This window comes from Nisaea sp. (genome assembly GCF_040217065.1).
Lineage (GTDB): Bacteria > Pseudomonadota > Alphaproteobacteria > Thalassobaculales > Thalassobaculaceae > Nisaea.
The window spans coordinates 1-230686 of record NZ_JAVJNX010000009.1 but is presented as its reverse complement, the minus strand read 5'-3'; the positions used below and the strand labels follow the sequence as shown (position 1 = coordinate 230686).

General features: G+C 60.5%; 221 protein-coding genes, 7 tRNA genes, 1 pseudogene and 1 riboswitch (1 of these 230 cut by a window edge). Of the genes and pseudogenes, 120 read left to right on the top strand and 109 right to left on the bottom strand.

The genetic code is table 11. From position 1 onward, the window contains the following. Nucleotides 1-794, top strand: the 3' portion of a protein-coding gene (locus tag RH950_RS13415) for a 5-oxoprolinase subunit C family protein (protein WP_350057548.1). Its footprint begins 238 nt before the window's first position; 794 of the gene's 1032 nt are visible here — the last part of the coding sequence; its start codon lies beyond the left edge, outside the window; it ends in the stop codon at nt 792-794. A gap of 300 nt (nt 795-1094) precedes the next feature. Continuing rightward, nucleotides 1095-2657: an AAA family ATPase gene (locus RH950_RS13410; RefSeq protein WP_350057546.1), complete on the top strand. Its 1563-nt coding sequence runs from the start codon at nt 1095-1097 to the stop codon at nt 2655-2657. A 349-nt stretch (nt 2658-3006) separates the two neighbouring features. On the opposite strand, the gene RH950_RS13405 is transcribed toward RH950_RS13410, so the two are convergent. Beyond that, nucleotides 3007-4038, bottom strand: coding sequence for an MBL fold metallo-hydrolase (locus RH950_RS13405; protein WP_350057544.1), 1032 nt, complete (start codon nt 4036-4038; stop codon nt 3007-3009). 206 nt (nt 4039-4244) lie between these two features. Here RH950_RS13405 and phnN point away from each other — a divergent pair, with 206 nt between their 5' ends. After that, nucleotides 4245-4802, top strand: coding sequence for a phosphonate metabolism protein/1,5-bisphosphokinase (PRPP-forming) PhnN (phnN, locus tag RH950_RS13400; protein ID WP_350057542.1), 558 nt, complete (start codon nt 4245-4247; stop codon nt 4800-4802). 37 nt (nt 4803-4839) lie between these two features. Here phnN and RH950_RS13395 read toward each other — a convergent pair whose 3' ends face one another. The 8 genes from RH950_RS13395 to phnG are packed head-to-tail and all read right to left on the bottom strand — an operon-like array spanning nt 4840 to nt 11260. Then, nucleotides 4840-5454, bottom strand: coding sequence for a DapH/DapD/GlmU-related protein (locus RH950_RS13395; protein WP_350057540.1), 615 nt, complete (start codon nt 5452-5454; stop codon nt 4840-4842). A gap of 38 nt (nt 5455-5492) precedes the next feature. Further along, complete coding sequence (locus tag RH950_RS13390) at nt 5493-6650, bottom strand: alpha-D-ribose 1-methylphosphonate 5-triphosphate diphosphatase (protein WP_350057538.1); 1158 nt, start codon at nt 6648-6650, stop codon at nt 5493-5495. Beyond that, on the bottom strand, nt 6647-7357 hold the full coding sequence (gene phnL / locus RH950_RS13385; protein WP_502889774.1) for a phosphonate C-P lyase system protein PhnL: 711 nt from the start codon (nt 7355-7357) through the stop codon (nt 6647-6649). The genes RH950_RS13390 and phnL overlap by 4 nt, the downstream gene beginning before the upstream one ends. Nucleotides 7358-7362: 5 nt before the next feature. Continuing rightward, entirely contained in the window at nt 7363-8151 is a 789-nt protein-coding gene (gene phnK, locus RH950_RS13380; RefSeq protein ID WP_350057534.1) for a phosphonate C-P lyase system protein PhnK, read from the bottom strand. Next, complete coding sequence (locus RH950_RS13375; protein ID WP_350057532.1) at nt 8148-9095, bottom strand: alpha-D-ribose 1-methylphosphonate 5-phosphate C-P-lyase PhnJ; 948 nt, start codon at nt 9093-9095, stop codon at nt 8148-8150. The genes phnK and RH950_RS13375 overlap by 4 nt, the downstream gene beginning before the upstream one ends. A gap of 10 nt (nt 9096-9105) precedes the next feature. Further along, nucleotides 9106-10224: a carbon-phosphorus lyase complex subunit gene (locus RH950_RS13370; RefSeq protein ID WP_350057530.1), complete on the bottom strand. Its 1119-nt coding sequence runs from the start codon at nt 10222-10224 to the stop codon at nt 9106-9108. A gap of 4 nt (nt 10225-10228) precedes the next feature. Next, on the bottom strand, nt 10229-10843 hold the full coding sequence (gene phnH / locus RH950_RS13365; protein ID WP_350057528.1) for a phosphonate C-P lyase system protein PhnH: 615 nt from the start codon (nt 10841-10843) through the stop codon (nt 10229-10231). A gap of 3 nt (nt 10844-10846) precedes the next feature. Continuing rightward, nucleotides 10847-11260: a phosphonate C-P lyase system protein PhnG gene (gene phnG, locus RH950_RS13360; protein WP_502889773.1), complete on the bottom strand. Its 414-nt coding sequence runs from the start codon at nt 11258-11260 to the stop codon at nt 10847-10849. Nucleotides 11261-11439: 179 nt separating this feature from the next. On the opposite strand from phnG, the gene phnF reads away from it, so the two are divergent. The 4 genes from phnF (at nt 11440) to RH950_RS13340 (ending at nt 14901) form a co-directional block, all read left to right on the top strand. Beyond that, a complete protein-coding gene (gene phnF, locus RH950_RS13355) occupies nt 11440-12159 on the top strand; it encodes a phosphonate metabolism transcriptional regulator PhnF (RefSeq protein ID WP_350057524.1) in 720 nt (239 codons plus the stop codon). A gap of 35 nt (nt 12160-12194) precedes the next feature. Further along, entirely contained in the window at nt 12195-12986 is a 792-nt protein-coding gene (locus RH950_RS13350; RefSeq protein ID WP_350057522.1) for a hypothetical protein, read from the top strand. Next, nucleotides 12964-14664, top strand: a complete 1701-nt coding sequence (locus tag RH950_RS13345; RefSeq protein ID WP_350057521.1) for a thiamine pyrophosphate-binding protein — start codon at nt 12964-12966, stop codon at nt 14662-14664. Before RH950_RS13350 ends, RH950_RS13345 begins: the two co-directional genes overlap by 23 nt. A gap of 93 nt (nt 14665-14757) precedes the next feature. Beyond that, complete coding sequence (locus tag RH950_RS13340) at nt 14758-14901, top strand: hypothetical protein (protein ID WP_350057519.1); 144 nt, start codon at nt 14758-14760, stop codon at nt 14899-14901. A gap of 19 nt (nt 14902-14920) precedes the next feature. Here RH950_RS13340 and RH950_RS13335 read toward each other — a convergent pair whose 3' ends face one another. From RH950_RS13335 to RH950_RS13320, 4 genes are read right to left on the bottom strand one after another with little or no spacing between them, the layout of a single operon-like run. Continuing rightward, nucleotides 14921-15382, bottom strand: coding sequence for a periplasmic heavy metal sensor (locus tag RH950_RS13335; protein ID WP_350057517.1), 462 nt, complete (start codon nt 15380-15382; stop codon nt 14921-14923). Beyond that, complete coding sequence (locus tag RH950_RS13330; protein WP_350057515.1) at nt 15379-15819, bottom strand: hypothetical protein; 441 nt, start codon at nt 15817-15819, stop codon at nt 15379-15381. Before RH950_RS13330 ends, RH950_RS13335 begins: the two co-directional genes overlap by 4 nt. Beyond that, nucleotides 15816-16388, bottom strand: a complete 573-nt coding sequence (locus RH950_RS13325) for an RNA polymerase sigma factor (protein WP_350057513.1) — start codon at nt 16386-16388, stop codon at nt 15816-15818. Before RH950_RS13325 ends, RH950_RS13330 begins: the two co-directional genes overlap by 4 nt. Nucleotides 16389-16422: 34 nt before the next feature. Then, entirely contained in the window at nt 16423-16911 is a 489-nt protein-coding gene (locus tag RH950_RS13320; protein WP_350057511.1) for an EF-hand domain-containing protein, read from the bottom strand. 186 nt (nt 16912-17097) lie between these two features. Between RH950_RS13320 and kce the strand changes: the two genes are divergently transcribed. From kce to RH950_RS13305, 3 genes are all read left to right on the top strand, one after another. Then, nucleotides 17098-18036, top strand: coding sequence for a 3,5-dioxohexanoate:acetyl-CoA acetone transferase (gene kce / locus RH950_RS13315; RefSeq protein ID WP_350057509.1), 939 nt, complete (start codon nt 17098-17100; stop codon nt 18034-18036). 5 nt (nt 18037-18041) lie between these two features. After that, nucleotides 18042-18848: a shikimate dehydrogenase family protein gene (locus tag RH950_RS13310; RefSeq protein WP_350057508.1), complete on the top strand. Its 807-nt coding sequence runs from the start codon at nt 18042-18044 to the stop codon at nt 18846-18848. A gap of 120 nt (nt 18849-18968) precedes the next feature. Next, nucleotides 18969-19937, top strand: coding sequence for a response regulator transcription factor KdpE (locus tag RH950_RS13305; protein ID WP_350057507.1), 969 nt, complete (start codon nt 18969-18971; stop codon nt 19935-19937). A gap of 70 nt (nt 19938-20007) precedes the next feature. On the opposite strand, the gene RH950_RS13300 is transcribed toward RH950_RS13305, so the two are convergent. The 14 genes from RH950_RS13300 to RH950_RS13235 all read right to left on the bottom strand — a co-directional run bounded on the left by RH950_RS13300 (nt 20008) and on the right by RH950_RS13235 (nt 32269). After that, a complete protein-coding gene (locus RH950_RS13300) occupies nt 20008-20805 on the bottom strand; it encodes an FAD binding domain-containing protein (protein ID WP_350057506.1) in 798 nt (265 codons plus the stop codon). A gap of 28 nt (nt 20806-20833) precedes the next feature. Beyond that, nucleotides 20834-23197, bottom strand: coding sequence for a xanthine dehydrogenase family protein molybdopterin-binding subunit (locus RH950_RS13295; RefSeq protein WP_350057504.1), 2364 nt, complete (start codon nt 23195-23197; stop codon nt 20834-20836). 64 nt (nt 23198-23261) lie between these two features. After that, nucleotides 23262-23720, bottom strand: coding sequence for a (2Fe-2S)-binding protein (locus RH950_RS13290; protein ID WP_350057502.1), 459 nt, complete (start codon nt 23718-23720; stop codon nt 23262-23264). A gap of 295 nt (nt 23721-24015) precedes the next feature. Beyond that, nucleotides 24016-24651, bottom strand: a complete 636-nt coding sequence (locus tag RH950_RS13285) for an SRPBCC family protein (RefSeq protein WP_350057500.1) — start codon at nt 24649-24651, stop codon at nt 24016-24018. A 95-nt stretch (nt 24652-24746) separates the two neighbouring features. After that, entirely contained in the window at nt 24747-26456 is a 1710-nt protein-coding gene (locus tag RH950_RS13280; RefSeq protein ID WP_350057499.1) for a Na(+)/H(+) antiporter subunit D, read from the bottom strand. Further along, nucleotides 26446-26736 carry a hypothetical protein gene (locus tag RH950_RS13275; protein WP_350057497.1) on the bottom strand — a complete coding sequence of 97 codons (291 nt, stop codon included), beginning with the start codon at nt 26734-26736 and terminating at the stop codon, nt 26446-26448. The genes RH950_RS13280 and RH950_RS13275 overlap by 11 nt, the downstream gene beginning before the upstream one ends. A gap of 4 nt (nt 26737-26740) precedes the next feature. Then, nucleotides 26741-28237 carry a monovalent cation/H+ antiporter subunit D family protein gene (locus RH950_RS13270; protein ID WP_350057495.1) on the bottom strand — a complete coding sequence of 499 codons (1497 nt, stop codon included), beginning with the start codon at nt 28235-28237 and terminating at the stop codon, nt 26741-26743. Beyond that, nucleotides 28234-29721, bottom strand: coding sequence for a monovalent cation/H+ antiporter subunit D family protein (locus RH950_RS13265; protein ID WP_350057493.1), 1488 nt, complete (start codon nt 29719-29721; stop codon nt 28234-28236). Before RH950_RS13265 ends, RH950_RS13270 begins: the two co-directional genes overlap by 4 nt. Beyond that, nucleotides 29721-30122 (bottom strand): cation:proton antiporter subunit C, encoded by a 402-nt coding sequence (locus RH950_RS13260; RefSeq protein ID WP_350057491.1) that lies wholly within the window; start codon nt 30120-30122, stop codon nt 29721-29723. Before RH950_RS13260 ends, RH950_RS13265 begins: the two co-directional genes overlap by 1 nt. Before the next feature lie 3 nt (nt 30123-30125). Then, the gene (locus RH950_RS13255) at nt 30126-30563 is read right to left on the bottom strand and encodes a Na(+)/H(+) antiporter subunit B (RefSeq protein ID WP_350057489.1); all 438 of its coding nucleotides are present in this window, start codon (nt 30561-30563) and stop codon (nt 30126-30128) included. Further along, entirely contained in the window at nt 30560-31147 is a 588-nt protein-coding gene (locus tag RH950_RS13250; RefSeq protein ID WP_350057487.1) for a DUF4040 domain-containing protein, read from the bottom strand. Before RH950_RS13250 ends, RH950_RS13255 begins: the two co-directional genes overlap by 4 nt. After that, a complete protein-coding gene (gene mnhG, locus RH950_RS13245; RefSeq protein ID WP_350057485.1) occupies nt 31147-31488 on the bottom strand; it encodes a monovalent cation/H(+) antiporter subunit G in 342 nt (113 codons plus the stop codon). Before mnhG ends, RH950_RS13250 begins: the two co-directional genes overlap by 1 nt. After that, entirely contained in the window at nt 31488-31784 is a 297-nt protein-coding gene (locus RH950_RS13240) for an MrpF/PhaF family protein (protein ID WP_350057483.1), read from the bottom strand. Before RH950_RS13240 ends, mnhG begins: the two co-directional genes overlap by 1 nt. After that, a complete protein-coding gene (locus RH950_RS13235) occupies nt 31781-32269 on the bottom strand; it encodes a Na+/H+ antiporter subunit E (RefSeq protein WP_350057481.1) in 489 nt (162 codons plus the stop codon). The genes RH950_RS13240 and RH950_RS13235 overlap by 4 nt, the downstream gene beginning before the upstream one ends. Before the next feature lie 209 nt (nt 32270-32478). Between RH950_RS13235 and prpB the strand changes: the two genes are divergently transcribed. After that, nucleotides 32479-33387 carry a methylisocitrate lyase gene (prpB, locus tag RH950_RS13230; protein WP_350057479.1) on the top strand — a complete coding sequence of 303 codons (909 nt, stop codon included), beginning with the start codon at nt 32479-32481 and terminating at the stop codon, nt 33385-33387. Between the two features lie 121 nt (nt 33388-33508). Beyond that, entirely contained in the window at nt 33509-34369 is an 861-nt protein-coding gene (locus tag RH950_RS13225; protein ID WP_350057477.1) for a branched-chain amino acid aminotransferase, read from the top strand. Between the two features lie 52 nt (nt 34370-34421). Here the strand turns inward: RH950_RS13225 and RH950_RS13220 are convergent, their stop codons facing one another. Together RH950_RS13220 and RH950_RS13215 are read right to left on the bottom strand one after the other, a co-directional pair. Further along, on the bottom strand, nt 34422-35363 hold the full coding sequence (locus tag RH950_RS13220; protein ID WP_350057475.1) for an ABC transporter substrate-binding protein: 942 nt from the start codon (nt 35361-35363) through the stop codon (nt 34422-34424). Continuing rightward, the gene (locus RH950_RS13215) at nt 35364-36134 is read right to left on the bottom strand and encodes an ABC transporter permease (protein ID WP_350057474.1); all 771 of its coding nucleotides are present in this window, start codon (nt 36132-36134) and stop codon (nt 35364-35366) included. 54 nt (nt 36135-36188) lie between these two features. Further along, nucleotides 36189-36292: riboswitch (TPP riboswitch) on the bottom strand. A 118-nt stretch (nt 36293-36410) separates the two neighbouring features. On the opposite strand from RH950_RS13215, the gene RH950_RS13210 reads away from it, so the two are divergent. From RH950_RS13210 to RH950_RS13180, 7 genes are all read left to right on the top strand, one after another. Next, nucleotides 36411-37892: an NAD(P)-binding domain-containing protein gene (locus RH950_RS13210; protein ID WP_350057472.1), complete on the top strand. Its 1482-nt coding sequence runs from the start codon at nt 36411-36413 to the stop codon at nt 37890-37892. Next, nucleotides 37889-39055 carry an acetoin utilization protein AcuC gene (locus RH950_RS13205; RefSeq protein WP_350057470.1) on the top strand — a complete coding sequence of 389 codons (1167 nt, stop codon included), beginning with the start codon at nt 37889-37891 and terminating at the stop codon, nt 39053-39055. The genes RH950_RS13210 and RH950_RS13205 overlap by 4 nt, the downstream gene beginning before the upstream one ends. 44 nt (nt 39056-39099) lie before the next feature. Next, nucleotides 39100-39606 (top strand): DUF192 domain-containing protein, encoded by a 507-nt coding sequence (locus RH950_RS13200; RefSeq protein ID WP_502889771.1) that lies wholly within the window; start codon nt 39100-39102, stop codon nt 39604-39606. Between the two features lie 87 nt (nt 39607-39693). Then, nucleotides 39694-39770: transfer RNA gene (locus tag RH950_RS13195), tRNA-Pro, on the top strand. Nucleotides 39771-40047: 277 nt separating this feature from the next. Further along, nucleotides 40048-40362 carry an ETC complex I subunit gene (locus RH950_RS13190; protein WP_350057466.1) on the top strand — a complete coding sequence of 105 codons (315 nt, stop codon included), beginning with the start codon at nt 40048-40050 and terminating at the stop codon, nt 40360-40362. A gap of 15 nt (nt 40363-40377) precedes the next feature. Then, nucleotides 40378-40454, top strand: a tRNA-Arg gene (locus RH950_RS13185). A 130-nt stretch (nt 40455-40584) separates the two neighbouring features. After that, entirely contained in the window at nt 40585-40830 is a 246-nt protein-coding gene (locus RH950_RS13180) for a helix-turn-helix transcriptional regulator (RefSeq protein WP_350057464.1), read from the top strand. Here the strand turns inward: RH950_RS13180 and RH950_RS13175 are convergent. Beyond that, nucleotides 40819-41700, bottom strand: coding sequence for a DMT family transporter (locus RH950_RS13175; protein WP_350057462.1), 882 nt, complete (start codon nt 41698-41700; stop codon nt 40819-40821). The two genes, RH950_RS13180 and RH950_RS13175, sit on opposite strands and share 12 nt — an antisense overlap. A 209-nt stretch (nt 41701-41909) precedes the next feature. On the opposite strand from RH950_RS13175, the gene RH950_RS13170 reads away from it, so the two are divergent. Further along, nucleotides 41910-43805 carry an ABC-F family ATP-binding cassette domain-containing protein gene (locus RH950_RS13170; protein WP_350057460.1) on the top strand — a complete coding sequence of 632 codons (1896 nt, stop codon included), beginning with the start codon at nt 41910-41912 and terminating at the stop codon, nt 43803-43805. A gap of 31 nt (nt 43806-43836) precedes the next feature. Beyond that, the gene (locus tag RH950_RS13165) at nt 43837-45429 is read left to right on the top strand and encodes a rhodanese-like domain-containing protein (RefSeq protein WP_350057458.1); all 1593 of its coding nucleotides are present in this window, start codon (nt 43837-43839) and stop codon (nt 45427-45429) included. A 15-nt stretch (nt 45430-45444) separates the two neighbouring features. Here RH950_RS13165 and metC read toward each other — a convergent pair whose 3' ends face one another. Then, entirely contained in the window at nt 45445-46629 is a 1185-nt protein-coding gene (gene metC / locus RH950_RS13160) for a cystathionine beta-lyase (protein WP_350057456.1), read from the bottom strand. Between the two features lie 381 nt (nt 46630-47010). Here metC and RH950_RS13155 point away from each other — a divergent pair, with 381 nt between their 5' ends. From RH950_RS13155 to RH950_RS13140, 4 genes are all read left to right on the top strand, one after another. Continuing rightward, nucleotides 47011-48054, top strand: coding sequence for an amino acid ABC transporter substrate-binding protein (locus tag RH950_RS13155; RefSeq protein WP_350057454.1), 1044 nt, complete (start codon nt 47011-47013; stop codon nt 48052-48054). Nucleotides 48055-48137: 83 nt separating this feature from the next. Continuing rightward, entirely contained in the window at nt 48138-49340 is a 1203-nt protein-coding gene (locus tag RH950_RS13150) for an amino acid ABC transporter permease (protein WP_350057452.1), read from the top strand. Nucleotides 49341-49343: 3 nt separating this feature from the next. Further along, the gene (locus RH950_RS13145) at nt 49344-50699 is read left to right on the top strand and encodes an amino acid ABC transporter permease (RefSeq protein WP_350057450.1); all 1356 of its coding nucleotides are present in this window, start codon (nt 49344-49346) and stop codon (nt 50697-50699) included. A gap of 51 nt (nt 50700-50750) precedes the next feature. Then, entirely contained in the window at nt 50751-51542 is a 792-nt protein-coding gene (locus tag RH950_RS13140) for an amino acid ABC transporter ATP-binding protein (RefSeq protein ID WP_350057448.1), read from the top strand. A 104-nt stretch (nt 51543-51646) separates the two neighbouring features. Here the strand turns inward: RH950_RS13140 and RH950_RS13135 are convergent, their stop codons facing one another. From RH950_RS13135 to RH950_RS13120, 4 genes are all read right to left on the bottom strand, one after another. Next, the gene (locus tag RH950_RS13135) at nt 51647-52717 is read right to left on the bottom strand and encodes a GNAT family acetyltransferase (protein ID WP_350057446.1); all 1071 of its coding nucleotides are present in this window, start codon (nt 52715-52717) and stop codon (nt 51647-51649) included. A 12-nt stretch (nt 52718-52729) separates the two neighbouring features. Then, nucleotides 52730-53584, bottom strand: coding sequence for a 3-mercaptopyruvate sulfurtransferase (gene sseA / locus RH950_RS13130; RefSeq protein WP_350057444.1), 855 nt, complete (start codon nt 53582-53584; stop codon nt 52730-52732). Nucleotides 53585-53605: 21 nt separating this feature from the next. Continuing rightward, nucleotides 53606-54607, bottom strand: a complete 1002-nt coding sequence (locus RH950_RS13125) for a cysteine synthase A (RefSeq protein ID WP_350057442.1) — start codon at nt 54605-54607, stop codon at nt 53606-53608. Between the two features lie 106 nt (nt 54608-54713). Then, entirely contained in the window at nt 54714-55283 is a 570-nt protein-coding gene (locus RH950_RS13120; RefSeq protein ID WP_350057440.1) for a GNAT family N-acetyltransferase, read from the bottom strand. 164 nt (nt 55284-55447) lie between these two features. Here RH950_RS13120 and RH950_RS13115 point away from each other — a divergent pair, with 164 nt between their 5' ends. Both RH950_RS13115 and RH950_RS13110 read left to right on the top strand, forming a co-directional pair. Beyond that, entirely contained in the window at nt 55448-55966 is a 519-nt protein-coding gene (locus RH950_RS13115; protein WP_350057438.1) for a SixA phosphatase family protein, read from the top strand. Then, on the top strand, nt 55963-57555 hold the full coding sequence (locus RH950_RS13110) for a CYTH and CHAD domain-containing protein (RefSeq protein ID WP_350057436.1): 1593 nt from the start codon (nt 55963-55965) through the stop codon (nt 57553-57555). Before RH950_RS13115 ends, RH950_RS13110 begins: the two co-directional genes overlap by 4 nt. Here RH950_RS13110 and RH950_RS13105 read toward each other — a convergent pair. From RH950_RS13105 to RH950_RS13090, 4 genes are all read right to left on the bottom strand, one after another. Continuing rightward, the gene (locus RH950_RS13105; RefSeq protein ID WP_350057434.1) at nt 57544-58644 is read right to left on the bottom strand and encodes a CaiB/BaiF CoA transferase family protein; all 1101 of its coding nucleotides are present in this window, start codon (nt 58642-58644) and stop codon (nt 57544-57546) included. The genes RH950_RS13110 and RH950_RS13105 overlap by 12 nt on opposite strands. A 124-nt stretch (nt 58645-58768) precedes the next feature. After that, nucleotides 58769-58843, bottom strand: a tRNA-Asn gene (locus RH950_RS13100). 202 nt (nt 58844-59045) lie between these two features. Then, a tRNA-Cys gene (locus tag RH950_RS13095) sits at nt 59046-59119 on the bottom strand. An 86-nt stretch (nt 59120-59205) separates the two neighbouring features. After that, on the bottom strand, nt 59206-60282 hold the full coding sequence (locus RH950_RS13090; RefSeq protein WP_350057432.1) for a tartrate dehydrogenase: 1077 nt from the start codon (nt 60280-60282) through the stop codon (nt 59206-59208). Nucleotides 60283-60421: 139 nt separating this feature from the next. On the opposite strand from RH950_RS13090, the gene RH950_RS13085 reads away from it, so the two are divergent. From RH950_RS13085 to RH950_RS13070, 4 genes are all read left to right on the top strand, one after another. Further along, entirely contained in the window at nt 60422-61081 is a 660-nt protein-coding gene (locus RH950_RS13085; RefSeq protein WP_350057430.1) for a protein-L-isoaspartate O-methyltransferase family protein, read from the top strand. A gap of 58 nt (nt 61082-61139) precedes the next feature. Continuing rightward, entirely contained in the window at nt 61140-62519 is a 1380-nt protein-coding gene (locus RH950_RS13080; protein WP_350058530.1) for a TolC family outer membrane protein, read from the top strand. 94 nt (nt 62520-62613) lie between these two features. Beyond that, complete coding sequence (locus tag RH950_RS13075) at nt 62614-63270, top strand: DUF2497 domain-containing protein (RefSeq protein WP_350057428.1); 657 nt, start codon at nt 62614-62616, stop codon at nt 63268-63270. A 128-nt stretch (nt 63271-63398) separates the two neighbouring features. After that, complete coding sequence (locus RH950_RS13070) at nt 63399-66041, top strand: valine--tRNA ligase (RefSeq protein WP_350057426.1); 2643 nt, start codon at nt 63399-63401, stop codon at nt 66039-66041. A 12-nt stretch (nt 66042-66053) separates the two neighbouring features. Here the strand turns inward: RH950_RS13070 and RH950_RS13065 are convergent, their stop codons facing one another. Both RH950_RS13065 and RH950_RS13060 read right to left on the bottom strand, forming a co-directional pair. After that, complete coding sequence (locus tag RH950_RS13065; protein WP_350057424.1) at nt 66054-66500, bottom strand: thermonuclease family protein; 447 nt, start codon at nt 66498-66500, stop codon at nt 66054-66056. A gap of 27 nt (nt 66501-66527) precedes the next feature. Next, on the bottom strand, nt 66528-67433 hold the full coding sequence (locus RH950_RS13060; protein WP_350057422.1) for an HAD-IIA family hydrolase: 906 nt from the start codon (nt 67431-67433) through the stop codon (nt 66528-66530). 201 nt (nt 67434-67634) lie between these two features. Here RH950_RS13060 and RH950_RS13055 point away from each other — a divergent pair, with 201 nt between their 5' ends. Then, on the top strand, nt 67635-67814 hold the full coding sequence (locus tag RH950_RS13055) for a hypothetical protein (RefSeq protein ID WP_350057420.1): 180 nt from the start codon (nt 67635-67637) through the stop codon (nt 67812-67814). A 32-nt stretch (nt 67815-67846) separates the two neighbouring features. Further along, complete coding sequence (locus tag RH950_RS13050; RefSeq protein WP_350057418.1) at nt 67847-69349, top strand: M81 family metallopeptidase; 1503 nt, start codon at nt 67847-67849, stop codon at nt 69347-69349. 46 nt (nt 69350-69395) lie between these two features. On the opposite strand, the gene RH950_RS13045 is transcribed toward RH950_RS13050, so the two are convergent. From RH950_RS13045 to erpA, 3 genes are all read right to left on the bottom strand, one after another. Next, on the bottom strand, nt 69396-70184 hold the full coding sequence (locus tag RH950_RS13045) for a S1 family peptidase (RefSeq protein ID WP_350057416.1): 789 nt from the start codon (nt 70182-70184) through the stop codon (nt 69396-69398). A gap of 7 nt (nt 70185-70191) precedes the next feature. Beyond that, nucleotides 70192-70962 (bottom strand): exodeoxyribonuclease III, encoded by a 771-nt coding sequence (xth, locus tag RH950_RS13040; protein ID WP_350057414.1) that lies wholly within the window; start codon nt 70960-70962, stop codon nt 70192-70194. Between the two features lie 116 nt (nt 70963-71078). After that, nucleotides 71079-71468 carry an iron-sulfur cluster insertion protein ErpA gene (gene erpA, locus RH950_RS13035; protein WP_350057412.1) on the bottom strand — a complete coding sequence of 130 codons (390 nt, stop codon included), beginning with the start codon at nt 71466-71468 and terminating at the stop codon, nt 71079-71081. A 169-nt stretch (nt 71469-71637) separates the two neighbouring features. On the opposite strand from erpA, the gene RH950_RS13030 reads away from it, so the two are divergent. From RH950_RS13030 to RH950_RS12960, 15 genes are all read left to right on the top strand, one after another. Beyond that, nucleotides 71638-72846: a deoxyguanosinetriphosphate triphosphohydrolase gene (locus RH950_RS13030; RefSeq protein ID WP_350057410.1), complete on the top strand. Its 1209-nt coding sequence runs from the start codon at nt 71638-71640 to the stop codon at nt 72844-72846. After that, on the top strand, nt 72847-74604 hold the full coding sequence (gene argS, locus RH950_RS13025; RefSeq protein WP_350057408.1) for an arginine--tRNA ligase: 1758 nt from the start codon (nt 72847-72849) through the stop codon (nt 74602-74604). Next, nucleotides 74601-75500, top strand: coding sequence for an SPOR domain-containing protein (locus RH950_RS13020; protein ID WP_350057406.1), 900 nt, complete (start codon nt 74601-74603; stop codon nt 75498-75500). The genes argS and RH950_RS13020 overlap by 4 nt, the downstream gene beginning before the upstream one ends. Before the next feature lie 13 nt (nt 75501-75513). Continuing rightward, nucleotides 75514-76542, top strand: a complete 1029-nt coding sequence (nagZ, locus tag RH950_RS13015) for a beta-N-acetylhexosaminidase (RefSeq protein ID WP_350057404.1) — start codon at nt 75514-75516, stop codon at nt 76540-76542. Next, nucleotides 76542-77249 carry a site-2 protease family protein gene (locus tag RH950_RS13010; protein WP_350057402.1) on the top strand — a complete coding sequence of 236 codons (708 nt, stop codon included), beginning with the start codon at nt 76542-76544 and terminating at the stop codon, nt 77247-77249. The genes nagZ and RH950_RS13010 overlap by 1 nt, the downstream gene beginning before the upstream one ends. Before the next feature lie 8 nt (nt 77250-77257). Further along, nucleotides 77258-78052 (top strand): segregation and condensation protein A, encoded by a 795-nt coding sequence (locus tag RH950_RS13005; protein ID WP_350057400.1) that lies wholly within the window; start codon nt 77258-77260, stop codon nt 78050-78052. Beyond that, entirely contained in the window at nt 78049-78708 is a 660-nt protein-coding gene (scpB, locus tag RH950_RS13000; RefSeq protein WP_350057398.1) for an SMC-Scp complex subunit ScpB, read from the top strand. The genes RH950_RS13005 and scpB overlap by 4 nt, the downstream gene beginning before the upstream one ends. 165 nt (nt 78709-78873) lie before the next feature. Further along, nucleotides 78874-79947 (top strand): ABC transporter ATP-binding protein, encoded by a 1074-nt coding sequence (locus RH950_RS12995; protein WP_350057396.1) that lies wholly within the window; start codon nt 78874-78876, stop codon nt 79945-79947. 116 nt (nt 79948-80063) lie between these two features. Further along, nucleotides 80064-80303, top strand: coding sequence for a twin-arginine translocase TatA/TatE family subunit (gene tatA / locus RH950_RS12990; RefSeq protein WP_350057394.1), 240 nt, complete (start codon nt 80064-80066; stop codon nt 80301-80303). Between the two features lie 86 nt (nt 80304-80389). After that, the gene (gene tatB, locus RH950_RS12985) at nt 80390-80848 is read left to right on the top strand and encodes a Sec-independent protein translocase protein TatB (RefSeq protein ID WP_350057392.1); all 459 of its coding nucleotides are present in this window, start codon (nt 80390-80392) and stop codon (nt 80846-80848) included. 3 nt (nt 80849-80851) lie between these two features. Continuing rightward, nucleotides 80852-81673 (top strand): twin-arginine translocase subunit TatC, encoded by an 822-nt coding sequence (gene tatC / locus RH950_RS12980; RefSeq protein WP_350057390.1) that lies wholly within the window; start codon nt 80852-80854, stop codon nt 81671-81673. Nucleotides 81674-81775: 102 nt separating this feature from the next. Further along, a complete protein-coding gene (serS, locus tag RH950_RS12975) occupies nt 81776-83065 on the top strand; it encodes a serine--tRNA ligase (protein WP_350057388.1) in 1290 nt (429 codons plus the stop codon). Between the two features lie 14 nt (nt 83066-83079). After that, the gene (gene surE, locus RH950_RS12970; RefSeq protein ID WP_350057386.1) at nt 83080-83886 is read left to right on the top strand and encodes a 5'/3'-nucleotidase SurE; all 807 of its coding nucleotides are present in this window, start codon (nt 83080-83082) and stop codon (nt 83884-83886) included. Then, nucleotides 83883-84527, top strand: coding sequence for a protein-L-isoaspartate(D-aspartate) O-methyltransferase (locus RH950_RS12965; protein ID WP_350057384.1), 645 nt, complete (start codon nt 83883-83885; stop codon nt 84525-84527). Before surE ends, RH950_RS12965 begins: the two co-directional genes overlap by 4 nt. Nucleotides 84528-84614: 87 nt before the next feature. Further along, on the top strand, nt 84615-85697 hold the full coding sequence (locus RH950_RS12960) for a peptidoglycan DD-metalloendopeptidase family protein (protein WP_350057382.1): 1083 nt from the start codon (nt 84615-84617) through the stop codon (nt 85695-85697). A gap of 12 nt (nt 85698-85709) precedes the next feature. On the opposite strand, the gene RH950_RS12955 is transcribed toward RH950_RS12960, so the two are convergent. Beyond that, nucleotides 85710-86567: an ATP-binding protein gene (locus RH950_RS12955; RefSeq protein WP_350057380.1), complete on the bottom strand. Its 858-nt coding sequence runs from the start codon at nt 86565-86567 to the stop codon at nt 85710-85712. Between the two features lie 290 nt (nt 86568-86857). Between RH950_RS12955 and yajC the strand changes: the two genes are divergently transcribed. The 6 genes from yajC to RH950_RS12925 all read left to right on the top strand — a co-directional run bounded on the left by yajC (nt 86858) and on the right by RH950_RS12925 (nt 92007). Further along, complete coding sequence (gene yajC / locus RH950_RS12950) at nt 86858-87217, top strand: preprotein translocase subunit YajC (RefSeq protein WP_350057378.1); 360 nt, start codon at nt 86858-86860, stop codon at nt 87215-87217. A gap of 70 nt (nt 87218-87287) precedes the next feature. Beyond that, nucleotides 87288-88859 carry a protein translocase subunit SecD gene (gene secD, locus RH950_RS12945; protein ID WP_350057376.1) on the top strand — a complete coding sequence of 524 codons (1572 nt, stop codon included), beginning with the start codon at nt 87288-87290 and terminating at the stop codon, nt 88857-88859. Nucleotides 88860-88871: 12 nt separating this feature from the next. Beyond that, nucleotides 88872-89840, top strand: coding sequence for a protein translocase subunit SecF (secF, locus tag RH950_RS12940; RefSeq protein ID WP_350057374.1), 969 nt, complete (start codon nt 88872-88874; stop codon nt 89838-89840). Nucleotides 89841-89844: 4 nt separating this feature from the next. Continuing rightward, nucleotides 89845-90222 carry an Mth938-like domain-containing protein gene (locus RH950_RS12935; protein ID WP_350057372.1) on the top strand — a complete coding sequence of 126 codons (378 nt, stop codon included), beginning with the start codon at nt 89845-89847 and terminating at the stop codon, nt 90220-90222. Beyond that, the gene (locus tag RH950_RS12930; RefSeq protein ID WP_350057370.1) at nt 90215-91165 is read left to right on the top strand and encodes a phytoene/squalene synthase family protein; all 951 of its coding nucleotides are present in this window, start codon (nt 90215-90217) and stop codon (nt 91163-91165) included. Before RH950_RS12935 ends, RH950_RS12930 begins: the two co-directional genes overlap by 8 nt. Continuing rightward, nucleotides 91162-92007, top strand: coding sequence for a phytoene/squalene synthase family protein (locus RH950_RS12925; protein ID WP_350057368.1), 846 nt, complete (start codon nt 91162-91164; stop codon nt 92005-92007). The genes RH950_RS12930 and RH950_RS12925 overlap by 4 nt, the downstream gene beginning before the upstream one ends. Before the next feature lies 1 nt (nt 92008). Here the strand turns inward: RH950_RS12925 and trmFO are convergent, their stop codons facing one another. Beyond that, the gene (gene trmFO, locus RH950_RS12920) at nt 92009-93394 is read right to left on the bottom strand and encodes a methylenetetrahydrofolate--tRNA-(uracil(54)-C(5))-methyltransferase (FADH(2)-oxidizing) TrmFO (RefSeq protein ID WP_350057366.1); all 1386 of its coding nucleotides are present in this window, start codon (nt 93392-93394) and stop codon (nt 92009-92011) included. A 143-nt stretch (nt 93395-93537) separates the two neighbouring features. On the opposite strand from trmFO, the gene RH950_RS12915 reads away from it, so the two are divergent. Beyond that, complete coding sequence (locus RH950_RS12915) at nt 93538-94797, top strand: hypothetical protein (RefSeq protein ID WP_350057364.1); 1260 nt, start codon at nt 93538-93540, stop codon at nt 94795-94797. Between the two features lie 40 nt (nt 94798-94837). Here RH950_RS12915 and uvrA read toward each other — a convergent pair whose 3' ends face one another. Then, a complete protein-coding gene (gene uvrA, locus RH950_RS12910; protein ID WP_350057362.1) occupies nt 94838-97702 on the bottom strand; it encodes an excinuclease ABC subunit UvrA in 2865 nt (954 codons plus the stop codon). Between the two features lie 185 nt (nt 97703-97887). Here uvrA and ssb point away from each other — a divergent pair, with 185 nt between their 5' ends. The 7 genes from ssb (at nt 97888) to RH950_RS12875 (ending at nt 103986) form a co-directional block, all read left to right on the top strand. After that, the gene (ssb, locus tag RH950_RS12905; protein ID WP_350057360.1) at nt 97888-98418 is read left to right on the top strand and encodes a single-stranded DNA-binding protein; all 531 of its coding nucleotides are present in this window, start codon (nt 97888-97890) and stop codon (nt 98416-98418) included. A 42-nt stretch (nt 98419-98460) separates the two neighbouring features. Beyond that, nucleotides 98461-99288 (top strand): class I SAM-dependent methyltransferase, encoded by an 828-nt coding sequence (locus RH950_RS12900; RefSeq protein ID WP_350057358.1) that lies wholly within the window; start codon nt 98461-98463, stop codon nt 99286-99288. Nucleotides 99289-99448: 160 nt separating this feature from the next. Beyond that, entirely contained in the window at nt 99449-102202 is a 2754-nt protein-coding gene (gene gyrA / locus RH950_RS12895) for a DNA gyrase subunit A (RefSeq protein ID WP_350057356.1), read from the top strand. Between the two features lie 15 nt (nt 102203-102217). Continuing rightward, the gene (coaD, locus tag RH950_RS12890) at nt 102218-102724 is read left to right on the top strand and encodes a pantetheine-phosphate adenylyltransferase (protein WP_350057354.1); all 507 of its coding nucleotides are present in this window, start codon (nt 102218-102220) and stop codon (nt 102722-102724) included. Nucleotides 102725-102795: 71 nt separating this feature from the next. Continuing rightward, nucleotides 102796-102871: transfer RNA gene (locus RH950_RS12885), tRNA-Lys, on the top strand. 433 nt (nt 102872-103304) lie between these two features. Continuing rightward, complete coding sequence (locus RH950_RS12880; RefSeq protein WP_350057352.1) at nt 103305-103655, top strand: hypothetical protein; 351 nt, start codon at nt 103305-103307, stop codon at nt 103653-103655. A gap of 97 nt (nt 103656-103752) precedes the next feature. Next, on the top strand, nt 103753-103986 hold the full coding sequence (locus RH950_RS12875; RefSeq protein ID WP_350057350.1) for a hypothetical protein: 234 nt from the start codon (nt 103753-103755) through the stop codon (nt 103984-103986). Here RH950_RS12875 and RH950_RS12870 read toward each other — a convergent pair. Further along, complete coding sequence (locus RH950_RS12870; protein ID WP_350057348.1) at nt 103983-105176, bottom strand: aminotransferase class V-fold PLP-dependent enzyme; 1194 nt, start codon at nt 105174-105176, stop codon at nt 103983-103985. The two genes, RH950_RS12875 and RH950_RS12870, sit on opposite strands and share 4 nt — an antisense overlap. A 59-nt stretch (nt 105177-105235) precedes the next feature. Here RH950_RS12870 and RH950_RS12865 point away from each other — a divergent pair, with 59 nt between their 5' ends. The 3 genes from RH950_RS12865 to RH950_RS12855 all read left to right on the top strand — a co-directional run bounded on the left by RH950_RS12865 (nt 105236) and on the right by RH950_RS12855 (nt 107383). Next, the gene (locus RH950_RS12865; protein ID WP_350057346.1) at nt 105236-106108 is read left to right on the top strand and encodes an alpha/beta fold hydrolase; all 873 of its coding nucleotides are present in this window, start codon (nt 105236-105238) and stop codon (nt 106106-106108) included. A gap of 74 nt (nt 106109-106182) precedes the next feature. After that, nucleotides 106183-106911, top strand: coding sequence for a DUF502 domain-containing protein (locus tag RH950_RS12860; protein ID WP_350057344.1), 729 nt, complete (start codon nt 106183-106185; stop codon nt 106909-106911). A gap of 76 nt (nt 106912-106987) precedes the next feature. After that, complete coding sequence (locus RH950_RS12855) at nt 106988-107383, top strand: RidA family protein (RefSeq protein WP_350057342.1); 396 nt, start codon at nt 106988-106990, stop codon at nt 107381-107383. 30 nt (nt 107384-107413) lie between these two features. Here the strand turns inward: RH950_RS12855 and RH950_RS12850 are convergent, their stop codons facing one another. Further along, nucleotides 107414-107812, bottom strand: coding sequence for a GFA family protein (locus tag RH950_RS12850; protein ID WP_350057340.1), 399 nt, complete (start codon nt 107810-107812; stop codon nt 107414-107416). A gap of 97 nt (nt 107813-107909) precedes the next feature. Next, nucleotides 107910-109991, bottom strand: coding sequence for an ATP-dependent DNA helicase RecG (gene recG / locus RH950_RS12845; protein WP_350057338.1), 2082 nt, complete (start codon nt 109989-109991; stop codon nt 107910-107912). Nucleotides 109992-110113: 122 nt separating this feature from the next. On the opposite strand from recG, the gene RH950_RS12840 reads away from it, so the two are divergent. The 3 genes from RH950_RS12840 to RH950_RS12830 all read left to right on the top strand — a co-directional run bounded on the left by RH950_RS12840 (nt 110114) and on the right by RH950_RS12830 (nt 115140). After that, nucleotides 110114-110374: an FAD assembly factor SdhE gene (locus tag RH950_RS12840; protein ID WP_350057336.1), complete on the top strand. Its 261-nt coding sequence runs from the start codon at nt 110114-110116 to the stop codon at nt 110372-110374. 58 nt (nt 110375-110432) lie between these two features. Then, nucleotides 110433-113873: a transcription-repair coupling factor gene (mfd, locus tag RH950_RS12835; protein WP_350057334.1), complete on the top strand. Its 3441-nt coding sequence runs from the start codon at nt 110433-110435 to the stop codon at nt 113871-113873. An 85-nt stretch (nt 113874-113958) separates the two neighbouring features. Further along, nucleotides 113959-115140, top strand: a complete 1182-nt coding sequence (locus tag RH950_RS12830; protein ID WP_350057332.1) for an oxidoreductase — start codon at nt 113959-113961, stop codon at nt 115138-115140. Nucleotides 115141-115152: 12 nt separating this feature from the next. Here the strand turns inward: RH950_RS12830 and RH950_RS12825 are convergent, their stop codons facing one another. Then, nucleotides 115153-115467: a DUF1272 domain-containing protein gene (locus tag RH950_RS12825; protein WP_350057330.1), complete on the bottom strand. Its 315-nt coding sequence runs from the start codon at nt 115465-115467 to the stop codon at nt 115153-115155. A 131-nt stretch (nt 115468-115598) separates the two neighbouring features. Here RH950_RS12825 and RH950_RS12820 point away from each other — a divergent pair, with 131 nt between their 5' ends. Further along, entirely contained in the window at nt 115599-116369 is a 771-nt protein-coding gene (locus RH950_RS12820; protein ID WP_350057328.1) for a DUF4197 domain-containing protein, read from the top strand. On the opposite strand, the gene RH950_RS12815 is transcribed toward RH950_RS12820, so the two are convergent. Then, nucleotides 116366-117028, bottom strand: coding sequence for a DsbA family oxidoreductase (locus RH950_RS12815; RefSeq protein ID WP_350057326.1), 663 nt, complete (start codon nt 117026-117028; stop codon nt 116366-116368). The genes RH950_RS12820 and RH950_RS12815 overlap by 4 nt on opposite strands. Before the next feature lie 133 nt (nt 117029-117161). On the opposite strand from RH950_RS12815, the gene RH950_RS12810 reads away from it, so the two are divergent. Beyond that, on the top strand, nt 117162-118784 hold the full coding sequence (locus RH950_RS12810; protein ID WP_350057324.1) for an acyl-CoA synthetase: 1623 nt from the start codon (nt 117162-117164) through the stop codon (nt 118782-118784). A 23-nt stretch (nt 118785-118807) separates the two neighbouring features. Here the strand turns inward: RH950_RS12810 and RH950_RS12805 are convergent, their stop codons facing one another. The 3 genes from RH950_RS12805 to RH950_RS12795 all read right to left on the bottom strand — a co-directional run bounded on the left by RH950_RS12805 (nt 118808) and on the right by RH950_RS12795 (nt 122835). Next, entirely contained in the window at nt 118808-119893 is a 1086-nt protein-coding gene (locus RH950_RS12805; RefSeq protein WP_350057322.1) for a mandelate racemase/muconate lactonizing enzyme family protein, read from the bottom strand. Nucleotides 119894-119986: 93 nt separating this feature from the next. After that, nucleotides 119987-121834 carry an adenylate/guanylate cyclase domain-containing protein gene (locus tag RH950_RS12800; protein ID WP_350057320.1) on the bottom strand — a complete coding sequence of 616 codons (1848 nt, stop codon included), beginning with the start codon at nt 121832-121834 and terminating at the stop codon, nt 119987-119989. Further along, nucleotides 121819-122835, bottom strand: a complete 1017-nt coding sequence (locus RH950_RS12795; RefSeq protein WP_350057318.1) for a P1 family peptidase — start codon at nt 122833-122835, stop codon at nt 121819-121821. The genes RH950_RS12800 and RH950_RS12795 overlap by 16 nt, the downstream gene beginning before the upstream one ends. A gap of 100 nt (nt 122836-122935) precedes the next feature. Here RH950_RS12795 and RH950_RS12790 point away from each other — a divergent pair, with 100 nt between their 5' ends. Continuing rightward, nucleotides 122936-124525: a peptide chain release factor 3 gene (locus tag RH950_RS12790; RefSeq protein WP_350057316.1), complete on the top strand. Its 1590-nt coding sequence runs from the start codon at nt 122936-122938 to the stop codon at nt 124523-124525. A gap of 42 nt (nt 124526-124567) precedes the next feature. Here the strand turns inward: RH950_RS12790 and RH950_RS12785 are convergent, their stop codons facing one another. Continuing rightward, nucleotides 124568-125044 (bottom strand): DUF1203 domain-containing protein, encoded by a 477-nt coding sequence (locus tag RH950_RS12785; protein WP_350057314.1) that lies wholly within the window; start codon nt 125042-125044, stop codon nt 124568-124570. 86 nt (nt 125045-125130) lie between these two features. Continuing rightward, on the bottom strand, nt 125131-126432 hold the full coding sequence (locus RH950_RS12780) for an NAD(P)/FAD-dependent oxidoreductase (RefSeq protein WP_350057312.1): 1302 nt from the start codon (nt 126430-126432) through the stop codon (nt 125131-125133). Nucleotides 126433-126817: 385 nt separating this feature from the next. On the opposite strand from RH950_RS12780, the gene RH950_RS12775 reads away from it, so the two are divergent. Continuing rightward, nucleotides 126818-127345 (top strand): MarR family winged helix-turn-helix transcriptional regulator, encoded by a 528-nt coding sequence (locus RH950_RS12775; protein WP_350057310.1) that lies wholly within the window; start codon nt 126818-126820, stop codon nt 127343-127345. Nucleotides 127346-127427: 82 nt separating this feature from the next. Here the strand turns inward: RH950_RS12775 and RH950_RS12770 are convergent, their stop codons facing one another. Further along, nucleotides 127428-128114, bottom strand: a complete 687-nt coding sequence (locus RH950_RS12770; RefSeq protein WP_350057308.1) for an aspartate/glutamate racemase family protein — start codon at nt 128112-128114, stop codon at nt 127428-127430. Nucleotides 128115-128132: 18 nt separating this feature from the next. Next, nucleotides 128133-128585 (bottom strand): YtoQ family protein, encoded by a 453-nt coding sequence (locus RH950_RS12765; protein WP_350057306.1) that lies wholly within the window; start codon nt 128583-128585, stop codon nt 128133-128135. Nucleotides 128586-129023: 438 nt separating this feature from the next. On the opposite strand from RH950_RS12765, the gene RH950_RS12760 reads away from it, so the two are divergent. From RH950_RS12760 to RH950_RS12730, 7 genes are all read left to right on the top strand, one after another. Then, entirely contained in the window at nt 129024-130127 is a 1104-nt protein-coding gene (locus RH950_RS12760) for an ABC transporter substrate-binding protein (RefSeq protein WP_350057304.1), read from the top strand. Beyond that, a complete protein-coding gene (locus tag RH950_RS12755) occupies nt 130124-132100 on the top strand; it encodes a sensor histidine kinase (protein WP_350057302.1) in 1977 nt (658 codons plus the stop codon). Before RH950_RS12760 ends, RH950_RS12755 begins: the two co-directional genes overlap by 4 nt. A gap of 246 nt (nt 132101-132346) precedes the next feature. Beyond that, complete coding sequence (locus tag RH950_RS12750) at nt 132347-133354, top strand: BMP family protein (RefSeq protein ID WP_350057300.1); 1008 nt, start codon at nt 132347-132349, stop codon at nt 133352-133354. 20 nt (nt 133355-133374) lie between these two features. After that, complete coding sequence (locus RH950_RS12745) at nt 133375-134919, top strand: ABC transporter ATP-binding protein (protein WP_350057298.1); 1545 nt, start codon at nt 133375-133377, stop codon at nt 134917-134919. Further along, complete coding sequence (locus RH950_RS12740; RefSeq protein WP_350057296.1) at nt 134909-135958, top strand: ABC transporter permease; 1050 nt, start codon at nt 134909-134911, stop codon at nt 135956-135958. Before RH950_RS12745 ends, RH950_RS12740 begins: the two co-directional genes overlap by 11 nt. 4 nt (nt 135959-135962) lie before the next feature. Further along, nucleotides 135963-136913: an ABC transporter permease gene (locus RH950_RS12735; protein ID WP_350057294.1), complete on the top strand. Its 951-nt coding sequence runs from the start codon at nt 135963-135965 to the stop codon at nt 136911-136913. 14 nt (nt 136914-136927) lie between these two features. Continuing rightward, complete coding sequence (locus RH950_RS12730) at nt 136928-138202, top strand: amidohydrolase family protein (protein ID WP_350057292.1); 1275 nt, start codon at nt 136928-136930, stop codon at nt 138200-138202. On the opposite strand, the gene RH950_RS12725 is transcribed toward RH950_RS12730, so the two are convergent. Next, a complete protein-coding gene (locus RH950_RS12725) occupies nt 138199-139338 on the bottom strand; it encodes an aminotransferase class V-fold PLP-dependent enzyme (protein ID WP_350057290.1) in 1140 nt (379 codons plus the stop codon). The genes RH950_RS12730 and RH950_RS12725 overlap by 4 nt on opposite strands. A gap of 161 nt (nt 139339-139499) precedes the next feature. On the opposite strand from RH950_RS12725, the gene RH950_RS12720 reads away from it, so the two are divergent. After that, nucleotides 139500-140405 (top strand): glycosyltransferase family 17 protein, encoded by a 906-nt coding sequence (locus RH950_RS12720; protein ID WP_350057288.1) that lies wholly within the window; start codon nt 139500-139502, stop codon nt 140403-140405. Nucleotides 140406-140473: 68 nt separating this feature from the next. Here RH950_RS12720 and RH950_RS12715 read toward each other — a convergent pair whose 3' ends face one another. The 3 genes from RH950_RS12715 to RH950_RS12705 all read right to left on the bottom strand — a co-directional run bounded on the left by RH950_RS12715 (nt 140474) and on the right by RH950_RS12705 (nt 142226). After that, nucleotides 140474-141037 (bottom strand): PAS domain-containing protein, encoded by a 564-nt coding sequence (locus tag RH950_RS12715; protein WP_350057286.1) that lies wholly within the window; start codon nt 141035-141037, stop codon nt 140474-140476. A gap of 214 nt (nt 141038-141251) precedes the next feature. After that, nucleotides 141252-141341: transfer RNA gene (locus RH950_RS12710), tRNA-Ser, on the bottom strand. Between the two features lie 168 nt (nt 141342-141509). Beyond that, the gene (locus RH950_RS12705) at nt 141510-142226 is read right to left on the bottom strand and encodes a response regulator transcription factor (protein WP_350057284.1); all 717 of its coding nucleotides are present in this window, start codon (nt 142224-142226) and stop codon (nt 141510-141512) included. Between the two features lie 434 nt (nt 142227-142660). On the opposite strand from RH950_RS12705, the gene RH950_RS12700 reads away from it, so the two are divergent. Beyond that, nucleotides 142661-143380, top strand: a complete 720-nt coding sequence (locus RH950_RS12700; RefSeq protein WP_350057282.1) for a FadR/GntR family transcriptional regulator — start codon at nt 142661-142663, stop codon at nt 143378-143380. Nucleotides 143381-143423: 43 nt separating this feature from the next. Continuing rightward, the gene (locus RH950_RS12695; RefSeq protein ID WP_350057280.1) at nt 143424-144329 is read left to right on the top strand and encodes an SMP-30/gluconolactonase/LRE family protein; all 906 of its coding nucleotides are present in this window, start codon (nt 143424-143426) and stop codon (nt 144327-144329) included. A gap of 11 nt (nt 144330-144340) precedes the next feature. Here the strand turns inward: RH950_RS12695 and RH950_RS12690 are convergent, their stop codons facing one another. From RH950_RS12690 to RH950_RS12670, 5 genes are all read right to left on the bottom strand, one after another. Then, nucleotides 144341-145624, bottom strand: a complete 1284-nt coding sequence (locus tag RH950_RS12690; RefSeq protein ID WP_350057278.1) for a TRAP transporter large permease — start codon at nt 145622-145624, stop codon at nt 144341-144343. Between the two features lie 13 nt (nt 145625-145637). Further along, entirely contained in the window at nt 145638-146138 is a 501-nt protein-coding gene (locus RH950_RS12685) for a TRAP transporter small permease (protein ID WP_350057276.1), read from the bottom strand. A gap of 178 nt (nt 146139-146316) precedes the next feature. Beyond that, nucleotides 146317-147303 (bottom strand): TRAP transporter substrate-binding protein, encoded by a 987-nt coding sequence (locus RH950_RS12680; RefSeq protein ID WP_350057274.1) that lies wholly within the window; start codon nt 147301-147303, stop codon nt 146317-146319. A 174-nt stretch (nt 147304-147477) separates the two neighbouring features. Next, complete coding sequence (gene kdgD / locus RH950_RS12675) at nt 147478-148404, bottom strand: 5-dehydro-4-deoxyglucarate dehydratase (RefSeq protein WP_350057272.1); 927 nt, start codon at nt 148402-148404, stop codon at nt 147478-147480. Nucleotides 148405-148466: 62 nt separating this feature from the next. Next, nucleotides 148467-149282: an NAD-dependent epimerase/dehydratase family protein gene (locus RH950_RS12670; protein WP_350057270.1), complete on the bottom strand. Its 816-nt coding sequence runs from the start codon at nt 149280-149282 to the stop codon at nt 148467-148469. Nucleotides 149283-149588: 306 nt separating this feature from the next. On the opposite strand from RH950_RS12670, the gene RH950_RS12665 reads away from it, so the two are divergent. From RH950_RS12665 to RH950_RS12620, 10 genes are all read left to right on the top strand, one after another. Then, entirely contained in the window at nt 149589-150566 is a 978-nt protein-coding gene (locus RH950_RS12665) for a lytic murein transglycosylase (protein ID WP_350057268.1), read from the top strand. Between the two features lie 94 nt (nt 150567-150660). Further along, the gene (locus RH950_RS12660; RefSeq protein ID WP_350057266.1) at nt 150661-151638 is read left to right on the top strand and encodes a septal ring lytic transglycosylase RlpA family protein; all 978 of its coding nucleotides are present in this window, start codon (nt 150661-150663) and stop codon (nt 151636-151638) included. A gap of 150 nt (nt 151639-151788) precedes the next feature. Next, a complete protein-coding gene (locus RH950_RS12655) occupies nt 151789-152964 on the top strand; it encodes a D-alanyl-D-alanine carboxypeptidase family protein (RefSeq protein ID WP_350057264.1) in 1176 nt (391 codons plus the stop codon). Beyond that, nucleotides 152957-153625, top strand: coding sequence for a dTMP kinase (gene tmk, locus RH950_RS12650; RefSeq protein ID WP_350057262.1), 669 nt, complete (start codon nt 152957-152959; stop codon nt 153623-153625). The genes RH950_RS12655 and tmk overlap by 8 nt, the downstream gene beginning before the upstream one ends. Beyond that, nucleotides 153622-154737 carry a DNA polymerase III subunit delta' gene (locus RH950_RS12645; RefSeq protein ID WP_350057260.1) on the top strand — a complete coding sequence of 372 codons (1116 nt, stop codon included), beginning with the start codon at nt 153622-153624 and terminating at the stop codon, nt 154735-154737. The genes tmk and RH950_RS12645 overlap by 4 nt, the downstream gene beginning before the upstream one ends. A 99-nt stretch (nt 154738-154836) precedes the next feature. Then, a complete protein-coding gene (metG, locus tag RH950_RS12640; protein ID WP_350057258.1) occupies nt 154837-156369 on the top strand; it encodes a methionine--tRNA ligase in 1533 nt (510 codons plus the stop codon). Then, entirely contained in the window at nt 156370-157188 is an 819-nt protein-coding gene (locus RH950_RS12635; RefSeq protein WP_350057256.1) for a TatD family hydrolase, read from the top strand. It abuts the gene before it with no gap. 8 nt (nt 157189-157196) lie between these two features. After that, nucleotides 157197-157973, top strand: coding sequence for an MBL fold metallo-hydrolase (locus tag RH950_RS12630; RefSeq protein WP_350057254.1), 777 nt, complete (start codon nt 157197-157199; stop codon nt 157971-157973). Nucleotides 157974-158038: 65 nt separating this feature from the next. Further along, the gene (locus RH950_RS12625) at nt 158039-158458 is read left to right on the top strand and encodes a glutathione S-transferase (protein ID WP_350057252.1); all 420 of its coding nucleotides are present in this window, start codon (nt 158039-158041) and stop codon (nt 158456-158458) included. After that, nucleotides 158413-158685 (top strand): glutathione S-transferase C-terminal domain-containing protein, encoded by a 273-nt coding sequence (locus RH950_RS12620; protein WP_350057250.1) that lies wholly within the window; start codon nt 158413-158415, stop codon nt 158683-158685. The genes RH950_RS12625 and RH950_RS12620 overlap by 46 nt, the downstream gene beginning before the upstream one ends. 67 nt (nt 158686-158752) lie before the next feature. On the opposite strand, the gene RH950_RS12615 is transcribed toward RH950_RS12620, so the two are convergent. Next, nucleotides 158753-159232, bottom strand: a complete 480-nt coding sequence (locus tag RH950_RS12615; RefSeq protein ID WP_350057248.1) for a hypothetical protein — start codon at nt 159230-159232, stop codon at nt 158753-158755. 178 nt (nt 159233-159410) lie between these two features. Between RH950_RS12615 and RH950_RS12610 the strand changes: the two genes are divergently transcribed. Continuing rightward, on the top strand, nt 159411-159662 hold the full coding sequence (locus RH950_RS12610; protein WP_350057247.1) for a hypothetical protein: 252 nt from the start codon (nt 159411-159413) through the stop codon (nt 159660-159662). Between the two features lie 83 nt (nt 159663-159745). On the opposite strand, the gene RH950_RS12605 is transcribed toward RH950_RS12610, so the two are convergent. Beyond that, nucleotides 159746-160237 (bottom strand): hypothetical protein, encoded by a 492-nt coding sequence (locus tag RH950_RS12605; protein ID WP_350057245.1) that lies wholly within the window; start codon nt 160235-160237, stop codon nt 159746-159748. A gap of 177 nt (nt 160238-160414) precedes the next feature. Here RH950_RS12605 and RH950_RS12600 point away from each other — a divergent pair, with 177 nt between their 5' ends. The 10 genes from RH950_RS12600 (at nt 160415) to RH950_RS12555 (ending at nt 174439) form a co-directional block, all read left to right on the top strand. Then, nucleotides 160415-160993 (top strand): VOC family protein, encoded by a 579-nt coding sequence (locus RH950_RS12600; RefSeq protein WP_350057243.1) that lies wholly within the window; start codon nt 160415-160417, stop codon nt 160991-160993. 84 nt (nt 160994-161077) lie between these two features. Continuing rightward, a complete protein-coding gene (gene gabT / locus RH950_RS12595) occupies nt 161078-162382 on the top strand; it encodes a 4-aminobutyrate--2-oxoglutarate transaminase (protein ID WP_350057241.1) in 1305 nt (434 codons plus the stop codon). Between the two features lie 90 nt (nt 162383-162472). Further along, nucleotides 162473-163417 (top strand): carbon-nitrogen hydrolase family protein, encoded by a 945-nt coding sequence (locus RH950_RS12590; RefSeq protein ID WP_350057239.1) that lies wholly within the window; start codon nt 162473-162475, stop codon nt 163415-163417. Nucleotides 163418-163634: 217 nt separating this feature from the next. After that, the gene (locus tag RH950_RS12585) at nt 163635-166199 is read left to right on the top strand and encodes an aminotransferase class I/II-fold pyridoxal phosphate-dependent enzyme (RefSeq protein ID WP_350057237.1); all 2565 of its coding nucleotides are present in this window, start codon (nt 163635-163637) and stop codon (nt 166197-166199) included. A gap of 60 nt (nt 166200-166259) precedes the next feature. Continuing rightward, nucleotides 166260-167765 (top strand): biotin carboxylase, encoded by a 1506-nt coding sequence (locus RH950_RS12580; RefSeq protein WP_350057235.1) that lies wholly within the window; start codon nt 166260-166262, stop codon nt 167763-167765. Nucleotides 167766-167780: 15 nt separating this feature from the next. Beyond that, the gene (locus tag RH950_RS12575) at nt 167781-168788 is read left to right on the top strand and encodes a C45 family autoproteolytic acyltransferase/hydrolase (RefSeq protein WP_350057233.1); all 1008 of its coding nucleotides are present in this window, start codon (nt 167781-167783) and stop codon (nt 168786-168788) included. 109 nt (nt 168789-168897) lie between these two features. Then, nucleotides 168898-169878, top strand: coding sequence for a TAXI family TRAP transporter solute-binding subunit (locus RH950_RS12570; RefSeq protein ID WP_350057231.1), 981 nt, complete (start codon nt 168898-168900; stop codon nt 169876-169878). Nucleotides 169879-169998: 120 nt separating this feature from the next. After that, nucleotides 169999-172611, top strand: coding sequence for a TRAP transporter permease (locus tag RH950_RS12565; RefSeq protein WP_350057229.1), 2613 nt, complete (start codon nt 169999-170001; stop codon nt 172609-172611). A gap of 12 nt (nt 172612-172623) precedes the next feature. Beyond that, nucleotides 172624-173049 carry a universal stress protein gene (locus tag RH950_RS12560; RefSeq protein ID WP_350057227.1) on the top strand — a complete coding sequence of 142 codons (426 nt, stop codon included), beginning with the start codon at nt 172624-172626 and terminating at the stop codon, nt 173047-173049. A gap of 49 nt (nt 173050-173098) precedes the next feature. Next, on the top strand, nt 173099-174439 hold the full coding sequence (locus RH950_RS12555) for a mechanosensitive ion channel family protein (RefSeq protein WP_350057225.1): 1341 nt from the start codon (nt 173099-173101) through the stop codon (nt 174437-174439). Nucleotides 174440-174655: 216 nt separating this feature from the next. Here the strand turns inward: RH950_RS12555 and RH950_RS12550 are convergent, their stop codons facing one another. Continuing rightward, entirely contained in the window at nt 174656-175204 is a 549-nt protein-coding gene (locus tag RH950_RS12550; protein ID WP_350058528.1) for an IS5 family transposase, read from the bottom strand. Continuing rightward, a pseudogene (locus RH950_RS12545) lies at nt 175201-175272 on the bottom strand (hypothetical protein); the annotation flags it as partial. The gene RH950_RS12550 and the pseudogene RH950_RS12545, both read right to left, overlap by 4 nt. Before the next feature lie 148 nt (nt 175273-175420). Here RH950_RS12545 and RH950_RS12540 point away from each other — a divergent pair. After that, nucleotides 175421-176014, top strand: coding sequence for a hypothetical protein (locus RH950_RS12540; RefSeq protein ID WP_350057223.1), 594 nt, complete (start codon nt 175421-175423; stop codon nt 176012-176014). Nucleotides 176015-176069: 55 nt separating this feature from the next. Here the strand turns inward: RH950_RS12540 and RH950_RS12535 are convergent, their stop codons facing one another. From RH950_RS12535 to RH950_RS12525, 3 genes are read right to left on the bottom strand one after another with little or no spacing between them, the layout of a single operon-like run. Beyond that, nucleotides 176070-177530: a glycosyltransferase gene (locus tag RH950_RS12535; protein ID WP_350057221.1), complete on the bottom strand. Its 1461-nt coding sequence runs from the start codon at nt 177528-177530 to the stop codon at nt 176070-176072. After that, on the bottom strand, nt 177530-178318 hold the full coding sequence (locus tag RH950_RS12530) for a glycerophosphodiester phosphodiesterase (protein WP_350057219.1): 789 nt from the start codon (nt 178316-178318) through the stop codon (nt 177530-177532). The genes RH950_RS12535 and RH950_RS12530 overlap by 1 nt, the downstream gene beginning before the upstream one ends. Further along, nucleotides 178315-179343, bottom strand: coding sequence for a radical SAM/SPASM domain-containing protein (locus tag RH950_RS12525; protein WP_350057217.1), 1029 nt, complete (start codon nt 179341-179343; stop codon nt 178315-178317). Before RH950_RS12525 ends, RH950_RS12530 begins: the two co-directional genes overlap by 4 nt. 183 nt (nt 179344-179526) lie before the next feature. Between RH950_RS12525 and RH950_RS12520 the strand changes: the two genes are divergently transcribed. The 6 genes from RH950_RS12520 to argC all read left to right on the top strand — a co-directional run bounded on the left by RH950_RS12520 (nt 179527) and on the right by argC (nt 187594). Further along, nucleotides 179527-181695 (top strand): pyruvate kinase, encoded by a 2169-nt coding sequence (locus RH950_RS12520; protein WP_350057215.1) that lies wholly within the window; start codon nt 179527-179529, stop codon nt 181693-181695. Between the two features lie 67 nt (nt 181696-181762). Then, entirely contained in the window at nt 181763-182809 is a 1047-nt protein-coding gene (locus RH950_RS12515; RefSeq protein WP_350057213.1) for a radical SAM protein, read from the top strand. Nucleotides 182810-182813: 4 nt separating this feature from the next. Beyond that, nucleotides 182814-183761 (top strand): sulfotransferase, encoded by a 948-nt coding sequence (locus RH950_RS12510; RefSeq protein WP_350057211.1) that lies wholly within the window; start codon nt 182814-182816, stop codon nt 183759-183761. Nucleotides 183762-183946: 185 nt separating this feature from the next. Continuing rightward, complete coding sequence (locus RH950_RS12505) at nt 183947-185068, top strand: GNAT family N-acetyltransferase (RefSeq protein ID WP_350057209.1); 1122 nt, start codon at nt 183947-183949, stop codon at nt 185066-185068. A gap of 451 nt (nt 185069-185519) precedes the next feature. Next, entirely contained in the window at nt 185520-186383 is an 864-nt protein-coding gene (gene mazG, locus RH950_RS12500) for a nucleoside triphosphate pyrophosphohydrolase (protein ID WP_350057207.1), read from the top strand. 245 nt (nt 186384-186628) lie between these two features. Continuing rightward, on the top strand, nt 186629-187594 hold the full coding sequence (argC, locus tag RH950_RS12495; RefSeq protein WP_350057206.1) for an N-acetyl-gamma-glutamyl-phosphate reductase: 966 nt from the start codon (nt 186629-186631) through the stop codon (nt 187592-187594). A gap of 13 nt (nt 187595-187607) precedes the next feature. On the opposite strand, the gene RH950_RS12490 is transcribed toward argC, so the two are convergent. The 11 genes from RH950_RS12490 to RH950_RS12440 form a co-directional block, all read right to left on the bottom strand. Continuing rightward, the gene (locus tag RH950_RS12490; RefSeq protein ID WP_350057205.1) at nt 187608-188432 is read right to left on the bottom strand and encodes an inositol monophosphatase family protein; all 825 of its coding nucleotides are present in this window, start codon (nt 188430-188432) and stop codon (nt 187608-187610) included. A 104-nt stretch (nt 188433-188536) separates the two neighbouring features. After that, nucleotides 188537-189832 (bottom strand): GTPase HflX, encoded by a 1296-nt coding sequence (gene hflX, locus RH950_RS12485; RefSeq protein WP_350057204.1) that lies wholly within the window; start codon nt 189830-189832, stop codon nt 188537-188539. A 21-nt stretch (nt 189833-189853) separates the two neighbouring features. Further along, the gene (gene hfq / locus RH950_RS12480; protein ID WP_350057202.1) at nt 189854-190105 is read right to left on the bottom strand and encodes an RNA chaperone Hfq; all 252 of its coding nucleotides are present in this window, start codon (nt 190103-190105) and stop codon (nt 189854-189856) included. A 114-nt stretch (nt 190106-190219) separates the two neighbouring features. Next, on the bottom strand, nt 190220-190858 hold the full coding sequence (locus RH950_RS12475; protein WP_350057200.1) for an HAD family hydrolase: 639 nt from the start codon (nt 190856-190858) through the stop codon (nt 190220-190222). Between the two features lie 24 nt (nt 190859-190882). Then, nucleotides 190883-192259, bottom strand: coding sequence for a Trk system potassium transporter TrkA (gene trkA, locus RH950_RS12470; protein WP_350057198.1), 1377 nt, complete (start codon nt 192257-192259; stop codon nt 190883-190885). Between the two features lie 27 nt (nt 192260-192286). Next, nucleotides 192287-193681: a nitrogen assimilation response regulator NtrX gene (ntrX, locus tag RH950_RS12465; protein ID WP_350057196.1), complete on the bottom strand. Its 1395-nt coding sequence runs from the start codon at nt 193679-193681 to the stop codon at nt 192287-192289. Beyond that, nucleotides 193671-195995 carry a sensor histidine kinase NtrY-like gene (locus RH950_RS12460; protein WP_350057194.1) on the bottom strand — a complete coding sequence of 775 codons (2325 nt, stop codon included), beginning with the start codon at nt 195993-195995 and terminating at the stop codon, nt 193671-193673. Before RH950_RS12460 ends, ntrX begins: the two co-directional genes overlap by 11 nt. 92 nt (nt 195996-196087) lie before the next feature. Further along, on the bottom strand, nt 196088-197533 hold the full coding sequence (ntrC, locus tag RH950_RS12455; RefSeq protein ID WP_350057192.1) for a nitrogen regulation protein NR(I): 1446 nt from the start codon (nt 197531-197533) through the stop codon (nt 196088-196090). A 2-nt stretch (nt 197534-197535) separates the two neighbouring features. After that, on the bottom strand, nt 197536-198663 hold the full coding sequence (locus tag RH950_RS12450) for a two-component system sensor histidine kinase NtrB (protein ID WP_350057190.1): 1128 nt from the start codon (nt 198661-198663) through the stop codon (nt 197536-197538). Further along, nucleotides 198660-199655, bottom strand: coding sequence for a tRNA dihydrouridine synthase DusB (dusB, locus tag RH950_RS12445; RefSeq protein ID WP_350057188.1), 996 nt, complete (start codon nt 199653-199655; stop codon nt 198660-198662). Before dusB ends, RH950_RS12450 begins: the two co-directional genes overlap by 4 nt. Before the next feature lie 96 nt (nt 199656-199751). Continuing rightward, nucleotides 199752-200552: a cytochrome C assembly family protein gene (locus RH950_RS12440; RefSeq protein WP_350057186.1), complete on the bottom strand. Its 801-nt coding sequence runs from the start codon at nt 200550-200552 to the stop codon at nt 199752-199754. Between the two features lie 56 nt (nt 200553-200608). Between RH950_RS12440 and RH950_RS12435 the strand changes: the two genes are divergently transcribed. The 3 genes from RH950_RS12435 to RH950_RS12425 are packed head-to-tail and all read left to right on the top strand — an operon-like array spanning nt 200609 to nt 202773. Continuing rightward, nucleotides 200609-201781, top strand: coding sequence for a bifunctional 2-C-methyl-D-erythritol 4-phosphate cytidylyltransferase/2-C-methyl-D-erythritol 2,4-cyclodiphosphate synthase (locus RH950_RS12435; protein WP_350057184.1), 1173 nt, complete (start codon nt 200609-200611; stop codon nt 201779-201781). Then, complete coding sequence (locus RH950_RS12430) at nt 201778-202248, top strand: phosphatidylglycerophosphatase A family protein (protein ID WP_350057182.1); 471 nt, start codon at nt 201778-201780, stop codon at nt 202246-202248. The genes RH950_RS12435 and RH950_RS12430 overlap by 4 nt, the downstream gene beginning before the upstream one ends. A 12-nt stretch (nt 202249-202260) precedes the next feature. Then, a complete protein-coding gene (locus tag RH950_RS12425) occupies nt 202261-202773 on the top strand; it encodes a CinA family protein (protein WP_350057180.1) in 513 nt (170 codons plus the stop codon). A gap of 216 nt (nt 202774-202989) precedes the next feature. On the opposite strand, the gene RH950_RS12420 is transcribed toward RH950_RS12425, so the two are convergent. The 9 genes from RH950_RS12420 to eno form a co-directional block, all read right to left on the bottom strand. Beyond that, nucleotides 202990-203427, bottom strand: a complete 438-nt coding sequence (locus tag RH950_RS12420) for a type II toxin-antitoxin system RatA family toxin (RefSeq protein ID WP_350057178.1) — start codon at nt 203425-203427, stop codon at nt 202990-202992. An 18-nt stretch (nt 203428-203445) separates the two neighbouring features. After that, entirely contained in the window at nt 203446-204474 is a 1029-nt protein-coding gene (gene lipA / locus RH950_RS12415; RefSeq protein ID WP_350057176.1) for a lipoyl synthase, read from the bottom strand. After that, a complete protein-coding gene (locus tag RH950_RS12410; protein ID WP_350057174.1) occupies nt 204471-204734 on the bottom strand; it encodes a hypothetical protein in 264 nt (87 codons plus the stop codon). Before RH950_RS12410 ends, lipA begins: the two co-directional genes overlap by 4 nt. Nucleotides 204735-204781: 47 nt before the next feature. Next, entirely contained in the window at nt 204782-206179 is a 1398-nt protein-coding gene (gene lpdA / locus RH950_RS12405; protein ID WP_350057172.1) for a dihydrolipoyl dehydrogenase, read from the bottom strand. 99 nt (nt 206180-206278) lie between these two features. Beyond that, nucleotides 206279-207616, bottom strand: a complete 1338-nt coding sequence (locus tag RH950_RS12400; RefSeq protein WP_350057170.1) for a pyruvate dehydrogenase complex dihydrolipoamide acetyltransferase — start codon at nt 207614-207616, stop codon at nt 206279-206281. A gap of 12 nt (nt 207617-207628) precedes the next feature. Then, nucleotides 207629-209011 (bottom strand): pyruvate dehydrogenase complex E1 component subunit beta, encoded by a 1383-nt coding sequence (locus tag RH950_RS12395; protein WP_350057168.1) that lies wholly within the window; start codon nt 209009-209011, stop codon nt 207629-207631. A gap of 55 nt (nt 209012-209066) precedes the next feature. Then, entirely contained in the window at nt 209067-210110 is a 1044-nt protein-coding gene (gene pdhA / locus RH950_RS12390; RefSeq protein ID WP_350057166.1) for a pyruvate dehydrogenase (acetyl-transferring) E1 component subunit alpha, read from the bottom strand. 147 nt (nt 210111-210257) lie between these two features. Then, entirely contained in the window at nt 210258-210674 is a 417-nt protein-coding gene (locus tag RH950_RS12385; RefSeq protein ID WP_350057164.1) for an FtsB family cell division protein, read from the bottom strand. 166 nt (nt 210675-210840) lie between these two features. After that, nucleotides 210841-212124 (bottom strand): phosphopyruvate hydratase, encoded by a 1284-nt coding sequence (gene eno / locus RH950_RS12380; protein WP_350057162.1) that lies wholly within the window; start codon nt 212122-212124, stop codon nt 210841-210843. Between the two features lie 164 nt (nt 212125-212288). Here eno and RH950_RS12375 point away from each other — a divergent pair, with 164 nt between their 5' ends. Together RH950_RS12375 and RH950_RS12370 are read left to right on the top strand one after the other, a co-directional pair. Beyond that, nucleotides 212289-212762 carry a cupin domain-containing protein gene (locus RH950_RS12375; protein WP_350057160.1) on the top strand — a complete coding sequence of 158 codons (474 nt, stop codon included), beginning with the start codon at nt 212289-212291 and terminating at the stop codon, nt 212760-212762. Nucleotides 212763-212948: 186 nt separating this feature from the next. Beyond that, complete coding sequence (locus tag RH950_RS12370) at nt 212949-213386, top strand: glyoxalase superfamily protein (RefSeq protein ID WP_350057158.1); 438 nt, start codon at nt 212949-212951, stop codon at nt 213384-213386. Nucleotides 213387-213479: 93 nt separating this feature from the next. Here the strand turns inward: RH950_RS12370 and RH950_RS12365 are convergent, their stop codons facing one another. From RH950_RS12365 to tpiA, 5 genes are all read right to left on the bottom strand, one after another. Further along, nucleotides 213480-214883, bottom strand: coding sequence for a tetratricopeptide repeat protein (locus tag RH950_RS12365; RefSeq protein ID WP_350057157.1), 1404 nt, complete (start codon nt 214881-214883; stop codon nt 213480-213482). A 16-nt stretch (nt 214884-214899) separates the two neighbouring features. Continuing rightward, nucleotides 214900-215742 (bottom strand): 3-deoxy-8-phosphooctulonate synthase, encoded by an 843-nt coding sequence (kdsA, locus tag RH950_RS12360; protein WP_350057155.1) that lies wholly within the window; start codon nt 215740-215742, stop codon nt 214900-214902. Nucleotides 215743-215776: 34 nt separating this feature from the next. Then, nucleotides 215777-217411, bottom strand: coding sequence for a CTP synthase (gene pyrG / locus RH950_RS12355; protein ID WP_350057153.1), 1635 nt, complete (start codon nt 217409-217411; stop codon nt 215777-215779). Between the two features lie 102 nt (nt 217412-217513). Next, nucleotides 217514-217834, bottom strand: a complete 321-nt coding sequence (secG, locus tag RH950_RS12350; protein WP_350057151.1) for a preprotein translocase subunit SecG — start codon at nt 217832-217834, stop codon at nt 217514-217516. 120 nt (nt 217835-217954) lie between these two features. Further along, nucleotides 217955-218701, bottom strand: a complete 747-nt coding sequence (tpiA, locus tag RH950_RS12345) for a triose-phosphate isomerase (protein ID WP_350057149.1) — start codon at nt 218699-218701, stop codon at nt 217955-217957. Nucleotides 218702-218876: 175 nt separating this feature from the next. Here tpiA and RH950_RS12340 point away from each other — a divergent pair, with 175 nt between their 5' ends. Continuing rightward, on the top strand, nt 218877-220796 hold the full coding sequence (locus RH950_RS12340; RefSeq protein WP_350057147.1) for a SurA N-terminal domain-containing protein: 1920 nt from the start codon (nt 218877-218879) through the stop codon (nt 220794-220796). Further along, nucleotides 220796-222304, top strand: coding sequence for an anthranilate synthase component I (trpE, locus tag RH950_RS12335; protein ID WP_350057145.1), 1509 nt, complete (start codon nt 220796-220798; stop codon nt 222302-222304). The genes RH950_RS12340 and trpE overlap by 1 nt, the downstream gene beginning before the upstream one ends. Nucleotides 222305-222380: 76 nt before the next feature. Here the strand turns inward: trpE and RH950_RS12330 are convergent, their stop codons facing one another. Further along, nucleotides 222381-223586 (bottom strand): MFS transporter, encoded by a 1206-nt coding sequence (locus tag RH950_RS12330; protein ID WP_350057143.1) that lies wholly within the window; start codon nt 223584-223586, stop codon nt 222381-222383. A 147-nt stretch (nt 223587-223733) separates the two neighbouring features. On the opposite strand from RH950_RS12330, the gene RH950_RS12325 reads away from it, so the two are divergent. Further along, nucleotides 223734-224006, top strand: coding sequence for a hypothetical protein (locus RH950_RS12325; RefSeq protein WP_350057141.1), 273 nt, complete (start codon nt 223734-223736; stop codon nt 224004-224006). A 74-nt stretch (nt 224007-224080) separates the two neighbouring features. Then, the gene (locus tag RH950_RS12320; RefSeq protein ID WP_350057139.1) at nt 224081-224569 is read left to right on the top strand and encodes a hypothetical protein; all 489 of its coding nucleotides are present in this window, start codon (nt 224081-224083) and stop codon (nt 224567-224569) included. Between the two features lie 40 nt (nt 224570-224609). On the opposite strand, the gene RH950_RS12315 is transcribed toward RH950_RS12320, so the two are convergent. From RH950_RS12315 to RH950_RS12285, 7 genes are all read right to left on the bottom strand, one after another. Further along, a tRNA-Pro gene (locus RH950_RS12315) sits at nt 224610-224686 on the bottom strand. 97 nt (nt 224687-224783) lie between these two features. Further along, nucleotides 224784-225299 carry a MerR family transcriptional regulator gene (locus tag RH950_RS12310; protein ID WP_350057137.1) on the bottom strand — a complete coding sequence of 172 codons (516 nt, stop codon included), beginning with the start codon at nt 225297-225299 and terminating at the stop codon, nt 224784-224786. 20 nt (nt 225300-225319) lie between these two features. Continuing rightward, nucleotides 225320-225631 (bottom strand): integration host factor subunit alpha, encoded by a 312-nt coding sequence (locus RH950_RS12305; RefSeq protein ID WP_036553124.1) that lies wholly within the window; start codon nt 225629-225631, stop codon nt 225320-225322. Between the two features lie 244 nt (nt 225632-225875). Then, nucleotides 225876-226862 carry a beta-ketoacyl-ACP synthase III gene (locus RH950_RS12300; protein ID WP_502889768.1) on the bottom strand — a complete coding sequence of 329 codons (987 nt, stop codon included), beginning with the start codon at nt 226860-226862 and terminating at the stop codon, nt 225876-225878. Beyond that, on the bottom strand, nt 226859-227923 hold the full coding sequence (plsX, locus tag RH950_RS12295; protein ID WP_350057135.1) for a phosphate acyltransferase PlsX: 1065 nt from the start codon (nt 227921-227923) through the stop codon (nt 226859-226861). Before plsX ends, RH950_RS12300 begins: the two co-directional genes overlap by 4 nt. A gap of 142 nt (nt 227924-228065) precedes the next feature. Then, nucleotides 228066-228623 (bottom strand): YceD family protein, encoded by a 558-nt coding sequence (locus tag RH950_RS12290; protein ID WP_350057133.1) that lies wholly within the window; start codon nt 228621-228623, stop codon nt 228066-228068. A gap of 74 nt (nt 228624-228697) precedes the next feature. Then, complete coding sequence (locus RH950_RS12285; protein ID WP_350057131.1) at nt 228698-229237, bottom strand: ubiquinol-cytochrome C chaperone family protein; 540 nt, start codon at nt 229235-229237, stop codon at nt 228698-228700. A gap of 225 nt (nt 229238-229462) precedes the next feature. Between RH950_RS12285 and RH950_RS12280 the strand changes: the two genes are divergently transcribed. After that, nucleotides 229463-229915, top strand: a complete 453-nt coding sequence (locus RH950_RS12280) for an outer membrane protein assembly factor BamE (protein WP_350057129.1) — start codon at nt 229463-229465, stop codon at nt 229913-229915. An 86-nt stretch (nt 229916-230001) separates the two neighbouring features. Here the strand turns inward: RH950_RS12280 and RH950_RS12275 are convergent. Further along, nucleotides 230002-230686, bottom strand: a 685-nt coding sequence (locus tag RH950_RS12275; RefSeq protein WP_502889767.1) for a hypothetical protein, incomplete at its 5' end; no start/stop codon positions are given.

Here is a 230686-nt window from a genome sequence, read left to right as displayed (position 1 = left end):
CCGGAATTGTCGTCGAGGCGGGGGAACGCGTCGCGCTGCCGTCCTACCAGAGCGTCACGCTGAAGCGCGGGCACAGGCTGTCGGTCAATCCAGTGACGGATAGCGGTGCCGCCTATCTCTGTATCGAAGGCGGATGCGATCTACCCGCCGTGTTCGATAGCCTCTCCACCTATGGCCGCTCCCGGATCGGCGGCTTTCAGGGCCGTGCGCTGAAGGACGGGGATGAGTTGCCCCTGCGGCTGAACGCAGCTCCCGCGCGTGGCGAGCTTCGGCTGGAAAATCCCGAATATCTCGATGCCGGCGGCCCGGTCCGTGTCGTGTTCGGCCCGCAGCGGGATTATTTCACCGACGAGAGCGCCGCCGCTTTCCTGAGCAATGAATACAGCGTCAGCCGGGAAGCGGACCGGATGGGCATGCGCCTTGAAGGTCCGGCGCTGGACCATGCGCGCGGCTACAACATCACCTCCGACGGGATCGTCACCGGCGCCATCCAGGTGCCCGGCAACGGCCTGCCGATCATCCTGCTGGCGGATCACCAGACCACGGGCGGCTATCCGAAGATCGGCACCGTGATTTCCGCCGACATCCCGCGCCTCGGCCGCCTGAAGCCGGGAGACACGCTGTTCTTTGCGGAAATCAGCGTTGCCGATGCGGAAGACGCGCGCCGGGAGCAGGAAAAGGATATCAAGCGGCTGATCTCTTCGCTTTGTCCGGCGGCGGCATGGCTCGACGAGGCGGCGCTCTACCGCGAAAACCTGATTAGCGGCGTGGTTCATAATGGAGAGGCGGTCTAGGACGTGTGTTCGTAAACGGTCGGGTGCCGATGAGTGCTTTCGGTGAAAAAAAATCGGAAGTCGGTCACTCGGGTGCGTCGGTTAGCAATTGGTGGGAAGTGGTCATTCGCCGCGATAAGAACGAATGACAAATAAAAACAGAGAGCGGCATTAGGGTGGTGGTGCGGCAGTCCGTTGGGGCAGGTCTGGGGGCCGGACATTCGCGTATAGGTATCGAGGATATCGAACACTGCATTGACGCTTCCACCGCATCAACATATTGTGCAAAAGCTAGTGTTTGGGTCCAAATGCGGGAATCTCGTGGACTTTATCAATATCAACGCTAAAATTTCTAGGCTCGACACTTGCGATGTCGCCACATTTGACAATCTGAAAAATAGCTTCAAGCATTTTACTCTTGAATTGAAGGTTGAGCGTTTCCGCCACTTGAGCGATGTCGTCCTCCCATTCGACCATCCTGTGACCGTTCTGGCTGGGACGAACAAGATAGGCAAGACCAGTCTCCTTCTACTTCTGGCATGTAGCCACGAAACCTTCATGCGTTTGGATGCAAGCAAACCCGACCCCACTTGGCGCGAGCACGCATGGAAAGACGTTCTGACCTTTACTAAGCACGAGACTGAGACGAACGACTATGCGTACAGCATGAAATGGCGCCTTGCGAAAAAAATGCAGAGTGGGGAAGGGAAAAGGCTGGCAAGCAGCAAGTCGTGGAGCGGCTTAGGAAAAAAATCAAAAGAAGCTCGCCAAAACGCAAAAATCAAGGACCGAGAGGTGCGGCTGATCGACCTCGATAGGCTCCTTCCGGCGAGAAGTTTTTCGGCTTCGCTTTTGCGAAAATCTGGAAGCGCTAAACTCACGAAGGTGAGTGATGATCTGACCAAAGCATTCTGCTACGTCTTTGATATTCCATACAACGCTGAATTCAAGATTATGGAAGTTGGCGGGCACGTAAATAAGCGGTGCTATCTTATAAACTCTCCTGCGCACAGCTACTCAAGTTATGGTGCCGCATCTGGCGAAGAAGCCCTGATTAATTTGTTGCGTGACATATTGGATGCCCCAGAAGGCAGCTTGATTCTCATTGATGAAATTGAGGCCGGTTTTCACCCTGCCATCCAGAGAAAGCTTGTTAAGGTCATATGTCAGATTGCCTGGGAGCAGAAAAAGCAATTCGTCATGTCCAGCCACTCGTCAACGATTATCGACGCAATGCCTGCAAAGTCTCGGAAGTTCATTGAGTACCATAATGGTGTTTATCGAACCATCTCTGGAATAGCTCCTCAGGCTGCACTTTCCAAAATGGACTCTGTTGGTCACCCGCTAGTGCGTTTATTCTGCGAGGACGACCTTGCCGAGTTCCTTATCAAAAAGGTCGCAACAGAAGTTTCGAAAGAGCACAAGAACTTCTCACGCCTTTTCGAGATAATCCGATCAGGACCGGCGAACATGGTCAAGATGGACTACGAGCGGCATAAATTGTTCTTCGACCAACTCAGAAACAAGATCGGTTACTGTGCGGTTTTTGACGGAGATCACCGCAACAAGGCTGGCTTCAAAGACTTGGCGGACACTGACAAGTTCGTACACTTCCTGAAGCCAGATACTGCCCCTGAAGTGGCACTGGGGCAGGCTTACTTAGCTTCATACCCCAACACTGAGCTTGAAGCGTTTCTAGCCGCGGACAATCATCATCCATTCTTCCAGAAGATGGTGGACATGGACTTAGCTGCGGACAAGGCGGACGCGAAAAACAAGTGCTACTCTGCCTTCGAGGGATCTGTCGAGTTCGCCACCCACTTCGACTCCCTGAAAGCATTCTTGATTGAAACAGCGACGCATTTCAGCGAGGCCAAGGGCTAGTCACGCCTTACGCTAGTCCTACTCTTCCAGAACAGCGGCTTTCGAGAGATGCGGGGATGCGGCTTGGAATAGGGCCCACTGTCCGCTTTGGGCGGCTGTTCGATTGCCTACTTGCTCTGAATAGTTACGCGGCTATTAGCGCTTGGCTTTACTCCAACAGAGGCAGCCCTATGAGGGTTGGTGTCGACATTGTCGGGATCAGCGTTTGGCGGCGGCGAGGTACTGCGCTTGGTCGCGATCACCGGTCTTTGAACGGGGCTATGCTGCGAGCGAGAGCATCGCCGGTAGCCGTTTGGTGGGGCTCTGCCCTGGGGACGAGGAAGTTGGCTGGGCGTTTACGAGTTCATGCCTAGGCGGCGCGGCCGTACCGGTACGTCCCGTTCTCGCCCAGCTCCCGCGTTATCTGCCCGTCCTCGATCAGCAGATGCAGGTGGGCCAACGCTTCGCCGACGGCAAAGCGGGTCTGGTGCAGGTCGAGCTCTCGGGTGAAGAGGGTTTTCATCACCTGGGCGGCGGAGGCCGGTCGATCGCAGGCGGCGATGGTTTCTTCTAGCCGCTCGTCATGGTGGCTGCGCAACGCATCGATCCTGAAATTGATGCCGCGATAGGGACCGTCATGCCCGGGCAGGACGAGGATTTCATCTTTGCCGCCCTTCATGCTGTCGAGGAAGGTGAAGAAATCCTGCAGCGGATTGGCGTCGGGCTCGGTCCACCAGACTGCGATGATCGGCGTGATGCGGGGCAGCAGCAGATCGCCGCCGAGCATCAGGTTGTCTGCTTCCGAAAACAGGCAGACATGGTCCGGGGAATGTCCGGCGCCGAAATAGGGGCGCCAGGTGCGGCCGCCGATCTCGAATGTCGTCTCCGGGCCGATGCGGTTGAAGGCAGGCGGGACGGGCGAGACCAGCTTGCGGTATTCGTTGCCGATCTTGCGCATCTCGCCGCCGACACCGTCCCCGAGGCCGAGCCTGCCGTAGAAGCCGACCATCTGGTCGACGAAATCCTCGGAGGTGTCGAGATAGAAGGCCCGGGCATTCAGCCATTCGGTCCGGCTCATCCAGAGCGGGGCGCCGGTCTGTTCCTGCAGCCAGCCCGCGAGGCCGACATGGTCCGGGTGAAAATGCGTGCCGATGATGGCCTGCACCGGATCGCTCCCGATGACGTCCTGCAGGATCCTCGTCCAGGCGGTCCGGCAGTTTTCCGTGTTCAGGCCGCAATCGACAATCACCCAGCCGGCATCGTCTTCCAGCAGGTAGAGATTGACGTGATCGAGCGAGAAGGGCAGCGGCAGGCGGAGCCAGTGCACGCCCGGCGCCACTTCAAGGAGCGTGCCGTCTTCCGGCCGCGTGTCTCCGAGCAGATAGGTAAGGTCCTGTGTCATGGCTGCGGACATTAGTCAGCACGCGTGGGACTGGAAAGTGCCTAATGCGAACAAGTCGCCCGGAAATTCCGCCAAACCATCGGGCCGGGATCTCTGCCCCGCATGTGAAGCATCTGTGACATGCCTGAAAAAGGCGCCCTTGAGCCTCGCCACACCGGGCTGGAAGGGCTAGAAATACCTCTTCCTTTCCAGGTGAGTTTTCCCGCATGACCCCACATTCCACCACCGGCACGCTCTGGCTCATCGTTGGACCGTCGGGTGCGGGCAAGGACAGTCTTCTGGACGGCGCCAAGGCCGCTCTGGCGGGGAGCCCGACCCATTATTTCGTGCGCCGGGACATCACGCGTCCGGCGGATGCGGGGGGCGAGGACCATAATCCGGTGTCGGTCGCGGAATTCGAGGCGCGGCAGGAAGCGGGCGCCTATTGCCTGAGCTGGCAGGCCCATGACCTGCGCTACGGCATTCCGAAGAAGATCGAAGCGGAGCTGGCTGCCGGGCGGCATGTCATCGTGAATGTGTCGCGCGCACTGATCGGCACGGCGCGGGAGATGTTTCCGGATGTGCGCGTGGTGAACATCACGGTGCCGCGCGCGGTGCTGGAAAGCCGCCTCCGGGGGCGGGGGCGGGAGAGCGAGGCCGATATCCGGAAGCGTCTCGAGCGGGCCGAGGCTTTCACTCTGGAAGGGCCGGGCGTGATCACTTTTATCAACGACCGGCCGCTTGAAGAGTCTGTCTCTGCCTTTACGGCGTTATTCGCGCAATAGGTGAAATATCGGCTAAATCCGATATTCCGATAGGGGCTTACCGATACTTTGCCAGGAACTCCGCTGCCGGCAGGGCTCGGAAGTCGCCCATCCGTTCTTTCAGCAGCGCATGCGGCCAGTCCCACCAGGCCAGCTCCAGCAGGCCTTCGGCCGTTTCCGCGTCCACCCGGCGCTTGATCTCTTTCGAGGGAACACCGCCAACGATTGTATAAGGCGCAACATCCTTGCTGACCACGGCGCCGGCCGCGACCACGGCGCCGGTACCGACAATAACGCCGGCAAGCACGGTCGCGCCATGGCCGATCCAGACATCGTGCCCGATGGTGCAATGGTGCCGGCGGCGCCAATCGAAAAATGCCTCGTCATCATCGCCCAATCCATAAGCGGCAGCCCGGTAGAGGAAATGATGCTGGGCGGCGCGTGTGCTCGGATGATTTCCGGGATTGATGCGCGTATGGGATGCGATTGAGCAGAATTTTCCTATCGTCGCGTAAATGATGTCGCTGTCATTCACCACGTAGGAATAGTCGCCCATCTCGGTCTCGATGACGGAGGTGCGGGCGCCGACCTCTGTCCAGGCGCCAAGCTCGCAGTCCCGCACCTGGGCGGTTTCATGCACCGTCGGCATGGAGGAGAGCTGTTTCTGTGCCATGAGCTGAACTTTCCGTCTTTCTACTGAAGCTGCGGGCGTCAGGTGACCCGATTGCCCGCCCGCATGACCTTGCGGACCACCGGCGTGCCGTCCTTGGCCTGCCGTACCCGGATAAGGTCGGCCCGCTTGCCGGGCAGGATCTCCCCGCGATCGTCCAGCCCGACCATGCGGGCCGGGTTGGCCGTGACCGTCGCCAGTGCCTTCGGCAGGGGCAGGCCGTGCTTTTCATGCAGCATGAAGGCGCCGTGCAGCATGCTGGCCGGGACATAGTCGGAAGAGAGCGCATCCAGCACCCCCGCTTCGGCGAGCTCGCCGGCCGAGACATTGCCGGAGTGCGAGCCGCCGCGGACCACGTTCGGCCCGCCCATGATGTTGGCGAGACCCTTCTTGCGGGCATGCTGTGCCGCTTCCATCGTTGTCGGGAATTCGCTGATGGTCAGGCCCAGTTCGTGCGCCTCGTCCACGTGATCCACCGTGGCATCGTCATGGCTGGCGATGACCACGCCCATATCCCGGCAGGCCGCGGCGATAGCCCGCCGGTGCTTGTCGGAATAGAGAATCTGGTTCTTCTTGCGCTCCTCGACCATGGCATCGAATTCGGCATCGCTCATGGCGTGCTTGCCGGTGTAGTAGATCTTCAGTTTGCTGAGATCGACGAACTGGCGCTGGCCGGGCGTGTGATCCATCAGGGAGACCAGCCTGACCAGCGTGTCTTCCTTGAACGGCTCGAACAGGGCGAGGGCGTTCGGGTTGCCGACCTCGCAGCGCATGTGCAGGAAGTGGCTGGCCCGCAGCATGTCATGCGCGCTGGCCTCGCGGATGGCGTTGGCGGAGTCCATCAGGATCTTGTCCCGGGCGTCGTCCCTGAGGGTGCCGCCGACGGCAACCGCGTCAAGCACCGTCGTGATGCCCGCCGCCGTAACCTGCGCGTCATGCGCCAGCAGGGCGGACATGACCGGCCAGTGGACCTTCGGACGCGGAATTAGGTGCTTTTCGAGATTGTCCGTGTGCAATTCGACCAGGCCGGCGATCAGATAGTCGCCGTCGAAATCCGTGGCGCCGGCCGCGCCGCTGCGCCCTTCGGAGATATCCTCGATCCTGCCGTCCCGGACGGTCACGGTGCCATGCACTTCACCATCAGCCAGAATGATCCGTGCATTGGTCAGAATGGCATCGGGGGCCTCGCTCGTGCTCACGCCGCGCTCCTCGCAGGTTGAAGTTCGTATGTCCGGGTGCCGACCGCCTCGCGAACGGCCTGATCGTGGAAAATGCCGACAATGGCGGACCCGTTTTGCCGCGCTTCGGAGATCAGGTCCACGACTGTTTGCCGGTTTTCCGCGTCGAGCGACGCCGTCGGCTCATCCAGCAGCAGGATGGGATAATCCTGCACCAGCGTCATGGCGATGTTCACCCGCTGCTGCTCTCCGCCGGAGAAGGTCGCGGGCGGCAGGGACCAGAGGCTTTCCGGTATCCGCAAGCGCGCCAGCAAGGTCGCGGCTTTCTCGCGGGCGGCGACCTCGTTGATGCCGCGGGCGAGCAGGGAATCGGCCACGAGATCAAGCGTGCCGACACGCGGAATAACGCGCAGGAACTGGCTGACATAACCGAGTGTCCGGGCCCGGATGTCGAGCACGACGTGGGGCACGGCGCCGACCAGGTCGACCATTTCTCCGTCATGCCGGATCAGCACCTGCCCCGCTTGCGGCAGATAGTTGGCATAGAGCGAGCGGAGCAGGGTCGATTTACCGGCGCCGGACTGCCCGGCGAGGATGACGCATTCGCCTTGTGCGACGGTGAAGGAAACGTCTTCCAGCACGGGTAGAGTGACGCCGCCCTGATTATGCAGCGTGAAGCTCTTCATCAGGCTGTCGACGCGGATCATGTCTTGGTTCTTATCGTTCATGGCCATCACACCGGCAGGATCGAGGAGACGAGAAGCTGGGTATAGGCGTGCTGTGGATCGTCCAGAACCTGATCGGTCAGCCCCTGTTCGACGACCCGGCCGCGCCGCATGACCATCAGCCTGTCCGACAGCAGCCGGACCACGCCCAGATCGTGGGTGACGATGATGCAGGCGATACCGAGCTGACGCACCAGCCCGCGCACCAGATCGAGCAGACGGGCTTGGACGGAAACATCAAGCCCGCTGGTCGGCTCATCCATGAAGACGAGGCGCGGTTTGGTGACGAGGTTCCGGGCGATCTGCAGGCGCTGTTGCATGCCGCCGGAGAAAGTCCGGGGCAGGTCGTCCATCCGGCCGAGATCCATCTCGACCTTTTCCAGCCATTCCGAGGAGACCTCCCGGATGCTGCCATAGTTCCGCTCGCCGACGGCCATCAGGCGTTCGCCGACATTCGCGCCGGCGGAGACGTTCATCCGCAGCCCGTCGCGGGCATTCTGGAAGATGATCCCCCAGTCCGTCCGCATCAGCATGCGCCGTTCGGCTTCGGAAAGAGCGTAGATGTCCTGCAGGCCGTCGATCCGGGTGTTGAACCGGACGGTGCCGGCGGTCGGCTGCATCAGCCCGGAGGCGCAGCGCAGCAAGGTGGACTTGCCGGAGCCGGATTCTCCGACTATCCCCAGCACTTCACCGGGATAGAGCGAGAAATGCACATCCTCGCAGCCGATCTGGTGGCCGTATTTCTGGGTCAGGCCTTCGACGTCAAGCAAAGGTCCGTTGTCACGCAGCGCCCTCATTCGGCGCCTCCCTTCTTTGCGGGACTCTGTGGTTCGCCCTGGTCTCCGACATGGCCGGCCTCGCGGCGTTCGGCGCAATAGTCGCTGTCGGAACAGACATACATCTTGCCGCCGGCATCGTCGGTGATGACCTCGTCGAGATAGCTGTCTTTCGCCCCGCAGAGCGCGCAGTTCTCTTCCCAGGACTGGATGGTGAAGGGGTGGTCCTCGAAATCGAGGCTCTTCACATCCGTATAGGGAGGGACCGCATAGATGCGTTTCTCTCGTCCGGCGCCGAAAAGCTGGAGCGCGGCCATCTGGTGCATCTTCGGATTGTCGAATTTCGGGATCGGGCTCGGCGCCATGATGTAGCGGCCGTTCACCTGCACCGGATAATTGTAGGCCGTCGTGATGCGGCCGAAGCGGGCGATGCTCTCATAGAGACTGACATGCATGACGCCGTATTCCTCAAGCGCATGCATCTTCCGGGTTTCGGTCTCGCGCGGCTCGACCCAGCGCAGCGGCTCCGGGATCGGCACCTGATAGATCAGGATCTGAGCGTCGGTCAGCGGCTTTTCGGGAATCCGGTGCCGGGTCTGGATCAGGCTTGCGTCCGCCGTTTTCTCGGTCGTCGCCACGCCGGCCGTCTTGGCGAAGAAGCGCCGGATATTGACGGCGTTCGTGGTGTCGTCCGCGCCCTGGTCGATCACCTTAAGTGTGTCGTCTTTTCCGATCACGGCGGCGGTCACCTGCATGCCGCCGGTGCCCCAACCGTAGGGTAGAGGCATTTCCCGGCTACCGAACGGCACCTGATAGCCCGGAATGGCGACACCCTTCAGGATCGCCCGGCGGATCATCCGTTTCGTCTGCTCGTCCAGATAGGCGAAATTATAGCCCTCGACCTGCTCGACCGGCTTGTCGTGCTCCGGCGCCTGCCAGGGCTGCGCTTCTTGCGTTATGCTCATGGATCTCGTCCTACTCGGCCGCGGCCAGTTCGTCGTCATCGGTAAGTTCCGCCGCCTCGCGGGCCTCGATCTCCTTGCGCAACTCGCGCACGGTCACGAGCTCGCCCTGGAAGTCGACATAGTGCGGCAGTTTCAGGTGCTGCACGAAGCCGGAAGCCTCGACATTGTCGGAGTGGTAGAGGACGAATTCCTCGTCCTGGGCCGGGGCGGTGATCTCTTCACCGAACTCCTTGGCTCTCAGTGCCCGGTCGACCAGCGCCATGGACATCGCCTTGCGCTCGCAATGCCCAAAAGTCAGGCCGTAGCCGCGGGTGAATTGCGGCGGCACCTTCGCCGAACCCTTGAACTGGTTCACCATCTGGCATTCGGTGACGGTGATCTCGCCGATCTCGATCTCGAAGCCGAGTTCCTCCGGCTCGAAGGTTATCGCAAGCTCGCCCATGCGGATCTCGCCGGCAAAGGGGTGGTTGTTGCCAAAGCCGCGCTGGGTGGAATAGCCGAGGGCCAGCAGAAAGCCCTCATCGCCGCGTGCAAGGTTCTGCAGCCGGGTCGCCCGGTCCGCCGGGAAGGTGACGGAATCCCGTGTTAGGTCGGGGACCGGTCCATCCTCGTCATCCGGCAGATCGAGTTCGATCAGGCCTTCATGGTCGAGAATATCCGCCACGCGCGGCATGCCGTCTGCAACGGGTTCTTCGGATTTCGGCGCTTCCGGAGTTTCGCCATTCGCGGCCAGGGTGAAGTCCAGCAGGCGGTGCGTGTAGTCGAAGCTCGGCCCGAGGATCTGCCCGCCCGGCAGGTCCTTGTAGGTGGCGGAGATGCGCCGGCGGATCTGCATGGCGCCGGTATCGATCGCCTGCGATGCGCCGAACCGGGGCAGGGTGGTGCGATAGGCCCTGAGCAGGAACACCGCTTCCTGTATGTCGCCATTGGCCTGCTTGATGGCCAATGCGGCGAGATCGGGGTCGTAGAGCGCGCCTTCGGTCATGACCCGGTCGACCGCCAGCGGCAGCTGTTCGCGGATCTGCTGGACGGTCAGTTCCGGGACACGGCGGTCGCCGCGACGCACGTCGGCGAGGTAGCGCAGCGAATTCTCGATGGCCTTGTCGCCGCCTTTGACAGCTACATACATGGGCCTATTCCTCTTCGCTCTGCAGGGTGACGTTGGTGGTTCGCGGCATGGCCACCATCGTGGCGCCGGACACGAAAATCAGATCGATGCCGCGCGGGAAGTAGCGTTGGGATTTTGTCCGCACCGGCCAGAACGCGGCCGGGACATCCGGCAATGCGAGCGTTGTCCTGTCCTTGATTCCGGGGCCGGTCAGGGAGAGGGAGCCGGCGGTCTCGATTGTTCCCACCTGAATGATCAGCGTGGCGCCGAGCTCGGGATATTCCTCGGTGCCGGCATTGAAATTCCCGAAATCCGCGGGTGCCTCATCAAGGATTGCGAAGGACGCATCCTTCGGTTCGGTGACGATCCGCGTACCGCAATGGAACTTCAGATAGGTTTCTGCTGCCGGCGTTGAAAGCACCGGTGCGAGATAGAGCGGGGTTTCGAAGTCGACCAGCGCCAGAGCGATGGCCGTGGCGGCCAGATCCAGTTTTTCCGGTCCTTCTATGCCGAGATCGATCGTCTCGACGGTGCCGGGACGGGCCATGGCATCGAGCAGGTGGCGGAAAACCAGCTGAGACTGGCTGACCGGATCGGAAAACCCCGGGTTCAGGGCTTGCGTCATGCTGTCCATGGACATCGATCAGTTCTCCCGTGCCACGGTGAAGAATTCGACTTTCGTCGCCGCTGCCTTGCGGCTTGCGCTGTCCCGGCCCTGCTGGTGCCTCAGCTCAAGCGGCTTGATGATTGAATGTTCCAGTGTGTCCGCGCGTTCCCCGCGCTGCATCAGGGCATCAATGACTGCGGCGATTTCCGCATGTTCCTTGTTCCGGCCGGAGACATAGCCATGTCCGAGAACGCCGCTTTCGAGCCCGACGGAACAACGGGTCACCGTCATTTCACCAAGATTAAACCGGTTTCCGGTTCCCCCCATGCGGCCGCGCACCATGACCATGCCGATTTCCGGCGGGCGCACCCGGGTCCATGACGGTTTGTCAGGCAGGTTTTGCCAGAGGCTTCTCAGATCCTCGAAGGAGGCCTTGGCGAGGATCGACATCCATCGCTTCCGCGCCGGTGACTGGTGTTGTGGTGACTGTGTCCCCATGATCCGTCCATTTCTCTCGACAAATCTATAATTTGTCTAGATATCTATATCTATTAATGTTATAGGACCGTCGATACGCCGGTGCAACAGGGGCGCAATGACATTTTGGTGACTCGCCTGGAGGGGACGTCTTGATCGAACGGAAAAGCGGCCAGTCCATTTGGCGCCAGATCGCGAATGACATTTCGGATTCAATCCGTTCCGGGACCTATCCGCCAGGTAGCAAGCTGCCGACCGAGGCGGAGCTCTCCCTGCAATATGGCGTGAACCGGCACACCCTCCGGCGGGCCATCTCGGAATTGGCTGAAGACGGTGTAATCCGGGTGGAGCAGGGACGGGGGAGTTTCGTCCAGGAACATGTGCTGGACTACCTGGTCGCAAGGAAAACCAGGTTTTCCGACAATGTCTTGCGGCAGCGGAGAACCCCGGGTGGCCGAACATTGCTTCTGGCGGAAGAGGTCGGCGACCCCTCCATTCTGAAACAACTTGGATTGCCTGGCGGGACCCGTCTTGTCCGGCTGGACCGGATCGGTGAAGTGGATGGCAGGCCAATTTCCGTCGGCAGTCATTTTTTTCCGGCGGCCAAGGTTCCGGGGTTCGCGGCGTTGCACGAGGAGCTGGATTCAATCACGAAGGTTCTGACGCATTTTGGCTATGGCGAATATACCCGCCGGGAAACCCGTGTGACCGCTCGAATGCCGGATGCGGCGGATGCCGACCACCTGCAGCAACCGCGTAACCGGCCGGTGCTTGTGGTCGAGTCTATCAATGTGGATCAGACCGGGATGCCGATTGAATATGGTTTTGCCCGTTATGCCGCTGATCGATTTCAGCTTGTATTCGAGAGCTGAAGGCTTACGAGAACGGGTGTTCGTCGTAGATTCGAATGAAACTGATCGCAAAGCGATCCTTGACCTTCGACGGTGCGTCGAGCGAGGTATTGTCAGCAATTCAACCTGCGGAAAGCGGGACGACAAAAGGGAGGCGGGAAACAATCCCGCCGATAGGATCGATGGCGACATCCACCTACGTTCTGCGTCTTGTCAAAGACGTGTTTTCTCCACATGCGGCCTCTAAACATCTGCCTGACGGATGCCGGATCGTCTATTGCAACGCCGGTGATCTGAGTTTTGAGAGCGGCGGCGTACTGCAGCCGGATGAGGCCCGTTTCATGCGCTCTGGCATGGTCATCCGGGCCGGCACCGAAGGCGGTGAGCTCTGGCGCTGGGAGCTGGATGAAAAGACGGCAGAGCCGCTGCTGAATCTGGGTGAGGGCATTCACAGCGAGATCGTCGAGCAGAACGAGGTTCCTTCCGTGGAAAATCTCGACGACTGGCTGATCCGCTGCGACAGCGTATTGTTCCCGACGGGCGGTACGGCCGTGCCGCATAGCCATCTTGGTCCGGGGATCCGCTGTATTCGCAATGGTAAGCTCACCCTCTCGACGGATAAGCTTTCCAGGGACTATATGCCGGGCGATGCCTGGTTCGAGCCCGGGTCGCAGACTGTCTGGGCGGAAGCCTGTACAGAAGAATGCACCCGGTTCATCCGCGTGTTGCTGTTGCCGAAAGAAGTCAAAGGCAAGAGTTCTATCCGCTATCTCAATGAAGCTGATCGGCGTAAACCGAAATCCCAACGATATAAGAGTTATGTAGATGAGCTCCTCTCTCCCAAATAAAAGTGCCGGCCAGGGCCGCCTCGGTGGTCATATTCTTGTCGATGCGTTGGTTGAGGAGGGGGTTGATCTCGTCTTCGGCGTGCCTGGCGAAAGCTATCTTGCGGTCATCGACGGCCTGCAGGAGCGTAACGGTATCCGCACCGTGATGTGCCGCCAGGAAGGCGGCGCGGCGATGATGGCGGATGCCTATGGCAAGCTGACCGGCCGGCCCGGCGTCTGCATGGTGACCCGTGGTCCGGGCGCGACGAATGCCAGTGCCGGCGTCCATGTAGCCTTTCAGGATTCGACCCCGATGGTGCTTCTGGTTGGCCAGGTTGCGCGCTGGATGGTGGAACGCGAGGCCTTCCAGGAAATCGACTATCGCCGGATGTTTGGTCAGATGGCCAAATGGGTGGCGCAGATTGACGATGCCGCGCGCATTCCGGAATATATCAGCCGAGCCTTTCATACCGCCGTCTCCGGTCGTCCGGGCCCTGTGGTGCTGGCGCTGCCCGAAGACATGCTGATGGATTACGCGGACGTGGCAGGCATCGCTGCCTATGTGCCGGTCGAGCCGCATCCGGGTCAGAAGCAGATGGCCGATTTCCGGTCGATGCTGGAGAAGGCGGAGAGGCCGGTGATGATCGTCGGTGGCGGCGGCTGGGACCGTGAGGCATGCGAGCGGATCGAGAAATTCTCTGTCGCCAACGGCGTGCCTGTCGGTGCTTCCTTCCGGTGTCAGGATTATTTTGACAACCGGCATCCGAATTATGTCGGCCATGTCGGTATCGGTATCGATCCGTCCCTGGCGGCCCGGATTGAGGAAAGCGACATGGTGATCGCGCTCGGCACCCGGCTGGGCGAGATGACCACCGGCGGCTACACCATGTTCGACATCCCGCGTCCGAAACAGACGCTGGTGCATATCCATGGCAGCGCGGAAGAACTCGGCCGGGTTTATCAGGCGGACATGATGATCAATTCCGGACCCCGTGCCTTTGCCGAGGCTCTGGAGGCGATGACGCCGGTTGACGGTAGCGGCCGCGCGAAGAGCATTGCCCAGGGGCATGCGGACTATCTCGCCACGCTGGAGCCGCTGCCGGTTCCGGGTGACGTGCAGATGGGGGAGATTGCCGCCTGGCTGAATGCCACGCTGCCGGACGATGCGATCATCACCAACGGGGCCGGCAACTATGCCAACTGGATGCATCGCTATTACCAGTATCGCGGCTACCGCACCCAGCTTGCCCCGACCAGCGGGTCCATGGGCTACGGGCTGCCGGCGGCTGTTGCAGCGGCACTGGTGCATCCCGATCGCGTGGTCGTTTCGATGAATGGCGATGGCTGCTTCATGATGCATGGCCAGGAACTGGCAACCGCCATGCAGCACGGCGTCAAGATCATCGCCATCGTCATCAACAACAACATGTACGGCACCATCCGCATGCACCAGGAACGTGAGTTCCCGGGCCGGGTGAAGCATACCGAGCTTCAGAACCCGGACTTCGCGGCACTGGCGATAGCCTATGGTGCGAATGGCGAAACGGTTCTTGAAACGTCGGAATTCAAGCCCGCTTTCGAACGGGCTCTGGCTTCGGACAAGTCGACTCTCATCGAGGTGAAGATCGACCCGGAGGCGATCACGCCGAAGACCACGCTTTCGGCGATCCGGAAAGCGGCCCTCGAGAAAGCGGGCTGAGTTCACGATATTGCCTGCCATCGCGTCCATGCATCAGGGACGGCCACCGGCGTGAGACCGTTCGGCCGTCATCTGTCATGCAAGGAGGCGACTATGCGTGGACGGAAATGGTGGTTGCGTGAGCTTGAAAGGCGAGAAGAAGTGCCGTTTTGGCCCTTCTTCTGGTCCGCGCCCCGCACCCAGGTCGAAGCTGTGATCATGGAGGCCCTGCGGGTCCGGCGGAATGTCGTGCGCTAGAGGGTAATTCAGCCAGTCATCAGTCGTCCTTGCGGTCCGGACGATGGCGTCCCAGGGACTCGACGAGCTTCCGGCGCTGCTCCGGCGTCAATTGTTCGACGATCTCGGTCATGAAGGAATGGGTCTCTGCCCGCATCCGGTCGAAGACGGCATTCATGCTGTCCAGCGCTTCGAGATAGGCATTCCTGTCGAACGGTTCCCTGAGGAGAATCTCGCGAACCGTCTCTCTGTTTTCGCGCATGGCGCCGTGCGTGCCCCGCATTTTTTCGGAATGAGCGCGCAGCCGATCGCGGATCTCCGGGCTGAGCGTGTCCCCGAGAGTCCGCTCGATCATGCGGGACATCGAATGACCGTGGCGCTGTCCTGGCGGACCGTCATGCCATCGGTCCCAGCGGCCGACCACCATGCCTGCGACAAACAGGTTGATGGAAACGGATGCAAAGAGAAGCAGCGCGAGCACGCGCGTCCGGGTCCAGGTCATAGGTCAATCTCCGTTACGTCCGCGCCAAGCGCACGTTCTACAATTGTAATCTGGTCGTTCTTTGCCGTGACGGTGTCCGAGGGCAGATCGGTAAAGGTCATGCCGAAGATGAAGCCGGCCGCGCTTGCGGCAACGAGTCCTGCCGCCGGCTGCCAGATTCCGCCGAAGGGCCACAACATGCTCAGCAGGCCCTGTGCACTGATACCGGACGGCGCACGGACGTCGAATACTGGTGTGAACTCGATGTTATCAGGCGCGCCCATGAGCGCCTCGATCTCGATATCGAATACCGATTCTTCACTGAGTACGGCGTTCAGGCGGGGGGCTTCCCCAAGCAATTGCATTGCCGCCGGCCGCTCCCGTTCGGGCCATTTCGACAGGTCCCCGCCAAAGGCATCCGCCAGTTCCCTGAACCGTGCTTCGCTCATTGTGGTCATTGTCGTTCTCCGATTGCCGCTTTTGAAATGGCGCCGCCTTCTTGGTGCTGCATGATTTCTTTCAGTTTCTTCCGGGCCCGGCGCAACAGGGATTCCAGTGCATCGACACTGATACCCATCGCTTCCGCCGCCTCGTCCGCCGTCATGTCCTTCAAATGGAACAGGGAGATGGCGATCCGCTGGCGTTCCGGGAGAAGGGCGACAGCATCCCGCAGGCCCGTCTCCGAGCGTTTGCGGCTGAGAACCTGCTCGGGATTGGGGCTGCCGTCCTCGATCTCCTGATCGGCGATATCGACCGTCGGCCGCCTTGCCCTCAGGCGATCAATACAGAGGTTGTGCGCGATCCTGTAGATCCAGGATTTGGCCTTGCCGTCCGGATTCCAGCGCGGCGCGTGTGACCAGACCCGGCCGAAGGTCTCCTGGGAGACATCCTCGGCATCGGTCATGTTGCCGAGGATCCTGTAGGCAAAGGCGGAGATCGGGCCCTGATGCCGTGCAACCAGCCTGTCAAAGGCCGTCTGGCCGCCATTGGCGACCAGACAAAGCAGTTCATTGTCAGACTCGGACATCCACGTTCCCGGTTCTGTCACCGCGCGCAACACTTCAGCGATCACACCCCATCTTGCCATGTTTCGGCTTGCCTTGGTGTCCGTGATGATGCCGGTCCGGCCGAGCGGTAGCTTCTTCCATGCTGATGACGCCATCCCGGTCACGGTCCATACGCTGCATTCTGGCGGTGCCGGAGCGGGCAAATTCATCTGTGCTCACTACACCGTCGCCGTCCGTATCCAGGCGGCTCAACCATTTCTGCTGCCGCTTCAGACGCATTTCCTTGCGGAAGGCATCAATTTCGGCTGCGTCGATCGTGCCGTCATTGTTGGTGTCGATTTCGGCCGCGCGTTTGCCATGGGACTGGTAGATTTCGGCCTTGGTCAGCTTCTCGTCGCCGTTCTCGTCCGCCGCTTTGAAGCGCTCGAGCATCTGGGCCTTGAATGCCTCGCCGCCATGTCTGCCTTTCATGCCTTCGCCATAAGCAAGCGCAGGAGTGAGGGCGATGCTGCCGAGCAGGGCGACCGCAAAAAACTTCTTCATCTCGTCAGTTCCTTTGCTGGACTTTCCCGTCTCCAATGAACGGGGATATCCATAGAACGGGGGGCAATCAGAAATCCGTCGCGGTTGCTGGGAATAAACTATTTTTCCCGACAGGCTCTTTTAAACGGCGGATCCGGGGAGTAGCCTCCAAGCAGTTAATGGAATTGAAAAAATCTGGAGGAAGCAATGGCGCCGGCAAGCAAGAAAGTGATCATCACCTGTGCGGTGACTGGCTCAATTCACACACCGACGATGAGCCCGTATCTGCCGATCACGCCGGACCAGATTGCCGCCGACGCCATCGCGGCAGCCGAAGCCGGGGCATCCATCCTGCATCTTCATGCCCGTAACCCCGAAGACGGCAGTCCGACGCCGGATCCGGACATGTACATGAAGTTTTTGCCGCGGATCAAACAGTCCTGCGATGCGGTCGTGAACATCACCACGGGCGGCGGGCACGGCATGAGCCTGGAAGAGCGCCTTGCGGCGGCCTTCACGGCCAGCCCGGAGATGACGTCGCTCAATATGGGCTCGATGAATTTCGGCCTGTTCCCGATCCTCGACAAGATGAAGGACTTCCAGCATCCGTGGGAGCCGCAGTTCCTCGAGAACTCGCGTGATTTCATTTTCCGGAACACATTCAAGGACATCGAGTACATTCTTAAGGAGCTCGGCGAGGGCCACGGCGTGCGCTTCGAGTTCGAATGCTACGATGTCGGCCACCTCTACACGCTGGCGCATTTCGCGGATCGTGGTCTGGTGAAACCGCCATTCTTCGTGCAGACGATCTTCGGCATTCTGGGCGGTATCGGCGCGGATGAAGAAAACCTCATGCATATGCGCCGGATCGCCAACAAGCTGTTCGGCGACGATTATGAATGGTCCGTGCTGGCGGCCGGCCGGCACCAGATGAACTTCTGCACCATGGCGGCCATGCTTGGCGGCAATGTCCGAGTCGGGCTTGAGGACAGCCTGTTCATCTCCAAGGGCAAGCTGGCCGAGAGCAACGCGGATCAGGTGGCCAAGATCCGGCGCATTGTCGAGGATCTGTCGCTTGAAGTTGCCACTCCGGCGGAAGCCCGGGAGATGCTGGCGCTCAAGGGCGGCGACATGGTGAAGTTCTAGATCATATGTCAGCAACACTTGATATTACCGGCCGAACCCGCGTTTACGGTGTTATTGCCGATCCGATCGTCCATGTCCGCGCGCCGATGGTCTTCAATCCTCTGTTCGAGGAAAAAGGCATCGACGCGGTCATGGTGCCGGTACACGCGCCGGCGGACCGGCTGGAGGCGGTGCTGGACGGTCTCAGGGCCCAGCCGAATTTCGGCGGTCTTGCTGTCACCGTGCCGCACAAGCTTACCATCATGGAGCTCTGCGACGAGGTTGGCCGCCAGGGCCGGCTCGTCGGCGCCGTCAATGCCGTCAGATTTGACGAACAAAGACGCATGATCGGCGACAATTTCGACGGGGCGGGATTTGTTGCCGGGATGCGGGCAGAGGGGCATGAGGTCACCGGACGATCAGTGCTGCAGCTCGGGGCGGGTGGCGCCGGTCGGGCAATCGCGTTTGCCCTGGCCGATGCCGGGGTGTCCAGGCTGGTGATCCACAACCGGACACGAACAAAAGCCGAAGAACTGGCAGCGGCCGTGTCTGCCGCCTATCCGCAGGTTCCGGTATCGGTCGGCGCCGCGGAGCCGGATGGCTGCGAGATCGTGATCAACACCACGTCGGCCGGATTGCATGACAGCGATCCGCTTCCGATCGAGCGCGATTTCCTCATGCCCGGCCTGCTGGTCGCGGAGATCATCATGATTCCGGAGCGGACGCGGCTCCTCGAATCAGCGCTGGAGCGGGGCTGCAAGGTTCAGTTTGGCCGGCATATGCTGGATAAACAGATTGATTTGATTGGCGGATTCCTCCGCTGTTTTCAGTAAAGTTTGACGCGGGCGCACCATGGGGTACACAAATGTTGAATAATTTGAGCTGACTTCAGCCCAACAGGATGAAATCGGCAGACGACCACTCAGCGCGGCACTGTGCCGAATAGGCAGTCCATGAGCAAAGATGCAGGCAAGGCCGACCTGGGGCAGATTCGTATCGCGTTGTGTGGTCTGAACCGGCAGGTTCTTTTGCCCGTCCGCTCGGAACTTATGAGCTTTGGTTACCGCGATACCGAATGGCTCCGCACTGATGACGAGTTGCGGCTTTGGCTGCAGACCGGGGTCCCGGACCTGATCGTCGCCGATCACGCTCTGAACGACGGCGCCGCGATCACGACAATCAAGGATGTCCGCAACGGGGACCTTGGCCAGAATCCCTTCGTTGTCGCGATCATGACAATCTGGGCAAACGATCCGGATTCTATCCGCGCGGCCATCAATAGCGGTGTGGACGATCTGATCGTCGCGCCCTATTCGACGGGCCAGTTACTCGATCGTATCCAGAAACTGATCAGCGATCGAAAACCCTTCATCGTGACCAGCGACTATGTTGGCCCGGAACGGCGGCGGGACCCGCGGCGGCGAAGCGAAATTCCGACCTTTGAGCCGCCGAATACCCTGCGCATGCGTCAGGAAGGCGAAAAAATAGACGCCGCCGCGCTCAAAGATCAGATTGCAAAGAGCAATACCGAGATCACGGAAGAGAAGCTGCGCAGGATCGGCTTCCAGATATCCTTTCTGGTCGATCTCATGCTCCCGAAATTCGGTGTCGGAGAGTTCGATACTGAACTGAAGCAGAATCTGGGCCGCCTGAAAGTGATGAGCGGTGAGGCGGTGCAGAGACTTGAGGACACCAAATACGAGCCGGTTTCACAACTCTGCAAGTCGCTACACAAGCTGGCGAGCCGGATTGCGGCAGATCCGGACAATGCCACGCCGGACGATGTTGAATTGCTGAAACCATTGGCGCGGGCAATTCTGGAGGCATTCTTCCCGAATGAGGCGACGGGCGATCTCGTCGGCCAGATCAACAGCGCCATAACCAGCTACAACGAACGCAAGGCCGCTTCCGCAGCCAGATAACGGACGAAAGAAGAAAGCCCCCGACCTGGACCTGTCGGGGGCTTCTGAATAGAGCTGGCTGGAATATATATCAGCCGGCTTTTGCGACAGCCCGCTTGGCCATGACCGTGATCAGATGTGCACGGTAGTCGGCACTGGCATGGATGTCGGCATTCAGGTCGTCGGCGGAAACCTTGACGCCTGATACCGCATCGGCAGAGAAGTTTGCCGAAAGCGCGCTTTCCATTTCAGGAACGCGAAACACCCCATCCTGACCGGCACCGGTCACCGCAACCCTGGTCCCTGCCGGACCATCGGCAATGAACACACCGACCAGCGCATAGCGCGATGCCGGGTTCGGGAACTTCATGTAGGCGGCCTTTTTGGCGACCGGGAAAGAGACCTTCGTGATGATCTCGTCTTCCTCGAGTGCCGTCTCGAACATTCCGGTGAAGAAATCGTCCGCCGAAATATCCCGCTGGCTGGTGTGAATGGTGGCACCCAGCGCGAGGCAGGCAGCCGGATAATCCGCCGCCGGATCGTTGTTTGCGACAGAGCCGCCAATGGTGCCGCGGTTCCGCACCTGGGCATCGCCGATATGATCGGCCAATTCCGCCAGGGCGGGCAGGGTTGCTTTTATATCGGCGGAATCAGCCACAGCGGCATGGGTCGTCATGGCGCCGATCGTGATTGTGCCGCCACTGACCGTGATGCCTTTCAGCTCCGCGATCCCGCCGAGATCGACAAGATCCGACGGGCTGGCCAGGCGCTGTTTCAGGGTCGGGATCATGGTCTGGCCGCCCGCGAGCAGCTTACCGTCATCCGCGCCTTTCATGGCACTGACCGCATCCGCGACAGTGGCCGGTTTGTGATGTTCGAACTCGTACATCTCTTGAGTCTTCCTTCCTGGCTTGCGCTTACTCGGCGGCCTGCAGGGCCAACCATACTTTTTCCGACGTTGCCGGCATGCTCATATCCCGTACACCACGGTCCCAGAGCGCATCGATAACAGCGTTGATGACGGCTGGCGGAGAGCCGATGGCCCCGACTTCGCCGACGCCCTTAACGCCGAGTGTGTTGTGGGTGCAGAGCGTGCCTTCGGTCGCGACATCGAATTTGGGGAAATTGTCGGCCCGGGGCATCGTGTAGTCCATGTAGGAACCGGTCACGAGCTGGCCGCTGTCGTCATAGGCCGCATATTCAAGCAATGCCTGGCCGATACCCTGGGCAACACCGCCATGCACCTGACCTTCGACGATCATCGGATTGATCACCCGTCCGACATCATCCACTGCAGTGAACTTGATCACCTCGGTAACGCCGGTCTCCGGGTCGATCTCGACCTCGCAGATATGGCACCCGCCGGGGAAGGTGAAGTTCGCCGGATCGTAGAAGGCTTTCTCGTCCAGCCCGGGCTCGAGCTCGTCGTGCGGGAAGTTGTGCGGCACATAGGCGGTGAGGGCGACCTCGCCGAACGCCATGGACTTGTCGGTCCCGGCCACGGTGAAATTCCCGTCCTTGAACTCGATATCGTCGGCCGAGGCCTCGAGCACATGGGCGGCAATTTTCTTTGCCTTGTCGATGATCTTGTCGACAGCCCGGATCAGCGCCTCGCCACCGACGGCGAGGGACCGCGAGCCGTAGGTACCCATGCCAAACTGCACCTTGTTGGTGTCGCCATGGCTGATCTCGATATTCTCCATCGGCAGACCAAGCCGGTCGGAGACGAGCTGCGCGAAGGTGGTCTCATGTCCCTGACCGTGGCTGTGCGTACCGGTAAAGACCGTCACCGAGCCTGTCGGATGCACCCGGACCTCAGCGGACTCGTAGAGACCGGCGCGGGCGCCGAGGGAGCCGACGACAGCCGACGGCGCAATGCCGCAGGCCTCGAGATAGGTCGAGTAGCCCATGCCCCGGAGCTTGCCGCGGCTGGCAGCCTCGGCCTTGCGGGCGGCAAAACCGGCGACATCGGCAATTTTTGTGGCCGAGGACAGGGTCGCTTCATAGTCACCGCTGTCATATTGCAGGGCCACCGGTGTCTGGTAGGGGAAGGCATCGGCCGGGATGAAGTTCCGGCGGCGGATTTCCACCTTGTCGATCCCGGTCTCCCGCGCCGCCTGATCGACGATACGCTCGATCAGGTAGGTCGATTCCGGGCGGCCCGCACCGCGATAGGCGTCGACGGGCACCGTATTAGTGAAGACGGCCTTTACGTTGGCATGGATCACCGGCGTGGTGTAGGTGCCCGCAAGCAGGGTGGCGGAGAGGTAGGTCGGCACGCAGGGCGCGAAGGTGGAGAGATAGGCGCCCATATTGGCCTGGGTCTGAACCTTCAACGCCAGGAACTTGCCGTTGGCATCCAGCGCCAATTCGGCATGGTTGATCTGGTCCCGGCCATGCGCGTCCGAGACAAAGCTCTCGCTGCGATCCGCGACCCACTTGATCGGACGGCCGACTTTCGGCGCGGCCCAGGTGACGATGGCTTCTTCGGCATAATGGTAGATCTTGGAGCCGAAGCCGCCGCCGACGTCCGGAGCGACGACACGCAGCTTGTGTTCCGGAATGGAAAGTACGAAGGCGCCCATCAGCAGACGAATGACGTGCGGGTTCTGGCTGGTGGTGTAGAGCGTGTACTCGCCGGTCGCCCTGTCAAACTCGCCGATCGCGGCGCGCGGCTCCATCGCATTCGGCACCAGCCGGTTGTTCACCAGATCGATCTTGGTGACATGGGCTGCCTTGGACATGGCCTCGTCTACCGCGGCCTCGTCGCCGATTTCCCAGTCGAAGCAGAGGTTCGAGCCGATATCGTCATGCACCAGCGTCTTGTCCGCCAGCGCGTCGGACATGCTGACGGCGGCAGGCAGGACCTCGTAATTGACGATGATGCTCTCGGCTGCATCTTTCGCCTGGCTGTAGGTGTCGGCGATCACGACCGCGACCTGATCGCCAACGTAACGCACCTTGCCTTTGGCAAGCGGCGGATGCTCCGGCTCGAGCATTGGTGAGCCGTCCTTGGAATGGATCTGCCAGCCGCAGGGCAGGGAGCCGACCTGCATGTCTTCACCGGTGAAGACGGCAAGCACACCTGCCGCGGCCTTGGCCGCAGAGCTGTCGATAGACGTGATCCTGGCATGCGCATGCGGGCTGCGCAGGATATAGGCGTAGGACTGGCCCGGGCGATTGATATCATCCGTGTAGTTGCCATTGCCTGTCAGAAATCTGAAATCCTCGACGCGCTTTACGGCGGCGCCTATGCCCGTACCCGTGGTTCCGTCCGGCATTCTATCCTCCCGTTTCGCATGGCAGTTTGTCTGCCTGTCTTTTGGAGCGTTTTTTGTCTGTTCCCTAAGCCTGCGCCGCCTGCTGAACGGCCTTGACGATGTTGTGGTAACCCGTACAGCGGCAGATGTTGCCTTCGAGCCATTCGCGAATTTCGCCTTCGCTCGGCTTCGGGTTCTTTTTCAGCAGGTCGACGGCGCTCATTACCATGCCCGGTGTGCAGAAGCCGCACTGCAGGCCATGGTTGTCGCGAAAGGCTTCCTGCATCGGGTGCAAGGTATCGCCGTTGGCGAGCCCCTCGATGGTCGTCACTTCCGCGCCATCGGCCTGTACGGCCAGCATGGTGCAGCTTTTCACGGAATCGCCGTCGACATGAACGACGCAGGCGCCGCACTGGCTGGTGTCGCAGCCAACATGGGTTCCGGTAAGATGAAGCTGTTCGCGGATAAATTGGACGAGAAGGGTGCGCGGTTCGACCTCGCCGCTGACAGACTTCCCGTTCACCGTCATGGATACGGTGGCCATATGCTCTCTCCCAGTTATCTCCCTAAGAGGTCGTTGACCGGCCTCCAGGATTCAAGATTCCGACTGTGCCGACGGTTCGTTTTTACCGACCTTCGAGCTGCAGTCTCACCGCCGTTCGGTCCAAGGTCAAGCGACGAAAGGCGAACACGGCATTTCAATTATGAGGAAGCGTACCGGATCGATCAGCCCGGACGAAACTCTCAAGGGCGGTTGATTTCCAGGTACGAAAAACGGCGCGAAACCTTCGCTTCGCGCCGCTCTGTCGGGCGTCAATTTGTCGACGATCAGGAGATGATCAGAAACTCAGGCCTTCCATCGCGTACCAGACCAGGCTGGCAATCGCGACGCCCGTGGTCAGGATCACCATCCAGTGCAGGCCGTGATACACGTTCTCTGCAGGAACACCATTCTCGCTCATCACATTTTCCTTTCCATGATCGGTTGCTACCGGCGCCGACGCTTCGACGGCCGGGGATTCAGGAGAGCCGGAGGCAGAGCCGACGACTTCGCTGAACGTCTTGAAGAAATCGTTCGCCATTTTCTTCGCGGTGGAGTCGATCAGCCGGGCACCGATCTGCGCGAGCTTTCCGCCGACCTGGGCGTTCACCTCGTATTTCAGCAGCGTGCCACCCTCTGCTTCGGAGAGCGCGACCTTCGCGCCGCCCTTGGCAAAGCCGGCCGCCCCGCCCTTGCCTTCGCCGCTGATCGTATAACCGTTCGGCGGATCGATGTCCGACAGGGTGACCGCACCGGCGAATTTTGCCTTCACCGGGCCGACCTTGGCAGAAACCTTGGCATCGAAACCCGTGTCGGAGGTCTTGTTGACCTCCTCGCAGCCGGGGATGCACTGCTTGAGAATCTCGGGGTCGTTCAACGCTTCCCAGACGGCCTGCTTCGGCGCCGGGACGAGATATTCGCCAGTCATGTCCATAGCGGTGAACCTTTCTTCACAAGGGAATTAACCCGCGGCGTTGGCATTATCATCTTTTTCGACCCCATTCCAGATCACTGGCCCGGCGGGCGGAATCAGACCGCTGAATAGCTGACGACCAGCGCCACCAGAAGAAGGAAAGCAATGATGGCGACCGCATTGCCGAGGCCGAACGTGCGTCCATAGAGTCCGCCCGGAGCGAAGACATAGGCCGAGAAGGAAATGGCGGATCGCAGGACGGCTTTGGCGTCGCCGGTGACATGCTGGTAGCCCGTGTCGATGGCGCGACCGAGCGCCAGCATGCGGCGCGGCAGGAAGCGCCGGTAGACCCAGTCGAAGTCGAGATTGGTCGACCGCAGTTCCGGCGGATAGATCCGGTAGAGCATGAGCACGGTGAAGGCCAGGGCCGAGAACATCAGCAGCTGCAGCTGCGTGATGACATGCGCGGTTGTGTAGGGCATGTAATCGACGGCATAGGGCAACAAGGCATAGAGCGGTTCCGGCCAGACCCCGATGCCGACACAGAGAATGGCCGCCGCGCCCATCGCCAGAAGCATGTTCAGCGGCGCTTCCTTCGGCCGGTGCCCTCTGTCTTGGGCAAAGAAGGCGAGATACGGGATCTTGATGCTGGAATGCAGGACGACTGCAGCGGACGCAAACAGCAAGACGCCCCACGCGAGCCAGTAACCTTCATAGGCGGAAGCCGATATGATCAAGGACTTCGAGACGAACCCCGAGAACAGGGGGACGGCGGAGATTGATGCTGCGCCGACCATGCAGAATCCGGCCGTCCAGGGCATGGATTTGTAGAGACCGCCAAGCTCTGAAGCCTTACTGCTTCCGGTCCGGAACAGCACAGCCCCTACCGACATGAACAAGAGCGCCTTGTAGATGATGCTTGCGACGGCATGGGCCGCCGTGCCGTTAACCGCGAGTTCGGTGCCAACGCCTATGCCAACCACCATGAAACCGAGCTGGTTATTCAGGCTGTAGGCAAGCACGCGGCGCAGATCATTCTCGATCACCGCGTAGAAAATCGTGAAAACGGTCATTGCGGCGCCGATCCAGATCAGCATCTCGGTCCCCGCAAAACCGCGCGCAAGGGTGTAGATTGCAAGCTTTGTGGTGAATACAGACAGGATAACAGTGCCTGTGACAGTGGCTTCGGAATAGGCGTCCTGTAGCCAGTTATGCAGAAGCGGGAAAGCGCACTTGATACCAAAAGCCAGGAAGATCAGCCATGCGCCCGGTGCGTCAAGGCCGAGGTGATCGAATGAAATAGAACCGGTCGCCGTAACATGGATGATCAGGCCGGTAAGCAGGATGACGCCGGAGCCGACCTGGATGATCAGATAGCGCATGCCGGCGCGATAGGCGTTCTCTGTTCCGCTGGCCCAGACCAGGAAAACCGAGGAAATCGCCGTCAGTTCCCAAAACACGAAGAGCGAGATCAGGTCGCCGGCAAGCGCGGCGGCAATGGCGCTGCCAGCATAGATCTGTGCCGCCGTGCGCTGCACCGGGTCGGCTTCGTGCCAAGCGTAGAGATTGCCGAGAATGGCCGCGATCATGAAAATGGTGGCGAAGATCCGGGACAGACTGTCCAGCCGCAACAACTCCAGCTCGAACCCGAGAAACGCGACGGCGCCATGGGATCCATCCGGCAGCGCGAAGATGTAGGCGAGCAGAAAGGCCGGCAGCACCAGGACATAGACCCGCGCGATGCGGGCGCTGAGGAACGGTACCAGAAGGCCGCCCAGGGCAAGCAGAATCCCCGGACTCATGGGAAAGAGGAGGTCAACGATCATTGTCATAATAGTCCTCGTCCCGCATCAGGACGGCCCGCAGGCCTCGTGCCACCAGAACGATCCCGACGCACATGACGAACCCGAAAATGGCATAGAACCCGAACCAGGATTCAGCCTCAAAATACGGATGCTTGTGGTAGACGCCATCCGCGGCAAAGAGCAGTGCACAGATCGCGAGCAGCAAGTAGACGATCTTCTTCACATTGCCTGGATTGTCGAGCCAGCGCGGCGCCTCTCCGGCTTGCGGCGCTGAACGATGGTGCTCGCCGTGGTCGCTCATGCCGTCAGCCTCCCTCAACGATTGGGCGCAGCAACGCGATGATCGCGTCCGCGTAGAAAAACAGGATGAGACAGCCCAAAGCCGTCAGGCAGGGCGGCAGCACGCAGAAGAAGGGTGCTTCCTGCATTCCACCTTTGGTCGGTGCGACGGCGGCCCCAGCGGACGCTGTGGCCAGAGCGGGCGACGGACGGAAGAAGCCGCGCGCCACGATCGGTATAAGATAGGCAATGTTGAGCAGCGAGCTGATCATGTACACCGCGACCACGACAAGCATGCCGGTTTCCACAGCTCCAAGCGCAAGATACCACTTGCTCCAGGTGCCCGCGAAAGGCGGCAGGCCGATGATCGAAAAGGCGCCGATACAGAAGGCGCCAAAGGTGAAGGGCATGGCCCGGCCGAGCCCCCGCATGTCGCTGATCTCTGTCTTGTGGGTGGCCACATAGATTGCGCCGGCGCACATGAACAGGGTGATCTTGCCGAAGGCGTGAGTGGCGATATGCAACGCGCCGCCGAGGATCGCATAATGGTTGGCCAGCGCTGCGCCGAGCACGATATAGCCGAGCTGACTGATGGTCGAATAGGCCAGCCGGGCCTTCAGGTTGTCCTTGCTCATGGCGACGAGGGACGCCGCCAGCACGGTGAAGGAGGCGACCCAGATCAGCCAGTGCGCCGCTCCGGTCTCGGCCAGCAAATCGATGCCGAAGATATAGACCACCACCTTCAGCACGGTGAAGACGCCCGCCTTCACGACCGCGACCGCATGCAGCAGGGCGCTGACCGGAGTCGGCGCCACCATGGCGGCCGGCAGCCAGCGGTGGAACGGCATCAGGGCCGCCTTGCCGATACCGAACATGTAGAGCGCCAGCAGGAAGGGCAGCAGCACCGGTTCGACCTTGTCCGCAAGAATTCCGCCCTTGGTGAAGTCCAGAGTGCCGGCGGCGATCCAGGTCCAGATCACGGCGGCGAGCTGCAGCCCGATGGAAGTGCCGATCAGGATGCCGATATAGATCCGCGCGCCTCGCTTGGCATCTGGGGTCTCCTTGTGGGCGACCAGCGGATAGGTCGAGAGTGTCAGTGCTTCGTAAAAGATGAACAGCGTGAACATGTTGCCGGCGAAGGCGATACCCATGGCGCTGGATATGGCGATCGTGAAACACATGTAGAAGCGGGTCTGCTTCTTCTCGTCGTTACCGCGCATATAGCCAATGGAATAAAGCGAATTCACGATCCAGAGGCCGGAGGCGATGCAGGCGAACAGCATGCCGAGCGGTTCGACTGCAAAGGCGATCTTCAGGCCCGGCATGACTTCGAGCAGGGTCAGCTCCGGCCGCTCCCCGGCCATTACCGCGTCGAGCAGGGACAGCACGATGGTGAACAGCACGATGGCGGTTACAAGCGTTACCGCCTCGCGCAAATTCGGCACATTTCCGGTCAGCCAGATCAGCACCATGCCGACGAGCGGCAGGAAAATCGTGGCGAGAAGAGCGGTCTCCATGCTCATTGCACCACTCCCGCAAGGCCCTCGGCCGCCACCCGGGCAACCCGGGTCGTGAGGCTGGCATCAATCCCGAAATAGATATTGGCAAGAACCAGAACCCAGGTCGGCAGCAGCATGGAGAGCGGCGCTTCCGTTACCGCGCGGCCGGGCAGCGGGTCCATCAGATAGGCCGCCTCGATGACGCGCCAGATATAGATCACGGCGAGCAGGGAACTGGCGACGATCAGGACGATAATGATCCAGGCCTCCTGCTCGATGGCCGCGGAGATCAGGTACCATTTGCTGATAAAGCCGACCGTTAGCGGCACACCGATCAGGCTGAGACCGCCAATCACGAAAGCCGCCATGGTCCACGGCATCTGCCGGCCGATCCCGGCCATGTCGGCTATATGCACCGAGCGGATACGGAAGAAGACACAGCCCAGCGCCATGAACAGCGCGCCTTTCATCAGCGCGTGATTGAACAGGTGCAGCATGCTTGCCGTCAGGCCGGTGACGCTGAGGAAGCTGATGCCAAGCACCATGTAGCCGATCTGGGCCACGCTCGAATAGGCCAGCATGCGCTTCAGATTGTACTGATAGATCGCCGCGATGGAGCCGGCGAACATGGCGGCCAGCGCCATCGGCAGGGCGACATAGCCGACCATCGGGGCCAGGAAGGCGGAGCCGGACCCGAAGATTGTGAAGGAGAACCGCAGCAGCAGATAGACGGCTGCCTTGGTCGCCGTCGCGGCCAGGAAGGCCGTCACCGCGCTTGGCGCGTAGGTATAGGCGTTCGGCAACCATGCGTGCAGCGGAAACAGCGCCAGTTTCAGGGACAACCCGATGACGATGAAGGCAAAGCCGACATCCAGCGTGCGTGAGGTGCCGACAGGGCCGATACGCGCGGCCAGATCGGTCATGTTCAGTGTGCCGGTCGCCATGTAGAGCAGGCCGACGCCGATGACGAAGAAGGTCGCGCCTACGGTGCCCAGGATCAGGTAATTATAGGCAGCTGTCAGGGCGCGCCGGTCCTGCTTGGCGCCGGCGGAAACCAGCACATAGGTCGCCAGCGAGGAAATCTCGAGGAAAACGAAGACGTTGAACGCATCCGCCGTGGCCGTGATGCCGAGCAAACCGGTAAGGCAGAGAATGTAAGCGGTATAGAGAAGGGAGTGTTGTTCTACAGGGACTTCCAGCTCGAAGCTGCGCTTGGCAAAGGGCAGAACGACGGCGGAAATCCCGGAAATGATGAGCAGCACAAGCCCGTTGCTCGCATCGACCCGGTATTCGATCCCGAGCGGAGCCGCCCAGCCACCGATCTCGTAACTGATCGGCCCGGTCTCGATCACGGTGTTCAGCAGATAGATGCTGCACAGGAAGGCAGCGATGCTGACCAGCAGCGTAAAGAACCAGGCCAGGTTGCGGGCCCGGAGAAGACTGCAGACCGGGGCCGCGATCAGCGGACCGACGACTTGGAGGATCGGCAAATGGTCGACGGCGATCATCAGGCAGAGTCTCCTGTGCTCAGGCGCCCGCGTTCGCGGTCGACGACGGTCTTGTTCATTTCGTCGAGGTCATCTTCCTCGATTGTGTCGTAGCTCTCCTGGATGCGCACGACCAGCGCCAGCCCCAGCGCGGTCGTCGCGATGCCGACGACAATGGCGGTCAGGATCAGCACATGCGGCAACGGGTTGGAGAACAGCTCCGGCTTGCCGGTCAGGATCGGCGCCGTCCCGCCTTCCGCCTTGGCCAGCGATATGTAGAAAATGAAGACGGAGGTCTGGAAAACGTTCAGGCCGACCATCTTCTTCACCAGATTGCCACGGGCGATGACGATGTATAGTCCGATCATCATCAGGACGATAACGATCCAGTAGTTATACTTGTCTAGGAACAACTCGAGCATGGCTTACCAGTCGTCATCCTGAATTTCGTGGGTCCGGCCCGCATAGGCGAAAAAGACCGCGATTATCACGCCGGTGACCGTCACGCCGACGCCGAATTCGACGAGAATAATGCCGAGATGCTGACCGCCTGTCGGGGTGGCTGCGAGAACGTCATAGTCGAGGAACGTACCACCGAGCAGGAGCGATGCCACGCCGGTGCCGGCGAATATCAGCAGGCCGAGCGGAACCATGATGGCGAGCCAGCTGTCCGGGAATGCCTTGCGGGCTGCCTGGACACCGAAGATCAGGGCATAGAGCACGAAGGCCGCGCCAAAAATCACGCCGGCCTGGAAGCCCCCGCCGGGTCCGTAATCGCCGTGGAACTGCACATAAAGCGCGTAGAGCAGGATGAAGGGGATGAGCAGTTTGGAGACCACCCGCAGGATCAGATGATGTCTCATGCATCCTCTCCCTTTTCGCGCGGCGCCCCGTCGTCCGCTTCGTCATCGCGGCGCCGGCGCCCGATCAGGAACATCACGCCGATTCCGGCCGCGAAGATCACCGCCACTTCGCCGAGCGTATCGAAACCGCGATAGCTGGCCAGGATTGAGGTGACAATGTTCGGCACCTGGATGTCGTTGCGGGAGCCTTCGATATATTCCGGCACGATGTGATTGAAGCCGGCCGCCTCAGTGGAGCCGAAAGGCGGCATGTCGACCGTGCCGTAAATCAGCGCGGCGCCGATGGCCACGGTAACCAGAAAGGGGCCGACACTAAGCTTGATGGCGTGTTTCTCGGTGCGCCGGGTCAAAGTCATTGCCCCCAGCATCAGCACCGTGGAAATGCCGGCGCCCACGGCCGCCTCGGTGAAGGCGACATCAACCGCATCCAGCGTTACGAACAGGGCAGCAGAGATCAGGCTGTAGATGCCGGACAGCATGGCCGTGGCGAACAGATGGCGGGAGCGTACGATGCCGATCGCCGTGATGCCGAGCAGGGTCATCAGCGAAATATCGACGGCAACATTGACGATGCCAGATCCCATCACGCGTCCCCCGTCTTATTCGGCCGAAGGTCTGCTTCCGGCACCCCAAACGGCCGCAGGCCGACGGCATTGGCCGCATTGGCCAGGGCATGGGTCGCTGTCGGGCTGGTAAAGAAGATGAACAGCGAGATCATCAGCAGCTTGATTGTGACGATGGACCATCCGGCCTGCAGCATCATGGCGATCAGCAACAGTTCCGTGCCGAGCGTGTCGGTGATGCCGGCGGCGTGCAGACGGGTATAAAAGTCAGGCAGCCGCAGCATGCCCAGCGTGCCCGTGAAGATGAAGAAAACCCCGGCCAGAATGAAGGCCCAGGATGCCAGATCGACGATCATTTCCATCAGGCGGCTCCCTCGCTTCCGCCATCCCCGCGATCGGCGATGCCGAGATTGCGGTAGCGGAAAAATTTCAGGATCGCGATGGTGCCGACGAAATTCATCAGGGCATAGAGAAGGGCGATGTCCAGAAAGTCCGGCCGGCCGCCGATAAAGCCGAGGACGGCGATCAGCAGCACGGTCTTGGTGCCAAAGCTGTTGCCGGCCAGGACCCGGTCATAGAGGGTCGGACCGGCGAGGGCGCGAGCCAGCACCATAAGCATCGGAATGATCAGGCCGGCGGCGGCGGCGGCAAACATCATCGGTACTTCAACTCCACAGCCGAAACCCGTGCATCCATGTCGCTCTCGATCAGACCGCGCGCCATGTCGTCGGTGATCGCATGCACCAGGATCTCGTCATCGTCGATATCGACGGAGACGGTGCCCGGCGTCAGCGTGATGGAATTGGCGAAGGTGGCAATGCCGACATCGGTCTTCTGGCTGGCTTTCACTCGCACCAAGCGCGGGGAGATCTGCATGTTCGGGGAAAGAACGATCTTGGCGACGTCCATATTGGCCTTGCCGATCTCTTTCGCCAGCCAGAGCCAGTACTGAACCAACTTCGGACCGAGACGGATCGAGACGGGAAACCCGTCAAGCCGGTCCATGCGTATGGCGAGCAGAACGGTGACGACTACCGAAGCGATGCCTAACCAGAGAACCAGGGTGTGGTCGAGACTGATCGAACCGGACAACAGCATCCAGAAAGCGGCAAGGCTCGCCCCCAGACCTAAGATGTGCCTCATCGACGCGTCTCCCTCGCGTTCATCAACCAGTTTCTTTCAGTCCGCAGACTGCGGTCTGGTGTACCAGGAACCAATCCGACAGCACGCCAGCATTGTCAATATAGCGATGACAATGCAATGACACGAGGGCACTGCTGAGTGCAATCTTCGAAGCAGTAAATTATCAGCGAAACGCCCGGCAAGACGGCGCAACCAAGGGAAGACGAAATATGGCATGGCTCCTGCAAAAACAGGTGGCAATTCCGGCGGGAGATCGACTTGCCGCGCTTTGGCACAAACGGGAAATTCTGCGTATCCCAGGCGCGCATGATGCGCTTTCTGCTGTCATTGCGCGCGATACCGGGTTCGAATCGCTCTATCTTTCCGGTGGTGCACTATCCGCCAGCCTGGCGCTCCCGGATCTCGGCATGATGACCATGGAGGAGCTGGTCCACCAGGTTCGCGCCATCGTCCGTGCCTCCCAGCTTCCCCTCATTGTCGACGGCGATACCGGATACGGCGAAGCGCTGAACGTCATGCGGTTGTGCCGCGAGCTGGAAGAGGCCGGCGCGGCGGCGGTTCAACTCGAGGATCAGATATTGCCGAAAAAGTGCGGCCATCTGTCGGACAAGCGGCTGAGCGACACCGCCTCCATGTGCGCCAAGATCGCCGCCGCGCGGAAAGCGCGCCAGCATCTGCGCATCATCGCCCGGACGGATGCGATGGCGTCCGAAGGCCTTGAGGCGGCAATCGCCCGGGCCCGGGCCTATGTGGCGGCAGGAGCAGACGCCATCTTTCCGGAGGCCCTGACGGAAGAAGCGCACTTCCGGGCCTTCTCCGACGCGCTCGATGTTCCGCTGCTGGCGAACATGACGGAATTCGGAAAGACGCCCTATTTCACAGCCGAGCAGTTCGAGGAATGGGGCTTCAGCATGGTCATCTGGCCGGTAACATCGCTCCGGGCCGAAGCCGGCATCGTCCGCGCGCTCTATAAGCACCTGGCGGAACATGGCGGCCAGGAAGGCTTCCTCGACCGCCTGATGACCCGGAAGGATATCTACGAACATATCGGTTACGGAGAGTATGAGGCGCTGGATGGAACCATCGCCGCCAGCGTGGTACCCGACACTGACACCTGAACGGCGATAATACGCGTATCAACCCGGGTTTCCGATTGTCACCATGACAAGTTTCGGCTGGTCTTGCGCACCATAAAGGTCAATATTATTGTCCTATTATGTTGCGTGTGGAGGTCAGCAAATGAAACAAATATTCTGGTATCGCGGAGAATGGTTATCAAACGAACCCATGTTGTCGGGCCCGCTGCAGATATCATTCTGGTCGGCAAGCACCGTTTTCGACGGTGCGCGCGCCATCAAGGGCGCGCTGCCCGACATCGATCTGCATTGTCAGCGGGTCGTTCGCTCGGCAAAGGCGATGCTGCTGTCGCCGGGGCTGGAGCCGGCTGAGATCGAGGCTCTCTGCCGGGAGGCTGTGCAACGGCTGCCGCAGAATCTGGATTATTATATCCGGCCGATGTTTTTCTCCACCGGTCAGGGGGTGACGCCGGAAGGCAACGACACGGAATTCGTGCTTGCCGTGTTCGAGGCGCCGTTACCGGATGCCGTCGCCGGATCGGCCTGTCTTTCCAGCTTCCGGCGCTGTGCCACCGATCAGGCGCCGACGGACGCCAAGACAGGCGCGCTTTATCCGAATGGGCAGCGCGCTTTGAAGGAAGCCAGGGATCGCGGCTTCGATCTGCCGCTCATGCTCGACCCGAATGGCAATATCGCAGAGTTCTCGACGGCCAATATCTGGATCGTGAAGGACGGCGTGGCGCGGACACCGGCAGCGAACGGCACCTTTCTCTCCGGCATCACCCGGCGGCGCCTGATCGGTTTGTTGCGGGAAGACGGTATTCCGGTCGAGGAAGCCACGCTGACAGTGGCGGACGTGCATGCAGCCGACGAGATTATCGTCTGCGGCAATTTCGGGAAGATCCAGGCGATCAACAGGTTCGAGGATCGTGCCCTGACGCCGGGGCCGGTGTTTGAGCGGGCGCGGCAACTCTATATGGGGTTTGTCGACAGCACGCGTGCCGGTCAAGCAGCGGCGGAGTAATCGGCCGGCCAGTCGGTCCCGGGCATTGCGGTCAATGCCCGGGACCTGTGTTCTACTGTAGCTCTGTCGCGTAGAGTTCTGTTTTTACGTCTTTATTGACCAGACCGCTTTCTTTCATGAAGGCAGCAAAACGCTCGTAGCGTCCACGATCAAGCGCGGCAGGACGCAGTGCGAACCGGGGCAGGGTGTCCTGCCAGGCCCGCTTGTTCAGCTCGTCGTCGAGCTCCGTGCGGCCATCGATGAAGGCGGCCCAGGCATCGTCTGGATGATTGACGATGTATTGGGTCGCACGCTCCACGGCGGCGAGGAACTTTTTCAGGCGCGGGTCGGCGAGGCGATCCTTGTGCGCGATGTAGATCAGCTCGTCATAGGGCGGCACACCTTCTTCCTCGACGAAGAAAGCCCGGCCAGGTTTGCCGACGATGTCCATCTGGTTCAGCTCGAAATTCCGAAAGGCGCCGATCACCGCGTCGACCTGTCCCGAGATGATCGAGGGAGAGAGCGAGAAGTTCACGTTGATCAACTCGACATCCGAGAGCGTCAGCCCGTGCTTCGTCAGCATGGCGCCGAGCAGCGCGTCCTCGAAGCCACCGACCGAGTACCCGACCTTGCGTCCCTTCAGATCGGCAATGGACTTCACTGGACCGTCCTTGAGGACGACGAGCGTGTTCAGGGGAGTGGCGACCAGCGTGCCGAACCGCACCAGCGGCAATCCTTCGGCAGCCTGAATGTGCAGCTGCGGCTGGTAGGACACCGCGATATCGGCCTTCTGCGCGGCAACCAGCTTCGGCGGATCGTTCGGATCGGCTGGAGCGATCAGCTCGACTTCAAGACCTTCATCGGCAAAGAATCCCTTTTTGTCGGCGACGATCAGGGGGCCGTGATCCGGGTTGACGAACCAGTCCAGCAGCACGGTGAGTTTGTCGGCCGCTTGGACAGGCGCGGCGCCGAGGAAAGACAGCGCGACGAGCAGCGCGGCGGTCCGGGTTAACATTTAGAATCCTCCAGTATGCGGTGTTGGCCGGGCTTCGCCGGCTTGCCAGGGCATGGCGGCCCTGAGCAGGAAATCGACCCCGTAGTAAAGTGCAATGGCAAGGATCGAGAGGGTGAAGAGGGCGGCGAACATGACGTCGATCTGCAGCCGCGCATTGGCATGCAGCATCAGGTAGCCGAGCCCCGCGCTGGAGCCGACCCATTCGCCAACGATCGCGCCGATTGGCGCCACGGCCGTTGCCACGCGCAGTCCGGAGGCAAAGGCGGGCAGGGCGGCAGGCAGCCGGACATGCAGCAGCAGCTCGAGCCGGCTGGCGCCGAGTGTGCGGGCGCAGTCGATGAAGAGCGGATCGGTCCGGCGCAGGCCGTCATACATCGCCGCCGTAACCGGAAAAAAGATGATCAGCGCGGCCATGGCCACCTTTGACGCCATGCCGTAACCGAGCCAGAGCACCAGGATCGGTGCCAGCGCGAAGACCGGCACGGCCTGACTGATGACCAGCACCGGCAGCAGCCACGGACGTATCCGGGCCGACCAGGCCAGCATCAAGGCCGTCGTTCCGCCGAAAAGGGTTCCCAATGCCAGGCCCAGCAGGATCTCGGCCAGCGTAATCGATGCGTGACCGGCGATCAGGGATGCCGAACGGATCCAGGCCTCGGCGACGGGCAGCGGCCCTGGCAGGATGTAGACGGGCGTGCCGCTGATGCTGACGACGAGCTGCCATGCAGTCAGTATCCCGGCGAATATGATCAATCCGCGAACCGCGTTCATGAGCCGGTGCCGCCGTCATGGCTCTGGAAGTTCGAGATGTTTCGGAAAAGGCTATGCTGGATCATTGTCTCTCCCTACGCCGGCATTACCCGGATCAGGTCTAGGGTCGTTCCTTCCGGAACCTCTCAGCCGCCCATGCAGCTCCCCTGAATGTTCGGCAAATATGGGCGAGCTTTATCCCCTTAGCAAGCCGTCAGATCGTCGCCCTCTGGATGGAAGCCCCAAAGCGCGCTACCTAGTGACGGGAGAAACAGCACGTTCTTTTGCGGGGATCATGTGAGCGACGCAGGCTTGGTCAGTGGACTCGATGCACTTGAAGCGCGGGTCGCGGAGGATCTCCGGACCATTTCCTATCCCGACGCGGCATGGGTGCCGGAGCGGCTGGGCGCGGATGGGCGCCCCGTCCTCGATGTGCTGGTCGTCGGCGGCGGGCAGGGCGGGTTAGCCGTCGCTCATGCTCTCAAGCGGGCCCGCATCGGGCGTGTCCGGATCGTGGATCGCGCGCCGGAAGGGTTGGAAGGCCCGTGGCTGACCTATGCGCGGATGCCTACGCTGCGGTCGCCGAAAGAGGTCAACGGCCCCGATCTTGATATTCCCTCGCTGGCGTTCCGGTCCTGGTTCGTCGCGCAGCACGGAAGTGCGGCCTGGGAGGAGCTCAACAAGATTGCAAAGCAAGACTGGGCTGGCTACCTGCTCTGGCTGCGTCGCGTGCTCGATATCTCCATCGAAAACGAGGTCTCGGCGGAGCGGATTGCGCCCGCACCGGACGGAGATCTGATCCGCGTGGATCTTGTGCATGCGCAGTCCGGTATCCGGGAGCAGGTTCTGGCCAGAAAAATCGTGATCGCAACCGGCATCGAAACGCCCGGAAACTGGTGGACACCGCCGGAAATCAGCGCGCTCGACCGGCGTTTCTGGGCACATGCGTCTGAGAGTATCGATTTCGGGAGGCTGCGCGGCCGCCGTGTGGCCGTGCTGGGGGCCGGCGCGTCGGCGTTCGACAATGCTGCGACGGCGCTGGAGGCCGGTGCCGCCCGGGTGAGCGTCTGTTGCCGGCGCGCGGAGCTGCAGCGGGTCCAGCCTTTCAAATGGCTGTCCTTTCCCGGCTTTCTCGGCCATTTCGCGGATCTGGACGATGTTTGGCGCTGGCGCTTCATGAACCACCTGCTGAGCTTGCGGGAAGCCTTCCCGAAAGAGACCTGGGAGCGGGTTGCCAAGCACCGGAACTTCGAACTCCTGACCGGCTCTCCGTGGCTGTCCTGTGCCATCACCGGCGATCAGGTCGAGATCGAGACTCCGAAGGGCACCCTGGAAGCGGATTTCCTGATCGTCGGAACCGGTTTCTCGATCGATCTTTCGGCGCGGCCGGAGCTTTCCGAGATCGCAGCGACGGCGGCCATCTGGGGCGACCGTTACGCCCCGCCTGCCGGCGAGGAAAACCCGCGTCTGAATACCTTTCCCTATCTCGATCCGACCTACGCCTTCCAGGAGCGGGATGCCGGGATAGCAGGTTGGTTACGGCATGTACGCCTCTTCACCTTTGGTACAACGCTCAGTTTTGGCCCCTCCGGCTCTTCGATCAACGCGATGAAGTTCGCCGTTCCGCGCCTGGTCTCGGGGATTGTTCGCGATCTGATGGCGGAAGACGTGGAGCAGCACTGGGAAAGCCTGCAGGCCTATGACCTTCCGGAATTCCTGCTTCCGGAAGAGGACGGGACGATCGCGCCTCAGCGGGCTGTGATCGGGCGGACCGCATGAGCACTCTCGTTTCCCAGGCGCAGCGTCTCCCGGACCCCGCTATACCGAATGTTTTTCCTGACCGCCCAATCCTGATCGGCAGCGAGATCTACCGGACCTCGCGCTACGGCGTGACGCACCCGCTCTCGATCCAGCGGGTAACGCCGGTGATGGATCTTGCCCGCGCTCTCAACCTGCTCGACGACAGCCGCTTCGTCGACAGCCCGATGGCGACGGCGGATGAACTCGCCCGCTTCCATGCCCCGGATTACGTTGCCGCTGTCATCGCAGCCGAGCGGGATGGATTTGTCAGCGACGCCGCGAAGGAACGCTACAATATCGGCCGCAGCGGCAACCCGGTCTTTCCGGAGATATTCAGTCGCCCGGCGACGGCTGCCGGGGCGTCCCTGCTGGCCGGGCGGACGCTGGCCGCCGTCGAGCGCGGGACCATTCATTCCCTGGCGGGCGGCACCCACCACGGGCGGCCGGCCATGGCCTACGGGTTCTGTTATTTCAACGATCCAGTACTCGGCATTCTGGCCATGCTCGACGGCGGGCTGGCCCGCGTCCTTTATGTCGATCTCGATGCCCATCACGGGGATGGTGTGCAGGATGCCTTTCATGATGAGGATCGTGTACTGACGATCTCCATTCATGAGGATGACCGGTGGCCCCGGACCGGCCCGGCGGAAGACAGGGCAGGCGGCATGGCCCGGAATTTCCCGGTGCCGAGGGATCTGAACGATTCCGAGCTTCGTTTCCTGATCGAGGAAGCGATCCTGCCGATCGGGGAGGATTTCCGCCCGGATGCGATCGTCATCCAGAGCGGGTGCGATGCCCTGGCCGATGACCCGCAAAGCAGATTATCTCTTTCGAACAATGCTATATGGGATGCTGTTGACAGTCTTTCGTCGCTGGCGCCGCGGGTGCTGGTGGTTGGCGGCGGTGGTTATAATCCATGGGCCGTAGCCCGCTGCTGGACCGGGATCTGGGCCCGTCTCAACGGTGTTGATCCGCGCAGTCTGGCGATCACCGATGAGGCTGAAAGCATTCTTCGCAGCCTGGTCTGGAATCATAGTCGCGGGCGCAATCCGCCCGAGCACTGGTTCATGACAATTGCCGATGATCCATTGCACGGAGATGTGCGTCAGACAGTACAGAACCTCGTCCGCTCGGCTCGGTGAACCGGGCTATTGATCTTGTATTTGGCGCGGAAGGCGAATAACGGATGAGAAATCCATTTCGTTCGGAACAGGCAACGCTTCTTTTGACCCACTCTTTCAAGACGATATTCGGCGTGCTTCTCGCGTTCGGACTGCTTGCATCTCTCGCCCCTGTGGTCTCTGCGGCAGAGTTGTCGCGGCTCGTCCTCCATCAGGGGAAAACCCGGCATGTCTTTATGGTCGAGGTAGCCGACACGCCGGAATTGCGCGCGACCGGTCTGATGTTCCGGAAGAATCTTGCCGCCGATGCCGGCATGCTCTTCCTCTATCCGGACAGGAAGAAAATCTCCATGTGGATGAAGAACACGCTGATTTCACTGGATATGCTGTTTCTCGACCGGGACGGGACGATTCTGCACATGGCGGAACACACGACGCCGCATTCGACAGCCGTGGTTTCATCGCGTTTCCGGGTAAAGGCGGTTCTCGAGGTCGTTGCCGGGACAGCCGACCGGCTTGGTCTGCGTATTGGTGACCGGGCGGAACATGATCTCCTGCCAGCCGACCAATGAATTTCGCGGCGCATTCCGGTGTTGCGCCAATCGACTAAAAGCATTACCTACCGTGCGCCAGCTGACCCGCGTGTCCGCAGGCCTTGTCGGGGTGTAGCGCAGCCTGGTAGCGCATCTGCTTTGGGAGCAGAGGGCCGGCGGTTCGAATCCGTCCACCCCGACCATTCACATTCACTTGTTTTCGAGCGCTCTCCGGATTTTAGCCTCCGCTGAAATTCGTGAATGGGACCTGTTATGTGACCCCGTGCTGTCCAATTGCCGTGCGGCGGTCTACACGGCCAAAGAGGTCATCGAAAACTCGGTCCGAAAATCACCCGCCCGAAACGCTGAGCGTCTGCCGCATTGACCTTCGATCGGCTTTGAGCGATACGAAACTCAAGGTGTCCTGTTCGGGCGCACGGAGAATTCGTAAGGGTTCCGGGGACGAGGAGAGATTTTCATATGTCAGTGCGGATTTACCGGCCGAGCAAGACGGCCATGCAGTCGGGGCGCGCGAAGACAAAACTCTGGGTGCTGGAGCCGACACTCGAGACCGCCCGGTTGCCGGAACCGCTGATGGGCTGGGTCAGCAGCGGCGATACCAACAACCAGGTCCGTCTGACTTTCGAGACCAAGGAAGAGGCGGTCGCTTACGCCAAGAAAAACGGGCTCGACTATATCGTTCAGGGCGACCACAAACGCGCACTGAAACCGAAAGCCTACGCGGATAACTTCGCCGCTGACCGGTTCGCGACCTGGGGCACCTGGACGCACTGAGCCGGCCTGCTTCGCGGCCCCGTAGCTCAACTGGATAGAGCACCGGACTTCTAATCCGACGGTTGCAGGTTCGAGTCCTGCCGGGGTCGCCATCATTTCCTCTTGCCGCGGCGCAGATGTCAGGGCCACCCGGCCTGAGGCTCGCCGTCTGGTCTGTCCAATGAAATTCCCCGCTGCCATCACTTCGATATGCGCATATAATGCGCTTCTCAAGGAGGCGGCATGACGTCCGGTGAATTCAAGAAACTCAGAAAATTCCTGAAGCTGTCGCAGAAGGAAATGGCGGAAGCCTTGGGCCTGAAGCGCCGCATGATCCAGTATTATGAAAAGGGCGAGCGGGACGGCGAGTCGCTCGATATTCCCAAAGCCGTGGAGTTGGCCTGCTTTGCCCTGGCCGCCGGTGTGCGCGACTACACGTTCGTCACTCCGAAAACTCCGCCCAAGCGGACCGACGCCTCAGCTCTGTGACGTATCCATCGCCAACTGCCTGCGCATGCGTTCGCGGTGCAAAATATAGAGCCCGCTGCCGATCACCAGAACCGTTCCGCCCAGGATCCAGAGATCCGGGACATCCCCCCAGACGAAGAAACCGATCAGTACCGCCCAGATCATGCTGGTGTATTTGAATGGTGTGACGAAGCCGGCTTCGCTATAGCGGAATGCCTCGATCATGAGGAACTGTGCGGCGCCGACAAAGATGCTGCTCAGGCTGAACAGCAGGATGTCGCTCATCGCGACCGGTTGCCAGTCGACGAAGGGATAGCTGGCGAAACCGGAAAAGGTGACGACACACATGCCGACAGCCAGCATCGAGAGGGTGCTCTCCGTCAGGTGCATCTTGCGGGTGACGATGTCGCGGAAGGACCCCATGACGGTGGCGAAGAGAGGCAGCAGCGCCACGGCGGAGAAAGTCTCCGGTGTGGGTTTGACCATGACGAGCACGCCGCAAAAGCCGACCAGGATCGCCATCCAGCGTCGCCAGCCGACCTGTTCGCCCAAAAGCGGGACGACGAGCGCTGCCGTCACGATCGGGCCGGCGAACGCGATCGCAGTTGCATCGGCGATTGCCATGAGCTTCAGGGCCCAGATGAAGCTGTAGGTACTGAGAACGATGATGACGGCACGGGCCAGCTGAAAACGCCAATGGGTGACGCGCAGCTGGCGGCGGCGTCCGGTCATGAAGGCGAATCCGAAGATCATCACCAGAACCAGGACGCCGCGCAGGGCGATGACCTGCCCGACCGGATAGACATCGGTCAGCCATTTCGCGATCCCGTCATTCAGCGACACCAGACCGATGCCCGCGGTCATGCAGACAGCGCCATACATCCACCCCATCCGCGGACTCTCCTTTGGAGGGGGGAGCGGGGCTGTGACTGGCGCGATGGCTGAAGCGGGGGAAATAGCGCCCGCAATGACGGTTTCTTTTTTCGGTGACACGGGGAAGTCCTTTGGCAAGGCTTCCGAGCATCTACCTATCCCCCTGAAATCGCAAGCATACTCACGCGGGATTGGCGTTGCCCGAGGCAAGTGCTATCAGGCGTCCCATGATCCAGATCACAGACATGACATTCCGCATCGCGGGCCGGACCCTTTTTGAAGCCGCCTCCGCGACGATTCCCGACGGGCACAAGGTCGGGCTGGTCGGCCGTAACGGGACCGGCAAGTCCACTTTGCTGAAATTGCTCACCGACACCTATCACCCGGATGGCGGCAGTATCGTCGTCAGCGGCGGACGGGGAGTGGAAGATCCGATCGGCATGGTGTCCCAGGAAGCGCCGAGCGGGCCGGACACACCGCTTGAGGTCGTGCTGCGCGCCGACAAGGAGCGGGAACGGCTGATCCAGGAATCCGAAACCACGCAGGACCCGATGCGGATTGCCGAGGTGCAGACCCGGCTTGCCGATATCGGCGCCCATGCCGCGCCGGCCAAGGCTGCGGCGATCCTTGCCGGTCTAGGCTTCGAGGACTCCATGCAGTCCCAGCCCATGTCGAGTTTCTCCGGCGGCTGGCGTATGCGTGTTGCGCTTGCGGCGGTGCTGTTCGCCGAACCCGAGATCCTGCTGCTCGATGAGCCGACGAACCACCTTGATCTCGAAGCAACGGTCTGGCTGGAGGCCTATCTCGCGCGCTATCCCAAGACGCTGGTGATCGTTAGCCATGACAGGGGCCTGCTGAACAAGGCGGTCGATGCCATTCTGCATCTCGAAAACCACCAGCTGACCCTTTACCAGGGCGGGTACGACAGGTTTGAGAAAACCCGGGAGGAGCGGCTTGCCCAGATCGAGGCACAGCGTACCAAGCAGTCCGCCCAGCGCAAGCATATGGAATCCTTCATCGAGCGCTTCCGCTACAAGGCGTCCAAGGCCCGGCAGGCCCAGAGCCGGATCAAGGCGCTTGAGAAGATGGGCAAGCTGCCTGATGCGGTCAACGAGCCGACCACCCGGTTCAGGTTTCCTAACCCGGAAGAGCTGCCGCCGCCATTGGTGACGTTCGACAATGCCAGTGTCGGCTACGAGCCCGGAAAACCGATCCTGCGCGGCCTCAGTCTGCGCATCGACGGGGATGACCGGATCGGGTTGCTCGGCCGGAACGGTAACGGCAAATCGACGCTGGCAAAGCTGATCGCCGGTAGGCTCGCGAAGGCCGACGGCGAGGAGCATCGCACAGCCAAGCTCAGGGTGGGTTTTTTCGCCCAGCACCAGGTCGAGGATCTTGACCCGGAGGCGACGGCCGCCGAACACATGGCGCGGCTGATGCCTGGCGCAGCTCCGGACAAGGTCCGGGCGCGCCTCGGCGGCGTTGGCCTTGTGCAGGACAAGCAGACAACCCTGTCGAAGCATCTGTCAGGCGGTGAAAAGGCGCGCCTGACGCTGGCCCTGATCACTTATGACAGCCCGCATGTGCTGATCCTCGATGAGCCGACCAACCATCTGGATATCGACGCACGTGATGCGCTGGTGCAGGCGATGAACGATTATACCGGCGCGGTCATTCTGATCAGCCATGACAGGCGTTTGCTCGAACTTACGGTCGACCGGCTCTGGCTCGTTGCGGGCGGGACAGTGAAACCCTATGACGGCGATCTTGACGGGTACCGCGACTGGCTGCGTCAGGAGGAGCGGGCTGCGGCCCGGGCCGAGAATGGCTCAGGCACGCCGGAGAAGAAAAACGGTCGCAAGCAGGCCCGCAAGGCCTCGGCGGAACTGCGGAAGCAAACCGCCGATATTCGCAAGCGGGCCCGTGAGATGGAAAAGACCATCGAGAAATTGAACCAGCGTAAAGCCAAACTGGAAGCACAGCTCGCCGATCCCAAGCTGTATGAAGGACCGACAGCCGATCTGAAAGCGGTCGTCGAGAAGAAGGAAACCGTGGACAAGGAACTCCAGGTCGCGGAAACCGCCTGGCTGGAAGCTGAAGCGGCTTTGGAAGCAACGAGCTAAAAACAAAAAACCAAACGGGGGGATGTTGGCCATGGCCCGGACGATCACCGCACGGGAACTTAACGACGCGCTCTATGGAACCGGCGAAATCGCTCTTGTCGATGTCCGCCCGGAAGCGGTTTTTGGCGCCAACCATATTCTCCTGGCAGGCAACATCCCGCTCGGTCTCCTGGAACTCCGCATCGCCGACCTGGTGCCGCGGCTTTCGACCGCTATCGTCCTGTGCGATGGCGGAGAAGGGCTCGCGGAACGTGCCGCTGCGGTCCTGGCGAGGGCCGGATATTCCGATCTTTCGATCCTCGAAGGCGGCGTGAATGCCTGGGGTGCCGCCGGCCTCGAGCTTTTCAGCGGTATGTATGTGCCGAGCAAGGCGTTCGGCGAGTATGTCGAGCACGAATATGAAACGCCCTCGGTCTCCGCCGAGGAACTGCATCAGATGATGCAGCGGGGGGAGAACATGGTGGTGCTGGATTCGCGGCCAATGAGCGAATTCACCATGATGAACATTCCGACCGGCATCGATATGCCCGGCGCTGAGCTGGTTTATCGTGTGCAGGAAGCCGCGCCCGACCCCGAGACCACTGTCGTGGTCAATTGCGCCGGCCGGACCCGCAGCATCATCGGCGCCCAATCCCTGATCAATGCCGGCATTCCGAACAAGGTGGTGGCGCTGCGCAACGGCACCATGGGCTGGCACCTGGCCGGCTACCAGCTTGAGCATGGCAATGTGCGAACGCCGCCTGCCGCCAGTCCGGAAGGCGCCGCGCTGGCACGCAGGCGGGCACGGGCAACAGCCGACCGGTTCGGCGTGCGCCGCGTCGATGGCGCGACGCTCGACCGCTGGCGCTCGGAAAGCGGGGAGCGAACGCTGTATGTCCTCGACGTCCGCACGGTGGAAGAATTCGAGGCCGGCCATATTGCCGGATCCCGCCATGCGCCGGGCGGCCAGCTCGTGCAGTCGACCGACAGCTACATGGCGACACACCGCGCGCGGGTTGTTCTGGTGGATCCGGAAATGGTGCGGGCGGACATGTCCGCGAGCTGGCTGCGCCAGCTTGGCTGGCAGGAGGTCTATGTTCTGGAGAGCGGCCTGGACGGCCAGGATCTTGAAGAGGGCCCCCGCCCAGCGGCACTGTTGGGCGCGTTGCCGGTGGTCGATCTGGTGTCCCCGCAGGATGCAGAGCGGCTGGTTGATGGCGGGGCGGCATTCGTCGACCTGACGCGCAGCCTCGATCACCGGGACAATCATCCGGACGGCGCGCGCTGGGGCAAGCGCGAGAGCCTTGCGGACGATCTGTTGGCCATCGGCGCGACCGGGGCTGTCTTGACTGCGGCGGACAGTCGTTTGGCGGTGCTTGCCGCTGCGGATCTGGCAGATACCGATATCCGGGCTGCGGTGATCGACGGCGGCAGCAGGGCATGGGAAGAATCCGGACTGCCGATGGCAGCCGGCATGGGCGCCCCTGTTTGCGCCCCGGATGATGTCTTCATGCGCCCCTACGACAAGGACGTCGAACAAGCGGAGCTGGAACGGCGTATGAACGCTTATCTCTCCTGGGAAGTCGGCCTGGTGGAGCAGATCGGCCGCCCCGGCGGGATCAGTTTTCAGTCCTACAAGGCCTGAACGGGATAATTCCGGTCATTTCAGAGCCGCCATGCGTTCGAATCCGGCTTCGAGATCCGCGATGAGATCGGCTTCGTCTTCAAGCCCGGCATGAATGCGCAATAGTTGTCCCGGTGAATTCCACGTCGTCGCCGTGCGCGCCGCCGCGGGATCGCCGGGCAGAATGAGGCTTTCATAGCCGCCCCAGCTTGCCCCCATGCCATAGAGTTCAAGCCCGTCCAGGAAGGCGGCGAGGGCCGTTTTCGATACGGGCTTCAGGATGAATGAGAACAGCCCGCTCGCACCAGTGAAATCCCGCTTCCATAGATCGTGTCCGGGGCAGGAGGGCAGGGCCGGATGCAGGACCTTTTCGACTTCGGGGCGTTCCTGCAGCCATTTGGCCAGCGCCAGCGCGGTTTCACCGTTCTGCGCCAGCCGCACGGCCATGGTTCGCAGGCCGCGTTGCGCCAGATAGAGATCGTCCGGACCGGAACAGTTGCCCTGCATGTAAACCATGTCGCGGATCGCGCCGGCATGGGCGCTGCGGCTCGCGATTACTCCCATCATGATGTCTGAGTGGCCGCAGATATATTTCGTCACCGCTTCGACGACGATATCGACACCGTGCTCCAGAGCATTGAAATAGAGCGCTGTAGCCCAGGTATTGTCCATGATCACGGTCGCGCCATGCGCGTGCGCGATCTCGGAAAGCCGGGGGATGTCCGACACCTCGAATGTCATGGTTCCCGGCGCTTCCAGATAGACGACCCTGGTTTCAGGACGAATATGCTCCGCGAGTCGTTCAGGGCTCATCGGATCGAAATAGCTGACCTCGACCCCGAAACGTTTCAGAAAACCTTCGGCAAACTTGCGCGCCGGAAAATAGACGTTGTCAGCCAACAGGATATGATCGCCTGCGGAGACCTGACTGAGTATCGCGCAACAGACCGCGGCGAGGCCGGAAGAAACCGCGATTGCATCATCAGCTCCGTAAAGCGCGGCAACGGCCTCCTCGAAGGACCGGCTGGTCGGCGTTCCGCGCCGTCCATAGCGGTATCCGTCGAACTCCGGCTTCCGGGATGCCTCGAGCGCGGCAAGTGTCGGCTTGAGAATCGTGGAGGCATGGTAAACCGGCGGATTGACGACGCCATGATTGTGGTGCGGGGCGCGTCCCGCGTGGGCGACGAGAGTCCGCATTCGGGATTTTGTGCCGGTTTTCATGTGGTCTCCGAAAATATTGATGGTTACCAGGAAGATTCTGTATTTGAGACTTTATTGTCAAAAAAGCACGGATGTCCGCCGAAAATACGCATGAGTTGGGGGAGGCGCATGAACATAACTGAAGGATCGGTTCGCCTCGCACTTGCAAAACACTATGACAGCGTGTTGGAATTGCCCCTACTGTCGTGATGACCGGCTCCAAGGTGGCCATTATTTCTCGTGAGAAATGAGGAACTAGGCAAAAAAACCGAGAAGTCGGGATGGATGACGGTGAACAACGACCGGGATCAACGGGGGCGATCCTTAAAGTCTTAATACAGGGGTACGCAGACCGGGATAACCGGCCGTCGTTAATTGAAACATAACAGGGTGGGTTTCAGGATGAAGAAACTGAGTCTTTTGGGCCTTGGCCTCGGCATGATGGCGAGCCTTGGCTTCACAGCCGAAATGGCGTCCGCGCAGAGTACGCTGGACATCGTGAAGCAACGGGGAATTCTGCGGTGCCAGGTAGGCACTCCGGCTCCGGGCTTCTATCAGCTGGATGAAAAAGGTGACTGGTACGGCAGTGACGTGGCCATCTGCCGCGCTATTGCAGCCGCCATCTTTGACGATCCGAGCAAAGTGGAATTCCAGTCCGTCACCAGCGCGGTGCGCTTCACCGCGATGGCAAATGGCGAATCCGACGTGCTGTCCCGCACGACGACATGGACCTTGTTCCGTGACACGCAGCTTGGCCTCGACTTCACAGCCGTCAATTTCTATGACGGCCAGGGCTTCATGGTCGACAAGGACCTGGGGCTGAAAAGCGCACATGAACTCAAGGGAGCGACCGTCTGCGTGCTGACCGGCACCACGACCGAGCTCAACCTCACTGACTTCAGCCGCACAAACGATCTCGGAATCGAGCCCGTTGTCTTCGAAGATTCCAACGTGCGTGACGATACATTCGCCAAGGGCGGTTGCGACGCAATCACCAATGACAAATCCAGCTTGGCTTCCACCCGCGCGAAGTTCCCGGATCCGTCCAAATATGTCGTGCTTCCGGAAACTATTTCCAAAGAGCCGCTTGGTCCGGTCGTTCGCCAGAACGATTCCCAGTGGATGGACATCGTGAAATGGACTGTCTTCGCTCTGATCCAGGCTGAAGAAATGGGCATCGACAGCACCAACATCATGGACATGGCTGCCAACCCGGCGAGCCCGGAAATGGCGCGTATGCTCGGTGTCGAGGGTGATCTCAACAAGGGTCTCGGCCTTGAGCCGGACTGGGTCGTCCGCATCATCAAGCATGTCGGTAACTACGGCGAAGTGTATGACGAGTACATGGGCACCAAAGGCGAGTTTGCCATCGGCATCCCGCGCGACGGAAGCCCGAACGCACTGTGGACCAAGGGCGGTCTGATGTACTCCCCGCCGTTCCGGTAAGAAATCCAATACAGCAGGCCCGGTCGAAACTCGACCGGGCCTCTGTTCTTTGGATCACTTAATCTTGCACGGAGACTGGCTATATGGCTGTCGTTGACAGAGGGGCGTCGGGACAGGGTTCATCGTTTTCAGTGATTGTGAACGACGAGCGTTACCGATCCATATTCTACCAAATAATCGTGTTTGCAGCCGTTATGTGGGTCGGCTGGTACTTGTTCTCAAACACGTCACAGAACCTCGAAGAACGGGGAATGAGCGCCGGTTTTGGCTTTCTGAGTAGCACTGCCGGGTTCTCAATATCGTTTTCCATTATTCCCTACGAAGCCGGTGACAGCTACCTGTGGGTCTATCTGGTAGGCATCACCAACACGCTTCTGTTGTCATTTCTTGCCATCGTGGCGACGACCCTGCTTGGGTTTTTCATCGGCATTCTGCGGCTTTCCAAAAACTGGATGGTTGCGCAGCTGGCATCCTGGTACGTCGAGATCCTGCGAAATACGCCGCTTTTGCTGCAGATCCTGTTCTGGTATCTCGCTGTTTTCGCGATCCTGCCGAGGCCGAAGAACAGTCTCGATGTTCTCGGGCTTGAGGTTTTTCAGCTGAACAACCGGGGATTCTATTTCCCGGCGCCGCTTCCAGGCGATCTTTTCTGGCTGACCATGGTCACACTTCTTGTTTCCGTGATCGTGGCCTATTGCATCGCGGTTTGGGCCAAGAAGCGGCAAAATGCGACCGGCCAGAGATTTCCGGCTTTCTGGACCGCCGTGGGTATTATTATCGGTGTTCCGCTTTTGATGTTCCTGGTGACGGGCTCGCCGCTGCAATGGGAGATTCCTGTTCTCAAGGGCTTCAATTTCTCTGGCGGATCATCCGTTCCTCCCGCCTTCCTCGCGGTTTTCATCGCTCTCGTGATCTATCACGCCTGCTTTATTGCTGAGATGGTGCGGGCCGGCATTCTGTCAGTCAGCCATGGTCAGACCGAGGCATCTTATTCCCTTGGGCTGAAGCCGGGACTTACGCTGAGACTGGTGATCATCCCGCAGGCCATGCGGGCAATCGTGCCGCCGCTGATCAGTAACTGGATGAACGTGGTCAAGAATTCGTCCCTGGCAATTGCCGTGGGCTTTCCTGACCTCGTCGCGGTCTTCATGCAGACCTCACTGAACCAGTCCGGCCATGCGATCGAGATCGTGGCCATGGTGATGTTCTTCTACATGACCGTGAGCCTGAGCATTTCCGCCGCGCTGAATTACTACAACAAGCTCGTTCAATTGAAGGAGCGCTGAGCCATGACGCATCTTGACGCATCTTCTTCAGACGTTTCCTTCCAACCAAAGCCAAGTCTGCCGCCGCCGCCAAATACGGTCGGTGCTATCGGCTGGGTCCGGAAGAACCTGTTTAGCAGTCCGCTGAATGCCTTCCTCACCTTCGTGTCTCTTTATGTGATCTGGGTGGTAGTTTCCAACACGTTCGAGTGGGCGATCGTAAATGCCGTCTGGGAGGCTAATTCACGCCGTGAATGCCTCGATAAGGTCGGACTTTCAGGAGCTTGCTGGGCCGGTGTCAGCCACTGGATGAAAAATTTCATCTATGGGCGGTATCCGGATGAGGAAATCTGGCGGGTCAATCTTGGTTTCGGAATCCTCATCCTTTGGATGCTGCCGTTCTGGCTTCCGCGGGTGACATCGAAGATCACCATTGGCGCCTCGGCCATCCTGATCGCTCCCTTCCTTCTCGGGCACCTGTTTGCCGGTGGAGAAAAGGGCCTGTTTCTGCAGGTCATGATCTCGGTCGCAATCACATCCTTCATTTTCAGCTGGCTCCACACGCTTCTCTGTATCGCCACGGGAAAGCCTCTCTGGACGACCATCGTCACGGCCAGCGGGTTTGCGGCCAAGCCGGATGCCACACATAAATATCCGGTTTTGGCAGTGTTTCTCGCTGTGTTCATCGGGGCATTCATCTACCAGTCAGGCTGGGAGATCACTGCGCAATCGACCAATCTGTGGGGCGGGCTGTTCGTCACGCTGGTGATTTCCGGAATCGGGATCGCGGTCTCGCTCCCGGCCGGTATCATACTGGCTCTCGGACGTCGGTCGAAAATGCCGGTGATCCGGGTGGTTTGCGTGGCCTTCATCGAGCTGTTCCGCTCGGTACCATTGATCACCGTCCTCTTCATGGCGGTCACCATGGTGCCGCTGTTCCTGCCGGCGGAGATCAACCCGGTGAAGATCGTTCAGGCGATCATCGCGGTTTGCATCTTCTCCTCGGCCTACATGGCGGAAACGGTACGTGGCGGCCTGCAGGCAATTTCCAAGGGACAATACGAAGCGGCACAGGCCCTGGGTCTGAGCTACTGGAAGATGATGTCCCTGATTGTCATGCCGCAAGCTCTCAAGATGATGATCCCGAACATTGTCGGCAGTTTTATTGGCCTCTTGAAGGACACCACGCTGGTTTCCATCGTCGGCCTCTACGATCTGCTTCTGATGCTGAAGGCCGTCAGTCAGAATCCGCAATGGAACGGAATTCATACGGAGCCGCTTGTTTTCGGTGCGGCGCTTTACTTCGTTCTCTGTTTCATCATGTCGAAATACAGCCAGCATCTTGAACGGACGCTGGGGGCAGGGGCGGCCGGGAGATAAATCCCGGCTGGTCCATTCCTTTTCAGTGTATCGAGCCAAGGAGTTCACAGCATGAGCATTGACGCTCAGGTCGAAAGCAAACCAACCGGTAAGTCCACCAAAGGCGATGACGTCGTCATTGAGTTGGGAAGCGTTAACAAGTGGTACGGGGAGTTTCACGTCCTCAAGGACATCAACCTCTCTGTCTACCAGGGTGAGAAAATCGTGATCTGCGGCCCGTCAGGGTCCGGTAAATCGACGCTTATCCGTTGTATCAACCGTCTGGAAGAGCATCAGGGCGGCGATATCATCGTCAACGGCGTGACGCTCGACAACAACCTGAAAAACATCGACGCGATCCGCAGCGATGTTGGCATGGTGTTCCAGAGCTTCAATCTTTTCCCGCATCTGACGGTGCTGGAAAACTGCACACTGGCCCCGATCTGGGTCAAGCAGACGCCAAAGGCTCAAGCGGACGAGCTGGCGATGGAATATCTCCATCGCGTGAAAATCCCGGAGCAGGCCGCCAAGTATCCCGGCCAGCTTTCCGGCGGTCAGCAGCAGCGTGTCGCAATCGCGCGCTCGCTTTGCATGAATCCGCAGATCATGCTGTTCGACGAACCGACTTCAGCCCTCGACCCGGAAATGATTTCCGAGGTGCTGGACGTCATGGTCGAACTTGCGGATTCCGGCATGACCATGCTGGTGGTGACTCACGAGATGGGCTTTGCCAAGCGGGTCGCGGATCGCGTGATCTTCATGGATTTCGGTGAGATCGTCGAACAGAACACGCCGGAAGAGTTCTTCACGAACCCGCGTTCGGACCGGACCAAACTGTTCCTGAGCCAGATCCTGGCCCATTAAACCACCGTTCTGGGAGGGGGGGACAACGGGGGACCCTCCGGAAGGGCGCGCTGCGAGAGATCGTGCGCGCCCTTCGACTTTTCTGCAGGTCAAACCCGTTCAGATCAGTGCGTTGCGCCGTTTGCCAAGGGCAGTTTTGCCGCCGCCACCGGGTCCCGGAACAGACTGTCGGGCGCATGACCGCGCTGGTCGGGATCAGGCGGCAAGGGCAGGCCGGCAAGCCGCGGGTCCGGCAGAATTTCGGTTTCCCGGGCATAGGGAACGAACCCGGCACGTAGATAGTTGCCGAGGGCCCGGGGATGATCCAGATCGCAGGTATGGACCCAGACGCGCTCTGTTTCGGGCCGCCAGGCCAGGTCAATTGCGGCATTGATGAAATAACGGCCGAGGCCAAGCCCGATGAAATCGGGCAGCAGGCCGAAATAGGACAGCTCCACGTCCTTGCGGTCCTCGGTGCGTTCCAGCTCACAGAACCCGGCCGGCTCGCCATCCACGCGCAGGAGGTGATATTCGGCCCCGGCACGCGAGAGCACCGAGGCTAGCGCCCCGTCATCCATGATTCTGCGCGAAACCCAGGTCCAGTCTCCGCCCACACCGTCATAGAGGAATCTGTAGAACCGGACGCTGGGAACGGCCATTTGCTCCAGCACGACCTGTTTGCCGATGTCGGGCGGAACAGCGGGGGCACGGTCCGGGCGCGAACGCATCTCAAGATGAAGGACCATGGTCTCGGTCTGTCCGGTCTGCCAGTCCGGTACGGGACGGAACCGCTTTGCCATAACGACGCGATCCTCTTCAACATAGCCAATGCGCTCGTAGAAGGATTTCACCCTGGCATTGCCGGACCGGATCATCAGCTGCGCCTTGCCGACGCCCCGCTCCTTGAGCCATTCTTCGGCGGCGGTCATGATCTGGCGACCAAGGCCGCTTGCCTGGCGGTCCGGGGCCACACCGACATAGTAGTACCAGCCCCGATGCCCGTCATGGCCGACCATGGCTGCGGCCGCCAGACCCTCGCTGTCGAAACCGAGCAGAATGTCCGCGTTGGGACTGGCGCGGCAGAACTGGATATCCAGATATGGATCGTTATGCGGCACGGTGAGACCGGCCGCCTTCCAGAGGGCAATAACCGATTCCGTATCGCCGTCCGCTATAGAACGTACGTTCAGCGCCATTTCAGCCTCCGTTCAGGAGGTTTCGACAGGCGTATCCGGGTGACCACCCCATTCGCTCCAGGAGCCGTCGTAAACAGCGACATCCTCCTTGCCGACCAGATAGAGGCCGAGCGACAGGATGCAGGCAGTCACACCGGACCCGCAGGTCGTCGATACCGGCTGGTTGAAATCCAGGCCGAGATCTGTCTCAAAGCGGTCGCGCAAGGCGTCCGCCGGCAGGAAGGTCTTGTCCGGGTTCAGCAGGGTGCCGAATGGCATGCTCAGGCTGCCGGGAATATGACCGCTGCGCAGACCGGCCCGCGGCTCGGGAGCCGTGCCGGCGTAGCGCTCCGCGGCTCGGGCATCAAGAACCGCGCGGGCCTTGCTGTCGATATTGGACCGGAGCGCCGGCAGGTCAGTGACCAGCTCTTCCCGGAAGGTCGCCTCGAATTTGGCCGCCGATGGGAATTCTACGCCGGAGGCCAGAGGATGATTTTCCGCCAGCCATTTCGGCAGGCCGCCATTCAGGACGGCGACCTTGTCATGACCGAACAGCCGGAACATCCACCAGACCCGGGCGGCGCTCATCATGCCATAGACGTCGTAGACGACGACAAGGTCGTCGTTCGAGATTCCCAGCGCACCGACCTTCGACGCAAATGTAGCGGCGTCCGGGATCATGTGGGGCAGGGAAGCCGCTGGGTCTTTCACATCGTCGATATCGAAGCGCTGCGCGCCCGGGATGTGCCCGTCGGCATATTCGGCATCGGCATCGCGATCCACGCCCGGCAGGTGATAGCTGGCATCGAGGACCTTGACCCCCGGACTGCCGATATTCTCGGCCAGCCAGCCCGTCTCCACGAGCGCTTCTGGGTTCTTGTATTCCATTTTTCTTCCCTCTCAGCGCTTTCAGGCCAGCCAGGCCGGGACCGGTAGTCCCTTTTCCTTCAGGAATTCCGGGTTGAAGATCTTGGACTGGTAGCGATGGCCCCAGTCGCAGAGCACGGTGACGATGGTGTGCCCGGGGCCCATCTGTTTGGCGAGCTTCACGGCGCCGGCGATATTGATGCCGGTCGAGCCCCCCATGCAGAGACCTTCTTCCATCAGCAGCTTGAAGATCACATCGAGAGCTTCCTCGTCCGTCACCTGGAACGGTGCGTCGACGACGATGTCTTCGAGGTTCTTCGTGATCCGGCCCTGGCCGATCCCTTCGGTGATCGAGCCGCCTTCGGACTTCAATTCGCCATGGGCATAATGATTGAAGATCGCCGAACCCATCGGGTCAGCGAGCCCGATCGTGACATCTGGATTGCGTTCCTTCAGGGCCAGGCTGACACCGCCGATGGTCCCGCCGCTGCCGACGGAGCAGATGAAGCCATCGACCGTGCCGTCGGTCTGGTCCCAGATTTCCGGGCCCGTGGTGGTGTAGTGGCCGTGCCGGTTGGCGACATTGTCGAACTGGTTGGCCCAGATCGCGCCATTCGGCTCGCTGGCCGCAATCTCCTCGGCCAGGCGTCCGGAATAGCGGACATAGTTGTTCGGGTCCTTGTAGGGCGCGGCCGGAACCAGCCGGAGATCCGCGCCGACAAGGCGCAGCATGTCCTTTTTCTCCTGGCTCTGGGTTTCCGGCATGACGATGACGGAGCGGTAGCCGAGCGCGTTGCCGACAAGGGCAAGACCGATGCCCGTATTGCCGGCCGTTCCCTCGACGATGACGCCGCCGGGGCGCAGGGCCCCGCGCTCTTCGGCATCCCGAATGATCGCCAGTGCCGCCCGGTCCTTGACTGATCCGCCCGGATTGAGAAATTCGGCCTTGCCGAGGATGGTGCAGCCGGTTTCCTCCGACGCGCGCTTCAGTTTGATCAGCGGTGTGTTGCCGATCGTGCCGACGAAGCCTTCGCGAACTTGCATTCTTTCTCTCCGGTATTGCGTGCGAGCCTACAGGCCCCGAACTTAGTGTTCGATCGGCCCGCTTACCAGTTTGTTCGCCCCCTGTAGGACCGGGAAGCCCTGGATTTCACAGTTTCTGATCCTGCATGGATCGGCGCAGGGACGCTCCAGCGAGACGATAGAGAATTTTGTCGCTCTTGAGCAATGGGCCGAGCTTCTCGTAAAAGGCCGTCGCCTTCTCGTTCCAGGGATCGGCGGTCCAGTCGATCTGCTCCACGCCGCATTCCTCCGCCTGACGGACCAGTTCCGCCATCAGGGACGCGCCGACGCCGGAGGCCCGTGCCCGTCGCGTGACAAAGAGGTCCTGGATAAAGAAGCTGCGCTGGCAACTGGCGAGGGCGAACACCTCGGTATAGGCGACGAAGCCCTGCAGGCCGGCTGACGTCTCGGCGATCAGCACCTTGAGATTGCTGTCGCGCTCGAAGAGTTCGCTCGCCATTACATGTGCCATGTAGGACCGCTGATTTCGCGCCGGCAGGCCATAGAAAGCCAGCAACTCCTGGGTCAGCAAGGCGAGCCCGTCGACATCGCTCGCTTTCAGCGGTCGAATAACTGCCGGCTTCCTGGAATCGGCGATCGTAGCGTCTGTCGCCGGATTGGTGAGCGCGGCGTGTCGGGGGGTGGTTTCGGCGCTCATAAGCGGTTCCAAGGGACAAACACAGTGCAGCATGAAGAGGTCGGCTGGATTGACCTTGGCGGCAGCGGCTGACGCTGTCAATTTAGCGCTCGGCAAAAGGTGCCTGAACTAGCCGTATGCCAAGCAATAGCGGACTGTCATCCGCCGACAACCGGAGCCACCAGGTGAGCAAAACCCTGTTGCTACTGCGTCACGCCAAGTCGAGTTGGAGCGCGCCTGCCCACAATGACTTCGAGCGTCCGCTGAACCCGCGCGGAGAACGGGCGGCGACGATTGTCGGCATGATGATGAAGCAGGAGGGCATCGTCCCCGATCTCATTCTCTGTTCTTCCGCCCGGCGTACGCTGCAGACAATGGACCTGATCCGTCCCTATCTGCCCCGTGCGTGCCCGGTCGAAAAATCCTCCACCATTTATGAAGCCGGCATTGAGCAGATCTTCGCCGCTCTGGCAGAGGTGCCGGACAACATAAAAATGCTGCTGGTCATCGGACACAATCCGGGTCTCGAACGGCTGGCCGTCTCTCTGTGCGGCGAGGCGGTGGGGGAGGATATGGTCCGGTTGCGGGAAAAGTTTCCGACCGGCGCCCTGGCTTTCATTGAGCTGAAAATCGATGACTGGAAAAAGATTGCTCCGGGAACGGGACAATTACAGCGCTTTGTCACGCCAAAGGATCTCGTATGAGCCGGAAACCGGATCCGCTGCCCATGGAACTGGAACTCCGGCTTGCGGTTTCGGAGAAATGGGTGAACCGGCTGAAGAGGTTGCCGCTGCTGGTCAGATCCGGTGCCGGTCGCGCCAGGACAAACCGTCTGAAATCGACTTATTTCGATACGCCGGGGAAGCAGCTTGCCGCCGCCGGCATGAATCTGCGCATCCGGGAAATCGGGAGCCGCAGGCTGCAGACATTGAAGGTCGGCAATGGCTGGCAGGCGGGAATCGCCGAGCGGGTCGAAATTGAAGGCTGGGTGAGCACCGATCAGCCCACGCTGGATCTCATTCATGCGCCGGAAATTCGTGCTTTTCTTAGCAAAGACGGAATTTGGGAGCGACTTCAGCCCACTTTTGTCACGGACTTCCGCCGAACCAGTCGCCTGCTGAACTTTACCGGCCGGTTCGGAGACGCAACCATATCCGTTGATCTCGATAGTGGCGAAATTCGTTCCGGCAGCCGGAAGACGGCAATATCCGAGCTGGAACTTGAGCTCAAGGCGGGGTCGCCAGCCGCGCTCTACGATTTGGCCCATGCAATCAATGAGCAGATCCCGATGCGGGTGGAACATCGCGGCAAGGCCGTCCGGGCGGCGGAACTGCAGGCACCGCAGACGCCCCGCGCGGTCAGGGGACGGAAACCGATTCTGGCACAGGGCCGCAGGATAAATGAATCCGCCGTCACGATTCTGAAAGCCTGTCAGACCCAGATCGCTGCAAACGAATTTCCCATTTTGCACAGTATGGACCCGGAAGGGCCGCACCAGATGCGGGTGGCGGTCCGGCGCTTGCGGGCGGCGCTCGGCATGTTCAGGGCTTTCGCCGATCAGGCGCTCACCGAGCGTGTCCGAGTCCAGGCAAAGTGGATTGCCGGGTCTCTCGGCGAAGCGCGGGAATGGGATGTCTATATCGCCGAGTTGCACGCCCCCGTGGAAGCCGCTCTCGGGGCCGACATATCCGCCCTGAAAGAATTGAGGGCACTGGCCCAGGCGCGGCAGGAAGCGGGCTACAGGGATGCCCGGGCCGCCGTTGCCTCGCCGCGCTTCACATCATTTCAGCTGGAACTCGGTCTGCTGATCGAAACCCTGTCCCATGCCCGGGAGAAAGGCGCCTTCGATCATCTCGCCCGGAGCGAGGAATTCGCGGCGTCTAAGCTTGAAAAACGCTATCGCAAGGTCCGGAAGATGGGGCGGACGGCGCTTGAAGGCGATTCCACAGCGAAACACGAACTCCGGCTCGAAATGAAAAAGCTGCGCTACGCGGCGGAATTTTTCGCCTCCCTGTTCGACCCCCGCCGCGCCAAGGCAGTCTCGAAGGCCGCAGCACGGCTGCAGGATCTGCTTGGCTACGCGAACGATTACGCGGTCTGCATCCGACAGCTCGATACGCTGATTGCCCCGGAGTCCGGATTGCTGATGCCCGACATTGTGAAGGCAGCGGGAACAATCGTCGGCTGGCACGGCGCGGAAATGGCGCGTGCGGATCGCGAAATCGAAGACGCCTGGAACCGGTTTCTCGATGCCGGGAGATTCTGGCCGAAGCCGCGCCGCCTAACCGACTGACGGGCCTTTCCAGATTTCATCCATGATTTCAGCGGTATGCTGCCCTCTGAACGGGCTCGGCGCCGCCGGTGCAGGCTTTTTTCCGTCAAACCTCGGTGCGGCGGCTGCCTGCAGGCGACCGTGCTCGTCCAGCCAGATCCCGCGTGCGGCCATATGCGGATCTGTCATTGCATCCTCCGGTGAATGCACCGGGCCGACGCAGGCGTCGCTGCCGTCGAACAGGGCCAGCCAGTGAGCCCGCGGGTGGCCGGCAAAGAGTGTTTCAAGGCGGAGGCCAAGGTCCGGCCAGAGGCTCTCCTCGAACTGTCGGGCAAAGGCGGGATCGCCGGAAAGGCCGAGTCGCTCCAGGAAAATGCAATAAAATTTGGGCTCCAGGCACTGAACCGACAGGAAAAGGCCGTCGCCGCAGCGGTAGGTGCGGCTCCAGTGCGGACCGTCCAGCAGGCTTTGCCCCCGTTCCACACTGAAGGAGCCGGCCGCGCGCAGCGCCATCAAGAGGTTCATCATATGCGCGGAGCCATCGACGATTGCCGCATCCACGACGGTGCCGGTCCCGGTTCTGCGGGCCTTCAACAGGGCCGATAGCATGCCTATCACGAGGTAGAGCGCGCCGCCGCCAATGTCGCCGACCAGTGTCGGCGGCGGGAAGGGGGGCGTTCCGGCCGGCGAGGCGTACCAGAGCGCTCCCGAAAGGCCGATATAGTTAAGGTCGTGCCCGGCCTCCCGGGCCTTCGGCCCGTCCTGTCCCCATCCGGTCATCCGGCCGTACACCAGACGAGGCTGCACGGAGAGGCAGGCGTCGGGTCCCAGCCCCAACCGCTCCATCACGCCGGGTCGGAATCCCTCGATCAGACCGTCGGCCGTTCTCAGCAAGGCCTTCAGGACGGCAACATCCTCTTCCGCTTTCAGATCGAGGGCGATCGACCTCTTGCCCCGATCGAGCAGGTTGTTTTCGCCTTTTCCCGGAACATCGGCCGCAATCTTGCGGTGCACCGTGATCACGTCGGCGCCGAGATCGGCAAGCAGCATGGCCGCGAACGGCGCCGGGCCGAGGGCTTCGATCTCGATGATGCGGATGTCAGACAACATGGCGGTACCCGATTGCTTGAGCTGGGCCGACATGGTCGCTGGAATGGAGGCTGGCGGCAATCGTGGGAGAAAATGTCTGCAAACAAAAAAACGGCCGAAACCGAAGTTTCGACCGCTTTTTGATTGGCTCCCCGGGACGGATTCGAACCGCCGGCCAAGTGATTAACAGTCACTTGCTCTACCGCTGAGCTACCGGGGATCAGCAGCTCGCCGGGGCTGTGCCCCAACGAGGTGGCGGTATATAGCAGCGCTTTTCGGCGAGTGCAAACCTGAAACGTGACAGCCGGGCGATTTTCGCATGAACAAAATAGCCCGTGCTCCGCCGCACCCTTGAAGCGCGCCGGATGCTCCGCAATCAGACGCAAGCTCTGGAGATGACTGGGAATTTTTCAGGGAAAAGCTGGAGGCCCGGGCCGGAATCGAACCGACGTGCAAGGATTTGCAATCCTCTGCATCACCACTCTGCCACCGGGCCAGCAGGGCGGGATAGGTAACGATCCGCTCCACGTCCGTCAATGCCTTTTCAAAAGAAGATGACCTGCAGAAATCTGATTGCGCGTTTCACACATTCCCTTTCGACAGGGCGTCGAGAACCGCGTCCGTGACCTGGCGGGTCGACGCAGATCCGCCGAGATCCCGTGGCAGAACGGAGCCATCTGCCGTCACCCGCTCGATCGCGGACATCAACCGCGACGCGGCATCCGTCTGCCCCAGATGCTCGAGCAGCATGGCGCTGCTCCAGAAGGTGCCGATCGGATTGGCCACGCCCTTGCCGGTGATATCGAAGGCCGAACCGTGAATCGGCTCGAACATGGAGGGCATGTCCCGTTCCGGTCGCAGATTGCCTGTCGGCGCGATCCCGAGCGAGCCGGTCAGGGCAGCGGCCAGATCGGACAGCACGTCGGCGTGCAGATTGGTGGCAACGACCGTATCCAGGCTCCTCGGGTCGAGCACCATCCGGGTGGTCATCGCATCGACCAGCATCTTGTCGGTCTCCACATCCGGATAGTCGGACCGGATCCGGTCGAAAACGCTGTCCCAGAACACCATGCCGTGCCGCTGTGCATTGGATTTCGTCACCAGCGTCAGTTTCTTGCGGGGCCGGGAACGCGCGAGTTCAAAGGCAAAGCGCTGGATCCGCTCCACGCCGGTCCGTGTGAAGATGGAAACGTCGAGACCGACCTCCTCCGGCAGGCCGACATGGACCCGGCCGCCGGCGCCGGCATATTCGCCTTCCGAATTCTCCCGCACGATCACCCAGTCCAGATCCTCGGCGGTGACACCGGCAAGCGGGCCCTTGATACCTGGAAGCAGACGGGCAGGGCGGACATTGGCGTATTGATCGAGTGTCTGGCAGATCTTGAGCCGCAACCCCCATAGCGTGATGTGGTCCGGAATATCGGGATCGCCGGCCGAACCGAACAGAATCGCGTCATAGTCCCGCAGGGTATCGACTCCGTCCTCCGGCATCATCACGCCATGCTTGCGATAATAGTCGCCGCCCCATGGAAAGTGTTTGAACGATAGTTCGAAATCCGGGTTGTCCGAAGCAATTGCCTCAAGGACCTCAACGCCGGCAGCGATCACTTCCGGGCCGATTCCATCGCCGGGAACAGCGGCAATCCTGTAATTTTTCATCGCTCCATCACTTCCGGCCCGTATACGGGCTCTGCTCCTTGGTGTGGTATCCTGATTGTGTTCAAATTTCTCCCAAAGTATAACTCCCTCAGGGTCGTGTATCGGCTCGTCTTTTCACATGCTGGAGCACTGTCGCGAGATGACGGACTTCGCCACTGCACGCCACAACATGGTCGAGAGCCAGATCCGGACCAACAAGGTCACGGATGCAGCAATCATCGACGCGTTCGAAATGGTGCCGCGGGAACTGTTCGTTCCCAAAAACCTCATGGGTGTCGCCTATGTCGACGAGGATCTGAACATCGGCAACGGCCGGGTCCTGATGGAACCCATGGTGTTCGCGAGGCTGCTGCAGATCGCTCTGCCGGACGCCGGTGACGAAGTGCTCGATCTGGCCTGCGGATGCGGCTATTCGACGGCCATCCTGTCGCGCCTGACCGGAACGGTCTACGGCATCGAACAGGATGAACAGCTTGTCAGCGGCGCCAATGAACGCCTCGGATCCCTCGATGTCGACAATGCCGCGGTGATTGCTGGCGATCCTCTCAGCGGCTATCCGAAAAAAGCACCATACAGCCTGATTGTGATCGGTGGCGGTGTCGAGCGCATCCCGGACACGATCACGGATCAACTTGCCGATGGTGGACGGCTGATTACGATATTATATGAAAACGGCGCCCGTCAGGGGACCGCTGTGCTGGTTGAAAAATTTGGCGCTACAGTTTCCAAGCGGGTGGTTTTCGATGCATCCGTGCCGTTGCTTCCAGAGTTCCGGAAAGAGCCGAAGTTTGTATTCTAGGCAGTCGAATTTACATTTAGATGAATCGGAAAGGTCCCGGATGACACGCGTGACGAGTATGAAAAAGCTGCACCTTACAGCGGCGATGCTGACAGTCTCAATGTGTATTCTCGGTGTTTCCGGATCGCCATCCTCTGCTGATAGCCTCTCTGATGTTTTGGCTTACACCTATCGGACAAATCCGGACCTGAACGCCGCGCGGGCCAATCTGCGGGTGATCGATGAAGGAGTTCCGCGGGCCAAGGGCGGCTGGCTTCCGAGGGTGTCCTCGACACTGTCTGTCGGATATTCACAGATCGATTCGGAGACCAACGCCTCCTCCACGGATGGCGATGTCACACCGAAAGACGCGACCATCTCGGTGACGCAGGACCTTTACCGGGGCGGACGGACCGAGGCGGACATCAACCAGTCCGAATACCGGGTTCAGCAAGAGCGGGCCAATATGTTCGACACCGAACAGAATATCCTTCTCAATGCACTCACCGTGTATATGAACGTGATTCGGGACAAGTCGGTCCTGGAGCTGCAGCAGAAAAACCGGGAACGACTCGAAACGCAGCTCCGCGCGACCCGCGACCGTTTCGAAGTCGGTGAGGTTACCCGCACGGATGTGGCCCAGTCGGAAGCTCGTGTGGCCCGGGCCGAAGCCGACCTTATCCAGGCTGAAGGCAATGTCATCAGTTCGCGTGTGGCCTTCGAGCGGGTTGTCGGAACGGTTCCCGATCAGCTGGATAGCCCGGATATCGATATCTCATTGCCCGACAGCAGGGAGAGTGCGGTCGAGCAATCCGTTATCAATAATTTCTCCCTGATTGCCGCCAAATTCGATGAGCGGCGCCTGGGCGAGGTGATTGATCTTGTCTATGGCGAATTGTTGCCGACAGTCAGCGTGATCGGCAGCGCCGATTATTCTGCCGACAGCGGTTTCAACGACGACAGGTCGACCGAGCTCAGCCTCACCGCACAGGTGATTATTCCGCTCTATCAGAAGGGGCAGGTCTCCGCCCGGGTCCGTGCTGCGAAGGAAGATGCGAACCGCTCCCGCATCGTCGTGGAGTCGATTCGCCGCAATACGGTCGACCTGGCCGCCCGCGCCTACGAGTCGTGGCAGACGGCGGTAGCGCAGATTGTTGCCCTGAAGGCCGGCGTCGATGCCGCCAATATCGCCCTGGAAGGTGTCGAGCAGGAAGCTACCGTCGGCGCCCGGACCGTGCTTGATGTCCTTGATGCGGAGCAGGAGCTGCTCGACGCGCAGGTCAGTCTGGTCAGCGCAAACCGGGATGAAGTGGTGGCTGCATATACGCTTCTGCTCGCCACGGGCAAACTCACGGCAGTCGATCTCGGTCTTGATGTAGAGTTCTATGATTATGACAAGCACTACCGGGATGTCATAGACCGCGTCTGGGGAACGGACGTTACCGGAAAGTTGCCGTGACCGTTCAGAACTACCATCAGGATGATGGGCTAGCCTTTCAAAGACTTGTAGGATAACCTTTAAGCCTATTGATTCCATGTGGGTTTGAGTCTGGATGAGTGACACGGCGCAAGAACCGTCGATGGAGGAAATCCTCGCCTCGATAAGGCGAATTATTTCCGAAGACGGTGAGGAGGGCGAAGACGCCCCAACTCCTGAAGAAGCTGCCGCGCCAGAGCCGACTCCTGAACCGGAGCCCGAGCCTGAACCGGAGCCCGAAGCTGAGCCTGAACCGGAGCCTGAACCCGAACCAGAGCCTGAAGCAGAACCGGAACCGGAGCCCGAACCGGATTTCGAGGAAGACGAAGATGTCCTCGATCTGACGGATATGGAGGAAGAACAGCCGGAGCCGCTGTTCGACGAGCAGAAATTCAAGGAAGACGAGCCGGAACCTGCTCCCGCACCGCCTCCGCCGCCCCCTCCGCCGCCGTTGCAGCAGCCGCAACAGCAGCCGAGCGAGGGACTGGTTTCCCCGCCGCAGGCCGCCGAAACGGTCGACGCGTTCAGCCGTCTGAACGAAAAGCTGAACGAGGATTATCACGAGCTGCCGATCGGCAACGGCGCCATCACGCTTGAGCGACTGACGCGGGAACTGATGCGGCCGATGCTCAAGGAATGGCTCGATCAGCACCTGCCGATGATGGTCGAACGGCTGGTCCGTGAGGAAATCGAGCGGCTGGTGATGCAGTCCCAACGGCGCGATCCCTGGTAAGAACCACCGGGTCCGGGCTTTCCGGGCTGGAATTCCAACCGATGATGCCCTAAACCTGCTCTCCTTTCGGGGAGCAGGTTCTATCTGTTTTCCGATACCGGTTTCACGACAAGGCCAAAGGCATCACCATGCTTGGAAAGACATTCGAAGCGGCCGCGGTTGAGCGGACCCATTACGAGAATTGGGAAAAAGCGGGTGCATTCGCTGCCGATCCCGGCTCGAGCAAGGTCCCGTACACCATCATGATGCCGCCGCCGAACGTCACCGGCAGCCTGCATATGGGCCACGCGCTGACCTTTACGATTCAGGACATCCTGATCCGGTACAAGCGCAAGACCGGCAAGGACGCACTGTGGCAGCCGGGCACGGACCATGCGGGTATCGCGACCCAGTCGGTCGTTGAGCGCCAGCTTGCCGCCAAGCAGATCGATCGGCGCGATATCGGCCGGGAGGCATTTGTCGAGAAGATCTGGGAATGGAAAGCCGAATCCGGCGGCACCATTACCAACCAGCTTCGCGCCCTCGGAGCCTCGCCTGACTGGCCGCGCGAACGTTTCACCATGGATGAGGGCTGTTCGGAAGCCGTCGCGAAGGTTTTCGTTGAATTGCACAAGAAGGGTTTGATCTACAAGGATAAACGCCTTGTGAACTGGGACCCGAAACTGCATACCGCAATTTCCGACCTGGAGGTCCAGCAGGTCGAGAGCAAGGGCCATCTCTGGTACTTCCGCTATCCGCTGGAAGACGATCCCAGCCGGCATATTGTCGTGGCGACAACCCGCCCGGAAACCATGCTGGGCGACAGCGGCATTGCCGTGCACCCGGATGACGAGCGCTACAAGGACCTGATCGGCAAACATGCCATTCTGCCGCTGGTCGGCCGCCGCATTCCGATCGTTGCCGACGAGTATTCAGACCCCGAGAAGGGCTCCGGCGCGGTCAAAATGACCCCGGCCCATGATTTCAACGATTTCGAGGTCGGCCGGCGGCACGATCTTGAACAGATCAACATCTTCGACAGTCAGGCCCGAATCAACGAAAACGCGCCGGAGGCCTATCAGGGGCTCGACCGGTTCGACGCCCGGAAAAAGATCGTCGCGGACATGGAAGCCGCCGGCCTTCTGGAGCAGATCGAGGATATCCAGCATACCGTTCCGCACGGTGACCGCTCCGGCGTCGAGATCGAGCCCTGGCTGACCGATCAGTGGTATTGCGACGCGGAAACCCTGGCGAAACCGGCCATTGAAGCCGTTGAAACCGGGAAAACCCAGTTCGTACCGAAGAACTGGGAGAACACCTATTTCGAATGGATGCGCAACATCCAGCCCTGGTGCATCTCGCGCCAGCTCTGGTGGGGCCATCAGATCCCTGCATGGTACGGCCCTGACGGCACGATTTTCGTCGAGGAGACGGAAGAGGCCGCCCAGGCTGCCGCGGATGCACATTACGGCGCGCCGACCGAGATCATCCGCGACGAAGACGTGCTGGATACCTGGTTTTCCTCAGCGCTCTGGCCATTCTCCACCCTCGGCTGGCCGGAAAAGACACCGGAGCTGGACCGCTATTATCCCGGCGATGTGCTCGTCACCGGCTTCGACATCATTTTCTTCTGGGTCGCCCGGATGATGATGATGGGGATTCACTTCATGGGCGAAGTGCCGTTCTCGACAGTCTATATCCACGCCCTGGTCCGCGATCAGCACGGTGCCAAGATGTCCAAATCCAAGGGCAATGTGATGGACCCGCTCGATCTGATCGAGAAATTCGGGACCGACGCGCTGCGCTTTACCCTGACGGCAATGGCTGCACAGGGCCGTGACATCAAGCTCGCCGAAAGCCGGATCGAAGGCTACCGGAACTTCACCACCAAACTCTGGAATGCCGCGCGCTACGCGGAAATGAACGAATGCACCTATGATGCGTCGTTTGATCCGAAGGCGCCCACGCAGATGGTCAATCGCTGGATCATCTCCGAGCTGGCGGAAACGGAAGCCAAGGTCTCGAAGGCGATCGAGGATTATCGGTTCAACGAAGCCGCCTCCACCCTGTACCACTTCACCTGGGGCACCTATTGCGACTGGTATCTTGAATTCACCAAGCCGATCCTTTCCGGCGCCGACAAGGCTGCGGCCGAAGAAACCCGGAAGACGACAGCTTGGGTACTGATGCAGGCCATTAACCTGCTGAATCCGCTGATGCCGTTCATCACGGAAGAGCTCTGGGGGGCTTTTGGCGGAGAAGGGCAGTTGATCACTGCAGCCTGGCCAACCGATTTGCAGGAAGCCGCCGACGCCGGCGCTGTCGCCGAAATGAACTGGGTGGTGCGGCTGATTACCGAGGTCCGTTCGATCCGTTCGGAGATGAACGTCCCGGCAGCCGCCAAGATCGACCTGATGCTGAAGGACATGTCGGCTCAGACGGCAGAGCGGCTGGAGCGGCACCGCGACGTGATCATCCGTCTGGCCCGTCTGGAAAAGGTTACGGCAACCGACGACATTCCGACCGGCGCGGTTCAGGGCGTGATCGACGAAGCCATGATCGTGCTGCCGGTCGCCGATGTGGTCGATCTGGCCCAGGAACGCGTGCGGCTGGAAAAGGATCTCGGCAAGCTGGACAGTGAAATCACCAAGCTGGACAAGAAGCTCTCGAACGAAAGCTTCGTATCCCGCGCGCCGGTTGAGGTGGTGGAAGAGAACCGCGAACGGCTGGCCGACGAAAAGGCCCGGCGCGACAAGCTCGCTGCCGCACTGGAACGGATCGCCGCTCTCTAGGGTACAGAACCGTCAGTCCTGGACACTTTCCCAAAGCCCGCGCTTCCCTGCGCGGGCTTTTTCTTCGGCCGGGCGATACGCATTGCCCGCCTCGTCCGCGACTGCCCAGCCAGCCAGAACCATCTCGTTCGAGAGATCCTTGTTCTTCACGATGCAGCGGGCATTGAAAGTTTCCACGGCCACACAGCGGGCCTGTTGATGGTCAGCCAGTGCCTGAAGGTGCTTCTTCGCCGCTGCACCGCAGAGCCAGGGCAGGGCGCCGCGCAGGCATTTCTGCCGCGGACTCGGCGCAACAATCCCGAAAAGCTTGATCACACTTCTGTCGATCTGGATGGTTCCGGCGTCAATGACCCGGGCCATGCCTTCAATGACGATCGGCTTCTTGTCCGCCGCCATTGCGGCACCGGAAAAGCCGGCGAGGCAGAGCAGCATCGAGAGCAAGAGGGCTGGCGCATGCATGCGGTTGCTCCATGTTCAGAACGGCATTCAAATCGACGGTGCGATGAAATCAGGCCAGATTCCGCTTTCTTCCGCAAGGGCAAGTGGGTCTTTCCCGCGGGTGAAGCCGGTTTCGACCAGCAGGGTCTTCATTCCTCTGGCCCGTCCGCCGAGCACATCCGTGTGCAGCGTGTCGCCGACACAGAGCACCCGCTCCGGCGGAATGTGAGCCAGATCGCGCATGGCCAGCTCATAGACCGGGGCAAAAGGCTTTCCGAGAAAGATCGGCCGGATTTCGGTCTCATCGGCGAGCTGATGTGCCAGATATCCCGGCTCCAGGCTCATGGCGTCGCTATAGGGAGCGGTCAGATCCGGGTTTCCGACAATGACCGGGCGGGGATGACGTTTGAAGCTCTCGAGAACCGGGGCGAAATCCTTGCGCCAGAAATCATCGCAATCGAGCAGCAGCAAACCGGCAGCCCCGTCGATATCCGCTTCTTCCCCAGGCCAGGCCCGGACGTCAACCGCACCGGCCGGAATCAGGCTTGGATCCAGGCCGATGGCTGCCCAGTAACCGTTTCCGCTAGGCGGAAGGCTGTCTTCGAGCAAGCTGATCCCGGCAAAAATCTCCGCTTCCTCGAACAGATACCCGCGCGCGCGATGGCTTTCACACATCGCCGCGATGCCTTTCGAGCCGTCGTTCGAGACGACACGGACGGCAACGCCTGCCTTGCGGATACACTCATAGGCCGCCGCCCCTTGCGGAATGACGGGCGGACCAAGGCTGAGAACACCGAAATTATCGAGAATCACGGCGTCGAAATCGCCGATGATCTCGGCAATGCCGGAGACCTGGCGCGGCGTGACCGGCGGCGGTGCGGGAGGTAGCCTGTGCGCCCAGCGCAGATAACCGGCCCAGGTATCGTCGAACGTCAGATATTCACGCGCACACATGCCTGTCGGTCCCTCGTTCGGTCTGAATTTGGAACCGGAGCGGTTCCAGGAGAATGGCCCCGGGCAAATTGCCTTTGCGCATGGCCCGCGTCTAAAGTGTCTGGCATTGATTACAGGCAGAGGCAGTTTCTGCCAATGCCGGGACAAGAGATGTCCGGACCGCCCACGATACGCGGTTCGCCATATCTGTATGGAACCTGAATGACACATCACGGGGATGAAACCGGAACAGGACAGGAACCGCGCCGCTGGCGCAGATCCGAGTTTGTCGGTCTTGTCGTTTTTCTTCTCATCTGCGTGGCCGTTCTGCCGTTTGTGCGGGACAGCTACATCCTCCAGGACGTCTGGGTCGCACTCTGCGGCGCTATCGGCATCAAATAGTTTAGTCATTACAACCTGACGGGAGAGCCCGAATGGCGCGGATCATCATCGGCGGCTTTCAGCACGAGACGAACACCTTTGCCCCCAGCAAGGCTGGGCTCGATGCCTTTACCAGCCCGGGAAGCTGGCCCGCACTGGTCACGGGGGAGGCGCTGTTCGACGCCGTCAGGGGCATCAATCTGTCGGTCGCGGGCTTCATCGAGCAGGCCCGGGAGCTCGGGCATGACCTGGTGCCGACCACATGGGGCGCGGCATCCCCGTCCGCCCATGTGACGAGCGAGGCGTTCGAGCATATCGCCGGGCTGATCCTGCAGGGCATTGAAGCGGCCTTGCCGGCCGACGCGCTTTATCTCTGCCTGCATGGCGCCATGGCCACGGAGACCTACGAGGACGGCGAGGGCGAGCTGTTGCGCCGGATCCGTACCCTCGTCGGCGAGGATCTGCCGGTCCTGGCCAGTCTCGACCTGCATGCCAATGTGACGCCGGAAATGGTCGGCCTGACCAACGGTCTCGTCGCCTACAGGACCTATCCGCATATCGACATGGCCGATACCGGCGCCCGGACCGCACGCCGCCTCGATCATTTGCTGAAATCCGGCCGCAAACCTGTTCACGCCTTCGAGCAGATTCCCTTCCTGATGCCTTTGGTCCGGCAATGTACGATGGCCGAGCCCGCGGCTGGCTTGTACGCCATGATTCCGGATCTTGAGGCCGCACATGGTGTGTCACTTTCCTTCGCGACAGGCTTTCCGGCGACCGACATTTATCACTGTGGCGCCTCCGTCTTCGCTTACGGTGAAACCGAAGAGGGCGTGAAACAGTCCGTGAAACAACTGGTTGATGCCGTTTGTGCAAAAGAAGCAAATTTCTCCGCCTCGCTGCCCGACCCGGACGAAGCAGTTTTTCAGGCAATGCGGATTGCGGCGTCGGCGGACCGTCCCGTGGTGATCGCGGATGTGCAGGACAATTCCGGCGGCGGCGGAGACAGCGATACGACGGGCCTGTTGCGGGCACTTGTCCGGAACGGCGCCGAAGGGGCCGCACTCGGCTTGCTGGTCGACGCAGAGTCGGCCCTAGCGGCGCATCAGGCCGGTGAGGGGGCGGAGGTCACGCTCTCCCTCGGCGGCAAGTCCGGGGTGCCGGGCGACGCGCCCTTTGAAGGGACATTCCGGGTCGAGGCCCTCTCGAACGGAGAATTCACGGCGACCGGGCCGTTCTATTCCGGCACCCACATGCGGCTCGGCCCGTCCGCCCGACTCAGCATCAATGGTGTGCAGATCGTGGTTGGCTCCCGCAAGGTGCAGATGGCGGACCGGATGATGTATCGCTTCCTCGGCATTGAGCCGGAGAAGATGAAGATCTTGGTGAACAAGAGCTCGGTGCACTACCGGGCCGATTTCGCCCCGATCGCGGCGGAAATCATAGAATGTGCGGCGCCGGGACCGGTGCTGGCCGATCCGGCGGCGCTACCGTGGAAACATCTGCGTGAAGGGCTGCGGACCCGCCCGTTGGGCGAGCCGTTCAAGCCAGGCTGAGCTAACTTACTTTCAGCGAGGCCTATTTGTGTGATGGGAGAAATTGTTACCTAGGGGGACGGTCGCGCGTTTGACCTTCGAGTAATTCTACAAGTAACTCACGTGGCCAGATCAGTCCGAGCTGTGTATCGAGAGCATCTTTTGATTTAATTCGACCGGAGTAAACACCCACGAATCGGGTCCATATCCCAGCTTCAACTTTTGTTTCTTGGTTATCAAGACGGTGGACACTCTTGCTCCGAATTATCACTGGGGAACCTGACATGCCAGGACGAGAAGCAGTGTCGACGAGCAAATGTCGTTGTTGATCCGGTGAGATCTGGGGTTCCGATGCGATGCTTCCTCGCTTCCAAACGGGCAATCCGGCGAAAATAGGCTCAAATGGATATCCGAGAACAAATACGTCGTCGCCGATCTCTATTTTTAATGGGTGCTCTTGATTTCGATTGATGGGGAAGCACGAAACAGTTTCGTCGTGCTCAAACGGAATGGCGGCAATATCCACTTTCTCCCGAAGCGTTGGATGAACCTGCCAAACCGGTAATCCGTCTGTGTCGAACAGTTTGATTTCTGAAAATTTTCCTCTGCCGAGTTCCTTTGGATCTTTAAACGCGACATGAACTCGGTCCGGCTCAGCTAACGAATTGGATAAGTGTTTTCCGGTTTCAGGATTACGGCCCGATAGATTGTGCCAATTGGTAATTAAGTAGAGACGTTCTTGATGTTCCCAGCAAAAGCAAGTTCCTCGAGCAAGTTTTGTGTCACCGAAACACATAAACATTGGCATCGTAGAAGCAGAATATGGATCTATCTGAACTGCTTTGTTCTTTTCCAAGATTAATCTACAAACTTAATTCGATCCAGACCGGGGTATGGTCCGAAGCCTTGGACTTGCCGCGCGGGCCTGAATCGATGCCTGAAGCTTTCAGCCGGTCCGCCGCCTGCGGCGACAGCAGAAGATGGTCGATCCGGACGCCGTGATCGTTCTGCCAGGCGCCGCCCTGATAATCCCAGAAGCTGTAGCGGTGCGGCGCGGTGTTATAGATCCGGTAGGCGTCGGCATAGCCGAGATTGAGAATGGACCGGTACGCGGCGCGGGATTCCGGCTGGCACAGCGCGTCGTCGGCCCAGGCCGCCGGATCGTGCACGTCTTCGTCCGCCGGCACGACATTGTAATCGCCGGCCAAGACAACCGGACCCTCGCGTCGCAGCAGGGTTTCGGCCCGGGACTGCAGGCGTTTCATCCAGCCCAGCTTGTAGCTGAACTTCTCTGTGCCGACCGGGTTGCCGTTCGGCAGATAGATCGAGGCAAAGCGGATGCCGCCGATGGTGCCTTCGACATAGCGGGCCTGCGCGTCCGCATCGTCGCCGGGCAAGCCGACCTGCGGATCCTCGATCTCGTGTCTGGAGAGGATGGCAACGCCATTATAGCTTTTCTGGCCGTGCGCCAGGATCTTGTAGCCGCGCTCCTCGATCTCAAGGCGCGGGAAATTCTCGTCCACTGTCTTGGTTTCCTGGAGCATGGCAACGTCCGGCTGGAAGCCGTCGAGCCATTCCAGCAGGTTCGGAAGCCGCGCCTTGATCGAATTGACGTTCCAGGTGGCCGCTTTCATGGGGGAGTCCGTTCCGGGGAGAGCAGGAAAATTGGCGAGCGGACAGTCTGCCCGCACAGCAGCGCGCGGCCAAGATACTTTGCCACAAGTCGCAGAAAACCGCCTGGATCAGGCTGTCAGAGGGAGAAGGAGGTGCCGCAACCGCAGGAAGACGAGGCGTTCGGATTCGTGACCTGGAAATAGGCGCCGAGCAATTCCTCGACATAATCCAGCACCCCGCCATCCAGCAGGTCGAGGGACGTGTCGTCCACCACCACTTTCGCGCCATGGCTCTCGAACACATGGTCGTCGTCTTTCATGGTGTCGTCGAAACCGAAATCGTACTGGAAGCCCGAGCAGCCGCCGCCTTCGACACCAACGCGCATGAACTTGCCGGCGCTGTCCTCCTCCATGGCGAGCAAGACCTTGACCCGCCGGGCCGCGCTTTCGCTCAGCCCGAAGCTTCGCCCACCGGTTCCCGGCGGGACGGCCGGTCCACTGTCTCCATGGTTTTCAGCGAGGCTCATAGCCGCTCCGATCAACGCGTTCGAATTCTGACCGTGATCATTATACGGTCCTGCATGGAAAAGTAATGCGTCTGCCCCTGAATTCAACTGTTTTCCGGCTCGCGGCATTGCGCGAAGGGGCGCCCGAGAGTAGGTTCCGCCCAGTTCGAATCGCTCTTGGCCCCTGTAAATGCCCGAGTCCCAAAACTGGACGTTCAAACAGCAGTTCGCGCCCTATGCGGCCGACTTCAGGAACAGCCGCGGCCGGCTGTTCCCGGAGCCGGAAGCGCGCGAGCGCACGCCGTTCCAGCGCGACCGGGACAGGGTCCTGCATTCGGGCGCTTTCCGGCGCCTGGAATACAAGACCCAGGTCTTCGTCTATCACGAGGGCGATTATTACCGCACCCGGCTGACACACAGTCTCGAAGTTGCCCAGATCACCCGCTCGATCTGCCGGTCCCTCGGCCTGAACGAGGATCTGGCGGAAGCACTGGCCCTGGCGCACGACCTTGGCCACACCCCGTTCGGCCATGCCGGAGAGGATGCGCTGGATGCCGTGATGGCGCCCTATGGCGGCTTCGACCACAATGTGCAAACGGTGCGGGTCCTGACCCTGCTTGAACAGCGCTACGCGGCGTTCGACGGGCTCAATCCCACATGGGAGACGCTGGAAGGCATCATCAAGCACAATGGTCCGGTGACTGGCGGTGCCGCTCCCGGCGAGGTCCCCCCGATCATTACCGAACTGGACTCGCAACTGTCATTGCAGTTAGAGAGTTTTGCCAGTGCAGAAGCCCAGATCGCCGCGCTTTCCGACGATATCGCCTATCACGCACACGACATCGACGACGCGCTGCATGCGGATCTTTTCGAAATCGAAATAATGCTGGATGTGCCTCTGATCGGCCCGATCGTATCCGAGGTGCTGGAGAGTTATGGAAAACTCTCTCGCGCCAAGCTGGTGCAGGAGATCGTCCGCCGCCTGATCGGGGCCATGGTGGAGGATCTGCTCACTGAAAGCCGGCGCAGACTGGCGGAACACAAGCCGCGCTCGGCCGATGACGTGCGCGGCGCACCGGTGCCGCTGATCTCCTTCTCTGCCGAAATGGAGGAGCAGAACCGGTCATTGAAGGCGTTCCTGTTCCACAACATGTACCGCCATTACAAGGTCAACCGGATGGCCAGCAAAGCCCGCCGGGTTGTCAGGGACATGTTCGAATTGCTGATGGCGGAACCGAATTGCCTTCCGGCGCAATGGCAGCGGACCGGCAACGATCAGCCCGGCCAGATCGACGCCGGTAAACAGGCGCGCCTTGTCGCAGACTATATCGCAGGAATGACCGATCGCTACGCGATGATCGAGCATGCCCGTCTCTTTGATCTTAACGCGAAGACTTAAATGAACGTTTTCAGATACTTTCAAAACAAACTTAATGCGGAAATAGAAGCTCTGTTCGTTGAAGGGGCACTACCCGCCGGCCTGGATATCAGCCGCGCGACCGTCGAGCCTCCCCGCGATCCGAGCCACGGCGACATCGCCTCGAACGCGGCCATGGTGCTGGCAAAACCGGCCAAAATGAAGCCGCGCGACATCGCCGAGCTGCTGATCGCGAAGATGCGCGCCTGGGACGAGGTGAGCGATGCCGAAATCGCCGGACCCGGTTTCATCAATCTGCGGATCGTGGACGGTTTCTGGCGTGCTGCGGTGGCCGACCTGCTGCGGGAGGGAACGGATTTCGGTCAGTCCAATGTCGGCGCCGGCAAGAAGGTCATGGTGGAATACGTCTCCGCCAATCCCACCGGTCCGCTGCATGCAGCCCATGCCCGCGGGGCAGTCGTCGGCGATGCGCTTGCGGCGCTGCTGGCGAAAGCCGGGTTCGCCGTCACGCGTGAATATTACATCAACGATGCCGGTGCCCAGGTCGATGTCCTGGCCCGTACCGCCTATCTGCGGTACCGGGAAGCGCTTGGCGAGGATATCGGCGCCATTCCGGAAGGCTACTATCCGGGAGCCTACCTGATCGAGGTCGGCGAGGCGCTTGCCGCCCGCGACGGCGACAAATGGCTGCAGGCGGACGAGACGATCTGGCTGCCGGAAATCCGCGCCTTCGCGATTGCGCACCAGATGGACGGTATCAAGGCCGATCTCGGACAACTCGGCGTCGATATCGAGGTTTTCAGCTCGGAGAAGGCCCTGGTCGAGGCCGGCGCGGTCGATTCGGTGATGCAGACCCTTGAGGACCGCGACCTGCTCTATACCGGCGTGCTGCAGCCGCCGAAGGGCAAGCAGCCGGACGATTGGGAGCCCCGGCCGCAACGCCTGTTCAAGGCGATGCAGTTCGGTGACGATGTCGACCGGCCGATCCAGAAGTCCGACGGCAGCTGGACCTATTTCGCCAACGATGTCGCCTACCATCTGGACAAGTACAAGCGCGGTTTCACCGAGATGATCGACGTTTGGGGCGCCGACCACGGCGGCTATGTAAAGCGCATGAAAGCCGCCGTGAAAGCGGTCACGGACGGCAAGGGGGTTCTCGACGTCAAGCTCTGCCAGCTCGTGCATCTGATGGATGACGGCAAGCCGGTGAAGATGTCAAAGCGGGCGGGGACGTTCGTGACCATGCGTGATGTCATCGATTCGGTCGGCAAGGACGTGCTGCGCTTCATCATGCTGACCCGGCGCAACGACCAGACGATCGACTTCGATTTCAAGAAGGTCACCGAACAAAGCCGGGAAAACCCTGTTTTCTATGTGCAATATGCCCATGCGCGCTGCCATTCCGTGTTGCGGCACGCCGCCGAAGCACTGGACGGTGCGGATCTTTCCGCCAGCGGGCTGGCACCGGTAGCGCTCGATCGCTTGACCGATCCGGCCGAGCTTGGTCTCATGAAACTGTTGCTGGAATGGCCGCGGACGGTCGAGAGTGCCGCGGAAGCACATGAGCCGCACCGGATCGCCTTCTATCTCGGTGACGTCGCCACCGAATTCCACGGTTTGTGGAACAAGGGCAAGGAAGACACGACTTTGAGGTTTCTGGTCGATGACGATCGCGAGCTGACCATGGCCCGCATGGCTTTGATCCGGGCAACGCAGACGGTCATTGCCTCGGGTCTCTCGGTTATCGGTGTCGAACCTGTGGAGGAGCTGCGCGCATGAGTCTTCATTCGGGAATGCCGGAACGGCCACGGATGATTGAGGAAGGGGACCGCCCGGGCCCGCCGCCACTCATGTCGGAAGAAAAAACCAAGGGCCGGGGACTGACCATCCTTGCCGCCACGCTTGCGGTTGCCGCTTTCGCCGGCATCGTCTGGTACGCCTACGATCAGGGACGCCGCATCGGCAGCGAAACGGCGGCGCCGACGATCAAGGCCGACACCGCGCCGACAAAAGTCCGGCCGGAGTCTCCGGGCGGCATGGAAGTGCCGCATCAGGACAAGCTGGTGCTCGACGATCTCGGCTCCAACCGGAGCGCCCAGAACAGCGAAAGCCGGGTAGAGCGTTTGCTCCCGCCGCCGGAAACGCCCCTGCCGCCGCCGGCGCCCCTGTCGATCCCGAACAATGACGCGGCAGAGACCGCCGAGGCTCCTGCAACAAGTACGGAATCCGCACCGCCTGCAACGCCTTCGGCGACCGTTGCCATACCGCCCGCACGGAAACCCGCGGACGACACGGCAAAGACGCTTGTACCGCCACCACCGCCGGTTCCGGCCGCAGAAACACCGGAACCCGCTCCGGCGCCGGCCCCCGTCGCGGCTGCGGCGCCCAAACAGGCGCCGACGCCCGCACCGGCTGCAAAGGCTGCGGCAGCCGGCGGGTTCAACATCCAGATTGCCGCCCTGCGGAGTGAAGACGCTGCCGCGAAGGAATGGAACCGGGTTAAATCCGCGAACAGCGGTTTGCTTGGTGCCCTTGTCCCGACCTACCAGCGGGTTACCACCTCCAACGGTGTGTTTTTCCGGGTTCAGGGCGGCCCGATGACCGAAGATGCCGCCCGCGATGCCTGTACTGCCCTGAAAGCCAAGGGCCAGGCCTGCCTTGTGGTGAAACGCTAAACGGAACCCGCCAATGCGCGCCCTGATCCTCGGCTGTGCCGGACCGGAACTCAGCCGGGCCGAGCGGCAGTTCTTCATCGATACCGATCCCTTCGGATTTATCCTGTTCCAGCGCAATTGCGAGAGCCCGGAACAGATCCGGATGCTGACCGAGGACTTGCGTGATTGCGTCGGCCGCCACGCTCCGGTGCTGATCGATCAGGAGGGCGGCCGGGTCCAGCGCCTGAAACCGCCGCAATGGCGTGCGGCCCCGCCGGCAGCGCTGTTTGGCACCCTGCACGCCAAGGATCCGGTGCGGGCGGAGCAGGCGGCACGGGTCAATGCCGGGCTGATCGCGGCGGAACTCGCGGCCTGCGGTGTCGATGTGGACTGCCTGCCCCTGCTCGATGTGCGTCAGGACGGGGCGCACGATGTGATCGGCGATCGCGCTTTCGGCTATACGCCTGAAATCGTTGCCCGGCTCGGACGCGCCCAGGCCGAGGGGCTCGCCGCCGGCGGTGTTGCGCCTGTGATGAAACATATCCCCGGGCACGGCCGGGCAGGGGTAGACAGCCACCATGCCCTGCCGCGCGTCGATACCGGGTTGGATCAGCTGATATCTGTCGATTTCGCGCCTTTCAAGACGCTGAAGGACCTGCCGATGGCAATGACGGCCCATGTCGTCTACGAGGCACTGGACCCGGAGCGGGCGGCGACTGTGTCTCCGATCGTGATCGGCGAGGCCATCCGCAAGGAGATCGGTTTCGACGGTTTGCTGATGAGCGACGATATTTCCATGAAAGCGCTCGCGGAGCCACTGGACGTCTCGACGGCACGGGCGCTCGAGGCGGGATGCGACGTCGTCCTGCATTGTAACGGCGACATGACTGAAATGCAGGCGGTCTCCGGCCCGGCCCCGACATTGTCCGGCGAGGCACTCCGTCGCGCGGAAGCCGTTCTTGGCTTCCTCGAGCGCATCCGGCGGGAGTCCCGGCCGGCCGAATTCGGCGAACTTCTCGCATCCTTCGCCGAGCTCACCGGCACAGAACCGGCTCAAGGCTGATGGAAGAGCTGATTTCCAACGTCCTCTTCACCGCCTCGATCTGGGTCCTGCCGGTTCTGATCGCCATTACCTTCCACGAGGCGGCACATGGCTATGTCGCCAATATGCTGGGTGATCCGACAGCCCGCCTGCTGGGCCGGGTGACGCTCAATCCGTTTGCCCATATCGACCGGTTCGGCACGATCATCCTGCCGATGCTGTGCGTGATCTCGGGCTGGGCACTTGCCGGGACTCCGTTCGTCTTCGGTTATGCCAAGCCGGTGCCGGTCTCCATGTCCCGGCTGAACAATCCGCGCCGCGACATGATGCTGGTTGCCGCAGCCGGTCCTGCCATCAATGTGGTGCTGGCGATTTGCGCGGCAGCCCTGCTGCATACCGTCGCCTGGTTTCCGGACTGGTTCGCCGCCTGGTGGCAGGCCACCCTGATCAACGGCATCCTGCTCAATCTCGTGCTGGCAATCTTCAACCTGCTGCCGATACCGCCGCTCGACGGTGGCCGCATCGTTACCGGCCTGCTGCCCTACGATCTGGCGGTTCGCTATGTCCGGCTCGAGCGATACGGTCTCTTCATCGTTGTCGGACTGATGTTCCTGCTGCCTTATATCGGCCGCGAGATCGGTATCGATCTGGATTACGCCATGCGCCTCGTCATGTTCGGCGTGAAAAATCTGCTACACTTCATCCTGATGCTCACGGGACAACTCTGAGGCAGGCAATGAGCGACGGTTTCGAAAGCCCCGTTCCGGATCACCGCCGCAGGCGGGAACCGGTCCAGCTTTCGCTGTTCCTGAATATCGACGGCTTCGAAGGGCCGATCGATGTTCTGCTGCAGCTGGCGCGGGATCAGAAGGTCGACCTCATCCATGTCTCCGTCCTGCAACTGGCTGAACAGTATCTCGGTTTCGTCAACCAGGCGCAGACCCTCAACCTGGAACTTGCCGCCGATTACCTGGTGATGGCCGCCTGGCTGGCCTATCTGAAATCGCGTCTTCTGCTGCCACCCGACGACAAGGAAGAGGACGAGCAGAGCCCGGAGGAAATGGCCGAGGCATTGCGCTTTCAGCTGATGCGCCTGGAGGCCATGCAGCAGGCTGGAGAGGCCCTGATGGCCCGGCCCCAGTTCGGCGCCGACTTCTTCGCCCGGGGGCAGGGGGAGAGCATCTCCGTCCGCAAGCGCCCGATCTATGACGTCACGCTCTATGAATTGCTGCGCGCCTATGCGGACCATCGGGTACGCCACGACCGGCTGGCCCTGCGCATCGAGGCGACCCACCTCTATTCCGTGGAGGATGCGATCCAGCGCCTGAGCAGGGTACTCGGCGCCGTGCCGGAATGGCAGACCCTGTTTTCCTTCCTGCCGAGCGGTCTGCGCAAGGGTTTGCGCCTGCGTTCTGCCGTCGCCTCGACCTTTGTCGCCTCCCTGCAGCTGGTGAAGGACGGAAAGGCCGAGATCAATCAGGCGGGCAGCTTCGCACCGATCTATTTTCGCTCCCGGGAGGGCGATGCGTGAGTTCCGATGCACCCGAAAATACCGGGCCAAGCCGATCCGAACGGATCGTCGAAGCGCTGTTGTTCGCCAGCAAGGATCCTCTTCCGGTCTCTGAAATAGCCGAGCGCCTGACCGACGGCGTTTCCGCCGAGGATGTTCTTCAGAAGTTGCAGGCCCGCTACGCGACCCGTGGCGTCCATCTGGTGCAGATCAAGGACCGCTGGGCCTTCCGCACAGCGCCCGATCTGGGCGACGCCTTGCGGGTGGAGATGGCCGTCCGGCGCAAACTGTCGCGTGCGGCGATTGAAACCCTGTCCATCGTCGCCTACCACGAGCCTGTGACCCGGGCTGATATCGAAGAGATCCGCGGCGTTGCCGTCAGCAAGGGCACCCTGGACGCCTTGCTTGAAGCCGGCTGGATCCAGCCCCGCGGCAGGCGGCAGGTGCCGGGCCGGCCATTGACCTGGGGTACGACGGAAGCGTTTCTCGATCATTTCGGCCTGACCGCGCTCAGCGATCTGCCGGGGCTTGAGGAACTCAAGGCGACAGGCATGCTGGACAAGAGACCGGGGCTGACATCAATCACCATGGGCGATGAGAGTGATTCCGAGCCCGAAAATGAAGATGACGACGATAACGATCAGTTCGATCTCCTTGAAAATGAAGACGGATCGTAAGTCCGTGATCTCTGAAACCTGACATTTTCAGAGAATGTGATCGGTTCAGCGCTTGAGACCTGACCTCCCATCTGATACCTCCCGGACTGTTATGATTTCGCAAATCAATCGCGTTTCGCGATTCGAACGCGAAAAGTCCGTCAGCAATCAGGTCAGGATCTCGGGATGACGTCGGTACTTCGCCTGGAAGGCGTCAGCCATCAGTTCGACGGTGTCCGCGTGGTTGATGACCTGACCCTCGATATTGCCGAGGGCGAGGTCGTGTGCCTGCTGGGACCGTCCGGTTGCGGGAAAACCACGGCGCTGCGAATCGCGGCCGGCCTGGAGCCGCTGCAAACCGGTCGTATCCTGATGGGCGACACCGAAGTTGCAGCACCTGGCCGGCAGGTTCCTCCCGAGCAGCGCGGGATTGGTCTGGTATTCCAGGATTACGCGCTGTTTCCGCATCTGAGTGTGGCCGACAATGTGGCCTTCGGCCTTTCCGCACTCCCAAAGCCGGTTCGCCGGGAAAAGGCGCTTACTGAATTGCGTCGTGTCGGTATGGACAGCGCGGCGGACAAATTTCCGCATGAGTTGTCTGGAGGCCAGCAGCAGCGGGTCGCGCTGGCACGGGCGCTGGCGCCAAATCCGCGGATTATTCTGTTGGACGAACCCTATTCGGGACTGGACACCGCGCTCCGTGCCCAGGTGCGCGACGATGTCTTGCACCTGCTGAAGGAAAGCGGCGCAGCAACATTGATGGTCACGCATGATCCCGAGGAAGCCATGTTCATGGCAGACCGGATTGCCGTGATGCGCGATGGCAGGATTGTGCAGGAAGGCTCTCCGCACAGTCTCTATTGCTACCCGAATTCCGCGTTCGTCGCTGGTTTCTTCGGAGAAGTGAATGCCTTTACCGGACCGGTCAGCGGCGGTCAGGTCGAAACGCCGATCGGCCCGGTCGCGGCGGGATCCATACCCGATGGCGCAAGGGCAACGATGGTCATAAGGCCGGAAGGACTGCGCGTGACCACATTGCAGGCCGACCAAAGCGACTATACAGCGCTGGTCATGCAATCACGCCTTCTCGGACGCAGCAGCCTGATCCATCTTCACGTTGAATCCGGCGAGACCGGAAGCACGAAAGAATGGCATTTCCACTCCCGCATGCCCGGCATATTCTTGCCGGAGGCCGGCACGCGGCTGCGGATAGAATTCGACCGCGGGCAAATCTTCGTGTTTCCCGCGCAGGAAGGCTAATTTCGTTGGCCTCAAAGCCCTGCCGGACATTGCAGTGGGCCTATGATCATGCCTATATACGGCAAAAGTCCCGATGCGGGACCTAAACGAATCTAGACAGACGGGAGCGTTCGCTCATGGGTTTCGGTAGTATTTGGCATTGGCTTGTTGTCCTGCTGGTTGTCGTCGTGCTTTTCGGCGGAAGCGGAAAGATTTCCTCGCTGATGGGGGACTTCGGCAAGGGCCTGCGCAACTTCAAGAAAAGCATCAAGGAAGAGGATGCGGATCAGGCTTCCGAGGGCGAATCCTCGAAGAGCCTCAATTCCGAGCAGTCCGCTGCTGCACAGCCGAAGGCTGACGAAGCCCAAAAGAGCTGACGGACCCCACCTTGTTGCCCGGCTCTTGCCGGAAACGGACCACGAACGGGCCTGCTGGTTCCGTGACGTGATGATGGTATGCGCTGATGTTTGATCTCGGCTGGCAGGAATTTATGCTGATCGCATTTGTCGCGGTGGTCGTTGTGGGCCCCCGTGACCTGCCGCGCGTCGTGCGTTCGGTCAGCACCTATTTGCGAAAGGCGCGCTCCATTGCCCGCGATTTCCAGGGCAGTCTGGAAGAAGTCGCCCGCGAGGCCGAACTCGACGATCTCCGCAAGGAAGCGAAGAGCATTTCCGGCGGCGACTTCGAGAAGCGCGTGAAAGACTGGGTCGACCCGAAGGGAGAGACCAAGAAGGAGATGGAGCGGATCGCCGGGCAGGCTCGTGACGTCGCATCCTCGCGTCCGGTCGAACCGGCGGCAGCCGAGACCAAAACCGAGACCCCGGCCGAGACCAAAACCCCGGACACGCCCCCGCCGGCAGAAGCGGAACCAGTAAAACCAGACGATAAAGGCGCGCAGAAAAGCGCCGCGGCGGGACAATAACCCATGACTGAGGATGTTGAAGAAAAGCGGATGCCGCTGCTGGACCATCTGGTCGAACTGCGCAGCCGACTGATTTACTCGTTCGCCGCTTTCATTGTTTCTTTCTTCGTCTGTTACGCCGTCTCCGAGCAGATCTTTGCGTTCCTGGTCGCTCCGCTTGCCAGCCTGACCGAGGGCGAGGCCGGCCGGCGGATGATCTATACGGCGCTGCACGAGGCATTCTTCACTTACCTGAAGGTCGCCTTCTTCGCCGCGGCATGTCTGGCCTTTCCGATCATCTCGATCCAGCTCTGGCGCTTTATCGCGCCCGGTCTCTACAAGGATGAGAAGACCGCTTTCCTGCCGTTCCTGCTCGCCACGCCCGTGCTGTTCACGATCGGCGCGGCCATGGTCTATTACCTGGTCATTCCACTGGCGTGGCAGTTCTTCCTCGGTTTTGAACATCCGGGTACCGACGGCTCCCTGCCGCTGGTCCTGGAACCGAAGGTCGACCAGTATCTGTCACTGGTGATGCGCCTGATCTTTGCCTTCGGTGTCTGTTTCGAGCTGCCCGTGCTGATCATTCTGCTCGCCAAGGTCGGCATCGTGACGTCGGACGGTCTCGCCAAGAAGCGGAAATACGCGATTCTGATCGCCTTCGTCGTTGCGGCGATTTTGACGCCGCCGGACGTGATCTCCCAGGTCCTGCTCGCCATTCCGGTCGCGATTCTCTATGAAATCTCGATCATCGGTGCCCGCATCATCGAGAAAAAGCGCCGCGAGCAAGCCGGTGATGACGATGACGACACGGATGAAGACGAGCGTTCGTCTAGCACCGCCACCTGACCAAGCGGCGCCCCGGCTGTAGGCCGGGGCCTGCCGCTGGACCCGTCCGGTGGCACTGCCTATAAGATCAAATCGGAATTCCGAACAGAATGGACGTGTGAGATGCACGATATCAGATGGATTCGCGAGGACGGAGCCGCCTTCGACAAGGCCATGGCGCGCCGCGGGTTTGCCCCGCAGGCGCACACCATCCTCGACATGGACAAGCAGTGGCGGGACACGACGACGGAGCTGCAGAGCCTGCAGCAACGCCGTAACGAAGCCTCCAAGGAAATCGGCAAGGTGAAATCCCAGGGCGGCGATGCCGATGCCCTGATGAAGGAAGTCGCCGACATCAAGGACCGGATGCAGAGCCTTGAGGAAGAGGGGCGTGCCCTTTCCGAAAAGCTGGACGCGGTTCTGTCCGGCCTGCCGAACGTGCTGGACGAGGATGTGCCGGACGGACCGGACGAGAGCGCGAACGTATTGCTGCGTAGCGTTGGCGGTGCTCCCGAGACGAACGCAGCCGCCCCGGATCACGTCGCGATCGGTGAAAAGCTCGGGATGATGGATTTCGAGACAGCCGCGAAGCTCTCGGGCGCCCGGTTCTCACTGCTGCGCGGTCAGCTCGCCCGTCTTGAGCGCGCGCTGGCGAGCTACATGCTGGATATCCACACGGACGAGTTCGGTTATACGGAAATTTCGCCGCCCTACATGGTGCGGGATACCGCATTGTACGGCACCGGCCAGCTCCCCAAATTCGGCGAGGACCTGTTCCGGACCACCGGCGATCACTGGCTGATCCCGACAGCGGAAGTGCCGTTGACCAATATCGCCGCCGGTGAAATCCTGGCGGAAGAGGAGCTGCCGCTGCGGTTCACGGCCTATACACCCTGTTTCCGGTCGGAAGCAGGCTCGGCCGGCCGGGATACACGGGGCATGATCCGTTTGCACCAGTTCAGCAAGGTCGAGCTTGTCTCCGTCACCCATCCCGACAAGTCGATGGAGGAGCATGAGCGCATGACCGGCTGCGCCGAGGAAATGCTGAAGCGCCTCGGGCTTTCCTACCGGGTTGTCACGCTCTGTTCCGGGGATACCGGGTTCGGCGCCCGCAAGACCTACGATATCGAGGTCTGGCTGCCGGGGCAGGACGACGGCAAGGGCATGTACCGGGAAATCTCCAGCTGCTCCAACTGCGGTGATTTCCAGGCCCGCCGCATGAAGGCGCGCTATCGCATCGACGGCGGCAAGCAGACCGGCTTCGTGCACACCCTGAACGGCTCCGCCCTGGCGGTCGGCCGGACATTGATCGCCGTGCTGGAGAATTACGCGGAAGCGGATGGTTCTGTTAGCATTCCCGAGGTGCTGCGGCCCTACATGGGCGGGCTTGAGAAGATTTCGGCAGAGGGCTGACAGGAGACCGCCGCATGACCTGGCCGCTCGATGCCGGCAACGCCCGCATCCTGATCACGAATGATGACGGCTTTTACGCACCGGGACTGCAGGTCCTGGTGCGGATCGCCCGCGCGCTTTCGGAAGATGTCTGGGTCGCGGCGCCGGAGAGCGAGCAGAGCGGGGCCGGGCATTCCCTGACCCTCCGGCGCCCCCTGCAGGCCCGGGAACACCAACCCAACTGGTTCTCTGTGAACGGCACGCCGACAGATTGCGTGCTGCTCGCGGTGAACGAGCTGATGAGAGGAAAGCAGCCGGACATCGTTTTGTCCGGCGTGAACCGGAATGGAAACCTGGCCGATGACCTGACCTATTCCGGCACGGTTTCCGCCGCCATGGAAGCGACGATACTCGGCGTGCCGGCCGTTGCCTTCAGCCAGGAACTGATCGACGGTCAGCCGGCCGACTGGACCCCGGCGGAGACTTTCGGGCCGAATTTGCTGCGCCGGATTATGCATGAAGGGTTCCCGGATAACACATTGCTAAACGTGAACTTTCCTCCGGTACCAGCCGATCAGGTGAAGGGCATACAAGTCACCACCCAGGGCCGCCGCAAGAGCGGCGACGATATTCTGGAAGTGACGGACCCCCGCGGGGCGCGGCACTACTGGATCGGGCATATGCAGAGCATGAAGCCCTATGCGGAGGGGACCGACCTGGCCGCCGTTGATGCCGGCTACATCTCCGTCACGCCGATCAAGATGAACATGACCGATCACGAAACCCTGGCGGCGCTTCAGGGCGCTTTCGAGCTGGACAGTCAATCGACTGAGACGCGATGACTCTTGAGGAAAACAAGATACGTCTGATCATGGAGCTGCGACGCGAAGGCATCGCCGACAGCAATGTTCTGGGCGCCATCGAGCGGGTTCCGCGGGAAATCTTCATTCCGGCGCCGATCAAGAGTTTCGCGTATGACAACAGGGCGCTTCCGATCGGCGCCGGGCAGACCATCAGCCAGCCCTATATCGTCGCCTTCATGACCCAGGCCCTGAACATCAATGACCGCTGCAAGGTTCTGGAGATCGGCACCGGTTCCGGCTACCAGACCGCGATCCTCGCCCGCCTGGCGCGCCGGATCTACACGGTGGAGCGCCATCCCAGCCTCGCGGATGAAGCGAAAGAACGGTTCAAGGCGCTGGATCTTCACAAGGTGGTCACGCGTGTCGGCGACGGCAGCAAGGGCTGGCCCGAACAGGCGCCGTTCGACCGGATCATTGTCACGGCAGCATCCGAAGATGTGCCGGAAACATTGCTGGACCAGCTCGGCGAGGGCGGCATCATGGTCGTCCCGATCGGCCCGCAGGACGGCACCCAGCATATTCATCGCTTTACCCGGACAGCGGACGGCATCGAGGACGAATGTCTTCTGCCGGTGCGATTCGTGCCGCTGGTCGAGAGCGAGGTGCGTGACAGCGCCTGATTATGCTGGCGATCAGTGGCTCCTGGTGCGGGCCTGCGGGAGCCGCTTGAGAAGCCGGATGGCAATACCTAAACTCGCGACATGGCAATGATGGCACCACGATTCCGGGCCCTGCTGGCCTTTTCCATACTGGCCGCCCTGCTGACCGCCTGCAGTGCGGGCGGGCCGCGTCTTGCCTATAGCCCGTCGGAACAGCGCTCGGCGCATCTCGCCATTCCGCCGGGCGGGCGGATCAGTGCCGGGCCGCGGGACACCGTCTACGAGATTTCCCGGCGTTATGGCGTGCCGGTCCGGGACATCATCCTGGCGAACCAATTGCAGCCGCCCTACAAGCTGGCTGTCGGACAGGATCTGCGCCTGCCGGCACCGAGCACCTATCTGGTCCGACCGGGTGACACCGTCTTCTCGATCTCGCGGCGCTTCAATGTCGATATGCGCACGGTCGTGCAGATGAATGATATAGCGGCGCCCTATCAGATCCGGGTCGGGCAGGGGCTGCGGCTGCCGTCCCGGGAAACTGCAAAAGACCCTTCTGTGGCCTCGAACAGCGCACCCCGGCTCCCGGCCGGCCCCGGCAGCAGGGGGAACACCACCCGGACAGCGCTGCTCTCTCCCGGAACGGTCGCCTTGCCCGAGCTGAATCCGCGAAACCCGGCGACCCAGGCACGGCAACCGACAGTGCGCCAGGCTGCAGCACCCCAGCCGCAATCCGCCCCAGCGCCCACGGCACCGACACCGAAGGCCAAGACCGGCCTCGAGGTGGCCAAGATCCGGCCGCCGCAACGTGCCGGCGCGAAATTCCGCTGGCCCGTCCGGGGACGTGTTATCGCGAATTTCGGCCCGCGCAAGGGCGGCTTGCACAATGACGGCATCAATATCGCCGCGCCGCGCGGCGCGCCGGTGGCCGCGGCCGACAATGGCGTGGTTGCCTATGCCGGGGACGGGTTGCCCGGATTCGGCAAGCTGCTGCTGCTGAAACATGCGGGCGGCTGGATTACGGCCTATGCCCATAGCGACAAGCTGCTGGTGACACGCGGCGACGTCGTCCGCCGGGGCCAGACCATCGCGACAGTCGGCTCAAGCGGCAGCGTGGATCAGCCGCAGCTGCATTTCGAGGTGCGCAAGGAAAAGCGGGCGGTCAATCCGCGCCAGTATCTTGATCAATCCTGAAAAGCCGGCCCGTCAGACCAGCTTCTTGCCGAGATCGCCGGCCAGATCCTGAATGAACTGCCAGGCGACGCGCCCGGAACGGGCGCCGCGGGTGACCTGCCATTCCTTGGCCTTGGCCTGCAGTTCCTCCGAGCTGATCGGCAGGTCATAAGCCGAGGCATAGCCCTCGATCATCGACAGGAACGTGTCCTGGTCGCAGGAATGAAAACCGAGCCAGAGACCGAACCGGTCCGACAGGGAAACCTTTTCCTCAACAGCTTCGCCCGGATTGATCGCCGTCGACCGCTCATTGTCGATCATGTCCCGGGCCATCAGGTGGCGGCGGTTCGAGGTGGCATAGAACAAAACATTGTCGGGCCGGCCTTCGACGCCGCCTTCCAGGACCGCTTTCAGTGACTTGTAGGAATTGTCGGCGAAGTCGAAAGACAGATCGTCACAGAACACGATCAGACGCCGGTCGGTATCCCGGGCCAGATTGAGCAGGCGCGGCAGCGTTTCCAGGTCTTCACGGTGGATTTCGACAAGGGCCAGGATACCATCCCACTTCGCGTTGACCTCGGCATGCACAGCCTTGACCAGCGAGCTCTTGCCCATGCCGCGCGAGCCCCAGAGCAGCGCGTTGTTCGCCGGCAGTCCCCGGGCAAACCGGTCCGTATTCTCGCGCAATTGGTCAAGCTGCGGTCCAACTCCCTTCAGCAGGGAAATATCGACGCGGTTGATCCGCCTTACCGGGTCGACCTGTCCGGCCTGTGCGTTCCAGACAAAGCCCTCTGCATCGCCAAGATCGGCAGCCTTTGCCGGCGGCGGTGCAATCCGCTCAAGGGCATCTGCAATACGGGCAAGAATCTCAAGCTCACGGGCATCGGACATATCACTGGACCTTGGACAGAAGAGTTATCGTGCGTGTTGCGCCAGCCGGTGAACCGGAGCGGCGGGAAAGTATCACACGCCGCATGTCCGTCAATTCCCGGGCCCGTCTTTTCCACGGGCTTTCCACCCATTGAATTTACCCGCCGTACCGGTATAGTCCGCCGTTCCGAGTTTTCGGCGCATTCCAGCGGAAATGGCTGGCGGTGACGCCGGGGAACGACTATTTGAGCGAAACGGGTGCTGCAACGGTCAGTGGCCGCTCTTGTTTTGAGCCTGATTAGGAGAACTTGATGTTCATTTCAACGGCCTATGCCCAATCTGCCGGCGGCCTCGGCGGCGGCATGGATCTGGTCCAGTTTCTGCCGCTGGTCCTGATTTTCGTCGTCTTCTACTTCCTGCTGATCCGCCCGCAGCAAAAGCGGGTGAAAGAGCACAAGGAAATGCTCTCGAAGGTGCGCCGGAATGACGTTGTGGTCACGAATGGCGGCATTATCGGCACGGTTTCCAAGGTCATCGACGATAAAGATGAGCTGCTTGTGGAAATCGCCGAGGGTGTGAAGGTCCGTGTTGCCCGCGGCATGCTCAACGACGTGCGTGCCAAGACCGAACCCGCTCCGGCGGCGCCGGCGGCTTCGACCGAGAAGAAATAGGGTCTTAGCGGCGCCCACGGGGGCGCCGCAGACATATCCGATGGCCCCTTTCGGCTAGAGGCAGACAAAGATGCTCCAGTTCCAGCCTTGGAAAATCGCCCTCGTGGCGCTGATTTGTGCCTTCGGCGTGCTCTACGCACTGCCGAACGCAATCCAGCGCGACCTGACTCAGGATCTCCCGTCGTGGCTTCCCGGGAAGAAGATCAATCTCGGCCTTGACCTGCAGGGCGGCTCGCATCTTCTGCTTGAAGTCGATGTCGATGTGGTCGTCGCGGAGCGTCTCGAGGCCATCGTGGACCAGACCCGGCGCAATCTCCGCCAGGACCGGATCGGCTATCGCGGCCTCGGCGTCGCCAAAGATGCGGTCCATTTCACCGTCCGCGACCCGGAAGAACTCGACAAGGCCCGGAATGCCGTTCGGCGGATCGACCCGGAGACGGAGACCGAGACCGGCGCGGGTAACACCATCCGGATCACGCTGACGGAAGTCGCCATGCGCGACCTCAAGGCCCGGGCCATAGAACAGTCGATCGAAATCGTCCGCCGACGGATTGACGAGACCGGCGTGCGCGAGCCGACCATCCAGCGCCAGGGCGATGACCGGATCCTGCTGCAATTACCGGGCGTCGATGATCCGGAACGGATCAAGGCCCTGCTGGGACAGACGGCGAAACTGACCTTCCGCATGGTCGATGCGACTGCGTCGGTGCAGGAAGCGATGCAGGGACGGGTACCGCCCGGCTCGCAGCTGCTTCCGGCCGCAACGGACAGGCCAGGTGCTCCAACAAGTTACGTCGTCAAGCGGCGGGTGATGGTGAGCGGCGAGAATCTCGTCGATGCCCAGCCCAGCTTCCAGGACGGACAGCCGGTCGTCAGCTTCCGCTTCGACACGGTCGGCGGCCGCCGGTTTGGCAAGGCGACGACGGAAAATGTCGGCCGCCCCTTCGCCATCGTGCTCGACGGCAAGGTGATCAGCGCGCCGGTCATCCAGACCGCCATTCTGGGTGGCTCTGGCATCATTTCCGGCAGCTTCACGGTACAGGAAGTCCAGGATCTCTCCCTGCTGCTGCGTGCCGGTGCCCTGCCGGCGCCGCTGCAGGTTCTTGAAGAACGCACGGTCGGCCCCGGCCTCGGTGCCGATTCCATTGCTGCCGGCAAATTCGCCAGTGTCATCGGTCTGCTGTTGGTCATCGGTTTCATGATCGTGGCCTACGGCTTCTTCGGCCTTCTGGCGAACCTGGCGCTGTTCTTCAACATGGCGCTCATCATCGCGGTGCTCTCTAGCCTGCAGGCGACCCTGACCCTGCCGGGCATCGCCGGCATCGTGCTGACCATCGGCATGGCGGTCGACGCCAACGTCCTGATCTTCGAGCGCATCCGCGAGGAAATCCGGAACGGCAAGACGCCCATGGCGTCGATCGAGGCCGGTTACCAGCGTGCCTTCAGAACCATCGTCGACGCCAACCTGACGACGCTGTTCGCCGCCCTGTTCCTGTACTTCCTTGGCTCGGGACCGGTGAAGGGGTTCGCCGTCACGCTTGGCATCGGAATCCTGACCTCGCTCTTTACGGCAACAGTGGTCACCCGTCTTTTCATCGTGCTCTGGATGCGGCGTAGCCGGCCGAGCGAACTGCCGATTTGAGGGAATAGACAGATGTTCAGACCACTCCGCATCGTTCCCCACGGAACCAAGGTTCCCTTCGTCGCGAACCGGCACAAGGCCTTCGCCTTTTCGGTTTTCCTGATGCTCCTCAGTCTTGGCGCTCTGGTCGTCAACGGGCTGAATTTCGGTATCGATTTCCGCGGCGGCATCCTTATGGAAATCAAGACCCCCGAACCGGCCGACATCGAGTCGCTGCGGACCCAGCTCGGAAGCCTTGATCTCGGCGATGTCAGTATTCAGGAATTCGGCAAAGTCGATGACGTTCTGATTCGCATTCAGCGTCAGGACGGCACCGAGGCGGAACAGCTCAATGCCGTCGAGAGGGTGAAGGAGACGCTGGGAGAGGGGGTTGAATACCGCCGGACCGAGTTTGTCGGCCCGACCGTCGGCGAAGAGCTGAAGGAAGCCGGGCTGATCGCGGTGATCTGCGCACTCACGGCAATCATGATCTACATCTGGTTCCGCTTTGAGTGGCAGTTCGGTGTCTGCGCCCTGATCGCGCTCAGCCATGACGTATTGTCGACCCTCGGCCTCTTTGCCCTGAACGGGCATGAATTCAACCTTCCGACGGTCGCCGCAATCCTGACCATCGCCGGATACTCGATCAACGACACCGTGGTCGTGTTTGACCGCGTGCGGGAAAACTTCCGCAAATACAAGAAGATGACCTTCGCGGACCTGTTCAATCTGTCGATCAACGAGACCCTGTCGCGGACCACCATGACCTCGGTCACCACTATGCTTGCGCTGCTGGCGATCTACTTCTTCGGGGGAGCGGTGCTGGCGGACTTCGCGCTGGCGATGATCTGGGGCGTTGTTATCGGAACCTATTCGTCAATCTTCATCGCCGTTCCGTTGCTGCTCTATCTGCAGCCGCGCCGGGGCGAGGACGAGGATCACGACTCGCCGGTGCAGATGCCGGAATACGAGCGGCAGGGAGCTGCCGACAAGAAGGACTGATCCAATGGATGTCACGCCCCTGATCCCGGAAGGCCGGCAACTCATAGAGGCCTATGGTGACGGGGCGTTCCGGATCACCGGCGTGCGATATGTCGGCGCCGTTCTTGTCTTTCCAGAAGAGACCAGACTCTGGGACCTTGCGGGCATCGAAAGCCTGACACCGGACGCGCTGTCATCCGTCACAGACAGGGAATTCGTGCCGGAGATCCTGCTGCTCGGCACCGGAGCCCGCACGGAATTCATCCTGCCGTCGCTGCGGGCAGCGATCCGGGAAAAGGGACCGGTGATCGACATCATGGATACCGGCGCCGCCTGCCGCACCTACAACGTCTTGCTGGCTGAAGGGCGACGGGTCGCCGCCGCATTGTTTCCCGTTGACTGATCTTTCAGGCACCGACCTGACCCGGGCCGATGACTTCGCCTTTTGCCGCGACATAGCCGGCCGGGCCAATGCAAACCTGCTTCATGCTGCGCGTCTGCTGTCACCGCCGCGGCAATCCTTCTTTTTCGCCACCTACGCCGCCATGCGGCTGATCGACGATACGGTCGATGACGATTTTCTCCGCCGCCAGGCTTCACAACGAGAGGCCACGCGGAGCGCCATGCTGGCCGAGATCGAAGGCTGGCAGGCGCAGGCACTCGGCATATCGGAAGAAGGCCCGCTGCCGTCGCAGGTCGTCCGCGCCCTGCAGGCAACCGCGCACCGCTCCAATCTCAGCGACGGACCCTGGACCGGTCTTGCGGGCGCCATGCGGCGCGATGTCGACGAGCAGCCGATGCCGGACTGGAGTGATTTCCTTGCCTACGCAGAAGGCGCGACCGTCGCTCCGGCAACGATCTTCATCTACCTTCTTGGCGCAGAACCGGCCGAAAGCGGCTTTTTCTGGAGCTTGCCGCATCCACCGGAACATTATGCCCGAGACCTTGGCATTTTCTGCTATCTCGTCCATATCCTGCGGGACTTCGCGAAGGATGCCGCCCGGTCGGAGCGGCTGATAACCGTGCCCGACGCCTTGATCCAGCAGGCAGGGTTACAAAAGAGCGAACTCCCCCTCGCTGTCGGGGCCCGCGATCCCCGCGTCGGCACACTGGCAGAGGATCTCCGTCAGCGGGCCGCCGGCCATCTCGAAGCCGGGCGCCGGGCGCTGCAGGACCTGAAGCCGCTCATTGGCCGGCGAGAACAATTCGCGCTTTCCGGGTTGATAGGCATCTACGAATCCCTGTTCAACCGGTTCTCTGCTGACTATTTCTCCAGTATGGCCGACGCACCGGCCCTGGAGCAGCAGCTCCGCAAGGACCTTCTATCCTCTCATCCGTCATCATGATTGCACGGGCTCCAACACTCTCTGCACCTGCCGCGCTGGTCCGACGGTACGATCCGGATCGCTTCCGGTTCGCGCTTTTTGCCCCGGCGCGGCATCGGGAAGCTGTTTTCACGCTGTTCGCCTTCAATCACGAGGTGGCAAAGACCCGGGACAGCGTGAGCGAGACAATGATCGGCGCGATTCGGCTGCAATGGTGGCGCGACAGCATCGACGGGATCTATGCCGGAACACCACGGCAGCACGAAGTGATCGGTCCGCTGGCAGCGTGCATTGCGGCCTACGATCTCCCCCGGGCGCCATTCGACGACCTGATCAACGCCAGGGAGCGGGATCTCGAGGATCGTCCGATGGAGGACCTGGCGGAAACGGAGCGTTATCTCCGGGCCACGACGGCGCCGCTGGTGACATTGCTCTCGGCAATCGTCGATCCCGACGGGAGAACCGACCGCGCGGCGCTTGCCGATATCGCCGCCGGACATGCTCTGATCGGAAGATTGCGCGCCGCCGCCTTCGATGAATCGGTCCGTCGGCCGTTCCTGCCGCGCTCCGTTCTCACAGAACATGGCGCGGAGACCCGCAGTTTCGCGGAACTGAAAGCCGATGCCGGAGCACGGAAAGCGATCAAAGCCCTGGCGGAACATGCACAGATTCTGGTCCGGCAGGGATTGCACATACCGAAACGCGCCGGCCTGGCACCGCTGCTGCTGCCGGCACGCCAGGCACGCGCCCGGATCAGGCAGCTGGCCGCGCTCGACCACGATCCTTTCAGCCCGGAGTTTGCTGCCCACGACCCGCTGGATGTCTGGCGTTTCTGGCTGGCCCGGTTAACCCGGCGCTATTGAGCTACTCCGCCGCCGCGGCCTTGTTTCCCGTCAGCCATTGGTCGATATCGCGCAGGGCCCGTCCGGCCATGGCGGCCTTGCGGTCACGGCCCTTCAGCTTGCGCTTCTTGCCGTTCGGCGTGATTTCCGGATCGATCGGCGGGAACAGCCCGAAATTCACATTCATCGGCTGGAAGGTCTCGGCATCGGCATCCCCCGTGATGTGGGAGAGCAAGGCGCCGAGAGCCGTGGTCCGCGGCGGCAGTGACAGGGCCTGCTGCAGCCGTTCGGCTGCGGCAAAGCGGCCGGCCAGCATGCCGATGGCCGCGCTTTCGATATATCCTTCCACGCCGGTGATCTGTCCGGCGAAACGCAGGCGCGGCATGGCCTTCATGCGCAGGGTACCGTCAAGCAGAGCCGGCGAATTGATGAAGGTGTTGCGATGAATGCCGCCGAGACGCGCGAACTCGGCTTGTTCCAGGCCGGGGATGCTGCGGAAGACCTCGACCTGCGCGCCGTAACGCATTTTCGTCTGGAACCCGACCATGTTGTAGAGCGTGCCCAGCGCATTGTCCTGGCGTAGCTGAACCACCGCATGCGCCCTGGTTCCGGTCCGCGGATCGGTCAGGCCGACCGGTTTCATCGGCCCGAAACGCAACGTTTCGGAGCCACGTTCCGCCATCACCTCGATCGGCATGCAACCCTCGAAATAGGGCGTGTCCTTCTCCCAGTCGCGGAATTCCATTTTCTCCGCATCGAGCAGGGCCTGGATAAAGGCTTCGTACTGGGCCTCGTCCATCGGGCAGTTGATATAATCCTTGCCGTCGCCGCCGGGGCCGACCTTGTCATAGCGGGACTGGAACCAGGCCTTGTCGAAATCGATGCTTTCCTTGTGCACGATCGGCGCGATTGCATCAAAGAAGGCGAGGGAGTCCTGCCCGGTCAGCTTCGCCACGGCTTCGGAAAGCGCCGGCGAAGTCAGCGGACCGGTGGCTACAATGACGGAATCCCAGTCTTCGGGAGGCAGACCGTCAATCTCGCCGCGTTCGACGGTGATCTTCGGGTGCCCGGTCAGGGCCTCTTGGACAGCAGCCGAAAAATGATCCCGGTCGACTGCAAGGGCGGATCCGGCCGGAACCTTGTGGGTATCAGCCGCTGTCATGATCACCGACCCGACCCGGCGCATTTCCTCGTGCAGCACGCCGACGGCGTTGCCTTCCGCATCGTCCGAGCGGAAGGAATTCGAGCAGACGAGTTCGGCCAGGCCGTCCGTCTGGTGCGCTTCGGTCGACCGATCCGGCCGCATCTCGTGCAGCACGACAGGGATCCCGGCCTCGGCCAGCTGCCAGGCCGATTCGGACCCGGCAAGGCCGCCGCCAATGACATGAACCGGACGTATGGTCTCCATGGAACTTCCAATTTCTCGCTGCGGATCGCAATCGGCAGAGAGATAGACCTTAATAGGAGCGACATCAACGCGGCACCGTGGAAAGCTATCCGCGTTAACCCTGTTTTTATTAGTTTTCGGCATCATATTGCCGGAATGGCGCAATGCCCTGGTTAACAGCCTCCAACCGGTCAAGTGAGCAGATGAGCGATACGGGTTATTTCGAGAGCTTCGACCGGCAGAAACTGGATCCGACGGACAAGGACGGTTTCAAGTCCGCCATGGTCGATTTCTGCCGGACAAACACGATGGCGGCCGATGCCCTCTTGGCGGGCAATGTCGAAATGCTTGGCCTTGAGAATCTCAAGGAAAAATTCGGCCCTAACTGGACCAAGGTCCGGGGCAAGGTCCATCTGCTGACCGAGACGATCATCAAGAAGATCATCACGCCGAACGATGTTTATGTACTCGCCAACGCCGAGCAGTTCATCGTGCTGTTCGGACGATGCGATAAGGCAACCGCGAACATGAAGGCCCGGCAGATCGCCAAGGAGGTCAACAGGCGCCTGCATGGCAGCGGCACGGATAGCGGTTTCGACGGTGTCACCGTCAAGTCCATGGTTTTCGAGATCCCCCGCGACGAGCCGGAAAAGCTGACCGACGTCAAGGCGCTGGCCCAGACCGTGGAGGAAACCCGGCAGCAGAAACAGGCCGAGGAAACCGAGGCCTTCGAGCAGGCCCGGGAGTCGATCAAGTTGGTCTACTGGCCGATCACCAATATCCGCAAGCGCCTGGTTTCCATGTATCGCGCAGAACTGTCCATTCCAGACGGTATGATGCCCGAGGTGGGAAGTGAAACCGGCGCGCTGGAGTGCGCGATGGATATTGCCGTGATCCAGCTGGCCAGCATGATGCTGAAAGAGGCCCCGAAGGCGCGGCCCTTCCTGATGTTGCCGCTGCATATGGACTCGTTGATCAACAAGCAGTTCCGGGAATCTCTGCTTGTCGAACTGAAGAATTTGCCGGACTGGGCGGAGCGCCGGCTGGTGCTCTATATCCAGGGCATAGACGATGATGCGCCTCAGACGGTCCTGCACAACAATTTCGCCTATATATCGCCATTCTGCGCCGGATTCGTCGGCGGGTTCTCCCGGAAATTCAAGAGAGCCGGGCAATTGCAGGGTGCGGGTCTGATCGGCACTGGGTGCAGCGCCAGCGACGCGACAGGAATCACGCCCAGCCTGGTCGAGGAAATGAGCAATTTCGTCGTGAACAATCATGACGGCCGGAACCGGACATTCCTGTTCGATGCTCCCGATCTCGACACGGCAACAACCGCCCGCAAGGTCCATTACGACTATGTGGACGGACGCGGCGTTGCCCCGCCGCTCGGCGCGTTCGGGCCGGTCTTCAAGATCGCCTGAGACCGCCCCAGCGCTTGCCTCCGGCTTACCAACAGCGAAGTCAGGCTGTCTTTTTCGCCCCCGCGGCCGCCAGATAGGGGGCCAGATACTTGCCGGTATAACTGCCGGCAGTTCCGGCTACTGTCTCGGGGGTGCCTTCGGCAATGATCCTGCCGCCGCCGGACCCGCCCTCGGGCCCGAGATCGATGATCCAGTCAGCGGTCTTGATGACCTCGAGATTGTGCTCGATCACAATCACCGTATTGCCCTGGTCAACGAGGGTATGCAGCACTTCCAACAGTTTGCGGATATCCTCGAAATGCAGACCGGTGGTCGGCTCGTCCAGGATATAGACTGTCTGACCGGTCGCCCGACGGGACAGCTCCTTTGACAATTTCACCCGTTGGGCTTCGCCGCCGGAAAGGGTCGTCGCCGCCTGACCGATCTGGACATATCCAAGCCCGACCTGTTCCAGGGTCACCAGCTTGTCGCGGATCGATGGCACCGCCTTGAAGAACTCCACACCTTCCTCGACCGTAAGGGCAAGCACATCGGCGATGGATTTTTCCTTGTAGGAGATCTCCAGGGTTTCCCGGTTGTAGCGCTTGCCCTTGCAGATATCGCACTGGACATAGACGTCCGGCAGGAAGTGCATCTCTATCTTGATCACGCCATCGCCCTGGCAGGCCTCGCACCGCCCCCCCTTCACGTTGAAGGAAAAGCGGCCAGGCTTGTAGCCCCGGGTCTTGGCTTCCGGCAGACCGGCGAACCAGTCCCGGATCGGCGTGAAGGCACCGGTATAGGTCGCCGGGTTCGAGCGCGGCGTACGGCCGATCGGCGACTGGTCGATATCCACGACCTTGTCGATGAACTCCAGCCCGTGAATTGAGTCATATGGTCCCGGATGTTCGCGCGCGCCATGCAGTTTCTTGGCAATCGCCTTCCACAGGGTCTCGATGATCAGCGAGGATTTGCCGCCGCCCGAAACCCCCGTGACGCAGGTCATTGTACCGAGCGGAATGGAGACCGTAACGTCGTCCAGATTGTTCGCTGTAGCGCCGGTCAGCCGGATATGGCGGCCCTTCTTCGGCTTCCGCCGCAGCGCCGGGATCGGTACCTGACGGATGCCGGTCAGGTACTGGCCGGTCAGGCTTTGCGGCGCCCGCATGACCTCTTCCGGCGTCCCGGCCGCGACCACGGTACCGCCATGCACCCCGGCGCCCGGCCCCATATCGACCACATAGTCGGCGGAACGAATTGCATCCTCGTCATGCTCGACCACAAGCACGGTATTGCCGAGATCCCGCAGCCGGACGAGGGTGGTGAGCAGCCTGTCATTGTCCCGCTGGTGCAGGCCGATGGATGGTTCGTCCAGGACGTAGAGCACGCCGGTCAGGCCAGAGCCGATCTGCGAGGCGAGCCGAATGCGCTGACTTTCCCCGCCGGAGAGTGTCCCGGAAGCCCGCGACATGGTGAGATAATCGAGCCCGACATTGTTCAGGAAACCGAGCCGCTCGCTGATTTCCTTCAGGATGCGTTCGGCAATCTCCGCCTGCTGGCCAGTCAGGCTGTCGCTCAAGCCCGCAAACCACTTCACCGCCTCGGAAATCGACAGCTCCGTCAGCTCGCTGATATTGCGCCCTTCGATCTTCACCGCCAGCGCTTCCGGCTTCAGGCGCTGGCCGAGGCAGACCTCACAGGGCGCAACGGACTGGTATCTGGAGAGCTCGTCACGGCTCCAGGCCGAATCGGTTTCCCGGAAACGTCGCTCCATGTTCGGGATCAGCCCCTCGAACGGCTTGTTCGTCTGGTAGCTGCGCAGCCCGTCATCGAAGGTCATCACCACCCGCTCGGAGCCGGTCCCGTAGAGCAGGGCTTGCCGCGCTTCCTCCGGCAGGTCCTCGAAAGCGGTATCGAGCGAGACATCGAGGTGTTTCGCCAGACTGGCCAGGGATTGCGCGTAATATTTAGAGGTCGATCCTGCCCATGGCGCCAGCGCGCCCTTGCGCAACGTCCTGCTGCCGTCCGGCACGACCAGATCGGGGTCGAAATACATGCTGTTGCCGAGACCGTCGCAGGCCGGGCAGGCGCCGAAGGGGTTATTGAAGGAAAACAGCCGCGGCTCGATCTCGTCGATGGTGAATCCGGAAACCGGGCAGGCGAATTTGGCGGAGAAGGTTTTCCGCTCGCCGCTGGTCGCATCCTCGGCGATCAGCAAACCATCGGAGAGTGAGAGCGCCGTCTCCACGGAATCGGCAAGCCGGGTGGCAATGCCTTCACGGACGACAAGCCTGTCGACCACGACTTCGATATTATGTTTCAGCTTCTTGTTCAGCGCCGGAACCTCATCGATTTCGTAAAGTTCGCCGTCAACCTTGAGGCGCTGGAAGCCCTGCTTGCGCAGGTCCGCCATCTCCTTGCGGTACTCGCCCTTTCGGCCGCGCACGATCGGCGCCAGCAGGTAGAGTCGGGTGCCTTCCTCCATGTCGAGGATCAGGTCGACCATCTGGCTGACGGTCTGGCTCTCGATCGGCAACCCGGTGGCCGGCGAGTAGGGAATCCCGATTCGGGCATACAGCAGGCGCAGATAGTCATAGATCTCGGTCACCGTGCCGACGGTCGAGCGCGGGTTCCGCGAGGTTGTCTTCTGTTCGATGGAGATCGCCGGCGAGAGTCCCTCGATGAGATCGACATCCGGTTTCTGCATCAGCTCGAGAAACTGCCGCGCATAGGCCGAAAGGCTCTCGACATAGCGGCGCTGCCCCTCGGCATAGATCGTGTCGAAGGCCAGCGAGGATTTCCCGGAACCGCTCAGGCCGGTCAATACCGTCAGGCTGTTCCGCGGGATGGAGACATCGACGCTTTTCAGGTTGTGCTCCCGGGCACCCTGGACGCGGATATCTTTTGGTTCGGAAGAAGCTGACATGTGGCGGAATCCGAATTGAGGAACGAAACAGAAACATTTATAAGGCGAGTGATCATACATGGCCACCTGCATTTTGCAGGTGCAGCAGAACCTGACGGAAGCCGGGTGTAACCGATCCTGACTGGATTAGCCGCCACGGATATGGGACAGTCCGGCAATCAAATTCGCAGAGTGGAAATAGAACCATGGCAGGCAGCGTCAATAAGGTCATCCTTGTCGGCAATCTCGGGCGCGAACCGGACATCCGGACCATGCAGGACGGCAACAAGGTCGTGAACCTGTCGGTCGCGACCTCGGAATCCTGGCGTGACCGCAACAGCGGCGAGCGCAAGGAAAGAACCGAGTGGCACCGGGTGGTGATCTTCAACGAGAATCTGGCGAAGGTGGCGGAGCAATATCTGCGCAAGGGCTCGAAGGTCTATGTCGAGGGCCAATTGCAGACCCGCAAATGGACCGACCAGTCCGGCGTCGAGAAATACAGCACCGAAGTCGTGCTGCAGCGTTTCCGGGGTGAGCTGCAGATGCTCGATGGCCGCAATGACGGCGGCGGCGGACAAGGCGGTGGCGGCCAGGGAGGCGGCTACGGCGGCGACGATGGCTACAATCAGGGCGGCGGTTACGGCGGCGGCTCTGGCGGTGGTAGCCAGGGCGGAGGAGGCGGTGGCCCCGCTCCGGTCGGCGGCCCGGGCGATCTCGACGACGAGATTCCGTTCTAGGCTGCGTTTCTGCCATCGTGCATACCGGCAGGGTCAGATGACATGGACGAGTTTCAGGCCGCCAATCGACGGAAATGGAACGAGTTGGCGGAAGTCCACTACACCTCCGCCAACAGTGCCTATGGCATCGATGACTTTCTGAACGGCCCGGAAGGCACACGCGACTTGCACAAGACGGAACTGGAAGAGCTCGGTTCCGTCGAAGGCCTCGATATCCTGCATCTGCAATGCCATTTCGGCATGGACACCCTGCTGCTGGCCCGCAAGGGAGCGAATAGCGTCACGGGCCTCGATTTCTCACCTGTGGCCATTGCGCAGGCCCGGGAGCTGGCGGAACGGGCCGGTATCGAGGCAAGCTTCATCGAAGGCAACGTCTATGATGCGCCGAAGCTGATCCAGGCCACCTATGACCTGGTCTATGTCACCTGGGGAACGATTTGCTGGTTACCCGATATTGACGCATGGGCGCGAGTCGTGGCGCACTTCGTGAAACCGGGCGGCCGATTCTATTTCCTCGACCAGCATCCGGTCGTGCTGAGCTTCGACGATTACGCTCCCGCGCCACACGCACCGGTCTACGATTATTTTCACAAACCCGAGCCTCTGCCTTTCGAAACCAGCGATTCCTATGCGGACGGATCCGCCGTCTTGCAGACCAAACGCAGCTACGAATGGACCCACCCGGTGGGGGAGGTCGTCACCGCCCTGATCGACGCCGGGCTTCGGCTTGAGTACCTGCACGAGTTCGATACGGTGGCCTGGAAAGCACTGGCGTTCATGGAGCCGTGCGAGGGTGGTTTGTACCGTTTGCCCGAAGGGATGCCGCGACTTCCTTTGAGTTATTCAATATCAGCGCGTAAACCTCTGTAATAATGGAATAATCCAGCTCGAAAAAAACGCTGTAAAGATTGTTCCTTCGTTACCGTTCTGTTATAAATTCAGGGACTTCTGAAGGTCCTGGCGGAGGGCCGACGATCAACCAGGTGCCCCCGCCCACGACAGGGACACAACCAACCGGAAATCGCTTGAATTGACCTCATCCGAATCCTCCTCGTTCGACATTTCGCCTGTCTCAATCGAAGACGAAATGAAGCGCTCCTATCTCGATTACGCGATGAGCGTGATCGTCTCGCGGGCGCTCCCCGATGTGCGTGACGGCCTGAAGCCGGTTCACCGCCGGATTCTCTATGCCATGAAGGAGGGTGGTTACGACTGGACCAAGCCCTACCGCAAGTCGGCGAATATCGTCGGTGCCGTCATGGGGCAGTATCACCCGCACGGCGACAGCGCGATCTACGACGCCATGGTCCGTATGGCGCAGGAATTCTCCATGCGCCTGCCGCTGGTCGACGGCCAGGGCAACTTCGGCTCGATGGACGGCGATCCGGCCGCGGCCATGCGATATACGGAAGCGCGCCTCGCGAAATCCGCCGAAGGCCTGCTCCGTGACATCGACAAGGATACGGTCGATTACATCGCCAACTATGACGAGACGACCACAGAACCCAGTGTCCTGCCTGCCGAATATCCGAATCTTCTGGTGAACGGCGCCGGGGGTATCGCCGTCGGCATGGCCACGAACATCCCGCCGCATAATCTGGGCGAAGTGATTGATGCCTGCTGCGCCTATGTGGACAATCCGGGCATCACCATCGATGAGCTGATCGAGATCGTACCGGGTCCGGATTTCCCGACCGGGGCCATGGTTCTTGGCAAGAACGGCATCCGCGACGCCTATCATACCGGGCGCGGCTCCGTGATGATGCGATCCAAGGCGGAAATCCAGGAAATCCGTAAGGACCGCCACGCCATCGTGGTCAACGAAATTCCCTATCAGGTGAACAAATCCCGCCTGATGGAGCGTATCGCCGAACTCGTGCGCGAGAAAACCATCGAGGGCATTGCCGAGCTGCGCGACGAGAGCGACCGGGACGGCGTCCGCGTCGTCGTCGAGCTCAAGCGCGATGCGGTACCGGATGTGGTGCTGAGCCAGCTCTATCGTTTCACACCGCTGCAGACCAGCTTCGGCGTCAACATGCTGGCGCTGAATGGCGGCAAGCCGGAACAGATGAACCTGCGCGACGTGATTGTCGCCTTCATTGCCTTCCGCGAGGTGGTGATTACCCGCCGGACCCGATTCCTGCTGCGCAAGGCGCGGGACCGGGCACATGTCTTGGCAGGTCTGCTGGTCGCCGTGAACAATATCGACGAGGTGATCCGGGTGATCCGGGGCTCCCGCGATGCGGGGGATGCCCGTGCAAAACTGATGGGGCGGGACTGGCCGGCGGAGGATGTCGAGGAATTCATCGGCATCATCGACGATCCGGGACACAAGGTCGTGGACGGCAAGTATCGCCTATCCGACGCCCAGGTACGGGCCATTCTGGAGCTGCGCCTGCAGCGCCTGACCGGAATGGAGCGCGAGAAGCTCATTGAGGAGACCAATGAGCTTGCCGGCAAGATCGCCGGTTACCTGGAAATCCTGCAGTCACGCACGCGCATGATGGAAGTGCTGCGCGCCGAACTGGTGGCGGCGAAGGAAGCCTACGCCACACCGCGCCGGACCGAACTCGTCGATGCCGAGTTCGAGCACGACATGGAAGACCTGATCCAGCGCGAGGACATGGTCGTTACGGTCAGTCATAACGGCTATATCAAGCGCGTGCCGCTTTCGACCTATCGTGCGCAGAAGCGTGGCGGCAAGGGCCGCTCCGGCATGGCCACGCGGGACGAGGATTTTGTCAGCCGGCTGTTCGTTGCCAACACCCACACGCCGATCCTGTTCTTCACCTCGCGCGGCATGGTCTACCAGATGAAGACCTACCGTCTGCCGATCGGCACGCCGCAATCCCGCGGCAAGGCGCTGGTGAACCTGCTGCCGCTGGAACAGGGCGAATGGATCCAGACCATCATGCCGATGCCGGCGGAAGAGGAAGAATGGGCGGGCATGCACATCATGTTCGCGACCTCTGCCGGTACCGTGCGCCGGAATGCGTTGTCCGACTTCACCAATATCAAGCGCAACGGCAAGATCGCCATGCGCCTGGATGAAAACGATCGTCTGATCAATGTGCAGCCCTGCATGGAGGAGGACGATGTCTTCCTGACCACACGGCACGGCAAGGCAATCCGCTTCCGGGCAACCGACGTCCGGCTGTTCCGGGGACGCGATTCGCTCGGTGTCCGCGGTATCAGGCTGGCGAAGGACGATCAGGTCGTTTCCATGTCGATCCTGCACCATGTCGATTATCAGGACATCCCGGGCTCCGACGAGCTGGAGCGCGACGTTTACCTGAAGCTCGCCGGGCAATTGCGCCGGGCGACGGGCGAGGGCGACGAGGAGACCGACAGCGCCTCGACCGGCTCCCTGACGCCGGAGCGATTCGCGCTCCTTGGCGCCGAGGAGGAATTTATCCTCACTGTCACCGAAAGCGGGCTCGGCAAGCGTACCTCGGCCCACGAATACCGGATCACCAACCGGGGCGGCCAGGGCATTGCCAATATGGAGCTCACCAAGCGCAGCGGCGGTGTCGTCGCAGCGTTCCCGGTGGCGGACAACGATCAGATCATGCTCGTGACTGACAGCGGACAGGTGATTCGCTGTGCGGTCGGTGAAATCAGCATCACTGGGCGAAGAACCCAGGGTGTGTGGATCTTCCGCGTCGATGAAGATGAAAAAGTCGTATCCGTGGGCCTGGCCGGCGAGGAAAACGGAGACGATGTGGAAGGCGAGGGTGAAGTCGACACGGACGAAGGCGGCAACGGAGATACCGCCGAGAGCTGACGGGGATATGGAAGCATGAGAATTGGGGTTTATCCGGGAACGTTCGACCCTATTACGAACGGGCACCTGGACATCATTCGGCGCGGCAGCAAACAGGTCGACAAACTGATCGTCGCCGTTGCCCGCAATGCGGGAAAGGGGCCGCTCTTCAGCCTCGATGAACGGGTTGAGATGGTGCAGGACGAGATCGACAAACTGAACGCTGCCTTCAAGGATGACGACGTTCATGGCGAGATTGTCGTCACGTCCTTCGGCAACCTGTTGATGCATTTTGTCGAACAGAACGGCGCGTCCACGATCATTCGAGGATTGCGCGCGGTCTCGGATTTCGAATACGAATTCCAGATGGTCGGCATGAATGCACGGCTCAACGCCGATGTCGAAACGGTGTTTCTCATGGCATCTGACCGGAACCAGTTCATTTCATCGCGTCTGGTCAAGGAGATCGCGAATATGGGCGGGGCCATCGATCAGTTCGTGCCTCAGCGTGTGGTTACCCGGGTCGAGGACAAGTTCCAGTAAGCGGACAAAAAATTTTCCGGAAGAGGTTGACCGGACCGCGCTGTTTGCATAGGTTCCGGCTTCCTTTCGGGGGGCGCGTAGCTCAGCTGGTAGAGCATCTGACTTTTAATCAGACGGTCACAGGTTCGAACCCTGTCGCGCTCACCAATCCTCGAACAGAAGAAGACCAGCAATGTTCGTTTCGGCACCATGGGGCCGGATCCCGATGACGTGTCGCCTTGATCGTCACGGGAATGCTGCTCTGCGCCTTCGACGCGGTCATGTCTCGTCGGTACGGGCTGTCAGACCAATGACAGCTGACAGGTGTTTGACCTTTTCCGCCAAAGACACAATACAAAAAAGGGAATTCTCAACCGCTGCAATTCCTTTCCCTTTTCGATTTGGGGCGCGGCAAGACCGGAACCCTCACTTTTCAGATTAATTTTCTATGATTTTCCGTTCTTTTTGCGATCAATGCTTCGTGTTCGCTGAAATTTCTGCATGGTTATTTTTTGTCGTTCCCTTTCCTCCCATATATTAGAATAACTTTGACATCAGAAGGCGCCGCAGCGGCGCTCCAGACAAGCAAGGGCTAAAAAGCGTGGGGCTTTTCGACTTCCTCAGTGTCAGGGCTGGTTCAAAGAACAAGAAAGGACCAAGCCGGCCGACCAAGGCTCAGGGCATCAAGAGCGTCAAGGCCAAGGGCAAGCTTGAGTCTTGCGGTATCGTGAAGATCGACAGCTTCACGTTCGTCGTAAAGGACTACAATCTCAAGGGATTTATCATTGAACCCTACGACAAGGATGTGCTGGTGAAGAGCCAGCGGTTCCGATTCGAGATTGATGTCTCAAAAGGCAATCACAAGATGAAAGGCCCCGCAGAAGCTGTTGTCACCAAGGTCACCAACAACGCTCTTGCAGCCGCCTTTACCATCAAGCCGTTTGATCATTAGAGAATAGAGACCCTGTTTCTGATATATTTTCGACCGTCTCGTTGGATGGATTTTTTGCACACATGCAGGAACTCATCGGCCGACAGGGAGTGCCGTCGTGGATGAACGCAAGAAACTGCTCCTCTTGATGCGGGAGATCAGAAAGAAGATTGACCCGCGGATCCTTGAACGGGCGCGTGAGGCCGCGCTTACCCAGGTGGGCGAGCAGCCAACCCCGCCTCAGGACAACGAAGCGTCCCGGCTGTTCAAGCTGGCCCGCGCCGACAATGGCGCCCGCAAGAGCGAGGTCCTCTCTTATCTTGAGAAAAAATTCCGCGGCAAGCTGAACTAGCGCCTCTCCGCCGACAGCCTGCCGATTACCTCGGCGAGACGTTCATATTCCCCGATATCGTTATAGATCTGTGCCGAAATCCGGCACCAGAGGCCGCCAGCCATGGCCCGTATGGGGACCTGGACCCGATGTTCATCGACCAGACGCGCCCGCAGTTCGTTCGCATCCTGCTGGCTCGTTCCAAGGCCGTCAGGCAAACGCACGGTCGCCAGTGATCCAGTCAGGGCCGGCCCGGCACCCCGCTCCGTCCTCCATGCGGCGGACAGAAGGTCTGCGGCCTGGTTGGCGAGGGCGATATTGTGCTCGCGGATGTTTTCTGCTCCATGCGCATCGATGAAGGTCAACGCCGCGGGCAAGGCCAGCTGGGCAGACGCATCCCTGGTCCCGACCCAGTCGAACTCATCGATATAACCATCAGAATAGCCGTGAGAAATCACCAATGGATGGGTCTTCTCCCGATGTTCCGGCGCGGTCCACAGAAAGGCGCAGCCTTTCGCGGCGAACATCCATTTGTGGCAGTTGCCCGTGTACCAGTCGCAGTCGAGTGCGGCGATGTCGAGCGCCAGCATGCCCGGCGCATGTGCGCCGTCGATCAACACGAGCGCGCCGGCCTTTCGTGCCGCCTTCGCCATTTCCCGCACGGGCAGAACGAGCGCCGTCGGCGATGTCACATGGTCGAGGATAACCAGTGCCGGTGCCGGGGTGAGGGCGGCCTTGAACCGGTCGAGGATGTCGTCCGGGTCCAGCGCCGGAACAGGCAGGGACAGCGCCCGTACCGTGGCACCGCAGCGGGACGCCACATAATCCGCGGTATTGCGCACGGCCGGATAGGTCTGATCCGTCACCAGAATTTCGGCCCCGGGCGCGAGATCGAGCCCGCGCAGCACCGCGTTCACGGCGCCGGTCGCGTTTTCGACCATGGCAATGCCGTCTGCATCGGCACCGATACGCGGGGCAAGGGCCGCGGCGGCGGCGCGCAGGCCGGGTCGGAACTCCCGGTCCATGAACCGGCTCGGCTCCCGCTCCAGACGGTCCTGCCAGACCCGTTGGGCGGCCAGCACGGCGACCGGCGTGGCGCCATAGGAGCCGTGGTTCAAGTGCGCATAGTCACGTTCCAGGGCAAAGGCGCCGCGAACAGCAGTGCCAAATGCCGGAATGTCATTATTGCCGCGAGGCGCGGGGACCTGCATGTTCCTCTCCACAGAATGAAAACAAAGAGTGCCACGGGCGGAAACGGGAGCGGAACAGAATGTTTGAGGGATTTGAGCGAAAACGCGTCACGACCTCGGGAACGGAGATCAACCTGGTGGTCGGCGGCAGCGGCCCCGGCCTGCTCTTGCTGCACGGCTATCCGCAGACCCATGTTATCTGGCACAAGGTGGCGCCTCTCCTGGCGCAGCATTTCACCGTGGTTGTCCCCGATCTGCGCGGTTACGGCGATAGCGGGAAACCCGCGACTGACGCGGCGCATAGACCCTATTCCAAGCGTGAAATGGCGCTGGACCAGGCGGAGGTCATGTCCGCGCTCGGGATCGAGACCTTCGCCGTGGTCGGACATGATCGCGGCGCCCGGGTCGGGCATCGGCTGGCCCGGGATCACCGGGACCGGGTAACCAAACTCTGCACACTCGATATCTGCCCGACCCTGGACATGTACGAGACGACGGACATGGCGTTCGCGTCGGCCTATTATCACTGGTTCTTCCTGATTCAGCCGGCCGATTATCCCGAACGCATGATCGGTCAGGACCCGGCATTCTACCTCGAGAAAAAGCTGAAATTCCTGGCTGACGGGAACGCCATCACGCCCGAGGCCATGGCCGAGTACCAGCGTTGCTTCGCCATGCCGGAAACAATCCATGCGAGCTGCGAGGATTACCGGGCCGCTGCCACCATTGATCTGGAGCATGACCGGGCGGACCGGGATCGGCCGCTCGACATTCCGATTCTCGCCCTCTGGGGAGAGAAAGGCATCATCGGCCGGCTTTATGAGCCGCTGACCGTATGGCAACGCTACACAACCGGCCCGGTGAGCGGCGGCGCGGTGGCCTCGGGGCACTATATTCCGGAAGAGGCGCCGGACCGCCTGATGGCGGAATTGACCGGCTTTCTGGCAGATTAGGTGAACCGTTTGCGTCGCCGCATTCCGTCCCTATATGGTCAGGTTTGAAGCATTAGCATCAGGCGGCATTTCACATGACCAAGGACAAGACCCCCGGCGTTGCCCGGCCAACAGTTTTCGGCCGTCTGCGAACCTATATGTTTGCCGGTATCCTGGTGACCACTCCGATCGGCATCACGCTTTACCTGACCTGGGTGATCATTCATTTCATCGACAATCAGGTGATGCCGTTGATCCCGCGGCAGTATAATCCTGAAAACTTCCTTCCGTTCTCGGTCCCCGGCATCGGCCTGATCGTCATGCTGGTCACCCTGACCCTGATCGGCTGGCTGACGGCCGGCTTTCTCGGCCGCTGGATGATCCGCTTCAGTGAACACCTGCTGGCCCGCATGCCGGTGGTGCGCAATGTGTACAGCGCCATCAAGCAGATCATGGAAACTGTGATGGCACAGCAGTCGAACGCCTTCCGGGAAGTGGTGCTGATCGAATATCCGCGCCGCGGAATCTGGGCTGTCGGTTTCCTCACGGGCGGGACCGTCGGCGAAGTGCAGCACGCGACCGACGACACCATGGTGAACGTGTTCCTGCCGACCACACCTAATCCGACCTCCGGCTTCCTGCTGTTCCTGCCAAACCGTGATGTCTACAGGCTCTCCATGACCGTGGAGGAGGGTATCAAGATGGTGATCTCGGCCGGGATCGTCACACCGCCGGACCGCCGTCCGAAAGAAGAGCAAGCCAGACCTGTGATCCATGTCGAGAATGCACAGGAGGAAACAAACAGAATGGAAACAACGGGATAGAAGGTGATGTTCATCACGTTTTTGCAAGGAACTGCCCGAACTAACCATCCGAATCTCTGAATTCTACAGGATCAAAATGCAGCGTAGACTTGTTTCATCAGGGTCTTATCTCGAGCCGCAAATCGGTTTCAGCAGAGCCGTCCGGGTCGGCGATTTCATTTCTGTCGCCGGAACAGCACCGATCGGAACCGACGGCAAAACCGACGTGGTTGGGGATGTTTACAGGCAGACTGTGCGGTGCCTCGAAATCGTCCGCACCGCCCTAGAAGACGCAGGCGGGTCGATAGAGGACGTCGTCCGGACGCGCATCATGCTGACCGACGCAAAAACCTGGGAAGAGGCGGCCCGGGCACACGGGGAAGTCTTCAAGGACATTCGCCCGGCGACCACCGTTATGGAAGTGTCTGGGTTTGTCGACCCGGACTGGCTCGTTGAGATCGAAGCCGAAGCGATCTGCACGCCGAAGGGCTAGTTCCCGATCATTTAAATGATGTCCGTCATCTTATTCGGATGGCGGATGTCCTTCGAATTGAGGCGCATCGTCGCCGATCTGAAACCAGCTTGGTTTATCGGACACGAACTCGTGGAACTGGTTCGAAAGCCCGAACTCGCGATCGAGCGCATTCGCGGCAATCGGAAAGCTGTCTTCTTCGGAAAGGATCTCTCCAAGAGACGTGCCGCAGATCTCGCAAAAACAGCGGCCGTATTTATAAGGCGGGTTTGGCTGATAGAGCGCCACATGCTCCTTGCCTTGCAGCCAAACCAGATCTTCCTTCTTGGTAAAAACGATCGTGCTGGCACCGGATTTGCGGCAGCGGGAACAATGGCACGTACCCATCATTGACGGTTTGGACGCGAGTTCGAACTTCACAGCGCCGCAACAACAACTTCCTTTGATCATATGACAAACGTTCTCTGATGGATGTTAGATAATTGTGAGAACATTATGAGAACACGCAACAGAGCGCAATGAGAAATCTTGAGTGTTTTTTTGCGCCCTATCCTCCGCGCAGATACCGGATCGCCGCATCCCGTTCGAAAAGATAGAGCAACACGCGGAGCGCTGCGCCGCGTTCTCCCTTGAGGTCCGGGTCATTCGTCAGCACCAGGCGCGCATCGTCGCGCGCAGCGGCAAGCAAATCGCTGTGCACCGCAAGGTCGGCCAGCCGGAAGGTCGGCAGGCCGCTCTGTCTGGTGCCCAGAATTTCCCCGGCGCCGCGCAGCTTCAGATCCTCCTCCGCAATACGGAACCCGTCCTCGGTATCGCGCATCACGGCAAGCCGGGCCCGGCCGGTCTCCGAAATCGGCGAACCGAAGAGCAGCAGGCAGGTTGACGCCGCTCTGCCCCGGCCGACCCGGCCGCGCAGCTGGTGAAGTTGCGCCAGACCGAAGCGCTCCGCATGCTCGATCACGATCACGGTCGCAGCCGGGACATCGACTCCGACCTCAATCACCGTGGTGGCGACCAGGATATCCAGCGGACCGTTCTTGAAACGGTCCATCACGGCGTCTTTTTCCGCAGCCTTCATCTTGCCGTGAACCAGGCCGACGCGATCCGGATAAAGCCGGCTCAGGTGCTGGAAACGCTCTTCAGCGGCGGCAACGTCAATTTTTTCGGACTCCTCCACCAGGGGACAGACCCAGTAGGCCTTGTCGCCGGATGCCGCTTTACGGCCAACGGCCTCGGCAACTTCCGCGAGGCGATTGAGCGGGATGGTCCTGGTATCGATCGGCTGCCGCCCCGGCGGCTTCTCCGTGAGCCGCGAGACATCGAGATCGCCATAGGCCGTCATGGTCAGCGTGCGCGGGATCGGTGTCGCCGTCATCACCAATGTATCCACGGCGAGTCCCTTTTCGCCGAGACTCATGCGCTGATGCACGCCGAAACGGTGTTGCTCATCGATAACAGCGAGCGCCAGATCCTTGAAGGCGACGCTTTCCTGAAACAGGGAATGCGTGCCGACGGCGATATCGACCGCCCCTTCGGCGATCTCGGCCACAAGCTTATCCCGTGCTTTGCCCTTGTCCCGGCCGGTCAGGACGGCGATCCGCACACCGGCCGCCTCGGCCAGCGGCTGCATGGACGCGAAATGCTGCCGAGCCAGGATCTCGGTCGGGGCCATCAGGGCCGCCTGCGCGCCGCATTCGACTGCATTCAGCATGGCCAGCAGGGCAACGACGGTCTTGCCGCTGCCGACATCGCCCTGGATCATCCGCAGCATCCGCTCCGGCGCCGCCATGTCCCGGTAAATATCGGTGAGTGCCGTGGCCTGCGCCCCGGTCAGCGTGAAGGGCAGGGCTGCCTCAGCTTTCCGGCGCAATTGCCCGCCGCCGCTCAGCGCCCGGCCTTTCTGCCGCTTCTGGTGGGCCCGAACCAGGGCCAGTGCCAGCTGGTTCGCCAGCAGCTCGTCATAGGCGAGACGGCGGCGCGGCTGGGCGTGCGGGTCGATATCGTCCAGGGAGCCGGGCGCGTGCGCCGCCAGCAGAGCCTCGCGCCATGCCGGGAACTGCTGCACGGCGATATAGGGCTTGTTGCCCCATTCCGGCAGTTCCGGGACCCCGGCCAGGCTGGCGGCGATGGCCTTGCGCAAGGTCTTCTGGGTCAGGCCACCGGTCAGCGGATAGGTCGGCTCCACCTGCATGATGCTCTGGGCATCCGCTTCGGGAACCATGTGATCGGGGTGGGTCATCTGCGCCCGGCCGTTGAAATGCTCGACTTTCCCGCTGACGGCGCAGCGGGCGCCGACCGGCAGCATCTGCATCACATAGTCCGGCTTCGCATTGAAGAAGACGATATCCAGCTGCCCGCTCTCGTCCTCGGCCAGTACCCGGTAGGGCTGCTTGCGGCTGCGTCCCGGCCGGTGCTCGACCACGGTGACGATCAGGGTGGCAATCACATCGTCGGGCGCCTCGGCGATCCGGGGATTGAAGCGCCGGTCGATGATCCCGCTCGGCAGATGCCAGAGCAGATCCACGACCGATTTCCCGGCCAGCGTCTCCAGCAGTTTCGCGATACGCGGACCGACGCCGGGAAGGCGGGTGGTATCGGCAAACAGGGAATAGAGAATTTCCGGTCGCAAATTACTCGCCGATGCTATTAAGGGCGCGGCTCGCGGCCGCCGGCCGCTGTGCCGAGGGCTGACATGCCAAGAGTTCGATTTATATCCTAGCGCAACGCGTTGACAAACAAGGAGTGCGCCGCATGACCAGTCTTGATGCAAGACGGAAAAAGCTGATCTATCGCAGCGCCTATACCGGGACCAAGGAAACCGATCTGCTGCTGGGCGCCTTTGCCCGCGCCTCGATCGCGGATCTTGATGAAGAGGGGCTCGACACGTATGAAGCCCTGCTCGAAATCCCCGATCCGCGACTCTACAAGTGGATCACCGGCCAGGAAGAAGCGCCGAAAGAATACGAAACGCCCATCCTCGCCATGATCCGCAACTTCAAACTCATAGATTAGTCTTTTGATTTACAAGAAACCCGTTCTTGAAGGCGCTGGCCGCGCTGCATTTTCGTCCGTGCCCGAAGGGCACGATGCCCGTGTCCTGCTGGAGATCGCCGCGGCTCATGGCGGTGTCGTGCATGTGGCCCGCGACGACTCCCGGCTTGCGGTTCTGCGCCAGTCTCTGGGTTTCTTTGCGCCCGAGCTGACAGTGCTCAGTCTGCCCGCCTGGGATTGTCTGCCTTATGATCGGGTTTCCCCGCATGGCGACCTGATAAGCCAGCGGGTTGAGACACTTGCGCGGCTTGCCTCCACCGGCCTGTCCGGCGGCGCGGCGCTGCTGACGACCGTCAATGCCCTGCTGCAACGTGTTCCGCCGCGCAGCTTTTTCACCGATGTCGGCCTTTCCCTGACTCCCGGCGACACGAAACCTGTCGAGCAGCTCGCCGGGTTCTTCGAAGCGAACGGCTATACCCGGTCGGCGACGGTGCGCGAGGCCGGCGAATACGCCGTGCGCGGCGGTATTGTCGATGTCTTCCCGCCGGGCGCGGAGGAACCGCTGCGGCTCGATTTCTTCGGCGACGAGCTGGAAACCATCCGGTCCTTCGATCCGGTCAGCCAGCGCACGACGGGCACGCTGGAGACTTTCGAGATCTTCCCGGTCGGCGAATTCCGACTCGACGAAGAGAGCATCAAGCGCTTTCGCTCCGGCTACCGCACCCAATTCGGCGGCGAGATTTCAAAGGACCCGCTCTACGAGGCGATCAGCGAGGGGCGCCGCCATGTCGGCATGGAGCACTGGTTGCCGCTGTTCCACGAGGACCTGCAGACACTGGTCGATTATACCGGCGCCGCGCCGGTGACCTTCGACCACCAGGCCGACGCCGCCATGAGCGGGCGCCTGGACCTGATCACGGAATATTACGAGGCCCGGAAGTCGCTTTATGACCAGGGCACGCCGGACGGCGGCAGTGTTTACCGGCCGCTGCCCCCGGACAGCCTCTATCTCACAGCCCGCGACTGGCAGAGCCTCGAGGACAGGCTGCCGACCGCCCGTTTCACGCCGTTCGATCTGCCGGAAGGCGGCGCGGATGGCGCTACCGTTCTCGATTGCGGCGGTCATGGCGGCGTCGGCTTTGCCGAGGCGCGGGCCCGGCCGGACACCGATCTCTATGCGGCGGTGCGTGACCGGATTCTGGGGGAGCCGGAAAGCCGCCGGGTGCTGATTGCCGGATATACGACAGGTTCGCGAGACAGACTGGTTTCCCTGTTGCACGAGCACGGGCTCGAGCGGCTGGAGCCTGTCACCAGCTGGAAGCAGGCCAGCGACCTGCCGAAGGGCACAGCCGGCGCCGTCGTCCTTCCCCTGGAGCAGGGATTTGCCAGTGACGATCTGCTCTGCATTGCCGAGCAGGATATTCTCGGTGAGCGGCTGGCCCGCCCGTCCATCCGGCGCGGCCGCCGGGGCGAGGAGTTCCTGCAGGAGGTCTCCGCCCTGCATGAAGGCGATTACGTGGTCCATGTGGAGCACGGGATCGGCCAGTATGACGGGCTGGAAACGCTGGAAATCGGTGGCGCCCCACACGATTGCCTGCGCCTGCTCTATCTCGGCGGCGACAAGCTGTTCGTCCCGGTCGAATCGATCGAAGTGCTGTCCCGCTACGGCTCGCAGGAAGCCGGCGCGCAGCTCGACAAGCTGGGCGGTGCCGCCTGGCAGGCCCGCAAGGCCCGGGTCAAGAAACGTCTGCGCGACATGGCGGAGCAGCTGATCCGGCTGGCGGCCGAACGCGAAGTGCGCGAGACCGAGCCGGTGGCGACGCCGACCGGCGTCTATGACGAATTCTGCGCCAAATTCTCCTACACCGAAACGGACGACCAGCTCCGCGCCATCGAGGAAACCCTGGACGACCTGAACCGGGGCAGGCCGATGGACCGGCTGGTCTGCGGCGATGTCGGCTTCGGCAAGACGGAGGTGGCGCTGCGCGCCGCTCTGGTCGTCGCCATGCAGGGCTACCAGGTCGCCGTCGTGGTGCCGACAACATTGCTGGCGCGCCAGCATTTCAGCCAGTTCGTCGAACGGTTCAAGGGTCTGCCGGTCAAGGTGCGGCAACTCTCGCGGATGGTCACGGCCAAGGACCAGACCGCAGTCAAGGAAGAGCTGGCGAACGGCGACTGCAGCATCGTCGTCGGCACCCATGCCGTACTGGCGAAGAACATCCGGTTTTCCAATCTCGGCATGGTGATTGTCGATGAGGAGCAGCATTTCGGCGTCGCCCAGAAGGAGCGCCTGAAGGAACTGCGCTCCGCGATCCACGTCCTGACCCTGACCGCGACACCGATCCCGCGGACCCTGCAGATGGCCCTGAGCGGGGTCCGGCAGATGAGCCTGATCACGACGCCGCCGGTCGACCGGCTGGCCGTCCGCACCTTCGTCATGCCCTATGACGGCCTGGTCATCCGCGAAGCCATCATGCGCGAGCATTATCGCGGCGGTCAGACCTTCTATGTCTGCCCGCGCCTCGATGACCTGCCGCGGATGCATGACCGGCTGACCAAGCTGGTACCGGAAGTCCGGATCGCGACGGCGCATGGCAGGATGAGCCCGACGGAGCTCGAGGACGTGATGACCAGGTTCTGTGACGGGTCCTACGATATCCTGCTCAGCACCAACATCGTCGAATCCGGCCTCGATATCCCGAACGCGAACACCATCATCATTCACCGCTCGGACATGTTCGGTCTGGCCCAGCTCTATCAGCTGCGCGGCCGCGTCGGGCGCTCAAAGACCCGGGCCTATGCCTATCTCACCACCCATCCGACGAAGATCCTGACAGCGCATGCCAAGCGCCGACTCGAGGTCATGCAGACCCTCGACAGTCTCGGCGCCGGGTTCAGCCTGGCCAGCCACGACATGGATATCCGCGGTGCCGGCAACCTGCTGGGCGAGGAGCAGTCGGGCCAGGTCAAGGAAGTCGGCATCGAGCTCTACCAGCACCTGCTGCAGGAAGCGGTGCAGGCGGCGCGGGAAGGGGGCTTCGAGAGCATGGAGCCGGAGGAGCAGTGGACGCCGCAGATCTCCCTCGGCACGCCGGTCCTGATCCCGGAAACCTATGTTCAGGACCTGACTGTCCGGCTCAGCCTTTACCGCCGGATCGCCAATCTGGTGGACGAGGCCGAGATCGACAGCTTTGCCGCCGAATTGGCGGACCGGTTCGGCAGCATTCCGCAGGAAGTCGAGAACCTGCTGAAAGTCATCGCCATCAAGCAGTTCTGCAAGCTGGCCGGGATCGAGCGGGTGGATGCGGGTCCGAAAGGTGCCGTCATCACCTTCCGGAACAACGATTTTGCCAACCCGCGCGGGCTGGTCGGCTTCATCGCCAAGCAGGCGGGCAGCGTCCAGCTCCGGCCTGACCACAAGCTGGTCTACCGCCGGGCCTGGGAGCAGAAGGATGTCCGGGTGCGCGGCCTGACCGGTCTGATGCAGGAGTTGGTCTCGATCGCCGCGCAGGGCGGCTAGGGCGAACCCGTTCCGAGAGAGAACGAACGCTCTGGCGGACGCCACGTTCACCTTTGTACCGACAGGAATGCGGGAGGATGCCCGGATGCTGGACAGACCGTTACATCTTCCCTGCGGCGCGGTTCTGAAGAACCGCATCGCCAAGGCTGCCATGTCCGACGATCTCGGTGACGGCCGTGGCGGCCCGACCGACGCGCAGCGCAGGCTGTACGGGCTCTGGGCGGATGGCGGCGCGGCCCTGTCTCTGGTCGGCGAGGTCCAGATTGGTCCGTGGGCGCCGGAAAACTATGGAAACCTGATCCTCGAACCGCTTCAGAATGAAGAAAACTTCCGTGCTCTGTCAGCTGCGGCGACAGCGAATGACACACATTTCTGGGCCCAGCTTGGCCATGCCGGCGCCCTCGCGGTGCCCGTCTCCGGTCCGGCAAAAGCCCCGTCGGCGCTCGACGTCTCGGGAATCCATGCCGTCGAAATGACCGCAGAAGAGATCGAAGCGCTTCCCGCAGCCTATGCGCAGGCAGCGGTGAATGCCCGCACCGTCGGCTTTACCGGCGTGGAAGTGCATGCAGCGCACGGCTTCCTGCTCAACCAGTTCCTGTCACCGCTGTTCAATCGCCGGACAGACCGCTGGGGCGGCAGTCCGGAACGGCGGGCCCGGTTGCTGATCGACATCATTGCTGCGGTCCGCGCCTCTGTCGGCCCGGATTTCCCGGTGGCCGTCAAAATCAACGCGACCGATCAGCTTGCCGGCGGCATGGAGGCGCCGGAGGCTCTGGATCTGGTCGCCATGATCGACCGGACCGAAATCGATCTCATCGATATCAGCGGCGGTGCCTATTTCCCGGGTGCGGCGCCGGCCAGCGACGGCACGAGAAGCGGGCCTTATTTTGTCGATTTTGCCCGCTCGGCCCGCGCCCGCACCGGCAAGCCCTTGATGACGGCCGGCGGGTTCAAGCGACGGGCGGAAGCGGAAAGGGCGCTATCGTCCGGGGCGGTCGACATGGTCGGACTGGCCAGACCGCTGGCACTCAATCCGGCGCTCCCCGAAATATGGTTGAAAAAGTCAGGAGAAGATCCTGTTTTTCCGCGCTTTTCTTCCACTCCGCCAGGAGGTGTCACGGCCTGGTACACGGAACGTCTACGCCGATTGGGAAGCGACGGCACGGCAGATGACGCGGGCACCATCGAGGAGGCCCTGGTACAGGTCGAGCACCGCAAGGCGGCCAACGCCATCCTCTGGCAGGAGCACTTCCGGACGGGTTCCTAGGCTGTCTTGCGATCAGCGCTCGGCGGGCGGGATATCCCTGATCCGGGCGACATGGGCATCGATTTCGGCCCGCTCAAACTTCGAATGGACCCGCGTCTCCGATGCCGGATGGTGCGCGAGGCCAAGCATCCTGTCCGGCCGCCAGGCCTTCAGGGGGCGGATCGGGCGCGGCACGAAACCGCCGCCGCAGGTCGGGCAGACATTGAAAAGCACCGTTTCGACACAGGCCGCGCAATAGGTGCATTCATAGGAACAAATCCGCGCATCGCCGGATTGCGGCGGCAGATCGCGGTCGCAAAGCTCGCAATTAGGCCTGAGTTGAAGCATCGCCCGATCCGCTTAATGGTTTTGTCATATCTGACGAACACAATCGCCAAAGCCAAAAGTATCATGAGCCCGGACAATATCACGGACTTGGTACCGATGAGAATCCGACGCCCCAACAGCAAAGAGACACCATGGCAAAGATTGCCCGACTGTTTTCCCGCCGGAAGTTCCTCGGAGCATCCGCTCTTTTGGCCACCACGCTCACGGCTAGCACGGTCAGCGCACAAACAGATTTATTCGGCTCGGCAAAGGGGCATCTGAAATCCCTCGGCGGCACCGGGCAGGTGGGATCCGCCGGTCTGAGCAACGAGACCATCTCTGCCGGACTGAAAGAGGCGCTCAGCGTCGGAACCCGCAGGATCGTCTCCCAGCTCAGCGCCGCAAACGGATATTTCGGCGACAAGGCCATCCACATTCCGCTGCCGGGCAGCCTGCAGAACGCCCGCAAGATCCTTGATACCGGCGGCTTTGGCTCCCTGGCCGACGATCTTGAATTGAGAATGAACCGGGCGGCTGAAGCCGCGGCACCGGAAGCCGGGGCCATATTCGCCGACGCCATTTCGTCCATGAGCCTTGAGGACGTGAGAGCCATCTACGAGGGCCCGGACGATTCCGCCACCCACTGGTTCCGGCAACGGACCGGCGACAGCCTCACGGCGCGCTTTACGCCGGTGGTGAAAAGCAGCATGGCCGAGGTGGGCGTGGTGAAGAGTTACGACGCCTTTGTCGGGCAATATGCGAAGATACCGTTCGTCCCGGATGCCAAAGCCGAGCTGTCGACACATGTGGTCGGCAAGGCCCTGGACGGGCTGTTCCACTATCTCGCAATCGAGGAGAAGGCGATCAGGACGGATCCCATCGCCCGTTCCACGGACCTCCTGAAGAAGGTGTTCGGAAACTAGGCCTGGTTGGCGACCACGGTATTATCGTCCGAGCCGTCGAGGTCGAACAGCGGGAAAAAGGCTTCCGGCTCCTGCGCGCCGGATACCGCATATTGCCGGTTGAAGATGAAACAGGGCACGCCATTGATGCCGTTTTCATAGGCGAAACGGGTCTCGGCCATGACCTCGCTGTTGCCGCCGGTGCTTTCGAGCCATTCGCGGGTATCGTCCGGTTTCATGCCGGACTGTGCTGCGAGGTCCACCAGATTGTCGATCTCCCCGATATCGACGCCCTCGGTGAAATAGGCCATGAACATGCGCTCCACCAGTGCGTCGGACGTCGCCGTTCCCATCGCGGTTGCCAGATTGATGGTGCGATGGGCGAGGACCGTGTTTGGTGTCCGTTTGATCAGGTCAAAGCGGAAATCGATACCCTCGGCATCGCCCGTGCGGCGGATATTGTCATAGATCTGGACCGCCCGGTCGGGTCCGCCGAACTTGTTCTCCAGATAGGCCTGACGGTCCATGCCCTCCTTCGGCATCTCCGGGTTCAGCTGAAACGCCCGCCACTGGATGGACAGGTTCTGAACCGGCCGCGCCTTCAATGCCCGTTCCAGACGTCGTTTACCGATGAAACACCATGGGCAAATCACGTCAGAGAAAATATCGATCTGGGTCATAGTCCGGCTCCAGGGTCCGTTCTGTTTCGGTCTCGTGGTGCGGGTAAGAACATTGGTTCGGTTCGCTTGACGGTTTGTCGAAACAACGAAACCATGTCCCACAATTCGGACAGGGAAACATTTGCGGACGGTCATGTCGATCTTTGAAACGGGACTTGAAAGAAATCGGGCAAACTATGCGGCCTTGACGCCGTCCGACTTTCTGGAGCGTGCGGGCGCAACTTTCCCCGAAAAAGCCGCCATTATTCACGGCGATCTGCGCCGGAGCTACGGCGATTTCCTGAACCGGTGCCGCCGGTTAGCCGATGCCCTGCGCAGGCGTGGCATCGGTCAGGGGGACGCGGTCTCGGTGCTCGCCCCCAATACCCCGGCAATGCTCGAATCGCATTATGGTATTCCCATGGCAGGCGCGGTGCTGAACGCCATCAACACCCGCCTCGATGCCGCGACCATCGGCTTTATTCTCCGCCATGCCGGCTCAAAGCTGATCCTGGTGGACAAGGAATTCGCGCCGGTCATGGAGCAGGCACTGGCGCAGATCGACAATCCGCCGCCGGTGGTCTGGATCGACGATCCGCTGGCCGAGGGCGGAATGCCGCTCGGCGAGAAGGAATATGAAGAACTGCTTGCCGAGGGAGAGCCCGCGCCGGACTGGCCGAGGCCGTCGGATGAGTGGCAATCCATGTCGCTCAACTACACCTCGGGGACGACGGGAAACCCGAAGGGCGTGGTCTATCACCATCGCGGCGCGTACCTGAACGCCATGGGCAACGCCATTGCCTTCGGCCTGACATCAAGCTGCCGCTACCTCTGGACCCTGCCGATGTTCCATTGCAACGGCTGGACCTTTACCTGGGGCGTCACCGCCGTTGGCGGCACCCATGTCTGCCTGCGCAAGGTCGACCCTACCGAAATCTTCACGCAGATTGCCGAGCATGGTGTCACTCACATGTGCGGCGCCCCGATCGTCCTGACCATGCTGATCCATGCACCGGCGGAACAGAAAAGAGCGTTCTCCCATCGGGTGAACATCGCGACCGGCGGTGCCGCACCGCCGAGCGCTGTCATCTCCGCCATGGAGACGATGGGCTTCTCCGTCACTCACCTCTACGGCCTGACGGAGACCTACGGCCCATCAACAATCTGTGCCTGGCCGCCGGAATGGGACACGCTCGAGCTGGATGCGAAGGCCCGGCGCATGGCCAGGCAGGGCGTCTATTACCCAACCCTTGAGGGCATGCGGGTGAGCGATCCGGATACCGGCAAGGCCGTGCCGGCAGACGGCGAGACCATCGGCGAGCTCTGCCTGCGCGGCAACACGGTAATGAAGGGATATCTGAAAAACCCGCAAGCAACGGCCGAGGCGCTGGCCGACGGCTGGTTCCGGACCGGCGATCTCGCCGTTCTGCACCCCGACGGCTATGCCGAGGTCAAGGACCGGTCAAAGGACATCATCATTTCCGGTGGCGAGAACATCTCCTCCCTCGAGGTGGAGGAGGTGCTCTACAAGCATCCAAAGATCATGGAGGCTGCGGTGGTCGCCAAGCCGGACGAGAAATGGGGCGAAACCCCCTGTGCCTTCGTTACCGCCGCGCCCGGCGCCGGGGAGATAAGCGCCGCGGAGGTCATGGATTGGTGCCGCAAGCACATGGCGTCCTTCAAGACACCGAGAACCATCGTCTTCGGCGACCTACCCAAGACCTCAACCGGCAAGATACAGAAATTCGTCCTGCGAGAGCGGGCGAAAGACCTCTGAGGGCCGACTGTCCTGCGGCGCGGTCAGATCCGGAAGCGTGTGATCATGTCCGGGTCAGGCTCGAAACCGATGCCCGGACGGTCCGGCACCTGAACCTCGCCGCCTGAGGGCAACGGTATCGCCGGATCCAGATAGGCCTCCGGCGTGATGTAGAGATGCTCGAACTGCTCGCAGATCTCGCGCGCCGCCATGATCTGGATCGTTGCCCAGTATCCGGGACCGAAATAGGGCGCGTGGGGCATAACGGACGCGCCGTACTCCTCGGCCACGTCGCACACCCGCAGGAACTCGCTGACGCCGCCAACCTTGGTCACGCTCGGCTGCAGATACTTGATGAAAGGCGCCGTGCGGGCAAACTCGACCGCGGTGCAGGCATTCTCGCCGCTGGCAATGGCCACGCCATATTCCGACTGCAGCATTCCCAGCGTCTCCTCGTCGTCCGGCGGGAAGACAGGCTCCTCCACCCAGTAGAGATCGAGCCGCCGCATGTGGGGCATGATTTCGTGCGCCTGCTCAATCGACCAGTTGCAGTTCACATCGGTGGCAAGCTTGGTCCCGAGGCCCGCGCCCTGACGCCCGGCCTCGATGGCCTCCAGCGCGATTTCATGCAGTTTGACGGTCTTGTATCCCTCGCTGACGACTTTCGCCGCGAAGGATTTGACGAGATCCGGCTCCGCATACCGCACCAGGCTGGCATAAGCCGGCAGCGTCGCTTTCGGCCGCACCGCCAGCAATCGCGACAGCGATGCCCCTTCATACTTCGCCACGATATCCCAGAGCGCGATATCGACGGCCGATATGGCGAACATGGTGATGCCATAGCGTCCGTGCAGATGCAGGCGCAGCTGCAGCTCGGCATTCAGAGCCGGAACGTCGTCGATCTCGCGCCCGATCAGCAGGGGAGCAACCATATCCTCGATCGCCGCAGCCGTCGCCCGCTGGCAGGAATAGGCGAACCCGTCGCCCCAGCCGACGATACCGTCTTCGGTCTCGATCCGGACCAGCGCCATGTCGAGCGTGGTCCATTTGGTCGGCATCAGGCCGGTCCCGGCGCTTCCGTCCTCGAACGGTATCTGCAAGGGAATGACGTCGACTGATTTTATCTTCATTTTTGCTTCCTCCCCGGCGATGTCTTTGCGCCGCCTGAAGGAAAGCTTAGCCGATGTGACAAGGAAGACGCGAATGCGGGTTGAGGACCTCCTCTACAAGGGAGATGTCTGCCCAGCCTTCGCCGGCTCAAGGCCCAGCCGGAAGACCTGAACGGCACCGGTTCGGCCCCGCAACTCGAACAGTCCGACATCGGCGAGGTCAGCCGGGGCGCCTGATGACGCCGCAGTCTCCGAGGCAACGAGAACGCAGACATCGGCGTCGGGCGCAACCTGTTTGCCCAGTTGTTCAAGCCGATTGGCCACGTTCACGGCATCGCCGATGATGGTGTAGTTGATCCGGTCCGGCGCGCCTATATTTCCGACAATCGCCGGTCCTGTCGCAATCCCGATCCGGATATGGATCGGCTCGAGGCCACGCTCGATTCGCTTCAGGTTGTCTGCGCGGACAAGACCGGCAATCTGCCGCGCTGTCCGGAGGCAGGCTGCAGCATGGTCCGGGCGGGCGGCCGGGGCGCCCCAGAATGCCATCACGCTGTCACCGGTATATTTGTCGATATTACCGCCCTCGGCCGCGATCGCGCGGCTCATCAGGGTGAAATGCTCGTTCAGCAGCGCGACGACCTGATCCGGCGGATATTTCTGCGTGATGCCGGTAAAACCGACGATGTCCGTAAACAGAACGGTGATTTCACGTTCGACCGACGACACGCCGCGAATTTCCCGCTCTTGCATGATTGCCATGACCAGTGAGCGCGGTACATAGACCCTGAACTGTGTGAGACCGGCGATCATCGCATTGAAGGCGCCGGCCGCTTCATCGAATTCGCGAACCGGATTGCCGCCGATCTCGGGGACTGTTTCCAGATCGAGCCGTGCTACAGCGCTCGATGCGGACGCCAGTTCCGTAACCGGCTGCCGTATGCGTTCGGCCAGTTGCCTGAGGCGGAGCATCGCCAGGCCCATCACCAGCAGTCCGGCAACCGCTCCATAGGTCAGGTAGCGCACCATATCGGCATAGCTCGTTGCCGCCAGGTCCAGATACACACCGACCGTGTAGAGGTTGTCATGCGCCACGGCGACTCTCTGCGCGAGCGCGACATATTCCGTTCCGCCGACCGTCGCGGTCCAGAATTCGGCACCTGTATTTTCATCAAGCGTTCCGGTCTCGCGCTGTTTCGGGTCCAGTAATGCGGCCAGAACCGGATCGCCAAGCTCCGTTGCGTTCAGGAGTGGCTTTTCCCGGGACATCAGCGCCTGCAGGCTGGAATCCGTTAAAAACGGATGCGCGAGCAGGCGATCATTCTCATCCAGCACGAAGACGGCACCGCCATCGATCTCGACGTCGCGGAGAAACACGGAGATATCGAGGGGAGAAATTGCCGCGGCCGCAACGCCAAGATAATGGCCCTCATCGTCAAAGACCGGACTGCGCGCACTCAACAGGGTCAGTCCCGCATCTTCCGAGTAGATTGGCGCAGCCAGGTAAGACCCGCCGATCAGGCGCGCTTCAGCGACAGCCTTACCTTCGACCGAGCCGGCAGAGGTAGCGCGGGAGCCCGTTGTCCCGTCCGATGCGATCCATTCCATATGGCCACCATCCCAAATCAGGGCCATTGCACGAATATGCGGATGCAGGTACATCGCCGTTTTCGCCATCTCCTGTACGGTGGCGCTCATCGGCGGTCCTGCCGGCATCGCCCGGCGGCCGACCATTTCCGCCGCTTTCAGTGCCGGATTGAAATGCCCGCTCAATGTCTTCTTGATCGCGCCGATGGTGCCATTCGCGTTTTCCCGCATCACCGCCTGGCCGCCCTGATTGCCGAAATAGAGCGTGACAGCCAGAACGGCACCAAGAGCGATCAGGAACAACCCGCCGATATCGCGCAGCAACAAGGTGCGGATGGTGATCTTGTGGCCGGGCCTTTTCAGCGTGTCGGGCATGGGAAGCCAAACTTTTCACGATAGCTGACGGAATCACTCTGGCTTTCGGCTTCAAAGACACCGCGGGCAACCGCGCGGGCGAGACAATCCGCAGCATGGGCGCCAAGCACCGCCAACTCCCGTGCCGGATCCAGCAGCGGCCGCATGCCGGTAGAGACTCCGAACACAATATCTCCGTCGAACGGTGTATTGGCCGGCCGGATCGCGCGCGTCAGTCCCTGATGCGCCATCACGGCGAACTGCCTGCACTGTGACTTTGTGAGTGCCGCATCAGTCGCCACGATGCCGATGGTGGTGTTTTCCCCCGGACCGCTGAGTTTCGGCATGCGCACGGCGCTGCCGCGATCCTCCGCGACCGGCAGGATGCCCCCGAATTCCGCATTGATCTCCGAATCCCAGGCAAAGAAAGCGCCGGATACGGGATGGGTGAGGGCACCGACTGCATTGACGGCCACCAGCGCGCCGACTGTCGGGCCGTCGTCGGTGACGAGCACCGAGGCACTGCCAAGCCCGCCCTTGTAACCGCCTGCATTCGCGCCGTAACCGGCACCGGCATTGCCGAGCGTGAAATCTCCCGCTGCCGCGGCAAAGGCCGAACGGCCAAGTGTGGGGTAGGGCGATTCTGATCCCCAGACCTTGTCCCCGCCATTATTGAGATCGAACAGGATCGCCGCCGGAACGATGGGAACGATCGCGGCGCCGGCCCGGTATCCGATTCCCTTGTCGCGCAAGGCCGCCATAACGCCACCCGCGGCATCGAGCCCGAACGCGGAACCGCCGCTTAGCACGATCGCATTCACGCTTTGGACCGTCGCTTCCGGGCGCAGCAGGTCAAACTCGCGCGAACCGGTCCCGCCGCCGCGCGCGTCAACGGACGCGATCATGTCGCCGTCCGGGATCAGGACCGTGACACCGCTCCGCAGCCGTTCGTCATGCGCGTTGCCGACCGAGAGGCCGGGAACATCGGTTATCAGGTTGAGGGCTCCTGGTTGCCTATTCATCCCGCTTCCACACTCCGCATGGCTGACGATCAGGATCATCTATTGGATTGATCCGACAAAGTCTTTATATACACGGCGTTCCTTATTCTTGGGCGGTTTGATGAGTTCCCTAGACGATGCTGTGGGGCGCCGGCGCACTTTCGCGATCATCGCGCATCCGGACGCCGGTAAGACCACCTTGACCGAGAAGCTTCTCCTGTTCGGGGGGGCAATCCAGCTGGCCGGTGCCGTAAAGGCGCGGGGGCAGCAAAGGCGTGCCCATTCCGACTGGATGAAGGTCGAACGCGAGCGCGGAATCTCCGTTGCTTCCTCGGTCATGACGTTCGATTACGGCAACAATACCTTCAATCTGCTCGACACACCGGGCCACGAGGATTTCTCGGAAGACACCTACCGGACCCTGACCGCCGTCGACAGCGCCATCATGGTGATCGACGGTGCGAAAGGTATCGAGGAACAGACCCTGAAGCTGTTCGAGGTCTGCCGCCTGCGCGACGTGCCGATCATTACCTTCGTCAACAAGATGGACCGCGAGGCCCGCGACAGTTTCGAGCTGCTGGACGAGATCGAGCAGAAACTGGCTCTCGACGTGACGCCGGCGAGCTGGCCGATCGGCATGGGGAAAAGCTTCAAGGGCTGTTACGACCTGCTGAACGACAAGCTGATCCTGATGGATCGGGGCAGCCACGATGCGCCGGACCAGGGCCTGACCTGCAACGGACTGGACGATCCGAAGCTGGACGAGCTCCTGCCGGCAGCAGCGGCCACCCAGCTCCGCGAGGAAGTGGAAATGGCACGCGGACTGTGCCCGGATTTCGATCCGGACGCCTTCCTCGGCGGCCATATGACACCGGTCTATTTCGGCAGTGCGGTGAACAATTTCGGCGTTCGCGAACTGCTGGGCGGTGTCGCCCGTTACGCCCCGTCGCCGCGACCGCAGGCAACAAAATCCCGCGAAGTGACGCCGACAGAAAAGAAGGTCTCCGCCTTCATCTTCAAGATCCAGGCGAACATGGACCCGAAACACCGGGATCGCATCGCCTTCGCCCGGATCTGCTCCGGTCATTTCAAGCGCGGCGCGAAGCTGAAGCATATCCGCAGCGGCAAGATCATGAACATCCACAACCCGGTCATGTTCCTGGCCCAGGACCGTGAAATCGCGGACGAAGCCTGGCCCGGCGACATCATCGGCATTCCGAACCACGGCAACCTGCGCATCGGCGACGCGCTGACCGAGGGCGAGGATCTGCAGTTCAACGGCATCCCGAGCTTCGCCCCGGAACTGCTGCAACGGGTTCGGCCGACCGACCCGTTGCGGGCCAAGCATCTCGACAAGGCCGTGGTCCAGCTGGCGGAAGAGGGCGCGGCAAAAGCCTTCAAGACACGGATCGGCGGCAGCTGGATCATCGGCGTGGTCGGTGCCCTGCAGTTCGAAGTGCTGGCCGACCGGATTCGTACCGAATACGACGTGCCGGTGAGTTTCGAGACAGCCAGCCTGCATACGGCCCGCTGGCTGGATGCGGACGATCCGGCCGAGTTGAAGAAATTCATCGACGCCAATCCGGGCGATCTCGGCGACGACCACGACAACATGCCGGTTTTCATGGCCCGCAACGGCTGGCACCTGCAGCATACGGCAGAGAACTGGCCGAAGATCAAATTCCTGAAAGTGAAGGAGCAGATGGCCTAGGCGCATCTGCTCCTCTGCATCCGGCGCTATGATGGCCGGGCCTTACTCGGCCGGCTCGATCCGGCACTGGAAGCAGTTGTTTGACGCCGACCGGGCATGGACGAAGACCACATCCGGGTTCTCAAGGATCCTGTCGGCTGTCGTCTCTATCTCATCCGTGCCGACCACTGTGCCGGTGCCGTAGACGATCCTGTCGTCGCGGTCGTATCCGCGCAGCATGATCCGCTCCCAGCCGAGGAACATCTCCGGTACGGCCTGCTCCCTGCCATACCGGGCGCACTCTTTTGCATGCAGGAAGATCGGCCCGGTTTCGGCATAGGGCTGCGGCGCGGGGAAGGGCCGGTGCGCCAGAACCAGGAATTCTTCCCCTTTCGCCACATGCTGCAGGCAATGCCGGCAGGGAATGCTGCCGCCGTCGGAGACGCGGGTTTCCGGTTTGTGTCCGTTCGCGTCCAGACCGCCATTCTGGTAATGCCGGGCGGTTTCGGTTTCGAGGGCGAGGTAACGTTTTCTGCTCATGGTGTCGGTTCCGGTTTGGTGAAGGTTCCGGAACCCAAGATGACAGGGCGTTCGCCCGTCCTGTATCCGCCGCTTGCGCGGCAATCTCAGTTCGAGCGCCAAGCCTGCCATCGGTCCTGAATCTGGAAGCCCCAGTAGGCACATTGCGCGATCAGCGGGCCAAGCGGACCTCCGGCGAAATCGAGACCGAAAGGCGCAAACAGCTTGTAGGTCTCGTCTCCCTCGGCAATCGCCTTCGCTACGACCTCGCCTCCTGCCGTGGTGGCGCACATGCCATGCCCGCCATATCCCTGATTGTACCAGACGCCAGGCTGCAGCTGACCGATCTGAGGCATCTTGTGCACCGAGTACCCCATGGTCCCCGGCCAGGCGATTTCGGCCCGGATCCCGGCGAGCTGGGGATAGATATGCAGGATGTCACCGATCATCTTCTGCTCCAGGTTCCGCGGTGACAGATTGGAGCTGACCCGTCCGCCCCAAAGCAACCGGGTGTCGGGCAAAACACGGTAATAGTCATTGGCGATCCGGCTGTCCGACGTCCCGTAGGGTGCCCGGATGGCGCCCTGCAGCCGGTCGCCGAGCGGTTCGGTCAGGACCACATAGGTGCCGACCGGCAGGGTGGCCCGGGCAAGTTTCGGATGCAGCTTCCCGATATAGCCGGAACAGCAGATCACCACCTGGTTCGCGGTCACGGAACCCGTCGCCGTATGGACCCGCTTTTTCTCTCCGGCCAGGTTCATCCGGATAACCGGGGAATCCTCGTAAATCATGGCACCATGACTGACGCATGCGTCGGCAATACCGTTGGTGAAATTCAGGGAATGAAACTGGAAAGCCCCAGAATCCAGCAATCCCTCATGATAGCGCGTCGTCTGGTACAGCTCCCGCATCTCTTCACGGGACTTGAACTCCAGCGCCCGGCCGAACCTGTCGCGCATCTTTTCGGCATAGATCTTCAGCCCGTCGGCATTCCGGTACCAGGACGCCTTCATGATGCCATCCCGCATCGGGCCGGCGTCGATCCCGTACCGTTCAATCCGTGCCTTGATCAGGGCGAGCGCGTCCAGTGTCAGCCGGAAAAGATCATCCGCATCCTTCCGGCCGATGCGGGCCTCGATGTCATCAATGCCAAGGCTGTATCCGGCACTGACGAAGCCGCCATTCCGGCCGGAAGCTCCCCAGCCCACCTTGCGCGCCTCGAGGACGACCACCCTTTTCCCCCGCTCAGCCAGGCCGAGGGCTGTCGCAAGACCGGCCATGCCGCCGCCGACCACACAGATATCGCAATCAACATCCTGGGTCATTGCAGGTCGCGCGGCCGGCGCCTTCACAGTCCGGCCGTAATAGCTGTCGATATATCTGGTGCCAGTCCCTGCCAAGTCAGTCATTTGCACTTCCAATGTGTCCCCCCGGATGCCGATCGACAGGGCTCTGAGACGAGGCGCTCTGCATCGGATGCTCCCCCTTATAGTCGTGGAGTCCCCGTGCCGGTCAATTGCGGCTCTGCCGCTTGCGTCGATTCTTTTATCTGCTGCCGATCCGGAAAAATTCCTCGGCGAGTGACCGGCCGACCAAGAGGGCGACTCTTTTTGTCATGAATTTCTTTTCAATTTTTAGAGGGAAATCAGCATATTAGCCGAACAATAGACCTGCATACTTTTATGTGACAGCCATTCGTAACGTCTATTGATGATTGTACTTTACAAATAGAAACCTTTTTGATGGAATAGTATCAGTTTGAAAGCACATGCTCTTGCAATGCGGAGACAAACCATGACCGTACAGACCCTTCGACGCTCTGCTCTGAAGATCGATACCGCTGATATCGGCATTGGCGCATCCGCCGAAACGGTGCGGTCGGGATATCAGGAACTGACCGCGATGCTCGACAGATTGCACCGACGGTATCTTGACGTCGTTCGCGTCGAGCTCGAATCCATGGGCATCAACAACGTCAATCCATCGCAGGCGCTGATGCTCGTTGGCATCGGCGAGGAAGAAATCCCTGTACGCGATCTCATCCATCGCAAGGGTTATCAGGCCTCAACCGTTTCCTACAACGTCAAGAAACTGACGGAATATGGATATCTGGAGCAGGAACGCGCAGCACATGATCGTCGCTCGGTGCGCCTGAGGCTATCCCCCAAGGGGCGCGACATTGTTGCCCGGCTCCGCGAGCTTGAGGCACGTCACACCGAATTCACCAGCGGCCGCGGTGAACTGGTGCGTGGCATGGAGGATGCGACAGCAACCCTTCGTCAGCTCGACCAGATCTGGGCCGAATACATTACCTTCGGATAATTTCCCCCTACATCCGAACACTGCGAAACGCGTCGCTGCAAAGCGGCGCGTTTGGTTTTCGGACCATAGATAAATACCAGAGTCAGACGACCGCCATACGCAAGGCCGCTCTCGCGAGCGTCCGCGTCGAATCGAGTGTCGGCAGAACACTGTTCTCATCGCTGATGATGAGGGGGATTTCGGTGCAGCCAAGCAAGACCGCATCCGCCCCGCGCTCTTTCATGCGGTCTATCAGTCCCTGGAAATAGGTAACCGACTCGGCCAGAAAACGGCCCGGAACGAGTTCTTCCATGATGATCCTGTCGATTTCGGCTATCTCGTCCGACGCCGGGCGGGACCAGCCGATGCCGCGCAGATCCAGTTTCTCCGGATAGACATCACTCTCCACCAGCCATCTTGTGCCGAGAAGAGCGATGTTCCGGTACTGCCGCTCGCCGGCAAGTGCCGCGACTTCTTCGGCAATATGCAGCCAGGGCAGGGGCGAGCGTTCCGTGACATAGCCGAAGGCCTGATGAATCGTATTGTCCGGACAGATCAGAAAATCCGCGCCGGCGCGTTCAAGACGGCGTGCTGATTCAAGCATCAGCTCACCGACACCGGTTAAGTCCCCGACATCGAGGCAATCGACATAGGCCGACAGAGTCGGCGTATGCATCGAGACTTCCGGGTGGCGATGCGGCCCCAGCAGCGCGGCTCCCTCGGCACAAATCGTTCGGTAACAGAGCGCTGCGCCTTCAGCCGAGCATCCAACAATACCTATATGCTTCAATCGACTGACAGCTCTATCTTAAAGTTTCCCAGTCACCACATAGCGCAATATCTCAGCAACCTGCGCCGGTGTTTCGGCAACGGCGAGCGCCGCGCCATCGACTTCTTTCAACGGATGGGTCAGAGCCGGATCATGCTGCACGATAAGCGGTTTGCCGAGAGCGGCCGCATACCCAGCATCGAATGCCGCGTTCCACTGCTTGTACTTGTCACCGAACCGGACGACGACAATGTCAGCGCGTTCGATCAGGGTCCGGGTCCGGATGGCGTTGACCTTGGCGCCCTTGTGATCCGCCCAGAAAGGTTTTTCCTCACTGCCCAGGATAGAGACGCCGCAATCATCGCTGTTCTCGTGAATTGTCACCGGCGCAGTGAACACGATCGGCAATTCCGCCGCGTTCACCGCGTTTTCGATTTCAGAACGCCAGTCCGTGTGAATTTCGCCGGACAGATACACTTCAAGGTCAGTCATAGAATCCTCCTGCCCGAATGGGCGTATTGGTCTTCTGGTTTCCCAGTTTATCGGCGTCGCAAGCTTCCGTGGGTGCCGTCGGCTCAATCTGCCGGTACCCCGCCACGCCTACAAGCATCGTATTCAGCGGGCTCGGTAGACAGCTTTAATGGTGCTTGTCGCATAACGTGCGTGCTTACCAAATTTAATCCTTTTTTGCGCGAAGATGTGGCTATGGAGCTTTTGTGAATGCTCTGGATTGAACCGCACCATCAAAAACTGGCGCTTGTCGCGGGTCTTGTCCTTCTGACGGGGTACAGCCCCCTGACCCTAAGGAATGACCAAATTGTCTCACGTCGACAATCCCCGTGAAAGCGATGCTTAGCAAGCTGAAGTCTTTACTAAATTTTATCCATACTATGAAAAATTCAATGAATCAGAACCCGAGGAAAACGCCAAATGCGAGCATATCTCACATTGCCTGCGGTAATGATCTTTCTGTTGCAACTCGCAGCTTGCGGCGACCCAGAGGTCATCCGGATTGGTTTTATCGGTGGTCTTGAAGGAAGGGCGTCCGATCTTGGCATAGCGTCACGGAATGCAGTCCAGCTTGCAATCACGGAAAAGAATCAGGCCGGGGGGATAAAAGGCCGCCAAATCCAGCTCCTCGTTCGCGACGACAAGGGCACAGTGGGAGGTGGCACAGAGGCCGCACGGTCCTTGATTGCAGAAGGGGTTGAAGCGATCATCGGCCCTAATCTTAGTGTGGTTGCCGGCGGTATTGTTCCGATGATCAACGACGCCGGGATTGTAACGATTAGTCCAACTGTTTCTTCCCTGGCCTTTGTCGGAAAGAACGATCATTTCTACCGTATAGGGTCATCGACGCGGCAATATGCGGATGCTTACGCAAGATACTGCATTGATGCGGGATATCGCAGAGTTGCGGCAGCGCTTGACGGTAGAAACCTGCTCTTTTCCTCAAGTTGGGGCAGCGAATTCGAGATGGCTTTCAGCGAACGTGGCGGCGCACTCGTTGCGTCGCGCCAGTTCGACAGCGCGGCCGGTGGGGAGTTTTCGCGTGTCGCAAAAGACCTGCTAAACACCGGATCGGATGCCTTGATTTTCATCTCCAATGGTGTCGATGCCGCTCAACTGACCCAGCAGATACGAAAGCGCGACCGTGCGATTCCGCTCCTCGCCGCGGAATGGGCTGCGTCGGAAAGCCTCCTCTCACTTGGTGGAGCCGCAATAGAGGGCCTTGTTCTTCTGCAGACCTACGACCGGTACGATTTGTCGGCTCACTATGTTGCTTTCCGGAACGCGTACAGAGAGAGGTTCCTGTCTGCACCCGGTTTCTCCAGCATCGCCGCCTATGACGCCGCAACAGTCCTGTTTTCCGCACTGGCCAGCCAATCCGGGAATCAAACACTGAAATCGTCGATGGATGCACTTGGTGCAGTCCAAGGCCTGCAGCAGGATGTCAGTTTCGACAGTTTTGGAGACAGCGCGAGGCAGCTTGTCTTCGTCACCGTCGAGAGTGGGAAATTCATTCGAAAATGAAGCTCCCAAAAGCCCTTTCTCTGCGAGTTGCGCTTTCGCTTCTGTTCATCGTTACGCCACTGGTCGCTCTCGTCATTGTCGGATCTACGACGCTTGCCATCCGCTTCCCTCAGATCGCCGAAGAAAACAGATCGATAGCCAAGGATTCCGCAGCGCAGATGGCAGCGCGCGTCGAGGAATATCTGCGCTCGCTTGAACACCGGCTGACGGTTCTCGCGGCGGCTGTCGATAGCGTTCCGGAGCACGAGATCCATGCTTTGCTGGCGACGGCCCGCGGCGACGGCTTCGACGCCATCTATCTGATCGACCGGCAGGGCCTGCTGCTTGATGCCAGCGTCAAAGACTACAGCACTGACTACATAGATGAGCTTATCGGCATCGATATGTCCGGAAATAAACTTTTCCGAGAGGTTTCCGAGACGCAGAAGCAGGCCTGGAGTGAGACTCAACTGTCTTCCATTTCCGGAAATGTCACGGTCGACGTGGCTGTCCTCCTGAAAGGAAGTAAGAGACTCATGATAGGGGAGGTTCCGCTCGAACAGATCGTCTCCGTCAGTCGATTTTCCCGTACAGACAGGCAACTTGAGCTCTGGATTATCGATCGTCTCGGCGAGGTGGTTGCAGATACCAAGGTTACGCGTTCAGGCAGACATAATCTCCTGCACCTTCCGATCGTCCAGGCGGGATTTAATGGTACGCCCATACCCGAGGAACTTGCCTACGACGGGCAAAAGTTCTTCGCATGGGCGGAGTTCTCCGAGTCCCTTGGATGGTTGTTTGTCAGCAGAATTCCAAGAGGCATGGATAATTCCAAGATAAAGAACCTCGTCGCCATCATCGTCACAGGGTTTGTTTCGACCTCTGTTATTGGCGCACTCCTCGCGCCGCTCTGGGCCCAGACGATTGCCCGGACTGTGCAATCGGTCATTGAGCGCGCCCGATTGGTCGCCTCGGGGCGCCAGCCAAAGACCTGGCCAACAGGCTCAATCAAGGAGTTCAATCAGCTTTCCGGTGACCTTGAGGCAATGGCTGCTGCTCTCGTTGCTCGGGAACAGGCTCTGAAGGAAATGAACGACGAGCTTGAGGCCCGTGTCCGAAAACGGACCCGGAATCTGGCTGCTTCCAATGCAGATCTCTCTGAAGTGCTGAGCAACTTGCAAATGGCTCAGAATGAATTGATCGAGGCCGAGAAACTGGCCGCTCTCGGGCGGCTTGTCGCCGGTATCGCCCATGAATTGAACACACCGCTCGGCAACAGCAAGCTCAGTCTGTCGGCGCAAATACACGATATCGAGAAACTCGAGACGCGGATGGAAAAAGGTCTGCGAAAGTCCGATCTGACGGTTTTTCTGGATCGCATAAAGAAAACCACGTCAGCAGCCACCTTGAATGTGGAGCGCGCCTGCGATCTCGTAACGAATTTCAAACAGGTTGCCGTCGACCGAACAGCGTCCTACCGCCGCAAATTCCGACTGGCCGACCTGGTCTCGGGTACTGTCGTGACCTTGCAGCCGTCCATCCCCAAAGCTGTTCTGATCACGAGTGCGGATATTCCCGACCATCTGGAACTCGATAGTTATCCCGGCGAACTCGGTCAGATCCTTACCAACCTGGTGGACAATGCCGCCAAACATGCTTTCCCCGATGATAGGGGAACCATCCGTATCGAGGTTGCGGAACGGGACAATGCAATGGTTCGGATCAGCGTGAAGGATGACGGAATAGGAATGCCAAGAGACATCCTCGATAAGGTCTTCAACCCGTTCTACACGACCAAGTTTGGCCAAGGTGGAACCGGACTCGGACTCTATATTTCCTACAATGCCGCGGCCAATCTTCTCGGCGGCAGCCTGACGGTCGAAAGCACGCCGGGTGAAGGCGCCATATTCACGCTCACCATTCCTCTGGTCGCTCCGGAACCAGAGGACGGCCGCGGTGACAAGGCCGACCTGCCGCAGACTCCGAACGCCTGAGACCAGATCCCATTTCTGGCGGCCATACATGTCCCGGTTCGATTGACATTCCGGAAGCAAATCGCTGACATTGACTTGTCTTACGCGATGGCATCGCATCTCCGGCTGGAACCGGAGGTCCGGAAAAACGGAAATGCACACAAGAATGCCACGGGTGCGACGGGAGGATTTGGCAAAACATCGGACAGCTGCCTGCATCCGGAATGATTCCGGAGCATGCGCTGTTTCACTTCTCGGGGGATTGATATGACACTTCTTTCACGCCGCAAGGTTCTGGCTGCACTGGCCGCTCTCAGCGCCGTTTCCATGTTGCCGGCGAACCTCGCCAGCGCAGCAGGCAAGATCAAGGTTGCTGGTATCTATACCCAGCCGATCCAGCAGAAATGGGATGCACGCCTGCATCAGGCTCTTGAGGTCGCAAAGGCCGCGGGCAAGATTGAGTATTCTTTTTCGGAAAAGGTTTCCAATACCGACTATATCCGGGTGCTGCGGGAATATGCTGAAAGCGGTGTGCAGCTGATTGTCGGCGAAGCTTTCGGCATCAGCCGCGAAGCCCGCAAGGTGGCCGACGAATATCCGAATGTCGCCTTCGTGATGGGCGATCCCTTCAAGCCGCATGGCAGTAACTTTTCCGTCTTTGACAACTATATCCACGAGCCGTGCTACCTGATGGGCATCATCGCCGGCAGCATGACCAAGTCGAAAAAGATCGGCATGGTCGGCGGCTATCCGATCGGCGAGGTGAACCGGCTGTTCCACGCCTTCATGGCAGGCGCCAAGTCCGTCGATCCTGCGATCGAGTTCAAGGTGACCTTCATCGGTTCCTGGTACGATCCGCCGAAAGCGAAGGAAGCCGCCTTCGCCCAGATCGAATCCGGTGTGGACATTCTTTATGCCGAGCGTGCCGGCGTGGTCGATGCAGCCCGCGAGAAAGGCATCCTCGCCTTCGGCAATGTCAACGACATGAACAAGGAAGAGAACGGCAAGGACGTGGTCGTGACTTCCGCCTTGTGGCACATGGAAAGTGCGATCGATTACGCCATCGAGCAGGTCAAGGCCGGCAGTTTCAAGGCTGAGGACTACAAGGAATGGACCATGATGCAGAAGGGTGGCGCCAGCCTTGCCCCGTATTATGAGTTCGAGGACAAGATCCCGGCGGACGCGAAAGCCAAGGTCGCCGCGCTTTCCAAGAAGATCATGTCCGGCGAATTCGTGGTCGAGATTAACGACAACGAGCCTAAATCCACGTTCTGATCAGTCCGGATGTCACGCACGTGACCGAAAAATCTGTCTCCGTGATGCCCCTGTTATCTTTCAGGGGCATCACCAAGCGTTTCGGGCCGCTGGTCGCGAACGATGCGATTTCGCTCGACCTCAATCAGGGAGAGGTCCTCGCGCTTCTGGGCGAGAACGGCGCCGGAAAGACCACCTTGATGAACATCCTCTTCGGGCATTACATGGCTGAGGAGGGTGAGATCCTCGTCGATGGCGCACCATTGCCCCCGGGTTCGACAGATGCCGCCATTCAGGCCGGCATCGGCATGGTGCACCAGCACTTCACCCTCGCCGAAAACCTGACGGTGCTGGAGAACATCACGCTCGGCACCGAGCCGCTGTTCGCCTGGCGCCGCGATATCGGGGCCGCCCGGGCCAAGATTGCCAGGATGGCCGATGAGTATGGCCTCCATGCCGACCCGGACAAACCGGTCGGCGCACTTTCCGTCGGTGAGCGGCAGCGGGTGGAAATTCTCAAAGCGCTCTATCGTGATGCCCGCATTCTCATTCTGGACGAGCCGACCGCCGTTCTGACCCCGCAGGAATCCGACAGCCTGTTCGAGACCCTGAGAAAGCTGACGTCCAAAGGGCTGGCGGTCATCTTCATTTCCCACAAACTGAACGAGATATTGAGTCATACGGACCGGGTCGTGGTACTGCGCCGCGGCGCCGTTGCCGGAACCGTCACGACGTCAGATGCGGACCGGGCCAGCCTGGCCCACATGATGGTGGGAGCGGAAGTTAACCGTCCGAAAGCAACCGCCATGACACCGGGGGACACTGTTCTGCGATTGACACATGTCGCATGCCGTTCGGACAGCGAAGCGCAGAGCCTGAAAGATGTCAGTCTGGAAATCCGGGCACATGAAATCATCGGCCTTGCCGGTGTTGCCGGCAACGGCCAGCGGACCCTCGCGAACCTCCTGTCCGGCCTCATTGCCGTTGACGGGGGCACAGTCGAGATTCTTGGCGCAACGGGCGTTGCCGACCCGACAGAGCTGGTTCGGCGCGGCGTCGGACGAATTCCCGAGGACCGGCATGCAACCGGCGTGGTCGGCGAAATGCCGCTCTGGGAAAATCTGATCAGCGAAGACAGGCGCGGCGCTGAAATTGCCCGCGGCGGCTTCATCATCGACAAGGGCAGGGCGGTTGAGCGGACCAAGCGCCTGATCGAAGAGTTTGATATTCGCTGCGAAGGACCGGAAGCTGAAACCCGTTTGTTGTCAGGCGGTAACATGCAGAAGCTCATCCTCGCCCGGGTACTGTCGCGGGGACCCAGATTCATTCTGGCGAACCAGCCGGTGCGCGGTCTGGACGAGGGGGCCATAGCCTATGTCCAGAACCGTCTGCTACAGGCCCGTACTGCCGGCGCCGGCATCCTGTTGATCTCCGAGGACCTTGACGAGCTTTTTGCCCTCAGCGACCGGATTGCCGTCATGTATCACGGTCGCCTGACACCGCCGCAGAACACGGCCGACCTCTCGGTCGGCGATGTCGGGCTGCTGATGTCCGGCCAGGAACCGGAAGCCGCCCATGCGCATTGAAACCCGGCAGGATATCGCTCTCTGGCGCGTGATACTGGCGCCCGTTCTCGCCGTTCTGGCATCGCTCGCGCTCGGCGCCGGGCTGATTATCTGGGCGGGTGAGCCCGTTCTCGCATCCTACTGGGCCTTGCTGAAAGGGTCCCTCGGCTCACGCTTTGCCCTGAACGAAACGCTGACGCGGAGCACACCGCTGATCTTCACGGGACTTGCCGTCGCCGTCGCCTTCAGGGCGAAGTTCTACAATATCGGCGCGGAAGGGCAGCTCTATTGCGGTGCTCTTGCCGCCACCTTCCTCGGCACAGGCATGATTTCCCTGCCGCCTTACCTGATGATCCCCATCCTGATGCTGGCCGGCGCCATGGCGGGCGGCGCCGTTCTGATCGTACCGGTTCTGCTGAAGACCCACATGAAGGTCGACGAGGTTGTAACCACCCTGCTGCTGAACTTCATCATCCTCCTGGTGGTCGGCTACCTGCTTGAGGGACCTTGGAAGGACCCGATGTCCCTCGGCTGGCCACAGGCGGCCCCGATCGTCGACGAAGGTATCTGGCCGCCGCTACTGGCCAAGGGACGGCTACATCTCGGCTTCATCTTTGCACTGGTTGCAGCCGTGCTTGCGTGGGCCCTGATGCGCTTTACGATATGGGGTTACGAAATTCGTGCTGTCGGGCTGAACGCCTCGGCCGCCGGTTTCGCCGGTATCGGCGTCAATGCCACGGTGATCCGCACGGCATTGATTTCAGGCGGTCTGGCCGGTCTCGCCGGGGTCAGCGAAGTCGCCGGGTTGAAGGGCTACCTCACCCTCGATCTCTCGCCGGGCTTCGGCTATGCGGGGATTGCCGTCGCCATGCTGGCGCAACTGCATCCGCTCGGCGTCATCCTCTCAGCCTTCTTCATCAGCGCCGTCTATGTCGGCGCCGACGCGATGAGCCGGTCGACGGATATTCCGACCTATATCGCGGACGTCCTGGTCGGGCTCTCGGTCCTGACCATTCTGGTCAGCGTCATGCTGACCCGCTACCGCATCCGCTGGAGCTGAAGCGATGACCGGCGACTTTCTCGAAATTCTCCTCAGCGCCGGCTTCTGGGCCGCCACGATCCGGATCGTCAGTCCGCTGATCTTCGGTACGCTCGGCGAGTTGATCTGCGAGCGGGCGGGGGTGCTCAATCTCGGCATCGAAGGCATCATGACGATGGGAGCCATGGCCGGATGGATGTGGGTCTTCCAGGGTGGGGATCTGTGGGGCGGTATCGTCTTCGCTGCATTCATCGGCGCGCTGTTCGGATTGTTTCACGCGAGTTTCACGGTTTATCTCGGGCTCTCGCAACATGTGACGGGGATCGGTATTACGCTCTTTGCCTCCTCGCTCAGCTACTATGTCTTCCGCATGTTGCTGCCGAACGCGACAACGCCGCCGAAGATCGTCCCGTTCCAGCCCTATGCCATTCCCGGACTCTCCGATATTCCGGTGATCGGCGAGGCGCTGTTCAGCCAGACGCCGCTGACCTACCTGGCCCTGCTCTCCGTTCCCGCCGTCTGGTACGTACTGGAACGGACCCCGCTGGGCTTGGCGGTACGCATGGCAGGCGAGAACCCGGTCGCGGTCGAATCCCAGGGCATCGACGTGCTGGCGGTGCGGACCGGTGCCGTCATGGTTGGCAGCGCTTTCATGGCCATCGGCGGCGCCTTCATTACCATGAGCGCTTTCGACGCCTTTTATTTCGGGATGATCAACGGCCGCGGCTGGATCTGTGTCGCGCTGGTCATCTTCGCCTCCTGGCGGCCCGGCAAGGCGCTACTCGGCGCACTGCTGTTCGCCGGGCTCGATGCCTTGCAGGTCCGTGCCCAGCAGCTTGCAGGCGCGCAGATTCCCTACCAGTTCTTCCTCATGGCGCCCTACGTGCTCTCCATCGCCGCAATGGTGGTGATGTCCCGGCGCGCCAGCTACCCCAAAGCGCTGCTGGTCCCGTTCCGGCGCGGCGACCGCGTTTAACGAAAGCCCGACTTATGCTCGATATCATGATCACGAATGCCACGCTGCCCAACGGCCGTGCGGACCAGTCCATCGCCATTCAGGACGACCGTATCGTCGAGGTCGGCCCGACTGTTACAGGCGATGCGGGCAGGGTGATCGATGCCGGCGGCTGTCTCGTCACGCCGCCCTTCATCGACCCACATTTCCATCTGGATTCGACCCTCAGCCTCGGCGAGCCGCGGCTGAACCAGTCCGGCACCCTGCTGGAAGGTATCCAGCTCTGGGGTGAGCTGAAGCCGCACCTGACCGGGGACGCGATCAAGCAGCGGGTGCGGGAACTGGCACGCTGGTCCATCGCCAAGGGCACGCTGGCCATCCGCAGTCATGTCGACACGTCCGATCCAAGACTGCTGAACGTGGATGCGCTGATCGAAGTGCGGGAAGAGCTGAAGCCCTATATCGACATCCAGCTTGTCGCCTTTCCGCAGGACGGCTATTTCCGCTCGCCCGGCGCGGCCGAGAACCTCGCCCGCGCCCTGGACAAGGGCGTCGACGTCGTCGGCGGCATCCCGCATTTCGAGCGCACCATGGAAGACGGAGCCCGGTCGGTGCGCGCCCTTTGCAAGATCGCGGCAGACCGAGGCCTCCGGGTCGACATGCATTGCGACGAGACGGACGATCCGATGTCCCGCCATATCGAGACGCTGACGGCAGAGACCAAGCGGCTCGGGCTGGAGGGCAGGGTGGCCGGCTCGCACCTGACATCCATGCATTCCATGGACAATTACTATGTCTCGAAGCTGCTGCCGCAGATGGCGGAAAGCCGGATGCACGCAATCCCGAACCCGTTGATCAACATCACTCTGCAGGGCCGGCACGACAGCTATCCGAAGCGCCGGGGCATGACCCGGGTGAAGGAAATGACCGCCGCCGGGATCAATGTCGCGCTCGGCCATGACTGCGTGATGGACCCATGGTACAGCCTCGGTAGCCACGACATGCTGGAGGTCGCGCACATGGCCGTGCATGTCGGCCAGATGACCGGCGTGGACGAGATGAAGGCCATGTTTGCCGCCGTCACGGAAAATTCGGCAAAGGCCATGGGGCTGGAAGGCTACGGCATCTCGAAGGGATCAAACGCTGATCTGGTAATCCTGCAGTCGGGCGATGCAATGGAAGCCATCCGGCTTAAACCGAATCGGCTGTTTGTCATTCGCAGGGGGCAGGTGATCGCCGAAGCGCCACCGCAAATGAGCACGGTCAGCATCGGCGGCGCGCGCCACCAGGTCGATTTCCGCCGGTCCTAGCGCAATTCCGCATCGAGGGCCGTGAACAGGCGATCCACATCGGCCTCGTCGTTGAACAGATAGGGGCTGATCCGCAACGCGCCGTTCCGGAAGACGACATGGACACCGCGCGCGGCAAGCCGGGCCGTGAGATCTTTCGGCCAGGGCTGGTCCCGATAGAGACCGATGAAATGCCCGATGCGCCGGCCTTTCGGCGGGCAGGTGAAGCCGCGTTCCTGTGCGCGGTCGGCGATCCCGTCCACGAGTCCGGTCAGATAGGTGTGTATCGCGGCCGGAGACCATTCCGTGATCTGCTCCAGCGCCGTGACGCACATGGGCGTATGGATCATGCTGTCCGCCGCCCCCATGTCGAAACGCCGCGCATTCGGCTTCAGACACCCGCCGAGGCCGCTGCCTGTCTCCATCGACGGGGCGCCGGTCCGCGAGGCGTGGTTCAGCTCCAGCGGCATGCCGTTCTGGTGCTTCGGTGCTACATACATGAACCCCATCATGTCCGGACAGAGCAGCCATTTGTAACCGGAAGCGACGACGAAATCGGCCGGGACCGTCTCGAGATTCAGCGGCTTCACACCGAGCGACTGGGTGGCATCGACGACAAGCGGTATGCCGCGCCTGACACATTCGGCGGCAATAGGCTCCAGCTCGACGAGCGCCCCGTCGCACCAGTGACAGTTCGGCAGCGCAACGATGCCGACACGATCGTCCAGCGCTTCCAGAACCGGCCCGGTCCAGTCGAAATCCGCACCGCGCGGCACAAACCGGACGGAACCACCGGCACGCGCCGCCAGCCGCTCCCAAGCATAGACATTCGACGGAAACTGCGCCTCCAGGACAAGAATGTCCTGCCCGGGCGCCAAGGCGAGGTTGGCCGCAGCGGACGCGATTCCGTAACTCGTCGAAAAGACGATCGCCACATCATCCGCCGGCGCACCGAGCAAACCGCCAAACAATTCCCGGCAGCGCTCCATCTCGCCCGGCAGGGCCGCGCGCTCCGCAATCCACGGCATGAGCTTGCGCCTGAGCCCACGTTCACCGGCGGCAAAACTGGTCCTGAGACAGGGAGACTGGCTCGCCGTATTGAAATAGGTGAGCCCGGCCGGCAGATCGAACAGCTCCCGCTGGCAGTTGAGAGGCATGAGATGGTCTCCGATAGGACTGTGCGCAATCTGCCTTCCGGCCGCGCGCCGGATTTCACACTGCACGGAAAAAATTTTCGCCTCAAGCATGGCCATGCTTGGCAGCGGCCAGCGGTTCCGCTAAGCAGCGAAACTGCCCGCCCGCGCTTACGAGAACGCCAATGACCGTCTACGACTGTTTCATGTTCAATAACGAGCTCGACATACTTGAGCTCCGCCTGCGCGAACTTGAGGATGTCGTTGACCGGTTCGTCCTGGTTGAAGCGGCCGAAGCGCATAGTGGCATCGCCAAGCCGCTGCACTATGACGAGAACAAGGCCCGGTTCGCGCGCTGGTCGGATCGGATCACTCATATCGAGATCGGCTCGTTTCCGCCGAACCTTGATGCATGGGGCAAGGAAAATGCCCAGCGCAACGCGCTCTCCTACGGACTGAAAAATATCGCGGACGACGATCTGGTCATCATTTCAGATGTGGATGAAATTCCACGCGCCTCCGCCATCAGAGAGGTCCTGACCCGCCGGGACGTGGATGTGGTCGGCCTGCAGCTCACCCATTTCAATCTTCGTCTGAACTATCTGCAAGTCGACGGCGACGATCCTGTCTTTGTCTGGCCCGTGGCAGCCTGGGGCCATGCCTTCAAACAAAGCAGTCCGCAGAAATTGCGGGATTTCAGGCTTACCTTGAAAATCAAGATGCTGAACAACCGGCTCGATTCCAACCTGGCCGTTCTTAAACATGCAGGATGGCATTTTTCCTATATCGGCAACGACGAGCATGTCCGCCTGAAACTCGCGAGCTTCGCACACCGCGAACTTGCAGTTTCAGAGGTGCTCGAAAAGCATGGTGTGGAAGCGGCAATGCACCGGAGAATGGATATTCTGGGCCGGTCTGAATTCCGTTGGATCGGGGTTGCGGTGAATGATTACTTTCCGGAAGAGATCAGGGCAAATCCTGAAAAATATGCGCCAATGCTGCTGACGCCATGCCGGTACGAGATCGATGTCGCGGCTGTTCCGGAAACAGGGCTCATGGTGCTTAAGCGCATAACGGACAGAAAAGCCTAGCCCGAACCGCTTCAGGTGCGACATGGCTGGAGTCAACGCAGCGATACGGCCAGATATGGGACAGGCATCTATTCCGCCGTTTTCGATGGGTGTTCTATATGGGACCACCTGAACAGCCGGACCCTTTGGTCTCCCACGAGACCGGTGGCCAAACTGGTTTCACTGACAAAATTGGTGATGCCAACGAGATGGCTCGGGGTTACTCCGTCATTGGCAAATGGCAGCACCATACGCTCCCCCAGCACATGGAAACCCTGAGTCGACATGTGGTCGGTCACAACGAAAAAACCTGCAGGCCTATCCCGCACCTCCCGCCATCTCTTCAGGATCGCCGTAGCGCCCTCGGCTTTCATGATGTCAGTGATCCGTGCGCCTTTCAGATTGCGGCCGTAGCGTTGCGTATGATTGTCGCCTGTTATCCGATAGACGAAGTCATCCCCGGGCAAAATATCCACGACAAAAATGTGTGCCAGCGCCCAGGGAATATCAACCGGGTCCAGATCGGCAAAGGATGGCATCGCCCGATCGCCACGCAATGCAAGCCAATGACCGAGAAAGCGGTGATGAAGTGTCGATGCATCGGGCGGCACCAGATCAGAAATCGGAACCAGAATGTCTTTTTGGATTTCCATCAATTCGCTCGTGTCCGTCTCACAGATCCAACATCGCGGCGGGCATAGCCCCGCTGACTTGACGCTGTTTTTAGTGGTCAGTGTTTAAGGCTTCCTTACGCACATTCACCTGCCGAGCGGGCGGATCGCGATTGTCCGAATCAGATGGTTTCTGCGCGTCGTCCCAGAAACCACGCTATTTCTTCGAGAATGAGGTTCTGAACACAAGGCGATGTGGCGGATGGGGTGGGATTCGAACCCACGAGACGGTCTCCCGCCTGCCGGTTTTCAAGACCGGTGCCTTCAACCGCTCGGCCACCCATCCGCAAATAGCGTTCCAGATCAGTACAGGCAGAATTGCCCCCGAACGCTGATTGGTCACAATCGTCATCCCGCCAAACTGGCGGAGCCGAGTGTCTATACGCAAGCTTGTCGCCTCCCGCAACTGTGTTCAGTGCCAGACAGGAAAAGTAACGGCAGGCGAACAGGAACTCTAACGAAAGCTGGCGACCAGCCGGTAACCGACGCCATGGACCGTTTCGATGATGTTCGCTTTGCTGCCCAGATGCGCATGGAGTTTGAGCCGGGTGCGGTAGAGGGCTTTGTCGACCGCCCGCGGGGTGGCATCGCCGTCCTCGTCCATGGCTGCCAGAATCCTGTCACGATGCACCGCATGGCCGCAATTCCTGACCAGGACCTCCATGATCCGGAATTCTGACTCCGTCAGGTTTTCGGATGCACCACTGTCGAAAAACACCTTCCGGGCGATAAGATCAATAAACCATCCATCGAACTCAAACCGTGTTGCCTCCGGCACAGACCGGCGCTGTTCCAGGCGGGTCATGAGGTTGCGAATGCGGGCGACCAGTTCGCGTGGGTGGACCGGTTTTTCAAGGTACTCGTCCGCGCCGGACTCAAGCCCAACCAAGCGATTTCGGAAATCCGCGCTCGCCGTTGCGACAACAATACCGGCATTGGAATTCTGCCGGACCGGATTGATCAGTGAAAGTCCATTGCCGTCCGGTAGCTGAAGGTCGATCACGACCACATCGAATTCTTCATGCTCGATATGCGTCCGCGCCTCGGCAAGCGTTGTGGCGGTCGTCGTTTGATATCCGGCGGAGACCAATATCGCGCTCAGGATATCCCGCGCCGCGTCATTGTCCTCCACAAGCAGAATGCGTCCGGTATCAGACTCGAAACCGGTCACGCTCGTGATCTTCTAATCAATTTCATGCCAAGTGATAGCTTGCAACGGAACATCAGATAGAAAAAAAAATCTCACGTTTGCGGCGGCAGGAGGACACATTCTAAGTCCGGGAACCGCTTCCAGTCCACGCGTTTCAAATCACAGAATAACGTCTCAGGCATACGACATGATGATTCCGGCATGTGCTCCCTATCGCCAAAGATTGCCACAGAACGGCATCCAGCAGTGCGCCTTGGGCCCTGCATGCGCTGCCGGATTTCCCGGACGGCCCGGAAGCAACCGATTATGTGCGGATTGAAGTTTTGGCTCGCGCGGTACGTCGTCCCGGCGGGAGCCGGTCTCTCAAAAGGAGCCAAAATGGATTTGATCAATAGCCGGAATTAATCCTACATGTAAGGATCAGTAATCATATCTCGCCGAAGCGACAAGGTCCCATGTCAAAGCCCTACAAGGTTCAAGCCGGACGTAATCTGACTCAGGAAACAACAGCCGCATTGCGCACGAAAATCGCAACGGGGCCGATGAAGGCAGGTGACCGGCTGCCGACGGAGAAAGAACTTGAAGCCGAGTTTGGTGTCAGCCGCACCGTCATCCGAGAAGCCGTCGCCGTCCTGAAGGCGGACGGACTGGTTGAGCCGAGACGCGGTGCCGGCATTTTTGTCCTGGATCCTGACGGCACAAGAAACAAGACGATGCCCTCGTTCCAGCCGGACGGGGTCCATGGCACCCTTGATCTGCTCGAGCTGCGGATGGCCGTCGAGATCGAAGCGGCCGGACTCGCCGCCACCCGCCGCAGCCTGTCTCAGGATGCCCGGATCAGGGAGAACCTGAGCCAGTTCGAGCGCGCCGTGGAGACCGGCGCCTCGGCCGTCGACGTTGATGCCGCCTTCCATATCGCCATCGCCCAGGGCACAAACAACGAGTTGTTCACCACGTTCCTGAAGTCGCTCGGCAAGGCCGCCATTCCGCGCAGTACCCTGTCCGAACCGGACCGCGAGCGGCTCATCGACCGGTCCTATCTCGAGCGGGTCAATAACGAGCACAGGGCGATCGCCGACGCGATCACCGCCGGCGACGCGGACGGCGCACGGTCGGCCATGCGGGCGCATCTGAGCGGCAGCATAACGCGGTACCGGAAGTCCCTCTCTTCCTGAAGCGCAACACCATCCAAGCAGAGTCAGTCAACGGGGGACAGCAATGAATGTCGCGGTTGAGTGCGTCCTTGATGCCAGGGCCACGCTCGGTGAGGGGGCGGTGTGGGATACATCCGCCAACGCACTCTGGTGGGTCGATATCGCCGCTCCGGCGCTGCACAGGTTTCATCCGGAAGCAGCCCGAAACGACACATGGAAGATGCCCTCCGCCATCGGCTGTGTCGCGCCGCGTCTGTCCGGCGGCACGATCGTCGGGCTCGAGGAGGGCTGGTGCGCGTTCGACCCGGCCGATGGATCGGTCACCGTGCTCAACGACATGGCGCCCGGCCGCGCAACGCACCGCTTCAATGACGGCGCCGTCGACACGGCCGGGCGCTTCTGGGCCGGCACCATGCCGAAAGCCGGACCGCGCGATGCCGCCGCGGGTGAGCAGGGCGACGGGACATTGTTCTGTCTGGAGCCGGACCGGAGCTGCCGGACAGTCCTTGAAGGGCTCTATATCCAGAACGGACTGGCCTTCTCGCCGGACGGAAAGCGGATGTATCTCTCTGACAGCTACAAGCCGATCCGGACGATCTGGGTGTTCGACTATGATGTCGATACCGGGACTCCGACGAACCGGCGCGTCTTCTTCGATACCCACGCGGCCGCAGGACGGCCGGACGGCGCGGCGATGGACGCCGAGGGCTGTTACTGGATGGCAGGTGTCGATGGCTGGCAGATCCTCCGGCTGACGCCTGACGGAGTGGTCGACAGGACCATTTCCGTCCCTGTGGAAAAGCCTACCTGCCTTGCCTTTGGCGGCCCGCGGCTGGACCAGCTTTATATCACCAGCATGGGCAGCGGCCTGATCACCCCCGGCACCGAAAACCGCCAGCCCCAAGCCGGCGGCGTCTTCGTTTGCGAGCCTGGTGTTACCGGCTACGCCCCGCCGCCGTGCGGGGCCTGATCTGCAGCAGCTTATCCCGCGATGAGACGCGGCAGGGTCAGAGAAATCGCCGGGATGAACGTGGTCAGCATGAGCGCGACAAAAATGGCCGCATAGAACGGCCAGATCGTCCGCACGGCGCGCTCGATCGGAACATTTCCAACCGCACATCCAAGGAACAGACAGGCGCCGACCGGCGGGGTGCAGAGGCCAAGGCCCAGATTCATCATCAGGATCATGCCGAACTGCACCGGATCCATGCCGAGAGAGATCACGACTGGCAAAAAGATCGGGGTGCAGATCAGGATCAGCGCCGCCATGTCCATGATCATGCCAAGGATGAGCAACATGCCGTTGATCATCAACAGGATGGCGATCGGGTTCTCGGTCACGCCGGTCATGAATTCGATCATCCGGGTCGGTACCTGGTAGAAGGTCAGCATGTAGGCGAAGGCCGAAGCCGAGGCCACCAGGATCAGCACCATGGAGGTCGTGCGAACCGAGTTCAGGACGGCGGTCTTGAAAGCTGTCCAGCTCAGGGACCGATAGACGATCAGCGTGACCGCGAACGCGTAAAGCGTCCCGAACGCACCGGATTCCGTCACCGTGAAGATGCCCGAGAGAACGCCGCCAACGATTATAACGGCCGTGAACAGGCCGGGCAGGGCGGTGATGAAGCTCATGAAGAGGGCGAGAAACCCCGGAAACACCTCGACGCCATATCCCCGGCGAACCGCGATCAGATATGCGGAGACAGCCAGACAGACGCACATGAGGACACCGGGAACGACGCCGGCCAGGAAGAGTTGCGAGATCGAAATGCCGCCGCCGGCCGCGATGGCAAACAGGATCATGTTGTGAGACGGCGGCACCATGATGCCGGCGATCGACGAGGTTACCGTGACATTGACCGCATAATCATCGTCGTATCCTTTTTCCTTCATCACCGGAATCAGGATTGAGCCGAGCGCCGATATATCCGCCACGGCCGATCCTGAAATACCCCCGAACAGCATGGACGAGAACACATTCACCACACCGAGCCCGCCACGCACCCAGCCAATGGCCGCGGACGCAAACCGGACCAGGCGGATGGCAATGCCGCCGTGAAACATCAACTCCCCGGCAAAGATGAAAAACGGGATCGCCATCAGGGAAAAGACGTTGATGCCGGAAATGATCCGCTGGAATGCAATGACGAGCGGCAGACCCTCGACGAAAAACCCGGTCACCGCAGCGATAGCGAGAGCAAAAGCCACCGGCACGCCGATGACGACGCAGACGGCGAATACGCCGAGCAGAATGAGAAGACCCATTGAAATTTCCCGGTCAGCGCTGAATGGAAGAGGGGGGATCACGGTCCAGGAAGAACCGGATCAGATGACCAATCGAATAGATGAGACAGGCTGCACCGCAGAATGTCAGCGGAACGGCCCGGAGCCCCTCGGGCAAGTTGATGAGGGGGATCTCCGTGTCCCATTTGAACAGGACCAGAACATAGGTCTGCACCATCATGACCGAACCGAAGACCGCCATGATCAGGTAGACGAGGAAATCCATCGCTCTCTGTACGGGCCGCGGTGCCATATCACGGAAAAACGAGACTCCGAGATGCGATCTCTCATGCACGCCGGTCGACGCTCCGACGAAACCAATCAGGACAACCAGCAGCAGGGCAACCTGCTCGACCCAGGTCGGCGTCGCATTCAGAACGTACCGGCCGAAAACCAGCCACCCAAAAATCACGGTCAGGACAACCATAGACGTCCCGGCGACCCACAGGCTGGTGCGACACAGCCCATCCAGCCCCTGATAGAAGAGACGGAGCACAGCCGCCGCTCCATTTAACCGTGTCGTGCCGGCGCCAGAATCGGCGCCGCTGGAATGCATGGAAGTCATCTGAAATCCCGACTCGAAAATGCCGCGCACGGCACGCTGCAAAGCGGATGTCAAAAAATGCCACCGAAGGAACACAGGTGGTTCCTCCGGTGGCCACGGGACAGGAGACCTACTGCGTAGCCTGGATTGCTGCGACGAGCGGCTTCAGTTCCTCATTGGTCGCCAGGAACTTATCGAAGACCGGCTTCATGGCGTTCTGGAACGCTGCCTTGTCAGCCACGTCATTGAACTTGACCCCGGCTTTCATCACCATCTGACGGCTTGCCTCGGCCCGCTTGTCCCACAACTCGCGCTGCAGGACGGCTGATTCGCGCGCCGCATCCTTGACTGCGGCCTTGTCCGCATCGGAGAGCCCGTTATAGAGATCGGCATTGATGCAGACGCATTCCGGAATAATCAGGTGCTGGGACAGGGAATAGTAGCCCGCAACCTCGAAATGGCCGGTCGACTCATAGGACGGCCAGTTGTTTTCCGCGCCGTCGACCACCCCGGTCTTCAAAGACTGGTACACTTCGGAGAAGGCCATCGGAGACGGGTTCCCGCCAAGCGCTGAAATCATTCCGGAATAGAGATCGTTGTTCATCACCCGGACCTTCATGCCCTGGACATCGGCCGGCGTGTTGATCGGATGTTTTGAGTTGTAGAATGAGCGCGCGCCGGAATCATACCAGGCAAGCGCGACCATTCCCTTCTTTGCCATGCCGGCGCTGATCTGGTCTCCCGGTGCGCCGTCCATGGCCCGGTGCATATGCGCCATGTCCTTGAAGATGAACGGCAGGGACACGACGTTCGCTTCCGGCGCAACCGGACCGATCGGTCCGAGATTGAAATTGCCGATTTCCATGCCGCCGATGCGAAGCTGCTCAATGGCGTCCGGTTGGCTGCCCATGACGCCGGAATGAAACATTTTAAGGGTGATCCGCCCATCGGTCTTCTGCGCCAGAAGCTCCGCGAACTTGTCCATCGCGACCGTATTCGGATATCCGGGCTTGTGGATGTTCCAGCCTTTCCACTCGGCTGAGTCCGCGCTGACAGAAACCCCGGCCGTCAGCATGACTGCAAAAGCGGCTGACCCGATTTTATGCATTATCGACATTGTTGTTCCTCCCATTTGGCCTGGCTGTGACGCCGGGGCCGATGCACCACCTGTATGATTTTTCTGCGTTGGTGCCTGTTTCCGGATTGCGGCACTTCATGCGCCGTCTGTTTCCTAAAAAAAGTATGCCTCCTTTTCGAATTTGGTCAATCTAATGAAAAATTAGTCTTACTTTTAAGCGGCATCGGCCATTTGAGATGCCTCCATCACCGCCGAAAGCTCTTCAATATCGGCGTCCGTGGCGCTTGACAGCGGCGGCCGCACCGGTCCCGGGTCACGGCCAACAGCCCGCAACCCGCCCTTGATCAGACTGACCGGGTAGCCCGGAACGCGATCGCGGATATTCGCAAATGGGTAGAAGAACCGCTTCAGGATATCGTCCATCAGCACGCGGTCTCCGGACCTCATGGCGTCGAAGAACTTCAGCGCCAACTCAGGCACGAAATTGAAGACGGCAGAGGAATAGGTGCTGAAGCCGGCAGCATCGTAGGCTGCGGCAAAAAGCTCGTGGGTCGGCATCCCGCCGACATAGACCAGCCGGTCGCCCAGCATGGTCCGGATCCGGGTCACAAGATCGATCTCGCCAACCCCGTCCTTGAAGCCGATCAGGTTCGGGCAATCATCCGCAAGCCGCGCGATGCTGTCCGCAGTGAGAACCGATGTCGCCCGGTTATAGACGACGACACCGATGGAGACCGCATCGCACACCGCCTTTACATGCGCCATCTGACCGGCCTGCGTTCCGGACATCAGATAGGTCGGCAGCAGCAACAGGCCATCCGCGCCGGCGGCTTCCGCAGCCCGTGCATCGGCGATCGCCCGCACGGTATTTACACCGCAGCCGGCAACAACCGGACAGCGTCCGTCCGCGGCTTCGACGGCGGCCCGGATGATGGCCGGAAACTCATCCTGTCCGAGCGAGAAATACTCCCCCGTTCCGCCAGCGGCAAACAGCGTGGCCGCGTCATAGGACGCAAGCCAGGACACGTGCTCCTGATAGGGTTTCGGTGCAAAATCCAGATTGCTGTCAAAATGCGTGACCGGAAAGGACAGCAGGCCCGTGGCCATGCGGGCTTTGAGCTCTTGGGGCGATAAAGACACGGTGGTCCTCCTGAACGGTTTGGTTCAAAAGCGGGGGAGTGAATTCGGCGTTTCAGGTGCGGCTAGCGCGCTCCGACGCGGGATGGATCGCCTTTGTATCCGTTACTGGCAAAGGGACCGCCCTGAACCGCCAGTCCGACCTTGTCTCCGGGTTCCGGCACCCCGGACGTATCGACCTCGGTCGCCCACACGTCCGATGAGTCTTCCGGCGTGTAGCCGAGCCGCCGCGCGGTCTTGTTGTCCCACCAGGTCCGCGAATTGTCGGACATGCCAAAGACAATTTCGTGATGCAGGTCAGGTGTGTCGAGACCGATACGACAGAGCTGTGTCAAGTCTCTGATGCTCACCCAGGAGCCCAGTGTTCTCTGGGTTTCGGGCTTTTCGAAGCACCAGCCGATCCGGATGGAAAGGATCCCGAGGCCGTAATTGTCCGCAAAATACTGCGACAGCGCCTCGCCGAAAACCTTGCTGAGACCATAGCGGCAGTCAGGGCGCGGACGCTCCGAACCGTCCAGGATCTGTCCTCTCGGGTAGAAACCGACGGCGTGATTGGAACTGGCGAAGACAATCCGCTTCACACCCGCCTTGTATGCCGCCTCGTAGAGCCGGTATGTCCCGTCAATATTGGTGCGGAGGATATCCTCCCAGTCCTGCTCGACGGATATGCCGCCGAGATGGATGATCCCGTCGACGCCGTCGACGATCCGCGCCAGATCTTCCGCACGGGTCAGGTCGGCCAGTTCGACTTCCTCCCCGAGACCCGGTGCCCCTAAATCAACCATGTCGGTTACACGCAGAATCGGGTAAATCCCGGCGAGTGCCGGACGCATCCGTTTTCCGATACCGCCTCCGGCCCCCGTGAGCAGAACTCGTCTCATTTGTATTCTCTTAAATAATATCAATTTGGATAATTAGGATACTTAACACGATCAATCTGTCCAGACAGAATTCCGCTGACGCTTAACTTTGAGCGGGAAAGTTTGAAAAACTCCGGTGGCGCACGGCGTCGCCAGCGTCAGATTCGCTGAGGCGGCCGTTTTTCCGTGCCTTAATCCGCGCGAAAACAGTTCCCTATGTTCAAGGGCTTGCATGTGCACTTTGCGCTTTCTTGCGAGTGCATGCCCCCTATGCCACAACATGCTGCATTGCATTTCGCACCACAGGCTGGGCACGGGCACGCAGACATGTTGAAAAAAATCCTGATACTTGCCGGACTGCTTTCGGCAAGCACATTCACCACTGCTTATGCAGCCGCGCCCCAGCCATTCGAAGCCTGGGTGGCCGAATTGAAGGCCGAGGCTGAAATGCAGGGCATCAGCAAATCGATTCTCGACCAGGCCTTTGCCGGCACGGCGCCGATTCCCCGCGTGATCGAACTGGACCGCAAGCAGCCCGAATTCACCCTGACATTCGAGCAGTACCTGACCCGCGTCGTTCCAAAAAGCCGGATCGAAAAGGGCCGCGCCATGTTGCAGGAAAACAAGGCGCTGCTGACGGAAGTCTCGGCGAAATACGGAGTTCAGCCGCGGTTTATCGTGGCCCTCTGGGGTGTTGAGACCGATTTTGGCCGGGTTACCGGCGGCTTTCCCGTTATCGATTCCCTCGCCACGCTGGCCTATGACGGGCGTCGCAGCGCCTTCTTCCGCAAGGAGCTGCTGCTTGCCCTGAAAATCCTCGACGAGGGACATATTGCTCCCGGCGACATGAAGGGATCCTGGGCCGGCGCCATGGGACAGAGCCAGTTCATGCCGTCCAGCTTTCATAACTTTGCTGTCGATTATGACGGCGACGGGCACAAGGATATCTGGAACACCAGGGCTGATATCTTTGGCTCCATCGCCAATTATCTCTCCAGGTCCGGCTGGAACAGCAGCGAGACCTGGGGACGGGCGGTTCTTCTGCCCGCGACTTTCGACAAGTCGCTGGTTGACTCAAAAATCACAAAAACGATGCGCGAATGGGAAGCGCTCGGCGTGACCCGCCGCGATGGCGGACCGCTGCCGAGCCGCAATCTGACCAGCCAGCTTGTAGTCCCGGGAGACGGCGAACTGGCACCGGCGTATCTTGCCTATTCGAACTACGAGGTCATCCTGAAGTGGAACCGCTCCAGCTACTTCGCGACGGCGGTCGGCACGCTTGCGGAAGCAATCGGCAGTGAATAGTTCGCCGCGAAATTGACTACGAAATATGGTAGGGTAACGACTGAAAATGCATACCTGTTGTAATTAGAGCGCTGATCGGATCAAAAGGACAGACATGAAACCCCTCGCCACGCTCTCATTCATGACTCTTGCCCTGCTGCTGTCCGCCTGCGCCGAGACAGAGTTCGTCGTGCACACGGCCAAACAGGTTCAGAGTGCGACATCCGGCGACAGGCCAGACGGTCGCTACAAGGTTGGCTCTCCATATTCGATCAATGGCGTCTGGTACTATCCGCAAGTTGACTACGGATATGTAGAGACAGGAATCGCCTCCTGGTACGGGCCGAATTTCCATAACAAAGACACCGCCAATGGCGAGATTTTCGACGAGAATGCCGTCTCCGCCGCACATCGTACCCTGCCGCTTCCGAGTGTGGTACGGGTGACCAATCTGGAGAATGGCCGTGCCCTGGTGGTCCGGGTCAATGACCGGGGCCCCTTCGCGCATGGCCGAATCATCGATATGTCACGACGTTCCGCGCAATTGCTGGGTTTCGAACGCCAGGGGACAGCGAAGGTCAGGGTTGAAATTCTTCCCGAGGAAAGCCGCCAGCTTGCGGAAGGCTATAAATCCGGCAAACCGGTTCGACTTGCCAGCCTGAATACGGAACCGGTTCCCACACCGGCCGCGGCACCAAGTGTGGCTGTCTCCAAAGGCAGCGTGTCGAAGATTCCCGGAACCATCGTGCTGACACCGCCTCCGCCGCCGGTTTCCGTGGCGCCCAGTCCCGCGGATCAGGGCAGCGCGGTTGATCTCGCCCGTCAGTCCCGAAGCCAGGACGTAGTCCAGACCGAGCCGGAACAGACAGAAATCTTCGTTCAGGCCGGCGCCTTCACCAATGCGAACAATGCAGACAAGCTGACACAGATTCTGGCTGATGTAGGACCGGTCCGGATCGACCCAAGGCAGGTCGACGGCAAGTATTTCTACCGCGTGCGCCTCGGCCCCCTGCAATCGGTCGAGGATGCCGACCGGATTCTTGAGGCCATCATCGGCAAGGGTTATCCGGGCGCGCGGGTGATCGTCGAGTAACACAGACCACAGACGCCGGGAAAATTGGCTGAGCGGCCCCATGTCTCATTTAGATCAAATTTGTGCGTTATGCCGACAAGCGCCTGAGGATGTCGCAGGCGGAAACCTTTCAGACCAAATTGTCTCGTCATTCGGACGGGTGGGGAACTCATGAAGACAGTCGCCGACAAACTGAACGCCGCAGTCGGACGCATGCGCATTCATCTTGGCGTCACCGGAATGCTGGTGGCCATGCTTGTCTGCGTGCCGCAGGCATCCGCGCTCGATACCAGTGCCCGCGAGGCCATTCTGGTCGACTATGACACCGGCTCCATTCTCTTCCAGAAAGACGCCGACAAGCCGATGCCGCCCGCATCCATGACCAAGATCATGACGGTCTTCATGGCATTCGAACGCCTGAAGGACGGACGGCTTTCCATGGACGACACCATCGCGATCAGCGAGAAAGCCTGGCGCAAGGGCGGCTCGAAAATGTTCGTGAAGGTGAATACCCGGGTCGCCGTGCAAGATATTCTGCGCGGCATCATCGTGCAGAGCGGCAATGACGCGGCCATTGCCCTGGCAGAGGCCCTTGGCGGAACGGAAGAAGCCTTTGCCGAAGAAATGACCCGGCGGGCACAGGAACTCGGCCTGACCGGCAGCACCTTCCGCAACGCGACGGGGTGGCCCGACCCGGAACACCGGACGACGGCATATGACCTGTCTCGCATTGCCATCGAAACCATCCGGCGGTTCCCGGAATATTATCCGATCTATTCGGAAAAGACCTTCACCTACAACAAGATCAAACAGGGCAACCGGAACCCGCTGCTCTACAAGAATATGGGCTCCGACGGACTGAAGACCGGGCATACGGAAGCGGCCGGATACGGCCTGACCGCCTCGGCAATGCGGAACGGCCGTCGCCTTGTCCTGGTCGTGAACGGTCTGGAGAGCGTGTCCGCACGCTCCCGCGAGGGAGAGGCGCTGCTCGACTGGGGCTTCCGGGAGTTTGAAAACTACTCACTGTTCGAAAAAGGTGCGGTCGTCGCCAATGCAGACGTCTGGCTCGGCAGCGCCAAGACCGTGCCTCTGACGGTCGACAAGGACGTTGTGCTCACCCTGAAGCGCACCTCGCGGCAGAAAATGAAAGTCAGTGTGGTCTATGAAGGCCCGGTACCGGCCCCGATCGCTGCCGGCACGCAACTGGCAATCTTGAAGGTCTCCGCACCGGATATGGAAGATGTGACAATCCCCCTCTATGCCGCTGACGATGTTGCGCAGCTCGGCGTCTTCGGCAAGGTCGGCGCGGCGGTGGAATATCTGGTCTGGGGCAGCGGTGGCTGACCGTCCGGACCGCGCACGCGGGCGTTTCATTACATTTGAAGGCGGAGAGGGGGCCGGCAAGAGCACCCAGATCCGGATGCTGGCCGCCGCACTGGAGGCAGCAGGACAGAGTGTCTGCCTGACACGCGAGCCCGGCGGCTCTCCTGGCGCGGAGCAGATCCGCGCCCTTCTGGTGACCGGCGATACAGAACGCTGGGACGCCATGACAGAGCTTTTGTTGCACTATGCCGCGCGGCGCGACCATGTCCGCCGGCTGATCGAACCGGAGCTGGAAAAGGGCACATGGGTGCTCTGCGACAGGTTCGCCGATTCCAGCATGGCATATCAGGGATACGGTCACGGGCTCGACCGTGACAAGATCGCGGACCTGCACAAGATCGTGCTCGGCACGCTCAGCCCGGATCTGACAATCATTCTCGATCTCGACCCGAAAACCGGTCTGGCCCGCACCCGCGCCACGGACGAAGCACGGCGACGGGGCGACGAAGACAGGTACGAGCGCATGGAGCTCGCCTTTCATCAACGGATGAGGGACGGGTTCCGCGATATCGCCGCAGCCGCACCGGAGCGCGTTGTGCTGGTCGATGCGGAGGCAGATGCGAACAGTCTGAGCAGAACCATTGCCGGACATGTGCGCGAGCGTCTCGGGGCAGCTCTATGAGCGAAGAAAACGCCATTCCGCTGCCCAGGGCGACCGGAACCCTGATCGGCCATGAAGCGGCCGAGACGGCAATGCATGACGCCATTTCCTCCGGGCGCATTCCGCATGCCTGGATGATTACCGGCCCGCCCGGCATCGGCAAGGCGACCCTGGCCTTCCGGTTTGCCCGCTACGTGCTGTCCGGCGGCGCGGAAGAGGAGGGACCCGGCCTGTTCGGCGACGCATTGCCGGCGGCAACGACAGGTCTTCAGGTTTCCCGGGAAGATCCGGTATTCGCGCAGATCGCCGCCGGGAGCCATCCCGACATGCTGGTTGTCGAGCGCGGCTATGACGAAAAGCGCAAGAAGATGCGCGGCGAAATCGTCGTCGAGGATGTGCGCAAGATCGGTAACTTCCTGCGCCTGACGCCATCGCTCGGCGGCTGGCGGGTGGTCATCCTCGACAGCGCGGACGAGATGAACCGGAATGCCGCCAACGCGGTGCTGAAACTGCTGGAAGAGCCGCCGCGGCAGGCCCTTATCCTGCTGGTCAGCCACACACCCGGCCGGCTGCTGCCGACAATCCGGTCCCGCTGCCGGACCGTCCGGCTCGGGCCGCTGTCAGACAGCCAGATCGGCGAATTGCTCGCCGTCCATCAACCCGACCTCGCTCCGCAGACGACCGAAACCCTGGTTGCCCTTTCCGAAGGCAGCATCGGCCGCGCGCTTGCACTGGCGGCGGAAGGCGGCATTTCCGCGCTCGAGGATATTTTCGGCGCCTTGGGCGCCTATCCACAGCTTCACGACCTGGCCCTGCTGGAGCTGGCCGATCGCTGGACCCGGCCGGTCAAGGCGGAGGAGAGCGATCCCTTCGTGACCGGCATGAACCTGCTGGACTGGTGGCTCGGGCGGATCGCGCGGGATGCTGCGGCGGGCGCGCCGCCGGTCGACCGGGTCAGAGGGATGGGGCCAGCCGCCCGGAACCTGACCGGAATACTCGGTCCGGCCGGTGTTGCCGAACGCCGTGCCCGGATCACGTCACTGCTCGGCAAAGGCATCGGGCTCAATCTCGACAAGCGGCAATTGCTGATGGATGTGTTCCATTCGCTGGCGCCTGATCACCGCGTGTCCTGACGTTTCGTCTTGAAACTGACAGGAGCGGGCGGTACCTCAATGCACCAGATTCACCGACTGCCCGCCTGAACGGACAGCGACCGCCGATCGGATAGCTTCATGAGCGCGCATTATTACCTGACGACGCCGATCTATTACGTCAACGACAAGCCTCATATCGGCCATGCCTATACGACGCTTGCCTGCGACGCACTGGCCCGGTTCAAGCGTCTGGACGGTTATGAGGTCAAGTTCCTCACCGGCACCGACGAGCACGGACAGAAGGTCGAGACCGCGGCAGAGAATGCCGGAATTGACCCGCAAGCCTTTACCGACAAGGTGTCGCAGAATTTCCGCGACCTTGCCGGCGTGATGAATTTTTCCAACGACGATTTCATCCGGACAACGGAAGAACGGCACAGGAAAGCCTGCCAGACCATCTGGAACAAGTTGCTGGAGAAGGGGCACATTTATCTCGGCGCCTACGAAGGCTGGTATTCAGTGCGCGACGAGGCCTTCTTCACCGAGACCGAGGTTGTCGACGGCAAGGCGCCGACAGGCGCACCGGTCGAATGGGTGGAAGAGCCGAGCTATTTCTTCGATCTTTCGAAGTGGCAAGAGCCGCTCTTGAAATATTACGAGGAGCATCCCGATTTCATCGCGCCGCCCGCACGCCGGAACGAGGTGACGAGTTTCGTCAAATCCGGCCTGCGCGACCTTTCGGTTTCGCGTACGAGCTTCAAGTGGGGCGTGCCGGTTCCGGGCGACGATGCCCATATCATGTATGTCTGGCTTGACGCCCTGACGAACTACATCACCGCTGCCGGCTATCCCGATACCGAGAGCAGTGACTACAAGGCCTTCTGGCCGGCTGACCTGCACATGGTCGGCAAGGATATCCTGCGTTTCCATGCGGTCTACTGGCCGGCCTTCCTGATGGCCGCCGACTTGCCGCTACCGAAACGGGTCTTTGCGCACGGCTGGTGGACCAACGAGGGCCAGAAGATCTCCAAGTCCGTCGGCAACGTGATCGATCCGCTGGAGCTGATCGAGAAATACGGGCTCGATCAGGTGCGCTACTTCCTGTTGCGTGAAGTGCCGTTCGGCAATGACGGCGATTTCTCGCACACCGCCATGATCAACCGGATGAACAGCGAGCTGGCGAACGATTTCGGCAACCTGTCACAGCGCGTGCTGTCGATGATCGCGAAGAATTGCGATGGCACGGTGCCGGCGCACGGGGATTTCACCGAGGCTGACAAGGTTCTGCTGGATGCGGCTGCGGGCCTGCTCGATACGCTCCGGCAGGCCTATGACGCGCAGGCCTTCAACAAGGCGCTGGATCAGGTCTGGCAGATCGTCGGCGATGCCAACCGCTATGTCGACGAGATGGCCCCCTGGGCGCTGAAGAAGACCGATCCGGACCGGATGGCGACCGTGCTCTATGTGCTGGCCGATACCATCCGCGTGCTCGGCGTGTTGATGCAGCCGGTTGTGCCTGACAGCGCAGCGAAGATGCTGGACCAGCTTGCGCTCGGCGCCGAAGACCGGAAATTCGCCGCTCTCGGCACCCGGCTGGTGCCGGGAACCGAGCTGCCGAAGCCGGTGCCGGTATTCCCGCGCTATGTCGAACCGGAAACAGCGGAGGCCTGAGTGAACGCGCCGGCTATCGTCGACTCGCACTGCCATCTCGATTTCGAGACCTTCGAGGACGAGCGGGACGAGGTCATCGCCCGTGCCCGGCAGGCAGGGGTCTGCCGCATGGTCACGATCAGCACCCGGGTCACGACCTTTCCGAAAATCCGCGCGATCGCGGAGCAATATGACGATGTCTTCTGCTCCGTCGGGATTCACCCGCACCAGGCCGGAGAAGAACCGGAAGTGTCTGTCGAGGAACTGGTCGCGCTCGCCGAACATCCGAAAGTGGTGGGCATCGGTGAATCCGGTCTCGATTACTTCTACGACAGCGCCCCGCGCGACGCACAGCGCCGCAGTTTCACCACCCATATCCGGGCGGCGCAGGAAACCGGCCTGCCGCTGATCGTCCATGCCCGCGATGCGGATGACGACACGGCCGACCTGCTGGAAGCGGAATATGCCCGCAAGCCCTATACGGGCGTGCTGCACTGCTTCAGCAGCGGCCGCCGGCTGGCCGAGCGGGCACTCGATATCGGCTTTTATGTCTCGCTGAGCGGCATCATCACCTTCAAGAACGCCGAAGACGTCCGATCGACGGTGCGGGATGTGCCGCTGGACCGGCTGCTGGTCGAAACGGACTCTCCCTATCTCGCGCCGGTGCCGAAACGCGGCAAGCGGAACGAGCCGGCCTATGTCGCCCACACCCATGCGGCTCTGGCCGGCCTGCGCGGCCTCCCGGAAGCGGAGATGGCCGGCCTGACGACGCGGAATTTTTTCCGTCTGTTCTCCCGGGTTCCCGTCCCGGCGGATCTTGATCTCGACGGCGCGGCCTGAATTCGCCCATGAAGATCACCATGCTCGGCTGCGGACCGTCCTCCGGTGTTCCGGTTATCGGTGACGGATGGGGCGCCTGCGATCCGGCCAACCCGAAGAACCGCAGGCGGCGCCCGTCTATCCTGCTGGAAGAGGGCGGAACAACAGTGCTGGTCGACACCACGCCGGACCTGCACGACCAGCTTATCGACGCTCAAGTCTCCGACCTGGACGCGATCCTCTACACCCACAGCCATGCGGACCATGTGCACGGCATCGACGATGTCCGGCCGCTCTGCTGGGGAACGGGTAAGCAGATCCCCACCTATATGGACGCCAAGACCCGGAATGATCTCTTCAAGCGGTTCGCGTACATGTTCGAGAAGACGCCGGACAGCCCGCCCCACTTCCGCTCGCCGCTGAGCGCCCGCAACATGGCCGCGGGCGATATTCTGGAGATCGGCCCGCTCTCGATTGAAATCTCGGAACAGGATCACGGCCCGAGCGGCACCTCGCTTGGCCTGATCGTCAACAATGTCTTCGCCTATTCGACCGACGTCGCCGTCTTTACCGACGCCGCGCTGGACAGGTTGCGGCACATCCCTGTCTGGATCGTTGATTGCCTGCGCATCGAGCCGGCCCGCAGCCATGCCAATCTGGAGACCGCACTCGGTTGGATCGAAAGAGTTCAGCCGGGCAGGGCGTATTTCACCCACATGGCCGCCTCACTCGATTACGGGGAAACCCTCGCGCAATGCCCACCCGGCGTCGAGCCAGGGTATGACGGGTTGGTCATCGAGATCTGACGGATTGCGCAACGGCTGCCGAGCCGTACTATGAGCGCCTTGCTACAGGTGTCGGGAGCGGGCGGATGTTGAAAGTCTGGGGACGGCGCAGCGCGTTCAACGTGCAGAAAGTCATGTGGCTGATCGGCGAGCTCGGACTGCCTCACTACCATACGGACCTGGGCGGTGCGGCCGGCGGTCTCGACGATCCGGCCTTTCTCGCCATGAACCCGCACGGCCGGGTTCCGGTGATCGACGATGACGGCACGATTGTCTGGGAGTCCCATGCCATCCTGCGCTATCTGGCAGCGGTCCATGGCGATGCCGCGCTGTGGCCGGACGATCCCGCAAAACGATCGGAAGCAGACCGCTGGATGGACTGGGCACAGACCAGCCTGCAACCGGCGTTTCTGACCGGGATCTTCTGGGGCTACTACCGTACTCCGGAAGCGCAACGTGATTGGCCAACCATCCGGCAAAACCAATACTTACAAACCAATACCTAACGCGTCTCGACGACGCCCTGGACGGACGCGATTTCCTCGGCGGCACGCAGCCCGGTCTGGCGGATATTCCGGCCGGAACCCATCTCTACCGGCTCTTCGGCATGGATCTGGAAAGGCCGTCCGTGCCGCGGGTCGCGGCCTGGTATGAACGCCTGCAGGAACGACCTGCCTACCAGGAACATGTGATAATCCCGTTCCAGGATCTAAAGGGCCGGATCAGTTTCTGAGACAAGATTTAAAGTCATGAAAGTTCTTTAGTTTCTTATTGTTACAGAACCTTGTTGCCGTGAATCGTCAGATGGCATCGAGGTCGAGCAGGGACCAGTCGGCCGGTTTACCCTCCGCCTTGGCCCGGCGGCGCAGCATGCTCCTGAATCCGTTCCGCGCCATTTCCAGATCCAGGCGCAGATCAAACCGCTTCGATACCGTTTCCGCGACATCAAGCAGGGTCTCGAACCCCTCCAGGCAGCGCTCCTCGTCCCAGGCATTCTGGTTCGCCAGGATAAGCCAGCGCGGCTGCTGGCGCTGCATGGCAGCGACGAACCCCGCGGCGCCATCGGGTCCGGAGGGATCCGGCAGGGGCGGTATCACTTCGCGGACATAAAACTCCATCCAGCGGTCGAAATACCCCCGCAGTTCCAGAACCGGTTCCGCGCCCGCATCCGGAAGGCCATCGCAATCCGGTGCAGCGGCAAAGCGCTCGTAGAGCAGGTCTTCGATGAAGACTTCCAGGAACTCGTACAGCGTGGTGGTCGATCCGATGGCATGGAGCATGCCGGCGAGCTCCTTCGGGACGACCGTTATATAATCGTCGCGCTGTGAGCTCCTGTGGGATCGGTTGCGCTGCCCCGCATGCCAGGTGATGACCCGGCCCGGTTTCTTTAATGCGTCTTCGAGTGCTATTCTGCCCACATCAGCTTCCAGATGGCCGCGACCAAGGGACCGAAACCGAATGATAGACCCGAATCTGATCGGCGAGTTACAGAAAGATCACCAGAAACTGCTTCTGAGCAAGGACGAGGCGGCTGCATTCCTTGGTGATCTCGCCGCGCTATGCCGACAGCACCATGTGCTGCTGCGGACATCAGACGGGATGATCCGATTCTCCAAGAGTTTCGAGAATTCGGACACGCGGACCACGTTCAAGACACTTGTCGATTCCGAAGGGCGTGCACCGGCCGCGAAGATCGCCCTGAAGGACTGAATCCCAGTTTAGGGAATGCTGCGGCCTGATGGGCCAATAGATTGCAAGTCAGATTACCGGCTGGAAAAGGCACAGCCGGAAGATCAATCGTTGTCCGCGTTCATTTGTGAAAGCTGGCTGGAGACGGGCTGCATATAACCGTCCCGGGACTCCGGCAATCCGGCTCGCAGCGGATCCACGTCAATCTCACTCTGCCTGACAATAGGCGGAACAGCCGGTTCGTCTTCGGCTTCGCTTTCATCTTCCGGCGATGTCATGGACAAGGGTTCCAGATCGTTCCGCATCCACCAGTACCAGAAACCCTGCTCGCGCATCCATTTCTCAAGCCGCGTCAGATCGGTCCATTCCCGCGGCAGGCCGCGTGCGCTGTAGACACGGGCCAATTGGGTATCGACATATGCCAGGACTCCCCAGGCAAAGGGATGCTTTTCCTGATCGCCGAAACCACCACCCTGCTGCTGGCGGTAGGAGCGATAGACAACAGCATATTCGCCCAAGCGGCCGGCCGCCCGGAGAACCGGGATATCTGCCTGCGTAATCGTCGTTGTCACGCCCAGAGACACATCTTGCATCATAGTGTTGACTTTCGCCGAATCAGATCACATCATTCGCCATGGTGTACATCATGATAAATGGTGATCTGATTCTGCGCCACGGGTTTTTTCCGGGCGCACCGGCCGGCAACGCCTGCAATCAGGCAGGTTGCGGCGCGGAGACCACGCCATTGACCCTTCCAGACAGGAACTGACGACATGACCAGGAAAGTCACACCGACACCAAAAGGCTACGGCACCGTTACACCGCAATTGGTGGTGCGAGATGCGGAAGCTGCACTTTACTATTATCAGGAGGTCCTAGGCGCCTCTGTCCTGTCCCGGCTCAATGCCGAGGATTCGGATACCATTCTTCAGGCAGAACTGAAGATCGGGACGTCCATCGTCCGTGTCATGGACGAGATGCCTGCTTTCGGCATTCTCTCCCCGGCTGGATTCGGTGGCACCTCCGTCGGCATGCATCTCTATCTTCGGAACACAGACGAGATCTGGGAGCGGGCAGTGACGCACGGCGCCGGCATTCTCGTGCCTTTGGCGGACCAGCCGTGGGGCGAGCGATACGGTAAATTCATCGACCCGTTCGGACATGTCTGGAGCATCTCGCGCCGCATTGCACAGGGCACCGCCGCGCCGCAGCCAATGGCAGACGAGCCGGTGAACGCATCCATTTCCGGTTTTTCCGTTCACGAACCCCGTGCGGACAGCGCGACCCCGACGATTGAGCAGGCGATGTCCGGCTTTGCCGCTGCAGCGGACACGGACAGCAAGGCCGCCTGAACAAAGGGACAAAAAAGCGACCGGCCTGCGACCGGTCGCGGGACAGCACGGATCATCAGGTTTCGTCATATGAGGAGAACAGCGATGACGACCAACGACTCTCTGAATGTTCGCCGCCAGGCTGCAACGCCGCGCGGTGTTGCGACTGCCACAACGGTCTTTGCCGAACGGGCGGAGAATGCGGAATTGTGGGACGTCGAAGGCCGGCGTTTCATCGATTTCGCCGGCGGGATCGGGGTGCTGAACACGGGACACCGGAATCCGTTGGTGATGCAGCGTGTCAACGAGCAACTCGACCGCTTCACGCATACGGCCTATCAGGTCGTTCCGTATGAGCCCTATGTGGAACTTGCCGAGCGCCTGAACGCGCTGGCGCCGGGCAACACACCGAAGAAGACCCTGTTCGTCACGTCGGGTGCGGAGGCAATCGAAAACGCGATCAAGATCGCCCGCGCCCATACCGGCCGGCCTGGGGTCATTGCCTTCAGCGGTGGCTTCCATGGTCGTACGCACATGACAATGGGCCTGACCGGCAAGGTCGTTCCCTACAAGAAAGGGTTCGGCCCTTTCCCCGGCGAGATTTATCACCTGCCATTTCCGATGCCCGCGCATGGGGTCACGGTCGACGACACGTTCAAGGCCATGGACCGGTTGTTCAAGGCGGACATCGATCCCGCACGCGTCGCAGCCATCGTCATCGAACCGGTTCAGGGCGAGGGCGGTTTCCACATTGCCCCAACCGAATTGCTGCAGCGGCTGCGGACGCTCTGCGATGAACATGGCATCGTCCTGATCGCGGACGAGGTCCAGAGCGGCTTCGGGCGGACCGGCAAGCTCTTCGCCGTCGAACATGCCGGCATCGAGCCGGACATCATCACCACGGCCAAAAGCCTGGCTGGCGGGTTCCCGCTTGCCGGCGTGATCGGCAAGGCCGACATCATGGACGCGCCGGAACCGGGCGGCCTCGGGGGCACCTATGGCGGCAGTCCGATCGGGTGCGCGGCGGCTCTCGGCGTTCTTCAGGCCATCGAAGAGGGAAAGCTGCTGGAACGAAGCACCGAGATGGGCAAGCGCATGATTGCCCGGATCAACCGGATTGCGGCGCGCAACGATGTGCTCCCGATCGGGGATATTCGGGGACTGGGCGCCATGGTTGCGTTTGAGCTGGTCAAGGCACCCGGCAGCATGGAGCCTGACCCGGACGCGGCCAAGGCTCTGTGCGCACGTGCGCTCGAGAATGGCCTGCTGCTGTTGTCGTGCGGTGTCTATGCGAATGTGATACGCATTCTTGTGCCGTTGACCGCCGAGGACAACGTGCTGGAAGAGGGGCTGGGCATGCTCGAGAAATCTCTTTCCGACCTCGCCGTCGGCCGGGTTGCCGCCGAATAGCGACGGCATGGGCTATGATGAGGACAATGCGTTGCCACGTCGCTGCGACTGGTCGATGCTGGTATTTATTGAAAATTGGAGCATTACTAAATGACACCGTTCGCCATCGCCGGAGTCCAGATGCATGTGTCCGCGACACATGAGAATGTGACCGCGATGACCCAGAAAATCGACCTCGCAATGGTCCGGTTCCCCTGGGTCCAGATGATTCTGTTCAGCGAATTGGCACCCTTCGGACCACTCCCGACGAACCATCCGGAGAATCTGGATGCAGTCCTCTGGGCGTTCCAGGAGAAGGCGCGCCAGCACAATATCTGGATCATTCCCGGCTCAATGTTCGTGCGGGAAGGGGAGCACCTCTTCAATGAGTCGGTGGTCATAAACCCGCGGGGTGAGATCGTCTCACGCTATCGGAAGATGTTTCCATTCGCGCCCTACGAGCATGCTGTCACGGGCGGCGATAAGTTCCTGGTCTTTGATGTCCCCGATGTGGGCCGCTTCGGCCTGTCCATTTGTTACGACATCTGGTTCCCGGAAACCACGCGGCAATTGTCCGCTATGGGGGCGGAAATCCTGCTCCACCCGGTGCTGACCGCCACAATCGATCGGGATATCGAGCTTGCCATCGCGCGCTCCACGGCGGCCATGTTCCAGTGCTATGTTTTCGACATCAACGGGCTCGATACCGGTGGCACCGGACGGTCCTGCGTGATCGGACCGTCCGGGAACGTGATCTACCAGGCAGCCGGCCAGGAAGAAATCATTCCGATCGAGGTTGATCTCGATATGGTACGCCGGCAGCGTGCTACCGGATTGCGTGGCCTCGGGCAGACCCTGAAGAGCTTCAGGGACCGCAATTGCACGTTTCCGGTCTATTCCGAGCAGAATGACCCGCGATACCTGGACAGCCTCGGTGTCTTGACCATGCCGGTGCAGGGAACCCGTGAAGGCATTGGCGTACCCCCGCCGGCCAGCTTCCTTGAACCGCACGTCCCGGGAAATGAGCATCTGCCAGCCGACAATGTAGAAACTTGAGCAAAAATGGGGGGGGGGCACTCTTCGTGTCCGTTAGATCATGGCAAAAGCTAAAGCGGTTACTGACAAGCATTCTCTCAGTCAGTACTACAACGCGTCGTCGTTCAGAGCGGATACTTGGAACAAGGTAAAAAACCTGTGTCAGCGCCTCGCCGAGGGACGCGGGCGTGAAAACGACGTAAAGCAGGTTGGTGAATTCCTCACTTTGCTAACCCCGATGGAGGAATACTTTGCCTTCCCGGGGCGCCATGCCGTCCATCAGATCGCCGGATTGCTGCAGGAAGAAGATTTCGAGACGCTCTTCAATCTCGTGGGACAGATCGTCGGCGCCTTGATGAGCGAGAGCTATCGCCGCAAGCACGTCAATTTGTCCGCCCATCTCGATCCGTCCGTTGACGAGGATGCAGACGAAGAGCCGGACGAGCGAATGCGCCGGCGGCCCTATTTCGAGGTGCTCATCGTCGATGACCTGAGCCAGTCGCAGCAGCGCCAGCAGCGCCAGAATCTCGTCGATCTACGCCGGGAAGAGGACGGATTCACCTACGAGCCCGTTTTCGTGCACAGTTTCGAAGATGCCCTGATCGCCGTCCTGTTCAACCAGGCCATCCAGTCTGTCGTCATCCGGTTCGGCTTCCGCCTGCACTCGAACCACAACATGCCGGTCCTGCAGCGCTATCTCAACCAGGCCCAGCACGGCGATATCGACGATCTGGAGCCGCAGGACTACGGCATCGTGCTGGCCGATATCATCGCCAGCGTGCGCCCGGAACTGGATCTCTTCCTGGTCACGGACCAGGCCGTCGAGGATATTGCCGGCCGGGTCGGCGCGGCCTGCCGCCGGGTGTTCTACAACCGGGAAGATTTCCTGGAACTGCACACCAACATTCTCCGCGGCATTGATTCCCGCTACGAGACGCCGTTTTTCAACGCGCTGAAGCACTATTCGAAGCAGCCGACCGGCGTGTTTCATGCCATGCCGATCTCGCGCGGGAAATCGATTGCCAAGTCCCACTGGATCAAGGACATGGGCGAATTCTACGGCATGAACATCTTCATGGCGGAGACATCGGCAACCTCGGGCGGGCTGGATTCCCTGCTCGAACCGCACGGGCCGATCAAGAAAGCCCAGGAACTGGCGGCGCGGGCTTTCGGCTCCCGCCAGACCTTCTTTGCGACCAACGGAACATCAACCTGCAACAAGATTGTCGTGCAGGCACTCGTGAGACCGGGCGACATCGTTCTGGTCGATCGTGACTGCCACAAGTCGCATCATTACGGCCTCGTCCTGACCGGCGCGGAGGCGATCTATCTCGACTCCTATCCGCTTCATGAATATTCCATGTACGGCGCGGTTCCTCTCCGGGATATCAAGAGGAACCTGCTGGAGTTGCGCAAGGCCGGCAAGCTCGACCGCGTCAAGATGCTGCTGCTCACCAACTGCACGTTCGACGGCATCGTCTACAATGTCGAACGGTTCATGGAAGAGTGTCTGGCAATCAAACCGGACCTGGTCTTCCTGTGGGACGAGGCATGGTTCGGCTTTGCCCGGTTCGGGCCGACCTACCGGACCCGCACCGGGATGCATGCCGCAGAGACATTGCGCAAGAAGTACCGCTCCGCCGAGTACCGGAAGCTCTATGCCAGCAAACAGAAGCAGCTGGCGAAGATCGATCCGGACGACGTCGAGGCGCATCTCGGCAAGCATCTCTATCCGGACCCCGACAAGGTGCGCATCAGGGTCTATACGACACAATCCACGCACAAGACCCTGACAGCCCTGCGCCAGGGCTCGATGATCCATATGCACGATCAGGATTTCAGCTCGAAAGTCGAGGAATCGTTCCACGAAGCCTACATGACCCACACATCGACCTCGCCGAACTACCAGATTCTGGCATCGCTGGATGTTGGCCGGCGCCAGGTGGAACTGGAAGGTTTCGAGCTGGTTCAGAAGCAGGTGGAGCAGGCCATGATCCTGCGTCAGCGGATCCGCACACATCCACTGCTCAGCAAGCATTTCAAGGTGTTGACGGTCGGGGACATGATCCCGGCCAGCCACCGGCAATCCGGCATTGAAAGCTATTACGACCCGGAGCGTGGCTGGAACGAGATCTGGGACGCCTGGGCTGGCGACGAATTCTGCCTCGATGCCACGAGGGTGACGCTTTTCGTCGGCGGAACGGGCCTGGACGGCGACAGTTTCAAGAACGAAATCCTGATGGACAAGTTCGGCATCCAGGTCAACAAGACCTCGCGAAACACCGTGCTGTTCATGACCAATATCGGCACCACGCGGAGTTCGATAGCGTACCTGATCGAGGTCCTGGTGAAGATCGCCAACGAACTCGAAGAGCAGGCGGAGGACATGAGCGGGCCAGAGCGCAAGGTGCAGGAGCGCAAGGTCCACTCACTGACCTATGATCTGCCGCCGCTGCCCGATTTCTCGCGCTTTCACAATGCCTTCAGGCCGGATCCGGACGGCACCACGCCGGAAGGAGACATGCGATCCGCCTACTTCCTCGCCTATGGCGAAGGTGAATGCGAGTATCTCGGCCTGACAGACGGAACCCTCGATACGGCGATGAATGCAGGACGCGAGGTCGTCTCGGCAACTTTCGTCATTCCATATCCACCCGGCTTCCCGATCCTCGTCCCCGGACAGGTCATCAGCGCGGAAATCATCGAATTTCTGCGCAACCTCGATGTGAAGGAAATACACGGATACAGGCCGGATCTCGGTCTACGCGTCTTCACGGAGGAGGCTCTCAACAACCGCCTCTGAGACCGCGAGACCACAACAAACGATACAAAAAACATGAGCACAAACGCAGGGAGCTCGAAAATGGCAGCCAAGGCTAAAAGCAAAAAACCGGTCGCAAGAACCCCGCGCCCGAAAGCGCCGAAAAAACATCTCAAGAACATCTCCGAAGTCCGGCGGTATTTCCACAGGAACGAAGATCCGATCTTCTTCATCAGCGCCACGAACTTCAACCTTCTCGGCATTGATGAATGGTGCAAGAACTTCCATTATATCAATTACATAGATTGTTATGATGGGCGACATCCGAATACGTTTGTCCCGACAGAGCAGCCGCATCCCGAGTTCGAGTCGATCGAGGACATAAACGCCTATCTGCTTGAGCACAAAGAGGTCATCGACTTCATCAAGTCGAAGGGTGGAAAGCCGAAAGCGGTGTTCCTGATGTTCGACGAACGTGTTGAGAAAATCTGCAAGGAGCTGGGAATCCAGGTCTGGTTTCCCAAGGCGAAACTGCGCGAAAAGATCGATCACAAGATTGAAACGGTCCGGATCGGCAACAAGGCCGGCGTGCCCAGCGTCCCCAATGTGCTCTCCGTCGTGAAGAGCTGGGAGCATCTGCAGGAAGTCGCAAAGCCGATCGGCAAAGATCTTGTTCTGCAGTCGGCCTTCGGCGATTCAGGCCACACCACTTTCTTCATCAAGACCGAGGCCGACTTCCGCCGCCACGAGCACGAGATCGTCGGCAAGGGCGAAATCAAGATCATGAAACGGATCACCTGCAGGGGGTCCGCGATCGAGGCCTGCGCGACGAAGAAAGGCACCATCGTCGGGCCGCTGATGACCGAACTTGTCGGCTTCAAGGAACTGACCCCCTATCGGGGCGGCTGGTGCGGCAACGAGATCTTTGCCGATGCATTCGATCAGAAGATCCGTGATGCTGCCCGCAAATACACCTACGATTTCGGCAACCAGCTGGTTGCCGAGGGTTATCGCGGATATTTCGAATTGGATTTCCTGATCGACCAGGATACGGGCGAAATCTATCTTGGCGAGTGCAATCCGCGTGTCACCGGCGCCAGTTCGATGACCAACCACGCTGCGTTCGCGCATGCCGATGCACCGCTGTTCCTGTTCCACCTGCTGGAGTTCTCCGGCGTCGATTTCGATCTTGATGTTGAGGAACTCAACAACCGCTGGGCCGATCCGGACAATATCGACGGCTGGTGCCAGATGGTGATCAAGCATACCGATGACGATGTCGACATCATCACCCATGCGCCTGAGAGCGGGATCTGGCACATGCTGCCGGACGGCAGTGTCGAATATAACCGGTTCGACTATCACCGGCGCGCCGTCAGCAGCGAACAGGAAGCGTTCTTCCTGCGGATCAGCGGCACCGGCGATTTCCGCTATGAAGGCGCGGATCTCGGGATCCTGATCACGCGCGGCCGGGCGATGGGCAACCGGTTCGGCCTGACGAAACGCTCAAAGGCCTGGATCGACGGCATCAAGAACCAGTACAGGGCCCGCCCGCTGCCCAGCGCTCTGCCGGCTGATACGGGTGCGCCTGCATTCAAGATGCTTTGAGAGGCCTGCGTTTTGGTGCCGAACACCAATAATGAGGCGGTGCTGACGTTCCAGGCCGTGGCCGAAGCCACGGCCGGGGAACGTTGGCGCGCGCTCTTCGACTATCACTGGCCGGCATATCAGCGGTGGTTCCTGTCTGACGGCATCGAAGCCCGGCAGACCTATCTGGCCGGTCTGCGCGCCATGCAGCAGTATATGCCAGAGCTAGTGCCAACGTATGAGCGGCTGGTGCAACTGGCGGGCGGCGGCGATCTGGCGGCCAGGTTCCTCAGCTACTATTGTCCGCCCCCCTACCTTTCCGGTTGTTCGCAGGCCGTCTGGCAAGGGAACGAGCCATTGCTGGTCCGTAATTACGATTACCCGCCGACACTGTCCGACGGTGTCATTCTCGGCTCTCACTGGAACCGCAGGAATGTCCTGGGCATGACTGACGGTCTGTTCGGACTGGTCGACGGAATGAACGAGGATGGATTGGCGGTTTCCCTGACATTCGGAGGCAGGACCATCGTCGGCGACGGTTTCGGCGTTCCGATCATCATCCGCTATCTGCTGGAATTCTGCCGCAATACCGCGGAAGCCGAAAAGGCCTTGAAACGCATCCCCTGTCACATGGCCTACAACGTGACCGTGGTTGACCGCAAAGGGTTGCATTTTACGGCTTATCTGTCGCCGGACCGGAAGGCGGTAATCACCGATTCTCCGGTCGCCACCAATCACCAGAAGGAAGTGGAATGGCACCGGCACGCACGGGCCACGGCAACGGTCGAGCGAGAGCGATACCTGCTGCAACGGTTGACCCTGCACAAGGAGCCGGCAGACAGGTTCATTGGGGCTTTTCAGCGGCCGCCGTTATACTCCACGGCCTATGATCGTGGCTTCGGCACCCTGTATACGGCAGCCTATTGGTCGGCCCGCGGCGAGGTCGAGTATCGCTGGCCCGGTCAGGTCTGGCGGCACAAGGTCTCTGCGCCGGACGAGAGCGTTCGTCATATCCGATATCCACTCGGAACGATAAGCGCCTGAAATTATTGCTGTGAAAGGAATGCATTCAAAAAATCACAAGTTTATATAAATTAGGGTAGAGGTAACCACCCCGACGGGTAAACCGTCTAGCAATCACAGGGAGATTGAAATGAAAAAGTATCTCGCATTTTCCGCAGCGGCCCTCCTGGCCGGGCATGTCCTGGCCGCGGGGACACCCGCCATAGCCGCGGAAGAGAAATTCATCACCATCGGCACAGGCGGTCAGACCGGCGTCTATTTCGTCGTGGGCCAGTCCATCTGCAAGCTGGTGAACCGCAACACCTCCAAGCACGGCATCAAATGCACGGCGCCGTCCACGGGTGGATCCATCGCCAACATCAACGCCATCAAGGCCGGTAACCAGGATATGGGCGTCGCCCAGTCCGATTGGCAGTATCATGCCTATAACGGCTCCGCCAAATTCGAGTCCGATGGCGCGTACAAGGATCTTCGTGCCGTGTTCTCCGTACATGGTGAGCCCTTCACGGTTGTTGCCAGAAAAGATTCCGGCGCCACGACTTTCGACGATCTGAAAGGCAAGCGGGTCAATGTCGGCAATCCTGGCTCCGGTCAGCGGGCGACGATGGGTGTTGTCCTGGATGCGCTCGGATGGTCCGAAGACGCGTTTGCACTGGCTTCAGAGCTGAAGTCTTCCGAGCAGGCAGCGGCGCTCGGCGACAACAAGGTTGATGCGATCGTCTTCACCGCCGGTCATCCGAACGGCTCGATCCAGGAGGCGACCACCACCACGGACGCGGTGCTGATCCCGGTCACCGGTCCGGCGATCGACAAACTGGTCAGCGAAAACCCTTACTACGCGCACGCCACGGTTCCTGGCGGCATGTATCGGGGCAACGATTCCGACACCAAGACTTTCGGCGTGAAAGCGACCTTCGTCTCCTCGGCCACGGTGCCTGACGATGTCGTTTACCAGGTCGTCGCGGCAGTCTTCGACAATTTCGACCGGTTCAAGAAGCTGCATCCGGCTTTCGCCAACCTGAAAGAGTCGGACATGATTTCCGGCGGTCTGTCGGCACCGCTGCATAGCGGCGCGGCCAAGTACTACAAAGAAAAAGGCTGGTTGAAGTAATCCAGCCTGATCAAAGGTTCCGCCGCCATATCGGCGGCGGAACCCTCTCTTGCAAGAATGAAATCCCAGTCAGCTGGATGATACTTGGCATCCCGAAAGCATCGGCCACGGAGGCAAACCATGAGCCAAACGACAAGCGATAAGGGCACTCCTGCCGATCCGGTCGACCTTGAAGGTCTGGTCGCGGCAGCGGATACGGGTGCACGAAATCCGGGGCCGAAAACCACAACGGTCATGTTCTCGATTGCCCTCGCCTGGTCACTGTTCCAGCTCTGGTTCGCATCCCCGCTGCCCTTCGTCGTTCATTTCGGTGTGTTCAACGACACCGAGGCGCGCTCGATCCATCTGGCCTTCGCCATTTTCCTGGCCTTCCTGGCCTATCCCGCTTTTTCGAAATCACCGCGCGACTACATCCCGATCACGGATATCGTCTTCGCCTTTCTGGGCGCGGCGACCGCATCGTATCTGTTCATTTTCTACCGTGACATCGCAGATCGTGTAGGCGCCCCCATCACGCAGGACATGGTCGTCGCCGTCATCGGCGTCATCCTGCTGCTTGAAGCAACCCGCCGGGCCCTCGGGCCTGCTCTTGCCATCGTCGCCTCGGTGTTTCTGCTGTACACCTTCCTCGGCCCCTACATGCCGGGCATCATCGCCCATAAGGGCAACTCGCTCTCCGAAGTGGTGAACCACCACTGGATCACCACCGAGGGCGTGTTCGGCATCGCGCTTGGCGTGTCGACGAGCTTCGTCTTCCTGTTCGTCCTGTTCGGCGCACTGCTCGACAAGGCCGGCGCCGGAAACTACTTCATCCAGGTCGCCTTTTCCCTGATGGGCCACATGCGGGGAGGGCCGGCCAAGGCCGCCGTCGTCGCCTCGGCCATGACCGGCCTGATCTCCGGCTCCTCGATCGCCAACGTGGTGACCACGGGCACCTTCACCATCCCGCTGATGAAACGCGTCGGGTTCAGCGCCGAGAAAGCCGGCGCCGTCGAGGTGGCATCCTCCGTCAACGGGCAGATCATGCCGCCCGTGATGGGCGCCGCGGCGTTCCTGATGGTCGAATATGTCGGCATTCCCTATTTCGACGTGGTCAAACATGCCTTCCTGCCGGCCCTGATCAGCTACATCGCGCTGGTCTATATCGTTCATCTGGAAGCGATGAAGCTCGGCATGGAAGGCCTGCCGCGGGCCGTGGAGCCGAAGCCCTGGATGCAGCGGCTGATCGGTTTCGTCTTCGGTGTTGCCGTCATCTCGGGCCTGTCCATGGCCGTTTACTACGGTCTTGGCTGGATGCGCCCCGTGCTCGGCGGCTATGCCTCGCTGGTGGTGCTGGCGATGATCGGCGCAGCCTATGTCCTGCTCGTCCGCTTCGCCGCGACCTACCCCGACCTGAAGATGGACGATCCGGACGAGCCCATCCTGCGCCTGCCGGCGCCGGCGCCGACCATCAAGTCCGGCCTGCATTTCCTGCTGCCGGTCATCGTGCTGGTCTGGTGCCTGATGGTGGAGCAGCTGTCGCCCGGCCTGTCCGCCTTCTGGGGTTCGGTCCTGATGATCTTCATCCTGCTGACCCAGCGCCCGCTGTTTGCCTATTTCCGGGCCGACAGCGACATGGCGACCGAAGTCAAGCGCGGCTGGTTCGAACTGCTGGACGGTCTCGTCACCGGCGCCCGGAACATGATCGGCATCGGCATCGCGACGGCCACGGCCGGCATCATTGTCGGCGTCGTCAGCCAGACCGGTGTCGGCTCGGCCCTGGCCGATGTCGTCGAGGTCCTGTCCGGCGGCAACCTGCTGGCCATTCTCTTCCTCACCGCCATCCTGTCGCTGATCCTGGGCATGGGCCTGCCGACCACGGCGAACTACATCGTGGTCTCGGCCCTGCTTGCCCCGGTCATCGTCACCCTGGGACAACAGAACGGACTGATCGTGCCGCTCATCGCGGTGCATCTGTTCGTGTTCTATTTCGGCATCATGGCGGATGTGACGCCGCCGGTCGGCCTGGCATCCTTTGCCGCCGCCGCCGTGTCGGGAGGCGAGCCGATCAAGACCGGGTTCGTGGCCTTCTTCTATTCCCTGCGCACTGCGGCCTTGCCGTTCCTGTTCATCTTCAACACCGAACTGCTGCTGATCGGTGTTGATTTCATCCACGGATTGTTCATCTTCCTGGTCGCGACAGGGGCCATGCTCCTGTTCGCGGCCGGCACCCAAGGGTGGTTCCTGGCCCGGAACAAGCCCTGGGAGACGGTGCTGTTGCTGCTGCTCGCCTTCACCTTCTTCCGGCCCGGTTTCTGGATGGACATGATTTCTCCGCCCTCGGTCGAACGGTCGCCGACGGAGCTTGCAGACGCCTTCGCCGAAACCCCGGACGGGGAGAAGATCCAGCTCCGGATCAACGGCATCGACGATGTCGGCAATGCACGAAGCTGGGTCGTTCTGCTGCCGGTGAACGGCAGCGGCACCGGCCCGGAACGGATCGAGAGCGCGGGACTGACTTTGCGTCAGGACGGCGAGAAGGTCATGATCGACGACGTCGCCTTCGATTCCCCGGCCAAGGAAGCCGGGCTCGATTGGGACCAGGAGATTGCGGTCGTGCTGCAGCCTGTCGACCAGCCGTCCAAATATCTGATGTATATCCCCGCGGTCATCTTTCTGGGCGGCCTGGTGGCCCTGCAACGCAGCAGAGCGCGCCGTGACCCAGCTGCCGGCACCGCCGAAAATCAGGCTTAGGAGGACGCTGCAATGTATAAATCAATATTGCTCCCGATTGATCTGGAACATGACAGTTCCTGGGAGAAATCCCTGCCTGTGGCCCTTGAACTCGTGCAGACCTTCAAGGGGACATTGCATCTGGTCACCGTCGTGCCGAGGATCGGCATGGCGGCCGTCAGCCTGTACCTGCCGGAGGATTTCGAGGCGAAGGCGCTGGCGCATGCCGCCGAACAACTCCATGCGTTCGCCGTCGAGCGGATTCCGGAAGGCATTCGTGGCGACAGTCACGTGGGCCATGGCGTGATCCGAGAGGAAATCACGAAAGCGGCGGAAAAACTGGATTGCGATCTGATCGTCATGGCGCCGCACAGGCCGGAAATGTCTGACTTCCTGATCAGTCCGGCGACCAGCTACGTCGTGTCGCACACCAAGCGGTCGGTGCTGGTCGTGAGATAGGGCCGGGTCCGACCGGGCAGGGGGCGGGCTCGGGCCGATGGATCTTGGCTTGCACACGGCCTTGGAGGCATTCTCCCGGTGGCTTGAGTTCGGGATTGCCTGGATCGACACCTACGTGTTCGTCGTCGCCAATGTCGTGCAGGTGACGGCGGCTGCGGGCTTGCTGGCTATCGCACGCCTTGCCGCTCCATCCCTTGAACGATTGCTGGACGTCGGCCCGAAAACGGGCCGGTACCGGCGGTACTCCCGGCCCGTGGCGAGCGCCCTGAAACCGCTCAGCTGGTCGATCATCTGGATATTCCTGCTTTGGCTTGCCGCGTTTGCGGCGCGAAGTGGCGATTGGCCGGCCCGGTTGCTGGAGGGAGTGGTCAGTCTGCTCGCAGCCTGGATCGCGATCCGGCTCGCGTCCGGTGTCATCCGCAACCCTTTCGGGGCGCGTCTGGTAGCGGTCATCGCCTGGTCGGTCGCGGCGCTGAACATCCTGGATCTGCTCGATCCCATGCTGGTCGCTCTTGAGACCATGGCGATCAGCTTCGGCACGATCCGCATATCGGTCCTTGGCGTTATCGAAGCCGGCCTTGCCCTGACACTGTTCCTGTATCTGGCCGGCCTGTTATCGCGCCTGGCGGAGAGAAGAATAGCGGGCACAGATGCGCTCACCCCGAGCGTGCAGGCCCTGGCAAACAAGTTTGTCCGTGTTTTTCTTTATGTGCTCGGCTTCGTTCTGGCGCTGGAGAGCGTCGGAATCGACCTGACCGCTTTCGCCGTTTTCGGCGGTGCCGTTGGTCTCGGCATCGGTTTCGGGCTCCAGAAGGTCGTGTCCAATCTGGTAAGCGGGGTCATTCTGCTGCTGGACAGGTCGGTGAAGCCGGGCGATGTCATTGCGATCGGGGACACGTTCGGCTGGATCAACACCCTTGGCGCCCGCTATGTGTCGGTCATTACCCGGGACGGCACCGAACACCTCATTCCGAACGAGGAACTGATCTCCCAACGCGTGGAAAACTGGTCTTTCTCAGACCGGATGGTGCGTCAGAAAGTTCCTGTCGGCATCGATTACGGGGCTGATGTCCACAAAGCACGGGCCCTGGCCGTTGAAGCCGCAGATGGTGTAGACCGCGTGCTCAAGGAACCGAAACCCGTCTGTCACCTGATCGAATTTGGTGACAACGCTGTGGTGCTTGAGCTGCGCTTCTGGATAAACGATCCGCAAAACGGTGTCGCAAACGTCCGCAGCGCGGTCCAGCTGCGCCTGTGGGACCTTTATCATGAGAACGATGTCGTGTTTCCATTTCCGCAGCGGGATCTGCACCTGCGGTCATCAGTGCCGATTAATGTGAATTTGTCCGAGAAGGGCGAACTTTCCACAGCTAACGGTAACGAGGATTGAGACATATTTGCCTACTGAAGGATTATTCAAACCTTCTGCGGGTCACTAATTATGTGGGCTAACTGAAAAAACACTTCAATAAGCCGCGCTTTAGCTGCAAGTGTCTTTATGTGTATTTCGATTGTATGAATCTACATTTCAGTGCTTCATTATATGTGGTGCACATAAACTGTCTTGTGGACCATCAATAAAAATGGTGTGTCCGTTATGGTTTGCCTAGGGCGTGGACTCAATTGCACGCAACCAAATTCTTGAAGAAGCGAGGGCTACGGCAGGCATGAAGTTTGTGGCGTGCTTCTCGAACCGGGTCGCGATCCGGCGGAACTGTTTGAGATTGCAGAAGAACCGCTCGACCAGGTTGCGCTGGCGGTAGAGTTTGGTGGGAACGCTGCGTTGAATGCGCACTCGGCTCTGGGTCGGGATATGCGCCACGCCGCCCTTTTCGCGCACCAAGTCCAAAAGGGCGCGGCTGTCATAGCCCCTGTCGGCGACGACCGTGCCTGGCGGCAGCGCCCCGAGCAGGGTCGGGGTGGCGGTCTTGTCGGACGTTTGCCCAGGCGTGATCAGGAGTTTCACGGGCAAGCCGTCGTGGTCGACCACCGCGTGGATCTTGGTGCTCAATCCGCCACGAGAACGGCCAATGGCGTGATCCGCGCCCCCTTTCTTCCGCCCGCCGCGTGCTGGTGGGCGCGGACGATGGAACTGTCGATCAGGTGCAGCGAGTGCTGCGAGCGCTGTGCCAGTTCCTCGAAGACTTTCAACCAGATACCGCGCTTGGCCCAGCGGTTGAACCGGTTGTAGACAGTCGTGTAGGGGCCGTAGCGCTCCGGCACATCGCGCCAAGGGGGCCGGTGCGCAGGACATAGAATATCCCATTGACCACCCGCCGATCATCCACATTCACCTCCTGCACTTGCGCAGAAGTGAATCATGTCCACAAGTCGGGGGAAATCCCCAATTGGGTACAGACCCTAGGCGGAGGTGCTCGAGCGCCTGTTTCTCAACAATCTCTCGAGCCTAGTGACGGCCTATGCGGTTGCCGACGGCACCAGTACTGTGCCATCCGACCCCTCCAGACTTAATGTATTAGGCGAGCAAGGAGTTGAGATCCGGACGATGCAACCGCAGATCCTCTATGCTTCGCGGGATCTCCTGAAAAACCTTCTGTCACTTAACTTCTCCGCGACCGATAACGGTTTCGCAGACAGTGCTTTAGCAACCGGGATCCGAACGGAACGCATGTTGGTCTTGAACGACATTCGCAATTTCATTTGCTCGACAATCGAATTCAATGAAGAGGAACGGGTTAGCAGCGCCTATTTCCCGAAGAGGATTGTTACTGATACCCCCACAGAAGAATTGATATCACAGATATTACGAAGCGATTTCTTAACACCCGCCCGAATATGGGCGCTGAACAAACCACTTTATGTGGGCAATCACAGCGGAACCCCGTCATTCCTGGATGTTTTGGCGGAGCGCCTGGATAAGGTGCCCGAAAACCTGGACCACCATTTTTGCCGGTACGTCGTCCTTCCGGCTCTTCAGCAACATAATGCCGCGACCAATATTTGATATCCGGATATCGACCGTCGATTGATGGAGTTCCTGTGAATACTGTGATGATCTCCTATCGATCCCACGACATAAGCCCGTTATACAATTCGGCTAATCGACTGATCTCAGAGCTCATTCCGTGTTTTTCATTGTAGCAGCGAACGTTTTTTCTAAGGTTCGGCAGATCCAAGGCGCTGATACGGTTTGATACAGATTCAATCTCTCCGCTCGAGACCGCGATACCAATATCGTTGTCCTCGATAATCTTGGCCATATAGCCATATTCACGATTCACGATCACCGGAAGTCCCGCCTCCAGGTACGTAAACAGCTTGGTACCGATCCCCCAATCCAAAAGCCCGGCTCTGGTCTTCAGCACACCGGCAGGCATATCGAACAGAATCATTCCGAAATCATACTCGGATAACGCACCGGCAACTTTGTCCGCCGGAAGGCCGTTCAGCAAACGGAACTCGGGGTGCAGGTCGGCAAATTCAAAGTAGGCGCGGTAAGTTGCATCTGCCGGAGACAGCGGTCGGTTCGGATCGTGCAGAACATCAACGGCATACCCCTGCTTCAAGAGTTTCTCTGCCGCAGGCAACAACCCTCTTCCAGGGAAAAGTTCCGATGGATGATCGTTGTTCATAGGAAAAACTCCGCCGGCAAACACGAAGCGCATTTTTCCATCGGAGGCAGATGCCGGGCCGGTTCCATAGTTGATGTAGTGATTCGAGGGATACGGCCAGAACTGGATGACCTCGGTCAGATGGTCATGGCGCGCTTCAAGTTCGACCAGGGCTTCAGGTGCAAATCGGGTCACAACCGCATCGGCTTCGCGAAAAATGATTCGCTCCATGGCCAAATCAAGGTCGACCGCCGAAGCTTCCCAGTTTGTCTTAAGGAACGCCTCATCAGCATAGAGCGATGTCACATCATAAAATTCGCAAACAACCGGGACATCGGTAACCGCCCTGACAATGCCGGCGCCGAGAATGTAATCAAACATCCAGCATTGAACATGAACGATATCAGCCGATGCTGCTCGTACCAGCCGTTCAATGAACAGCTGGTGATTGGCTGTCTGCAGGCGCCCAGCAAATGCTTCATCCAGAGACCGCTGAACATCCTCATTAATGGGCAGGCTATGGAGAAGATAACATTTCCAGCCAAGGTCTCTGAGATGAAGGGCTTCCCTCAAAATCGTGAAATACGGACGCCTGGCAACAAAGAGGACGGTTGGGCTTTTCTCAGCCGCGATCGCCTCCAGAAATTGCGCTGTGGGTTGAACTTCAAGCTGTGAATCAAAGTATTCAGTTACGGTTTCTTCCTTGCCGCTGGTTACGGCCTGCGCACATAACCGTGAGATAACTGACGCCAGGACATCGCTCGGCAAACCAAGCAACAGCTTTATCAACCAGGTTACGAGCTGCTGAGAGTTGGAGGCAGGTAGAGGGCCACTTACTCGTTTTTCCAGATATGTGCGGCTCATCACCTCCTGAAGCTGCTCCGCAGGCGCAGGAAAACTCTTCTTCACTAGCTTCTCTCCAAAAGCTCAACCAGTTCCATGTCGACAGGGCTGACCATGACGTAGTCAACAGATGACGAAATCGCACACTGCGCAACCCGGCGCGAGTTCTCCAAACTTCTACAGGGAAACGACGCTGTCAGGCAGACAGTGAAGCCTCTTTGATGCAGTTGCTCGGTCAATTCGGGGGACACCGTCCGGAAGCGAACATATAGGCGGTCAAGACCGTCAACAGGAGCCGGTGCAGAAGCGTCTTTGGTCAATTCCGTCAGAAATGCGCGGCAGCTCCGCTCCGCGAGGCTGAGATGAGCGCTTGGAAAAAGTCTCTTGAGGCGCGCATACGTGCTTGGGAGGCCGACGATAAGTCGAAGACGGTTCCCCGCATCGTTCTGTATTAAAGGCTCAATGCCCTCAAGCAGGGCAGGGGCGGGATCTTCCGGAAGGTCAGTCGCCGAAAGACTGCTCTCAGGAAACAGCGCGGAGGAGGCATCGTCACGCAAATCGAGCTCGAACTGGGTATGCGGAAATGCGTCGAGTGCTTCCGCCAGGGTGGCGACATTCGAAGCGCCTGTTATGTCCCGTAATTCGCCAAGAGTGACCTCGAGAATGGTACGGCGCAGACCGAATAGCCGATCCAGAGAGAGGTCATGCAACAGGACCGGAATACGATCCTTTGTCACGGCCACATCGATTTCAACAGGTCGCCAAGGAACCAGATCACGGCATTCCTTGATTCCCGCGATCGAATTTTCTGCTTCAAAAAGGTTGCACCCTCGATGAAAAATCAATCCGATCATTCAGAAACTATACGGGTCATACCAGCGACATAGGATTGCGCCGTCGAGAAATCATTGGCGGCCGGATCGAGCACATTCCGATGTCGGCAATGCGTGCAATTGCGGCAATCCTCGTTTTGCCCCTCAACCACATTTACCCTTGCCCTGAAAGCCGCCAGGCTTTCGCCGTTCCAGATTTCTTCAATCGGCTGCTCGTTCAGATTACCGATCGGACTGGAGGTTAAGGGGCAGGGGTACACGTCGCCATCCGGTTGAATAGAAAGCCTGTACCAGGGCATTGAGCAGTAACGGTGTCCCAAGTCCTTCGTGGCTTCGACAATTTCGTCGACAGTGCCGCCCTGCTGCTCGAACGCAACACCGAGACTATCTGCGTGAGCTTGGGCCAGATCGCAGGCTTTCTGGAACTTCGTCGGGTCATTCAAAGGCATTTCACGCACCATCTCGTCACCGTGAGCCTTCAAATAGGTAACCTGCACCCCTTCGCTCGCCTCAAACTCGTCTGCAAAATCGATGGCTTTGGGCAAATCATCCAGAGTGCTTAACATTCCGACAGTTGAGATGCGCAATTTTGGCAGATCCGTATTCCGCTCTCTCTTTTTCTCATTCAGGCGCTTCAATCTTTCGCGCACGACGTCCAATCGATCCAGGCCCATATGGCGTTCGTAGGATTTTCGATCAAAACCGGTCACGGACACGGTGAGATATGTCAGGTTTCCAACAAGAACGTCGAGGATGTCATCCTCAAGCAGGATGCCGTTTGTCGAAAAATAGGTTTCGATGTCGTAAGACGAGATTTTCTCGAATATCGGAATAAAATCGCGACACGTTAACACCTCGTACTTGCTGAAAAGCGTCATCGATTTCAGGTGAGGGAGCAACGGTTCAACAGCTTTAAACTGATCTGCTGATATCTGGGTCCAGCTCTTCGGTTTAAAATAACTGAGATGGCAAAAACTGCAGCGCAGATTACACTTGGTGCTCAGGTCGATATCAACATGAATCGGGAACTCTGTGTGCTTCACCATCTGCGTCCTTTATGTCGGTCGGTTCTACCCACAGGATGCGAAGAAACCGCCACCGCATTGCCCCTGTATATCATATTCGTAATATTGCGCTGACCCCCAAGCAAATTACAGGCCACAGTCGTCTGGCATTATCGTTGCTCTTGCTCCATTTTCTCCAAAACCGAACCTTGGAAGCGGTCTCAAATGAACCTTCTTTGCACCCTTGGACCGGCCTCGTTCGAAGGCTCTGTAATCCGAAAGCTGGACGCACTCGGCGTCGATCTGTTCCGAATCAATCTGTCGCATACCGCGGTAGATGAGATTTCGGATCGGGTGAAATTCGTTCAGGAACATAGCGCCGTACCGATCAGCCTCGATACAGAGGGGGCACAGATCCGCACCGGCAAGATGCGCACAGGAACCATAGAACTCGCCGAGCACATGAAGGTTCATTTGGTCGCTGAGCCTATGCTCGGAGACTCTGGCCAGTTCAGCCTCTATCCGGCTTATGCCTTATCGCTGCTCGAGGTCGGCGATCTCATCATGATCGATTTCAACGCCGTGATGATTCAGATAGTTGAACTGAATGAGCATGATGCACGCGCGCGTGTCATTACCGGCGGCACTGTCGGCTCCAACAAGGCTGTCTCAGTCAACCGACCGCTCAGGTTGCAGCCGCTTACCGACAAGGACCGCCAGGCCGTCACCATCGGGCGCGGGCTGGGCATCAGGCATTTTGCTCTGTCCTTTGCCAACTCGGCGAGCGATGTCGATCTTCTGAGGCAACTCGCCAGCGAAGACGCGCATATCATCGCAAAGATCGAGAGCAGAAGCGGATTGGCTCATTGCACGGACATTGCGCGCGCCGCGGATGCAATCCTGATCGATCGCGGGGATCTGTCCCGCGAGGTGCCGATAGAACGCCTTCCGATCACCCAAAAACGGATCATCCAGACTGCGAAGAAGGTTGGCACACCGGTCTATGTCGCCACCAATCTCCTCGAATCAATGGTGGTTTCCCCGGTGCCAACACGTGCGGAAATCAACGACATCTATAATACCCTGCTGGACGGTGCGGACGGTCTGGTGCTGGCGGCCGAAACCGCGATCGGCGACCATCCGGTCGCCTGCGCCGCCATGATCCGCCGTTTGATCCAGCAGTTTCGCAGCGACACGGGCATGCTGGCAACCACGCCAACCATCGAGATCGCTGCAAACCAACCTCACGGCGGCATCCTGGTTTCAGGAACTGCCGATGCGGACACGATTGCTCTGGCAGAACAGGACTCCCTTCCCAGCCTGCACGCCGATGACATGGCGCTCAGTGATATCGAGCAAATCTGTCATGGCACCTACTCCCCCATCGATCGCTTCCTGGGCAAGGAAGAGCTCAGATCAGTCCTGTCGGACAACAGGCTGCTGGACGGGACTGTCTGGCCCCTGCCGATCGTTCTGCCTGTATCGGCAGACCAGGCAAGAGCTCTTTCCGTTGGACAACGTGTGGCCATCCGCAACGCACAGAATCAACTGCACTCGATCCTCGACATTTCCGAGATCTACGAAGCCAATCTCGATGCGCTGGCTTCAGATTGGTTCGGCACGCAAGATAGGAACCATCCGGGAATCCGGAGTCTGGAAGGGAGGGGAAGCCATTTCGTTGCCGGCAAACTCGCCCTTGTCGCGGCCACCCGGGGATCCGACTCTCCCTATCGGCTGCCACCAGCAACAGTCCGGGACATCCTGGCGCAAAAGGGCTGGACCCGCGTGGTTGGATTCCACAGCAGAAACGTTGCCCATCAGGTGCATACGCACCTGCAGCTCGAAGCACTGGAACGCGCCAATGCGGACGGGTTGCTCATAAGCCCGGTACTCGGGTTCAAAAAGCCGGGCGACTTTCTCTCCGCGCCGATCTTAGAGAGCTACGAGGCACTGCTTCAGACTGGAATCTACAGTAGAGGCAAAGTCGTCCTGGGTGGATTTGCGACCTATTCTCGCTACGCTGGACCACGGGAAGCGGTCTTCACGGCACTCTGCCGCAAGAATATGGGGTGCACCCACTTTGTCGTCGGCCGGGATCATACCGGAGTCGGCGATTTTTATGCCGCTGATGCGGCTCAGGCATTCTTCAAATCTCTTCCCGATCTCGGGATAACGCCGATATTCTTCGATGCATACGCCTACGATCTAGCCAGCGGTCAGTATGTTCCGACCAGGGAAGCACAAGACCCTCAAGCGATTTCAGGCACCGAAGCCCGAGCAGCACTCCTGGCAGGCAGACGCCTACCGGACTGGTACATGCATCCAGTCGTACAGGACGTCCTGTTTACCCGTCTGAAGGCCGGGCAGGACGTGTTTCACGGTAGCAATGGATGAACAGCTACCTTCATGCTAGTTTGACTGGATAGTAAAACGTGTACGTTCGCTCAGGAGGATGAACAGAATGGACATCCTAGGCTTTGAAAAACTCATCTACCATCGGGATAAGCTCGACAAACTTGCGCGCGGCGACAAGCAGTTCCCCGTTCATGTTACTCTGAGCCTTGGTAATTACTGCAATCACAGATGTTTGTGGTGCACGGCCTACGAGTACCAGCTCGACAAGGCGAAGATGATGGATTTCGACCTGCTGCTCGCGTGGCTGACGAAAGCACGAGAGCGCGGTCTGAAGGCCGTGGGGTATGTTGGTAACGGCGAGCCGACCGCCTATCCGCGTTTCGGAGAATTGGTCCGTGCCGTCCACGGCCTCGGCATTGAGCAGGGTATGTTCACAAACGGGTTCCTGCTTGATCGGTTCGAGCAGGATGTCCTTGATTGCTTCACATATCTCCGCATAAGCCTCGATGCTGGCAGTAGCGAAATGCATGCCTGGATGCATGACGTGCGCCCGCAGCATTATCCGAAGATCATGGAAAACTTGGCTTCGATCATTGCACAGCGGAAGAGCGGTACCCCGACCATTGGGATCCAATATGCGACGCACCATCATAATCTGAGCGATCTGCATCAGGCGGCCAGAAACGCATCCGAAATCGGAGCCGATTATTTCTCCGTGAAACCGGTTTTCAACCGCGGTTCCGTCGGGGAACGCATTGACAAGAACAACCTCACCTTCGAGGACATTACCCCGATCGTTGCGAAAGTGAGGCAGGACTTCGAGAGTCGCGATTTCACGATCTATTATCGACCGCATCAAATTCTTTCCGAGGAGGCAGACCGGAACATCCTCAAATACGACCGTTGCGTAGCCGGCTTCTTTAACCTCAATCTCTATGAGGACGGCGCCGTCGTCTACTGCGGTCCGCACAGAATCCCGGTCGGAACCATGGATGACGATCTGGATCTTATCGAAGAGAAAATCCTGTCGCTGTCGACCAAACTGGACCTGTCGAAATGCCCCGGCGGCTGCCGGTATCACGGGATGAACCATCTGGCTCACACGGTCCTCAACCCCGAGGCCGCCGACCAGTACCACAAGAACTTCTTGTGACCAGATGAGCCATCTCGCCTCCGACATCCTCCGGCAGGCCAACGACCATCTGGGCAGCCTCGATCTCACGGCAGACGGGTCGGCATCAGTCCTGCAATGGCCTCCCTGCTTTATCGCCGCGCCTCCAAGAGGAGGCTCCACACTCCTGCAACAGGTCCTGATTTCTTCGTTCCGGCTCGGATACGTCTCAAACCTCATGGCACGCTTCTGGAACGCTCCGGTAGTCGGTGCAGCACTTCAAGCGCAACTCGCGCCGGAAATCTTCACAAGTTCCTTTTCATCCCGGTTCGGCAATACGGAAGGCGTTTTCGAGCCTCATGAATGGGGCTGGTTCTGGCGCAAGTGGCTGTCGCTTGACGGACCCGAACATCATGTCACCCGTGCCGTTGACTGGTCCAGCTTGAAGCGGACACTGGGTATCATGGAGCGAACACTCCAGGCACCGCTGCTTTTCGATTCTCCGCTCGCCGGAAGTAATTTGACCGAAATCAGTGCGGGATTGGGACCGATCCTTGTCCTGAATCTCACTCGCTCTCCGTGGCACATATGCAATTCTCTGCTGAATGCACGGATTGAGCGTTATGGCGACCTCGACATATATTATGGTGCGCATGTCAGAGATCAGGCGGCCCTCGATAAAGTCTCAAATCCGATAGAGCAGATTGTCCTTCAGGCGCGCACCCTGATTGACGAACAGGCAATGCAGGTATCACAATTTTCACCCGAACAGGTTCTGGACCTGAAATATGAGGATTTGCGAGCGCGGCCGATGGAGACCGTTGAAGCGATTCGCGTTTTCTACAAGCGGCACGGTATCCAGCTTGAGAAAACCGGCGATCTGATCCCTCCCTTTCCGGATCGAAACAAGAATGCTCACATGAACCTGAAATTTTCGGAGGAATTGTCATCCTTCGTGGAAGGAATTTTCGGTGCCGACGCGCTTCCGAGTTGACGGCACGCCGTTACAGTTTGAGGCACTCACATCAGAGAGCGCCGGGAGCAAGATGGTCCGGTTCGGAAAGTTGCGGCCAAACGTCCGGAGCGCCGGCCTTTACAACATCATGGATCGCTCGGCCCCGAATCCGGCTCACACTCACTTACCCAGTAAGCAGACACTCAAAGTGAAAGCGATCTGCCGTGCCCGATTTTAAGATCCTGACCCTGCAAAGCAGCGACGCTTGGATAAAATCCCTTCGCGGTGTCAACGGGTCGGGTATTTCCTCCCAACCAGACTACTGTTCAGTCCTTGAACTGAACGGGGATGGCGATGCTGAGTGCATCGTCTTCACAGATTCAGAAGGAACAATTGCATACCCCATAATGCGCAGGTCATTGAGCGGGCTCCCATTTGACCGGGGCACGACCAGGGACGAATTCGACATTTCCACCCCCTACGGCTACGGAGGCTTCTACACTGACTGTGAGGATACGGCCCGGGCAGAGCTCATGCGCAATTTCCGTATGCGCCTGACAGAATACGCTCTGGATACAAACATTATCTCAGAGTTCATCCGCTTTGACCCTATCGCAGGAAACCATGTATTGGGGCAGGGATTGCTAGACGATGTACGGCGCCACAATGACAATCTCTTCATAGACCTGACACAGGATGAAGAGGATCTGCTAGCCGGGTGCCGGTCACGCATACGAACGGGTATCCGCCAGACCGCGAGACTTGGGCTCACCATGGAGCGCGACTACACAGCCGATACAATCGCCCAGTTCATCGAACTTTATCACGCAGCCATGCGCCGCCGTGGCAATTCCGGATATCTGAATTTTAAAGCCGCGTTCTTCGTGAACCTGTTCAAAAAGATGAAAGACTGCATCGATCTCTTTACTGTCCAGGAGGAAGGAAAGGTTCTGGGCGCGGCGATAACACTTCGGTTCGGCGACACGGTGGAATATTTCCTGGCCGCGAACCGGCGGCTTCAGAAACGTGCCTACGTGAACCACTTCCTGATAATACAGATTGCAAAATGGGCCAAACAGCAGGGTTTCAGGAAGTTTCACCTCGGAGGTGGATCCGAATCCATCATGTATTTCAAAAGCAGTTTCACGCAGACAAGCTTGCCTTATTACGTTGGAAATCACGTATTCGACAAGAAACGCTACGCCCAGCTTCTCAACGCAGGACAGACGAAGGGGGTGATTCCCAAAACCCTCCCGCCGTTCTTTTTTCCGGGATACCGCGTCTATAACTCGGCAATGGCAGACCGGGCCTTGCTGGACGCCCTGGCGAAGGAGAAAGCCCCGTGAGTTGTTCTTCGTTTCAACGTCTTATGCGGACTTCTTGATAATCAAGAGGAGGGCGGTGATTGGAAAGCTGGATCTGCACATTCTTGATCCGGTCCAAAATAAGCGGAGAAGCGGCATGCTGGTAGTCGATCGTCATGTGGCTAAGGGCCTGACATGCCAGTGGGATTACATCACACCTTGAAACAGCTCAATGCAAGGCGCGTAGAGATTTCCAACCTGGAACGGAAAGCGCCATTCACCGGAACCTGAATAAATTCAGCCAGGGGTGCCGACACAGGTGTTGGAGAGATATCAATATAATTTCCCATAATATACATTATCAAATAATTCATCACACCTCTCATCCTGATCAAGGGAAATCACTCCGTGCCCCACCCGCAACCAAATCGACATTCAACAATGCTGTTTCGAGCTTTCGCGCCGATAGACCAATCAGTATGGTTCGCTCGTCATGAAAACACAGAACAAGCAACCAGCGGTGAAGCCAATCCCCACACCTGATCTTCCGCCGATCGAGCGACTCCGCCAGGTCATGGCGCGCCTGCGCGACCCGGATGGAGGATGCCCTTGGGACATCGAGCAGACCTTTGAGACCATCGCCCCCTACACCATCGAGGAAGCCTACGAAGTGGCCGATGCCATCACCGAGGGCGATATGCCGCATCTTGAGGAAGAGCTCGGCGATCTGCTGCTGCAGGTGATCTACCACACACAGATCGGCCAGGAGGCCGGGCATTTTGATTTCGACAGCGTGACCCATGCCATCACCGAAAAGATGATCCGGCGCCATCCCCACGTGTTCGCCGCAGAGAGCGTTGCCGACGCGGATGAACAGACGCTGAACTGGGAGGCACAGAAGGCTGCGGAACGTGCGCACAAGGCCGCTGAAAGCGCTGTCCGGCCAAGTGCGCTGGACGGGGTCTCCGCCGCCTTTCCCGCTCTGATGCGGGCAATAAAACTGCAGAAACGCGCCGGCCGGGTAGGTTTCGACTGGCCGGAAACCGATCAGGTTTTCGACAAGCTGGAGGAAGAGATCGCCGAGGTTCGCGCGGAACTGAAAGAGCATCCGAAGGAGCGCGACCCCGACAGGATCGAGGACGAAATCGGCGATCTGCTTTTTGTTTGCGTCAATCTCGCCCGCAAACTCGGGGTCGAACCGGAAAGCGCCCTGCGCCGGTGCAATCGGAAATTCGAGACCCGGTTTCGTGCCGTGGAAATCTTGCTGCAGGATGAAACCGGGCGCGCACCGGAGCAGGCAGACCTGGGCGAACTGGAAGCGCTCTGGCAACGCGCGAAACAGTTCGACAAGACCTGATCGACATTAATAAACGCGCGTTTGTTGCTGTATTAAAATACTTTTCACGAATTTTTGCTCACAACCATCCTTCCGGATCTCTGACCGCAAACGACATTTCGGATGCCATGTCCTGGACGATGGCCCACGCGGCGAATGTGAATATCAACCGGATTGAATTGATGGCGGCTTGCCAAGCCTTCTCCCCATTCAATATTGTGCGGAAGTAAGCGCGGCATCGGGCCCGCGCAGTGAGGAGATCCGCTATGGCGGTACGCATTTTCATCGACGGTGAAGCCGGGACCACGGGCCTGCAGATCCGCGAGCGGCTGACGGGACGGGACGATGTCTCCCTGATCAGCCTCGGCGCGGAAGAACGCAAGGATACCGAGGCACGCCGCCGTGCGCTGAACGAGGCGGATCTCTCCATCCTCTGCCTGCCGGACGCGGCATCCATCGAGGCCGTGTCCCTGATCGAGAATCCGGATGCCAAGGTGATCGATGCCTCGACCGCATTCCGCGTCGACAATGACTGGGTCTATGGCTTTCCGGAACTGAGCGCCGGCCAGGAAGAGGCCGTGCGCCATGCCCGCTTTGTCAGCAACCCGGGCTGCTACCCGACCGGGGCCATCGGCCTGATCCGGCCGCTGGTGGAGAATTCCCTGCTACCCGCTAACTATCCGGTCTCGGTGAATGCGATTTCCGGCTATTCCGGCGGCGGCAAGGCGCTGATCCAGTCCATGGAAGACACCGGCGCGGCGGATCATCTCTCCGCAAACGTGTTTGCCTATGGTCTTGGTCTGCAGCACAAGCACCTGCCCGAGATGCAGCAATATTCCATGCTGGAGCATGCCCCGATCTTCCAGCCGAGCGTCGGGCGCTACTACAAGGGCATGGCGGTTTACGTGCCGCTGCATCTCTGGACGCTCAAGGGCGGGATCGGTGCGGCCCGCATTCATGAGTGCCTCAGCGATCATTACAGCGGGCACATGTTCGCGGATGTGGCCCCGCTTGCAGAGGCGGCCTCCCTTCCCCGTCTCGACCCGGAAGAGCAGAACGACACCAACACGATCCGTTTCTACGTGTTCGCGAACGAGAAAAGCGGCCAGTGCGTGCTGGCGGCGACGCTCGACAATCTCGGCAAGGGTGCGTCGGGAGCCGCGGTCCAGAACATGAACCTGATGCTTGGCCTGGAAGAAGGACTCGGGCTCTCCTTCAGGCGTGCGGCCTGAACAACGCCGCGCTTTACGGCCAGAGCTTTTCCCTTAGTTCATCCCAGGATGCTTCGTCGGGAGCAATCAGAAGGCCGCCATCGAGCTGATCCGGGAAATAGGGACGCTTGTTGAAGCGGGCGTGAAAACCGCCTGCTTCCTGGTGAATCAGCGCGCCGGCAACATGATCCCAGGGCATGTTCTTCGGATACATCGCGAAATGAGCGGCGCCGGTCAGCAGAGTCAGATACTCGTGCCCGGCACAGCCCATGCGGAAATGTTCTCCGACCTCAGTTTTCGCGCGCTCCTTCATCTCCTCCTTCAGGGGAGAGGACAGGAATCTGAAATTGAGAGCGCCGCGCATCTCCGTGCTGGGTTTCGGCACCAGAACGGACAGGGCTTCGTCCCGCCCGTCATAGTCCCGCATCCAGGCCCCTTCCCCACGCACCGAAAATGCGCAACGCCGGCCAAGCGGATCGAGGATGAAGCCGAGGATTGGCTGACGCCGATAGACCAGCCCGACCATGACGCAGAATTTCGGGCTGCCCTTGGTGAAATTCCGAGTCCCGTCGACCGGATCGATGATCCAGGCCGGCGAGTCCAGCGTGAGACGGTTCAGCACCGAGGCATCCCCTGCCACGGCTTCCTCGCCGACCACGGTCGACCCAGGCAGCAGATCCTGCAGCAACGGCGTCATGCGGCGTTCGGACTCTATGTCGGCGATCGTCACCAGATCTTCGGGCCCGGTTTTCTCCTGGATCTCTCCGGATTGCAGTGCCCTGAAGCGCGGAAGAACAACGGCGTCAGCCGTCTCACGCATGATCTCGATGACAGCGGCGGGGTCTGGGATGCGGGTCATACGATCCTTATAAGCAGCGCATGCGAATGATGCGATGAGGATCTACAGACCTAACCCGAACAGCCTCGTTCTGGAAGTGGTATTGAGCACCGAGCATGCCCTGATCAGACACCGAACCTGGCATCGAACCTTTCCGCATCAACGGGCGCCAGCTGGACCTTCACCAGGATATCGGTTTCCCGGTCCTGGCGATCCGTCACCCGGCCATGCTGGTAAAGCCACGCAAGCGCCTCTCCATCGGAGATATCGAGCTCAAAGATGCGCGTGATGTCCTCCGCGCCAATTGCGTCGTCAAGCATGGCGAGGACATTTGCGCATCCGGCTCCAGTGAGCGCGGAAACCCCAATCCGCCGGCCTTTTCCGGAAGGAATATCCAGGTTCCCCTGGCCCTCCATGAGGTCGATCTTGTTCAGGATCTCGATTGTCTGATCTTCGAGCTTCTTTTCCTCGATCCCCAGATCCCGCAGGACCGCCAGCACGTCATCACGCTGCGCATCACTGTCCGGATGCGAAAAATCTCGGACATGCAGAAGGATGTCCGCTTCCCGCACCTCCTCGAGCGTGGCGCGAAAAGCCGCGACCAGATGCGTCGGCAGGTCGGAGATGAAACCGACCGTGTCGGAGAGGATCACGGTCCGTCCGGATGGCAGTTCCAGCCGCCGCATGGTCGGATCCAAAGTGGCGAACAGCAGGTCCTTGGCAAAGACCTCTGACTCTGTCAGACGATTGAAGAGTGTCGACTTTCCCGCGTTTGTGTAGCCGACAAGAGCGACGATCGGATAGGGCACCTTGCGCCGGGATTCGCGATGCAGCTCGCGGGTACGCTTCACATCCTCAAGCTCATTGCTGATCCGGGTAATGCGCTCCCCGATCAGGCGTCTGTCGATCTCCAGCTGGCTTTCACCGGGACCGCCGACGAACCCGAATCCGCCACGCTGGCGTTCAAGATGGGTCCACGACCGGACCAACCGGCTGCGCTGGAATGTCAGAGCGGCCAGCTCGACCTGAAGGCGGCCTTCATAGGTTCGCGCCCGTGCCCCGAAAATCTCGAGGATCAGCGCGGTCCGGTCGATCACCTTGCATCCGAGTTCTTTTTCAAGATTGCGCTGCTGAACGGGCGAAAGCGATGCGTCGACGATGGTGACATCGACCTCCAGCGACTCGATCACGCCGGCCAACCTTTCGACGGCACCGCCGCCGATAAAGGTGGCTGGCCGGACTTTGGACAGAGAAATGGTCTCGGCGTGAACCACGTCGAGTTCTATGGCGGCAGTCAGCCCGACGGCTTCCGCGAGACGCCCCTCCGGGTCTCGCAATGCCACAGGCCGACCGGCCCGCTGTTTCACGAAAGGATGGACGACGAGCGCGCGACCGCTGCCCGCGTCCGGAGCGTTACCCATGCACGCCCCGATTAATCAGGATCAAGTGCCCTCTTCTTCCCGTGTCGGTTCAAACAGCTGAACTGGCTGAGATGGCATGATTGTCGAGATCGCGTGCTTGTAGACCAACTGCGAATGCGCATCCCGTCGCAACAGCAGGGAGAAATTGTCGAACCACGTGACGATTCCCTGCAGTTTCACGCCGTTGATGAGGAAAATTGTAACCGCAGTCTTGTTCTTCCGGATCGCGTTAAGGAACACTTCCTGAACGTTTTGATTTTTTTCGCTGGCCATTGCACGGACCTTTTGTTTGTTTCGTTTCAGCGTGTGCCGAAAAAGCTTTGCACCGCCCCTATCTCGCATATGCGAGATAGACACCACCTTTATATAACGATTTATCCACCTGACTCAATCGGTCAGAGCGCACCGCATTTCGTGGCAATCCGCAAACCGGAATGTCGGGGGCCATTTTTCCAGGTCTTCGGCGGCAACAGGATCATTGCCGACCAGAACAGGAACGCATCCGCTGGCCAGACCGCACTGCAGGTCAACCAAAGAGTCGCCGACGAACCATGTGCTGGCTCCGGCCACCTGCCCCGATCCCGCGAGCGCGAGATCGACCGGATCACGGGCCGGCTTGTCCTGCGCTGCATCCGTGGCGCCGATGATCCTGTGGAAAAACCCTGTCCAGCCGAGACTATCCGCTTCAGCCCTCAGAAAGACGCCGTTCTTGTTGCTTACCACCCCCATCAGGACGGAGCTGTCACGAAGTGCAGCCAGCAGCTCTGCCGCACCTGGAAGCGCGCGAAGCCCTTCAATGTGCCGTTCTTCAAAAGCGGTATAGAAAAGTGCAGAGGCCCTCTCCCACTCCATGCCGAATATCTCCGGGAAACTATCCCGCATCGAGCGCTTCGCCCGGAACCTCATTTCCGCCTCGGTCCAGACCGGCAGGTCAAACGCCGCCAGCGCCGCATTCATCGCTGCGGTAACGCCCGGCCAGTTGTCGACAAGCGTACTGTCCCAGTCGAACAGGACGGCCTGTGGCATCGCAATACTCTTCACGCCGCGAACCTAGAAAAAGTCCAGCCGGACAGCAAACAGCTTCTCGACCTTCTTGACGACCGCATAGGTTGCGAACAAAACCACCCGGTCCTTTGCCTGGATCACGGTATCCCCGCGCGGTACCAGTACCTTTTCGTCGCGATAGATGGCCCCGATAATGACGCCCGCGGGAAGCTTTGCGTCACGCAGGGGATGGCCGACCAGAGACGACGTTTCCAAGGCTTCCGCCTCGATCACTTCACCGAAATCGGCACGTAATGAATAAACCCCGCGGATCCGGCCGCGCCGGACATGCTGCAGGATCGTCGAGACCGTGATGGCCCGGGGATTCACCACGGCATCGACGCCGAGGGTGGAGATCAGTGAGGCGTAGGTTCCCTTGTTGATCAGCGCAACAGTCCGGTTCACCCCTGCCCGCTTGGCCAGCAATGAGCCGATGATGTTCACTTCGTCATCGTTAGACACGGCGACGAATGTTTCGGTGTTCGAAACATTGGCTTCCTCGAGAACCTCCGTATCCAGCGCATCGCCATTCAGCACCATAGTGCGGGACAGGGTCTGCGCGACCAGCTTGGCCCGCTCCCGGTCATATTCGATGATCTTGACGCTGACCCCGGAATGCTTCGATTCAATCTCTTCGGCAAGCATCAGGCCGATATTGCCGCCGCCCGCGATGATCACACTGCGGCCCTCTTCCTCTTCATGGCCGAAGGCCGCCATGGCGCGGGACAGATGATCGACATCACAGACGAAATAGACGTCGTCCCCGGGAAGCATGTGGTCGTCCGGCTTAGGCACGATTCCCCGGTCATCCCGGATAATGCCGACAACGACGATGCTGAGATCGGAAAACAGGCTGGTCAGCTGGCGCAGCGGCGTGTTGACGATCGGACAATCCTCGTCGCAGCGCACCCCGACGACCCGGACCATACCATCCGCCATGGGCAGCACGTCGAAGGCCCCAGGGACCTGCAACCGTCGACCGATCGCCTTCGCCACTTCGCGTTCCGGCGAAATGATATGGTCGATCGGCATGTTCTCCCGGCTGAACAGATCGGCCCAGAGAGGTTGCAGGTAATCCTGCTGCCGGATGCGGGCGATACGCAGCGGCACATTGAAGAGTGAATGTGCGACCTGACAGGCCACCATATTGACTTCGTCGGAATAGGTGACCGCGATCAGCATGTCGGCGTCCCGGGTCCCCGCCCCTTCAAGGATCGATGGCAGGGACGCCAATCCATGCACGCCGCGCACATCGAGGGTTTCCGTGATCTTCCGGACGAGGGCAGCGTCCTGGTCGATGACAGTCACGTCATTGTTCTCGCCCGCGAGATGCTGGGCGATGCTGCTGCCGACTTGGCCGGCCCCGCAGATGACGACTTTCATGCCGTGATCCTGTTCTGAAGAAGATTGTTATGCAGAACGTTCGGCGCTGACGCCGAGCGATTTCAGTTTGCGGTGCAGAGCCGATCGCTCCATACCAACGAAACTGGCCGTCCGGGAAATATTGCCCCCGAACCGATTCACCTGGGCCAGCAGATACTCCCGCTCGAACATTTCACGCGCCTCGCGCAACGGCATTCCGACGATTTCGACACCCTTGTCGAAATTCAGGCTGATCGGCGCCGAGGAGCCGACTTCCGGCGGCAGCATGTCGGCCCTGACGGGTTCATGTGCCGCACCCGGCGCCATGATCAGCAGCCAGTCGATCATGTTGCGAAGTTGGCGCACGTTGCCAGGCCAGTCGTATGACTGCAGCGCGGCAATAGCATCTTCACCCAGAATCCGATGGGACATGCCGGAGCTGCGGGCGGAGCGCTCGATGAAATGATGACAGAGCAACGGAATATCCTCACGGCGTTCGGCCAGGGCCGGCACGACGATCGGAACAACGCTCAGTCGATAATAAAGGTCTTCCCGGAATCGTCCGGTTGAAATTTCCTGCTGAAGGTCCCTGTTCGTCGAGGCGATGACTCGGACATCAACGGAGATTCCCCTCTCGCTGCCGACCCGCCGGAATCTCTGTTCCTGCAGAACCCTGACAATCTTGCCCTGGGTTTCCTTTGGCATGTCCGCAACTTCGTCCAGAAACAGCGTGCCTTTGTGAGCCTGTTCCAGCATGCCCACGGTACGCGCCTCGTCGCCCGCATCGCCGTCCCGTCGTTCGGCGCCAAAAAGCTCGATTTCAAGACGCTCCGGGCTCAACGTCGCGCAGTTCAGGACCGTGAATGGTCCGTTTGCCCGGGCCGAATTGGCATGGATCATACGGGCGACAACTTCCTTGCCCACCCCGGCTGGGCCGGTGATCAGCACACGGCTGTTCGTTGGCGCCACCTTCTCGACCGCCTGCACCACCTGTGCAATGCCGGCGGAGTTTCCGATCAGTCTGTCATCCGTATCCGACCGGGCCCGGAGTTCCGCATTCTCACGCCGCAGCTGCGCCGCTTCCAGCGCCCGCCCGACCTGCAGCAACAGACGCTCCGTCTCGAACGGCTTTTCGATGAAATCATACGCACCGATCTTGATCGCCGAGACTGCGGTCTCGATGGTGCCGTGGCCACTGATCATGATCACCGGGATATCCGGATGCCCGGCGCTCAGCCGCTCCAGAATCCGCAGACCGTCGAGCGCGCTGTTTTCCAGCCAGATATCGAGAATGACCAAATCCGGGCGGCGGATATCGACAGCCTCCAGGGCTTCGTCGCTATTGCGCGCCTGGCGGGTTTCGTACCCTTCGTCCTCAAGGATGCCAGCGAGCAGAGACCTGATATCAGCCTCATCATCTACGATGAGAATGTCATGCGCCATGACGGCTTAGTCCAGAATCATTGTCATTAGAACCCGATGTCGCCGCATCCCGCGGCGCCTCGATGATTTCCCTGAAAGTCAGGCGGACCCGCGTCCCCCCGTTTTCCCGATCAGTTAGCGAAATAGATCCTCCATGATCTTCCATGATTCGCTTCACAATTGCCAGACCGAGTCCGGTACCTTTTTCGCGGGTCGTTACATACGGTTCGGTCAGGCGATCGCGGTCCACGTCCGGTAGCCCCCGTCCCGTATCCTTCACATCGACGACAATTCTCTGGTCGTCATGGGCAACAGCAACCGAAATCCGGTGATCCGATACAGGTCCGCCATCAGCCGCCTCGGCAGCCGTCAAGTCGATGGCGTCTATCGCGTTCTGAAGCAAGTTCGTCAAAACCTGTCTGATCTGCCTCTGGTCACATTCAATCTCTACCGGTTCCTGGTCGCCATCGAATTCAAACGTAATTCCGGACTGAGCCGATCTTTGCAGAACCACCTGCTCGCGAACGATATCGATCAGGTTTTCCTTCCGCATGACCGGCGCCGGCATCCGCGCGAATGCGGAGAACTCATCGACCATACGCCCGATATCGCCTACTTGTCGCACGATGGTGCTTGTACATTCAACGAATGTCTCAGGATCATCATCTATCTGTTTAAGATATTTACGTTTAAGTCGTTCAGCAGAGAGCTGGATCGGCGTCAGCGGATTCTTGATTTCATGCGCGATCCTGCGTGCAACATCGGCCCAGGCCGCCATGCGCTGGGCCGACAGAAGGTCTGAAATATTGTCGAAAGTCAGGACATAGCCGGAAACCTTCCCGTCAGCGATCTCGGCCTTGATCCGGGCCAGCAATGTTATCTTGCGGCCCTCCCTATTGAGCTCGATCTGCTTTTCGGATTGCCGATACGGGTTATGCCGTGCCTGGTCCAGCAACTCACTCATCTCCGGGATCTGCTCGGAAAGCATCCGGCCAACCAAAGATTCAACGGTCACGCCAAGCAGGCTGGCCGCCGATTTGTTGGGCAGATTGATCCGCGCATCAGCATCAAGCCCGATAACCCCGGCGGACACCCCGCCAAGCACAGTTTCTGTGAAGCGGCGACGGGCATCAACCTGACGGTTCGCGCTCATCAATTCGCTGCGCTGCATTTCCAGTTGCCGTGTCATGCGGTTGAACGCCTTGGCAAGGAGTCCCATTTCGTCCGCCTCGGCAGGTCCGGAAACCCTTGCCGTCAGGTCACCGCCGCTGATCCGTTCGGCCGCCCCTATCAGTTCACTGATAGGCTGAACCAGCCAGGTGGCAAGATTAAGTCCGATCCAGACGGCCGCCAGCAACAGCAACAGGGCTACCATGGCGAAAATCATGATGAAGGAAACCTGGATATCGAGGCGGCGGCCTTCCAGTTCGGTGAATTGCGCGACGGCCTCTTTCGTCCGCTCGATGTAGCTCAGAATTTCCGAATCGACGAAGCGGCCGACAAAAAGATACGCATCGACGAACCGGTCAAGCCGGACGACCGCCCGTATCCGGTCATCCGCGTCGGTCGTAAGGACAACCACATCTCCAAGCGTGGCCTTTGACATCGCCCGTTCGGGAAGTGGTTCGTAATCGAAAGACAAGGCAAGGTTCGTTCGGGCCAGAACCCGTCCGGTACTGTCAAAGGCAACCGCTTCCGTCAGATTTCGCAGCGAAGCCTGCGCTCTCAGTACCTGGGAAAAGCGCGCCGGGTTATTGACCAGAAACGGCGCTTCCCGGTTGATGTCGTTTGCCATCGCAAGGACGTCGCCACGGATCACCTGCCGGTGTTCTTCCAGATAGCGCTCCGCCACGGCAACGGACCCGGTGACAGCGGTGGAAACCCGCTCGCTGAACCAGGACCGAATACCGAAATCGAACATCACCAGGGAGAAGACAGAGACCAGAATTGTCGGGGCCACGGTCAGCACGGAGAACATGGCCACCAGGCGAACATGCAAACGGGAGCCTGCGAGTCCCTTGCGTCGTTCGACCCAGAGGCGGACAAGCCTGTAGGCGACCAGAACCCCGAGCAACAGCAGCAGGGAAAAATCGAGATAGAGAATGCCGAGGACGACATCCGGGTCGGGACCGGCAGGACCTGCCCGGGTGAACACCGCATAAGTTCCCAGGCCGGCCATGATGGCGAGTGCGGCCAGCACATAGGCGGCCTTCCGCTCGAAGCCGATACGCTGAGCCCAAAGTCGGAACTTTCGCGTAAAGCTGCCGAGCCGGTTCTCTGGACTCGGCCTGGGTGGCTCTGTGGAATTGGCGTCGGTACCTGCTTCCGCCAGCATGTCTCACCTAATAAGGGGCAGATCGCAATACTACTTCTAGCTCAATCCTGCCGCATGCGCACGGTTTCAGGTGCACAGGGCAGGCGCAGCCTCTATCGGGCGCCACGGACGACCGGAATCCCGAGATCCCTGATCTTCTTGCGCAAGGTATTGCGGTTGAGGCCAAGCATCGACGCCGCTTTAAGCTGATTGCCCTTGGTTGCATCAAGGGACAGCATGATCAGTGGTCGCTCCACTTCACGGAGGATCCGGTCATGCAGGCCAGCCGGGGGCAGATTGTCGCTGTGAGCCGCGAAATAGGTCCTGAGATGGCGCTCGACCGCGTCGGAAAGATTCTCGCTCCGGTCAACGACATCCTCGCCGGCGGCCGCCGGACTTTCCGACAATTCTACATCGATTGCTGCGGCGCCGATAACCTCTTCGGAATAGAGTGCGACCAGACGCTTCACCAGATTTTCAAGTTCCCGAATATTGCCTGGCCAGTTGTACTCCGTCAGGCGCTGCATTGCCGCGCCATCGATGCTCTTTTCGGGCAGGCCTTCCTTCTGCGCCACGGTCAGGAAATGCCGGACCAGATCCGCGACATCCTCCTTCCGCTCGCGCAGCGGGGGCAGACGGATCGGCACCACGTTCAACCGATAGAACAGATCTTCCCGGAACATGCCCTGGCGGATCAGCTGTCTCAGGTCACGGTGTGTGGCGGCGACAATGCGGACATCCGCCTGGATGGACGAGCGCCCGCCAACCGTAGTGTACTCCCCTTCCTGCAGAACCCGCAGGAGGCGGGTCTGGGCCTCGATCGGCATGTCCCCGATCTCATCGAGAAACAGCGTCCCGCCGCGGGCTTGCTCGAACCGGCCGCTGGATCGGGCGGTGGCACCGGTGAAGGCGCCCTTCTCGTGCCCGAACAGCTCGCTTTCGATCAGTTCGCGGGGTATTGCCGCCATATTGACCGCGACAAAGGGCCCTTTCTGGCGCTTGCCGTAATCATGCAGCGCACGGGCGACCAGCTCCTTGCCGGTCCCCGACTCGCCGGCAATCATCACCGTCAGGTCGGTCGCCATCAGACGCGCCAGGACCCGATAGATTTCCTGCATCGCCGGCGAGCGGCCGATCAGTGGCAATTCCTCTTCGGAAATTTCGGATTTCTCCGCCGGAACGCGGCCCTCACCGCGCGCCATCAGGGCCTTGTTCACGACCTGAACCAGTTCTGCCAGATCGAAGGGTTTTGGCAGATATTCGAATGCCCCCCGCTCGCTTGCCTTGACCGCCGTCAGCAGGGTGTTCTGCGCGCTCATCACGATCACGCGCAGATCCGGACGAATTTTGCGGATGCGGGTGAGCAGATCCAGCCCATTTTCGTCCGGCATCACCACATCGGTGATGACGAGATCCCCGTCACCCCGTTCGACCCATTGCCAGAGACTGGCGGCAGTCCCTGTCGAGCGGACATCCATGCCGATGCGGGTCAAAGCCTGCGTCAATACCGTGCGGATCGCCTGATCGTCATCTGCGATCAGGATGGAAGCATTGTTCATTGTCATGTCTGCGTGAAGGCCTGTGAGACATCTGCAATCGGGAACGAGAGCCGGAATTCGGTGCGCCGCGATACGGAATCGACCTCTATCACGCCGCCATGGTCGGCGACCGCCTTGGCCACAAACGCAAGCCCGAGCCCGGAACCGTTGCGCTTCGACGTGACGAAGGGATCGAAGATAGTCGTCTTCATGTCATCCGGGATTCCGGGGCCATTGTCCCTGATCGTGACCTGAAGCGGGAGGCTCACCCGCCGCGACGAACCCGGCACGGAAACACGCATGCCATGGCGATAGGAGGTCAGCAGCTGGATCTCGCCCTCTCCACCCATGTCGCCAAGCGCTTCGGAAGCATTCTTCAGAAGATTGAGGAAGATCTGAATCAGGAGGTCCCGGTTGCCAAGCACCGGCGGCAGCGACGGATCATAGCGCTCATGATACCGCACATGGCTGCCGAAGCCGGATTCCGCTATGCGCTGACAATGGTCCAGCACCTCGTGAATGTTCACCGGATTGCGCTCGATCGGCCGGTCATCCGAGAACACTTCCATACGATCGACCAGACTGCAGATCCGGTCCGTTTCGTCGCAAATCAGCTTTGTCAACGGCAGGTCTGCCTCGACCGCGTTCTGCTCCAGAAGCTGAGCCGCGCCCTTGATGCCGGAAAGCGGGTTCTTCACCTCGTGCGCCAGCATCGCCGCCATCGCCGTTACCGACCGGGCTGCGCCTTTGAAGTTGAACTGTCTGTATAGCTGGTTGGCAATCGACCGCATCTGCAGGGAAACGATGACCGACCCCGGCCGGTCGGTCACCGGAGAGACCTGTATGCTGACGATGTGGGAGCCGATACGGGGGCCTTCGAGGATCAGGTCATAGTCGAACAGCACCGAGGATTGCCGCCGGGACTGATCGATCATGCTGAAAATGGGGCTGTCATAGGGCAGCAGGTCGGCAAGCGGCGTGCCGCTCAGGACGGACGCGCTCCCCTGCAGAAAATGTTCAGCCGTCATGTTCACATAGACGATGCAATTGTCTTCATCGAGGCCGATCACGGGGATCGGCACGGCATGCAACACACCGGCCGGGTCGAGTGGCGCAGGTGCCGGCCGCGGGGTTTCGACAGTCATGCTCATGCCGCCTGCCGCTCCGGCGCGGCTTCCGGGCCAAAGAAGCGATGGATCGCCTCCTCGACCATTTTGCGATCCATTGTGTTGTTCACGATCTTGCGGAATTCGGCAGATCCGCGAATGCCGCTCGCGTACCAGCCAATATGTTTCCGGGCCATGCGGAGGCCCAGTTGAGCGCCATAATGGGACATCATGTCGTCAACATGTCGGCGCATGATCTCCGCACGGGCAACGACATCCGGGTCTGCCGGAATCGCGCGTCCGGCAAGATGCGCCGCCACCTGTGCCGGGAACCACGGACGCCCGTAGGCGCCGCGACCGATCATCACCCCGTCCGCGCCGGACTGGGCAAGGCAGGTATCGACATCCTCGAGGCTGGCAATATCGCCATTGGCCACCACAGGCAGGGAAACCGCGTCCTTCACCTCCCGGATGAAGCGCCAGTCCGCATGTCCCTTGTACATCTGGCACCGGGTCCGGCCGTGCACCGTCAGCAGGCGAATGCCGGCCTCCTCGGCGATGCGGGCGAGGCGCGGGGCGTTCCGGTCGTTCTTGTCCCAGCCGGTGCGCATTTTCAGGGTAACGGGCACCGGCACCGCCTTGACGACGGCTTCCATGATCTGCCCCGCGAGCAGCTCATCGCGCATCAACGCCGAGCCGGCGAGCTTGTTGACCACCTTTTTCGCCGGGCAGCCCATATTGATATCGATGATCTCGGCGCCCCGGTCGACATTCAGCCTGGCGGCTTCCGCCATGATGGCCGGGTCCCAACCCGCCAATTGCACGGCAAGCGGTCGCTCGGCATCCATGTCCTCGGGAAATTTGAACATTTCTTCCCGCACGTCCTGCAGAACGGCCGCACTGGCAATCATCTCCGAAACCACCAGGCCGCAGCCGAATTCCCGAACCAGACGGCGGAACGGCCGGTCCGTCACGCCCGACATGGGGGCGAGGAAAACCGGGCTCTCAAGCTCGATTGGGCCGATCTCTATGGTCATTCTCTAAGCACTCGCCTTCAGTTGCTCAGGAATTAAGCAACCGCACGCAAAATTGTCAAAAAGGATCTTTATTCAGGGTGGCTGGGCATCGGTCCGTCAGACTAGGATTTCCGCCACGAACTTGACCCCGGGATAGGCAAGCGTCAGCAGGAGGTATGCAACCAGGACCAGACGCGCCACGGTGCGCCCGCGCATCCCGAACCGGCTGTTTACCAGCCAGAGAGCAGCAAGAATACCAAGCGTTACAAGGGACAAAACAGTTTTGTGGTCGAACGCAAGGGGCTGTCCGGTCAGGTAATTCTGCAGCGCTATACCGGTAACCAGACCACAGACAAGCACGATCACCGCAGCGCCGAGCAGCTGCCCCTGAAGCTTTTCACAATCCGCAACGGACGGCAGCGCCGGCGCAATTCCGGAGGAGACCCGCTTCTTTTTCAGGGCCCTTTCCTTGATGAAAATAGCCAGCCCGGTAATCGCCGCCAGCGTCAGCAGGGCGTAGGTTGCAAGGGCCACTGCGATATGGGCGGAGAACCAGGTGCCGGGCAGCCCCTCGTTCAGCACAATATGCGGGGCCGTACCGGCGATCGTTGCGATCAGGGACAGCAGAAAGAGATACGGCATCAGCAGGACCGCCAGTCCTCGGGCCTCGCGCCGAAACCAGCAGAGCAGAAGATAAACCAGCAGACTCGCACTCACCGCAAGCCAGAGCGCCATGGCAAGGTCCGAGCGCCAGCTGGAGCCGACCGAGACGATGACGAACAGCAGCGGTCCGGTTACAGCAACGCAAAGCAGCCCCCAGAACAATCCGCCCGTACGCCCCGGGGAGCGGAGCGCGAACAGACCGGCCGGAACCAGGGCCAGCAAGGCCGAGAGATTCAAGAGCAAAGACATTGGCATGACGGCACTATATCATGCAGCCCGCTCCGAAGTGCCAGAGCTAATTGAGGTGATTTGTGCCCCGGTCCAAGACCGCTCTCCTGATTGTCGCCGCCGGGCGCGGAACCCGTCTCGGCAGTGCGACTCCAAAGCAATATCTGACGGTGGGGGGCGTCCCTGTCCTGCGTCACGCCGTGCAGCGCTGCCTCGGCCATCCAGCGATCGGCGCGATCCGCCTGGTGATCGATCCGGCGCATCGTGAGCTCTACGAGAACGCCGTGCGCGGGTTGGAGCTCCCGCCGCCGGTCGAAGGCGGCGACGAGCGCGGCCAGTCGGTGCTGAACGGCCTTCGGACCCTCGAAGATTTCGATCCGGATCTGGTGCTGATACACGATGCGGCGCGCCCCTTTGTCGAGACGGCGGTGATTGACCGTGTCGTCGCAGCCCTGCAGCACAGTCCCGGAGCGATTCCCGCCCTGCCCGTGCCGGATACGCTGAAACGGGCGGTCGGGCTGGACCGGCCGATCACCGGCACTGTCGACCGCAGCGCGCTGTTCCGGGCGCAGACCCCGCAGGGCTTCCATTTCCGCGCCCTGCTGGATGCCCATGAGGCGTCGGACAGCCATATGACCGATGACGCCGCACTGCTCGAAGCGCGCGGCCTGACGGTGCAACTGGTCGAAGGCGCCGAATCACTTTTCAAGATCACCACTGAGGCGGATCTGATGCGGGCTGAGACCATGATGGCATCACGCATGGAGCCGCGCGTCGGCACAGGCTTCGACGTGCACCGGCTCGGCCCCGGCGAAAGCATCACACTTTGCGGCATTGAGATCGCGCATGACCGCACGCTGATCGGCCATTCCGATGCGGATGTCGGCCTGCATGCCATCACCGATGCCCTGCTCGGCGCCATCGCCGACGGCGATATCGGCAGCCATTTCCCGCCGAGCGACCCGCAATGGAAAGGCGCGGCGTCGGACCGGTTCCTGATGCATGCCCGTGACCTCGTGGTGAACCGGGGCGGACGCATTACCCATATCGACGTCACCCTGATCTGCGAGCGGCCGAAAATCGGCCCACACCGGCCGGCCATGCGCCGCCGGATCGCGGAAATCATGAACCTGCCGGAAAGCCGGATCAGCGTCAAAGCCACCACATCTGAGCGGCTTGGCTTCACCGGGCGCGGCGAAGGCATAGCGGCACAGGCCGTGGCTACGGTATTGCTGCCGTCGGAGAGCGACCAATGATTGGCCCTCTTCCCCTTTTTCATCCGGTACGGCTCGCCGCCACCTTCTTCTGGACCGGGCACGCGCCTTTCGCGCCGGGTACCTGGGGCTCCCTCGCCGCCCTGCCCTTTGCATGGCTGTTCCTCTGGCTCGGCGGCTGGAAGCTCCTGCTCGTGGCTGCCATTATCGCAACCCTCGTCGGCTTTTGGTCCGCCGGCCGCTATGCGGACACGCTGGCGACGAAAGATCCAGGTTCCGTCGTCATCGACGAAGTTGCCGGGCAATGGATCGCCCTGCTGCCGGCCGCGCTCGATCCGGTCAGCTTCGCCATCGGTTTCGTTGCCTTCCGCGTCCTCGACATCACGAAACCCTTTCCGGCCGGCTGGGCCGACAGGCGGCTGACCGGCGCGACCGGCATCATGCTCGACGATCTGTGCGCCGGGATTTACGCTGCGCTGGTACTCCTCGCCGCCCAGTATTACCTCTGACCGGGGCTTTCCATGGACAATTTCGACAATCAGATCCGCGACCTCGCGACCAGTGTGCTCGAACACTGCCGGGCCATCGGATGGAAAGCGGCGACGGCGGAAAGCTGCACCGGCGGCCTGATCGCCGGGGCGCTGACCGAGATCGCCGGGTCCTCCGATGTCGTGGACCGTGGCTTCGTCACCTATTCGAACGAAGCCAAAATGCAGATGCTGGGCGTCCCGGCAAAAATCCTTGAGGTGCATGGTGCCGTTTCGGAAGCGACAGCGCGCGCCATGGCCTCGGGGGCGCTTGAGAATTCCGGCGCAGCAGTGACCGTCGCGGTCACCGGTGTCGCCGGCCCCGGCGGCGGGTCCACCGAAAAGCCGGTCGGCCTCGTGCATTTCGCCGTCGCGACTCCTGACAGTGTCGTTGCCGAGCGCCGGGTTTTCGAAGGTGATCGAGGGGCCGTCCGGCACCAGACCGTGCTGCACGCCCTGCGGATGGTGCTTGCCCGCGCGGAAGCGCGCAGCGGAACGAGTACCTAGCCAATCACGGCCGGAAATACCGCCTGCACTGGGTCCAGCTCTTTTCAACAGGCGAGTTGGACTTTGGGTCAGCTCTCGATGAGCGGATTTATCCAGAGGGAATGTCGGAGAGCGCAAAAGCTCATTCGTAACGCAACCGGAATGAGGAACTTATTTTTCAGTTAAATAACTTCATTTTTAGTTTAATTATATTTTTCAAACGCTTTCGCCCTGCGCTTACTTGGGTCCATACAGCTCATGCGCCCGGGCCTCGAACGCGCCCACCATCCGGCGAACCGCTTCGTTGAAGAACACCTCGATGATCTTCTGCAGCATTTTCGAGCGGAATTCGAAATCCACATAGAAGTCGATCAGGCAGCCTTTGGGATGCGGCTCGAAGACCCAGTGGTTGTTGAGATACTTGAACGGGCCATCGGTATATTCCACATCGATCCGGTTCCGGTCCCGGCTGAGGGTCACCTTCGAGGTGAACCGTTCTCGAAACAGCTTGTAGCCAATCACCAGGTCCGCGAAGATCGTGTCTCCGTCGCGCTTGCGTATCCGCGCGCCAACACACCACGGCAGAAACTCCGGGTAGCGCTGAACGTCGGCAATGAGGTCAAAAAGCTGCTCCGGGCTGAAGGGAACAACCCGCTGTTCTGCATGAGTGGGCATCTGTTGGCTTATATCACGTCATTCGGACGTGGAAACGGCCATTTGGGCAAGGTCCGTCAACGAAAGATTGGCGCGGACCATGCCGCGCTCCCCCGCAAGCCGCCGATCGCGCTCGGCCCGCATCCGGGCGAAGTCCTCGTCCGCGTGATAGGATGACCGGGTCAGAGGCGAAGACGCGACCATCAGGAAACCCTTTCCATAGGCCGTTTTCTTGTAGGCCTCGAACTCGTCCGGCGTTGCGAACCGGTCGATCACGGCATGCTTCGGGGTCGGCTGCAGATACTGGCCGAGGGTGATGAAATCGACATCGGCGGAGCGCATGTCGTCCATCACCTGGTAGATCTCTTCCTTGCTCTCGCCGAGACCGACCATCAGACCGGATTTGGTGAAAATCGTCGGGTCGAGCTCCTTCGCCCGGTCCAGGATCTTCAGGGAGTGAAAATAGCGCGCACCGGGACGTATTCCCGGATAGAGCCGCGGCACGGTTTCCAGATTGTGGTTGAACACGTCAGGCCGGGCATCGATGACGATCTCCAGCGCGCCGTCCTTGCGCATGAAATCCGGCGTCAGCACCTCGATGGTGGTTTCCGGCGACATCACACGGATCTTGCGGATCACCTGGGCGAAATGCCCGGCCCCGCCATCGTCCAGATCGTCCCGGTCAACCGAGGTGATAACGACATGGCGCAGGCCGAGCTTGGCAACGGCTTCCGCCACCTCATCCGGCTCATGCGGGTCAAGCTTGTCCGGCCGGCCCGTGGCGACGTTGCAGAACGCACAGGCGCGCGTGCAGACGGATCCGAGGATCATCATCGTCGCGTGCTTCTTAGACCAGCACTCGCCGATATTCGGGCAGGCCGCTTCCTCGCACACAGTGACCAGCTTGTGATCGCGCATGAGCTGCCTGGTCTCGAAATAGGTCTTCGAGGTCGGCGCCTTGACCCTGATCCAGGACGGCTTGCGCTTCACCTCGTTGTCGGGGCGATGCGCTTTCTCCGGATGACGGGCAGCGCCTATCGGGGCCGCCTTTGCATGGCTTTGGCTCATTGCAGCTCTCTTTCCCGCGACCAGAGCAGTTGCTCGATCGTGACGCGGTCGAAATAGTCGTCGGCGGAGATCACCTCTTCGGCTGTCTCGATGACCGCATCCGCCTTCTTCCGGTGCTTCCCACTGTCCGGGCCGTCCAGCGGGAAGTTCACCTTGATGACAAGCTCCTGCGAGATCTCACCTTCGGATTCCGCACTGCTCCGCACCAGAATGGCCGTTACACCTTCCAGTGTCTTGATCCGTTTCAGATCCAGATCCATTAGGTCATACCCGCAAAGTACAAGGCCGATACGCGGCCATAATAATTCTAGAAGTGGACCGCACGCCCGTAAGCGTCAAGGACCGACTCGTGCATCATCTCGCTCAGGGTCGGATGCGGGAACACCGTGTGCATCAGATCGACTTCCGTGGTCTCCAGCGTTTTGGCGACGCTGTACCCCTGGATCAGTTCGGTGACTTCCGCGCCGATCATATGAGCGCCGAGCAGCTCCCCGGTCTTGGCATCGAACACGGTTTTCACAAGACCTTCCGGCTCGCCAAGGGCGATCGCCTTGCCGTTGCCCATGAACGGGAAACGGCCGACCTTCAGCTCATACCCGGCCTCTTTCGCCGCCGCTTCGGTCAGGCCGACGCTGGCGACTTGCGGCTGGCAATAGGTGCATCCCGGAATGCGCTTGACGTCGAGCGGATGCACGTCCTTCAGACCTGCTATCTTTTCGACGCAGATCACACCTTCATGGCTCGCCTTGTGGGCCAGCCAGGGCGCGCCGGCAATATCGCCGATGGCATAGACGCCCGGCTCACCAGTCTGGCACCACTCATCGATCACGACATGGGTCCGGTCGACCTTCACCTTGGTGCTTTCAAGGCCGAGATCCTCGACATTGCCGACGATACCGACAGCGGAGATCACCCGGTCGAAGGTCTGCTCGGTGGACTTGCCGCCCTTCTCGATGGTCGCCACGACCTCCTTGGCGCCACGCTTAAGGCCCTTCACCGTGGCCCCGGTCATGATCTTCATGCCCTTCTTCTCGAAGGCCTTGTGGGCCAGTCCGGAGATCTCGGCATCCTCGACCGGGAGCACCCGATCCATCACCTCAACCACTGTAACATCGGATCCGAGACTATTGAAGAAGCTGGCAAATTCAATCCCGATGGCACCCGATCCGATGACCAGTAGGCGCTTCGGCATCGTGTCCGCGACCAGCGCGTGCTTGTAGTTCCAGACCAGCTTTCCGTCCGCCTCAAGCCCCGGCAGATCGCGGGCGCGGGCACCGGTGGCGAGGATGATGTGCTTGGCGGAAAGGGTTTGCTTCTTGCCTTTCTCGTCGATCTCGACCTTGCCGGAGCCGGCGAGTTTAGCCGCCGCCATGAAGACCGTGACCTTGTTCTTCTTCAGCAGATGGCCGACGCCCTGGTTGAGCTGCTTGGCAACACCACGGGAGCGCTGCACCACCTTGTCGAGATCGAAGCCGATAGTGCCGGCGCTGAGGCCGAAGCTCTCGGCATGCTTCATGTGATCGTAGATCTCGGCGGAGCGCAGCAGCGCCTTGGTCGGAATGCAGCCCCAGTTGAGGCAGATGCCGCCAAGATGCTCGCGCTCGACCAGCGCCGTCTTCATGCCGAGCTGGGCGGCACGGATCGCGGAGACGTACCCGCCCGGGCCGCCGCCGATGACAAGGATATCGAACTGGGTGTCAGCCATAACTTCCTCCGGATCGAAGCCGCCGCCCCTTGGGCCTATACGGCTCCGGATATTGGAAACGCCTGAGATGGAACGGGCGGCTATCCGCCGCCCGGACCCTCAGAGCAGCATGGTCAGCGGATCTTCGATCAGCTTCTTGAAGGCAGCCAGGAACTCGGCCCCGACCGCACCGTCGACAACCCGGTGATCGACCGAGAGCGTGCAGCTCATCACCGTGGCAACCGCCAGCGCGCCGTCCTTGACGACCGGACGCTGCTCACCAGCACCGATGGCCAGGATCGCGCCTTGTGGCGGGTTGATCACGGCACAGAAATCCTTGATCCCGAACATGCCGAGATTGGAAATCGAGAAGGTGCCGCCCTGATATTCCTCGGGCATCAGCTTGCCGTCTCGGGCACGGGAGGCGAGATCCTTCATTTCCCGGGCGATGTCGAGAGCGCCCTTGTTCTGCGCACCGCGAATAACCGGGGTGATCAGACCGCCCTCGATGGCAACCGCAACCGAGATATCGACGGACTTGAAGATCCGGATCGCCTCATCGGTCCAGCTCGCATTGGCTGCCGGCACTTTCTTGAGTGCCTGTGCGGACGCCTTGATGACAAGATCGTTCACCGAGACCTTTTCGCCGTCGAGCTTACCGTTGAGCTGCTTGCGTACCTCGAGCAGGGCATCGATCTCGCAATCGACGGTCAGATAGAAGTGCGGGGCAAACTGCTTGGACTCGGTCAGGCGCCTGGCGATGACCTTGCGCATGTTGGTGTTCGGGATCTCGTCGAATTCCGGCAGGCCCGGAACGTCCGGGCTCGGCGCGGCGCCGAGAGAGGGAGCGGGAGCCTTTGTGGCCGCAGCGGGTGCAGGAGCAGCCGCCGGAGCAGCCTTGCCGGTACCGCCAGCGATGGCCTCCTCGATATCGTGTTTCACGATCCGGCCGTTCGGACCGGTGCCCGTGATCTGTCCGAGATCGAGCCCGGCCTGCTCCGCCATACGGCGGGCGAGCGGGCTGGCGAACACGCGTTCGCCCGACGATGCGGCCGGAGCCGGTGCAGGTTTTGGCGCCGGTGCCTCTTTTTTGGCTGCCGGTGCAGATGCCGCCGCCGGAGCCGGCTCAGGTGCCGGTTCCGGCTTGGCTTCCGCTTTCGGAGCCGGACCGCCGCTACCAGCGACGGCATCCATGTCAACGCTGCCGGAGTCTTCACCGTCTTCCAGGATGACGGCGATCGGTGCATTCACGGCAACATTATCGGTGCCGGCGGCAACAATGATTTTGCCCATCGTGCCTTCATCGACAGCTTCGACTTCCATCGTTGCCTTGTCGGTTTCGATCTCGGCAATCACGTCGCCGGCGGAAATCTTGTCGCCCTCAGCTACCAGCCAGGTAGCGAGCTTGCCCTCTGTCATGGTCGGCGACAGGGCAGGCATCAGAACGGGTATGGCCATCTTGTCTCTCCCTTAGCCGCGATAGCAGACGGACTTTGCCGCCTCGATAATGTTCTCCACCTGCGGCAGAGCCATTGCTTCCAGATTGGCCGCATACGGCATCGGCACGTCTTCACCGGCAACGCGCGCGACCGGCGCATCGAGATGGTCGAAAGCCTGCTCCATTACCATGGTGGCGATTTCGGAGCCGATACCACAGGTCGCCCAGCCTTCCTCGCAGGTGACGAGACGGTTGGTTTTCTGCACCGAGGCGACAATTGTGGCCGTGTCGAGCGGGCGAATGGTGCGCAGGTCGATGACCTCGGCGCTGATCCCTTCCTCGGCCAGTTTCTCGGCCGCCTTCAGCGCCTTGCCGACCATGATGGAGAAAGCCGTGATGGTCACATCCGTGCCTTCGCGGACGATCTTGGCCTTGCCGATCGGAACGGTGAAATCCTCGCTCACCGGTACATCGAAGGACTGGCCGTAGAGCACCTCGTTTTCGAGGAAGATTACCGGGTTCGGATCCCGAATGGCAGATTTCAGCAGGCCCTTTGCGTCAGCCGCCGAATAGGGGGAGACCACCTTCAGGCCCGGGCAATGCGCGTACCAGCTGGCATAGCACTGGGAATGCTGGGCGCCGACCCGCGCGGCGGCGCCGTTCGGCCCCCGGAACACCATCGGGCAGCCCATCTGACCGCCGGACATGTAGAGCGTCTTCGCGGCCGAGTTGATGATGTGGTCGATCGCCTGCATGGCGAAGTTGAAAGTCATGAACTCGACAACCGGCTTCAGACCGCCGAAGGCCGCACCGACCGCGAGACCGGCAAAGCCATGCTCGGTGATCGGCGTGTCGATCACCCGCTTGTCGCCAAATTCCTGAAGCAGGCCCTGGGTCACCTTGTATGCGCCCTGATATTCCGCGACCTCTTCGCCCATGACGAAGACACGATCATCCGACCGCATTTCCTCGGCCATGGCATCCCGCAAGGCCTCACGAATGGTCTGGGTTTTCACCTCGTCGAAATATTTGTCCTCGTCGCTCTCCGGAACCACGGCGGCCGGTGCGACAGGCGCGGCGGTGGCCGGTTCTTTTGCTTTCGGCTCTTCAGCCGGAGCTTCCGCAGCCGGTGCAGGAACGGCATCAGCACTGTCGATAGCGCTGGCGTTCTCTCCCTCTTCCAGCAGAACCGCAATCGGCGTGTTCACTGCCACGGCATCGGTCCCGGCCGGGATCAGGATCTTGCCGATCGTGCCTTCGTCCACGGCCTCGACTTCCATCGTCGCCTTGTCTGTCTCGATCTCGGCAAGCACATCGCCGGCGGAAACAGTGTCCCCTTCCTTGACCATCCAGGTGGCAAGCTTGCCCTCTGTCATGGTCGGCGACAGGGCCGGCATCAGAATTTGTACGCTCATTCGTTCTTCCTCCCGCAGCGCCGCGCAGAAACCTGCGCCGGCAGCGCGTGCTAACTCAGGCTTCGACCAGAATGTCCGTAAAGAGTTCGGAAGGATCCGGCTCCGGGCTGGACTGGGCGAAATCGGCGGCGTCGGTGACGATTGCCTTGATCTCGCGATCGATGCCCTTCAGCTCGTCTTCCTCGACTCCAATTTCCAGCAACGTCGCCCGCAGCTGGTCGATCGGGTCATGCTCCTGACGCATCTTGTTGACCTCGTCCTTGGTCCGGTATTTCGCCGGATCGGACATGGAGTGACCGCGATAGCGGTAGGTCTTCATTTCCAGAATGTACGGCCCCTTGCCGGAGCGGCAATGCTTGACCGCCTTCTCCGCGGCTTCCTGTACGGCGACAACATCCATGCCGTCCACTTCCGCACCCGGAATGCCGTAGGCCGCGCCCCGCTGGTAGAGCGAAATACCGGCCGCAGCCCGGGTCACCGAGGTGCCCATGGCGTATTTGTTGTTCTCGATGATGAAGATGACCGGCAGCTTCCAGAGCGCCGCCATGTTGAAGGTCTCGTAGACCTGCCCCTGGTTCAGGGCGCCATCGCCGAGATAGGTCAGGCTCACCTCGTTCGTGCCGTGATACTTGTTGGCGAAGGCCAGACCCGCACCGATCGGAACCTGGGCGCCGACGATACCGTGGCCGCCATAGAAGTCCTTCTCGCGGCTGAACATGTGCATGGAGCCGCCCTTGCCCCGGGAATAGCCCCCGGCCCGGCCGGTCAGCTCTGCCATGACGCCGCGTGCATCCATGCCGCAGGCGAGCATGTGCCCGTGGTCGCGGTAGCTGGTGACGACCTTGTCGCCCTTGCCGATGGCTGACTGCATGCCGACGACAACCGCTTCCTGGCCGATATAGAGATGGCAGAAGCCGCCGATCAGTCCCATGCCATACATCTGACCCGCCTTTTCCTCGAACCGGCGGATCAGCAGCATGTCGCGATAAAACGGCAGCAGCTCCGCAGCATTGTTCTTCGGTGGTTTGGCGGGTCGGGATTTACGAGTCCGTGTGGGTGCGCTGCGGCTGGCGCCGGCAGCTGACTTCGCTTGAGCCATCTCTCTCCCTTTCGACCGGATCAAGGCGTCGTTAAAGCATTGGCGCCCCGGTTGGTATCCAAAGAGAAGTACTGCAATTTAGCAGGATTTTCAATAGAGTTAACTTATTGAAAACAAAGAGATATATTATATTTAACCTATTTAAGGTTAATTCACGCCGGAAGCCATTGAAATTGCCCGTGTTTTTGCTTTTTGCCGCATCGCATCAAATGGTTGCTGCATTGCACCAACGGAATTTGGCACCCCTGTCGCGGACATGCCGGAGATCACGAAATCGTCCTGATCGAGATAGTTCAGCACCCGGCGGGCCTGCTCTGTCAGCAGGTCCCGGTCGATGCTGTCCGGGTGCAACATGGCGACTTTCTTTTCCAGAGACTCTCTCTTGCTCCTGAGCACGGCGAGCTTTGCTTCGGCAGCCTCAATCTTGCCATCAAGCGCGCGCCAGGCATGGATGCCCCGGTCGCCCTCGACGGAATGGAAAAGGAAATAGCCAAGGAGCAGGCAGCCGATCACCGGGCCGATCACATGCCGGGCGCGCCGTTTGATCTCGAATGCAAGGGTCATGACCTGTCTCCAATAAACCTGAGTGAATCACTCGCGAATCGGGCGGTCAACGTGAACGAAATAAGAACCTTCATTTTAAGGTTCTCAATCGGAACAAGATGTTGCCAAAAGGACTCACCCGGGAGCGGTCGACCCGCCCCCGGATAGAAATGTCACGCCAATTTTATCAGGCGCGCGGGCCGAGAGCCGCACGGCCGGCGTAACGGGCCGCCGGGCCAAGGTCCTGCTCGATCCGGATCAGCTGGTTGTACTTCGCCATCCGGTCGGAGCGCGACAGCGAACCTGTCTTGATCTGGCCGGCATTCACGGCGACCGCGAGATCGGCGATGGTCGAATCCTCCGTCTCGCCGGAGCGGTGCGACATGACGGTGGTGTAACCGGCCTTGTGGGCGGTCTCGCAGGTTTCCAGCGTCTCGCTCAGGGTGCCGATCTGGTTCACCTTCACCAGAATGGAGTTGGCGGCGCCCATGGCAATGCCCTCGCGCAGGCGGGCCGGGTTCGTGACGAAAAGGTCGTCGCCGACGATCTGCACCTTGCCGCCGATCCGGTCCGTCAGGGCCTTGAAGCCGTCCCAGTCATCCTCGGAAAGCGCGTCCTCGATGGAGACGATCGGGTAGCGGGCACAGAGATCCTCGTAGAGATCGATCATGCCGCCGGCATCCAGGGTCTTGCCCTGCCCGGCCAGCACATACTTGCCGTCCTTGGAGAATTCCGTCGAGGCCGGGTCGAGCGCGATGGCAACATCGTCACCCGGCTTGTACCCGGCCGCCTCGATGGCGGACATGACGAAACCGAGGGCTTCCTCCTCGCTCTTCAGGTTCGGCGCGAAACCGCCCTCATCCCCGACATTGGTGCTGTGACCGGCCTCGGAGAGCTTCTTCTTAAGCGCATGGAACACCTCGGCGCCAACCCGCACAGCATCCGCCAGGCTGGGTGCGGACACCGGCATGATCATGAATTCCTGGAAATCGATCGGGTTGTCCGCATGCGCGCCGCCATTGATGATGTTCATCATCGGTGTCGGCAGCAGATGGGCGAAGGCGCCGCCGATATAGCGGTAGAGCGGCATCTCGTGATCTTCGGCAGCGGCCTTGGCGACGGCAAGACTGACGCCGAGCATCGCGTTTGCGCCGAGGCGCTCCTTCTTGTCGGTGCCGTCGAGATCGAGCAGGGTCCGGTCGATTTCAATCTGCTCACTCGCATCCATATCGTAGAGCGCATCGAAGATCTCGCCATTCACCGCGTCGACGGCCTGCAGCACACCCTTGCCGCCGTAACGCCCGGGATCCTGATCGCGCAGCTCCAGAGCCTCATAGGCGCCTGTGGAGGCCCCCGACGGCACGGCAGCGCGGCCCATGGCGCCGGTCTCGAGGGTCACATCGACCTCGACAGTCGGATTGCCGCGGCTGTCGAGAATCTCGCGTCCGGTGATATCGACGATGGCGCTCATGGGATTGTTCTCCAGAATGACGGTGATCGGATCTGAAATCGCCGGAAACTCCGGCGGGAAGAGGCATACTCGGCGCGGCGCGCGGTTGCAATGCCGTCGCGGTGATTTTGTGTGAGGACGACAGTCCCGTATGCTGATTTCAACATTCAATGGGAGAGACAAGAATGAGCAAACCGGCAAATCCGGCCTTCGACCCGATGCATGTCCCGGCGCGGATCGGCAGCAGTTATCCCGCCCCGTTCCAGGAGGGCTGCGAGCGGCGCGAAAAGCGCCAGCTCGGCGATTTCGGCGGGCTGGTCAATTTCGGCGTGAACCTGACTACCGTGCCGCCGGGACAGGGCTCGGCCCTGCGCCACTGGCACACCATGCAGGACGAGTTCATCTACATCGTCTCGGGGGAGCTCACTCTGATCACCGATGCGGGCGAGCAGGTCCTGACCTCCGGCATGTGCGCCGCTTTCCCGAAGAACAAACCCGACGCGCATTGCCTGGTGAACCGGTCCGATGCGCCGGCCAGCTATCTCGAAGTCGGGGACCGGACACCGGGCGACCAGGTGGCCTATCCGGGTCTCGATCTCAGGGTCGACTGGGTCGATGGCGACCATCAGTTCCAGAGAAAAGACGGCACGCCCTATTGAGGATCTGTTGACTTGAGCGCCCCTGTCGGTATTTTCCGCAAACGGGCCGAGGGATGCCCGCCGCTCGCGGCACTGCCACGGTGAAACCCTCATTGTTCAGATGATCAAACCGATGTCACCGGCATGCGGGAATGGCAAGGCGAGCACCATTCACTTTCCGCATGCCGCGTGAATGAAAGGTTTGTCATGTCCGACACCGAAACACTCCCCTCCATCGAGGATCTGAAATACAGCGCCGGCGAATTGCGCCGGGATCTCGCGGCACAGGGGATCACGCTCTCCCACAGCCAGTCCCTTGAGCGGATCGCCCACGATATGGGCTTCAAGGACTGGAACAACCTGTCGGCGGCAGCTGGCCGGCCGAAGGACCGGAGCCCGGTCACACAGGGCGATCGCGTCACCGGCCGCTATCTCGGCCAGCCCTTCACGGCAACCGTCCTGGATGTCAGAGCCGCCGAAATGCACGCCCGCTTTCGCGTCACCCTGCATTTCGACAAGCCGGTCGACGTGGTCTCGTTCGAGAGTTTCTCGTCCTTCCGCCAGCGCGTCAGCTGCACGATGACGCCGGAGGGCAGAACGCCACAGAAAACCTCGAACGGAGAGCCCCAACTGGTGCTGTGCTGAGGCACATGAATGACGGCCTTTTCCCCACAACCCCGTCATCCCGATGAAAATCGGGATGACGGCGATAGTGATGGCGAAAATAGGGGGCTGTCGTCAGGCCTGCGCGAGCAACTCGTCCGCGCGGGCCTTGGCGCTAGTCGCCTCGGGAGTATCTCCAAGCGCGTCCCCATAGCGTTGCCAGCTCCAGGCACTGTGCGGTTTGCGGGTCGTCCGCTCGGCCAGCAGGGCGCGGGCGATCCGCGGATCGTTGCCCTTCAGGCTGGCATCCACGAGCATTTCCTCGAACACATCGCGTTGGGCGTGGCTGCCGCCGATCAGGCGGATGTCGGAGCGTACCGGCCAGATCAGGGACACGGCGCGGGACGGGTTGCCGGTGCGGATGGCGGTCATGGCGTCGGCCAGGGCGAGGCCGACCTTTTTCGTGACCTTCGCCTGGGTCTCATCCCGGGTACCCTCATCGTCCGCATAGGCGCGCAGCTTCTCGACCAGCACGCCCGCTTCCTCCATCCGGCCGGCGCCGAGCAGCGCCATCAGGTAATGCAGGCTGACGAAGACCAGCTCGTGATCGTCCAGATGATTCTTCGCGAGTTCCGCCAGGGCGGCCCAGCGCTCCGGCCCGACCTTGATGCCGTAAAGCTCCAGGCGCCAGAGCAGGGCCGCCGCGTTCACCACATCGAGATACTGGTCCGCCTCAAGGTCGCTGGCGACCTGCCTGTCATAGAGTTCCAGAACGGTGTCGAACTCGTAGCGCTCGAGATGGAACAGCGTGCGGTGCCACCAGACATGGAAGCGGAAATTGTGAACGCTGCTCCAATGCGGCTCAAGGCCCTGGATCCAGTCGATCCCCTCCCGGTGCCTGCCTTCCATCTCCATCACATGGGCGACGGCATGCACGCTCCAGGCGTCTCTTGGATCGATATCGACAGCCTCGCGGGCCATCCGCTCGCCCCGGCGGTAATCGCCGGACTCTTCCAGCCCGAAGCCGTACATGCCGATCAGGTTGCCGTAGAGCGGATGGGTTTTGTCCCAGGAGGGCAGAACCCGGGCGACGCTGTCCCGCATCTTGGCGCCTTCACCGGCATAGAAATGGGCGAAATGGGCGAGCCGGAGCGCCAGCATGTCGGTCGGATGGTCGAGCAGGATCTCTTCCCAGGCTGCCGCCGCCCCGTCGATATTCCCGGCGCACCAGGCGTCAAGGGCCGAGAGATGCCCCTGCTCCCGATCGGTGATCGCGACCTTTGCGGACAGCTCTTTCGCCATGCCGAGCGAAATGTCCGCCCGCAGCGCCATGGCCTTGGTCCCAAACAGCTTCATGAAATAGCCCTTGGTCACATGGGCCAAGGGCATATCCGGGTCGCTGGTCAGTGTATCCTTCAGACGGTCGCCGGTATCGCGGGTGAATCGGACATAGCCCTCCACGGTCCCGCCGAACGCCGCCGCGGCTTCCTCTGAGGCCGCAGTGACTGAAAGTCCGAGACCGTCCGAGTAAACCGGCATGACGTGCTCCTGAAGGTTATTCGAGTGAGATGGGATTCGCTTTCGCGAGACTGTCGAACGCCTTCAGAGTTTCGAGCAGGACGCGCATTTCCGCAAGGGGGACCATGTTCGGCCCGTCGCTCGGCGCGCTCATCGGATCCTGGTGCGTCTCGATGAAGAGACCCGCAATGCCGAGCGAAATGGCCGCGCGCGCCAGCACCGGCACGAATTCCCTCTGGCCGCCGGAGGTGCCGCCCTGCCCGCCCGGCTGCTGCACCGAGTGGGTGGCATCGAAGATCACCGGATAGCCGGTGGCGGCCATGGTCGGCAGGCCGCGCATGTCGCTGACCAGGGTGTTGTAGCCGAAGCTGGTGCCCCGATCCGTCAGCAGAATGTTCTCGTTGCCGCCGCTGGCGACCTTTGCCGCCACATTGGGCATGTCCCAGGGCGCAAGAAACTGGCCTTTCTTGACATTCACCACCTTGCCTGTCGCGGCCGCAGCCAGCAGCAGGTCGGTCTGGCGGCACAGAAAGGCGGGGATCTGCAGGATGTCGACATGCGCGGCGGCAATGGCGCAATGGGACGGCTCATGCACATCCGTCAGCACCGGACAGCCGAACCTCTCGCGAACCTCGGCCAGGATCGGCAGGCCCTTATCCATGCCGATACCGCGATCGGAGCCGGCACTGGTCCGGTTCGCCTTGTCGTAGGAGCTTTTGTAGATGAAGCCGATGCCGAGATCGTTGCAGAGGCCCGTAAGCGCCTCCGCCATCTCCATCGTATGCTCGCGGCTCTCCATGGCGCAGGGGCCGGCAATCAGCGCAAAGGGCTTGTCGTTCGCGAAACTGACGGGCCCGACAGAGACGGTCTTCGCAGTCATGGGGTTCTCCACAGACGCCGCACGGCGCCCGCCCCTAGACGAGACGGGACTGGGTGACGGCGGCTTCGATAAAGCTGGTAAAGAGCGGATGCGGATCGAACGGCTTCGACTTCAGTTCCGGATGGAACTGCACGCCGATGAACCAGGGATGGCCAGGCAGCTCGACGATCTCCGGCAACTCGCCATCCGGCGACAGGCCCGAGAACCGCAATCCGGCCGCTTCCAGCGCCGGCTTGTGGTTGATGTTCACTTCGTACCGGTGCCGGTGACGCTCGCTGATCATCTCTGTGCCGTAGATCTCGCGCACCTTGGAATCGGCAATCAGACTGCAATCATAGGCGCCGAGGCGCATGGTGCCGCCGAGATCGCCATCCTCCGCACGCTGTTCCGTCTCGTTGCCGCGCACCCATTCCGTCAGCAGGCCGACAACAGGAAGCTCACACGGGCCGAACTCCGTCGAGCCAGCGCCTTCCATCCCGGCCAGCGCGCGAGCGGCTTCGATCACCGCCATCTGCATGCCGAAACAGATCCCGAAATAGGGAACCTTGTGCTCGCGGGCGAAGGTGACTGCCTTGATCTTGCCCTCGGCCCCGCGCTCACCGAAACCGCCAGGCACCAGGATGCCGTGGACATCTTCGAGCCGGTGAATGGTGTCGTCCCGCTCGAAGATCTCGCTGTCGATCCACTCCAGTTCGACCTTCACCTTATTGGCGATACCGCCATGGGTCAGGGATTCGGCAAGCGACTTATAGCTGTCCAGCAGGCTGGTATATTTGCCGACAACGGCGATCTTCACCATTCCTTCCGGATTTCGGACGGTGTGGGTGATATCTGTCCAGCGCGACAGGTCCGGCTCCGGCTCACCCTCTTCCAGCAAGCCGAAATGGCGGCAGACCTCAACGTCGAAGCCATCATTATGGTAGGCGACCGGCACGTGATAGATCGAATCGACATCAAGCGCCGGGATCACGGCTTCCGGACGGATGTTGCAGAACAGGGCGATCTTGCGGCGCTGTTCGGCCGGAATCTCGAACTCGGAGCGGCACAACAGGATGTCGGGCTGGATCCCGACGCTCTGCAGCTCCTTCACCGAATGCTGGGTCGGCTTGGTCTTCAGCTCGCCCGCCGAGGCAATCCACGGCACCAGCGTCAGATGCACGAACAACGAGCGCTCGCGACCCAGCTCGTTGCCGAGCTGACGGATCGCCTCGAGAAACGGCAGGCTTTCGATATCGCCGACCGTACCGCCGATCTCGCACAGCACGAAATCCTCGTCTTCGAGGTTCGACTTGCAGAATTCCTTGATCGCGTCGGTAACGTGCGGAATGACCTGGATCGTGGCGCCGAGATAGTCGCCACGCCGCTCCCGCGAGATCACGTCCATATAGATCTGGCCGGTGGACACGCTGTCATTCCTGGTCGCGGAGACCCCGGTGAAGCGTTCGTAATGGCCAAGATCGAGATCGGTTTCCGCGCCGTCGTCGGTGACGAAGACTTCGCCGTGCTGATACGGGCTCATAGTGCCCGGATCCACGTTCAGGTAAGGGTCGAGCTTGCGCAGCCGGACCTTGTAGCCGCGGGCTTGCAGGAGCGAGCCGAGAGCCGCCGAGGCGAGACCTTTGCCGAGGGAGGAAACCACGCCGCCGGTGATGAAAATAAAGCGAGACATGGAGCTGCGTTATATCCGAATTGATGAAACTGACATAGACAAAACGCGCCCGTTCGCCCGCCCGTTTTCGAGCGGGGCGCGAAACACGCCGGAAACTAAGAATTATTCAGAGACCGGAGCCGCAGGACCGGTCGGAATAGCGGGCTCTGAACTGACAGGAACCTGGTCGGCAATCGATCCGCGGGTGTTCGTCTCCGCGAGAATCGCCAGCAGGATGCTGGTACCGAAGAAGCAGGCAGCAAGAATTGCCGTGCTCCGGGTGAGCAGGTTCGCGGTGCCCCGTGCGGACATGAAGCCGCCCATGCCGCCTCCTCCTCCGCCGCCGCCGATGCCGAGCCCGCCACCTTCGCTCCGCTGCAGCAGAACGACAATGACAAGGGCCAAAGCGATCATCAGGTGAACGACAAGCAGGACTTCGATCATGATTCTTTCCAGGCTCTCGTCCGGCGCGGCATCTGAACCGCGCGGCGGACAGCAGAATGATTTAAGCGGGGTTTTAACTTCCCTACCTTCGCTTGGCTAGGGCGAATTCGCTCCAGCCTGTTACGCCACCGCCGCGGCAATGGCGAGAAAATCCTCCGCCTTGAGGCTGGCGCCGCCGACAAGGGCGCCGTCAACATCCTCAAGCGCGAGTATCTCCGCGGCATTTCCCGGTTTAACGGAACCGCCATAGAGCAGCCGAAGGGCGCCCGCCCCATCGAGCATGCGTCCGGCAACATGCCGCATATGGGCATGCATGGCGGCGATATCATCGACAGTCGGTGTGCGTCCGGTCCCGATCGCCCAGACCGGCTCGTAGGCGATCACGATACCGCTTTGCGATGCGCCGTCAGGCACAGAGCCGAGAATCTGCCCGCCGACAATTTTTTCGGCCTCTCCCGAGTCGCGCTGGGCCTCGGTCTCGCCAACGCAGATGATCGGTGTCAGGCCGGCGGCAAGTGCCGCACCGGCCTTTGCCTTGACGGTCGCGTCGTCCTCGCCGTGATCCGCCCGCCGCTCGGAATGACCGACAATCACATAGGCCGCGCCGAGATCCTTGAGCATAACCGCCGCGATATCACCGGTATGGGCACCGCTATCCCGCATGTGGCAATCCTGAGCTCCGAGCGCGACGGCACTGCCTGCAAGGACTGCCGAAACGGGCGCCAGCAGGGTGGCGGGCGGGCAAACCAGCAGGTCTGCGGCCATGCCCGGCTTCAGTCCGGAGGCCAGCGCAGCCGCCAGCGCCTCGCCTTCGGCGCGCAGCATGTTCATCTTCCAGTTTCCGGCAATCAGGGCACGGCGGGTCATCTCGATCTGTTCCCTCGGGCTTGAATAAAGAGCTGGTCCGGCTTAGCACACAAGGCCTCTCCGAGGGAGGCCGGAAATCATCGCAGAATTGCGAGTTGCAGCGACGATTGCGCCGCTTCTATTATGCGCCTCCCCGATGGGGGCCGTGAAACCCGAAAAGGCCGCGACTTTACTCATGCTTCAACTGATCCGATCCCGCGTCACATCGATCTTCGTCAAGGCGCTGTTTGTTCTGCTGATTGCATCCTTTGCGGTGTGGGGCATCGGCGATATTTTCCTCGGTTCTCCAACCGGCAAGGCCGCCATCGAAGTCGGCGGGGTTGAAATCACAACCGCCGAGGTGCTGGACGAGTTCGAGCGCGTGCGCCGCACGACGGGCCTGCAGATGACGGCGCAGGAAGCTGCCGATATCGGTGTGCTCCAGCAGGTCATGGAAGATCTTGCAAACCGTGCCCTCTTCATCGCGGAAAGCGACGATCTCGATCTTGCCGTCGGCGATGACCTGGTCCGCCAGCGCATCGGCGAGATGCCGGCCTTCAAGGACCAGACGGGCCAGTTCAACCCGGACCTGTTCCGCCAGGTGCTTTACCGGGCCCAGCTGAGCGAAGACGGTTTCGTGCGGTTGCTGCGTCAGGAAATCATGCGCGACCAGATCGTCAACGCGGTAACTGCCGGTTTCGACGCGCCGGGCGTTGAGGCCGATCTGCTCTACCGCTACCGCAACGAGCGCCGCGTTGCCCAGCTGGTCACCCTCGACGTCAAGAGCCTGCCGGAGCCTGCGGCCCCGACCGAGGCCGAGATCGACAGCTTCTACAACGAGAACAAAGAGAAATACCGGGCGCCGGAATATCGCTCCGCGACCGTTCTTTCGCTGACGTCCGATGCTCTGGCATCGGATATCGAGATATCGGACGACCGGATTCGCGAGTCCTATGAGGTGCGTCTTGACGAATACAGGACTCCGGCACAGCGCACGGTCGAGCAGATCTTCCTCGCCGACAAGGAGACCGCCGACGCGGCCGCCGCGGCCCTGAACGAAGGGCAGAGTTTCGAGACCGTCGCCAAGAATATCGCGGACCTGCCGTCGGGCGCCCTGTCCCTCGGAACCGTCACCCGGACCGACCTCGAAGGCACGGCGCTTGCCGACGCCATTTTTGACGCCGCCCTGAACATGCCGACGACCCCGGTCCAGAGCGATCTCGGCTGGCACATCTTCCGCGTGACCGAGATCACCGACGAGAGCACGCAGCCCTTCGAGGATGTGAAGGCGCAGCTCAAGACCGATCTGGCGAAGAATGATGCGCTGGACCGGATCTTCGAGATCGCCAACCAGATCGAGGACGCTCTGGCCGGTGGCGCCACCATCGAGGAAGCGGCGAAAGCTGTTGATGTCGATGTGCAGACCTTTGCCGCACTGGACAACCAGGGCCGTGATACGGAAGGGAATCAGGTCGATGGAATTGCCCGGGATCAGGGCTTCCGCACAACGCTCTTCAACACGCCTCTGAATGACCAGAGCCAGCTGGAGGAAACCCGCGACGGAGGCTATTTCATCCTGCGCGTTGACGGCATCGCTGAATCCGCCATCCGCCCGTTGGATACGGTGAAAGCCCAGGTGACCCTCAACCTTATGGAAGAGCGCCGGGCCGATGCGAATCTGGCACGGGCGCAGGAACTGGTGAAGGCATCGTCCACGGTTGGCCTTTCCACCGCGGCTGAGCAGGCCGGATTTACGGTTGTCACGACCGAGCCCTTCACCCGCACGGGCAATGGCCTGCCGGAAAACATGCCGGCGGATGTCGCTGACATCGTTTTTACATTGAAGGCCGGCGATATCGGCATGTCTGAAGACCTGAGCCAGGTCATCGTGGCTGAACTGACAGAAATCAAGGGTGCCGACAGCACCTCCGATGCCGTTGAACCCCTCGGACGCCAGGTGACGGCGGGTATCGCCGCGGATGCGGTCGCGCTGCTGGTCACGGCCCTGCGGGAGAGCCATGACGTTTCCATCAACCCGGCCCTGCCGCTCAGCGTCATCCAGGGTGTGGATCAGAGTGGCGGGACGTTCTCGCAGCAGAGCGGCGGACTGTTCTGATGCAGGTTTCCCCGGAGCTCACCCCGTTTTCCAGGAAGTATGCGGACGGGGCTCCGCAGATCGTCTGGACAACGCTTGTTGCGGATATGGAGACCCCGGTCTCCGCCATGATGAAACTGGCGGAACGGCGAGCGAATGCCTTCCTTCTGGAATCCGTCGAGGGTGGCAGCGTGCGCGGGCGGTTTTCGATCATCGGCCTGCGGCCGGACGTGATCTGGCGCTTCAAGAAGGACAAGGCGGAAATCAACCGGCAGGCTCGGATCGATCCGCACGCCTTTGAGCCCTGCGCTGAAGACCCGCTCACCTCCTTCCGCAGTCTGCTCACGGAATCGGAAATCGACCTGCCGGAAGGCTTGCCGCCCATGGCGTCCGGTCTGTTCGGCTACATGGGCTATGACGCGGTCCGGCTGGCAGAGCGCATTCCGGACGACAATCCTGACGATCTTGGCGTTCCCGACGGGCTTTTCCTGCGCCCGACGGTGATCTGCATCTTCGACCGGCTTGAGGACATTGTCACCATCGTCACCCCGGTCCGTCCGAGCGAGGGTCTGTCCGCCGGAGCCGCCTATGATGCGGCACGCGCTCTGCTGGCCGACGTTCTGCAGGATTTCGACCGGAACCTGCCCTATACCCGTCAGGGTGTCGGCGACGCAGCGCCCCTGCCGGAGCCCGCCTCGAACACGACGCATGAGGAATTCCACCAGATGGTGGAAAAGGCGAAAGATTATATCGCCGCCGGCGACGCCTTCCAGGTGGTGCCGTCCCAGCGCTTCTCGGTGCCGTTCAAGCTGCCGCCGCTGGCGCTTTACCGCTCCCTGCGACGGCTTAATCCCTCACCGTTCCTGTTCTATTTCGATTTCGGCGATTTCTCGATCGTCGGATCTAGCCCGGAAATTCTGGTCCGGGTGCGGGATGGCGACGTCACGCTGCGTCCCCTCGCCGGCACCCGCAAGCGCGGTGCGACGGCAGAGGAAGACAAGGCTTTGGCGGAAGAGCTGCTGTCGGATCCGAAGGAACGGGCCGAGCACCTGATGCTGCTCGACCTCGGCCGGAACGATGTCGGGAGGGTCGCCAAGATCGGCACGGTCAAGGTGATCGAGCAGTTCGTCGTCGAGTATTACTCCCACGTCATGCACATCGCCTCACACGTCGACGGCAAGCTGCGGGACGAGCTGGACGCGGTCGACGCCCTCTGGGGCGGTTTCCCAGCCGGAACGGTTTCCGGCGCCCCCAAGGTTCGGGCGATGGAAATCATCGACGAGCTGGAGAAATCCCGGCGCGGCGTCTATGCCGGCGCGGTCGGCTACTTCAGTGCCAACGGCTCAATGGACACCTGCATCGCCCTGCGCACGGCCGTGGTGAAGGACGGCACCATGTACGTCCAGGCGGGCGGCGGCGTGGTCGCGGACAGCGACCCGGAAGCCGAGTATCAGGAATCCGTGAACAAGGCCCGCGCCCTGTTCCGTGCTGCCGAGGAAGCTGTCAAATTCGCCGCCCGTACCGGCTAAGAAAATGTTTCACAGCGCCTTCAAAGCCAGAAAAATCCCGTGAAACAGTCACTTACAGCGCAACTCTGAAGCAATTCTACTCGGCTGGCTCGGGTGCGATTTCGGGCGCATTGGCGATCTCTTCGCTCGGCAGAAGCACCGCGGCAAGCAGCGCGGTCAGCGCCAGCCCACCCAGGATCAGGAACAGCCACTGGAAATCGCCGGTCGCGCTGTAGACCCAGGCGAGCAACGGCACCGCTCCGGCCGAAACCCCGAGCGTCAGCAGGAACTTCACCCCGAATGCCGTGCCCCGCCAGGCCGGCGGCGTGAAGCGGGCAAACAGTGCATTCTCCGTCGGCACGGCAATGGTGTTCGACAGCACCATGCAGATCGCGACCGGAAACAGCAGCCAGCCATGCAGCGACGCCACGATCACCAGGAGCGGGATCTGCAATACCCAGGCGATGACATAGACCCGCTTCATGTTGAACCTGTCGGCCAGCCATCCGCCGGCGATCTGCGCTCCGCCTGAGCAGAGATAGATGGCCGAGACCAGCAAGCCGATGCCCATCAGCCCTTCTCCCGAGCCAAGGCGGTCTTCGAACAATTTGGGCAGGGCAAAGGACGTCGCCTGGTAGATCAGTCCGGAGCAGCATACCGTGACGGCCAGAGCGAGGGCGCCGCGCCGCATGTCCTTGCGGGACGCTTCGGAGGCTGTCGGCGCGCCCTTGCGGGTGTCGCGCTCCACCCATCCCTTCCAGGTTCCGACGGCAAGAAACAGGCCGGTCAGCACGCAGATGATCCCGGGAAGAATGAAGGCCAGGCGCCACGAGCCCATATCCGAAAGCACAGCGGCTATCAACGGAGCGGATCCAACTCCGAGACTGCCGAAAACACCGTTGATGCCAAGCGCCTTGCCGCGATTCGTGACGTGCCGCACAACCCAGGCAATGCCGACCGGGTGATAGATCGAGGCGAAAAAGCCGATCGCCGTCAGGCCGGCCGCGATCTGAAACAATGATGTGGCGCACCCGGTAAGGATCGACATGGTGCCCGTGCCGAGGAAGAACACCACCATCATCCCCGTCGCGCTCCAGCGATCTCCGAGATAGCCCGCCGGAATGGCGCACAACCCGAACAACAGGTTACCGAGGAACATCAGCCCGATAAGTTCATGATACGGCGCATTGAAGACCGGCTGCAGGGCAATCACCGCTGTCGGATAGAGCAGCATGAAGAAGTGCGAGTAGAAATGCCCGATGCTCGAGAAACCGAGCGAAAGACGGTCCGAGAGAGGACTCATGACAGTTGATCCTGAAGGATTCGAACGGCCAATCGTCGCAGTAAGACCAGACCGCTACAACTCTTCTTTGTGCATTTGACTCATTCCAGCAGGCATTTACGATATCATCCGACATGTTGCGGAACCGGATTGCCGGGAACACAGATAATGCCGACTGCCCCCGAACCATCGATATCAGCCAAGGACAAGCGGCCAACGAAAGCGCAACTTTCCTGGCTGGCCCGAGGACGCGATGAGCCCGGCGGCAAACTTCCGCTCTTCACCCCGGCAGGCCAGCGGGTCAATGACCGCATGGTCAAATCATGCCTCGCCCATGGCTGGGCAGAACCATGGTTCGAGAATCCTCTGAAGCCGAACTGGCTGGTGTGTAAACTTACCGACGCGGGCCGCGCCGTCCTTGCCGATGCGAATGCCGATTGATCGCCCCAAACGCGTTTTTCGCGTCCATTTTCTGAAGCACTGAAATCCACGCGAAATGCGTTGAGGGAGAGGGAATGACCCTTGAGGAATATCTGAGCACCGTTATCGGCAGCAAACCCGGTCAGTGGCGCGCCTCGAACGTTCCGACATTCATGCACCGTATTGTTCCGTCTCGCACGCCGGGGTCGGATTTCGAGCTGCAGGAACATAATGTGTTGCTGAACTTCACCGAGGATATCCGGTTCTCCATGGCCTGGGGACTGGTCGCGGACAGAAACTACAACGAGCCGTGGCTGGAAAAACTGGCGAACAAGCGAGCCGACGTTGTCATGCTCGACCTGCTGTTCAACGGCGCACTGGTCTATCGGGAAAAGCTGGTCGCGGCGGACAACTGGCGCTGCATCCTGCCCCAGCCGCTAAAATCCGAGGCCCCGCCGTACAAAGTGCCCGAGCGGCGCATGCAACTGGCCCGTCTGGTGCACAGCCTGGTAGGTCCGGACACCAGCTTCGGCACTTATTTCAAACGCGTCGGCATGGTCCCCGCGGACATTCCGTGGCCGTAGGGCCTGCCCGCATCGCCGCCAGTCTTGGATTTCAGGAATTTGGTCGGAGCGGCGGGATTCGAACCCACGACCCCTTCACCCCCAGTGAAGTGCGCTACCAGGCTGCGCTACGCTCCGACCGATCTGGAGGGGTTTCTCTAGCCCGTCAGACCGGCGGAAGCAAGCACCGTGAACTCTCACTGACGGACAAAAGGATGTACAGGTCAAACGACCTCTAGCGACGCACCTTGTCCAAGGCTTTTTTAAGGGATTGCAGCTCACCGAGAGCCGTGCGGACCTCCTGCAGAGCGTCCGTTCCAATCGGTGGGGATGTTGCCTCGTATGCGTCCTGAATGGCGGCTTCGAGCGGCAGGGTCGGTTCTGTCTCTTCGGTCGTGCGGGCGGAGGACGGACCCGGGATCTCCGGGTCGTATTCACCGCCTTCACCATGCCTCAGCGCGGCACGCGCACCGCCGTCCTTAAGCAGCTTCTGGACGCCCTTGATGGTGTAGCCGTCCTGGTACAGTAGGGCCCGGATACGGCGCAGCAGCTCCACATCTTCCGGCCGATAATATCGGCGTCCACCGCCGCGTTTCAGCGGCCGCACCTGTGAGAACTTGGTTTCCCAGAAACGCAGGACGTGCGGAGGCACTTCCAGATCGTCCGCGACTTCGCTGATCGTTCGAAAAGCGGAGGCCGACTTGCCGTTCCTACGACTCCCAGTGCTTTGATGGTCGGTCTGCATAGCCATAAGGCGTCATGCCTCCGTACTCACCCGGCGTCGCCGCCAAGCCCTTCGTTGATCCGATTCTTGAGGACGTGGGAAGGCCTGAAGACCAAGACTTTACGCGGCAGGATTGGAACTTCCTCACCGGTCTTCGGATTACGGCCGATACGCTCCCCTTTCTGGCGCACCAGAAAGCTTCCGAATGACGAGATCTTGACAACCTCGTCACGAGACAAGGATTGCGCGATTTCTTCGAGAACAGATTCAACCAGCTCGGCAGACTCATTACGAGAAAGACCGACTTCCTGATACACCGCTTCGCTCAATTGTGCCCGTGTAACCGTCTTACCAGTCATTAGCCACCCCCATCCTAGAAAGTTCAAGGTATCGCGGAAATTCGGGACAGTCAATTAATCTACTTATTACAGGAATTTGGAGCGGTTTTCTGAACTAATGTCGAACCGCAGACCGGCCAGCCCCCGGTCCCCGGCCCCAGAATTCGAATCGGCCCCTATCACTCTGATTCGCCAGAGATTTACGGTACCGGGGATTATTACTGAGAGAGCAATTCAGGGTGAATTTCTGTCCACAATGCCGTATTCACGGCGCCCCGATTCGAACCAGTCCGGCGCCCCATACGAGGCCGCCGCCGATGGCTTCGAACAGTACCAGGTTGCCATTCTTGACACGCCCGTCCCGGACCGCCTCAGCCAGCGCAAGCGGGACCGACGCCGCCGAGGTATTGGCATGCCGGTCAATTGTCGAAACCACCTTCTCTTCAGGCAGTTTCATTTTCTGGGCCATGCTTTTGATAATGCGGCTGTTCGCCTGATGCGGGATCAGCCAGTCAACGGCCGAAGAGTCGAGGCCATTGGCGGCGAGCGCCTCGTCGATCACACCTGACAGCTTCGACACCGCATGCCGAAAGACTTCCTGCCCGGCCATTCGGACATGTCCGACGGTCTGGCTCGAAGACGGCCCGCCATCGACATAAAGAACGTCACGGTGCCGGCCATCGGAATGCAAATGGGTCGAGAGGACGCCGAAGTCGCTACACGCCTCGCTATCGTCCGGGGACCGCAACACGACGGCACCTGCACCATCGCCGAAGAGGACGCAGGTCGTCCGGTCTTCCCAGTCAAGGATCCGGCTGAACGTCTCGGCCCCGATCACGAGCACCGCGCGCGCCTGACCGGCCTTGATGAAATTGTCCGCTGTTGCAAGCGCATAGATGAAACCGGCGCAGACGGCCTGGATATCGAAGGCTGCCCCATGGGCCATGCCGAGCTTAGCCTGGACCTTCGTCGCGGTCGACGGAAAGGTATCGTCCGGGGTCGTTGTGGCGACGATGATCAGGTCAATGTCGTCAGCGGTCATTCCGGCATGCCTGAGTGCGTCCCGCGCTGCATGCAGAGCCAGGTCGGAGGTGAATTCACCATCCGCCGCAATGTGGCGTTGCCTGATCCCGGTCCGCTTCGTGATCCACTCATCGGAGGTATCGACGGTCAGCGAAAGTTCGTCATTCGTCACCAACCGCTGCGGCAAGTAGGAGCCGCAGCCGACCAGCAAAGACTTTTTTAGAATCATGAAGCTACCGATGTCTGACGTGTCAGGGCCGCGCTCTCCGGATTCCCATAAAGCGCGATCTCTTCTTTTACTTTGTCCAGGAAGTCGTAACGGCACATATCGGCGGCAACGCAAACAGCATTGGCGAAACCGAACTCGTCGGTGCCGCCATGGCTCTTTACACTGATACCATTCAGGCCAAGGAACACCGCGCCGTTATAGCGCCGCGGATCAAGTCTCTTGCGCATCTGTTCCAAAGCCCCCCTGCACAGCAGGTAGCCAATCCGCGCGGACCAGGACGAGCTGAAGGCATCGCGCAGAAACTGGGTAATCATCCGCGACGTGCCCTCGGCCGTCTTGAGCGCGATATTGCCGGAGAACCCGTCCGTGACGATGACGTCGACCGTTCCGGCCGTAATATCGTCGCCTTCGACAAATCCGATAAATTTGAAATTGTCAGATTTCGTCTCACGCAGCTTGGCCGCCGCGCCGCGGACCGCTTCGCTGCCTTTCTGCTCCTCACTGCCGACATTCAGCAAACCGACGGTCGGTTTGTTGAGGCCGAGCACCATGCGGGCGAAAATTTCTCCCATCAGGGCAAACTGGAACAGATTCTCGGCATCGCAATCGACATTGGCGCCGAGATCCAGCATGCAGGTTTCCCCGCGCTTGGTCGGAAAGAAGCTGGCTATAGCCGGCCGCTCGATGCCAGGACACATGCGCAGAACGAATTTCGACATGGCCATCAGCGCGCCGGTGTTTCCGGCGGACACGATCCCGTTCGCGGCGCCTTCGGCAACCTGGTTGATCGCAATGCGCATGCTCGAGTCGCGGCCGGACCGCAGGGCCACGGATGGTTTTTCCGACGCACCGACTTCCTTGTCCGTATGGATCAGAACGTAATTGCTGTTACGCAGCCGTTTCGTCTTCTCGATCAACGGGCGCACCTTGGCTTCATCACCGACCAGAATTAACTTGAGGTCAGGCAACCGCTCCAGAGCGATATCCGCTCCGCGAACAACAATTTCAGGCGCGTTATCGCCGCCCATAGCGTCCAGGGCCAGTGTTGGACCGTCTACCATATGTTCGACATCATCCAGGCTGAAGACGCAGCCGACAGGGTGCGTTTCGAAGCCTTTCGGCAGTTGGCCTCCCGCATATGCACGTCACGGGAAGGCAGGTGATCGAGGGTCATATGCAATGGTTCACGAAAATTCAATATTTTTAGTCCCCATTTTGCAATCTTTCCCGCATTTCCGACAGGACCGAGAACGGGTTTTCCTTTTCGTCCTCTTCGTCATCATCCGCCCAGATGACGCCGTCCGGAGCGTTTTCTTCCCCCGGTTTCCGAGGATGCTCGACCAGCAACAGTGCTAAATTCTGGGAGAGCACCTCGCCGAGGTCAAACCCTCCATCTTCAATCAATCCCATATTTTCGTCGTCAGGTGTGAGCTCGATTTCCATATCGGTTTCCGGCGCCGCTTCCTGGCTCAGGATTTCCGAGAAGGTGTCATCAATGAAGGCATTGAACGGTTCAAGCGACACCACGGACCGGTAGGAGAGCCGGGCCGCGATCGTGCCTTCAATCCGAACCGCTCTGTCCCGCGCAAGGCGTGCGATTTTGACCTTGGCCCGCAGTGCGGCCATGGCCGGCAGACCGAACCGCTTAGCCAAAGCCGTCAGCTCATCCGGGGAGGCCTCGATATCGACATGGGTGACCCGTTTCTTCAGGTCCTTGATCAGGACCGGGCGGGAGAGCTCGATGTTCTGTGTGTTTTTCATGAGACGCGCACAATATGCCTCGGGATGCTCTGCCTCAAGTACTACGGCAGAGCGGATATTCGTCGCGGCAGGGGTCACGGTGCCGCGAAGGTGATTTTGCCCGCTGTGATCTCCGCAACCGGCAGCGCGTCGAGATACGCAGCCTGCCTTACAACATAGCCTGCCATCAGCGCGCTTGCGGGCTCGGCGCCCGTCTCTCCGCGGAAGAGGTTGCGGAAGAGGGCATCAGCCAGCTGCTGCTCCCCGTCGCCGGCCACGGCTTCAAGGCCAAGCCGGTAGGCATCCAGCCGGCCGTAGAACGCCTTTCCCATCTGCTTTACTCTCTTTCCGACCGACATGTCGCTGACACCGATTTCCCGGAGCGACTGGTCGAGATCGACGAACAGGGTATCGAACAGTGCCTGCGAAAAGCGGTCCGATTCGGCCCGGTCGCGCTGCAGGCGGAGCAAGACAAGTGCAACATGCAGAACCAGCACGTCAAACCGGCCGTCAAGCGTATCCGGCACGCCGTAACGGGTGTAAAAATCGGCCCGGCGCGCCTGCTGCACGATGGCCTGATAGCCTGACGCGGCCGCATCGGCCACTTCATCGCGCTTGAAAATTTTGCTGAACACGCGGAAACATCCAAATCCGGTTTGAGATGGCGGCAAAATGGCGCTGTGAGCCCTCGCCGTCAACGCTGGGTCGTCAACGCTGGCTAAGAGGAATGTTGACCTTGGCTCCGGCGGTGCCCAAATTGACGCCAGAAAGCCGGGCAGCGCAGTCATCCCGCGCGTTCACGCGAAGTTCACATGCCGCGCGAGACCCCAGGCAATGACGAGACGTAACGGAGACATTGAGTGAGCCGCATTCCGTTCTGGCGCGCCGGACTGGCCTTTCCCCTGGTTGCCTTGCTGCTTCTGGCATGCACGCCGAGGGTCGAAATTCACGGCAACCTGGTCGACATCGACAATCTCGCGGCCATCGAGCCCGGCAAGAGCGACAAGGGGCGCGTCCTGGCCCTGCTCGGCTCGCCCTCCACGGAGAGCGAGTTCGGTCAGGAAACCTGGATGTATATTGCCAGACATACGGAACAGTCAGCCTTCCTCCCCGAAGAGGTGATTGAACAACGCGTGATCTATATCGCCTTCGACGAAAATGGCGTTGTCGACAGTATCGGCCGTCTGAACAAGGAAGACGGCAAGCAGATCGAATATGTGAACCGGCAGACCGAGACGGCGGGGCAGAGAATTTCGATCCTGCAGCAGCTCTTCGGCAATATCGGGCGGTTCAATCAGGATCTGAATCAGTAGGGTCGAGGGGCCACCCGAAACGTCGGGCCCCCGGCTGATTTCTCATGGCTGGCGGACCAGCTACAGCAAGGCAGCAGGCCACGCGCCTACCGCCAGTGCTCGGCCACCCATCCGTGCGGAACCTGGTGTGGCTTCGGCACCGTCGGAAAGGTCACGATCTTCGCGCCGGTCCGCGCCAGACCGGGCGATTCGAGATCCGGCTCGAGCGATTTATACAGTCGTATCGGCCCACGCGGGAACACATCGATCCCGGGCATGCATTCCTCCAGCCAGTCCTGATCGCCGACCAGCCGGCCGGCGTCACTGCTCCTGAAGCGGTGATGGACCGGCGCGGCAAATGCCCGGTCGAACAGCATGACCGAAGAGTTGAAGCCCGGTATGAAGGCATGTTCAAGGACGTGAAAACCGACCGTCAGCCCCTCGATGAAGCTCAAGTCGCCAACGATGACCGTGTCCAGGTCGAGATAGAAGACCGTCCGGTCCGCGAACGGCATCTGCGGATCGAACAGGGCCAGCTTCGTCCACCATCCCCGGGTCGCGATCGTCGATATGTCGATGATGCCGACCTCAGGGCGAAGGTCGCGCGGGTCGTCGGTCAGGCAGACGAACCGCCAGTTCCCCGGCAGGTGACGGCGCACCATCGCGTACAGGCGATTGACATAGTCCGCCCCGTATTTCGTCCCGTGCTTGACGCAGGCGACGGTCAGCTGATCCAGCTCGACCGGGCGCGCGTCCCGGCTTAGCGATGGCGGCCCGTCGCGCAACAAGGCG

Coding starts and splice junctions, on each gene's coding strand:
- RH950_RS12760 (WP_350057304.1), top strand. CDS start 129,024: ATGCGAGCATATCTCACATTGCCTGCGGTAATGATCTTTCTGTTGCAA.
- phnG (WP_502889773.1), bottom strand. CDS start 11,260: ATGTCGATCCTCGCCAAGGCCTCCTTCGAGGATCTGAGAAGCCTCTGG.
- RH950_RS12915 (WP_350057364.1), top strand. CDS start 93,538: ATGCCCTGGTTAACAGCCTCCAACCGGTCAAGTGAGCAGATGAGCGAT.
- metG (WP_350057258.1), top strand. CDS start 154,837: ATGAGCGCGCATTATTACCTGACGACGCCGATCTATTACGTCAACGAC.
- RH950_RS13340 (WP_350057519.1), top strand. CDS start 14,758: ATGCGTGGACGGAAATGGTGGTTGCGTGAGCTTGAAAGGCGAGAAGAA.
- RH950_RS12490 (WP_350057205.1), bottom strand. CDS start 188,432: ATGACCCGCATCCCAGACCCCGCCGCTGTCATCGAGATCATGCGTGAG.
- RH950_RS13370 (WP_350057530.1), bottom strand. CDS start 10,224: ATGTATGTAGCTGTCAAAGGCGGCGACAAGGCCATCGAGAATTCGCTG.
- RH950_RS12410 (WP_350057174.1), bottom strand. CDS start 204,734: ATGGATCTGGATCTGAAACGGATCAAGACACTGGAAGGTGTAACGGCC.
- RH950_RS13200 (WP_502889771.1), top strand. CDS start 39,100: ATGAGAAATCCATTTCGTTCGGAACAGGCAACGCTTCTTTTGACCCAC.
- RH950_RS12855 (WP_350057342.1), top strand. CDS start 106,988: ATGCAGCGTAGACTTGTTTCATCAGGGTCTTATCTCGAGCCGCAAATC.
- RH950_RS13070 (WP_350057426.1), top strand. CDS start 63,399: ATGCTTGGAAAGACATTCGAAGCGGCCGCGGTTGAGCGGACCCATTAC.
- metC (WP_350057456.1), bottom strand. CDS start 46,629: ATGAAAACCGGCACAAAATCCCGAATGCGGACTCTCGTCGCCCACGCG.
- RH950_RS13310 (WP_350057508.1), top strand. CDS start 18,042: ATGTCAGCAACACTTGATATTACCGGCCGAACCCGCGTTTACGGTGTT.
- RH950_RS13300 (WP_350057506.1), bottom strand. CDS start 20,805: ATGTACGAGTTCGAACATCACAAACCGGCCACTGTCGCGGATGCGGTC.
- RH950_RS12610 (WP_350057247.1), top strand. CDS start 159,411: ATGATAGACCCGAATCTGATCGGCGAGTTACAGAAAGATCACCAGAAA.
- RH950_RS12795 (WP_350057318.1), bottom strand. CDS start 122,835: ATGAATAGGCAACCAGGAGCCCTCAACCTGATAACCGATGTTCCCGGC.
- RH950_RS12460 (WP_350057194.1), bottom strand. CDS start 195,995: ATGCTGGCGGAAGCAGGTACCGACGCCAATTCCACAGAGCCACCCAGG.
- RH950_RS12720 (WP_350057288.1), top strand. CDS start 139,500: ATGACCGTCTACGACTGTTTCATGTTCAATAACGAGCTCGACATACTT.
- secF (WP_350057374.1), top strand. CDS start 88,872: ATGTTCAGACCACTCCGCATCGTTCCCCACGGAACCAAGGTTCCCTTC.
- coaD (WP_350057354.1), top strand. CDS start 102,218: ATGAGAATTGGGGTTTATCCGGGAACGTTCGACCCTATTACGAACGGG.
- RH950_RS13265 (WP_350057493.1), bottom strand. CDS start 29,721: ATGATCGCCGTCGACCATTTGCCGATCCTCCAAGTCGTCGGTCCGCTG.
- RH950_RS12520 (WP_350057215.1), top strand. CDS start 179,527: ATGAACCTTCTTTGCACCCTTGGACCGGCCTCGTTCGAAGGCTCTGTA.
- yajC (WP_350057378.1), top strand. CDS start 86,858: ATGTTCATTTCAACGGCCTATGCCCAATCTGCCGGCGGCCTCGGCGGC.
- ntrX (WP_350057196.1), bottom strand. CDS start 193,681: ATGGCGCATGACATTCTCATCGTAGATGATGAGGCTGATATCAGGTCT.
- RH950_RS13240 (WP_350057483.1), bottom strand. CDS start 31,784: ATGATGTTTGCCGCCGCCGCCGCCGGCCTGATCATTCCGATGCTTATG.
- RH950_RS13170 (WP_350057460.1), top strand. CDS start 41,910: ATGATCCAGATCACAGACATGACATTCCGCATCGCGGGCCGGACCCTT.
- trpE (WP_350057145.1), top strand. CDS start 220,796: ATGCAGGTTTCCCCGGAGCTCACCCCGTTTTCCAGGAAGTATGCGGAC.
- RH950_RS12300 (WP_502889768.1), bottom strand. CDS start 226,862: ATGATTCTAAAAAAGTCTTTGCTGGTCGGCTGCGGCTCCTACTTGCCG.
- RH950_RS12695 (WP_350057280.1), top strand. CDS start 143,424: ATGAATGTCGCGGTTGAGTGCGTCCTTGATGCCAGGGCCACGCTCGGT.
- kce (WP_350057509.1), top strand. CDS start 17,098: ATGGCGCCGGCAAGCAAGAAAGTGATCATCACCTGTGCGGTGACTGGC.
- RH950_RS13235 (WP_350057481.1), bottom strand. CDS start 32,269: ATGAGGCACATCTTAGGTCTGGGGGCGAGCCTTGCCGCTTTCTGGATG.
- RH950_RS13285 (WP_350057500.1), bottom strand. CDS start 24,651: ATGGACATGACTGGCGAATATCTCGTCCCGGCGCCGAAGCAGGCCGTC.
- RH950_RS12655 (WP_350057264.1), top strand. CDS start 151,789: ATGAAGACAGTCGCCGACAAACTGAACGCCGCAGTCGGACGCATGCGC.
- RH950_RS13295 (WP_350057504.1), bottom strand. CDS start 23,197: ATGCCGGACGGAACCACGGGTACGGGCATAGGCGCCGCCGTAAAGCGC.
- RH950_RS12590 (WP_350057239.1), top strand. CDS start 162,473: ATGACACCGTTCGCCATCGCCGGAGTCCAGATGCATGTGTCCGCGACA.
- hflX (WP_350057204.1), bottom strand. CDS start 189,832: ATGGGTAACGCTCCGGACGCGGGCAGCGGTCGCGCGCTCGTCGTCCAT.
- trmFO (WP_350057366.1), bottom strand. CDS start 93,394: ATGGAGACCATACGTCCGGTTCATGTCATTGGCGGCGGCCTTGCCGGG.
- RH950_RS13305 (WP_350057507.1), top strand. CDS start 18,969: ATGAGCAAAGATGCAGGCAAGGCCGACCTGGGGCAGATTCGTATCGCG.
- RH950_RS12825 (WP_350057330.1), bottom strand. CDS start 115,467: ATGCTTCAACTCAGGCCTAATTGCGAGCTTTGCGACCGCGATCTGCCG.
- RH950_RS13220 (WP_350057475.1), bottom strand. CDS start 35,363: ATGTTAACCCGGACCGCCGCGCTGCTCGTCGCGCTGTCTTTCCTCGGC.
- sseA (WP_350057444.1), bottom strand. CDS start 53,584: ATGGAATACAAGAACCCAGAAGCGCTCGTGGAGACGGGCTGGCTGGCC.
- RH950_RS12510 (WP_350057211.1), top strand. CDS start 182,814: ATGAGCCATCTCGCCTCCGACATCCTCCGGCAGGCCAACGACCATCTG.
- RH950_RS12755 (WP_350057302.1), top strand. CDS start 130,124: ATGAAGCTCCCAAAAGCCCTTTCTCTGCGAGTTGCGCTTTCGCTTCTG.
- RH950_RS12665 (WP_350057268.1), top strand. CDS start 149,589: ATGTTGAAAAAAATCCTGATACTTGCCGGACTGCTTTCGGCAAGCACA.
- RH950_RS12860 (WP_350057344.1), top strand. CDS start 106,183: ATGACCAAGGACAAGACCCCCGGCGTTGCCCGGCCAACAGTTTTCGGC.
- mazG (WP_350057207.1), top strand. CDS start 185,520: ATGAAAACACAGAACAAGCAACCAGCGGTGAAGCCAATCCCCACACCT.
- eno (WP_350057162.1), bottom strand. CDS start 212,124: ATGAGCGCCATCGTCGATATCACCGGACGCGAGATTCTCGACAGCCGC.
- RH950_RS12670 (WP_350057270.1), bottom strand. CDS start 149,282: ATGAGACGAGTTCTGCTCACGGGGGCCGGAGGCGGTATCGGAAAACGG.
- RH950_RS12630 (WP_350057254.1), top strand. CDS start 157,197: ATGAAGATCACCATGCTCGGCTGCGGACCGTCCTCCGGTGTTCCGGTT.
- ssb (WP_350057360.1), top strand. CDS start 97,888: ATGGCAGGCAGCGTCAATAAGGTCATCCTTGTCGGCAATCTCGGGCGC.
- trkA (WP_350057198.1), bottom strand. CDS start 192,259: ATGAAAGTCGTCATCTGCGGGGCCGGCCAAGTCGGCAGCAGCATCGCC.
- phnL (WP_502889774.1), bottom strand. CDS start 7,357: ATGAACGATAAGAACCAAGACATGATCCGCGTCGACAGCCTGATGAAG.
- secG (WP_350057151.1), bottom strand. CDS start 217,834: ATGATCGAAGTCCTGCTTGTCGTTCACCTGATGATCGCTTTGGCCCTT.
- RH950_RS13010 (WP_350057402.1), top strand. CDS start 76,542: ATGGAAGAGCTGATTTCCAACGTCCTCTTCACCGCCTCGATCTGGGTC.
- RH950_RS12330 (WP_350057143.1), bottom strand. CDS start 223,586: ATGAGTCCTCTCTCGGACCGTCTTTCGCTCGGTTTCTCGAGCATCGGG.
- RH950_RS13075 (WP_350057428.1), top strand. CDS start 62,614: ATGAGTGACACGGCGCAAGAACCGTCGATGGAGGAAATCCTCGCCTCG.
- RH950_RS12340 (WP_350057147.1), top strand. CDS start 218,877: ATGCTTCAACTGATCCGATCCCGCGTCACATCGATCTTCGTCAAGGCG.
- argC (WP_350057206.1), top strand. CDS start 186,629: ATGGCGGTACGCATTTTCATCGACGGTGAAGCCGGGACCACGGGCCTG.
- RH950_RS13205 (WP_350057470.1), top strand. CDS start 37,889: ATGAGCACTCTCGTTTCCCAGGCGCAGCGTCTCCCGGACCCCGCTATA.
- RH950_RS12690 (WP_350057278.1), bottom strand. CDS start 145,624: ATGGGTCTTCTCATTCTGCTCGGCGTATTCGCCGTCTGCGTCGTCATC.
- secD (WP_350057376.1), top strand. CDS start 87,288: ATGCTCCAGTTCCAGCCTTGGAAAATCGCCCTCGTGGCGCTGATTTGT.
- RH950_RS12310 (WP_350057137.1), bottom strand. CDS start 225,299: ATGGCTATGCAGACCGACCATCAAAGCACTGGGAGTCGTAGGAACGGC.
- RH950_RS12800 (WP_350057320.1), bottom strand. CDS start 121,834: ATGCCCGACACGCTGAAAAGGCCCGGCCACAAGATCACCATCCGCACC.
- RH950_RS12805 (WP_350057322.1), bottom strand. CDS start 119,893: ATGAAGATAAAATCAGTCGACGTCATTCCCTTGCAGATACCGTTCGAG.
- RH950_RS13165 (WP_350057458.1), top strand. CDS start 43,837: ATGGCCCGGACGATCACCGCACGGGAACTTAACGACGCGCTCTATGGA.
- RH950_RS12840 (WP_350057336.1), top strand. CDS start 110,114: ATGACCAGTCTTGATGCAAGACGGAAAAAGCTGATCTATCGCAGCGCC.
- RH950_RS12515 (WP_350057213.1), top strand. CDS start 181,763: ATGGACATCCTAGGCTTTGAAAAACTCATCTACCATCGGGATAAGCTC.
- RH950_RS12450 (WP_350057190.1), bottom strand. CDS start 198,663: ATGAGCATGACTGTCGAAACCCCGCGGCCGGCACCTGCGCCACTCGAC.
- RH950_RS13055 (WP_350057420.1), top strand. CDS start 67,635: ATGACACATCACGGGGATGAAACCGGAACAGGACAGGAACCGCGCCGC.
- tatC (WP_350057390.1), top strand. CDS start 80,852: ATGACTGAGGATGTTGAAGAAAAGCGGATGCCGCTGCTGGACCATCTG.
- RH950_RS12900 (WP_350057358.1), top strand. CDS start 98,461: ATGGACGAGTTTCAGGCCGCCAATCGACGGAAATGGAACGAGTTGGCG.
- RH950_RS13140 (WP_350057448.1), top strand. CDS start 50,751: ATGAGCATTGACGCTCAGGTCGAAAGCAAACCAACCGGTAAGTCCACC.
- RH950_RS13255 (WP_350057489.1), bottom strand. CDS start 30,563: ATGAGACATCATCTGATCCTGCGGGTGGTCTCCAAACTGCTCATCCCC.
- RH950_RS13180 (WP_350057464.1), top strand. CDS start 40,585: ATGACGTCCGGTGAATTCAAGAAACTCAGAAAATTCCTGAAGCTGTCG.
- RH950_RS12305 (WP_036553124.1), bottom strand. CDS start 225,631: ATGACTGGTAAGACGGTTACACGGGCACAATTGAGCGAAGCGGTGTAT.
- RH950_RS12960 (WP_350057382.1), top strand. CDS start 84,615: ATGATGGCACCACGATTCCGGGCCCTGCTGGCCTTTTCCATACTGGCC.
- RH950_RS12810 (WP_350057324.1), top strand. CDS start 117,162: ATGTCGATCTTTGAAACGGGACTTGAAAGAAATCGGGCAAACTATGCG.
- RH950_RS12730 (WP_350057292.1), top strand. CDS start 136,928: ATGCTCGATATCATGATCACGAATGCCACGCTGCCCAACGGCCGTGCG.
- RH950_RS13120 (WP_350057440.1), bottom strand. CDS start 55,283: ATGAGCGCCGAAACCACCCCCCGACACGCCGCGCTCACCAATCCGGCG.
- RH950_RS12290 (WP_350057133.1), bottom strand. CDS start 228,623: ATGAAAAACACACAGAACATCGAGCTCTCCCGCCCGGTCCTGATCAAG.
- RH950_RS13050 (WP_350057418.1), top strand. CDS start 67,847: ATGGCGCGGATCATCATCGGCGGCTTTCAGCACGAGACGAACACCTTT.
- xth (WP_350057414.1), bottom strand. CDS start 70,962: ATGAAAGCGGCCACCTGGAACGTCAATTCGATCAAGGCGCGGCTTCCG.
- RH950_RS12425 (WP_350057180.1), top strand. CDS start 202,261: ATGGACAATTTCGACAATCAGATCCGCGACCTCGCGACCAGTGTGCTC.
- RH950_RS12615 (WP_350057248.1), bottom strand. CDS start 159,232: ATGCTCCATGCCATCGGATCGACCACCACGCTGTACGAGTTCCTGGAA.
- RH950_RS12815 (WP_350057326.1), bottom strand. CDS start 117,028: ATGACCCAGATCGATATTTTCTCTGACGTGATTTGCCCATGGTGTTTC.
- RH950_RS13405 (WP_350057544.1), bottom strand. CDS start 4,038: ATGACACAGGACCTTACCTATCTGCTCGGAGACACGCGGCCGGAAGAC.
- RH950_RS13260 (WP_350057491.1), bottom strand. CDS start 30,122: ATGCTCGAGTTGTTCCTAGACAAGTATAACTACTGGATCGTTATCGTC.
- tatA (WP_350057394.1), top strand. CDS start 80,064: ATGGGTTTCGGTAGTATTTGGCATTGGCTTGTTGTCCTGCTGGTTGTC.
- RH950_RS12995 (WP_350057396.1), top strand. CDS start 78,874: ATGACGTCGGTACTTCGCCTGGAAGGCGTCAGCCATCAGTTCGACGGT.
- pdhA (WP_350057166.1), bottom strand. CDS start 210,110: ATGGCTCAAGCGAAGTCAGCTGCCGGCGCCAGCCGCAGCGCACCCACA.
- ntrC (WP_350057192.1), bottom strand. CDS start 197,533: ATGAACAATGCTTCCATCCTGATCGCAGATGACGATCAGGCGATCCGC.
- RH950_RS13275 (WP_350057497.1), bottom strand. CDS start 26,736: ATGAGCGACCACGGCGAGCACCATCGTTCAGCGCCGCAAGCCGGAGAG.
- RH950_RS12870 (WP_350057348.1), bottom strand. CDS start 105,176: ATGCAGGTCCCCGCGCCTCGCGGCAATAATGACATTCCGGCATTTGGC.
- phnN (WP_350057542.1), top strand. CDS start 4,245: ATGACCCCACATTCCACCACCGGCACGCTCTGGCTCATCGTTGGACCG.
- RH950_RS13290 (WP_350057502.1), bottom strand. CDS start 23,720: ATGGCCACCGTATCCATGACGGTGAACGGGAAGTCTGTCAGCGGCGAG.
- RH950_RS12580 (WP_350057235.1), top strand. CDS start 166,260: ATGGCAGCCAAGGCTAAAAGCAAAAAACCGGTCGCAAGAACCCCGCGC.
- RH950_RS13005 (WP_350057400.1), top strand. CDS start 77,258: ATGAGCGACGGTTTCGAAAGCCCCGTTCCGGATCACCGCCGCAGGCGG.
- RH950_RS13135 (WP_350057446.1), bottom strand. CDS start 52,717: ATGGCGCTGAACGTACGTTCTATAGCGGACGGCGATACGGAATCGGTT.
- RH950_RS13335 (WP_350057517.1), bottom strand. CDS start 15,382: ATGACCTGGACCCGGACGCGCGTGCTCGCGCTGCTTCTCTTTGCATCC.
- RH950_RS12830 (WP_350057332.1), top strand. CDS start 113,959: ATGCTGGACAGACCGTTACATCTTCCCTGCGGCGCGGTTCTGAAGAAC.
- RH950_RS12530 (WP_350057219.1), bottom strand. CDS start 178,318: ATGATCGGATTGATTTTTCATCGAGGGTGCAACCTTTTTGAAGCAGAA.
- RH950_RS13080 (WP_350058530.1), top strand. CDS start 61,140: ATGAAAAAGCTGCACCTTACAGCGGCGATGCTGACAGTCTCAATGTGT.
- prpB (WP_350057479.1), top strand. CDS start 32,479: ATGGCATGGCTCCTGCAAAAACAGGTGGCAATTCCGGCGGGAGATCGA.
- RH950_RS12935 (WP_350057372.1), top strand. CDS start 89,845: ATGGATGTCACGCCCCTGATCCCGGAAGGCCGGCAACTCATAGAGGCC.
- tpiA (WP_350057149.1), bottom strand. CDS start 218,701: ATGACCCGCCGTGCCCTGATTGCCGGAAACTGGAAGATGAACATGCTG.
- RH950_RS12790 (WP_350057316.1), top strand. CDS start 122,936: ATGAGTTCCCTAGACGATGCTGTGGGGCGCCGGCGCACTTTCGCGATC.
- RH950_RS12560 (WP_350057227.1), top strand. CDS start 172,624: ATGTATAAATCAATATTGCTCCCGATTGATCTGGAACATGACAGTTCC.
- RH950_RS13085 (WP_350057430.1), top strand. CDS start 60,422: ATGACGGACTTCGCCACTGCACGCCACAACATGGTCGAGAGCCAGATC.
- RH950_RS12715 (WP_350057286.1), bottom strand. CDS start 141,037: ATGGAAATCCAAAAAGACATTCTGGTTCCGATTTCTGATCTGGTGCCG.
- RH950_RS12605 (WP_350057245.1), bottom strand. CDS start 160,237: ATGATGCAAGATGTGTCTCTGGGCGTGACAACGACGATTACGCAGGCA.
- RH950_RS12625 (WP_350057252.1), top strand. CDS start 158,039: ATGTTGAAAGTCTGGGGACGGCGCAGCGCGTTCAACGTGCAGAAAGTC.
- RH950_RS13225 (WP_350057477.1), top strand. CDS start 33,509: ATGAAACAAATATTCTGGTATCGCGGAGAATGGTTATCAAACGAACCC.
- RH950_RS12775 (WP_350057310.1), top strand. CDS start 126,818: ATGACCGTACAGACCCTTCGACGCTCTGCTCTGAAGATCGATACCGCT.
- RH950_RS12725 (WP_350057290.1), bottom strand. CDS start 139,338: ATGCCTCTCAACTGCCAGCGGGAGCTGTTCGATCTGCCGGCCGGGCTC.
- RH950_RS13030 (WP_350057410.1), top strand. CDS start 71,638: ATGCCCGAGTCCCAAAACTGGACGTTCAAACAGCAGTTCGCGCCCTAT.
- RH950_RS13065 (WP_350057424.1), bottom strand. CDS start 66,500: ATGCATGCGCCAGCCCTCTTGCTCTCGATGCTGCTCTGCCTCGCCGGC.
- uvrA (WP_350057362.1), bottom strand. CDS start 97,702: ATGTCAGCTTCTTCCGAACCAAAAGATATCCGCGTCCAGGGTGCCCGG.
- kdsA (WP_350057155.1), bottom strand. CDS start 215,742: ATGACTGCGAAGACCGTCTCTGTCGGGCCCGTCAGTTTCGCGAACGAC.
- RH950_RS12850 (WP_350057340.1), bottom strand. CDS start 107,812: ATGATCAAAGGAAGTTGTTGTTGCGGCGCTGTGAAGTTCGAACTCGCG.
- RH950_RS12865 (WP_350057346.1), top strand. CDS start 105,236: ATGTTTGAGGGATTTGAGCGAAAACGCGTCACGACCTCGGGAACGGAG.
- RH950_RS13320 (WP_350057511.1), bottom strand. CDS start 16,911: ATGAAGAAGTTTTTTGCGGTCGCCCTGCTCGGCAGCATCGCCCTCACT.
- lpdA (WP_350057172.1), bottom strand. CDS start 206,179: ATGGCTGACACCCAGTTCGATATCCTTGTCATCGGCGGCGGCCCGGGC.
- RH950_RS12645 (WP_350057260.1), top strand. CDS start 153,622: ATGAGCGAAGAAAACGCCATTCCGCTGCCCAGGGCGACCGGAACCCTG.
- RH950_RS13105 (WP_350057434.1), bottom strand. CDS start 58,644: ATGTTGTCTGACATCCGCATCATCGAGATCGAAGCCCTCGGCCCGGCG.
- surE (WP_350057386.1), top strand. CDS start 83,080: ATGACCTGGCCGCTCGATGCCGGCAACGCCCGCATCCTGATCACGAAT.
- RH950_RS12765 (WP_350057306.1), bottom strand. CDS start 128,585: ATGACTGACCTTGAAGTGTATCTGTCCGGCGAAATTCACACGGACTGG.
- RH950_RS13060 (WP_350057422.1), bottom strand. CDS start 67,433: ATGTGTGCGCGTGAATATCTGACGTTCGACGATACCTGGGCCGGTTAT.
- lipA (WP_350057176.1), bottom strand. CDS start 204,474: ATGAGCCAAAGCCATGCAAAGGCGGCCCCGATAGGCGCTGCCCGTCAT.
- RH950_RS13345 (WP_350057521.1), top strand. CDS start 12,964: ATGAGCTCCTCTCTCCCAAATAAAAGTGCCGGCCAGGGCCGCCTCGGT.
- serS (WP_350057388.1), top strand. CDS start 81,776: ATGCACGATATCAGATGGATTCGCGAGGACGGAGCCGCCTTCGACAAG.
- RH950_RS12680 (WP_350057274.1), bottom strand. CDS start 147,303: ATGTCGATAATGCATAAAATCGGGTCAGCCGCTTTTGCAGTCATGCTG.
- RH950_RS13175 (WP_350057462.1), bottom strand. CDS start 41,700: ATGGGGTGGATGTATGGCGCTGTCTGCATGACCGCGGGCATCGGTCTG.
- RH950_RS13250 (WP_350057487.1), bottom strand. CDS start 31,147: ATGGGATCTGGCATCGTCAATGTTGCCGTCGATATTTCGCTGATGACC.
- RH950_RS12320 (WP_350057139.1), top strand. CDS start 224,081: ATGACCCTTGAGGAATATCTGAGCACCGTTATCGGCAGCAAACCCGGT.
- gabT (WP_350057241.1), top strand. CDS start 161,078: ATGACGACCAACGACTCTCTGAATGTTCGCCGCCAGGCTGCAACGCCG.
- RH950_RS12965 (WP_350057384.1), top strand. CDS start 83,883: ATGACTCTTGAGGAAAACAAGATACGTCTGATCATGGAGCTGCGACGC.
- RH950_RS13190 (WP_350057466.1), top strand. CDS start 40,048: ATGTCAGTGCGGATTTACCGGCCGAGCAAGACGGCCATGCAGTCGGGG.
- RH950_RS12525 (WP_350057217.1), bottom strand. CDS start 179,343: ATGGTGAAGCACACAGAGTTCCCGATTCATGTTGATATCGACCTGAGC.
- RH950_RS13155 (WP_350057454.1), top strand. CDS start 47,011: ATGAAGAAACTGAGTCTTTTGGGCCTTGGCCTCGGCATGATGGCGAGC.
- RH950_RS13215 (WP_350057474.1), bottom strand. CDS start 36,134: ATGAACGCGGTTCGCGGATTGATCATATTCGCCGGGATACTGACTGCA.
- RH950_RS12400 (WP_350057170.1), bottom strand. CDS start 207,616: ATGGCCATACCCGTTCTGATGCCTGCCCTGTCGCCGACCATGACAGAG.
- RH950_RS13125 (WP_350057442.1), bottom strand. CDS start 54,607: ATGCAAGTTCGCGAAGGCTTCGTCGGCACGATCGGCAACACACCGCTG.
- RH950_RS13330 (WP_350057515.1), bottom strand. CDS start 15,819: ATGACCACAATGAGCGAAGCACGGTTCAGGGAACTGGCGGATGCCTTT.
- plsX (WP_350057135.1), bottom strand. CDS start 227,923: ATGGTAGACGGTCCAACACTGGCCCTGGACGCTATGGGCGGCGATAAC.
- argS (WP_350057408.1), top strand. CDS start 72,847: ATGAACGTTTTCAGATACTTTCAAAACAAACTTAATGCGGAAATAGAA.
- RH950_RS12585 (WP_350057237.1), top strand. CDS start 163,635: ATGGAGGAATACTTTGCCTTCCCGGGGCGCCATGCCGTCCATCAGATC.
- RH950_RS12475 (WP_350057200.1), bottom strand. CDS start 190,858: ATGCCACAGGCCGTCCTGTTCGACTGGGACAGTACGCTTGTCGACAAC.
- dusB (WP_350057188.1), bottom strand. CDS start 199,655: ATGACCATAGAGATCGGCCCAATCGAGCTTGAGAGCCCGGTTTTCCTC.
- tatB (WP_350057392.1), top strand. CDS start 80,390: ATGTTTGATCTCGGCTGGCAGGAATTTATGCTGATCGCATTTGTCGCG.
- RH950_RS12925 (WP_350057368.1), top strand. CDS start 91,162: ATGATTGCACGGGCTCCAACACTCTCTGCACCTGCCGCGCTGGTCCGA.
- hfq (WP_350057202.1), bottom strand. CDS start 190,105: ATGGCCAGCGAAAAAAATCAAAACGTTCAGGAAGTGTTCCTTAACGCG.
- erpA (WP_350057412.1), bottom strand. CDS start 71,468: ATGAGCCTCGCTGAAAACCATGGAGACAGTGGACCGGCCGTCCCGCCG.
- RH950_RS12735 (WP_350057294.1), top strand. CDS start 135,963: ATGACCGGCGACTTTCTCGAAATTCTCCTCAGCGCCGGCTTCTGGGCC.
- RH950_RS12385 (WP_350057164.1), bottom strand. CDS start 210,674: ATGACCCTTGCATTCGAGATCAAACGGCGCGCCCGGCATGTGATCGGC.
- RH950_RS12600 (WP_350057243.1), top strand. CDS start 160,415: ATGACCAGGAAAGTCACACCGACACCAAAAGGCTACGGCACCGTTACA.
- RH950_RS12570 (WP_350057231.1), top strand. CDS start 168,898: ATGAAAAAGTATCTCGCATTTTCCGCAGCGGCCCTCCTGGCCGGGCAT.
- RH950_RS13020 (WP_350057406.1), top strand. CDS start 74,601: ATGAGTCTTCATTCGGGAATGCCGGAACGGCCACGGATGATTGAGGAA.
- pyrG (WP_350057153.1), bottom strand. CDS start 217,411: ATGTCTCGCTTTATTTTCATCACCGGCGGCGTGGTTTCCTCCCTCGGC.
- RH950_RS12660 (WP_350057266.1), top strand. CDS start 150,661: ATGAAACCCCTCGCCACGCTCTCATTCATGACTCTTGCCCTGCTGCTG.
- RH950_RS12420 (WP_350057178.1), bottom strand. CDS start 203,427: ATGCCCACTCATGCAGAACAGCGGGTTGTTCCCTTCAGCCCGGAGCAG.
- mnhG (WP_350057485.1), bottom strand. CDS start 31,488: ATGGAAATGATCGTCGATCTGGCATCCTGGGCCTTCATTCTGGCCGGG.
- RH950_RS13325 (WP_350057513.1), bottom strand. CDS start 16,388: ATGTCCGAGTCTGACAATGAACTGCTTTGTCTGGTCGCCAATGGCGGC.
- RH950_RS12430 (WP_350057182.1), top strand. CDS start 201,778: ATGATTGGCCCTCTTCCCCTTTTTCATCCGGTACGGCTCGCCGCCACC.
- RH950_RS13375 (WP_350057532.1), bottom strand. CDS start 9,095: ATGAGCATAACGCAAGAAGCGCAGCCCTGGCAGGCGCCGGAGCACGAC.
- RH950_RS12820 (WP_350057328.1), top strand. CDS start 115,599: ATGGCAAAGATTGCCCGACTGTTTTCCCGCCGGAAGTTCCTCGGAGCA.
- nagZ (WP_350057404.1), top strand. CDS start 75,514: ATGCGCGCCCTGATCCTCGGCTGTGCCGGACCGGAACTCAGCCGGGCC.
- RH950_RS13270 (WP_350057495.1), bottom strand. CDS start 28,237: ATGAGCATGGAGACCGCTCTTCTCGCCACGATTTTCCTGCCGCTCGTC.
- RH950_RS13280 (WP_350057499.1), bottom strand. CDS start 26,456: ATGATCGTTGACCTCCTCTTTCCCATGAGTCCGGGGATTCTGCTTGCC.
- phnH (WP_350057528.1), bottom strand. CDS start 10,843: ATGTCCATGGACAGCATGACGCAAGCCCTGAACCCGGGGTTTTCCGAT.
- RH950_RS12370 (WP_350057158.1), top strand. CDS start 212,949: ATGTCCGACACCGAAACACTCCCCTCCATCGAGGATCTGAAATACAGC.
- RH950_RS12700 (WP_350057282.1), top strand. CDS start 142,661: ATGTCAAAGCCCTACAAGGTTCAAGCCGGACGTAATCTGACTCAGGAA.
- RH950_RS13090 (WP_350057432.1), bottom strand. CDS start 60,282: ATGAAAAATTACAGGATTGCCGCTGTTCCCGGCGATGGAATCGGCCCG.
- RH950_RS12375 (WP_350057160.1), top strand. CDS start 212,289: ATGAGCAAACCGGCAAATCCGGCCTTCGACCCGATGCATGTCCCGGCG.
- RH950_RS12325 (WP_350057141.1), top strand. CDS start 223,734: ATGCCGACTGCCCCCGAACCATCGATATCAGCCAAGGACAAGCGGCCA.
- RH950_RS13395 (WP_350057540.1), bottom strand. CDS start 5,454: ATGGCACAGAAACAGCTCTCCTCCATGCCGACGGTGCATGAAACCGCC.
- RH950_RS13150 (WP_350057452.1), top strand. CDS start 48,138: ATGGCTGTCGTTGACAGAGGGGCGTCGGGACAGGGTTCATCGTTTTCA.
- RH950_RS12740 (WP_350057296.1), top strand. CDS start 134,909: ATGCGCATTGAAACCCGGCAGGATATCGCTCTCTGGCGCGTGATACTG.
- RH950_RS12750 (WP_350057300.1), top strand. CDS start 132,347: ATGACACTTCTTTCACGCCGCAAGGTTCTGGCTGCACTGGCCGCTCTC.
- RH950_RS13145 (WP_350057450.1), top strand. CDS start 49,344: ATGACGCATCTTGACGCATCTTCTTCAGACGTTTCCTTCCAACCAAAG.
- RH950_RS12395 (WP_350057168.1), bottom strand. CDS start 209,011: ATGAGCGTACAAATTCTGATGCCGGCCCTGTCGCCGACCATGACAGAG.
- phnK (WP_350057534.1), bottom strand. CDS start 8,151: ATGAGGGCGCTGCGTGACAACGGACCTTTGCTTGACGTCGAAGGCCTG.
- RH950_RS13110 (WP_350057436.1), top strand. CDS start 55,963: ATGAGCCGGAAACCGGATCCGCTGCCCATGGAACTGGAACTCCGGCTT.
- RH950_RS12785 (WP_350057314.1), bottom strand. CDS start 125,044: ATGAGCAGAAAACGTTACCTCGCCCTCGAAACCGAAACCGCCCGGCAT.
- RH950_RS12440 (WP_350057186.1), bottom strand. CDS start 200,552: ATGCCAATGTCTTTGCTCTTGAATCTCTCGGCCTTGCTGGCCCTGGTT.
- RH950_RS13350 (WP_350057522.1), top strand. CDS start 12,195: ATGAAACTGATCGCAAAGCGATCCTTGACCTTCGACGGTGCGTCGAGC.
- RH950_RS12780 (WP_350057312.1), bottom strand. CDS start 126,432: ATGACTGACTTGGCAGGGACTGGCACCAGATATATCGACAGCTATTAC.
- RH950_RS12955 (WP_350057380.1), bottom strand. CDS start 86,567: ATGTCCGATGCCCGTGAGCTTGAGATTCTTGCCCGTATTGCAGATGCC.
- RH950_RS12565 (WP_350057229.1), top strand. CDS start 169,999: ATGAGCCAAACGACAAGCGATAAGGGCACTCCTGCCGATCCGGTCGAC.
- RH950_RS12365 (WP_350057157.1), bottom strand. CDS start 214,883: ATGCCGGTTTACTCGGACGGTCTCGGACTTTCAGTCACTGCGGCCTCA.